Origin of the sequence: Thermosynechococcus sp. (genome assembly GCF_025999095.1) — a bacterium.
In the GTDB taxonomy this organism is placed as follows: domain Bacteria; phylum Cyanobacteriota; class Cyanobacteriia; order Thermosynechococcales; family Thermosynechococcaceae; genus Thermosynechococcus.
On the sequence record NZ_AP024678.1, the window covers coordinates 1080576 to 1308854 of the forward strand.

General features: G+C 54.4%; 212 protein-coding genes, 2 tRNA genes, 6 pseudogenes, 1 CRISPR repeat array and 1 riboswitch (2 of these 222 running past the window's edge). Of the genes and pseudogenes, 112 read left to right on the forward strand and 108 right to left on the reverse strand.

Annotated elements, in window-relative coordinates; genetic code table 11:
• The 11 genes and pseudogenes from Q0W94_RS05295 to Q0W94_RS05345 form a co-directional block, all read left to right on the forward strand.
• Window positions 1-262, forward strand: the end of a protein-coding gene (locus tag Q0W94_RS05295; protein WP_297762026.1) for an NAD(P)-dependent oxidoreductase. The gene continues 584 nt to the left of window position 1, outside the view; the window shows 262 of its 846 coding nt (coding positions 585-846); the start codon falls outside the window, past its left edge; its stop codon occupies window positions 260-262.
• Entirely contained in the window at window positions 259-1053 is a 795-nt protein-coding gene (locus Q0W94_RS05300) for a cephalosporin hydroxylase family protein (RefSeq protein WP_297762028.1), read from the forward strand. Before Q0W94_RS05295 ends, Q0W94_RS05300 begins: the two co-directional genes overlap by 4 nt.
• 7 nt (window positions 1054-1060) lie before the next feature.
• Window positions 1061-1858: a lipopolysaccharide biosynthesis protein gene (locus Q0W94_RS05305; RefSeq protein WP_297762030.1), complete on the forward strand. Its 798-nt coding sequence runs from the start codon at window positions 1061-1063 to the stop codon at window positions 1856-1858.
• 37 nt (window positions 1859-1895) lie between these two features.
• Entirely contained in the window at window positions 1896-2351 is a 456-nt protein-coding gene (locus Q0W94_RS05310; protein ID WP_297762032.1) for a hypothetical protein, read from the forward strand.
• 49 nt (window positions 2352-2400) lie between these two features.
• Window positions 2401-3708 (forward strand): glycosyltransferase, encoded by a 1308-nt coding sequence (locus Q0W94_RS05315; RefSeq protein WP_297762034.1) that lies wholly within the window; start codon window positions 2401-2403, stop codon window positions 3706-3708.
• Entirely contained in the window at window positions 3705-4817 is a 1113-nt protein-coding gene (locus Q0W94_RS05320; protein WP_297762036.1) for a glycosyltransferase, read from the forward strand. The genes Q0W94_RS05315 and Q0W94_RS05320 overlap by 4 nt, the downstream gene beginning before the upstream one ends.
• Before the next feature lie 15 nt (window positions 4818-4832).
• The gene (locus tag Q0W94_RS05325; RefSeq protein WP_297762038.1) at window positions 4833-5528 is read left to right on the forward strand and encodes a bifunctional 2-polyprenyl-6-hydroxyphenol methylase/3-demethylubiquinol 3-O-methyltransferase UbiG; all 696 of its coding nucleotides are present in this window, start codon (window positions 4833-4835) and stop codon (window positions 5526-5528) included.
• A 15-nt stretch (window positions 5529-5543) separates the two neighbouring features.
• Window positions 5544-6293 carry a class I SAM-dependent methyltransferase gene (locus Q0W94_RS05330; protein WP_297762040.1) on the forward strand — a complete coding sequence of 250 codons (750 nt, stop codon included), beginning with the start codon at window positions 5544-5546 and terminating at the stop codon, window positions 6291-6293.
• A complete protein-coding gene (locus Q0W94_RS05335; protein ID WP_297762042.1) occupies window positions 6290-7300 on the forward strand; it encodes a glycosyltransferase in 1011 nt (336 codons plus the stop codon). The genes Q0W94_RS05330 and Q0W94_RS05335 overlap by 4 nt, the downstream gene beginning before the upstream one ends.
• Before the next feature lie 100 nt (window positions 7301-7400).
• On the forward strand, window positions 7401-7721 hold the full coding sequence (locus Q0W94_RS05340; protein ID WP_297762044.1) for a glycosyltransferase family 2 protein: 321 nt from the start codon (window positions 7401-7403) through the stop codon (window positions 7719-7721).
• A gap of 655 nt (window positions 7722-8376) precedes the next feature.
• Window positions 8377-8514 (forward strand): annotated as a pseudogene (locus tag Q0W94_RS05345) (NAD-dependent epimerase/dehydratase family protein); the annotation flags it as partial.
• Between the two features lie 155 nt (window positions 8515-8669).
• Here Q0W94_RS05345 and Q0W94_RS05350 read toward each other — a convergent pair.
• Window positions 8670-8813 carry a hypothetical protein gene (locus Q0W94_RS05350; protein WP_297762046.1) on the reverse strand — a complete coding sequence of 48 codons (144 nt, stop codon included), beginning with the start codon at window positions 8811-8813 and terminating at the stop codon, window positions 8670-8672.
• 208 nt (window positions 8814-9021) lie between these two features.
• Here Q0W94_RS05350 and Q0W94_RS12405 point away from each other — a divergent pair.
• Both Q0W94_RS12405 and Q0W94_RS05355 read left to right on the forward strand, forming a co-directional pair.
• A pseudogene (locus tag Q0W94_RS12405) lies at window positions 9022-9369 on the forward strand (IS630 transposase-related protein).
• A 203-nt stretch (window positions 9370-9572) separates the two neighbouring features.
• Window positions 9573-9863 carry a DegT/DnrJ/EryC1/StrS family aminotransferase gene (locus tag Q0W94_RS05355; RefSeq protein WP_297762048.1) on the forward strand — a complete coding sequence of 97 codons (291 nt, stop codon included), beginning with the start codon at window positions 9573-9575 and terminating at the stop codon, window positions 9861-9863.
• Window positions 9864-9865: 2 nt separating this feature from the next.
• Here Q0W94_RS05355 and Q0W94_RS05360 read toward each other — a convergent pair whose 3' ends face one another.
• Window positions 9866-10225: a DUF309 domain-containing protein gene (locus Q0W94_RS05360; protein WP_297762051.1), complete on the reverse strand. Its 360-nt coding sequence runs from the start codon at window positions 10223-10225 to the stop codon at window positions 9866-9868.
• Between the two features lie 74 nt (window positions 10226-10299).
• Here Q0W94_RS05360 and psb29 point away from each other — a divergent pair, with 74 nt between their 5' ends.
• Genes psb29 through ruvC form a run of 4 tightly spaced genes read left to right on the forward strand, consistent with a single transcriptional unit; the run spans window position 10300 to window position 13385 of the window.
• The gene (gene psb29, locus Q0W94_RS05365) at window positions 10300-10968 is read left to right on the forward strand and encodes a photosystem II biogenesis protein Psp29 (RefSeq protein WP_297762053.1); all 669 of its coding nucleotides are present in this window, start codon (window positions 10300-10302) and stop codon (window positions 10966-10968) included.
• Window positions 10955-11698, forward strand: a complete 744-nt coding sequence (locus tag Q0W94_RS05370) for an HAD family hydrolase (RefSeq protein ID WP_297762055.1) — start codon at window positions 10955-10957, stop codon at window positions 11696-11698. Before psb29 ends, Q0W94_RS05370 begins: the two co-directional genes overlap by 14 nt.
• A complete protein-coding gene (locus Q0W94_RS05375) occupies window positions 11695-12900 on the forward strand; it encodes an NAD(P)/FAD-dependent oxidoreductase (RefSeq protein WP_297762057.1) in 1206 nt (401 codons plus the stop codon). The genes Q0W94_RS05370 and Q0W94_RS05375 overlap by 4 nt, the downstream gene beginning before the upstream one ends.
• Window positions 12901-12905: 5 nt before the next feature.
• On the forward strand, window positions 12906-13385 hold the full coding sequence (ruvC, locus tag Q0W94_RS05380) for a crossover junction endodeoxyribonuclease RuvC (protein ID WP_297762059.1): 480 nt from the start codon (window positions 12906-12908) through the stop codon (window positions 13383-13385).
• Here ruvC and Q0W94_RS05385 read toward each other — a convergent pair.
• Window positions 13335-13604: a hypothetical protein gene (locus Q0W94_RS05385; RefSeq protein ID WP_297762061.1), complete on the reverse strand. Its 270-nt coding sequence runs from the start codon at window positions 13602-13604 to the stop codon at window positions 13335-13337. The genes ruvC and Q0W94_RS05385 overlap by 51 nt on opposite strands.
• A gap of 120 nt (window positions 13605-13724) precedes the next feature.
• Between Q0W94_RS05385 and Q0W94_RS05390 the strand changes: the two genes are divergently transcribed.
• The 3 genes from Q0W94_RS05390 to Q0W94_RS05400 all read left to right on the forward strand — a co-directional run bounded on the left by Q0W94_RS05390 (window position 13725) and on the right by Q0W94_RS05400 (window position 16747).
• Window positions 13725-15770 (forward strand): NAD(P)/FAD-dependent oxidoreductase, encoded by a 2046-nt coding sequence (locus tag Q0W94_RS05390; protein ID WP_297762063.1) that lies wholly within the window; start codon window positions 13725-13727, stop codon window positions 15768-15770.
• Window positions 15771-15804: 34 nt separating this feature from the next.
• Window positions 15805-16224, forward strand: coding sequence for a hypothetical protein (locus tag Q0W94_RS05395; protein ID WP_297762065.1), 420 nt, complete (start codon window positions 15805-15807; stop codon window positions 16222-16224).
• Between the two features lie 91 nt (window positions 16225-16315).
• Window positions 16316-16747 carry a gamma-glutamylcyclotransferase gene (locus tag Q0W94_RS05400; RefSeq protein WP_297762067.1) on the forward strand — a complete coding sequence of 144 codons (432 nt, stop codon included), beginning with the start codon at window positions 16316-16318 and terminating at the stop codon, window positions 16745-16747.
• Between the two features lie 9 nt (window positions 16748-16756).
• Here the strand turns inward: Q0W94_RS05400 and aspS are convergent, their stop codons facing one another.
• Window positions 16757-18559, reverse strand: a complete 1803-nt coding sequence (gene aspS / locus Q0W94_RS05405) for an aspartate--tRNA ligase (RefSeq protein ID WP_297762069.1) — start codon at window positions 18557-18559, stop codon at window positions 16757-16759.
• A gap of 265 nt (window positions 18560-18824) precedes the next feature.
• On the opposite strand from aspS, the gene Q0W94_RS05410 reads away from it, so the two are divergent.
• The 3 genes from Q0W94_RS05410 to Q0W94_RS05420 all read left to right on the forward strand — a co-directional run bounded on the left by Q0W94_RS05410 (window position 18825) and on the right by Q0W94_RS05420 (window position 22170).
• A complete protein-coding gene (locus tag Q0W94_RS05410; RefSeq protein WP_297762071.1) occupies window positions 18825-19061 on the forward strand; it encodes a hypothetical protein in 237 nt (78 codons plus the stop codon).
• 83 nt (window positions 19062-19144) lie between these two features.
• Window positions 19145-20893, forward strand: a complete 1749-nt coding sequence (locus Q0W94_RS05415; RefSeq protein ID WP_297762073.1) for a mechanosensitive ion channel family protein — start codon at window positions 19145-19147, stop codon at window positions 20891-20893.
• Window positions 20894-20895: 2 nt separating this feature from the next.
• Entirely contained in the window at window positions 20896-22170 is a 1275-nt protein-coding gene (locus Q0W94_RS05420) for an NAD(P)/FAD-dependent oxidoreductase (RefSeq protein WP_297762076.1), read from the forward strand.
• Here the strand turns inward: Q0W94_RS05420 and Q0W94_RS05425 are convergent.
• From Q0W94_RS05425 to Q0W94_RS05435, 3 genes are read right to left on the reverse strand one after another with little or no spacing between them, the layout of a single operon-like run.
• Window positions 22104-22865 (reverse strand): carbon dioxide-concentrating mechanism protein, encoded by a 762-nt coding sequence (locus Q0W94_RS05425; protein ID WP_297762078.1) that lies wholly within the window; start codon window positions 22863-22865, stop codon window positions 22104-22106. The two genes, Q0W94_RS05420 and Q0W94_RS05425, sit on opposite strands and share 67 nt — an antisense overlap.
• Window positions 22865-23629: a pantothenate kinase gene (locus Q0W94_RS05430; protein WP_297762080.1), complete on the reverse strand. Its 765-nt coding sequence runs from the start codon at window positions 23627-23629 to the stop codon at window positions 22865-22867. The genes Q0W94_RS05425 and Q0W94_RS05430 overlap by 1 nt, the downstream gene beginning before the upstream one ends.
• Window positions 23610-24011 (reverse strand): AbrB family transcriptional regulator, encoded by a 402-nt coding sequence (locus Q0W94_RS05435; protein ID WP_297762082.1) that lies wholly within the window; start codon window positions 24009-24011, stop codon window positions 23610-23612. Before Q0W94_RS05435 ends, Q0W94_RS05430 begins: the two co-directional genes overlap by 20 nt.
• A gap of 444 nt (window positions 24012-24455) precedes the next feature.
• Between Q0W94_RS05435 and Q0W94_RS05440 the strand changes: the two genes are divergently transcribed.
• The 3 genes from Q0W94_RS05440 to Q0W94_RS05450 all read left to right on the forward strand — a co-directional run bounded on the left by Q0W94_RS05440 (window position 24456) and on the right by Q0W94_RS05450 (window position 28306).
• Window positions 24456-25592 (forward strand): ABC transporter permease, encoded by a 1137-nt coding sequence (locus Q0W94_RS05440; protein ID WP_297762084.1) that lies wholly within the window; start codon window positions 24456-24458, stop codon window positions 25590-25592.
• 46 nt (window positions 25593-25638) lie between these two features.
• Window positions 25639-26814 carry a PP2C family protein-serine/threonine phosphatase gene (locus tag Q0W94_RS05445; protein WP_297762086.1) on the forward strand — a complete coding sequence of 392 codons (1176 nt, stop codon included), beginning with the start codon at window positions 25639-25641 and terminating at the stop codon, window positions 26812-26814.
• A 73-nt stretch (window positions 26815-26887) separates the two neighbouring features.
• On the forward strand, window positions 26888-28306 hold the full coding sequence (locus tag Q0W94_RS05450; protein WP_297762087.1) for a hypothetical protein: 1419 nt from the start codon (window positions 26888-26890) through the stop codon (window positions 28304-28306).
• On the opposite strand, the gene Q0W94_RS05455 is transcribed toward Q0W94_RS05450, so the two are convergent.
• The 3 genes from Q0W94_RS05455 to Q0W94_RS05465 all read right to left on the reverse strand — a co-directional run bounded on the left by Q0W94_RS05455 (window position 28303) and on the right by Q0W94_RS05465 (window position 30976).
• Entirely contained in the window at window positions 28303-29925 is a 1623-nt protein-coding gene (locus Q0W94_RS05455; protein ID WP_297762089.1) for an MBL fold metallo-hydrolase, read from the reverse strand. The two genes, Q0W94_RS05450 and Q0W94_RS05455, sit on opposite strands and share 4 nt — an antisense overlap.
• A 32-nt stretch (window positions 29926-29957) precedes the next feature.
• Window positions 29958-30092: a hypothetical protein gene (locus tag Q0W94_RS05460; RefSeq protein ID WP_297762463.1), complete on the reverse strand. Its 135-nt coding sequence runs from the start codon at window positions 30090-30092 to the stop codon at window positions 29958-29960.
• Window positions 30093-30160: 68 nt separating this feature from the next.
• Window positions 30161-30976, reverse strand: coding sequence for an FAD-dependent thymidylate synthase (locus Q0W94_RS05465; RefSeq protein ID WP_297762092.1), 816 nt, complete (start codon window positions 30974-30976; stop codon window positions 30161-30163).
• Between the two features lie 329 nt (window positions 30977-31305).
• On the opposite strand from Q0W94_RS05465, the gene Q0W94_RS05470 reads away from it, so the two are divergent.
• The 5 genes and pseudogenes from Q0W94_RS05470 (at window position 31306) to Q0W94_RS05495 (ending at window position 39048) form a co-directional block, all read left to right on the forward strand.
• Window positions 31306-32130: an alpha/beta fold hydrolase gene (locus Q0W94_RS05470; protein ID WP_297762094.1), complete on the forward strand. Its 825-nt coding sequence runs from the start codon at window positions 31306-31308 to the stop codon at window positions 32128-32130.
• A gap of 34 nt (window positions 32131-32164) precedes the next feature.
• A complete protein-coding gene (locus tag Q0W94_RS05475; protein ID WP_297762096.1) occupies window positions 32165-33499 on the forward strand; it encodes a GGDEF domain-containing protein in 1335 nt (444 codons plus the stop codon).
• 93 nt (window positions 33500-33592) lie between these two features.
• Window positions 33593-36772 carry an efflux RND transporter permease subunit gene (locus Q0W94_RS05480; protein ID WP_297762098.1) on the forward strand — a complete coding sequence of 1060 codons (3180 nt, stop codon included), beginning with the start codon at window positions 33593-33595 and terminating at the stop codon, window positions 36770-36772.
• A 250-nt stretch (window positions 36773-37022) separates the two neighbouring features.
• Window positions 37023-37586: pseudogene (locus Q0W94_RS05490) on the forward strand (FHA domain-containing protein); the annotation flags it as partial.
• A 43-nt stretch (window positions 37587-37629) separates the two neighbouring features.
• On the forward strand, window positions 37630-39048 hold the full coding sequence (locus tag Q0W94_RS05495) for a protein kinase domain-containing protein (protein WP_297762100.1): 1419 nt from the start codon (window positions 37630-37632) through the stop codon (window positions 39046-39048).
• A gap of 4 nt (window positions 39049-39052) precedes the next feature.
• Here the strand turns inward: Q0W94_RS05495 and Q0W94_RS05500 are convergent, their stop codons facing one another.
• From Q0W94_RS05500 to Q0W94_RS05550, 11 genes are all read right to left on the reverse strand, one after another.
• The gene (locus Q0W94_RS05500) at window positions 39053-40216 is read right to left on the reverse strand and encodes a DUF4335 domain-containing protein (protein ID WP_297762102.1); all 1164 of its coding nucleotides are present in this window, start codon (window positions 40214-40216) and stop codon (window positions 39053-39055) included.
• Window positions 40216-40818: a DUF3038 domain-containing protein gene (locus Q0W94_RS05505; protein WP_297762104.1), complete on the reverse strand. Its 603-nt coding sequence runs from the start codon at window positions 40816-40818 to the stop codon at window positions 40216-40218. Before Q0W94_RS05505 ends, Q0W94_RS05500 begins: the two co-directional genes overlap by 1 nt.
• 9 nt (window positions 40819-40827) lie before the next feature.
• On the reverse strand, window positions 40828-41031 hold the full coding sequence (locus tag Q0W94_RS05510) for a DUF751 family protein (protein WP_297762106.1): 204 nt from the start codon (window positions 41029-41031) through the stop codon (window positions 40828-40830).
• Window positions 41032-41337: 306 nt separating this feature from the next.
• Window positions 41338-42135 carry a hypothetical protein gene (locus Q0W94_RS05515; protein ID WP_297762108.1) on the reverse strand — a complete coding sequence of 266 codons (798 nt, stop codon included), beginning with the start codon at window positions 42133-42135 and terminating at the stop codon, window positions 41338-41340.
• 94 nt (window positions 42136-42229) lie between these two features.
• Window positions 42230-43312 (reverse strand): photosystem II q(b) protein, encoded by a 1083-nt coding sequence (gene psbA / locus Q0W94_RS05520; RefSeq protein WP_024124333.1) that lies wholly within the window; start codon window positions 43310-43312, stop codon window positions 42230-42232.
• Between the two features lie 182 nt (window positions 43313-43494).
• Window positions 43495-44757, reverse strand: a complete 1263-nt coding sequence (locus tag Q0W94_RS05525) for a chloride channel protein (RefSeq protein WP_297762111.1) — start codon at window positions 44755-44757, stop codon at window positions 43495-43497.
• A gap of 10 nt (window positions 44758-44767) precedes the next feature.
• Window positions 44768-46309: a Gldg family protein gene (locus tag Q0W94_RS05530; RefSeq protein ID WP_297762113.1), complete on the reverse strand. Its 1542-nt coding sequence runs from the start codon at window positions 46307-46309 to the stop codon at window positions 44768-44770.
• A gap of 12 nt (window positions 46310-46321) precedes the next feature.
• A complete protein-coding gene (locus Q0W94_RS05535; protein ID WP_297762115.1) occupies window positions 46322-47149 on the reverse strand; it encodes an ABC transporter permease in 828 nt (275 codons plus the stop codon).
• The gene (locus tag Q0W94_RS05540) at window positions 47142-48113 is read right to left on the reverse strand and encodes an ABC transporter ATP-binding protein (RefSeq protein WP_297762117.1); all 972 of its coding nucleotides are present in this window, start codon (window positions 48111-48113) and stop codon (window positions 47142-47144) included. The genes Q0W94_RS05535 and Q0W94_RS05540 overlap by 8 nt, the downstream gene beginning before the upstream one ends.
• A 79-nt stretch (window positions 48114-48192) precedes the next feature.
• A complete protein-coding gene (locus tag Q0W94_RS05545; protein WP_297762118.1) occupies window positions 48193-48942 on the reverse strand; it encodes an MBL fold metallo-hydrolase in 750 nt (249 codons plus the stop codon).
• A 49-nt stretch (window positions 48943-48991) separates the two neighbouring features.
• Entirely contained in the window at window positions 48992-49594 is a 603-nt protein-coding gene (locus Q0W94_RS05550) for an aminodeoxychorismate/anthranilate synthase component II (protein WP_297762120.1), read from the reverse strand.
• 70 nt (window positions 49595-49664) lie between these two features.
• Here Q0W94_RS05550 and Q0W94_RS05555 point away from each other — a divergent pair, with 70 nt between their 5' ends.
• Complete coding sequence (locus Q0W94_RS05555) at window positions 49665-50414, forward strand: HAD family hydrolase (RefSeq protein ID WP_297762122.1); 750 nt, start codon at window positions 49665-49667, stop codon at window positions 50412-50414.
• Between the two features lie 23 nt (window positions 50415-50437).
• Here the strand turns inward: Q0W94_RS05555 and Q0W94_RS05560 are convergent, their stop codons facing one another.
• Both Q0W94_RS05560 and Q0W94_RS05565 read right to left on the reverse strand, forming a co-directional pair.
• Window positions 50438-51118 carry a RibD family protein gene (locus Q0W94_RS05560; protein WP_297762124.1) on the reverse strand — a complete coding sequence of 227 codons (681 nt, stop codon included), beginning with the start codon at window positions 51116-51118 and terminating at the stop codon, window positions 50438-50440.
• A complete protein-coding gene (locus Q0W94_RS05565) occupies window positions 51115-51471 on the reverse strand; it encodes a DUF1830 domain-containing protein (RefSeq protein ID WP_297762371.1) in 357 nt (118 codons plus the stop codon). Before Q0W94_RS05565 ends, Q0W94_RS05560 begins: the two co-directional genes overlap by 4 nt.
• Before the next feature lie 218 nt (window positions 51472-51689).
• Here Q0W94_RS05565 and Q0W94_RS05570 point away from each other — a divergent pair, with 218 nt between their 5' ends.
• The 6 genes from Q0W94_RS05570 (at window position 51690) to Q0W94_RS05595 (ending at window position 58066) form a co-directional block, all read left to right on the forward strand.
• The gene (locus Q0W94_RS05570; protein WP_297762126.1) at window positions 51690-53252 is read left to right on the forward strand and encodes a photosystem II high light acclimation radical SAM protein; all 1563 of its coding nucleotides are present in this window, start codon (window positions 51690-51692) and stop codon (window positions 53250-53252) included.
• An 87-nt stretch (window positions 53253-53339) separates the two neighbouring features.
• Complete coding sequence (locus tag Q0W94_RS05575; RefSeq protein WP_297762128.1) at window positions 53340-54353, forward strand: type I glyceraldehyde-3-phosphate dehydrogenase; 1014 nt, start codon at window positions 53340-53342, stop codon at window positions 54351-54353.
• Between the two features lie 29 nt (window positions 54354-54382).
• Window positions 54383-55537, forward strand: coding sequence for an alanine--glyoxylate aminotransferase family protein (locus Q0W94_RS05580; protein ID WP_297762130.1), 1155 nt, complete (start codon window positions 54383-54385; stop codon window positions 55535-55537).
• A 3-nt stretch (window positions 55538-55540) separates the two neighbouring features.
• Window positions 55541-56005 (forward strand): MEKHLA domain-containing protein, encoded by a 465-nt coding sequence (locus Q0W94_RS05585; protein WP_297762131.1) that lies wholly within the window; start codon window positions 55541-55543, stop codon window positions 56003-56005.
• A 47-nt stretch (window positions 56006-56052) separates the two neighbouring features.
• Window positions 56053-57063, forward strand: coding sequence for a DUF389 domain-containing protein (locus Q0W94_RS05590; RefSeq protein ID WP_297762132.1), 1011 nt, complete (start codon window positions 56053-56055; stop codon window positions 57061-57063).
• A gap of 91 nt (window positions 57064-57154) precedes the next feature.
• Window positions 57155-58066 (forward strand): branched-chain amino acid transaminase, encoded by a 912-nt coding sequence (locus Q0W94_RS05595; RefSeq protein ID WP_297762134.1) that lies wholly within the window; start codon window positions 57155-57157, stop codon window positions 58064-58066.
• Here the strand turns inward: Q0W94_RS05595 and Q0W94_RS05600 are convergent.
• The 3 genes from Q0W94_RS05600 to Q0W94_RS05610 all read right to left on the reverse strand — a co-directional run bounded on the left by Q0W94_RS05600 (window position 58063) and on the right by Q0W94_RS05610 (window position 62020).
• Window positions 58063-58491, reverse strand: coding sequence for an ATP-binding protein (locus tag Q0W94_RS05600; protein WP_297762136.1), 429 nt, complete (start codon window positions 58489-58491; stop codon window positions 58063-58065). The genes Q0W94_RS05595 and Q0W94_RS05600 overlap by 4 nt on opposite strands.
• Before the next feature lie 162 nt (window positions 58492-58653).
• On the reverse strand, window positions 58654-61248 hold the full coding sequence (locus Q0W94_RS05605; RefSeq protein WP_297762138.1) for an AAA-like domain-containing protein: 2595 nt from the start codon (window positions 61246-61248) through the stop codon (window positions 58654-58656).
• A 388-nt stretch (window positions 61249-61636) separates the two neighbouring features.
• A complete protein-coding gene (locus tag Q0W94_RS05610) occupies window positions 61637-62020 on the reverse strand; it encodes a DUF4359 domain-containing protein (protein WP_297762140.1) in 384 nt (127 codons plus the stop codon).
• A 46-nt stretch (window positions 62021-62066) separates the two neighbouring features.
• Here Q0W94_RS05610 and Q0W94_RS05615 point away from each other — a divergent pair.
• The 8 genes from Q0W94_RS05615 (at window position 62067) to Q0W94_RS05650 (ending at window position 68784) form a co-directional block, all read left to right on the forward strand.
• Window positions 62067-62139 (forward strand) — tRNA-His (locus Q0W94_RS05615).
• A gap of 14 nt (window positions 62140-62153) precedes the next feature.
• Window positions 62154-63767: an ABC transporter substrate-binding protein gene (locus tag Q0W94_RS05620; protein ID WP_399372321.1), complete on the forward strand. Its 1614-nt coding sequence runs from the start codon at window positions 62154-62156 to the stop codon at window positions 63765-63767.
• On the forward strand, window positions 63764-64513 hold the full coding sequence (locus Q0W94_RS05625) for a TlyA family RNA methyltransferase (RefSeq protein ID WP_297762144.1): 750 nt from the start codon (window positions 63764-63766) through the stop codon (window positions 64511-64513). Before Q0W94_RS05620 ends, Q0W94_RS05625 begins: the two co-directional genes overlap by 4 nt.
• A 123-nt stretch (window positions 64514-64636) precedes the next feature.
• Entirely contained in the window at window positions 64637-65230 is a 594-nt protein-coding gene (locus tag Q0W94_RS05630; protein ID WP_297762146.1) for a peroxiredoxin, read from the forward strand.
• 130 nt (window positions 65231-65360) lie between these two features.
• Window positions 65361-66659, forward strand: coding sequence for a hypothetical protein (locus Q0W94_RS05635; protein WP_297762148.1), 1299 nt, complete (start codon window positions 65361-65363; stop codon window positions 66657-66659).
• 3 nt (window positions 66660-66662) lie between these two features.
• Window positions 66663-67781, forward strand: coding sequence for a hypothetical protein (locus Q0W94_RS05640; protein WP_297762150.1), 1119 nt, complete (start codon window positions 66663-66665; stop codon window positions 67779-67781).
• An 80-nt stretch (window positions 67782-67861) separates the two neighbouring features.
• On the forward strand, window positions 67862-68332 hold the full coding sequence (gene bcp, locus Q0W94_RS05645; protein WP_297762152.1) for a thioredoxin-dependent thiol peroxidase: 471 nt from the start codon (window positions 67862-67864) through the stop codon (window positions 68330-68332).
• A complete protein-coding gene (locus Q0W94_RS05650; protein WP_297762154.1) occupies window positions 68329-68784 on the forward strand; it encodes an NUDIX hydrolase in 456 nt (151 codons plus the stop codon). Before bcp ends, Q0W94_RS05650 begins: the two co-directional genes overlap by 4 nt.
• Here the strand turns inward: Q0W94_RS05650 and Q0W94_RS05655 are convergent.
• From Q0W94_RS05655 to Q0W94_RS05690, 8 genes are all read right to left on the reverse strand, one after another.
• Window positions 68770-69522 carry a precorrin-2 C(20)-methyltransferase gene (locus Q0W94_RS05655; protein WP_297762373.1) on the reverse strand — a complete coding sequence of 251 codons (753 nt, stop codon included), beginning with the start codon at window positions 69520-69522 and terminating at the stop codon, window positions 68770-68772. The two genes, Q0W94_RS05650 and Q0W94_RS05655, sit on opposite strands and share 15 nt — an antisense overlap.
• Window positions 69513-71303: a ferrous iron transport protein B gene (gene feoB / locus Q0W94_RS05660; RefSeq protein WP_297762156.1), complete on the reverse strand. Its 1791-nt coding sequence runs from the start codon at window positions 71301-71303 to the stop codon at window positions 69513-69515. The genes Q0W94_RS05655 and feoB overlap by 10 nt, the downstream gene beginning before the upstream one ends.
• Window positions 71300-74188: a GAF domain-containing protein gene (locus tag Q0W94_RS05665; protein ID WP_297762159.1), complete on the reverse strand. Its 2889-nt coding sequence runs from the start codon at window positions 74186-74188 to the stop codon at window positions 71300-71302. Before Q0W94_RS05665 ends, feoB begins: the two co-directional genes overlap by 4 nt.
• A 30-nt stretch (window positions 74189-74218) precedes the next feature.
• Window positions 74219-74599 (reverse strand): DUF1818 family protein, encoded by a 381-nt coding sequence (locus Q0W94_RS05670; protein WP_297762161.1) that lies wholly within the window; start codon window positions 74597-74599, stop codon window positions 74219-74221.
• A gap of 11 nt (window positions 74600-74610) precedes the next feature.
• Window positions 74611-75405 (reverse strand): MlaE family lipid ABC transporter permease subunit, encoded by a 795-nt coding sequence (locus Q0W94_RS05675; protein WP_315863102.1) that lies wholly within the window; start codon window positions 75403-75405, stop codon window positions 74611-74613.
• 18 nt (window positions 75406-75423) lie between these two features.
• Window positions 75424-75975, reverse strand: a complete 552-nt coding sequence (locus Q0W94_RS05680) for a DUF3172 domain-containing protein (RefSeq protein WP_297762165.1) — start codon at window positions 75973-75975, stop codon at window positions 75424-75426.
• 39 nt (window positions 75976-76014) lie between these two features.
• Window positions 76015-76287 carry an RNA-binding protein gene (locus Q0W94_RS05685; RefSeq protein ID WP_297762167.1) on the reverse strand — a complete coding sequence of 91 codons (273 nt, stop codon included), beginning with the start codon at window positions 76285-76287 and terminating at the stop codon, window positions 76015-76017.
• A gap of 255 nt (window positions 76288-76542) precedes the next feature.
• Window positions 76543-77334 carry a hypothetical protein gene (locus tag Q0W94_RS05690; RefSeq protein ID WP_297762169.1) on the reverse strand — a complete coding sequence of 264 codons (792 nt, stop codon included), beginning with the start codon at window positions 77332-77334 and terminating at the stop codon, window positions 76543-76545.
• 333 nt (window positions 77335-77667) lie between these two features.
• Between Q0W94_RS05690 and Q0W94_RS05695 the strand changes: the two genes are divergently transcribed.
• Window positions 77668-78114, forward strand: a complete 447-nt coding sequence (locus Q0W94_RS05695) for a hypothetical protein (protein WP_297762171.1) — start codon at window positions 77668-77670, stop codon at window positions 78112-78114.
• A gap of 46 nt (window positions 78115-78160) precedes the next feature.
• Window positions 78161-79549, forward strand: coding sequence for an NAD-dependent malic enzyme (locus Q0W94_RS05700; protein ID WP_297762173.1), 1389 nt, complete (start codon window positions 78161-78163; stop codon window positions 79547-79549).
• Window positions 79550-79552: 3 nt separating this feature from the next.
• Here the strand turns inward: Q0W94_RS05700 and Q0W94_RS05705 are convergent, their stop codons facing one another.
• The 4 genes from Q0W94_RS05705 to Q0W94_RS05720 form a co-directional block, all read right to left on the reverse strand.
• Window positions 79553-80863, reverse strand: a complete 1311-nt coding sequence (locus tag Q0W94_RS05705) for an S-layer homology domain-containing protein (RefSeq protein WP_297762175.1) — start codon at window positions 80861-80863, stop codon at window positions 79553-79555.
• 174 nt (window positions 80864-81037) lie between these two features.
• Window positions 81038-82915, reverse strand: coding sequence for a sodium:proton antiporter (locus tag Q0W94_RS05710; RefSeq protein ID WP_297762177.1), 1878 nt, complete (start codon window positions 82913-82915; stop codon window positions 81038-81040).
• 197 nt (window positions 82916-83112) lie between these two features.
• The gene (locus Q0W94_RS05715; protein ID WP_297762179.1) at window positions 83113-83415 is read right to left on the reverse strand and encodes a DUF2499 domain-containing protein; all 303 of its coding nucleotides are present in this window, start codon (window positions 83413-83415) and stop codon (window positions 83113-83115) included.
• Window positions 83415-84467: a zinc-dependent dehydrogenase gene (locus Q0W94_RS05720; protein WP_315863103.1), complete on the reverse strand. Its 1053-nt coding sequence runs from the start codon at window positions 84465-84467 to the stop codon at window positions 83415-83417. Before Q0W94_RS05720 ends, Q0W94_RS05715 begins: the two co-directional genes overlap by 1 nt.
• A gap of 83 nt (window positions 84468-84550) precedes the next feature.
• A CRISPR array of direct repeats spans window positions 84551-84999; the repeat unit is 36 nt; unit sequence GTGCTCAACGCCTTACGGCATCAGAGGTAGAGGCAC.
• Window positions 85000-85364: 365 nt separating this feature from the next.
• Between Q0W94_RS05720 and Q0W94_RS05725 the strand changes: the two genes are divergently transcribed.
• Window positions 85365-86585 carry a YcjF family protein gene (locus Q0W94_RS05725; protein ID WP_297762183.1) on the forward strand — a complete coding sequence of 407 codons (1221 nt, stop codon included), beginning with the start codon at window positions 85365-85367 and terminating at the stop codon, window positions 86583-86585.
• Here Q0W94_RS05725 and Q0W94_RS05730 read toward each other — a convergent pair.
• Window positions 86553-87317, reverse strand: a complete 765-nt coding sequence (locus tag Q0W94_RS05730; RefSeq protein ID WP_297762186.1) for a WecB/TagA/CpsF family glycosyltransferase — start codon at window positions 87315-87317, stop codon at window positions 86553-86555. The genes Q0W94_RS05725 and Q0W94_RS05730 overlap by 33 nt on opposite strands.
• Before the next feature lie 117 nt (window positions 87318-87434).
• On the opposite strand from Q0W94_RS05730, the gene Q0W94_RS05735 reads away from it, so the two are divergent.
• Window positions 87435-88001, forward strand: coding sequence for a J domain-containing protein (locus Q0W94_RS05735; protein WP_297762188.1), 567 nt, complete (start codon window positions 87435-87437; stop codon window positions 87999-88001).
• Here Q0W94_RS05735 and Q0W94_RS05740 read toward each other — a convergent pair.
• Genes Q0W94_RS05740 through ndhC form a run of 4 tightly spaced genes read right to left on the reverse strand, consistent with a single transcriptional unit; the run spans window position 87998 to window position 90341 of the window.
• Window positions 87998-88282, reverse strand: coding sequence for a DUF3288 family protein (locus Q0W94_RS05740; protein WP_297762190.1), 285 nt, complete (start codon window positions 88280-88282; stop codon window positions 87998-88000). The two genes, Q0W94_RS05735 and Q0W94_RS05740, sit on opposite strands and share 4 nt — an antisense overlap.
• Before the next feature lie 29 nt (window positions 88283-88311).
• Window positions 88312-89430, reverse strand: coding sequence for a DNA-processing protein DprA (gene dprA / locus Q0W94_RS05745; protein WP_297762192.1), 1119 nt, complete (start codon window positions 89428-89430; stop codon window positions 88312-88314).
• 6 nt (window positions 89431-89436) lie between these two features.
• A complete protein-coding gene (locus tag Q0W94_RS05750) occupies window positions 89437-89943 on the reverse strand; it encodes an NAD(P)H-quinone oxidoreductase subunit J (protein ID WP_297762194.1) in 507 nt (168 codons plus the stop codon).
• A gap of 35 nt (window positions 89944-89978) precedes the next feature.
• The gene (ndhC, locus tag Q0W94_RS05755; protein ID WP_297762375.1) at window positions 89979-90341 is read right to left on the reverse strand and encodes a photosynthetic/respiratory NAD(P)H-quinone oxidoreductase subunit C; all 363 of its coding nucleotides are present in this window, start codon (window positions 90339-90341) and stop codon (window positions 89979-89981) included.
• Window positions 90342-90455: 114 nt separating this feature from the next.
• Between ndhC and Q0W94_RS05760 the strand changes: the two genes are divergently transcribed.
• Window positions 90456-91445: a carbohydrate kinase gene (locus Q0W94_RS05760; RefSeq protein ID WP_297762197.1), complete on the forward strand. Its 990-nt coding sequence runs from the start codon at window positions 90456-90458 to the stop codon at window positions 91443-91445.
• Between the two features lie 479 nt (window positions 91446-91924).
• On the opposite strand, the gene acsF is transcribed toward Q0W94_RS05760, so the two are convergent.
• The 6 genes from acsF to Q0W94_RS05790 form a co-directional block, all read right to left on the reverse strand.
• On the reverse strand, window positions 91925-93067 hold the full coding sequence (acsF, locus tag Q0W94_RS05765) for a magnesium-protoporphyrin IX monomethyl ester (oxidative) cyclase (protein ID WP_297762199.1): 1143 nt from the start codon (window positions 93065-93067) through the stop codon (window positions 91925-91927).
• Between the two features lie 86 nt (window positions 93068-93153).
• Window positions 93154-93522, reverse strand: a complete 369-nt coding sequence (locus Q0W94_RS05770) for an Npun_F0494 family protein (RefSeq protein WP_297762201.1) — start codon at window positions 93520-93522, stop codon at window positions 93154-93156.
• A gap of 24 nt (window positions 93523-93546) precedes the next feature.
• Complete coding sequence (locus Q0W94_RS05775; RefSeq protein ID WP_297762203.1) at window positions 93547-94203, reverse strand: hypothetical protein; 657 nt, start codon at window positions 94201-94203, stop codon at window positions 93547-93549.
• Window positions 94204-94522: 319 nt separating this feature from the next.
• Window positions 94523-95266 carry a dienelactone hydrolase family protein gene (locus Q0W94_RS05780; RefSeq protein ID WP_297762205.1) on the reverse strand — a complete coding sequence of 248 codons (744 nt, stop codon included), beginning with the start codon at window positions 95264-95266 and terminating at the stop codon, window positions 94523-94525.
• A gap of 10 nt (window positions 95267-95276) precedes the next feature.
• Window positions 95277-95462, reverse strand: coding sequence for a hypothetical protein (locus Q0W94_RS05785; protein ID WP_297762207.1), 186 nt, complete (start codon window positions 95460-95462; stop codon window positions 95277-95279).
• A 26-nt stretch (window positions 95463-95488) separates the two neighbouring features.
• A complete protein-coding gene (locus Q0W94_RS05790) occupies window positions 95489-96073 on the reverse strand; it encodes a thylakoid membrane photosystem I accumulation factor (protein WP_297762209.1) in 585 nt (194 codons plus the stop codon).
• A 176-nt stretch (window positions 96074-96249) separates the two neighbouring features.
• Here Q0W94_RS05790 and Q0W94_RS05795 point away from each other — a divergent pair, with 176 nt between their 5' ends.
• Genes Q0W94_RS05795 through Q0W94_RS05810 form a run of 4 tightly spaced genes read left to right on the forward strand, consistent with a single transcriptional unit; the run spans window position 96250 to window position 99065 of the window.
• Complete coding sequence (locus Q0W94_RS05795) at window positions 96250-97011, forward strand: DUF4382 domain-containing protein (RefSeq protein WP_297762211.1); 762 nt, start codon at window positions 96250-96252, stop codon at window positions 97009-97011.
• Window positions 97008-97487 (forward strand): carboxypeptidase regulatory-like domain-containing protein, encoded by a 480-nt coding sequence (locus Q0W94_RS05800; RefSeq protein WP_297762212.1) that lies wholly within the window; start codon window positions 97008-97010, stop codon window positions 97485-97487. The genes Q0W94_RS05795 and Q0W94_RS05800 overlap by 4 nt, the downstream gene beginning before the upstream one ends.
• A complete protein-coding gene (cbiM, locus tag Q0W94_RS05805; protein WP_297762214.1) occupies window positions 97487-98173 on the forward strand; it encodes a cobalt transporter CbiM in 687 nt (228 codons plus the stop codon). Before Q0W94_RS05800 ends, cbiM begins: the two co-directional genes overlap by 1 nt.
• On the forward strand, window positions 98136-99065 hold the full coding sequence (locus Q0W94_RS05810) for an AEC family transporter (RefSeq protein WP_297762216.1): 930 nt from the start codon (window positions 98136-98138) through the stop codon (window positions 99063-99065). The genes cbiM and Q0W94_RS05810 overlap by 38 nt, the downstream gene beginning before the upstream one ends.
• Before the next feature lie 11 nt (window positions 99066-99076).
• Here Q0W94_RS05810 and petM read toward each other — a convergent pair whose 3' ends face one another.
• Complete coding sequence (gene petM / locus Q0W94_RS05815) at window positions 99077-99178, reverse strand: cytochrome b6-f complex subunit PetM (protein ID WP_011057256.1); 102 nt, start codon at window positions 99176-99178, stop codon at window positions 99077-99079.
• 86 nt (window positions 99179-99264) lie between these two features.
• Complete coding sequence (locus Q0W94_RS05820) at window positions 99265-99627, reverse strand: hypothetical protein (protein ID WP_297762218.1); 363 nt, start codon at window positions 99625-99627, stop codon at window positions 99265-99267.
• Window positions 99628-99728: 101 nt separating this feature from the next.
• On the opposite strand from Q0W94_RS05820, the gene bchD reads away from it, so the two are divergent.
• A complete protein-coding gene (bchD, locus tag Q0W94_RS05825) occupies window positions 99729-101750 on the forward strand; it encodes a magnesium chelatase ATPase subunit D (protein ID WP_297762220.1) in 2022 nt (673 codons plus the stop codon).
• 66 nt (window positions 101751-101816) lie between these two features.
• On the opposite strand, the gene groL is transcribed toward bchD, so the two are convergent.
• Window positions 101817-103448, reverse strand: a complete 1632-nt coding sequence (gene groL / locus Q0W94_RS05830) for a chaperonin GroEL (RefSeq protein ID WP_297762223.1) — start codon at window positions 103446-103448, stop codon at window positions 101817-101819.
• 173 nt (window positions 103449-103621) lie between these two features.
• Here groL and Q0W94_RS05835 point away from each other — a divergent pair, with 173 nt between their 5' ends.
• The 9 genes from Q0W94_RS05835 (at window position 103622) to fni (ending at window position 111146) form a co-directional block, all read left to right on the forward strand.
• Window positions 103622-104140, forward strand: a complete 519-nt coding sequence (locus Q0W94_RS05835; RefSeq protein ID WP_297762225.1) for a CAP domain-containing protein — start codon at window positions 103622-103624, stop codon at window positions 104138-104140.
• A gap of 114 nt (window positions 104141-104254) precedes the next feature.
• Window positions 104255-104500, forward strand: coding sequence for a chlororespiratory reduction protein 7 (locus Q0W94_RS05840; RefSeq protein WP_297762227.1), 246 nt, complete (start codon window positions 104255-104257; stop codon window positions 104498-104500).
• A gap of 179 nt (window positions 104501-104679) precedes the next feature.
• On the forward strand, window positions 104680-105150 hold the full coding sequence (locus Q0W94_RS05845; protein ID WP_051372760.1) for a hypothetical protein: 471 nt from the start codon (window positions 104680-104682) through the stop codon (window positions 105148-105150).
• 19 nt (window positions 105151-105169) lie between these two features.
• Window positions 105170-106057: an acetylglutamate kinase gene (gene argB, locus Q0W94_RS05850; RefSeq protein WP_297762231.1), complete on the forward strand. Its 888-nt coding sequence runs from the start codon at window positions 105170-105172 to the stop codon at window positions 106055-106057.
• Between the two features lie 92 nt (window positions 106058-106149).
• A complete protein-coding gene (locus tag Q0W94_RS05855) occupies window positions 106150-106464 on the forward strand; it encodes a hypothetical protein (protein ID WP_297762233.1) in 315 nt (104 codons plus the stop codon).
• A gap of 124 nt (window positions 106465-106588) precedes the next feature.
• Entirely contained in the window at window positions 106589-107890 is a 1302-nt protein-coding gene (ctpC, locus tag Q0W94_RS05860; RefSeq protein WP_297762235.1) for a carboxyl-terminal processing protease CtpC, read from the forward strand.
• 9 nt (window positions 107891-107899) lie between these two features.
• Window positions 107900-108796, forward strand: a complete 897-nt coding sequence (locus Q0W94_RS05865) for a cation diffusion facilitator family transporter (protein ID WP_297762237.1) — start codon at window positions 107900-107902, stop codon at window positions 108794-108796.
• Window positions 108797-108877: 81 nt separating this feature from the next.
• Window positions 108878-110014: a geranylgeranyl reductase family protein gene (locus Q0W94_RS05870; RefSeq protein ID WP_297762239.1), complete on the forward strand. Its 1137-nt coding sequence runs from the start codon at window positions 108878-108880 to the stop codon at window positions 110012-110014.
• 70 nt (window positions 110015-110084) lie between these two features.
• Window positions 110085-111146 (forward strand): type 2 isopentenyl-diphosphate Delta-isomerase, encoded by a 1062-nt coding sequence (gene fni / locus Q0W94_RS05875; RefSeq protein WP_315863087.1) that lies wholly within the window; start codon window positions 110085-110087, stop codon window positions 111144-111146.
• Here the strand turns inward: fni and Q0W94_RS05880 are convergent.
• Window positions 111143-111853, reverse strand: a complete 711-nt coding sequence (locus Q0W94_RS05880) for a DUF2232 domain-containing protein (RefSeq protein ID WP_297762241.1) — start codon at window positions 111851-111853, stop codon at window positions 111143-111145. The genes fni and Q0W94_RS05880 overlap by 4 nt on opposite strands.
• Before the next feature lie 135 nt (window positions 111854-111988).
• On the opposite strand from Q0W94_RS05880, the gene egtC reads away from it, so the two are divergent.
• The 8 genes from egtC to Q0W94_RS05920 all read left to right on the forward strand — a co-directional run bounded on the left by egtC (window position 111989) and on the right by Q0W94_RS05920 (window position 121162).
• Window positions 111989-112771, forward strand: coding sequence for an ergothioneine biosynthesis protein EgtC (gene egtC, locus Q0W94_RS05885; RefSeq protein ID WP_297762243.1), 783 nt, complete (start codon window positions 111989-111991; stop codon window positions 112769-112771).
• Complete coding sequence (locus Q0W94_RS05890) at window positions 112746-113885, forward strand: SUMF1/EgtB/PvdO family nonheme iron enzyme (protein WP_297762245.1); 1140 nt, start codon at window positions 112746-112748, stop codon at window positions 113883-113885. Before egtC ends, Q0W94_RS05890 begins: the two co-directional genes overlap by 26 nt.
• 81 nt (window positions 113886-113966) lie before the next feature.
• On the forward strand, window positions 113967-115493 hold the full coding sequence (locus tag Q0W94_RS05895; protein ID WP_297762247.1) for a peptide ligase PGM1-related protein: 1527 nt from the start codon (window positions 113967-113969) through the stop codon (window positions 115491-115493).
• Between the two features lie 42 nt (window positions 115494-115535).
• A riboswitch (cobalamin riboswitch) is annotated at window positions 115536-115670 on the forward strand.
• 32 nt (window positions 115671-115702) lie between these two features.
• The gene (locus Q0W94_RS05900) at window positions 115703-116731 is read left to right on the forward strand and encodes a sirohydrochlorin chelatase (RefSeq protein ID WP_297762249.1); all 1029 of its coding nucleotides are present in this window, start codon (window positions 115703-115705) and stop codon (window positions 116729-116731) included.
• A gap of 127 nt (window positions 116732-116858) precedes the next feature.
• On the forward strand, window positions 116859-118466 hold the full coding sequence (locus Q0W94_RS05905) for a 2-isopropylmalate synthase (RefSeq protein WP_297762251.1): 1608 nt from the start codon (window positions 116859-116861) through the stop codon (window positions 118464-118466).
• Between the two features lie 3 nt (window positions 118467-118469).
• The gene (locus Q0W94_RS05910) at window positions 118470-118943 is read left to right on the forward strand and encodes a hypothetical protein (RefSeq protein ID WP_297762253.1); all 474 of its coding nucleotides are present in this window, start codon (window positions 118470-118472) and stop codon (window positions 118941-118943) included.
• Between the two features lie 112 nt (window positions 118944-119055).
• A complete protein-coding gene (locus Q0W94_RS05915) occupies window positions 119056-120381 on the forward strand; it encodes a ParA family protein (protein ID WP_297762256.1) in 1326 nt (441 codons plus the stop codon).
• Entirely contained in the window at window positions 120374-121162 is a 789-nt protein-coding gene (locus Q0W94_RS05920) for a hypothetical protein (RefSeq protein WP_297762258.1), read from the forward strand. The genes Q0W94_RS05915 and Q0W94_RS05920 overlap by 8 nt, the downstream gene beginning before the upstream one ends.
• A 250-nt stretch (window positions 121163-121412) precedes the next feature.
• Here Q0W94_RS05920 and Q0W94_RS05925 read toward each other — a convergent pair.
• From Q0W94_RS05925 to clpB, 5 genes are all read right to left on the reverse strand, one after another.
• Window positions 121413-121486, reverse strand: a tRNA-Pro gene (locus Q0W94_RS05925).
• 37 nt (window positions 121487-121523) lie between these two features.
• Window positions 121524-122408 (reverse strand): alpha/beta fold hydrolase, encoded by an 885-nt coding sequence (locus tag Q0W94_RS05930; RefSeq protein WP_297762260.1) that lies wholly within the window; start codon window positions 122406-122408, stop codon window positions 121524-121526.
• A complete protein-coding gene (locus tag Q0W94_RS05935) occupies window positions 122409-123158 on the reverse strand; it encodes a creatininase family protein (RefSeq protein ID WP_297762262.1) in 750 nt (249 codons plus the stop codon). It abuts the gene before it with no gap.
• 25 nt (window positions 123159-123183) lie between these two features.
• On the reverse strand, window positions 123184-124434 hold the full coding sequence (locus tag Q0W94_RS05940; RefSeq protein ID WP_297762264.1) for an MFS transporter: 1251 nt from the start codon (window positions 124432-124434) through the stop codon (window positions 123184-123186).
• A 366-nt stretch (window positions 124435-124800) separates the two neighbouring features.
• Complete coding sequence (clpB, locus tag Q0W94_RS05945; protein WP_297762266.1) at window positions 124801-127416, reverse strand: ATP-dependent chaperone ClpB; 2616 nt, start codon at window positions 127414-127416, stop codon at window positions 124801-124803.
• Between the two features lie 226 nt (window positions 127417-127642).
• On the opposite strand from clpB, the gene Q0W94_RS05950 reads away from it, so the two are divergent.
• On the forward strand, window positions 127643-128221 hold the full coding sequence (locus Q0W94_RS05950) for a photosystem I assembly protein Ycf4 (protein WP_297762268.1): 579 nt from the start codon (window positions 127643-127645) through the stop codon (window positions 128219-128221).
• A gap of 2 nt (window positions 128222-128223) precedes the next feature.
• Here the strand turns inward: Q0W94_RS05950 and psbN are convergent, their stop codons facing one another.
• Window positions 128224-128355, reverse strand: a complete 132-nt coding sequence (psbN, locus tag Q0W94_RS05955; protein WP_011057227.1) for a photosystem II reaction center protein PsbN — start codon at window positions 128353-128355, stop codon at window positions 128224-128226.
• Window positions 128356-128441: 86 nt separating this feature from the next.
• Between psbN and psbH the strand changes: the two genes are divergently transcribed.
• The 5 genes from psbH to Q0W94_RS05980 all read left to right on the forward strand — a co-directional run bounded on the left by psbH (window position 128442) and on the right by Q0W94_RS05980 (window position 131750).
• Complete coding sequence (gene psbH / locus Q0W94_RS05960) at window positions 128442-128642, forward strand: photosystem II reaction center phosphoprotein PsbH (RefSeq protein ID WP_024124249.1); 201 nt, start codon at window positions 128442-128444, stop codon at window positions 128640-128642.
• A 3-nt stretch (window positions 128643-128645) separates the two neighbouring features.
• A complete protein-coding gene (locus tag Q0W94_RS05965; protein ID WP_297762270.1) occupies window positions 128646-128879 on the forward strand; it encodes a TatA/E family twin arginine-targeting protein translocase in 234 nt (77 codons plus the stop codon).
• Window positions 128880-128884: 5 nt separating this feature from the next.
• On the forward strand, window positions 128885-129511 hold the full coding sequence (gene pth / locus Q0W94_RS05970; RefSeq protein ID WP_297762272.1) for an aminoacyl-tRNA hydrolase: 627 nt from the start codon (window positions 128885-128887) through the stop codon (window positions 129509-129511).
• Between the two features lie 72 nt (window positions 129512-129583).
• Complete coding sequence (locus tag Q0W94_RS05975) at window positions 129584-130801, forward strand: ABC transporter permease (RefSeq protein ID WP_297762379.1); 1218 nt, start codon at window positions 129584-129586, stop codon at window positions 130799-130801.
• A gap of 130 nt (window positions 130802-130931) precedes the next feature.
• Window positions 130932-131750 (forward strand): carbohydrate ABC transporter permease, encoded by an 819-nt coding sequence (locus Q0W94_RS05980; protein WP_297762274.1) that lies wholly within the window; start codon window positions 130932-130934, stop codon window positions 131748-131750.
• Here the strand turns inward: Q0W94_RS05980 and Q0W94_RS05985 are convergent.
• Genes Q0W94_RS05985 through Q0W94_RS05995 form a run of 3 tightly spaced genes read right to left on the reverse strand, consistent with a single transcriptional unit; the run spans window position 131747 to window position 135292 of the window.
• Window positions 131747-132514: a TrkA family potassium uptake protein gene (locus Q0W94_RS05985; RefSeq protein ID WP_297762276.1), complete on the reverse strand. Its 768-nt coding sequence runs from the start codon at window positions 132512-132514 to the stop codon at window positions 131747-131749. The genes Q0W94_RS05980 and Q0W94_RS05985 overlap by 4 nt on opposite strands.
• The gene (locus Q0W94_RS05990) at window positions 132511-133560 is read right to left on the reverse strand and encodes a TrkA family potassium uptake protein (RefSeq protein ID WP_297762278.1); all 1050 of its coding nucleotides are present in this window, start codon (window positions 133558-133560) and stop codon (window positions 132511-132513) included. The genes Q0W94_RS05985 and Q0W94_RS05990 overlap by 4 nt, the downstream gene beginning before the upstream one ends.
• Window positions 133561-133564: 4 nt before the next feature.
• The gene (locus tag Q0W94_RS05995) at window positions 133565-135292 is read right to left on the reverse strand and encodes a succinate dehydrogenase/fumarate reductase flavoprotein subunit (protein WP_315863105.1); all 1728 of its coding nucleotides are present in this window, start codon (window positions 135290-135292) and stop codon (window positions 133565-133567) included.
• A 335-nt stretch (window positions 135293-135627) separates the two neighbouring features.
• Between Q0W94_RS05995 and Q0W94_RS06000 the strand changes: the two genes are divergently transcribed.
• The 3 genes from Q0W94_RS06000 to Q0W94_RS06010 all read left to right on the forward strand — a co-directional run bounded on the left by Q0W94_RS06000 (window position 135628) and on the right by Q0W94_RS06010 (window position 139307).
• Window positions 135628-136083 (forward strand): GNAT family N-acetyltransferase, encoded by a 456-nt coding sequence (locus tag Q0W94_RS06000; RefSeq protein WP_315863106.1) that lies wholly within the window; start codon window positions 135628-135630, stop codon window positions 136081-136083.
• Window positions 136049-137467 (forward strand): D-alanyl-D-alanine carboxypeptidase/D-alanyl-D-alanine-endopeptidase, encoded by a 1419-nt coding sequence (gene dacB, locus Q0W94_RS06005; RefSeq protein WP_297762283.1) that lies wholly within the window; start codon window positions 136049-136051, stop codon window positions 137465-137467. Before Q0W94_RS06000 ends, dacB begins: the two co-directional genes overlap by 35 nt.
• 103 nt (window positions 137468-137570) lie before the next feature.
• Window positions 137571-139307, forward strand: a complete 1737-nt coding sequence (locus Q0W94_RS06010; RefSeq protein ID WP_297762285.1) for a diflavin flavoprotein — start codon at window positions 137571-137573, stop codon at window positions 139305-139307.
• Window positions 139308-139317: 10 nt separating this feature from the next.
• On the opposite strand, the gene Q0W94_RS06015 is transcribed toward Q0W94_RS06010, so the two are convergent.
• From Q0W94_RS06015 to gyrA, 4 genes are all read right to left on the reverse strand, one after another.
• A complete protein-coding gene (locus Q0W94_RS06015) occupies window positions 139318-139767 on the reverse strand; it encodes a hemerythrin family protein (RefSeq protein WP_297762287.1) in 450 nt (149 codons plus the stop codon).
• 119 nt (window positions 139768-139886) lie between these two features.
• Complete coding sequence (locus Q0W94_RS06020; protein ID WP_297762289.1) at window positions 139887-140969, reverse strand: class I SAM-dependent methyltransferase; 1083 nt, start codon at window positions 140967-140969, stop codon at window positions 139887-139889.
• 49 nt (window positions 140970-141018) lie between these two features.
• Window positions 141019-142008 carry a hopanoid-associated sugar epimerase gene (gene hpnA, locus Q0W94_RS06025; RefSeq protein ID WP_297762292.1) on the reverse strand — a complete coding sequence of 330 codons (990 nt, stop codon included), beginning with the start codon at window positions 142006-142008 and terminating at the stop codon, window positions 141019-141021.
• Window positions 142005-144566 (reverse strand): DNA gyrase subunit A, encoded by a 2562-nt coding sequence (gyrA, locus tag Q0W94_RS06030; RefSeq protein WP_297762294.1) that lies wholly within the window; start codon window positions 144564-144566, stop codon window positions 142005-142007. The genes hpnA and gyrA overlap by 4 nt, the downstream gene beginning before the upstream one ends.
• Window positions 144567-144943: 377 nt before the next feature.
• Here gyrA and Q0W94_RS06035 point away from each other — a divergent pair.
• The 4 genes and pseudogenes from Q0W94_RS06035 to Q0W94_RS06050 all read left to right on the forward strand — a co-directional run bounded on the left by Q0W94_RS06035 (window position 144944) and on the right by Q0W94_RS06050 (window position 153935).
• A pseudogene (locus Q0W94_RS06035) lies at window positions 144944-149570 on the forward strand (glutamate synthase-related protein).
• Window positions 149571-149627: 57 nt separating this feature from the next.
• Window positions 149628-152816: an ATP-binding protein gene (locus tag Q0W94_RS06040; RefSeq protein ID WP_297762296.1), complete on the forward strand. Its 3189-nt coding sequence runs from the start codon at window positions 149628-149630 to the stop codon at window positions 152814-152816.
• Window positions 152816-153250, forward strand: a complete 435-nt coding sequence (gene ureE, locus Q0W94_RS06045) for an urease accessory protein UreE (protein WP_297762298.1) — start codon at window positions 152816-152818, stop codon at window positions 153248-153250. The genes Q0W94_RS06040 and ureE overlap by 1 nt, the downstream gene beginning before the upstream one ends.
• Window positions 153240-153935, forward strand: a complete 696-nt coding sequence (locus Q0W94_RS06050) for an urease accessory protein UreF (RefSeq protein ID WP_297762300.1) — start codon at window positions 153240-153242, stop codon at window positions 153933-153935. Before ureE ends, Q0W94_RS06050 begins: the two co-directional genes overlap by 11 nt.
• A gap of 143 nt (window positions 153936-154078) precedes the next feature.
• Here Q0W94_RS06050 and Q0W94_RS06055 read toward each other — a convergent pair whose 3' ends face one another.
• Complete coding sequence (locus Q0W94_RS06055; protein WP_297762302.1) at window positions 154079-154813, reverse strand: class I SAM-dependent methyltransferase; 735 nt, start codon at window positions 154811-154813, stop codon at window positions 154079-154081.
• A gap of 189 nt (window positions 154814-155002) precedes the next feature.
• Here Q0W94_RS06055 and Q0W94_RS06060 point away from each other — a divergent pair, with 189 nt between their 5' ends.
• The 7 genes from Q0W94_RS06060 to Q0W94_RS06090 all read left to right on the forward strand — a co-directional run bounded on the left by Q0W94_RS06060 (window position 155003) and on the right by Q0W94_RS06090 (window position 161087).
• On the forward strand, window positions 155003-156184 hold the full coding sequence (locus Q0W94_RS06060; RefSeq protein ID WP_297762304.1) for a molybdopterin molybdotransferase MoeA: 1182 nt from the start codon (window positions 155003-155005) through the stop codon (window positions 156182-156184).
• Between the two features lie 5 nt (window positions 156185-156189).
• Window positions 156190-157155 carry a GTP 3',8-cyclase MoaA gene (gene moaA, locus Q0W94_RS06065; RefSeq protein WP_297762306.1) on the forward strand — a complete coding sequence of 322 codons (966 nt, stop codon included), beginning with the start codon at window positions 156190-156192 and terminating at the stop codon, window positions 157153-157155.
• 4 nt (window positions 157156-157159) lie between these two features.
• On the forward strand, window positions 157160-158218 hold the full coding sequence (gene moaC, locus Q0W94_RS06070; RefSeq protein ID WP_297762308.1) for a cyclic pyranopterin monophosphate synthase MoaC: 1059 nt from the start codon (window positions 157160-157162) through the stop codon (window positions 158216-158218).
• On the forward strand, window positions 158202-158465 hold the full coding sequence (locus tag Q0W94_RS06075; protein ID WP_297762310.1) for a MoaD/ThiS family protein: 264 nt from the start codon (window positions 158202-158204) through the stop codon (window positions 158463-158465). Before moaC ends, Q0W94_RS06075 begins: the two co-directional genes overlap by 17 nt.
• Window positions 158466-158472: 7 nt before the next feature.
• Window positions 158473-158919, forward strand: a complete 447-nt coding sequence (locus Q0W94_RS06080; RefSeq protein ID WP_297762312.1) for a molybdenum cofactor biosynthesis protein MoaE — start codon at window positions 158473-158475, stop codon at window positions 158917-158919.
• A 211-nt stretch (window positions 158920-159130) separates the two neighbouring features.
• On the forward strand, window positions 159131-160039 hold the full coding sequence (locus Q0W94_RS06085) for a LysR family transcriptional regulator (RefSeq protein ID WP_297762381.1): 909 nt from the start codon (window positions 159131-159133) through the stop codon (window positions 160037-160039).
• A complete protein-coding gene (locus Q0W94_RS06090) occupies window positions 160020-161087 on the forward strand; it encodes an anthranilate phosphoribosyltransferase family protein (RefSeq protein WP_297762314.1) in 1068 nt (355 codons plus the stop codon). Before Q0W94_RS06085 ends, Q0W94_RS06090 begins: the two co-directional genes overlap by 20 nt.
• Before the next feature lie 103 nt (window positions 161088-161190).
• Here Q0W94_RS06090 and Q0W94_RS06095 read toward each other — a convergent pair whose 3' ends face one another.
• The 10 genes from Q0W94_RS06095 to bchB form a co-directional block, all read right to left on the reverse strand.
• Window positions 161191-161646, reverse strand: coding sequence for a nitrate reductase associated protein (locus Q0W94_RS06095; protein ID WP_297762316.1), 456 nt, complete (start codon window positions 161644-161646; stop codon window positions 161191-161193).
• Between the two features lie 33 nt (window positions 161647-161679).
• Complete coding sequence (locus Q0W94_RS06100) at window positions 161680-163860, reverse strand: molybdopterin oxidoreductase family protein (protein WP_297762318.1); 2181 nt, start codon at window positions 163858-163860, stop codon at window positions 161680-161682.
• Between the two features lie 7 nt (window positions 163861-163867).
• Window positions 163868-164683: an ABC transporter ATP-binding protein gene (locus Q0W94_RS06105; RefSeq protein WP_297762320.1), complete on the reverse strand. Its 816-nt coding sequence runs from the start codon at window positions 164681-164683 to the stop codon at window positions 163868-163870.
• Between the two features lie 28 nt (window positions 164684-164711).
• Window positions 164712-166706 carry a nitrate ABC transporter ATP-binding protein gene (locus Q0W94_RS06110; protein WP_297762322.1) on the reverse strand — a complete coding sequence of 665 codons (1995 nt, stop codon included), beginning with the start codon at window positions 166704-166706 and terminating at the stop codon, window positions 164712-164714.
• 65 nt (window positions 166707-166771) lie between these two features.
• Complete coding sequence (gene ntrB, locus Q0W94_RS06115; RefSeq protein WP_297762324.1) at window positions 166772-167617, reverse strand: nitrate ABC transporter permease; 846 nt, start codon at window positions 167615-167617, stop codon at window positions 166772-166774.
• 24 nt (window positions 167618-167641) lie between these two features.
• On the reverse strand, window positions 167642-168958 hold the full coding sequence (locus tag Q0W94_RS06120) for a CmpA/NrtA family ABC transporter substrate-binding protein (protein ID WP_297762326.1): 1317 nt from the start codon (window positions 168956-168958) through the stop codon (window positions 167642-167644).
• 73 nt (window positions 168959-169031) lie between these two features.
• Complete coding sequence (locus Q0W94_RS06125) at window positions 169032-170591, reverse strand: ferredoxin--nitrite reductase (protein WP_297756758.1); 1560 nt, start codon at window positions 170589-170591, stop codon at window positions 169032-169034.
• Window positions 170592-170936: 345 nt separating this feature from the next.
• Entirely contained in the window at window positions 170937-172226 is a 1290-nt protein-coding gene (gene ahcY / locus Q0W94_RS06130; protein WP_297756760.1) for an adenosylhomocysteinase, read from the reverse strand.
• A gap of 60 nt (window positions 172227-172286) precedes the next feature.
• On the reverse strand, window positions 172287-172667 hold the full coding sequence (locus tag Q0W94_RS06135) for a hypothetical protein (RefSeq protein ID WP_297756761.1): 381 nt from the start codon (window positions 172665-172667) through the stop codon (window positions 172287-172289).
• A 70-nt stretch (window positions 172668-172737) separates the two neighbouring features.
• Window positions 172738-174264, reverse strand: coding sequence for a ferredoxin:protochlorophyllide reductase (ATP-dependent) subunit B (gene bchB / locus Q0W94_RS06140; protein ID WP_297756763.1), 1527 nt, complete (start codon window positions 174262-174264; stop codon window positions 172738-172740).
• Between the two features lie 197 nt (window positions 174265-174461).
• Between bchB and Q0W94_RS06145 the strand changes: the two genes are divergently transcribed.
• Window positions 174462-175610, forward strand: a complete 1149-nt coding sequence (locus Q0W94_RS06145) for a citrate synthase (protein WP_297756765.1) — start codon at window positions 174462-174464, stop codon at window positions 175608-175610.
• A gap of 66 nt (window positions 175611-175676) precedes the next feature.
• Window positions 175677-177284 carry an Asp-tRNA(Asn)/Glu-tRNA(Gln) amidotransferase subunit GatB gene (gatB, locus tag Q0W94_RS06150; protein ID WP_297756767.1) on the forward strand — a complete coding sequence of 536 codons (1608 nt, stop codon included), beginning with the start codon at window positions 175677-175679 and terminating at the stop codon, window positions 177282-177284.
• Here gatB and Q0W94_RS06155 read toward each other — a convergent pair.
• Genes Q0W94_RS06155 through Q0W94_RS06165 form a run of 3 tightly spaced genes read right to left on the reverse strand, consistent with a single transcriptional unit; the run spans window position 177267 to window position 181664 of the window.
• On the reverse strand, window positions 177267-178784 hold the full coding sequence (locus tag Q0W94_RS06155; RefSeq protein WP_297756769.1) for an NAD(P)H-hydrate dehydratase: 1518 nt from the start codon (window positions 178782-178784) through the stop codon (window positions 177267-177269). The genes gatB and Q0W94_RS06155 overlap by 18 nt on opposite strands.
• A complete protein-coding gene (locus Q0W94_RS06160; RefSeq protein WP_297756771.1) occupies window positions 178781-179917 on the reverse strand; it encodes an anhydro-N-acetylmuramic acid kinase in 1137 nt (378 codons plus the stop codon). The genes Q0W94_RS06155 and Q0W94_RS06160 overlap by 4 nt, the downstream gene beginning before the upstream one ends.
• Before the next feature lie 22 nt (window positions 179918-179939).
• Window positions 179940-181664 (reverse strand): ABC transporter permease subunit, encoded by a 1725-nt coding sequence (locus Q0W94_RS06165; RefSeq protein ID WP_297756772.1) that lies wholly within the window; start codon window positions 181662-181664, stop codon window positions 179940-179942.
• Window positions 181665-181873: 209 nt separating this feature from the next.
• Here Q0W94_RS06165 and Q0W94_RS06170 point away from each other — a divergent pair, with 209 nt between their 5' ends.
• The 5 genes from Q0W94_RS06170 to Q0W94_RS06190 all read left to right on the forward strand — a co-directional run bounded on the left by Q0W94_RS06170 (window position 181874) and on the right by Q0W94_RS06190 (window position 185984).
• Entirely contained in the window at window positions 181874-182581 is a 708-nt protein-coding gene (locus tag Q0W94_RS06170; protein WP_297756774.1) for an SIMPL domain-containing protein, read from the forward strand.
• A 6-nt stretch (window positions 182582-182587) separates the two neighbouring features.
• Window positions 182588-183943 carry a DUF3370 domain-containing protein gene (locus Q0W94_RS06175; protein ID WP_315863051.1) on the forward strand — a complete coding sequence of 452 codons (1356 nt, stop codon included), beginning with the start codon at window positions 182588-182590 and terminating at the stop codon, window positions 183941-183943.
• Between the two features lie 71 nt (window positions 183944-184014).
• Window positions 184015-185187 carry a molybdopterin-synthase adenylyltransferase MoeB gene (gene moeB / locus Q0W94_RS06180; protein ID WP_297756778.1) on the forward strand — a complete coding sequence of 391 codons (1173 nt, stop codon included), beginning with the start codon at window positions 184015-184017 and terminating at the stop codon, window positions 185185-185187.
• Between the two features lie 162 nt (window positions 185188-185349).
• The gene (locus Q0W94_RS06185; RefSeq protein WP_297756779.1) at window positions 185350-185817 is read left to right on the forward strand and encodes a photosystem I reaction center protein subunit XI; all 468 of its coding nucleotides are present in this window, start codon (window positions 185350-185352) and stop codon (window positions 185815-185817) included.
• 50 nt (window positions 185818-185867) lie between these two features.
• Window positions 185868-185984, forward strand: a complete 117-nt coding sequence (locus Q0W94_RS06190) for a photosystem I reaction center subunit VIII (protein WP_011058237.1) — start codon at window positions 185868-185870, stop codon at window positions 185982-185984.
• A gap of 110 nt (window positions 185985-186094) precedes the next feature.
• Here Q0W94_RS06190 and Q0W94_RS06195 read toward each other — a convergent pair whose 3' ends face one another.
• From Q0W94_RS06195 to Q0W94_RS06215, 5 genes are all read right to left on the reverse strand, one after another.
• On the reverse strand, window positions 186095-186628 hold the full coding sequence (locus Q0W94_RS06195; RefSeq protein WP_297756781.1) for a tetratricopeptide repeat protein: 534 nt from the start codon (window positions 186626-186628) through the stop codon (window positions 186095-186097).
• Window positions 186629-186760: 132 nt separating this feature from the next.
• Window positions 186761-187975 carry an MlaD family protein gene (locus tag Q0W94_RS06200; protein WP_297756783.1) on the reverse strand — a complete coding sequence of 405 codons (1215 nt, stop codon included), beginning with the start codon at window positions 187973-187975 and terminating at the stop codon, window positions 186761-186763.
• Window positions 187976-188016: 41 nt separating this feature from the next.
• Window positions 188017-189657: an L-aspartate oxidase gene (gene nadB / locus Q0W94_RS06205; protein WP_297756784.1), complete on the reverse strand. Its 1641-nt coding sequence runs from the start codon at window positions 189655-189657 to the stop codon at window positions 188017-188019.
• Window positions 189658-189703: 46 nt separating this feature from the next.
• Window positions 189704-190108 (reverse strand): photosystem II complex extrinsic protein PsbU, encoded by a 405-nt coding sequence (gene psbU, locus Q0W94_RS06210; RefSeq protein WP_297756786.1) that lies wholly within the window; start codon window positions 190106-190108, stop codon window positions 189704-189706.
• Between the two features lie 246 nt (window positions 190109-190354).
• On the reverse strand, window positions 190355-191524 hold the full coding sequence (locus tag Q0W94_RS06215; RefSeq protein WP_297756787.1) for an adenylate/guanylate cyclase domain-containing protein: 1170 nt from the start codon (window positions 191522-191524) through the stop codon (window positions 190355-190357).
• 377 nt (window positions 191525-191901) lie between these two features.
• Here Q0W94_RS06215 and Q0W94_RS06220 point away from each other — a divergent pair, with 377 nt between their 5' ends.
• From Q0W94_RS06220 to Q0W94_RS06240, 5 genes are all read left to right on the forward strand, one after another.
• On the forward strand, window positions 191902-192396 hold the full coding sequence (locus Q0W94_RS06220) for a Photosystem I reaction center subunit III (protein ID WP_297756789.1): 495 nt from the start codon (window positions 191902-191904) through the stop codon (window positions 192394-192396).
• Window positions 192397-192433: 37 nt separating this feature from the next.
• Window positions 192434-192559: a photosystem I reaction center subunit IX gene (gene psaJ / locus Q0W94_RS06225; RefSeq protein WP_011058244.1), complete on the forward strand. Its 126-nt coding sequence runs from the start codon at window positions 192434-192436 to the stop codon at window positions 192557-192559.
• A gap of 201 nt (window positions 192560-192760) precedes the next feature.
• The gene (rplI, locus tag Q0W94_RS06230) at window positions 192761-193219 is read left to right on the forward strand and encodes a 50S ribosomal protein L9 (RefSeq protein ID WP_297756791.1); all 459 of its coding nucleotides are present in this window, start codon (window positions 192761-192763) and stop codon (window positions 193217-193219) included.
• A gap of 14 nt (window positions 193220-193233) precedes the next feature.
• Entirely contained in the window at window positions 193234-194583 is a 1350-nt protein-coding gene (dnaB, locus tag Q0W94_RS06235) for a replicative DNA helicase (protein ID WP_297756793.1), read from the forward strand.
• Window positions 194584-194685: 102 nt separating this feature from the next.
• Window positions 194686-195444 carry a ChaB family protein gene (locus Q0W94_RS06240; RefSeq protein WP_297756795.1) on the forward strand — a complete coding sequence of 253 codons (759 nt, stop codon included), beginning with the start codon at window positions 194686-194688 and terminating at the stop codon, window positions 195442-195444.
• A gap of 573 nt (window positions 195445-196017) precedes the next feature.
• Here Q0W94_RS06240 and Q0W94_RS06245 read toward each other — a convergent pair.
• Complete coding sequence (locus Q0W94_RS06245) at window positions 196018-197886, reverse strand: hypothetical protein (RefSeq protein WP_297756797.1); 1869 nt, start codon at window positions 197884-197886, stop codon at window positions 196018-196020.
• A gap of 61 nt (window positions 197887-197947) precedes the next feature.
• The gene (gene guaA, locus Q0W94_RS06250) at window positions 197948-199555 is read right to left on the reverse strand and encodes a glutamine-hydrolyzing GMP synthase (protein WP_297756798.1); all 1608 of its coding nucleotides are present in this window, start codon (window positions 199553-199555) and stop codon (window positions 197948-197950) included.
• Between the two features lie 231 nt (window positions 199556-199786).
• On the opposite strand from guaA, the gene Q0W94_RS06255 reads away from it, so the two are divergent.
• Both Q0W94_RS06255 and lspA read left to right on the forward strand, forming a co-directional pair.
• On the forward strand, window positions 199787-200866 hold the full coding sequence (locus Q0W94_RS06255; RefSeq protein ID WP_297756799.1) for an Mrp/NBP35 family ATP-binding protein: 1080 nt from the start codon (window positions 199787-199789) through the stop codon (window positions 200864-200866).
• Complete coding sequence (gene lspA / locus Q0W94_RS06260) at window positions 200863-201339, forward strand: signal peptidase II (RefSeq protein ID WP_297756801.1); 477 nt, start codon at window positions 200863-200865, stop codon at window positions 201337-201339. The genes Q0W94_RS06255 and lspA overlap by 4 nt, the downstream gene beginning before the upstream one ends.
• Here lspA and Q0W94_RS06265 read toward each other — a convergent pair.
• Both Q0W94_RS06265 and Q0W94_RS06270 read right to left on the reverse strand, forming a co-directional pair.
• Window positions 201336-202067, reverse strand: coding sequence for a metallophosphoesterase family protein (locus Q0W94_RS06265; protein ID WP_297756803.1), 732 nt, complete (start codon window positions 202065-202067; stop codon window positions 201336-201338). The genes lspA and Q0W94_RS06265 overlap by 4 nt on opposite strands.
• A gap of 11 nt (window positions 202068-202078) precedes the next feature.
• Window positions 202079-203746 carry a DUF3370 domain-containing protein gene (locus Q0W94_RS06270; RefSeq protein ID WP_297756805.1) on the reverse strand — a complete coding sequence of 556 codons (1668 nt, stop codon included), beginning with the start codon at window positions 203744-203746 and terminating at the stop codon, window positions 202079-202081.
• A gap of 467 nt (window positions 203747-204213) precedes the next feature.
• On the opposite strand from Q0W94_RS06270, the gene Q0W94_RS06275 reads away from it, so the two are divergent.
• Window positions 204214-204942, forward strand: a complete 729-nt coding sequence (locus tag Q0W94_RS06275; protein ID WP_011058255.1) for a response regulator transcription factor — start codon at window positions 204214-204216, stop codon at window positions 204940-204942.
• On the opposite strand, the gene Q0W94_RS06280 is transcribed toward Q0W94_RS06275, so the two are convergent.
• The 11 genes from Q0W94_RS06280 to Q0W94_RS06330 all read right to left on the reverse strand — a co-directional run bounded on the left by Q0W94_RS06280 (window position 204939) and on the right by Q0W94_RS06330 (window position 217906).
• Window positions 204939-206756, reverse strand: coding sequence for an NYN domain-containing protein (locus tag Q0W94_RS06280; RefSeq protein ID WP_297756809.1), 1818 nt, complete (start codon window positions 206754-206756; stop codon window positions 204939-204941). The two genes, Q0W94_RS06275 and Q0W94_RS06280, sit on opposite strands and share 4 nt — an antisense overlap.
• Window positions 206757-206811: 55 nt before the next feature.
• A complete protein-coding gene (gene rlmN / locus Q0W94_RS06285; protein ID WP_297756811.1) occupies window positions 206812-207825 on the reverse strand; it encodes a 23S rRNA (adenine(2503)-C(2))-methyltransferase RlmN in 1014 nt (337 codons plus the stop codon).
• A 340-nt stretch (window positions 207826-208165) separates the two neighbouring features.
• The gene (locus tag Q0W94_RS06290; protein ID WP_297756813.1) at window positions 208166-209305 is read right to left on the reverse strand and encodes a TPR domain-containing glycosyltransferase; all 1140 of its coding nucleotides are present in this window, start codon (window positions 209303-209305) and stop codon (window positions 208166-208168) included.
• Window positions 209305-209520 carry a regulatory protein SipA gene (sipA, locus tag Q0W94_RS06295; protein ID WP_297756815.1) on the reverse strand — a complete coding sequence of 72 codons (216 nt, stop codon included), beginning with the start codon at window positions 209518-209520 and terminating at the stop codon, window positions 209305-209307. The genes Q0W94_RS06290 and sipA overlap by 1 nt, the downstream gene beginning before the upstream one ends.
• A 92-nt stretch (window positions 209521-209612) precedes the next feature.
• Window positions 209613-209987 carry a cytochrome c gene (locus Q0W94_RS06300; protein ID WP_297756817.1) on the reverse strand — a complete coding sequence of 125 codons (375 nt, stop codon included), beginning with the start codon at window positions 209985-209987 and terminating at the stop codon, window positions 209613-209615.
• Window positions 209988-210092: 105 nt separating this feature from the next.
• Window positions 210093-211436 (reverse strand): four-carbon acid sugar kinase family protein, encoded by a 1344-nt coding sequence (locus Q0W94_RS06305; protein ID WP_297756819.1) that lies wholly within the window; start codon window positions 211434-211436, stop codon window positions 210093-210095.
• A 271-nt stretch (window positions 211437-211707) separates the two neighbouring features.
• Complete coding sequence (gene metH / locus Q0W94_RS06310; protein ID WP_297756821.1) at window positions 211708-215256, reverse strand: methionine synthase; 3549 nt, start codon at window positions 215254-215256, stop codon at window positions 211708-211710.
• A 136-nt stretch (window positions 215257-215392) separates the two neighbouring features.
• A complete protein-coding gene (locus Q0W94_RS06315; protein ID WP_297756823.1) occupies window positions 215393-216061 on the reverse strand; it encodes a glycoside hydrolase family protein in 669 nt (222 codons plus the stop codon).
• 10 nt (window positions 216062-216071) lie between these two features.
• Window positions 216072-216734 (reverse strand): SDR family oxidoreductase, encoded by a 663-nt coding sequence (locus tag Q0W94_RS06320; protein WP_297756825.1) that lies wholly within the window; start codon window positions 216732-216734, stop codon window positions 216072-216074.
• A 30-nt stretch (window positions 216735-216764) separates the two neighbouring features.
• Window positions 216765-217286 (reverse strand): hypothetical protein, encoded by a 522-nt coding sequence (locus Q0W94_RS06325; protein WP_297756828.1) that lies wholly within the window; start codon window positions 217284-217286, stop codon window positions 216765-216767.
• A complete protein-coding gene (locus tag Q0W94_RS06330) occupies window positions 217286-217906 on the reverse strand; it encodes a flavin prenyltransferase UbiX (protein ID WP_297756829.1) in 621 nt (206 codons plus the stop codon). Before Q0W94_RS06330 ends, Q0W94_RS06325 begins: the two co-directional genes overlap by 1 nt.
• Window positions 217907-218009: 103 nt before the next feature.
• Here Q0W94_RS06330 and Q0W94_RS06335 point away from each other — a divergent pair, with 103 nt between their 5' ends.
• Window positions 218010-218513: a hypothetical protein gene (locus tag Q0W94_RS06335; RefSeq protein WP_297756831.1), complete on the forward strand. Its 504-nt coding sequence runs from the start codon at window positions 218010-218012 to the stop codon at window positions 218511-218513.
• On the opposite strand, the gene Q0W94_RS06340 is transcribed toward Q0W94_RS06335, so the two are convergent.
• From Q0W94_RS06340 to cysH, 3 genes and pseudogenes are all read right to left on the reverse strand, one after another.
• Entirely contained in the window at window positions 218507-219376 is an 870-nt protein-coding gene (locus Q0W94_RS06340) for a polysaccharide deacetylase family protein (RefSeq protein ID WP_297756833.1), read from the reverse strand. The two genes, Q0W94_RS06335 and Q0W94_RS06340, sit on opposite strands and share 7 nt — an antisense overlap.
• A gap of 24 nt (window positions 219377-219400) precedes the next feature.
• The gene (gene glyQ, locus Q0W94_RS06345) at window positions 219401-220288 is read right to left on the reverse strand and encodes a glycine--tRNA ligase subunit alpha (protein ID WP_297756835.1); all 888 of its coding nucleotides are present in this window, start codon (window positions 220286-220288) and stop codon (window positions 219401-219403) included.
• Between the two features lie 4 nt (window positions 220289-220292).
• Window positions 220293-221004: pseudogene (cysH, locus tag Q0W94_RS12275) on the reverse strand (phosphoadenosine phosphosulfate reductase).
• A 292-nt stretch (window positions 221005-221296) separates the two neighbouring features.
• Here cysH and Q0W94_RS06360 point away from each other — a divergent pair.
• The gene (locus Q0W94_RS06360) at window positions 221297-221422 is read left to right on the forward strand and encodes a hypothetical protein (protein ID WP_297756840.1); all 126 of its coding nucleotides are present in this window, start codon (window positions 221297-221299) and stop codon (window positions 221420-221422) included.
• 127 nt (window positions 221423-221549) lie between these two features.
• Here the strand turns inward: Q0W94_RS06360 and Q0W94_RS06365 are convergent, their stop codons facing one another.
• Together Q0W94_RS06365 and Q0W94_RS06370 are read right to left on the reverse strand one after the other, a co-directional pair.
• Window positions 221550-222254, reverse strand: a complete 705-nt coding sequence (locus tag Q0W94_RS06365) for a YggS family pyridoxal phosphate-dependent enzyme (RefSeq protein WP_297756841.1) — start codon at window positions 222252-222254, stop codon at window positions 221550-221552.
• 268 nt (window positions 222255-222522) lie between these two features.
• Window positions 222523-223461 carry a DNA double-strand break repair nuclease NurA gene (locus tag Q0W94_RS06370; RefSeq protein ID WP_297756843.1) on the reverse strand — a complete coding sequence of 313 codons (939 nt, stop codon included), beginning with the start codon at window positions 223459-223461 and terminating at the stop codon, window positions 222523-222525.
• 373 nt (window positions 223462-223834) lie between these two features.
• Between Q0W94_RS06370 and dxr the strand changes: the two genes are divergently transcribed.
• Together dxr and Q0W94_RS06380 are read left to right on the forward strand one after the other, a co-directional pair.
• On the forward strand, window positions 223835-225022 hold the full coding sequence (gene dxr, locus Q0W94_RS06375; protein ID WP_297756845.1) for a 1-deoxy-D-xylulose-5-phosphate reductoisomerase: 1188 nt from the start codon (window positions 223835-223837) through the stop codon (window positions 225020-225022).
• A gap of 41 nt (window positions 225023-225063) precedes the next feature.
• Complete coding sequence (locus tag Q0W94_RS06380) at window positions 225064-226272, forward strand: 4-hydroxy-3-methylbut-2-enyl diphosphate reductase (protein WP_297756847.1); 1209 nt, start codon at window positions 225064-225066, stop codon at window positions 226270-226272.
• Here the strand turns inward: Q0W94_RS06380 and rlmB are convergent.
• From rlmB to Q0W94_RS12280, 3 genes and pseudogenes are all read right to left on the reverse strand, one after another.
• Window positions 226269-227156: a 23S rRNA (guanosine(2251)-2'-O)-methyltransferase RlmB gene (rlmB, locus tag Q0W94_RS06385; protein ID WP_297756849.1), complete on the reverse strand. Its 888-nt coding sequence runs from the start codon at window positions 227154-227156 to the stop codon at window positions 226269-226271. The two genes, Q0W94_RS06380 and rlmB, sit on opposite strands and share 4 nt — an antisense overlap.
• 27 nt (window positions 227157-227183) lie before the next feature.
• Window positions 227184-227462 (reverse strand): META domain-containing protein, encoded by a 279-nt coding sequence (locus Q0W94_RS06390; RefSeq protein WP_297756851.1) that lies wholly within the window; start codon window positions 227460-227462, stop codon window positions 227184-227186.
• 113 nt (window positions 227463-227575) lie between these two features.
• A pseudogene (locus Q0W94_RS12280) lies at window positions 227576-228279 on the reverse strand (META domain-containing protein); its annotated part runs 190 nt beyond the window's last position; the annotation flags it as partial.

Sequence of the window (228279 nt, forward strand, 5' to 3'; positions counted from 1 at the left end):
GCGGATTGCTGTTGCCGGGCAAGCTCGTTGTTACAATTTAGCGAGTGGGCGACAAATCACGAATGCTGAGATTGTTGAGGCAATAACTAGACTTACTGGCGCAAGAGTCATTGTGGCAGATAATTCGCCACAAATCGTGTTTCCGCAGATTGATATTGGCCGGCTAAAAAGTGAATTCAATTTTACTCCATCGTCCCCGATAGAGAGTCTTGAAGAGATTGTGGCGTTACTTAAGCAAAATATTCAAAGGAGCAATTCATGAGCCAAAGCGACAATACCCATGCAACTAGCTTCGATATAGAAAAATCTGCAAGAATAGCAAAATACCCAGATGAGTTGGTGTGGATTGATAAGTCACACAGTTGGCTTATAAGTGCATTTAAAAATCGATATATGTATAACTTTGAGATCTTAGGTCGGCCAATTATACAAATACCGATCGATATCGTGGCTATGCAGGAGCTCATCTGGCAGATCAAGCCGGACCTCATCATCGAAACCGGCATAGCCCATGGTGGGTCGCTCATTTTGTACGCATCCATGCTCGCACTGCTGGATGTGTGCGAAGCGGCGGAGGCAGGTACTACCCTTGACCCTAGGCAAAGCAGGCGCAAAGTGCTGGGCATCGACATCGAGATTCGCCCGCACAACCGCGCCGCCATCGAGGCGCACCCAATGGCACACCGCATCCAGATGATCGAAGCCTCCAGCATCGCGCCAGAGACCATCGAGCAGGTGAGGGAGATTGCCCGTGGCTACCAACGGGTGCTCGTTTGCCTCGATTCCAATCACACCCACGACCATGTGCTGGCAGAGCTGGAAGCCTATGCGCCGCTGGTGAGTGTGGGCAGCTATTGCGTGGTGTTCGACACGATCGTCGAGGACCTGCCCAAGGAGCTTTTTCCTGATCGCCCCTGGGGGCCGGGCAACAACCCCAAAACGGCGGTATGGGAGTACCTTAAGAGCCATCCAGAGTTCGAGATCGATAAGAGTATCCAGCACAAGCTCCTCATCACCGTCGCGCCAGATGGGTATTTGAAACGCGTCAGGTAGCGGGTCGATGGCGCTGAAACGCAACCTCATCGCCAACTACGTGGGCCAAGGCTGGGCGGCCGTGATGGGGGTGCTCTTCATCCCTGTTTACATCCACCAGCTTGGCATCGGCGCGTGGGGGTTGGTGGCCTTCGTGAGTACACTGCAGGCATGGCTGCTGTTGCTAGATCTGGGGCTCACGCCAACCATCAGCCGGGAGATGGCAAGATATACGGGGGGGCAGCATACCCCGGCTTCCATCCTTGGCCTTCTGCGGGCTTTCGAGACTGTCTACCTGGGCATCGCGCTTTTGGTTTGCATTGGCGTGGCCGTTGCCGCAGGTTGGATTGCAGAATGGTGGCTCGGCGACGATGGCCTGCCAAAAGCACACGTGTTGGCTGCTCTGCAGATCAGTGGCGTCCTGCTGGCTGGGCGTCTGCTCGAGCAAAGCTATCGCGGTGCTTTGCGGGGTCTGCAGCGCCAGGTGTGGCTAAACGTCGTCGATGGAGCGCTTGCCACGCTTCGTTGGGGCGGTGCCGCTCTGTTAGTCTCGTTCTTGCCCAAGGTGGAAGCGTTTTTCGCGTGGCACGCAGGGATTTCGATCCTATCGGTGGCAGTGCTTTATCGCAAGACACATCGCCTACTGGCCATCTCGGGCAAACAGAAGCCACACGCTGATTTCCGCTTGCTCTGGTCCATTCGTCATATCAGCGGCGGTATGGCGATGATCACCCTCCTTGCGCTGCTGCTCACCCAGGTGGACAAGCTTTTGCTAAGCAAGCTGCTCACCCTCGATATGGACAGGCAACGCAGCCATCGCAGCTGAAGCGGCACCCATCCTGACGCTGCTCGCGCTCGGCACGATGTTCAATGCCTTCATGCACGTGCCCTACCAGACACAATTGGCTTACGGCTGGACGAGCCTGGCGGTCAAAACCAACCTGGTCGCGGTTGCACTTCTGCTGCCCGCGATCGCGATCCTAGTGCCCAGATACGGTGCGATCGCCTCTGCGTGGGTATGGTGCATTTTGAATGCGGGTTACGTGCTGCTGCCGATCCATTTTATGTATCGGCGCCTGCTGACACGAGAAAAGGCGGCGTGGTACTGGCATGCGGTCATCAACCCCTTGCTGATTGCAACCCTGCTCCTGAGCTTGGTCAAGGCGTTTCTGCTTCCGTTAATTCTCATCCCTTTGGCGCAGATCGGAGCGATCGCCGCCACCGCAGCTGTTTGCGGAATGGCGATCTGCCTCGTGTCGCCCGCGCTCAGACCAACGCTGGTTGCTTTCGTGCGGAAATGGCAGCCGGCTGCGCAGTAAGGCAATTATTCATTACTATTCATTACAGGAGATCATGCAGATGACAGACATGCAACAGACGACGCCAAGCGTCAGCATCGGAATGCCCGTTTACAACGGAGCAGGTTTCAGCCGGCAAGCGCTGGATTCGATCCTGGCCCAGACATATCCTCATTTCGAGCTGATCATCTCGGACAATGCGTCTACGGACGACACGGCGGAAATATGCCAAGAGTACGCATCAAGAGATTCCAGGATTCGTTACGTGCGGCAGGAGAAAAACATTGGTGCAGCTTGCAATTTTCGCTATGTATTGGATGCAGCAACCCATGATCGATTCATTTGGGCTGCGGCGGATGATTGGTGGGATCAGGATCGCCTGGAGCATCTTGTGCAGGCGTTAACACCCGAAAACGCCGCAGTCGTTGGCACTATACGCCGCTATGTTGATGGCGTTCCCTATGCGGAATACGTGCCGGTCACGTTCGAGAAGGGTGCATGGTGGCGATATTTGATGCGCGAGGAGGCAAGATGCGAAAAGGTTTACTATGCCAACGGTCTGTTGCCCGCTGCGACGCCGTTGGCGATCATGCTGGGTGTCTTCGCCTGGGGCGCATCCGGCGGTTGGCAGGTGCTGGCTGTCGCGCTCACGGCAGGGGCCGCCATCGAAAGCGGGCTGCTGCTGATCGCGCTCGCGCGGATGGGGTTGCTCGCGTGGACGGCTGACTTCAAGACCGCCGCGCCCATCCTCTCGGCGAGCCTGGGACTGCTGCCTGGCACTTTTGTCATGGCGTTTGGGCCCCTGATCGAGCAAGCCATCGCTGCCGGCTTGGGCGAAGGTTCCAACGCTGCGCTCACCTACGGCTACAAGCTCCCAGCCGCCGTGCAGAGTATCTTGGTCACCGCGATTGGCATCACCGCCTTGCCTTATTTTTCAGCCCAGATCGGGCAAGGCCGACATGCCTACAGCCTGCACAGCCTGAACAAGCTCACGCTGGCGCTGTTGACCGGTGGTGCGCTGCTGGCGCTGCCGCTGGGCCTGTTCTCGGCCGAGATCGCCGCGCTGCTCTACCAGCGTGGCGCCTTCGACGCATCGGCCACGGCGCGCGTAGTGCCGATCCAGCTAGCTTATTTTATCCAGATCCCTTTCGCGCTGGTGACCATGCTCGGCATCAAAGCCGTGGCTGCGCTCAGGCGCAATGGGTTGCTCAGCCTCTACACCGCGCTGGGTGTGTTGCTACAAGCCCTGCTGGCCTATGCGCTCGCCACGCGCCATGGTCTGCCCGGCATCGCCTGGGCGGCCGTCATCGTCTCGGCTCTGATGACCATCACGACTTACCTTACCACGCGCGGCACGCTGCGCCGACTGTCGCCATGAAAAAAGTCTGCCTATTCAACTTCCCGCCGATGGAAAACTTCCACGGCTATCGCATCGAAAGCTTCGACCCCTTGTCCTATTTCCCCAAGGGGGCGCGCTGGTCGCTGATGGATTTGATCATCTGGGGCCTGAACGGCTGGGATCAGCGGCGGTCGCTTTTCGACTTTGGCGCGGCTGGCGTGGATCGGCTCTACCGCGAACGCAACCCGCACTACATGCGCATGGTCGGCGATTTCATCGACCGCTTTCGTGACTTCGATCTGATCGTCATGAGCACCTACAACTTCATCCACCCCGAGGTGCTGGTGCGTGAACTCAAGAAGCCCGTCAAGGTGCTCGGCTTCATCGATGATCCTTTGTCTACCTACCTGCGTGGAATTCCTTATCTTTGGGCATTCGATGGCGCCTTCTTCATTTCACCGGGCTATATCGACGACCTTCTTTTCGAAGACGCCATCCGGCGGTGGACCGATAAGCCGGCCACTTGGTGGCCGTTGGTTCCGTTTCCCTATCAGCGGCCCGCGAACGCGGACGAAACCTTCTTCCGTAACCGTGACGTCGATATCGTCTATGTCGGCAATCCCAGCGCATCGAAGGTCGAACGGCTCATCCGGCTAAAACGTCATTTCGGGGCCCGGCTGCGCGTTCATGGGCGCTGGCCGTTCAAGGGATATGCTGGCTTTGTACGCGGCTTGTTCGGCAAACCGGTGTATCCCCACCGGGTCACGAGCCTGACCGGAGAGCAGCGCACACAGCTTTACTGGCGCGCCAAAATCGGCTTCAACATGCACGTCTCGGATCATCCTTACGAGACCGGCAACATGCGCATGTACGAAACCCCGGCGCATGGAATGATGATGGTCTGCGACAAGGCGGCCGCCGATGCACATGCGCGGATATTCGCGCCGGGCACTGAGGCCATTTATTACGACACGCTCGCAGAGGCCATCGAACTGATGGAGCACTACCTTGACCACGACGAGGAACGCATTCGGATCGCAAGGGCGGGATACGAGCGGTATTGGCGGGATTATGAGTGGGAAGCCAACTTGCTTAGATTTCTTGGATGGTGTGAAACCATTCGAACATCCGAGCAGGGTAACGCGTAACAGAACATGGAACCTATGACATTAGATCAGCAAAAGATTTGGGATTATTTCCAAAACGAGGGGATTGATTCCTTTGCGCGGAGCTCTGGGCGTCTCGAGTTTCTGGTCAGACGTCTTTCTCCAGGTTCACGAGTTCTAAACATTGGTATTGGGAATGGTGCTTTGGAGCGAATGGCCCTTGCGAAGGGTGTAGATATCTGGAGCCTTGACCCAAGCGAACGAGCGATTGAGGCGTTGAGATCTGCGCTTGGGTGGGGCGAACAAGCACAAGTGGGTGTCAGCCAAGCGATGCCGTTTCCCGATGATTACTTCGATGTGGTCATCATGTCGGAGGTTCTCGAGCATTTGGCGGACGATGTATTTGAAGCGACTTTGTTCGAGGTAGCGAGAGTCTTGCGTCCAGGTGGCCGATTTATTGGCACTGTGCCAGCCCGAGAAAAACTAGAAGATTCGATTGTCGTTTGCCCGAATTGCGGTCACAAATTTCACCGCTGGGGTCATTATCGTAGTTTTACGGTTGAAACCCTCGCGGCCAGCTTGAAACAGCATTTTGCAGTCGAGGCTGCCTATGAAACATTTTTCATAGAGTGGGAGTCTGTTGGGTGGTGGCGCAAGATACAAGGCCTGATCAAGAAATTCTTGTCGTGGCGTGGTATTGGAACTTATGGAATTTGCCGGAATATTTACTTTTGCGCACGAAAGCAAAGCTAGCCGGGAGAATGGATTATGTCCAATCTAGTTAAGGTGCGTACCGAGGAATTCAATTATGTTAAAAAATTCTTTCTGCCAGGAATGAGTGTTCTTGAAATTGGTGGCGGCTCTGGCTATCAGGCTAGTCTAATAGCGTCTACCGGGGCATCCGTCGTTAGCATCGATGTGGCGAAGCCACTACCAGGAGTGGAAATTTATTTCCCTGTGCAAATTTATGGTGGGGCGACACTTCCTTTCCCGGATAACTATTTCGATGTGGTGTTCTCCTCTAATGTTCTTGAGCACATCCAGGATTTGAGAGCAACGCTTTCTGAAGTGCGGCGAGTGATGAAATCGGATGGTATGGCAATACATATCCTCCCGACCTCTGCGCGGCGCGCCTGGACGAGTCTTTCGCATTACGTTCATATTGCTAGACGACTTATCGGTCTGGTTTGCCGACGATATTACGTAATAAATACACCAGCCGTGCCCCGTGATCCAGGATGTGCACATCATGGCACTTGGGCAGCCATAAAACGGGTATTTTGGGACGGACCTCACGGTGAATACCCTTCCGCCATTTCAGAGCTTTGGTATTTCAGTCGCCGGCGCTGGTTAAAGGTGTTTCAAGAGAACGGCTTCGACTTAATTTGGGATCAGCCTAGCGGAATTTTTTATACAGGCTACGGTGTGTTTCCAGCCATATCCATAGGGAGACGCCAGGCACTAGCACGTGTCCTCGGCTCGGCTACTCGAGTGTTCGTTTTACGAAAGGCAGCATGAGTCGTACCGTTTTTCTTGTGCGCAAACTCGATCCTGGCGGCGCAGAAAGACAACTTGTGGCATTGTCCCGTGGACTCAAAGAACGGGGGCGCGACGTTAATGTCGTCTTGTTTTACCAAGGTGGGGTCTTCGATGCCGAGCTCTCCGCCGCTGGCGTGCCTTTGCATTTCGTTGGTAAGCAAGGACGCTGGGATGTCGCTGGCTTCTTGTTGCGCCTCACGCGAATCCTGCGCACGTTGCGGCCAACCACGATCTATTCCTTTCTCGACATGCCGAATGTGCTGGCTTCCTTGCTGTGGCTGCTGATTGGCCGCCCTCGGCTAGTGTGGAGCATACGCGCCGCGGGAATGGAAATGCGCCACTATGACTGGCTAGCAAGGCTGGTGGCGAAGCTGGAGGCGGCGCTAAGTGGGACAGCCGATGTCGTTGTCGCGAATTCTCAGGCCGGGAGGTCATGGGGTATTCGCCGGGGTTTTCCGCCCGGACGGATCGTGGTCATCGAAAACGGAATCGACACGGCGCGCTTCAGGTTCGACTCGCTCGGGCGTCAGCGCGTCCGCAGCGAATGGAAAATCGGCGCTGACCAAACGGCAATAGGGCTTGTGGCGCGCCTGGATGTCATGAAGGATCATCGCAACTTCCTCCAAGCATGTGCCTTGCTCGCGGCCCGGAGAGAAAACCTGCGTTTTGTCTGCGTGGGAAGTGGCCCCGCAGATTACCTTGCGGAACTGAAGACGTTCGCCCAGACGTTGGGTATTGCGGATCGGGTTATCTGGGCGGGCCCACGATCTGACATGCCTGCCGTGTTGAGCGCTCTCGACATCGCTTCTTCTTCTTCTTTCGGGGAGGGGTTCTCCAATGCGATCGCCGAAGCGATGGCCTGCGAGCGGCCGTGTGTCGTCACCGATGTGGGGGATTCGGCGCGCATCGTGGGGGACACGGGGATGGTTGTGCCGCCGCGGGATGCGGAAGCACTGGCGTCTGCCCTGGGCAAGGGGGAAGGTTGAGTGTTTCGGCGACCGGCGCGCCTTGTAGTCCTATCTGCTGAGCCATGAAGCTTGCGAAGTCCAGCTGTTGTTCAACGTACCCTTTGCTCACCCAGCTGTCATGGGGCGACGTTCGGCATTCGTTGAGCTGGGTTATGATCCGGCCTATGGGCATGTGGAGGATTACGATCTATGGCAGCGGGCCTGGGCAAGGGGTTATAAGCTCGTCAATTTGCCTGGAATCGTTTTGCGCTACTGCGTGCATGCGGGTCAAGTTTCGGCACGAAAGTCAGTTGAGCAGCAGAACAAGGCGGATTCTGTACGCAAGCGCCACTGGCGAGTGCTATTGCCTGGCCTGGGAGACGGGGAAATCAACGGCATTGTTGAAATGCTGCGGGAAGGTAGGGGGCACACACCTCACGCCTTCTGCCAAGCCTTGTAAGCCTGTTGAGCCGCTATTCCGGCGAGGCTCGTGAGGTTCTTTTGTCAAACAGCTACCAGGCGTTTTGTCGGTTGGCTGCCAGCGATTAACGAAATAAATAGCGCGAGCTGTGTTTTTTTCAGGGATTTCTAGAATTTGCTGCCGAACTATGATTTTTATCGGTTGCTTCCAGATAGACTAGTCAAGCTTGAAAAATATGACCCGGTTTTTTGCGAGATTTTTGCGTATCAGAATTTCGTTGCCCTACTAAAGAGACGCTGACTTAACTGTCGATAGAAAATCTGGGTCTGGCGGCAGGGGGGTGCGCACTCGAAGTACTGCAGATCGACAAGCTGCAAACAGGTCAGGACAATGCTTTCAGATATTACAGCAAGCCCGTCACCAACACCGCCTGCGTCTATCTGATGAGCCAGCCACTGGTGGCTGCCTTCTATCACACGCTGATCAGAAGATCCTGGTTGCGCTTGATCGGGGGGGATTGGATGATGAACACCTTGCTGATGTTGATGGAAAAGGCAGGGGTGCCGTGTGATTGCATGCATGCTGATCGGACGATTTTCAGGCACAGCTCTGTAACAGGCGAATACGCATCCTCTATTCGCTGATCATCTTGATTGAACAGGAAAATTTAAATTAAATATATGAAACGCACACTCTGAAACGCACACTCGTTACCGGCAGTGCAGGCTTTTTAGGCTCCCATCTGTGCGAGCGGCTGATCAAGGATGGTCACGACGTCCTCTGCATAGACAACTTTTTCACCAGCAGCAAGACTAACATCGCCCACTTGATTCAGATCGTTACAGACGAGGACCGCAATGCACTCGCTGAAGCCTCCAAAAAACAAAAAAAAGTGCCAAGGACTGCAAGCTCTAGCGTGCCGCAAAGAAGCACCCATGGCAGAGTGCCAACGGCTTGACTCCCACCTTGCGCGTTCGCAGCAGTGATCTAGACATTGCCCACACCCAAACCGGCGATGCTGGATGCCCTCCCCAGCATGTTTTGCAGCAGCACTGTTGCCGCCTTCATGTGCAGCAAGCCCACCACGGTACTGACGACATTGGCGCCGCCAATGATCGAGGACAAATGCAAGATCTGGTGGTAGGAGTTCAGGCGATTCACTTGTCAGTATCAGCCAGACTGAGATCACGCCTCAAATCATCGACAATGGGAGGCTTCGCAAGCATGGCGCCAGAGATGCTCAAGTGATCATTATCAATGTGTAGCTATTTCGAAAGGGAGTGACACAAGTAAAGAGAAATAGATTACACTTGAAGATTCCTAAATATCCTTAAAAAACATGAGCTATAGCTTGGATTTACGAGAGCGGGTTGTCTCCTATATTAAGCAAGGTGGCAAAATCAGTGAAGCCACTCAAATCTTTCAAGTGAGTCGTATCACCATCCATCGCTAGCTGAGGCGAGACAACCTAGCACCCACGGTGCTTCCCCGTCAGCCTTGGAAACTGGATTGGGAAGCCTTAGCGGCAGATGCTGCTACCCATCCCAATGACCGTTTAATCGACCGTGCCCAGCGATTCGGGCTACAAATTTCCACGATGAGTTACGCTCTCAACCAGATGGGCATCACCCGAAAAAACAGATGCGTGACCAAGAACATTGTGAGTGAAGAGCGACAAACGTATTAACAGCAGCTCCAGATATGGGCAGAGAACCATAGCAAAGAAATAGTAGTGTGCATCGATGAGACGGGGTTGGACTCTCGAGTTGAGTGTGAGTATGGTTGGTCAAGGTAACGAAGGGCTGATCCTCCAGAAGGAAGGCTTCGGAGGCCGCGCGATCGCGCACGATTTTTACTGAATATGCGGCCTATTGTGGCGCGCATGGGCATGTGGTGGCCTGGCGTTTTTATCCAGGCAAGAACCTTGGGGCCATGGGTGATGGGGGCGCGATCGCGCCCAACGCTCCTGAGCTTGCCGATCGCCCGCGCGTGCTGGGCAACTACGGCTGGCGCGTGAAATACGTTAACGGGGTGCAAGGCTGGAACAGTCGGCTCGATCCGCTGCAGGCAGCCCTTCTGCGCGTGAAGCTAGCGCGTCTGAATGAATGGAACGAGCAGCGCACCAACCTGACCGCTCTCTACCTGCGAGAGCTGGCGGATTGCGCCATAGTCATAGTTTGATCTTAGGATTCAGCAACACCAAGATGCAACTGAATTTTTGGCGCTGAGTCAAGGGGGGTTTTTGCAAGGTGAAGCTGCGCTTGTAACTCGGCCACTCCTGCTAGGAAGGCTGCTAAGTCTAAACCCTGATAGTCAGGATCACACTGTTCAAGGCAACGCCGTCCTGCCGCCAAGAGTAAAGTTGCCCCCCGCTGGTTGCCTCGACTCAGGTGATAGCAGGCAACAGCAATTTGCAGCAGGCCTTGGTAAAACGTGCGCTCAGGTTCACTGGCCTCTAACCAGAGGGCTTCGAGGGTGTCATGGCAGGCATAGAATTCGCCGCTATTAAATTGGGCAATGGCTAGGGCAAGCTCCGAACGCATCGTTGATTGGGAAAGCGCAATGGGCGATAATAGTAAAGAATCATGACATTTTTTAACGAATATCGGCAGAGCTTGTGCAAAATCCTCGAACTGTCTCTGATACCAAACGCGCCTTTTATGCGGCTCACACGCGACCGATTCACTCGATCTACCGTCGCTTTATTGAAGAACTGCTTGTCGAAATCCACCTGTTGCGCGTCAATGTAGATTTTCGCTACTCTCCTCTCTTTGCTCTTGGGGTCGTTACTGCCTTTGACCAGTTTATGGAGGGTTATCAGCCCGAGGGCGATCGCGACCGTATTTTTCATGCCCTCTGTGTGGCTGAGGAAATGAACCCGCAACAGCTGAGGGAGGATGCCGCCAGTTGGCAACAGTATCAAGGCCGCCCCTTGAGTCAAATCCTTGGTGAACTCAACAGTGGCCAACCCAGTGCCCCCCTCAACAGCCTCAACCACGGGGGCAAATATAGCCGCCTTCATGCCGTGGGACTCTATGCCTTCCTGCAGGAGCTGGCAGGAGAACTGACAATCAACCTCAACGAAACACTAGATCAACTGGCTCCTGTGATCCAGCTGCCCATCGAAAAAGTCAAGCGCGATCTCGAACTCTACCGCAGTAACCTCGACAAAATCAATCAGGCTCGCAGCCTGATGAAAGAACTTGTGGAGCAGGAACGCAAGCGCCGTGCTCAGCAGACCTCTGTGCCACCCGCTGTGGATGCCAGTTCCGATGCACCCGCTTGATCCGCCCCAGCTCATTACCCTAGATGCCGTCGGCACCCTCTTTGGCCTACGCGAATCCGTGGGCACCGTTTATGGTCGCTTTGCCGCCGAGGTGGGGGTTGATGTTGAGCCAACAGTCCTCGATACCTCGTTTTTTCAGGCCTTTAGGGCAGCCCCTCCCTGCGCTTTTCCTGGCCTGGCTGCCCCCCAGCGAGCTGAAGCGGAACTACAGTGGTGGCAGGCGGTTGCCGCAGATACTTTTCGCCGCGCCGGTGTCCTCGAGCAATTTGCGGATTTTAGGGCCTTTTTTGCCCCTGTCTTTGCCTACTACGCTACGGCTGAACCTTGGTGCCTTTATGGGGATGTCTTGCCTGCTTTGAAGGATTGGCAAGCCCAGGATATTCCCCTGATGGTGGTGTCCAATTTTGATAGCCGTCTCTATGGGGTGCTTGAGGCCTTGGGGTTAGCCCCTTTTTTCCAGGCGGTGTGGATTTCCAGTGAGGTGGGGGCAGCGAAACCGGATCGGTTGATCTTTGAGCGGGCAGTGGCTTCCTATGGCGCCTCTCAAGTCTGGCACATTGGCGACAGTTGGGAGGAGGATGTCCGCGGTGCTCAAGGAGCGGGTTTGCAGGCGATTTGGCTACGGCGCGATCGCCCCTTGCTGCCAGAACCAGCCCTCAACGAGCCCCTAACTGTGCCCCAAATTGCTGAGCTCACAGAGGTGCAAGTTATACTGAGGGGGACAGCATGATCAGGGAATCAGCGGTGAGAAGCCAAATTTGTATTCTGGGTGGGGGGTTCGGTGGGCTTTATACAGCCCTCCGCTTGGCGCAATTCCCGTGGTCTTCCCCCCCAGAGATCACCCTTGTGGATCACAGCGATCGCTTTGTATTTACGCCCCTGCTTTACGAACTAATTACGGGGGAGCTAGAGGCCTGGGAAATCGCCCCGCCCTTTGTGGAGCTGCTGCGGGATACGCCAGTGGTCTTTCATCAGGGAACGGTGACCACTATTGATCTCCAGGCAAAAACCGTGCACCTAAGTAAGGGCGACCCCTTCACCTATGAAAAACTCGTTCTCGCCCTAGGGGGTGAAACGCCGAAAAGCACTATCCCCGGTGTGGCGGAGTACGCCTTGACGTTCCGTACCCTCAGTGACGCCTACCGCCTTGAAGAAGCGCTGCAACGGTGCGAGCACTCTGAGCGCGATCGCATCCGCGTTGTCGTTGTCGGTGCTGGTCCCAGTGGGGTGGAATTGGCCTGTAAACTGGCGGAGCGACTGGGGAGCCGAGGTCGCATTCGGCTGGTGGATCGCAACACCGAGATCCTGAAGTCCTCCCCAGAATTTAATCGCAAGGCGGCCCTTCGGGCCCTCGAAGATCGCGGCGTTTGGATTGATCTAGAGACCACCCCAGTTGCTATAACTAGCGATCGCATTTCGCTGCAACACAAAGACCGGCTGGACGAGTTGCCCGTGGACATTGTTCTTTGGACCGTTGGCACAGCCGTTTCGCCGGTGATTGCGGCCCTTGATTTGCCCAAAACTGCCACCGGTCGGCTCCAGGTGACGCCCACACTGCAAGTGGTGGATCACCCCGCTATTTTTGCCCTTGGGGATGCAGCGGATGCGGTGGATGAACAGGGACAACCCATTCCCCATACGGCACAGGCGGCTTTTCAGCAGGCGGACTATGCGGCTTGGAACCTTTGGGCCAGTTGCAGCGATCGCCCGCTCCTTCCCTGTCGTTACTCCCACCTTGGCGAAATGCTCACCCTCGGGCGCGATCGCGCTGCCTTGGCCGGCCTAGGACTGACCCTTGATGGCCCCCTGGCCTATCTGGCGCGGCGACTGGCCTACCTCTACCGCATGCCCACCCTCGAACATCAACTGAAGGTGGGGTTGAACTGGATGGCCAAGCCCTTTTTGGATCTCCTGACCACCATCGCTAGTTAGCACCGGTGCGCATTCTGGGCCTCGACCCCGGCCTAGCCACCCTCGGCTATGGGTGTATTGAGGTGCACAGGGACACCTGCCAAGTGTGGGATTTTGGTGTGATTACTACCTCTGCCGATCTGCCTACGGGCGATCGCCTCCAAAGTCTCTATAACGATCTGCACACGCTAATTCCCACCCTCCAGCCAGATTTGGTGGCTTTGGAGCGGCTCTTTTTCTACAAAATGAGCCATACCATTGGGGTTGCCCAAGCACGGGGTGTGATTCTTTTAGTCCTGAGCCAACTGCACTGTCCACTGCTAGAACTCACGCCCCCCCAAGTGAAGCAAGCCCTCACCGGCTATGGCAAGGCCACCAAAATAGAGGTGCAGCAGGCGGTGCAACGGGAATTCCACCTCAGCACCCTGCCCCAGCCCGATGATGCCGCTGATGCCCTAGCGATCGCCCTCACTGCTGCTCGTCACTGTGAGGGCATCCACGCTTGACCAAGCCACCGCCAGCGCCTCACTGAGCCATTGGCGGGTTTTTTGATCCAGTAGATCATCCTCTGCAAGTACCCATTCCTGAACCTGTGCCAGAGTGTGGCCCTGGGCACGGCAAATCGTAATCACGCCGGCGATCGCTGATGCCACTAGATCACCATTGACGGGGTGCTGGCTGAGGGCTGTCATTTCTTCGAGCGTCCGAGGAATGGGATAATGCATAGGGCAACAGGGCAATTCTGAGAAATCGTAAACTCTCTTAACTCTTAAACTGTTTAGTACAGTGAAGTTTACGCCAAATTGTGCCGTTGTCAAGCTCCTTAGTGGACTTCATAAAGCAAAATGCAACAACTGTTATACCTTGAGGTGCCCACTCCCCATACCGCAGCGGTCATTCACTGGCTGCACCACACCTTTGCACCCCCCCTGGGCACCATTGCGCCAAAACCCACTGGGGGATGTTGGCAGGTTCCTGAAACCGCAACGGAACTCGCCATTTTCCTGTGGAGCTTACAGCGAACCACCTACCTCAAGGTGATGCGCTGGGGAGAGCGGCCTTTCCCCCAAGAGCGTGCCTGTATCCAACACCTTCAGCGGGAGCTGCGTTTGGCCTTCCCCCTCCAGGCCGAGGAGCCGCCCCCTTGGCCGGCTGGTCAGAGCATTTTTGAGGCCTTGGCCGATCGCTACCCCTTGACGGTGAAATACTTTCAACGTATGCCCCAGGGGGAAGCAGATCTAGAGCGCGTCTATTGGTGGGAGCAACGCTGGCGCCAAGGTATCCAACAGCCTACCCCCCCTGTCCCTGTTGTGCACCGGGTAACAACCCCCTGTGAACCCCCTACCTATGACCTGGTTTATGTGGGGGGTGCCTTGGGGATTGTCCATGCAGCGGTGATGGCGCAGTTAGGGCATCGGGTTCTAGTCATTGAGCGGCTACCCTTTGGCCGCATGAATCGGGAGTGGAATATCTCCCGCCTAGAATTTCAGAGCCTGATTGATCTGGGGCTATTTACCACCGTGGAGTTTGAAAGCCTGATTGCCCGCGAGTACCGCGATGGCTTTAACAAGTTCTTTGATGCCACCAGCCCTGTCCATTGTCGAGCACCAGTACTGCACACCCCAACGGTTCTTAACATTGCCCTCGACTCGGCCAAATTCCTGCATCTGTGTGGTGAGAAACTGCGCCAAGCGGGCGGCGAAATTTGGGACTGGACGGAATTTGAGACAGCCACAATTCATCCCAATGGTGTGATTCTGCAAGCACGGCACCGTCAAAGTCAAGAACCCCGGCGGGCGATCGCTCGCGTCCTCATTGATGCCATGGGTACTGCCTCGCCAATTGCCCGGCAACTGAACGGTGGTCGTGCCTATGATAGCGTTTGTCCAACGGTGGGGGCGATTGTTAAGGGTATTGCCCCGGAAGTGTGGGACGGGAATTATGGCGATGTGCTCTTTAGCCACGGCGATATTTCGCGAGGACGGCAACTCATTTGGGAGCTGTTTCCGGGGTCAGGGGAAGAGCGCACCATTTACCTGTTTCACTATCACCATATTCGCCGCGAGTTTCCCGGCTCTCTATTAGAACTCTACGAAGATTTCTTTACAATCTTGCCGGAGTACCGCCGCTGCGATTTAGATCAACTGACTTGGGTGAAGCCGACGTTTGGTTACATCCCCGGCTACTTTAGCTACCACCGCAGCGATCGCGCCGTGGCCTTTGATCGCGTCTTGGCCATTGGCGATGCCGCCTCACTGCAATCTCCTTTAGTATTCACCGGTTTTGGCTCGCTGGTGCGCAACCTGCCACGCTTGACGGATCTGCTGGATACTGCCCTGCGTCATGACCTTGTGCAACAGCCCTTCCTCAACCAAATTCGCGCCTATCAGAGCAATACCGCGGTGACGTGGCTCTTTTCGCGGGGCATGATGGTGCCCAGCGATCGCCCCCTGCCCCCCGAGCGGGTCAATGCCATGCTCAACACCTTTTTTGGCATCCTCGGGCAGGAATCTCCGGAATTGGCCGATCGCTTTATCAAAGACCGTGCTGGCTGGCTACCCTTTAACCGTATGGCCCTGCGAGCTGCTTGGCAAAACCCCTACCTCCTCTGGTGGATCTACGAAATGGTGGGGCCTTGGGATCTGCTGCGCTGGCTGCAAAGCTACCTTAGTTTTAGCTTGGATGCCCTGTACCATGCCCTCTTTGGCTTCTGGCTGCCCCCCTTGATCCGCCGTTGTCAACCCTGGCTAGAATCCTTGGCACCACAACTTTGGTTTTGGCTCTTGGTGCAAAGCTATGCCCTGAGTTACTCTGTGGGGCAACCCCGCCTTGATCGTTCTTTGGCACTGCTGCCAACCCCTAGAGTTGATCAAGTCGTTTCCCCTCGCTAACCTTGGGAACAAAGGTGTTGCGGAGACCACCACGGTGAATGCAGCAGAGCAGGCAGTGACGGTGCAGATGGCCAGTAAATTGGGGGCGATCGTCCATCTCTTCAAACAGTGCAATCCGGATCTGCGGGCAGACCTGCACCCTTGGGCCGATGACCCCCACACCCGCAACTTGGTGGATCCCGATTCAATTGACATTGGCTTTCACCTGCCCGGTTGGAGTCGCCGCTGGCAAGCCCGCAGTTTGCTCCTGCAGATCCGCCTCTATTGCGATCCAGATTCTCCCCAACGGCGTGCCATTGGCCTAGAGATTGTGGGTTTTAGTTACATGAGCGAACAGTGGCGCTTCAGCAGTATTGGCCCTGGTGTTTTCAGCGGTAACAATCTGCCTAGGGAAGACCTCCAGCAGCAACTGCGCTCCATCAGTCAAGAAATCCTTGCTGTGTTAAACACTTAACCCTCTTTAGGGGGTCAGGGATGGGCCTCTGAAACAGGCAAGGCCGCAGGAAAGTCGCTAAACTAGGCCTGTGATAGAGTGCACAGGATTCATGTTCTCCATGACGCCACTGCGCCTTTTTGTCTATGGCACCCTCAAACCCGGCTATCCACCCCATGACCTCTTCTGTCGGCCTTGGCTAAGTGCCCATCAAGCGGCATTGGTGAGGGGCCGCCTTTATCACCTGCCGATGGGGTACCCCGGCCTAACGGCTGAGGACGGTTGGGTGCAGGGGGAGTTACTGCTCTTTGATGATCCACCTTCCAGCCTCTTGGCGCAGCTGGATGCCTTTGAAGGCTACAATCCCCACTTGTCTCCTGAGGTGAATGCCTACGAGCGCCAAGAAGTGTCAGTGTATGACTTGACCCATCAACCCTTGGGCACCGCATGGGCCTACATCATGCGTCTTGAACGAGTGCGGCAGGTCAATGGCGAGTGGCTGCCGGAGGGGGTGTGGAATGGGCCTATAGATCTACGCGCCTAGGCTTTCATGTTAGCGCATGTTAGCGGTGGTTTTTGCTGGCTTGGCGGGCGTCACATGGAGTTCCTGGAGTTGCTGCGGTTCGACACTGCTGGGGGCGCCGGTGAGCAGACAGCGGGCCTGCTGGGTTTTGGGGAAAGCAATGGTGTCGCGAATGGAATCTTCACCGGCCAGGAGCATGACCAAACGATCTAAGCCATAGGCAATGCCGCCGTGGGGCGGCGTACCAAATTCAAAGGCCTCCAAAAGGAAGCCAAATTTTTCTTGGGCAGTGGCTTCATCAATGCCGATGATTTCAAACACCTGCCGCTGCAATTCCGGCTGATAGATACGCAAACTGCCACCACCGACTTCATAGCCATTGAAGATGAGATCGTAGGCTTGGGCGCGGGCGGTTTTCAGATCCCCAAGGTCGTCAGGGTGAGGCGCCGTAAAGGGATGGTGCAGGGCCTCAAGGCGTTTTTCCTCGGCATTCCACTCAAACATGGGAAAATCCACCACCCACAGAAGATGGGTTGCCCTTGGATCAATGAGATTAAATTCACGGGCAATGCTCTGCCGCAGTCGATCCAGGGTCTTATTCACCGTGGCAGCGTCCCCTGCCCCAAAGAGAAGAAGATGCCCCGGCGCAGCGCCTGTGCGCTCTAGGAGCGTGGCTTTTTGCTCTGGAGAGAGGTTATCCTTAATCGCACCAATGGTATCAATCTCGCCGTTGTCGCGCACGCGAATGTAGGCTAGGCCCTTGGCGCCGGCAGTGGTGGCCTCTTGGAAGAGATCGCCGCCGGGTTTAATGCGCACATTGGAGATGCGATCATTGCCATTGGGAATCGGCAAAATTTTCACGACACCCCCTTGGGCGATCGCCCCACTAAAGACTTTGAAACCAGAGTCCTTGAGAATATCGGAGACATCCACCAGTTCAAGCCCGTAGCGGGTGTCGGGCTTGTCGGTACCGTAACGGTCCATGGCCTCTTGGTAACTGAGGCGGGGAAAGGGGCGCCGTAGGTCAATGCCCTTGACGGTTTTGAAAATGTGGCAAATCAGTGCTTCGTTGAGATCAAGGATTTCCTCTTGATCCATGAAGCTCATTTCCATGTCCAGTTGGGTAAATTCCGGCTGGCGATCGGCCCGCAAGTCCTCATCGCGAAAGCAGCGGGCAATTTGGTAGTAGCGATCGCACCCAGCCACCATCAGCAACTGCTTGAACAACTGGGGGGATTGGGGCAGGGCAAACCATTCACCGGGGTTAACGCGACTGGGAACAAGGTAATCCCGGGCCCCCTCCGGGGTCGAACGGGTGAGAATGGGGGTCTCCACTTCGATAAAGCCTGCCTCATCCTCTAGAAACCGCCGCATGGCCTGGACAACCCGATGGCGTAATTGTAAGTTCCGTGCCATCCGTTCCCGCCGCAGGTCAAGGTAGCGGTAGCGCAGCCGCACTTCTTCGCGCACTTGCTCATTCTCGGTGCTGGAGATGGCAAAGGGGAGTTGTTGGCGCACCGGATTGAGCACCTCAATGTGATCGGCGTAGATCTCGATGTCGCCGGTGGCCAGTTTCGGGTTCACCGAATCCGCAGGGCGCTTGCGAACACGGCCAACAATTTTCACCACATACTCACTGCGCAGGCGATCGGCTTGAGGGTAGGAGTCGGGAGTGCGCTGGGGATCACTGACAATTTGGACAATGCCGGAGCGATCGCGCAAATCAATAAAGATTACACCGCCATGATCGCGGCGCCGATCCACCCAACCGTAGAGGGTGACCGTTGTTCCGACATCCCTTAGCCGAACATCGCCACAGTAGTGTGTGCGCATAGACCCCAATGATTTCTGAGTATGTTGGTAAAGCAAAGCCTTACTATTTTAGCGGTTCACTGTCCTACCGTTAGCGGGGCATATCCAAGGAATCACAGGTTCCAGTGAGGAGTGTGCTTTAGAAATCGCAATAGAAGTTTACATAACTTCATGTGGATTCCCTAACTTTAGTTGCAGCTTCAGCAGATTCCTCCCCAACATCCAAGGGGCAACGTATGGTAGTAGATAGGCAAAATCTAAAGAAAACCTTAAAAGGAGGGCAAGTATGACCCCCTCTCTCCTCCGTCAGTTCTGGCACTTTGTTGAGCAAGCACAGGTGGGACGATTGTTGAGTATGGATGATCACTCCCTACAGGGGTGGCTAGTGACGCAGTTTAGCGATGTTTATCCCCTGGAGCACCACCAACGCCATCATCTGGAACGCTACATTTCCTCGCGTCTTTCCCTAATCCGCGATGTGGTTAGCGACTGCACTCCCCGCAGCTTTAGCGATCGCCCCTAGGGAACCTGGAACCGGATCAAACCCTCAAAAAATGAGAGGATGCTTGTAGCACTGTTTGCCTTCAAGCAAGCTATTGGCAGTCGATGATTAACTTGCATCAACGATGGTGGCGGTGGGGAGCGATCGCCTTTTTGACCTTCTTTTTAGCCCTTCTCTCTCCGTGGCCGGGCCTGGCTCAACTCCCCCTACCGGCCATCAATCAAACCCCTGCAACTCCGTTGCCCCCTGGCGTCACTCGCATTGGTGAACTAGAAATTACCGATGTGCGTTTTGATGGCAACACGCTCTTTACAATTGCTGCGCCGACAATTCGCGATCGCAGTAAACTCGGTGATGTCATGCCCGTTGAACTCCGGGCCGAGCTCATCCAGTCCAATCTCCGACGGGTACTCCATAGTGCCCTTGAGGGCGATCGGCGATCGCCCGCGAGAGTAGATATTGGTGTTGCCCGCCTCCATAATGCTTTGGTGATTAGTGCTCGCATTGGCCAAGCGGAACGCACCACTCGCCTCCTGACGGTAACAGAGGCCGACAGCGACTACCATCAACTGCCCCCCGAAACCCTTGCCCAGCAGTGGCGAGACATTTTGCAGGAGCAGATGAACCAAGCGATTCAAGAACGCACCCATGCTGCCCTGATCAGGCAAATTGAGCAGGCTGTCTTGATTTTTTTCAAGGTGGGAGCAGGCAGTTTTGTCATTTTAATTGTACAGCGATTCTTAATCCGCCAACGCAAGCATCTGCAAGGGCAATTGGAGACAGCGACCACTCCAACTGCTGAACCCGAATGGGTTTTGCCGCTTCTACCCCACCTGCGACATCACTTTTTTCTCAAGCAGCGCATTAAACTCATTAGTCTTGTTCGCTATCTGCTGTTGTGGGTACAAGTGGCTCTCTGGCTGCTCGGCCTAGCAGCAATTCTGCGGCTCTTCCCCATGACTCGCGGGCTGAGTTCTCAAGTCTATGGCCTGCCGATTCTCTGGATGGTGGTCTGGTTTGGCACTGGGCTGCTGAATCAATTTGCCGATTTGGCCTTTGATCGCATTCGTGTCTTCTGGGAGCAAAATAATCTGCTCAAGTTTGCTGATACCCAGCGCCAAACATTGCGGATTAGCACCACCATTGAAGTGATGCGGAGTTTGAAGACGGCAGTTATTTATTTAACGCGGCTGGTTGTGATTCTAAGTTCGCTGGGCATGCCTGTCTCATCCATTCTGGCTGTGGGGGGGTTTCTCGCCTTGGCTATTTCCCTTGGTTCCCAAAATTTGGTTAAGGATGTGATCAATGGCCTGTTAATTGTCTGGGAGGACCAATACGGCATTGGCGATGTGGTGGAAATTGAACCCTATTCAGGAATGGTAGAAAATCTCAACTTACGAATCACGCAACTGCGCAATGCCGAGGGGCATCTCATCACTATTCCCAATAGTATGATTACGAAGGTGGCCAACCTGACTCGGACTTGGTCACGGGTCAACCTAGAACTGTGGGTGGATATTGAAACCAATCCCGATCGCCTGCTGTCGTTGCTCAATGACCTAAGTATCCACTTTTACGAAGAACCGGAGTGGCAACTCAAGATGCTAGAGCGGCCAGAGGTCTTAGGAATTGATCAGATTACTGCCAGTGGCTTACTCGTGCGCATTTGGATTAAGACACAACCAGGTCAGCAGTGGCCAGTAGGGCGAGAGTTTCGCCGGCGTCTCCTCAACCTCATGGCTGCAGAGGGAATTGCCGTAGGTCGGCTACATCAACAGCTTCATTTGGCGCGCGATCGCAACGGCAGAAACGACAACGCCGAAAATACCTATCCTTTCCCCTTGGAATCCTGATCATGGCTCGGCGCATTTTGGTTATCGGCGGTGGTGCCGCTGGATTTTTTGGGGCGATCGCCTGTGCCACGGCTAATCCTCGCGATCGCGTCACTATTTTAGAAGCGGGGGCAGCGGTGCTTAGCAAGGTCCGCATCTCTGGTGGGGGTCGCTGCAATGTCACCCACCACTGTTTTGATCCGGCGCGGTTGGTGCAACACTATCCCCGGGGTGGCAAGGCCCTACGGGGTGCCTTTAGTCGCTTCCAACCCCAAGATACGATCGCTTGGTTTGAGGCGCGGGGAGTGAAGCTGAAAACTGAGGCCGATGGGCGGATCTTTCCTGTCACCGATGATTCAGAAACGATTATTGACTGCCTTGTGCAGGAAGCAATGGCCCTGGGCATTCGCATTTGTACCCGTGCAGCGGTCAAGGACATTGCCAAAGTGGGCAACCAGTTTCACGTCACGATTGCTCAGCAGACTCAACCCCTTGTGGGCGATCGCGTCCTTTTGACCACAGGCAGTAGTCCCCATGGCTATCGGTTGGCGGCGCAATTGGGACACACGATTATGCCGCCGGTCCCTTCGCTGTTTACGTTTCAAATTAATGACCCCCTCTTGCAGGAGCGCTCCGGCCTCAGTGTCCCAGCTGTGCAAGCTACCCTCAAACTGCCGCAGCAGCCCCTCTTGACGCAAACAGGCGCAATTCTCGTTACCCATTGGGGGTTCAGTGGCCCCGTGGTCTTAAAACTCTCGGCATGGGGAGCGCGTGCCTTGGCGGCTCACGACTATCGCGGCATCTTAGTGATCAACTGGCTCCCCCACCTATCGCTGCCGCAGATTCAAAGGGAGTTGGCAGTCTGTCGCAGCCATACCCCGAAGCGGGCGATCGCGAACCATTGTCCCTTTCCGCTGCCCCGTCCCCTCTGGAGCTACTGGACAACCACCCTCGGTATTCCCCCTGAGCAAACTTGGGCACATTTGCGTAAAAAGCAACTGCTGGCACTGGCGGCGGTCTTACACCGAGGCACATTCGCGATCGCTGGCAAAGGCAGCTTCAAGGAGGAGTTTGTGACCTGCGGTGGGGTGGCTCTCAAGGAAGTGGACTTCAAGACAATGGCTAGCCGCTGCTGTGAGGGGCTATTCCTCGCCGGCGAAATTCTCGATATAGATGGTGTGACGGGGGGCTTTAACCTGCAAAGTGCGTGGACAACAGGCTGGATTGCCGGTCAGGGATTGGCAGGGAGGTCGACGGACACTCTTTCGGCGGCGGCTTCCACAGCCACACTCTCTTGAGCCGCCCCTTGGAGGGCCAGGGGTTCGGTTTCTTTTTGCTTGAGGGTAAGGGGCAGACGCAGGGGTTGCAGTTCCCGTTGGAGGGCAGGGGCCAAGGGCAAGGATTGATCTAAATCCTCAAGGGGACGGGGCACCAACATCACCGCATGGAGTTCGCCAATGCGATCGGCTTCTGCCATTCCGGCCTCGAGGGCGATCGCAGTATTGGAGGCCGTACCGCGAATAATGGCCGTACACAGACCGGCGCCAATGGTTTCGTAGGCCGTCAGCATCACATCGGCTGCCTTGAGCATGGCATCGGCTGCCCCCACCATGGCTGGAAATCCCCGCGTTTCCAGAAGACCCACGGCATGGCTACTGAGGCGATGGCCGCGAGTTTTAGAAGCAATCTGCGCCAGGAGACTGCCGATGGGGAGAATTTTCTCTAGGTTGGGATCAGGCCGGGGAATCACTAACGTACTCAGTTCTTGACCAAATTGCTGCGCCCGCTCGGCACCCTCTGCCACTGCCAGGCGCACATCGGCAATTCGCCCGCGCACAATCGCGCTACAGTGGCCGCCGCCGATTTTTTCGTAGCCAACAAGGAGGACATCGGAGGATTTGAGCATGTGATCGGCAATGCCAACGATCGCCGGAAAGCTCTGGGCTGAGACCAGTCCTAAGGCTAAATCCGTAAAGTCATCCCGTCGCTCCATTAGCGGAATTCGTCAATCCTTTCCATGGGGTGCATTTCTATCTTAGCGGCTGGATTGCGGAGGGCGCGGATGCCCCAAAAAACGAGATGATCATCCTCACACCAGCGATCGGAAGCTAAAAATGTCCGCAGCAGGTCACTGACAAAAGGGCGATCGCCGCCGGTCACAATCACTTTGCCTTGGGGAAACTCCTGAAAAAAGGGGCCCAGATAGGCTTGCAAAATGGCGGCAGTGCCATAGTAGAGGCCGCTTTCAATAGCGGTGGTGGTGCTAGTGCCCCAACGACGGGGGGGGGCTGTGGGCAGCGTCACATAGGGTAAAGCTGCCGTGTAGTCCGCTAGGGCTCGCGCCATTAATCCAACACCGGCAAGAATCACACCACCAGCAAATTCCCGGCGATCGTTAGCTAGGGTCAGCGTTAGGGCGGTGCCGGCATCCACAACACACACCGGTGCCCCATAGACCTGCAGTGCTCCCCAGAGGGCAAGGGCACGGTCAATTCCTAGGGTGGGGTACATCTGGGGAATGGGAATATCTGCGAGGGTGAGGGCGATCGCCCTCGGATAGACTTGGTGCAGGGGCACAGAACCAACACTGGCCCCCCAGCAGGGGAGATTGGGGTAGTCTTGGGCAGGGTTGAAGGCAAATTCCGCAGGGGTCAGGTGCCAAGTGCGGCTGAGGTGTTCACCCCTAAAGAGTGCCCAGTGCTGCCGAGTATTGCCAATAATCAGGGCAAACCATTGATTACTCTGCGGGGGCGTCATCCACTTCTTCGGGATCGATGAGATACAGATGAATATGTTTATACCCCTGCTTAATCTTGAAGGTATCCCCCGGCTTGAGGTTCATCGCTTTGGTATAGGCAGCACCAATCACAATCTGGCCATTTTGGTGCACTTTCACCCGATAGGAGGGGGATCGCCCCCGCCCCGATTGACCATTGACTTCTTTTTCCGATGACTGTACTTCGAGTCCGCCGGCAGCGAGTACCGCTTCGTAAAATTTCCCTAAGTTGACACGCACCTGACCGGATTTTGTGACGCGGTAGTAGCCACAGAGCTTTGCTGCTTCTTTACGGGATGCAGAACCCAGTTCACTTAATCGCTGCAGGAGTGCTTTACCAGTTAGGGGCTTTGGTTTTTTCATTCGCTCTGTATTTCCTCTATCAGAACGATATTCAAATGAATAAAGCAACTAAATTATTTTTTAGTCAACAGGTGCCCACACGAGAGAAAAAGGGTGTCTGCAAGAATAATCTGACTAAATAATCATTAGCTTTAATAAAGCTACCATTTTATTTGAAACAAAAAGTATTCTTTTCATTCTTTTTAACAATATGTTAATTCGAGTCAATGAGTATAGTTATATAATAATATCAAATATGTTAATAATACCAAAGCTACCGAACAAGAAACTGAGGATTATTTTGTTAAGTTTTATTGATCACCTATTGATTTTTTGCCTAAAATTTACCTACAGCACAGTGCCTTTCTAAAAAGTGCGGAATAGGTGTAGGCATTCAGTCTGCTACAGCAGCCCGAGGAGGCAAAGAAGCTGTATAGTGGCTGTACCCTCGCGAACAAGTGACGAATGACTCCTTGGCAAACGTTGCGGCGCAACCCCTTAGTGATGGTCAGTTTGGGGGTGTTGCTGACTTTGTACCTGCTGGCGATCGCTGCCGATTTTGTGGCCCCCTATAGTCCCTATACCTTTCAAGTGGATGGTGCCCTGCTGCCCCCCACCCGTATTTACTGGCGCACCCCCGATGGTCAGTGGCTCGGGCCCCATGTGTATCCCACGCGCCTAGGGCCTGTGGACTTGGAAACGGGGGAACGACCTCTGATTGTGGATTGGCAGGAACCGTCGCCGATTCGCCTATTTGTCAAGGGTAGCCCCTATCGCTTCCTGGAAATTACCCTGCCCCTACCGACGCGTTGGAGTTTAACCGATCCACAAATTAAACCGCACACCCTTTTCGCCGGCTTTGCCAGCGATCGCCACCTGTTTGGCACGGTGGGCAAGGGCTATCTGAACCTGTTGGGAACCGATGACCAAGGACGCGATCAGCTGAGTCGGCTGCTCTTTGGCGCCCGCATTAGCCTCAGTATTGGGCTTGTGGGGGTGGCGATCGCCTTCCCGATTGGCATTTTGGTGGGTGCCATTTCCGGCTACTTTGGCGGTTGGCTCGATGTCGTTTTAATGCGGGGGGTTGAGGTGCTGATGACGCTGCCGACCATCTATCTGTTGGTGGCCTTGGCGGCAGTACTGCCCGTGGGACTCAGTAGTGGTGAGCGATTCCTGCTGATTACAGTTATCACCTCCTTTGTGAGCTGGGCGGGGCTGGCGCGGGTCATTCGTGGTCAGGTTCTAGGCATTAGGGAAATGGCCTTTGTCCAGGCAGCCCAGGTGATGGGGGGGCGATCGCTCTACATTATTGGGCGGCACATTATTCCCCAAACAGCGACCTACGTGATTATTGCGGCAACGCTCTCGATTCCCAGCTTTATTGTGGCGGAATCGGTGCTCAGTCTCATTGGCTTGGGGATCCAACAGCCGGATCCCTCCTGGGGGAATATGCTTTCCTTGGCCACCAATGCCTCAATCCTGGTCTTACAGCCCTGGTTGGTCTGGGCACCAGCCACACTCATTGTCATCACCGTCCTGTGCTTCAACATCATTGGCGACGGCCTGCGGGATGCCCTTGATCCCAAGGGGATACAAAAATAGCCAAAGCCCTTGGGATACACTAGGGGGAGATTCTCAGAATGAGGCTATGAGTGGCGATCGCCAGCCCTATCAAATTCTGGTTATTGATGATGATCCCACCACCCGACTCCTGTTGCGGAAAATCCTCAGGGGTTTGGGCTATCAGGTATCGGTTGCCAGTCATGGCCGCGAGGGGATTGCGATCGCCACCGCCGAGAAACCCGCCTTGATTATCTGCGACTGGATGATGCCGGAACTGGACGGTCTAGAGGTGTGCCGTCAAATCAAGCAGGATCAGGAGCTCTCCCGCAGTTTTTTTATTCTACTTACGGCCAAAGGGGAACTGGAGGATCGCATTCAAGGCTTAGATGCTGGTGCCGATGAATTCTTGTCAAAACCCATTGACCCCAACGAACTGCGAGCACGCATTCAGGCGGGTCTGCGCCTCTATCAACTGAGTCAGGACTTGCTTAAGCAAAAACAACTCCTTGAGGCTGAGCTTCACGAGGCGGCTGATTATGTGCGGTCGCTCCTGCCGGCTCCCCAAGAAGCTCCCTGCAAAATTAACTACTACTTCTTGCCTTCCAGTCAGTTGGGGGGTGATTGCTTTGACTTTTGCTGGGTGGGCGATCGCTATTTAGTGCTCTACATTCTCGATGTTTCAGGCCATGGCTTGGGGGCGGCTCTGCCTTCGGTCTCCGTTTTGAATCTGTTGCGGAGCACAACGCGGGAGCAAACCGGCGGCACGTTTGATTACCGCCAACCTGCCCAAGTTCTTGAAGCCCTCAACAATGGCTTCCAAATGACGGCCCAGCACGAGAAGTATTTCACGATTTGGTACGGCGTGTACGATCGCCAAACGCAGCAGTTGACCTATGCCAGTGGTGGACACCCGCCGGCACTCCTGCTTACCCCTGAGGCTGATCAATGGCGAGCTACCCTCCTCAAGACACCGGGTATTCCCATTGGTATGTTTGCTGACATGGTCTTTACCCAAGCCACGATTGAAGTCTCCCCTTCAGCAGTTCTCTATCTCTTTAGTGACGGCATCTATGAGTTTGAAACAACCGCCAATCGGGTTTGGGGTCTCGAAGCCTTTAGGGAGTTACTCATTGCTGCCCACACCCAAAATCCTGTGCCCCCATTGTCCCAGTTGATTTCCCAGGTGCAAAGGCATGCAGCGCCCGCGGCCTTTGGCAGCGATGATGTTTCACTGGTGCAAGTGGCGTTCCCCCACCCCTAACTTGGGGCTCCAGATTGCATAATGCGGCGTCTTCTGTGCAATATCCTAAGCAGTAGCGGAGTGAAGGTGAGCTATGGGCGGATGGGAGTTTTTACTGCAAAAGGAGGGCGATCGGGCTTGGTTGCCCCTAGAGCCACCCTCGGCGGAAGTTTTGGAGGGCAGTTATCGCTTGATGGCGCGCTGTCCTGTTCCCGAAACCTCTGTGGAAGTGCAAATTACCCATCTTTACGCTGATCAGGGGGTGTCCAAGCAACGCTATCAACGCCGCACCCACCGCAGCAGTTCCACGGGACTCATGGGTATTCTGCCCTTTACATATTTGCAGCCGGGGCGTTGGCAGTTTCAATGCCGTGTGGCGCGAGAGGGGGTCCTGGATTCAGAGGTGTTTGCGATCGCCCTTGATGTCCTTGCCCAAAGCGAAGAGTGGGACTTGCCCACACCAGAAACCTTTCCTGCGGTTCCAGAGCAGCCAGTTAAAGCCGCCGACCCCCCTCAGCCCCAAGAACCCTCCCCTGCGCAGTTGCCGACGACGCTGATTGAGCTGCCCCAAAGTGCCTATACAATCTTTGCCGATGAAACGTTGGTTTTGGCGGGCACAGTTGCCGTTCCCGGTACAGTGGTGATTCGCCTGCGCAATCCCGTCACCCGGGAGGTGGTACAGGAGCACTCAGTGCCAGCGATCGCCCGCGAGGAAAAATGGGGGTTTCAGTGTAGACTCACCCCCTTGGCCGATTATCCAGTGATGGTGGGGGAAGCCCGCCTCCTACCCAACAACCCCCTGGAACACAGCGATCTGCGCCAAGTCCAAGCCTTTATGGTTACGGTGCTCCCGGTACCCGAGATGCCTGCTGTCTCTGCGCCATCCCAAATTTCCCCCCCGCAGCGCAAAACGCCCACTGGCCCGCAGTTGCCCATCTTAGGGGATACGGCCCTCCAACCTGTGCCGGTGAGCGGTTTTTCCCTACCGCCCCAACTGAAGCCTGGGAAAGCGCCCGTTGTTGTGGATTTACCCAGCTTTTGCCAGCCCCTATCTGCGGTTACTGTACCACCGCCTCGCGATTTGCCCATCGATCGCCAAAAGCGATTTTGGTTGCGATTGCAACAGTTGGCTGAGTTAGCGCCCCCCCTTGAGACCACGCCCCCAGTATCCACAAATTCTGAGGGTACCTATCTATTGACTCCACCCCAGCTCCTGCTGTCACCGGAGCCACTGGTACCACCGCTGCACCTGAAGGTGAATTTGCCTGCAACCCAACGGGGTTGCTCCGTCAAGGTGTGGATCACCAATGGCGAAACAGGAGAGTTAATTGCGGGCCCCCGCTGGCTAGTGGAGTTTGACTTTTATCGCTATGGGGATTACTGGCAAACTGTCCTTCACATTGACGTGCCAGCAAAGGTGCGTTCCATTGCCCTGATGGCGATCGCCATTGACCCCAAAACAGGCGCAGAAAGCCCCACTGTGACCCTGCGCCGCCAGTTACAGGCCCCCTAGCTTTCGGGTTCCGGTTGCGTTTCCGCCCGCTCAAAAGCAGGACAATAGCCCTCCGGTGCCACTTTAAAGTTATAGAGCGCAGAGGCTTCGTTCCAGCAGCGTTGACCGCGATAAAACTGGCAGTTAAAACAACTGGGCTGGTCGGGCGCGATCGTGGCTGAGGTACCACCGAGCACTTCTTTGGGGGTCATGCCGCGAATCAGTAATTGCTCCCCTTGCCAAGCGGCCAACACAAAGCCGGTATCTGCCAGCCGTCGCCAGCGCGGATCGGTGGTAATAGAAGCCGGTAGGCGAATCATGGCTTCATCGTTCCACTCACTCACCTCTCCTTCATAGGCCAGTTGCACCAATGAGCTGGGCGTCGAAAGTGTCAATTGGCCAATGGGAAATTGAATCGTTGAGCCACTGGTGGGGGTGTGCAGATGGTAGCGGTTACTCAATTCATTCAGGCTAGCCAAGTCTGCAAGGTAGTTGGGATCGCCGTGGATAAGTACCACATGCTGCGGTCGGATATTGTGAATCAGTTGAGTGGTGGCAGGGCCATCGGCATGGAGGGAGAGTAAAAACGTATCCACCTCCACATTGGGTAAGTCTGCGAAGTCAGGATAGCCTTCCCGCACGGGTTGACCATAGCGCAGACGTGGATAGAGCACCAGCCAAGGTCGTCCCCCTTGGGTCACGTAGGGGCGCAGGTCTTGATCCTCCTCAAGCAGGACAATGGTGGGGTCAGCCCCCTGAATTTGGGTCACATCGCTTAGGGGCTGCACTTGGGGCTTGACCCGCCGATCCCAAAACAGGGCTTGGTGTTGGGCAAAGTTTTGAATAGTGGTGGGTAAATGGGGCAAAATTGTCAGGTAGGTATCACAACCGCGGGCGATCGCCGGCCCCACCCAAATCTGAATCGGCTGTCCTGTAAAGAGATGATGACTGCGCAAGAGGATGAGAATTTCTTGGGCGGTGCCGAGGGGAGGCAGGGGAAGCAATAGGTTATAGCCCTGGTCAATCGCTGTGCGGATGCGTTCCGCCAATTGATTTTCCTGTTGCCGGCGGTGGGGGTGGCGCGCTGTGCCCAAGCTGCCCTCAATGATTAGGACATCCGGTTGCAATCCCCGTAGATCCGCAAGGGGTAGTCCTTCCGTAAAGCGGGTATGGGAGAGGAAAAAATCCCCCGTATAAACCACACTCAGGGGCGGTTGCTCTGTGTTTGGATCTTGATAGGTGAGGACAAAAACCGCTGCCCCCGGCAGATGCCCCGCAGGAAAGAGTTCAGCGGTCAGGCCATCGCCAAACTCCACGGGCGATCGCCAAGGCAAGGCACGGCAAAAGGGAGGCACGGTTTCATCTGGCCAATTCAGGGGCAACAGTTGCGTTGTAACTTCGCTGGCATAGATCGGGATATGGGGGAAACGGCGATGGAGTGCCAACAGACTGCGGGCATGATCCGCGTGGGCATGGCTACAGAGCACTAGGTCAAAGGGATGCTGTTCAATCTCATCAAGGGGCAAGACATCAAGGGACGGCACACCGCAGTCCAGCAAAATCCGATAGGTGCCAATTCCTAAGCCAATGCACACCCCCTCCTCAGCGTGACCCACCCCATAGTTGAGGCACTCGATCATGAATGGCGATCAGTCACCCTCCCTAGTTAGATTTAATGAGCAGAACCGTTGCCGTGGTACTGATCCGTGTCGTAGAAGCCATTGCGGGTGCCAAAAAACAAACACAACAGAATAAATATAGGTGTCATCGCCAGCAGAATGGGCTTTATGCTAATCACAGCATCCATAGTTCACGCCTCGCTATAGTCAAGTAAATAGTCAAGTAAGCCTCTTCTGGTACTCAGTGTATCGCGGATTATTTGCGGGGACTTGCTGATTTTCTCTCCTCAAAGTAACGGAGTTGTCGCCAACCAACAAAATTTGCGTAGGACTGGCGATCGCCCATACATTCCGCCACGTGTTCTAGGGGAGAGAGGTGCTTTGGTTCTGCTCCCGCCAAGCGCTCATAGAGGGCAAGATCAGAGGCAGGGTCACTGCGTTGGCCATCCCGCAGATAGTAGGACACCCGCGCACAACGGGCCACAGACATATACTTGCACTCCTCAAGACTATATTGCTGGCGCTCAGTCGGATCGATGTAGGGGAGGTGCCAATCCCCCACAGCCACAGGAGTGGGTTCATGGGTCTGCAGCAAATGCTGAATCAGCTTGGCCAAGGCCTGCATTTCTGGCTGGGCATCGGGGTGATTGCGCAGGCGCAGAAAGTTATCCCACTCGGTACTGCTGACAACCGTTTGCATCCACATCCACGGTTCAAGCATGCGGTTGACCACTTGCTTGTGAATTCCCAGCTCATGGAGCTGGCGTGCCCCCTCAAGAACTGCGAGGCGAGTTTTCAGCCAGATTTCCTTTGCCGCCTCCTTTTGTTCACTTTCTTCGCGGGCCTGCATCCCCCGCTCGTTTTTTCCCCAATGGTAGGGGACGACTGGGTTCTGTTCCACTTGTTCGATCATTTTAGCCACAGGAACGGCTCGCGAACTGGCGGAATTGCGAGAAAACACGCGGTGGGTGAGGAGTTCACTATGGATAAAGCGCGGATACGTGAGTTGAAGTGTCACCAAGCGCACCCCTACTGGCGAAATGGAATCAGCAATTACACGCCCGTCTTGCATCTTTGTCTCTTCTGAATCTCTGCCTTTTCTAGGCTAGTGCAAGGGGAACACCGTCCGCTATTTACAGAACTTGACTTAGGAAGGTTAATCAGTGCTGTCCTAGCAGCAGCTTGTGGTACAGGGGCTGCCCTGGGGCAGTGGTTGGCCGGTCAATCAGCTGTTCAAGACTGCTGACTCCCTGAAATGTAGTAATAAACTTTTGCTAAATCATTTGGCGCCACTCTTCGAGATGTTATGCTTTTTGTAGAATTTTTCTTGGGGTTTCCAGCTCAATTCATTCACTAAAAGCTAAAAAAACTAACTCAAGCTTTTATCAGTAGGAAACTTCTATGCCAATTACGAGTCAAGTTTCTTGTGTTCCCGAGTCTCTAAAGTCCTACGTCCAGATTGATGGCTGGGGCGAAGTTCCTGTTGTGCTTGGGCATGGCTTTGGTACTGATAAAAGCGCTTGGGACTATTTAACCCCTTTCTTCCCTGAGGGCTTCACCTATATCCGCTATGATCTGGCAGGCTGTGGCTCCGAAGAGGATACGCAACGCCGCTATGATGTCCAAAGACACAGCCATCTGTATGGCTATGCCGATGATCTGATTGAATTGCTGGATACCCTTGGCGTGCAATCTTGCATCTATGTGGGCCACTCGGTCAGTTGCATGATCGGTGCCATTGCCGCGATCGCCAGACCTGATTTATTTCGACGACATATCTGGATTGGGCCCTCCCCCTGCTATCTCAAGGATGAGAACTATCCGGGTACCCTCACCCCCGACGACCTACAGGCCACTTATGAGGCAATGGTCACGAACTATCAAGCATGGGCGGCGGGTTTTGCCCCACTCATGTTTGGGGTGAAGGAGGAGCACCGGCTGGCCGACTTTTCTAAGACCCTCTTTCGATTGCAGCCAAGGATTGCCCTGCGCACTCTCCAGATGATTTTTGACTCCGATACCCGTTCCTTTGTCGGCAAGGTACAGCAGCCTGTCCACCTAATCTTTAACCGCGCTGACTTCGTAGTTCCCCCAGGGGTAGCCCTGTGGTTACATGCCACCTTGCCCCACAGTACCCTTGATTGGATCGAGGCTCAAGGCCATCTTCCCCACATGACCCATCCCACAGCCGTTGGTTCTTTGCTGAAAAAATACATAAGCACATAAATAAAAAAAATATACAATCTACTCTGGTTAGGGCATGCTAAAAAAAGTGCAGGAACATCTACCCCGCCAGCTTCTTCCCGCGCCCGATAGTATCACAGCATTTTGTCATCTAATTGCCAATTGGTCGCAATCTGAGCTCGTTCTCGCCCTAACTATTGATCAGCAAGGCAATCGCGCCCAAATTATCACCACAACCAGCACTAGCAAATTTCCCAATCTGGAAATTGTCGCCCCCTGGCGAGAGTTGGTCCAGGGGGCGGTCATTGATGTTCTGCCTTTTCTCAAACTGCCCTCTATTTTTTTCTGTCTTTTAAATAAGGTTGAGCGAATTGTTTACATCCCCTGCGGTGAGCCCGAGGATTGGTGCCAGGGGTTGCTACTGGTGAATCCCGTCGCCGACCCGCTGCGGCAACTCACAGAACAGAAAGGCTACATTGCGGCTCTGTACCGCCAACTGTTGATCCATCATCGTCAAAATCAAGATAGCGTCATCTTCGAAGTACAATTTCAGGATATTTTCGACACAGTGCCGCTGGGCTTGGTTTTAATCAAAGGGGATGGCTCTACAGCGATGGTCAATTCCTACGCTGCTCAATGGCTGCAACTGCCAGCGGGGAGCCATCCCGTTCAGATCGTTGCCGAGCACATGAAACAGGCGCGGCAGAGATGCGATAACTGCGATGAGCTAGTCAACCTTTTTCAAGGGCTGGCTACTAATGCCAACTTCAGTGCTCAGGGGGAGTGTCGAATGGGTGAGAAAACATTTCTCATTGATACCCACCCGGTGCGTGGCGATAGTCGCCTAGGGCGCGTGTGGATCTTGTCTGACATCAGTGATATGCGTCAGCGGGAGCAAGCACTTTTGGCTCTGGCTTGGTTAGATCCCCTCACTGGCGCTTTCAATCGTCGCTTTCTGTTGAGTCGAGTTGAGGCTTATGAGTCCCAAGCCGCTACGGGAGGCACCCTGCTCACGGTCATGATTTTTGACATTGATCACTTTAAGCGCATTAACGATACCTATGGTCACGATCAGGGGGATGTGGTTCTGCGCACCTTGGCGGCAAGGGCAAAGCAGGTATTAGAGGGCTGCCAAGACGGCATTTTGGTCCGCTGGGGGGGCGAAGAATTTGTGCTGTTGTTTTTTGCTGCCTACGCAGACCAGGCGAGAGCAGTTGCTGAGGAACTGTGCTCAGTGGTGAGAAGCCAGCCCGTGGAACTTGCAGATCAGCAGTTTTTGTCTGTGACAATTAGTTTGGGTGTCACTCTGTTTAGAGTGGGGGAACAGGTGCTCAGTGACTCAATTCCTCGTGCTGATCAAGCTTTGTATCAGGCGAAACATGGGGGGCGCGATCGCTGGGTGTGGGCATAGGCAACCACTCCCCAATCTCCCCAATAACGGCTGTGAAACGATTTGTTAAGGTAGCAGTGTCTAAAGGATGGCCTGTATAGCCGTTGAAGGTGCATGAGCTCCCCACGCTTTAGTTTGAGTGACTGGGCGGTGACCCGCCACATCGGCACCCTGATGCTGACCCTCACCGTCGTTGTTTTGGCGGTCTTTATCCTCATGCGGCTGCAAGTGGATTTGTTGCCCTCGATTACGTACCCCCGCATTGGGGTACGCCTGGATATGCCGGGGGTGGTACCTAGTGTTGCCGTTGAGGAGGTGACCAAGCCCCTTGAGGAAGCCCTCAGTCGCACGGAGGGAGTGGTGCAGGTCTATTCCCAAACCCGTGAAGGGCAAGTCAGTATTGACCTATTCTTTGAACCCGGTGGCGATGTTGATCAGGCCCTCAATGAGGTCACCGCTGCCTTTAACCGTGCCCGCAGTGCTTTGCCCGATATTATTGAGTCGCCGCGACTCTTTAAGTTTGATCCATCGCAATTGCCAGTTTATGAGTTTGCACTGACCTCAGAAACCCTCAGTGGCCGCGAGTTACGAGTCTTTGCCGATGAGGATTTGGAGCGCGAACTCAGTATCGTCCCTGGTGTGGCAGGGGTGGATGTCTCTGGGGGAACGACCGAAGAAGTACGAATTCTTGTGGATCTGGATCGATTGCAGGCCACAGGGGTGGGGTTGAACCAAATTTTAACGGCGCTGAGCGATCGCAACCAAGATGTCTCCGGCGGGCGCATTCGCGGCCAAAGCGCAGAACCTTTAACCCGAACAGTGGGACGCTTTCGCAATCCTAGTGACATTGAGGATGTGGTGCTCACAGGCACCAATGGTCAGCGGGTCTATCTGCGGGATGTGGCACAAGTTGTTGATGGTAGTGCCGAACAACGGGTATTTGTGACGCTCAATGGCCAACCCGCCGTTAAAATCAGCATTCTCAAGCAACCGGCAGCCAATACAGTGGAAGTGGCCGATGGGATCAAGCGACGTTTAACGGAGCTACAGGCAGCCAATCTCGTGCCCCGCGATGCGCAGATTATTCCTGTCCTTGATGAGTCGGTTTATATCCGCAACTCCTTAAACAATGTGATCACCGCAGGCCTGACGGGAACCCTCTTGGCGGCGATCGCTGTGCTGCTGTTTCTGGGTTCGGTGCGGCAAACCTTGATTATTTTGCTGGCCATTCCCCTATCCACGATGGCGGCACTGCTGCTGATGGGGCTATTTAATTTCTCCCTCAATGTTTTTAGCTTGGGTGGCCTCGCGCTCGGGGTTGGCATCGTCGTGGATAACGCCATTGTGATGTTAGAAACTTTGGCGGATATTGACCCTCAGCACATGAGCCAAGAACAGTACCTTGAGGAGTTAAAACGGCGTAGCCAAGGTATTGAATCAGCGCTTGTGGCATCTACCCTCACTAACTTGGTTGCCATTTTGCCTTTTTTGTTGTTGGGGGGCTTGATTGCACTGCTCTTTAATGAGTTGATTCTAACGATTAGTTTTGCCGTTGCCGCATCGCTGCTGGTGGCACTCACGGTGGTGCCGGCCTTGGCCTCCCGCCTTTTGGGGGTACGGGTGCAAAATCGCCTACGGCAAGTGGCCCTTATTCGCCTTTTTAATGAAAAGTTCCTCTGGCTGAGGGGACGCTATGAATGGGCCTTGGGGCACGTGCTACGGGCACGCTGGCTAGCGGTTGGGCTGGCGATCGCCCTGTTGGGGGGTAGCAGTTGGTTCCTAGGCCAGCAAATTCCCCAAGAGTTGCTACCGCGGATTAATACTGGTCAAGTCAACCTGAACGCCATTTTTGCGCCCGGCACCCCCTTGCCCCAGAGTCGCCGCATGATGGAGGCCGTGGATGCGGTGCTGATGGCCCAACCGGGTACAGAGGCCGTCTTTACCACAACGGGTGGTGCCCTCTTTGGCACCAATACGATTGCCAATCCGTTGCGGGCAAATAGCAACATTATTCTGCGGCGGGGTGTTAACGTGGATCGCTATATCACCACCGCCACGAAAGCCCTTGATCAGCTCAACCTGGTGGGGGTGCGGTTGCGTCTGAGCCCTGGCCAGGTGCGTGGCATTATTCTCACCAACTCACCCCTGCGCGGTGCAGATGTGGACGTCATCCTACAGGGTAACGATGAAGACACCCTGAGCCGCTTTGGTCGCCAAGTGCTGCGAGTCCTTGATGAAAAGGCCACATTAGTGCGCTTTCGTCCCGATGCCGATCCTCGCCAACCCGAAATTCAAATTCTGCCGGATTGGGAGCGGGTCAGCGAACTAGGGCTGAATACCCTCAATCTTGGCCAGACGATTCAAACAGCCTTGACGGGGTTTGTGCCAACGCAGCTGCAACGGGGCGATCGCCTAGTCGATATTCGCGTCCAACTAAACAGTGAGAGCATCCAAAACCCTGCCGACCTGGCCACGATTCCCCTGTTTACCGCCAACAACCGTCCCCTCCGCCTTGGGGATGTCGCTCGCATCGAACCCAGTCAAGCACCGGCGGAAATTCGGCGGATCAATCGGCAGCAAGTCTTTATGCTGGCGGGTAATCTGGTCGAAGGCGCCAGTCTCAGTGCCGCGATTGCTGAGATCAACACCATTCTGAGGGAGCTTGAGTTCCCGCCGGGGGTGTCCCTGATGCCCAGTACAGCAGCTCAAGCCAATCAGCAATTGCAGCAAGCCTTAGGGGTCTTGGGCAGTTTGGCGGCCTTTCTCGTGTTTGTGGTCATGGCGGTACAGTACAACTCGCTGCTTGACCCCCTAGTGATTATGTTTACCATTCCCTTGGCTCTGGCCGGTGGAATTGGGGGCTTGTACCTAACACGGACGGCCATTGGCGCCACGGTGATTGTCGGTGCCATCTTACTGGTGGGAATTGTTGTCAACAATGCCATCATCATGGTGGAACTGGCCAACGAAATTTACCAGCAGGAGGGCTGTAGCCGTAGCCAAGCCATTCGTAAAGCTGCCCCTGCCCGTCTGCGCCCGATTATGATGACCACGATTACAACGGTGGTGGGCATGTTCCCCTTGGCATTGGGGCTAGGCGAAGGCTCAGAATTTTTGCAGCCCCTTGGCATTGTTGTGTTTTCTGGCTTGGCTGTGGCAACACTGCTCACCCTCTTTCTCATTCCCTGTTTTTATGTGATTCTGCATGGCTTTGAGCGATCAAGCGGCAGTGCTGGTGCAACATTTTCAGAACCAATGATTGCCCCTACCCGCCCTGCTGCTGAAGAATGTTGAGCATGCTAGCAGTTATGGCGCTATTTGTTGACTTCGGCGGTGGTTTGGTGATGAACCCGTATAAAATTGGAGTGTGAAAGCTAACTTAGGCTAGAGACAGTTAATCCTGGGTTAACTCAGCCCTCTTAAGGGCAGCCATGGGGTCTCAATCCTAAGCTAATGGGATCGGCAGGGGAAGTGGGAATCACTTCTATGGTTTGTACTCTAAACTTTTTATCCCAAGGCCATTTGTTCTCTACGAATGTGAACTATGAACTCTTGTCCAAACTGCGGTGCGCCCACTCAGAGAGATGCAAATTTTTGTGGCCAGTGTGGTTTCAATCTCCACCCCATTGCTGTCAGTCCAGCTCCGCTCCCAGAGATGCTAACAACTAAAGTAAGTGCTGCCCCCCCATTAGAAAGTGGGGCCGCCCAAAGTCGCCTGAAAACCCTATCGCCCCCACCCCCGCCACCTCCCCATGTCTTCGCGGCAATCACTGCCACGATTGAAGCCAAACTTATCCATGTGCAAACCCGGACCGAACTGAAAATCCCGACGGGCCGACCAGTGATTCATATTGGCAAGCCTAACGATCGCATTCCCCCTGATATTGATGTCGCTGGCTTTCCCAACTCAGAGATTGTGTCCCGCATTCATGCCGATCTACGAATTGAGGGCGATGCTCACTATATTGAAGATGTGGGAAGTGCCAATGGAACTTACATTAACAATACTCCCCTCCATCCGGGCAATCGTCACCGCCTGCAATCGGGCGATCGCATTGCCTTGGGCAAGGGGGATTTAGTCACTTTTATCTACGAGCGCATCTCCTAGTTCTTTAGACTGTATTCAGGATACGAAGAGGCGGTTAGACAACGTGATTACATTGACATTGCTCCATCCCGTTCAAGCCACCCCAGTCCAAAGCTGGACCTTTGAGAATGAAAATCTCATCCGCATTGGCCGAGCAGTTGATAATCATGTCGTGCTCTATAGCGCAGTGGTGTCGCGCCACCATGTGGAGCTCCGTCGTAAGGGCTTGCAATGGGAAGTGGTCAACCTGGGCACCAACGGCACGTATTTGGATGGTAAACGCATTCAGCAGGCAACCTTGACGGATGGTGGCATCCTGCGCTTGGCCCGCTCTGGCCCCAATATTCAAATTCGCCTCGGTTCCGATCAACGTCCTGCCACTCCCAGTGCCCGCATGGAAACGGTGCCTGAAGGTCGCTTGGTAGATGTTGAGAAGGGCACCTATTCAGGGGAAGAAGAAGCCATTGGTACAGCGGCTGAACCGTCATCCCATGCCGAAGACAGCACCCCCACCTCCAGTAGTAGCAGTCTCACCGCCCAAGAGGAGGAAGAGGCTGAGTTTGCAGTGACAGGTCAACTGCCGGTTCATTTACTCAGCGAGTGGCGTGCTCCCCCCGCTTGCCAACACAATCATGCCCAAGAGAACGATATTTTTTGCATTGATTGCGGTCTGCCTCTGCGGGTCTGGAAAACCCTCGGTAACTACCAGATTATTCGTGCCCTTGGTCAAAGCAACGTTTATTTGGGGTGGCGCAGTGGCTTAACGGCAGTGATTAAGGGACATAGTCTTGCTGCCTCACGGGACGAAATCCGTGCCTTTCAGCGCCAAGCGCAGCAATTGTGCAAAATCCAACATCCAGTCTTGCCCCAATTTTGGGAAGCCTTTGAGTGCGGCAGCGATTCCTATTTGGTTTCGGAAATGGTCTATGGCCAATCCCTCAAGCAGCGGGTTCAGGAACAGGGGTCAATGAACGTGATTGAGGTCAGTCGTTGGCTCATTCCTGTGTGTGAGTTGCTTGAAGTGCTGCACCAGCAAGACCCCCCTGTGTTGCATTTACACATTCGTCCCTCCAATCTCATTCATCCCTACGTCAAACGGCAAACAACAGAACTCGTGCTCGTGGGCTGGGGTAAAGCAGCCGTCTTAACCTCTGAATCTGGAACATTTATTGGTACTGTGGGCTATTCGGCACCAGAACAGCAGGAGGGAAAACCCGAGCCCGCTTCAGATCTATTTGCCTTGGGGGCAACGATGGTGTATTTACTCACGGGCTATGAACCGGAGACCTATTTCCGCTGGGGGACCCGTGAGTATCGCCTCTATGCCGAGGACATTCCCCATTTAGATCCGCGGATGGTGGATTTGATTAACTGCTTGACCCACCCCGATCCTCGCGAACGCTATCCGAATGCTGGCGAAGTCAAGAAACGCTTGCAGGAAATTGCAACTATTACCCCCACAGTCTCTTCAGGGGCTTCATAGAACATCAATTTTCACCCAGCACTTGCACGCCTCCAGAGGGCATCAAGACCAACCGCAGTAAAATCGGGCGATCGCCCCCAAAGGGACTGGCCAAAGGACTTTGCTGTAGAGGTATTGGCGTGCGATCAATAAAGCGAACCGCCGCACCATTCAGGGGCAGTGCTTGGGCAAGGGTGCCATCGGGATTGAGGACAATGCGGTACTCCAGACTCGTGTCTAGGCTGGCCGGCGGGCGCCAACGGTCTTGAAAATACGTTTTCACCTCACGCAGGGTAGTTGCAGGGATGGGGGTTGTTTCAGCTGGGGGGGTGATCATTGGCGCAGGTTCAATGCCAGCAGGGGCGCGCCCAGTGGGTGCTTGCACCACTACGTTATTTTGATCAGGGTTATTTTGATCAGGATTTTGAGCAGGGGGCTGAGGGGGAGGTGCCTTTTGGGCAACAGGAGGCGGGGGTGGCGCAGGCGCGATCGCTGGGGGCGGCATTTCTGGGGGTGAAGGCAGCGGCACCAGCACAGAAGTTTCAGGGGGAGCTGGCGGCGGGCTAGGTAAGGGAGCCAGTTGTGGGGTTTCCGCAGGTTCTGGCAAAGGCGATGGCATCGCTAGGCGAGGCAGGTTGGCTTCCCCGCGGCTCGCCTCAGGGGAACTGACAACCATCGGAGCTGAAGGTATTCGCCAGCGTTGGCTGACAAGGGTAAAGGCAGCAACCACGGCCACGGCCACCGCTGCACTTTTGGCCCAGACTGGGATTTGCGCAAAGGTTGATTGGACGTGTTCCACCAGTTCTGGCAACGGTTCCATGACGGCAGACCAGTTATCAAGAACGGTCACCAAGTCGTATAGTTCTGTCAGTTGCAGCAGAATCACCCGCCCATCGGGTAGATGGAGTTCATGTTCAAGAGGCGATCGCGATCGCAGGACAAAGCCCTCGGCGGTCACTTCGGTTGGTGTTTGGTGATGCCTCAGGAAAGCCTCAATATACTCGTTGACCAGGGTTTTCAGTGGATAGAGCTGGCGATCGTTGCCCTCAAAGGTGAGTTTTTCGCCGAGAGACAGCGTAAAGTGGAGCGATCGCACGGGCACACGGCGTCGCTTCTGACTAAAAGGAAAAAATTCAGCAGCAACATCCAGTTGGCAGGTGGGTTGAGAATAGCTGAGGGTAGTACTCATTAGACATCGGCATGGGGAAACAGGGTAGGCACTTCAGGAGCTGGTGCAGGTACTGGTTCAGGTGCCACCAACAACAGCGAAGGGGGCGCAGGAGTAGTGCGTTCTAGTAGGGTGATCCAAAGGCGGTGTGCCCCTTGGGGGGTACTGTAAAAGAGCAAATCCACAAGTAAGTCTAAGGCCAGTTGTGCTAATTCAGTACCATCGTTGCTGTCGTCAGCCATTCGGTCTTGATACAAACTAGTGAAGCGGTCAATATAATCCCCAAGAACTGGATCTAAGTGGGGGGGGCGACCTTCACTTGTCTGCTGTTGCCAGCATTCAATGGCGGTGCGGATGTCTTGTTGGTACTGCTGGGCTAAGCGGGTGCAGATCAAGGCCAAGGCACGGGCTTCGTCCACATCTAGTTTGCGTCGGCCATTGCGACCCCGCCGTAGCGGACTCGATTGCCGCAGTCGCCATAACCCCACACGATCAGGCAAGTAGGCCTCAAACCCCATAGCTTCTGCCAACGCCAGGACATCTGCTGAACCCACATGAGCCAAGGCCTCCAGACTCAGCAAAATCAAGTCAATTTGTGCCTTGATGGGCAAGGAAGGGACCATCGTGCCACCTTATGGGGCGGTTAAACCCAACATTGCTCGTAACGTCAGTGCCACAAACGTGAGGAGTCCCGCCATGAGGCCAATAAGGGCGATCGCGCTCAGGGGACGCTTAAAAAGGGGCACCAATGGCTCAACAAAATTCCACACTACGCCCAATAGAACCGTAACAAAATACCGTTGGTAGCGCAGGACATTTTCCCAAAAGCCATCCATTGATTGATGCTCCTAACTTGGTTTGGTGACACCAGGGGGCTTGAACTTGCTTTCATGATACTACTGCAGCCAAGACTTTAGGGAAGCAACCCCCTTGGCCTATGTCACAGGCACATTACCAGGGGGCAGGACACCCCCCCAACTCGCGGCGGCACAGGTGAGTTCTTGGTGGGCGTGGTGCAGCTGCTGTGACAAGCCTAGGGGAATAGGATGAGCCCCCTCAAACGCAACACTCAACTTGCAGTGGTACCAGAGAACTGCCTGCCAACCCGCTCGAAAACGAGGATACACTATAGGCTGGGCAATTCATCTTGATGAAGGTTCAGGAAGTTGACCTTTGGCAACTAGTAGCTCCCATGCCCGCAAAACGGCAACTAAATCAGAGGCAAGACGGTATTCATTGGCCTCAGCGAAGCGCACCGTTGCGGTGGGGGTAGAAACAAAATTAATAGGGACCGCTTGCTCTAGGGGCGTGGGTACAAAATCAAAGCCATTGAAGCGGTCAAACCGGCGATCGCCCAACAATTGATTAAATTGACTAACTTGAGCAGGTGTAACTGTGCGCAGGGTGCGGCTGCGGGTTTGCCCGCGAGTGCCGGTGGTTTCCTGCACAATCCGACCATCGTTATAGAGCAGCGTCGTTGTGGTTGAAGGTGGACGATTGCCAGAGGCATCCCTTTGCCGAATAACGCGAAAACTCACGCCCTCAGGAAGGGGGGGCGGCAACTCTTCTGGGCTCAGGCGTTGAGGTCGCTGAATGAGGGTACCAATCATCTGACTGCCAGCGGCATCCCAAAGAATCAGGGAACCACTTTGATTGGTGCGATAGACCCACCGTTGAGGATAAGGAGCATTGGGATTCGTCAGGGTAATTTCCCAACCGGGGGTCAAGCGCTCAGCACAATCAGCCCGCAATCCCCCCAAGCCCAAACAGCCATCGGACCAAATTTTGGGGTGAACTTGAACCACGCTAATTTCCTCTGGTTTCTCACCAAACTGCTCGGCAGCGATCGCGATCGCCCGCGTGATAATCGCCGGGGCTGGTGTTGCTGCTTGAACCACAAGGGGCACTGCGACTGCCAAAAGGGATGTCCAACCATTCATTAACAGAGTCTCTACCCTTTGACGATCATAAAAAAAGACCGCCCCAATGAAGAGGCGGTTTCTTCAACTAAAAACTAGTGAGTTACCCTAGGAATTAGCCGTTGATGCTAGGAGCAATCATGGCCACAGGGGCAGACTCCGCGCTGGCCAAGTCGAGGGGGAAGTTGTGAGCATTGCGCTCGTGCATCACTTCCATCCCCAGGTTGGCACGGTTGATGATGTCCGCCCAGGTGTTGATCACGTTGCCTTGGGCATCCACAACGGAGTGGTTGAAGTTGAAACCGTTGAGGTTGAAGGCCATCGTGCTGATACCCAGTGCCGTGAACCAGATACCGATGACCGGCCAAGCGGCCAAGAAGAAGTGCAGCGCACGGCTGTTGTTGAAGCTGGCGTATTGGAAGATCAACCGGCCAAAGTAACCGTGGGCAGCCACGATGTTGTAGGTTTCTTCCTCTTGACCGAATTTGTAACCGTAGTTTTGAGACTCGGTTTCGGTGGTTTCCCGGATCAAGCTGGAGGTCACCAGAGAACCGTGCATGGCGGAGAACAAAGCGCCACCAAAGACACCGGCCACACCCAGTTGGTGGAAGGGGTGCATGAGGATGTTGTGCTCGGCTTGGAACACAAGCATGAAGTTGAAGGTACCGGAGATACCGAGGGGCATCCCATCAGAGAAGCTGCCTTGACCAATGGGGTAAATCAAGAACACAGCGGTAGCCGCAGCCACAGGAGCGGAGTAGGCGACGCAGATCCAAGGCCGCATCCCGAGGCGGTAGCTGAGTTCCCACTCCCGACCCATGTAGCAGAAGACACCGATCAAGAAGTGGAAGATGATCAGCTGGTAAGGGCCACCGTTGTAGAGCCACTCATCGAGGGAAGCTGCTTCCCAAATGGGGTAGAAGTGCAAGCCAATGGCGTTGCTAGAGGGGACAACCGCACCCGTAATGATGTTGTTGCCATAGAGCAAAGAGCCGGCGACAGGCTCACGGATGCCATCGATGTCCACAGGGGGAGCAGCGATGAAAGCAATCACAAAGCAGATGGTTGCGGCGAGCAGCGTGGGGATCATCAACACGCCAAACCAGCCCACATAGAGGCGGTTGTTGGTGCTAGTAACCCAGCTACAAAATTGCTCCCACAGGTTCAGTTGCTCGCGACGTTGTAAAACAGTCGTCATAGTGATAAGTCCTGTTGAACAAAATGAATGAATGTTACAAACCGTTCACAATCCCAAAGCGAATGCCTGAGAGATTTCAGGAGCACTCGCTGGCTGTGCAACGGAATGTAACCCTATGTTAATCAATCTCTCAGGAAAATGTAAAGGGTTGTGTCTGAAATTTATATTTTGTTAACAATTCCTCAGGGATCAGGGGGGTCCTGGCGCGATCGCTGGCTGGGGATCCAAGCAATGGGCAGGGTCAATAGATAACTGCTTAGGGTCGCGATCGTAATCAGGGGGAGCACTGCCGTATGGGAAATCACCGTCAGAATTACCGCCAGGCCCAAAGGCGTTTTGGTAACCACCACCGTGATTGCCGCCATCATGCCAGCCAAGGCCACACTCAAGGGCGTATTCGGGAGTGCTTGGTGCACAGCCATGCCCACACAAGCCCCTACAAAAAATAGCGGAAAGACTACCCCCCCACGGAACCCCCCCTGCAGACAGAGACTCAGGGCAAGGAGCTTAAAGAAGGCGACGCTCAGCAAAATGCTAATGCTGTAGCGGTTGACCACTTGGATGACTTGTTCAATTTGGCGCTCACCGTAGAACAGCGTGATCGGGTGAATCAAAGCAATTAAGCCAATCAGAAACCCCACCGCCACAATTAAGACGAGAGGATATTGCCGATAGGGGGTCAGCCAGCGTTCAATCTGCCGATCTAAAAAGACAAAGAGCGTTCCCACGGCTGCGCCAATGATGCCGATCAGCACTGCAAAGCCAATATCCTCCGGCCGCAGGCTGTCGTAGGTAGGGAAGCGGTAAATGCCGCCAATGGTTGTGCCTGTAATCACCCGAAAAAGGGTAAACCCAGCAACAGCAGAAATCAAGGCTGGCAGGATTGCCTCATAAAACTCAAGACTGCGGCGATGGGGGAGTTCCAAAACAAATAGTGTTGCGCCAAGGGGCGACTCAAAAAACACGCTCATGCCCGCTGCCATCCCACAGAGGGTGAGAATGCGGGTGCTATCTGGGGATAGATTCAAACGAGCTGCCAACCAAGTGCCTAAGCCACCATTGATGTCAATCATTGGACTTTCAGGGCCAGCACTACTGCCAAATAGCAAGGATAGGCCAGAAGCCAACGCCATACCGGGTAGAAAGCGATAACTTAACCGACCGCCATGGTGTAACTCGGCGATCGCCTCCGCGAGTCCCCCCTTTGCCCCACAGAATTTGACCGATAAACCCACCAGCAAGCCGCCAAAGGCCGTAACCAGCGGAATGTAAGGATAAAGGTGTGCCCAAGTGCCAATGCTCACTTGGCTAGGATCAGTCCCCCACAACAGCGCAAACCCGAGCTTGAGACCCAGATAAAAAGCCGTGGCCACACAGCCGCCGAGAAGACCAATGATGAGGGCATACAGGAGCAAACGGGGATAGGGGCAGGAGGCTCTTGCCATAGCAGAAGCGTCAGCGTCGCCGCCACCAGACAAAGACGGCAGAACCAAACCCGATAAGGGGCAAGAAAAACACGCTGCTAATCTCTAACCAACGACTGGTGGTGACATTGAGTTGAAGGCGGCGATTCGTGGTTTGGCGAGGACGAACCGAGAGTGCCTTTTGGTCGCGATCGCCCAACCAGAGTACAGAATTGACAAAGAGATCGCTATTAATCCCTTGATAGGCAATCACGCCATCGGTGGCAAACTTTGAGTCACCAAAGACAACCAAACGGGCTTCCTTCGATGGATTGTTACTCAACTGACGGGTAATAGCCACGCCAATGGGAAGGGGGCCTTTGGTGTCAACGCCTTCAGTGAACTCAAGGTTACCGGACTGCCAGTCGGTTTCTGCCCAAGTTTGCGGACCGGAGAGAGCAATTTCAACAATATCATCACCCTTGACAGGATTAACGCGAATGGCTTGCGCTTGGGGAAAGACACTGGGGCCTTGGGCAAAGCGCTGGGTAATCGGGTGATTGCCATAGGTACTGACAATAATCGTGTCGGGCCCCAGTCCCACCTGCTGGCCCACGCCAGAGCCATCAATGATCCAGCGATTATCGAGGGTGAGTCCCCAGTTTTTCAGTAAATTATCAAGACCGGCGTTGACATCCACATCAAGCATCAGCAAAAGGCTACCACCACGATTGAGGTACTCCTTGAGAAGATCCTGCTCAAGGCGCAAAAAGGGCTGCCGAGGTCCAGCGACAACAATGACATTGGCATCCTGGGGAATTTTCCCCTCCTCCAGTAAATTCAGGGGCAGGAGTCTCACATCCCGCTGTTCGAGGAGTTTGGCCACTTCACTGAGGCTGGCCGCTCCACCGGTGAGTGGTAGTTCATTGTGTCCTGTGGTGAAATAGGCATGGATGGGGCGATCGCTGGTGACGCGAACTAGGGCAGGGGTGAGGTTGCTTTCGGAAAGCTCTTCATCAATGCGCTGGGTTTTCTCGCCGGCAACGACAATCACTTGACCCTCTCGGGTGACGTTGTACTTTTTGGCGAGGGCCGGTTGGGCTTGGGGGTCAATGAACTCAAAGGAAAACTGGTTGCTGGCCTGACGGCGGTATTGGTCCAACAGCAGGCGATCGCGACTGGCGGCATTGGCATCAAACACCAATACCTGCACTGGCTGCTTTAGATTTTGCAGAACATCACGGGTTTCCGCCGCTAAGGTAAACGCACGGTTTTCGGTGAGATCAATCTCCACACTATAGCGATCGGCCAGAAAGTTAACGATGCCCAATAGGGCAATCACCGCAATCACGGTAAGGATGGCATTGGTACTTGTTTGGGTGGAACGCCGTGCCCAAAACCCTTTGGAGACACGACTTTGTTGGATCAGCCATAGGAGTAGGGCGATCCCCCCCAAGGTTAAAAGACCCAGGGGCAACCAATTCCAGCGGTTGGTGACGGTGCCGGCGCTCAAGCCAGCGATGATCAAAACTGGCGCCGCCCACAGCAATACCGTGGTCCATCGTTCGGGTGAGCCTAGGGCAAAGCGTTTCATGACCTGTACCCCCTAATTGCGCTGGTAACGAAAAGCATCAATGGACTGTGCTGTGAGGAAAATGCCTAGGAAAACGTAACTGCCAAAAACAAAAAGGCTACTGGTGCGGAAAATTCCCCGGGTCAAGTTGGTAAAGTGCTCTAGGGGTGAGAGATAGGTGAGGATATCACTGAGGTTCCCACCAGTATTTTTGGCCAAGACGTCTAGCACCCAAAGAATCAGCAAGACAGCAAACCCCAAAATGGCTGCCAAGATCGTGCTATCGGTCAAGGACGAGAGAAACATGCCAAGGGACAGAACCGCCGCCGCCAAGAGAATCAATCCACCATTGCCGGCCAGAATCAGCCAAGGGGAGAGGGGGGGCGTACTCTGCCGCAGGGCTACAAACTGATAGGCGATAACGGGCACCAACAGGGTGATGTAAAAGGTGAGCACCGCTAGGAGTTTACCTGTTGCCACACACCAGTTCGTAATCGGTGAGGTGGCTAGCAGTTCAAGGGTGCCGAGTTTACGCTCTTCGGTGTAGAGTCCCATCGAGAGCATCGGCAAAATGACTTGGGAAATGGAGCCCAGGAGTCCGAGAAAGCTTTCAAGAATCAGCTTGGGCACGTCAATGGCTTGGCGCGGCGCGCCAAACTGCTGTTGTAGCAAATCCTGCTGAGCCACTTGGCTAATAATTGTCGTCATCACAACGAGGAAAAACAGGCCGCTAAGGAGCCAGAACACCCCGGCAATCACATAGTAGAAGGGGGCACTAAAGTAACTCTGGAGTTCCCGGCGATAGATAGCAAGAATGTTGGCCAGGAGGACACGCAGCCCGTGGAAGGAAACGCTAAGCATGGGTTTCTTCGGTGGTATCACTGGGTTCTGCGGTGGGTTCATCGGTCGTTAGCTTCAAGAACACCTCCTCTAGGTTGGCACGGGAGCGGCGCATTTCAAAGAGTTGCACCCCCTTTTGGACAAGGAGACTGGCGAGATCGGCGCCAATTTCTGAAAGACTGCTGACCTGAAGCTGCTGCCGTCCCTGGCGAGGGCGATTTTCCCATGTGATCTGTTGCAGCGCAGGCAACTGTTGGAGGAGGGATTCAATTTGGGCGCGATCGCCCGCCAGTTCAAGGTCATAGGTGTAGCTACCGCTGAGGCGCTGCAGCAGTTCATCGAGCTTGCCTACCCCGGCCACTTCACCCTTGTGAATAATCACGGCGCGATCGCAGGTCATGCTTACCTCTGCCAAAATATGGGTGGAAAGAATCACTGTATGCTGTCCCGCCAAGTTTTTAATCAGGTTGCGGACCTCAATAATTTGACGCGGATCGAGACCCACCGTGGGTTCATCCAGAATAATAGCTGGCGGATCGTGAACAATGGCCTGGGCAATGCCAACCCGCTGCCGATAGCCCTTTGAGAGTTTGCGAATAATGGTCTGTCGCCGATCCCAAAGGCCACAGCTTTTGAGGGCATAGTCCACCCGCTGGGGGCGATCGCCCGCACTGACGCCCTTGATGCGAGCCACAAAGTGCAAATAGCCCACCACCGTCATTTCTGTATAGAGGGGCGGATGTTCTGGCAGATAGCCAATGCGTTGTCGCACCGCCATTGGATCTGTGTGGACTTCATAGCCGGCAATGGTTGCAGTGCCACTGGTTGCCGGCAAATACCCCGCCAAAATCCGCATTGTGGTGGTTTTACCGGCGCCATTGGGGCCGAGGAGACCGAGAATTTCACCACTGGCGACTGAAAAGCTGACATCCCGTAGTGCTACGTTTGTACCGTAAACCTTGGTCAGGTGTTCGACCTGGATCATGGTGTTTCCTCAACTGGCTACTGGTTCTACGGGAAACATTGACACACAATATAGCCTTTTGCTAATCAACTTTTGCTAGTCAAATACTGAGGACTTGAATAGTCGTATTTTGCGGTAAATTGGCTGCCGATAGACTGAGGGTGGCACCCCCACTGCGCCGAACTGGGGTTCCCTCCATGACTTTCAAAAACTCCTCTAACCCCGTGAGATCACAATTATTGGGGTCAGTCGCCGCGGTCCGATAGTGGCAAGGAATGACCAAACGCGGTTGTAGCACTTTAATGGCCGCCTTGGCCTCCGTGGCTGTATAGGCCTTGTTACCGCCTCCCACTGGCACAATCATGACATCAGGTTGGCCCATAAGAATGCGTTGTTCAATGGTGATGGGCATCGCCATGCCGCCCATGTGCAGGAGGTTGATACCCCCCTGCTGCCAGCGCCAAACCACGTTGACCCCAAAGCGGAAGCCACCAACGCGATCATGACTGGTACGAATGCCCTGAATACTCAAACCATTGACTTTATAGGAGCCTGGCTGAAAGAGCAGTTTAGGCCGACCGGGTAAGCCTTCGATGTAACCCTCGTCCAAGAGGCGACTGCTAATCATGACAATATCAGCGGTGACGCGCGGAGGCCGCAGTCCTTTGGTGCAACCAAGGGGACGGAAGGGATTGACTAGGACCCGCTGACCACTGCCGGTAAAGAGAAAGCAGGTGTGGCCAAACCACTGGAGAGAGAGACCACCCCCTTGGGCATGGGCTGCCCAGTGCCCGCCGAGGCTGGCGATCGCCCCAACTTGAGCCAAACGCAAAAACTGCCGCCGTTCCATTTTTTCCCCACACTCCTATTCCAGCTCAGTGTACCGAAAAGTGGTTGGCTCACAACGATGGACTGGACAGCCGTCGCAAAAAGTTCCGTAGCAGGTCTTTGCCGCAGGTGGTGAGAATGCTCTCGGGATGGAATTGCACCCCTTCTAGTGTCGGATATTGGCGGTGGCGCACCCCCATAATCAGGCCATCCTCTGTCCAAGCGGTAATTTCCAATACCTCGGGGCAACTGTTGCGATCAATCACAAGGCTGTGGTAGCGAGTTGCAGTAAAGGGTTGAGGCAAGTCTTGAAATACCCCCACACCCTTGTGGTAAATTTCCGACGTTTTGCCGTGCATCAGGGTGGGGGCCAGCGTTACCGTACCCCCAAAAACCTCACCAATGGCCTGATGTCCTAAGCAAACCCCCAAGATGGGCAGTTGTCCAGCATAGCTACGGATCAAGGCTTCGGAAATCCCCGCATCCGCAGGGCGACCCGGGCCGGGAGAAATCACGACCCCCGCCGGGGCAAGGGCAGCGATCTCGTCGAGGGTGATCTTGTCGTTGCGAAAGACCCGCAGATCTGAAGCAATTGGGAACTCCCGCCCTAGCTCCCCTAGGTATTGGACAAGGTTGTAGGTGAAGCTGTCGTAGTTATCAATAACGATAATCAAGGGAGAAGGATCCTCTCATCTGCTATATCTTCCTATGTGTTTTGATCCTACTACCCAAGGGGTTGGGGGAATGGTGCGGCTATGGTGTCAGGGGCACTGTTTTCGCCCTATAGCAGCGGTGATCTTTGATAAAGATGGCACACTAGCCGATGTTGCCCATTACCTGAGGTTGGTGGCGATCGCCCGTGCTGTGAAAATTGGCGAACACTTTCCCAATCTCAAGGAGTGGCTACTTCAGGCCTTTGGGGTCATTGGTGATCACCTTGATCCAACGGGGTTGCAAGCCGTGGGAACACGGCAGGAGAACCTGATTGCTGCCGCCGCCTTGGTGGCGAGCCAGGGAGTTCCTTGGATTGCCGCCTTGGAACGGGCAAGCGCTGCTTTTGCTGAAGCAGACCGACAATTTACCGCCAAAGCAGAGTTAACTCCACCCCTACCGGGGGTTATTGAGCTTGTGCAGCGGCTCCATGGGCTAGGATGTGCACTGGCCATTATCTCTAGCGATCGCACCTCCGAGATCGCGGCTTTTTTAGACACCTATCACCTGAAGCCCTTTTTCCAACTCTGGCGGGGGGCAGATGAGCCACCCCCAAAGCCCGATCCGCAGGTCTTGCTAAGGGTGTGCGATCGCCTGGGGGTGCGGCCCGAACAAACCGCCGTCATTGGGGATGCCGACAGTGATGGCCTCATGGCACAGCGGGGGGGCGCAGCGGCCAGCATTGGGGTCACCTGGGGTTGGCACAGGCCACCAGCGTTGAATTACTGTGATTGCATCCTTGCCTCACCCTTGGAGATCAAGATAATGGGTGATGAGAACTGATGAGATCCAGGGGCAATCAAGGGTCAATCGTAGCTAAGACGATAGTGGAGATAAACCTCATTGCCCACTGGCAAGACATTAAGAAGCTTCAACCTGCCGGCGAAGGGGCTCTCCTTTGGATAGAGGCTAGGGGCTGCCGATCCAAGGAGGAGTGGGCAGAGGGTCAACCACAATTCATCAATGGCAGCGATTTGTAACAGGGAAGCGAAAAGCTGTCCGCCCCCCAACACGGCCAAGGTTTGCACACCAGAGGCTTGAAGGTGGGCAAAAGCCTGGGGCCAATCAATCTCCTCTCCCCCAGCGCACCAACAGTAATCAAAGGCAGTGGCTCCTTGCCAGCGGCTGGCGCCCTTCTCGGTCGTCAGTAGAGCACGGGGAATCGGCTGGCGAAAGAAGGGAAGATTGAGGTCTAGTTCACCCCTAGCAGAGCAGACAATTTGCAAGGGTTGGGGCGATCGCCCTTGGTGTTCGCGCTCAGCAATTAAATGGGGAGACTGAAGGCGCATCGCTGTTCCCCCCAAACGCAGGGTTGTTGCCCCAAAGAGGACTGCATCCACCTGTGCCACCTGCTGTTCCAGGTGCTGAAAGTCATAGGCCGAGGCAATGCGCTGGCCTGGGGCATCGGCGTGAGCAAGGCAGCCATCTAAACTACTGGCCAAAATTGCAGTCGTGTAGGGGCGAGGAATTGAGGCGGACTGGCTCAAGGAATCATCACTTTTTCATTCGGTTGCGCAGGAGTCTCATTGAGCAATTCTAGCCGTTGCTGGCTGGCAGGATCACGCGGGAAAAAATTATCTCCCCCCTCTTGCACCAATAACTCACTACAGGGGATCGTATCCGAGAGAATGGCACTTGCCATCATGCTGCTGTGAACTTCCAGTTGTCCTGCCCGCGGCGATTCAAACACCAGTCGTTGCCCCGGGAAAACCACCCGCTCGAAATACCAGTTGGCAATATTTGTAATGCGTACCACCTGAATTTTGCTAGTGGCATTGACATAACAGCAGAGGATGCGATCGCAACTATCGCTGGGGACGGGATCAAAGATTTGCGGCATAGGGAGTAAGGGTTTGTTATAGAACATGTCTTTACCCTTGTTAGCCTAACATTGCCAATTCGATGCAGTTGTAAACTCAACTACAGGATCGACAGTTGATCCCTTCCTTGAATTACCGTGATCCCCTGCTGGAAAGGCGTAAATGTGTTAAAAACTAAACAGCTATAGAGATTTATTAAGAATTTAGCGTTTCCATAGATCTTGTCTTGGGCTAGCCTATGTCGCCGCGTGTCCTCTACGTCCGTCTCCCCTGCAATCCCATTTTTCCCATTGGTGTTGTCTATCTTGCAGACTATATCCATAAGCAATTACCAAGCATTGAGCAACGGATTTTTGATCTGGGAACGGTGCCGCCCCTCGATTTTCGGCGTGCCCTCGCCCAAGTCATTGATGAGTTTCGACCCACCCATCTGGTTTTTTCTTGGCGAGATATTCAAATCTATGCCCCAGTGGGCGGACGGGGGGGCAATCCCCTGCAACATGCCTTTGAGGTCTATTACGCTCGCAATCCTTTGGTGAAGCTGCGCGGAGCGATCGGGGGTCTGCGGGTGATGAGTGCCTACTATGGTGAACTCTGGCGCAACCTCAACTTAATCCGCTTGGGACTCCACCATGCCAAGCGTCACCATCCGGAAGTCACGACCATTGTCGGTGGTGGCGCGGTGAGCGTCTTCTATGAACAGTTGGGTTCTCAACTGCCCAAAGGCACCATTGTTTCCGTTGGCGAAGGGGAAACGCTGCTGCACAAAGTCCTAACGAACCAACCCATTTCCGGGGAGCGCTGCTACATTGCGGGTGTTGAGCGGCCCCGCGATCGCCTCATTCACGAATGGCCAACCCCCATCGAAAAAACCGCCTGCAACTACGACTACATTGAAACCATTTGGCCAGAATTCGAGTATTACCTTCAGGGGGGCGACTTTTATATTGGGGTGCAAACCAAGCGGGGCTGCCCCCACAACTGTTGCTATTGCGTCTATACCGTGGTTGAAGGCAAACAGGTGCGCATCAACCCTGCCGCGGAAGTGGTAGCAGAAATGCGCCAGCTCTACGATCGCGGTGTGCGCAACTTTTGGTTCACCGATGCCCAATTTATCCCCGCTCGCAAATTTATCCCCGATGCGATCGCCCTGCTGCGGGCAATCCTCAAAGCAGGCATGAATGATATTCACTGGGCAGCCTACATCCGCGCCGACAACCTCACCCCCGAGCTGTGTGAGCTCATGGTGCAAACGGGGATGAACTACTTTGAAATTGGCATTACCAGTGGCTCCCAAGAACTGGTGCGGAAAATGCGCATGGGCTACAACCTGCGAACGGTGCTGCAAAACTGCCGTGATTTGAAAGCTGCAGGGTTCAACGCCCTTGTCTCTGTGAATTATTCCTTCAATGTCATTGATGAGCGCCCCGCTACCATTGCCCAGACCATTGCCTACCACCGCGAACTGGAACGCATCTTTGGTGCAGACAACGTTGAGCCAGCCATTTTTTTCATTGGTCTGCAACCCCACACCCACCTTGAGGAATATGCCCTCGAGCGCGGCATTTTGCGTCCCGGCTACAACCCTATGAGCCTGATGCCGTGGACGGCCAAGAAACTGCTTTGGAACCCTGAACCCATGGGATCTCTCTTTGGGGAAGTGTGCCTCGCGGCTTGGCGCCTCAATCCCAGTGACTTTGGCCGCACCGTGATGGATCTGCTGGAGGAGCGCTTTGGCCGTGCCCCTTTGGAGGAGGCCCTATCTGCTCCTCTTGAGGAACGTCCTTTGGTACATCGTTAAAAAAAGCGAAATAAAATGACCATTCCCCCTTAGAATGTTTCCTAGATCATTTCTGGCCATGAGTTAGTAAACAGAGGAAGGGATCAGGTGGTTAGAGTCGCTATCAATGGTTTTGGGCGCATCGGTCGGAACTTCATGCGTTGCTGGTTACAGCGGAAAGCCAATAGCAAGCTAGAGATTGTAGGCATCAACGATACCTCCGATCCCCGCACCAATGCCCATTTGCTCAAGTATGACTCGATGTTGGGCATTTTCCATGATGCCGAAATCACTGCTGACGATGACTGCATCTATGCCGGCGACCACGCGGTCAAATGCGTTTCCGATCGCAACCCCGAAAATCTGCCTTGGAGTGCCTGGGGGATTGATCTGGTCATTGAAGCCACAGGAGTCTTTACCAGCCGCGAGGGGGCAAGCAAACACCTGAGCGCCGGTGCAAAAAAAGTCCTGATCACTGCACCTGGCAAAGGCAACATTCCAACCTATGTAGTGGGGGTAAATCATCACACCTACGATCCCAGTGAGGATATCGTCAGCAATGCCAGTTGTACCACCAACTGCCTAGCCCCCATTGTCAAAGTGCTCCATGAGACCTTTGGCATTCAGTACGGCATGATGACGACAACCCACAGCTACACCGGGGATCAACGCCTGCTCGATGCCAGTCACCGCGACCTGCGGCGGGCACGGGCAGCTGCTATGAACATTGTCCCCACCTCCACGGGGGCCGCCAAGGCCGTAGGCTTGGTGATTCCTGAGTTACAAGGGAAGCTCAACGGGATTGCCCTGCGGGTACCTACCCCCAATGTTTCTGTGGTGGATTTTGTGGCTCAAGTGGAAAAACCGACCATTGCTGAGCAAGTGAACCAAGTAATTAAGGAAGCCTCAGAAACCACCATGAAGGGGATTATCCACTACAGTGAACTGGAGCTGGTGTCCTCGGACTATCGGGGTCACAACGCCTCCGCGATTTTGGATGCATCCCTCACGATGGTGATGGGGAACAACCTTGTCAAAGTCGTGGCTTGGTACGATAACGAGTGGGGCTACAGCCAGCGGGTTCTGGATTTGGCAGAGCACATGGCGGCGCACTGGGCTTAATCGTTTTAGGAATTGGTTCGCAACTCACGATGCAAGACAAATCAATGTTAATGATTCCGGGTCCGACGCCGGTGCCGGAGTCTGTGCTTCTATCCCTCAGCAAGCATCCCATTGGCCATCGCAGCGGTGACTTTAGCGAGATCATGGCGGCGGTGACGGCGGGATTAAAGTGGTTGCATCAAACCACCAATGATGTCCTCATTTTGGCGGCCAGTGGCACAGGGGCCATGGAGGCTGGGATCATTAACTTTCTCAGTGCCGGCGATCGCGTCCTTGTGGGCTGTAACGGCAAATTTGGCGATCGCTGGGCAGAGCTCTGTGAGGCCTACAGCCTAAAAACGCAGCGCATCACTGCCCCTTGGGGACAGCCCCTCAACCCCGAGGACTTCAAAGCCGCCCTTGAGGCAGACACGGCTAAAACCATCAAAGCGGTGATTATCACCCACAGCGAAACTTCAACGGGGGTGATCAACGACTTAGAAGCGATTAACCGCCATGTCAAAGCCCACGGCCAAGCCCTAATCATTGTGGATGCCGTCACCAGTCTTGGCGCTGTGAATGTGCCAATTGATGAGTGGGGGCTGGATGTGGTTGGTTCTGGCTCCCAAAAGGGCTACATGATTCCACCGGGCTTAGGTTTTGTCAGTGTTAGTGCCAAGGCTTGGGAAGCCTACAAAAGCGCAACGCTGCCCAAGTTCTATCTTGACCTTGGCAAATACCGCAAAGACGCTGCCAAGAACACAACCCCCTTTACGCCACCGGTGAATCTAATCTTTGCGCTGAAGACAGCGCTGGAGATGATGCAGTCAGAGGGGTTAGAGAATATCTTTGCTCGCCACCAGCGCTTGATGCAGGCCACCCGTGCGGCCATGAAGGCACTCAACCTGCCCCTCTATGCGCCGGATCACTGCGCTAGTCCCGCCATTACCGCCGTGGCACCCCAAGGGGTAGAGGCTGAGAAGATTCGCAGCCTCATGAAAAAACGCTTTGACATTGCCCTAGCGGGGGGGCAAGATCACCTGAAAGGGCAAATTTTCCGAGTGGGGCACTTGGGCTTTGTTAGCGATCGCGATATTTTGGCAGCTATCAGTGCCCTCGAAGCCGTGCTTGGGGAATTGGGCTACGGTAACTTTAGCCCTGGCGCTGGGGTAGCTGCCGCCAGTCGTGTATTGACCCCCGCCTAAGGGATGGAGCCTTGGTTACAGCCACTGGCAGTCGAGCAGGCACGGCGCATTTGCGTCAGTTTTCAGCGATGGACGGGGCGATCGCTCCTCCCCAATCCGGCTGAGGATGACTTGGAACTAGCAGAGCAACTGTTCCATTGGTCCCAACCTGTTCTATCCCATGGGAGTGGGGCAGAGCCAATTCTCAATTACGGTAACCAAGCTGCCCTTACCCTCTGGGAATGTCCTTGGACAGAATGGGTACAGCTTCCCTCCCGCTTTACGGCTGAACCGATGGCTCAAGCTGAACGGGCCGCCCTGCTTGCCGAAGCCGCCCGCCAAGGGTATGCCAGTAACTACAGCGGCATTCGTATCTCCCGCACGGGGCGACGGTTTCGCATTGACAATGCTTGCATCTGGACAGTTCTAGATGGGGCAGGCAATCCAGTGGGACAAGCCGCCACCTTTGATCACTGGCAGTTTCTGTAGGATTGATTTAACCAATTCTACTTTTCATCGAGCCCGTCACATCACCTATGAAACAACTCTTTCGCCATTGGTTGGAGCAGGTGCAAGCCTTCCGCTACCATCGCCGCACCCCAGAAAGCCTCGATCAATTGACCCGGGTGCTTAATGCGGAATCCTGTTTGAGTGTTCCCTACCTCTTCTTGATTGTCAGCTCCTGCGCGATCGCCACCTTTGGGCTATTGGCGAATAGTGCGGCGGTGATTATTGGAGCAATGATCATTGCCCCCTTGATGGCACCCATTCGCGGGCTTGCCTTTGCCTCTTTAAGTGGGAATATCAGACTCTTTCGAGAGGCCACTGTCGCTCTAGGCACGGGTACCTTAGTTGCTGTTGGCATGTCATGGCTCATTGGCCTGTTTGTGCGTCTTGAAGTCTACGGGAGTGAAATTATGGCTCGCTCCCAACCTACGCTTCTTGATCTTGGTATTGCTGTCGTGGCCGGTGCTGTGAGTGCTTACGCGATCGCCGAGCCTCGGATTTCCAATACCCTAGCCGGAACTGCCATTGCGGTTGCCCTGATGCCACCAGTGTGCACGATTGGTCTAGGGCTAGCCCAAGGGAATGCCCGCCTGACCCTGGGGGCAATCCTGCTGTATCTCACCAATCTGCTGGGCATTGCCCTTGCCTGTATGGTTCTGTTTGTTATCACTGGCTACATTCCCCTCCACCGCAGTCGCCGTCCACTACTCATTGCTGGGGCCTTAACAGCTGTTTTAGTCGTACCGCTGGCAATTAGTTTTAGTCGCCTTCTGCAACAGGCACGCCTCCAGTATCAGGTACGGCAAGCGCTGGTGCGGGGTACGCTCACGTTTCAGCAACTAGATTTACTAAGTAGCGAGACCGACTGGGTCAGTAATCCACCGATTGTGCGCCTGAATGTGCGGGCCCGTGAACCGGTGACACCCAAGCAAGTCAGGCTTATGGAAGAGTTTATCCATCAGCGCATGGGTCGCCCTTTTCGCTTAGTCCTACAGGTGTCCAGTGTTCAAGAAGTAACCGCAGAAGAGTCAACGCCCTAGTTTTTTGAGCGTCAAGCGAAAATGTTAAACTATTGGGACTCCACCGTCATTTCAGTTTCATCTGCTCTTTGTCAACGCTGCCTATTCACGCATGAGTGACTTTCTTCCCTACGCCTACCTCAAGGGTCAATTTGTGCCCTTTGAAGAAGCCAAAATTTCCGTGGCCACCCATGCCCTCCACTATGGAACAGCCGCTTTAGGCGGCTTGCGTGGTCTTCCCAATCCTGCTAATTCAAAGGAAATTCTCCTTTTCCGTCTTGAGGATCACTGTCGGCGCCTCAGTCGCAGTGCCCATTATCTGGGCTATGAATTGCCAACCAGTGACATTAAAGCAAGAATCATTGAGTGGGTACAGAAAAATCAACCCAGCGTGCCTTTCTATATTCGGCCCTTGGTTTATACCTCCGGGTTGGGAATTGCACCCCGGCTCCACGATATTGAAAAGGATTTTCTCATTTACGGCATGCCCCTTGGAGATTATCTTTCAGCCACTGGTGTTACCTGTCGTATTAGTTCTTGGCAGCGGCAGTGCGATCGCTCCTTTCCCCTGCGGGGCAAACTCACCACCTCCTATATTGTTTCTGCCTTGGCCAAGACAGAAGCAGTCTCCTCTGGCTTTGATGAGGCGATTCTGCTCAACGATCAAGGGAAAGTCTGTGAAGCGTCGGGGATGAATCTCTTCTTGGTGCGGGATGGGCAACTGATTACGCCGAGCGTGGATCAGGATATTCTTGAGGGGATTACCCGCCGCAGTGTCATTGAACTGGCGCAAGCAGCCGGTGTCAAGGTGATGGAGCGACCCGTGGATCGCACGGAACTGTTGATTGCGGATGAGGTCTTTTTAACCGGCACGGCTGCCCGAATTGTGCCCGTGAGCCGTATTGAGACCTACACTCTGCCTAGCGATCGCCCCCTGACGCGCCAACTCCAACAGCAATTGCAGGCGATTGTGGAAGGCCGCGAGCCGCAGTATCGCCACTGGATTGATGTCATTCCCCTCTAGCCAAAGCGGCTGTGGTGCGTTGGTGTGAGATACTTGCACAGGCTCACTTCTGTGCCTTTGGCGTTCCAATACACCTCATCAAAGATGGCATAGATTAGAAATAAGCCGCGGCCACATTCACAGTCCTCGGCGGGCAATAATTCATCGGCCGTTTTAGAAACATGACTGGGGGGAGAAAAGCCCTCCCCCTGATCGGTAATCACCCACCAGCATTCCCCTGGGAAAAGGGTATAGCGCACGAAAACCAGCTTTTCGGGATTGAGTTGATTGCCGTGGCGAGCCGCATTAACGAGAGCTTCTTGGAGGCCTAGCCTAATTTCGTCTTTGTATTGGGGGGGAAGATCACTGATGAGAATCTCTAGGATGGGTTGGAGAAAAAGTGTTGAGGGAAATGCTAGGGTTTGCCACTGAGGCGCAACGTACATTAACGTCATAGACGGCATAACCCGCAACGGATGACTGGGCAGCGGGAGACAGATCCGAGACTGGTGAGAGTCATTGGCGGATAACCGAATCCCTCTACCTTTAGCTTAGCAAGGGACTTATTGCCAGCACAACCGCCGTTGGACTGGCCAGTCCTTGAGAGGTTAATGCAGGCGATCGCCAAAATAGCGGCGGTAAAGATCACAGCGCACCTTAGCCAAATTCCCCTCTAGGGTAATCAGTCCCAAACTGTGGAGCTTAAAGCCAAGGGTGCTATCAACGACACTGCCGTCGTCTGCTTGCAGAATCTTCCTAAAGGCGGGTACCAGGTCTTTCTGCTGCTGGAGATGCCACCACTGTCGCCGCAGATGATCTCGATATAACCCCGTTTCTGAGGCGGCATTGGCCATTAGCTCCTGCCAGGTGAGGTCTTGGCGGGCGAGATGATAAAGACTCAGACGAATCAGGTAGGGATGCCCCCCCACCAAGTGCTGAAGGTCTTGAAGCTGCCCTTCTAACAGACGCAGGCCGTGAAGGCGGCACAACTCAGCAATTTGTTCTTGGGTGAATTCCGGCAGATCGATGGCTAAGCCGACGTTAAAGGGAGATTGGTTAATATCCAGGGGAATGTAAACCTCGGTGCCATGAACGACAATTAGACGGAGGTTGCGCCAAATATCGCGGTTTTTGCCCTCTTCATGCCATGCCCGCAACAGGCCAAAGAAGTCACTGGCCACCTCCGGATATTCAAACACCCGATCCACTTCGTCTAGGCCGAGAACAAGGGGGCGACTCTCAAATTGGGTCCCCGGTTTCTGGCAATTGGGTAAGAGATACTCCTCAAAATAGGCAGTGCAGTTATATTTACTGCCAAAAATGTCATCCCAATACTCATTGAGGCGGTTTTCTAGTCCTAGGCGCCGTCCAACACTGGCACAGAGCCAACGCAGTAGTTTTTCCAAGTCACTGAAGACTTGGGCATCCGCCAGTTGGAAACTGAGCGGAACAGTACCATAGCCCTCTTGGGTGGCGCGGTATAGCAGCCGTGCCATGAGTGAGGTTTTGCCCATTTGGCGGGGAGCTTTGATGCGAATCAGGGAGCCGGGTTGCAAGAGGGTTTCCCGACAACGCTGCTCAATAGGAGGCCGCTCAATATAAAACGCTGAGGCCACTTCCACTTGCCCTTCCGGCAGTTCTGGCTCAGCCACGGGAACAGGGGCACCATCACCAACCAACGTATTCCTTGGATCGGGTTCAGCAATGGTTTCTTGGGGGGTCTCGCTACTGGTGGCCACAGGGGCAGTGGTTGCATTCACCAAGTCGAGAATTTCTTGCAGCAGGGTGTCCGTATCCGCTGGCGATCGCCAGAAGCGCTGTTGCAGGCGATGCAGGTAGCCCCGCAACTCATAGTTCAAGGGCATATCCAGCGGAAAATTGACCCGCACAGGCAAGATAAAGGGACGGCGATCGCGCCGTTGGGCTTGCAACTGTTTGATGGTGCGGACTTCCTCAAGCACCATTTCACTTTGAGCTGCCGTTGGCGAGAGCAACAGAACAAAAAAATCACACTGTTTGAGCTCCTGATCAATCCGCTGTGCCCATCCCTCCCCGAGACGGATACTTTGGCTAGCCAGAAAGGGTTGGTGACCCGCCTTTTGCAACGCCTCTTGGAGCGCACTTGCCAAGTGCAAATCGGTGCCGTGACTGGAGTGACTGATAAAAATACGGTGACCTTGGTTGGGAAGGGCGGCGGTGGCTGCCGGTGGCGAGGACACCGGTTTGGGTTCGGTGGCGTTGGGGGGTAGTGTCGAAACAGGGGGTAGTGGACGGGGGGGCACTGTAGAAGCTTGCCCAGCCACCTTGGGCGATCGCCACAGGTCTTGAACGGGAGTTCTGAGAAATTGGCCAAGGCGAAACCAAAAGGATTTGGGCAGCTCTACTTGTTGCAGGCTGGCAAGGGCATCGGCAGCCGTAGCAAAGCGTTCATAGGGAGAAGGGTGAATGAGCTTATTGACAAACTGCACTAGGCGATCGCTCACCGGTTCAGTGGCTTGCCAACACCAACAGCCGTAGGGGTTTTGGGTGAGTTGCAGGGGACTCAACCCCGTTAATGCCTGTACAGCCACCATTCCCAAGGAATAGAGATCGCTGGCCGGGCGGGGCCGTCCTTGGGCTTGCTCTGGTGCCATATACCCCGGTGTGCCAATGGCGATCGTCTGCGGATTCGCATCTCCCACTAAGGTGCCGCCGCCAATGGAGACCCCCATTTCCTTCACAGCACCAAAATCAATGAGGACCAAGCGGTGATCCAACTGGCGACGAATTAAGTTATCGGGTTTAATATCACGGTGGATGACACCACATTCATGCACAAAGCTGAGAACTGCGAGGGCATCTTGGAGCAGCTCAATCACCCGTGCCTCTGACCATGCACAGCCCGGCACCAATTCCTGCCGTAGGACTTGACCCTCAATGAAGTCTTGGACAAGGTAAAACTCGTTGTCCTCCTCAAAGTAGGCAAGGAGGCGGGGGATTTGGTCATGAGTGCCCAGCCGCTCTAGAATTTGGGCCTCGCGCTGAAAGAGCGATCGCGCCAAAGGGAGAAAGGCCGCATCCCTGCGGGCCGGGCGCAGGTATTTGACAACACACTTGGCCCGAATGGGCCGATGAACATCCTCTGCCAGAAACGTTTGGCCAAAGTTCCCAGCTCCCAAGACTCGAATGAGTTTATAGCGCCCGCCAAGGGTTTTGCCAATCATGATAATTGTTTTTTTACCGGCGTCTCCTCGTTGATATATCTTGGCACAGCCCTTTGTCGCTCCACCATCAGAGTGCCCCCAGGGGGTATTCGGCGGTAAAGATCGCATACAGCACAGGTGACAGGAAAACCACCCTGGCACTCCCAGACATTGCAAAGGAAAAGATAAAAGGACTCGATGCCGTTACCGCAGGATAATGACTAGACTGATGACGAGGCTCCGTAGGAAACAGCCCACACGCCCAATGGCATCGGCTGGGAAAGCTCAAAGGCCTCCCTTGAGCGATCGCCCTGGGGACAGGATTTCCTCAAATTTCCCAAAGAACTAGGTCGGTACCTTGGGGGATGGATGCTTGTATTTTACACCTGTCCCTAGGGGAAAGCAGGCGTTATAGCGTTAGCGGAATAATTCGACCAAAAAGGCCGAGGCTCCAGATGGTTTGAATCGGCAGTTCAGTTACAAAGAGGGTGGCAACGCCAAGGTTATAGGCTTGGGTGTTGTAGGCAATGTAGCGTTCAATGTCTTGTGCTGGGCGGGATTCGAGTTGGTCGCAGACTTCCAAAGCCACCATAGCTAGCCCGCGATTGCGATGGATGATCTCTGGGCACACCTGAGTCAAAAGGAAGGTATTGATTTCCGTTGCGGTATGGCGTTGATAGTCGGCAGGGGTGGGATTGGTGAGGCAGGCCGCAATAATCCCCAACAGCAAGAAGGCACCACCGCCACACCAGAGAGGGCGTGCCATGATTTGGGAAAGCAGAGGCACTTTCATGGGAGGATTCTCTATGCTATGCTAGGAAACTAGCTTAAGAGGCATGGCGAGCGTAGCCAAGTGGTTAAGGCAGTGGATTGTGGTTCCACCATTCGTGGGTTCGAGTCCCATCGCTCGCCCTCTATTCTAGTGGATGGTGTACCGAGCGGGTGTGTCTGTGGCACAACGGCTACTGTGGGGATGTCTTGTACTGTTGTTGAGTCTGCTGTTGGTTGCCTGTGGCGGTGAGGGATCGCGCCAAGGGGATCACAGTCTTGTCATTGGCACCACGGCGCGCCTGCGCACCCTCGACCCCGCTGATGCCTACGAAAACTTGGCGGGCCTGCTTCTGTTCAATTTGGGCGATCGCCTCTATACTTACAACGGCAAAGACCTTATTCCCCAGCTGGCCACTGCCTTACCCGAAGTGAGCGAAGATGGCCTCACCTACCGCATTCCCCTACGGCGGGGGGTTTACTTCCACGATGGTACGCCCTTTAATGCTGCGGCCATGGCCTTTTCCCTGCAGCGATTTATGAATAGTGGTGGCCAGCCCGCCTCCCTGCTTGCAGGACGCGTCAAAGAAATTAAGGCGATCGCAGAGGACTTGCTGGAAATTCGCCTTAAGGAACCCTTCGTGGCGTTTCCCCATTTGTTGGCCTTTAGTGGCTTGTGTGCCGTTTCTCCTACGGCCTACAGAGCGGCCGGCGATCGCTTCTTGCCGACCCAATTTGTGGGCACAGGCCCTTACCGCCTAGCGGCCTACAGGACGGATGGGGTGCGCCTTGAACCCTTTGCTGACTATTGGGGCACCAAACCCGAAAATGCTGGCATTCGCGTCCAAATCTTCTCCAGTAGTGCCAATCTCTACAATGCCTTTCGCACGGGGGCAGTGGATGTGGCAATCGGTGCGCTCGATCCCAATCAAATTCGCGCCCTCAAGACGCAAGCGTCAACAAAGCACTGGCAGGTAATGACGGGGGCAGGCAACGCTGTGACCGTCCTGAGTATCAATGTGCGCCAACCCCCTTGGGATCAATTGGCGGCGCGGCAGGTTTTGGCGGCGAGTGTCAATCGTCAGCGCCTGGTGGAACGAGTCTTTTTGGGGGAAGCAGAACCCCTGTACTCCCTAGTCCCAAGTTTATTTCCTGTGAGTGAGCCCGTCTTTCGCGATCGCTATGGAGACGGCAATTCTAAGCAAATAGAGCACTGGTTGCAGAACACGACTATTTCACCGCAGCAGCCCTTGGTGGTGAACCTTTGGTACCGTGCCAATGTTCCCAGTAATGTCTTGGCAGCAACGGTTCTGAAAGCCTCCCTAGAGCGGGATTTGGGCGATCGCGTTCAGGTGCAACTAGACAGTGCCGATGCCGCCACGATCTACCGCAATTTAGACAGTGGAGCCTATCCCTTGGTCTTGCTCGACTGGTACGGTGATTTCTACGATGCCGATAACTACCTTGAACCCTTCCTGAGTTGCGATCGCGGTTCCCTAGCCACCGGCTGTGAAAGGGGTGCCAGTGCTGCGTGGGGGTCATTTTTCTACAGTCCTGAGGCCAATGACCTCATTGTTGCCAGTCGCCGTGAGGCCAATCCCCAACGCCGCGGCGCACTCCTGCGTCAGCTTCAGGAACTCAATGCTGAGGCCGTGGCCTTTTTGCCCCTGTGGCAGAGTCAAACCACTCTCTTTGCCCAACCCCAGTTGCGGGGGTTAGCCCTTGATGTCAACCAGCTCTTTGCCTTTGCCCCCCTGCGGAAGGATCAATGACTCCCCGAAAGCAACGCTTGGATAGTCTTCTTGTGGAGCGGCAGCTGTGTGAGAGCCGCCAACAGGCACAACGCTGGATTCGTGCTGGCGCAGTTCAAGTCAACCATATTCCCATTGATAAGCCGGGGACGCTGGTGGCTGTGGATGCCACCATTCAGGTGAAAGCAAAACCCGCCTATGTTTCGCGGGGGGGTGAAAAGCTCGCCCATGCCCTAGGGGTCTTTCCGGTGGTGGTGCGCGATCGCGTGTGTTTGGATGGCGGTATTTCCACAGGCGGCTTTACGGATTGTCTGCTGCAGGCGGGCGCCCAATTGGTCTATGGCATTGATGTGGGCTATGGCCAAGTGGATTGGAAGCTGCGCCAAGACCCGCGCCTGATTCTCAGGGAACGTACCAATCTGCGTTATCTAACCCCCGCTGATCTGTACACCGACGATGGCCCCCGACCCGATCTGGGGGTGGTGGATGTCTCCTTTATTTCCTTGACTAAAGTGCTCCCTGCCCTGTGGGAGTTGCTACTGCCGCCGCGGGAGCTAATTGCTTTGATTAAGCCGCAATTTGAAGTGGGGCGCGATCGCGTGGGCAAACAGGGTGTGGTGCGCGAGGCCCAGGCGCGTCAGGAGGCGGTAGAGCAGGTCAAGGCAGCGGCGGTGGCTTTGGGCTGGCAGTGCTACGGCGTGACCCCCTCACCGATTTTGGGACCGGCGGGTAACCAGGAGTTTTTGGCCTACTTTTTTGGCCCCTAATCTCCCGCTCTGGGGGTGGTACTTAAAATCAAAACCGTTATGAGTATGATATAGTGGGCATAGCTGCTAAAAGTTAACAAATGTAAACAGCAGTGTTTACCGGTCTTAGTTAGGAGGCTTTCTATGTCTGAGTGTCTGCGCGTCGGTCAACCCGCCCCCGATTTTGAAGCGGTTGCTGTTTATGACCAAGAGTTCAAAACCATCAAGCTTTCGGACTATCGCGGTAAGTACGTTGTTCTTTTCTTTTATCCCTTGGACTTTACCTTTGTCTGCCCTACGGAAATTGTTGCCTTTAGCGATCGCTACGATGAATTTGCCAAATTGAACACCGAAATCCTTGGCGTGTCCGTGGATAGCCAGTTCTCCCACTTGGCCTGGACGCAAATGGATCGCAAAGCCGGCGGTGTCGGCGATCTCAAATATCCCTTGGTGTCTGACCTGAAAAAAGAAATCAGCACTGCCTACAATGTGCTGACCGAAGAAGGAGTGGCCCTGCGCGGTCTGTTCATCATTGACAAAGAAGGCATTATCCAGCACGCCACTATCAATAACTTAGCCTTTGGCCGCAGCGTTGATGAGACCCTGCGGGTGCTGCAAGCGATTCAATACGTTCAAACCCACCCCGATGAAGTCTGCCCTGCCGGCTGGCAACCCGGTGACAAAACCATGAATCCCGATCCTGTCAAATCTAAAGTCTACTTTGAAGCAGTGGGCTAATGGCCCCTCTTTCTCAGACTGATCCTTTGGGAACCTGCCCTGGGGGTGGGTTCTTTTTTTTACTTCCCCAAGAGAACGGTCAAAAGGTTAGGGTGGAACAGGAGGCCTTTTGCCGAATAGGGAGGCAAACATGACGGTTGATCGCCGCCTGATGCAGGCTGTAGACACACTGGGGTACCGAGTTACCGCAGGGGATGTGGCGGGTACAGTGGGATTACCGCTACAAACGGCTGAAAGAGGATTAATGGCCTTGGCGGCCGATGTCGGGGGAACGCTGCAAGTGGCCGAAAGCGGTGACATTGTCTACGTCTTCCCGAGAAATTTTCGCAGTATCCTGCAAGCAAAATACTGGCAACTGCGCCTACGGGCGGTCGCGCAGCGGGTTTGGGGCATTGTTTTCTATCTTATTCGCATTTCCTTTGGCATTTTCCTCATTATTTCGATTGTCCTGATTTTTCTGGCGATCGCCCTCATTTTGATTGCCCTGTCCAGTCAGGGGCGTGACGGTGACGATCGCGGCCAAGAGAGCTCTTGGAGGGGCGGGGGCATCAACTTTTGGGTCTTTCCTGACGTTTGGTATTTCTTTGGCGATCCTGCTCCTGAGCGATCGCGCCCCCCATCCAGGGACAACGGCGAAGAAATGAACTTCTTTGAGGGGGTCTATTCCTTCCTCTTTGGCGATGGCAACCCCAATGCTGACCTTGAAGAACGCCGCTGGCAACTGATTGGCCAGGTCATCCGCAACAATGGCGGGGCGGTTACGGCAGAGCAAATTGCCCCCTATCTCGATTTAGAAACCAATCCGGGAGACGATGAGTGGTACATGCTGCCCGTGCTCACCCACTTTAATGGTCGCCCGCAGGTTACGCAGACAGGGCAAATTATCTATTGCTTTCCTGAGTTACAAACGACGGCTCAAACTCGCCAACGGCAACAGCAGACACTGCCCCCCATCTTGGAGGAGCAGCTCTGGCGCTTTAGTCGGGCACCCGCTTGGCAAATTATGGTGGCCATTGGCTTGGGCTGTGTCAATCTCATCGGTGCACTGATGCTGTGGTACCTGCTGGGAGATGGGGCGATCGCCCAAGAGCTGGGGGGACTAGTGGCCTTTGTCGCCTCGATCTTTTGGATTTTACTTGGCTATGGCATTGGCTTTTTGGGGATTCCCTTGGGGCGGTACTACTGGTTACTGTGGCAAAATCAACGCATTCGCGATCGCAATGCCCGCCGCTACCACTGGGCTAATCTCTTGGCCCATCCCACACCCCAGTTGCGTGCCAAATTACGAGCCGCTCAAACCTATGCCCAGCAGCGGCAAATCCGCGAACAGGATGTCATCTATCGCTCCGATCAAGACTTGGTGGAGCAGGAGTTGGCCCAATCGGAAGCCATTGATCGCGAGTGGTTACGGCGCCTAGAATCGGAGTAGCCCATGGCTCCATCCGCGTTACGCTCGGCAGCGGCCAGCGGCGATCTCAGGGCCATTCAAGCCCTTCTAGAGGCGGCCCTTGCCCCTAAGGGGATAGGGGTCACAGTGGGTCAGCAGCGAGAATCGCTCCTGTTGCGCCTTCAGTGTCCAACGGCTGTCCCGGCGGCAATTGTGCTAACGCTACTTGCGCGCGAACTGATCCAGTGGCCAAGCTATGCCCACAGTAGTCTCCTGATCACCGCCTGCCACAACAGCAACGACCTCTGGGAAGCGGTGCTTGATCTGACCCGTCCCCATGAGTTACTGCGCCTTGCCAAGGGGGAGCACCTGCGTCAGCAGCTCCCCACCCCTCGCCGCCGGGAGGAGTTTGGCATTCCCGTACAACCCCTCAGCACCCAAGATTGGCAAGTGATCGCAGCAGGGTTGGGTCTATCGCTTTTGCTCCTTGCGTCAGCGCAGGTGACATTTTTGCTCAGTCCGCTAATTACCCTTGTTCACGAGCTGGGGCATGCAGTGACGGCGTGGCTCTTTGGCTATCCAGCGGTTCCGGCCTTTGACTTTCGCTACGGTGGTGGCGTCACCCTCCATGGCGATCGCGCAGGGGGTCTTGTCCTGCTCATCTATACAGGATTATTGGCCTTGGCCTATTTCTACCGTCAAAATCGGCTTACCCTGATTTGCCTTGGGGTCTTGACGCTGCTCTACAGCCTTGTGGCCTTTAGTCCTGTTCATGAAATGCTCTTTGTGGCCATGGGGCATGGCTTTGAACTGATTTTTGCCGTGATTTTTCTTTACCGTGCCCTGAGTGGGTGGGGGTGCCGCTACCCCATTGAACGTCCCCTCTACGGTATGGTGGGGTTTTTCATTGTGTTTTTTAATATGCGCTTTGCTTGGCAGTTGCAGTTTGATCCGGTGTTTCGGGAGATGTACCTCATGGGTAAGGGGGGCATTGATCACGACTTGGTTCGCCTGGCCCGCGACTTTTTCCATACCGACTTGGCGACGGTGGTCGGCCTGTATGGCTTTTTTGTGATTCTGACACCGGCGATCGCCTTCCTGCTCTATCGTTATCGCCAGCGGATGCTGTACCTATTGATTCGCCTCTTTTTCGCTGAGGGCTAGGGGCTACCCCCCTTGACCACCCTAGCAGGAGTCAAACTGGGGGAAGATAGAAATGGTCAACCATTGGGAATTGCTCAAAAATGTCCCTAACCCCTGGGGCGATCGCTCCCCCCTTTGAACTGGCGGATGCCACTGGTCAGCTGGTGCGTTTGGCTGACTTTCAAGGTCAGTGGGTGATTCTCTATTTCTATCCCCGTGACAATACCCCTGGCTGCACCAAAGAAGCCTGCGCCTACCGTGAGGTGAGTGCCACTTTGGGCGATCGCAACGTCGTTATCTTAGGCATCAGCCCCGACAGTGTCGCCTCCCACGCCAAATTCCAGCAAAAGCTTGACTTGCCCTTTCGGCTCCTGGCAGATGGGGATGCCAAGGTTGCCCAGGCCTACGGCAGCTATGGCCCGAAAAAGTTCCTGGGCAAGGAATATCTGGGTGTCTATCGGGATACGTTTCTCATCGATCCCACGGGTAGAATTGCCGCCATTTATCGGCGGGTCAAACCCGATGCCCACGTGGCGCAAGTGCTAGCGGATCTGGAGCGGCTGCAAGGGTGAGTGGGTTTTGGCGAGTTCTAGGCTTTTTCCTGGAGCGATTCTGGCGGCGTCCCTTTGTGGCGGTGTCAGTCATTGCCTTGACCGCAAGCGATCACCTGATTTTGGTGCAACGCTGCGATACCGGTCAATGGTCGCTGCCCGGGGGGATGATGGATTGGGGAGAAACCATTCTGGAGACGGGCGCCCGCGAGCTGGCAGAAGAAACAGGGCTGCGCCTCCAGAGCTTTGAAGGCCTAGTGGGCGTTTACTCTGACCCGAAGCGGGATCCCCGTGTCCATGCCGTGTGTATTGCGATCGCTGCCCGGGTGGATGGTGAGCCGCAGGTGTTGGACGTCAAGGAAGTGCGGGCAGTACAAGCTTTTCCCCTGAGTGACCTTCCTTTAGCCGATTTAGCCCACGACCATGCCCAACAGTTAGAGGACTATTTGAATGGACATCTAGGGTTGACCTAGGCACTCGCGAAAATTCTCCAAGATTGGGCGCCGCTTCCAAACAATGAGCAGCGAAAAGTAGGGCAGGGTTAACTCTGGATAGTTTGTCAGGGGGGTGTAGATTTCTTGTTTAGGCGTTGTTGCCCAGCTCACCACTGCCGCCTGTTCCAAGAGGTTATGTTCCTTGAGCCAATGCCAGACGGCGCCATAAACCGATCGCACCTTCATTAAAACCACCACCTCTGCCCATGCCCATACCCGTGGGAGCTCATCCCCGTGGTACATCGCTGGCAAAATCGCTAGGCGCTCCCTCCCCGAGGTCAGGGGCACCCCTAAACTGGCCGCTGCTGCCAAGGGCGAGCAAACTCCCGGAATCACCTCAAGGGCAATATGGGGGTCAAGGTTCTGGACGGCTGCTGCTAGATAGGAAAACGTACTGTAGAAACTGACATCTCCCTCAGACACAAAGACCACATCAGTGCCCTGAGCAAGGTATGCATAGACTTGAGCGGCTGCCTTTTGCCATGCCCGTTTTAAGATATCTGGCTCAAGAACATAGGGGAACTCGAGGGGAAGGTAAATTTGCTGGGGTTGTTTGTAGGGAGAAATAATCTCCTCGGCAATACCGCGCCGTTTCTGTAGCCCCGCCGGAAAAGCAATCACCCTTGCTTGTTGTAGGCGTCGCCAACCTTTAAGGGTAATGAGTTCGGGATCGCCAGGTCCTATGCCAATGCCGCAAAGAGTGGTCACTAGCCCCATCCCCACCAGCGCCCGAGTTGATACACACTGCCACTGACGACCCACGCCATTGCCAAGGCATAGAGGATAGCAAAAATCGTAAACTGCTTGCGTTTGGATTCACTCCAGAGGGTGGCAAGGGTGCTGAGACAGGGGGTGTACAGGAGAGTAAAAAGCATAAAGCTGTAGGCCTGCAGCGGGGTCAAGTCCTGGGCGATCGCTTGCTGTAGGGAGGTACCCGAAAGGTGATAGATAACTGCCAACGCGCCAATGACAATCTCCTTGGCCACAAAGCCGACAATGAGAGCAATTGTCAGTTCAGGTGTAATGCCCGCCGGTGCTAAAAGCGGTTGTAGCGCTGTTCCCAGTTGGCCGGCCCAGGTCTCTGGGCTGGCGGGCGTTGCATTCAAGGGCAAATGGGTCAATGCCCACACCACCAAGACACCGATCATAATGAAGCCCGTTGCCCGCGAGAGAAAGTGCCGCACCTCGCCCCACGCCCGCAGGAGCACCTGTTGTGCCGTCGGCCAACGATAGGGGGGCAGCTCCAGCAAAAAGGGATCTGTATTCGGGAAATAGCCTTGAAAACAGAGGGCAGTAAACAAGGCTGCAAGGATGCTCCAACCATAGAGGGACAGCAGGACAGCTGCCCCCCACTGTGGTGGAAACAAGCAGGCAATGAGAAAGACAAACACCTGTAGCCGTGCTGAACAGAGGGAAAAGGGAATGATCAGCATTGTCAGCAGCCGCAGCCCCGGCGAGCGAATAATCCGGGTGGCCATCAGGGCCGGGACATTGCAGCCAAAGCCCATCAAGCTGAGAACAAAACTGCGGCCATCCAAACCCAAGCGTGCCATTAAGCCATCCATGAGATAAGCAGCACGGGCCAGGTAGCCACTGTCCTCGACGATCGCCATCACAATAAAGAAGATGGTTACTAAGGGCACAAAGGCTGCCACTGTGGTCATGCCGCCATAGAGGCCCTCAATCAGCAAACTGCTGAGCAGGGGGGGAAGCCCGGCGAACAGTGGCGCCAGCACCTGTCCCTGAAAGGCTTCAAAGGTATCACTGAGCCAGCCTTGAAGCCCTAGACCCAGTACCCACACCCCTTGAAAGACAAGGTATAGCCCCACAAAAAAGAGGGGCAGTCCCCACAGGGGGTGCAGCAACCAGTGATCCAATTGCTCTGTTAGTCTGCGAACGGTGCGACTGGGGAAAGTGACGCTGTCCGCCAATAGGGGGGCGATCGCCCCCGCCTCAAGCTCTGGCAACGTTGGCTGGAGGAGCGGGGTTTGGGGAATCGGTGCTACCTTGAGAGCATGGCAAATAGTTTCGTAGGCCTCCCAATAGCCACCACCGTATTTGGCACTGAGAGCAACGACGGGCACCCCCAGACGATCGCTCAACTTCTCAGTATCAATCTGAATCCCCAGTTGCCGAGCTTCATCAACCATATTCAAAAGCACCACCATGGGTAGGCCCCAGGCCTTCACCTGAAGGGCTAAGCGCAATTGATGCTGAATCTGACTGGCATTGAGAATCACCAACACCAACCGCACCGGCACGCGTTGGAAAAACTCCCGCACAATGGTTTCATCGGCAGCTGTCCCCGCTAGATCGTAGATGCCCGGTAAATCCACCAGCTTAACCCTCTCACCATTGAGGAAAATCTCCGCTTCTGTTAAGTCCACGGTAATCCCCGGCCAGTTGCCCACATGGGCACGGGCAGCAGCAATGCGATTAAAAAATGTCGATTTACCAGTGTTGGGAAGGCCGAGAAGCGGGATCGTGCTGGGGGTCATTGGCGTGGCTGTGAGGATTGCAGTTCGAAGGTACCGGTGTCGCCATTATTTAGGGGAATGAGCAGACGACTGAGGAAGCGGCCATCCTCTAACTTATACATGTCAAGGCTGTAGCCTAGGCGTTGACAAAGATGGCAGCAAATTTTGAGGTGGCGCCCGGGGGGCTGATCAAGGCTAGAGGGAGCAAGCCAGTCAAGATGTTCCAGTTGGTGCAGTTTAATGAGCAACTGTGGCGCCACTTCCCCATTGTCGGTAATGGAGAGTTCCAGCCAAGACGCCATTTTTCCCCCCTGACCCCTGCCTTCAATTTGCTGACACCAAATGTCAATGCGACCTTGGGAGGGCGATCGCTGGCAGGCAAAAAGCAGCAATTCATAGAGGATTAACTCCAGCTTGCTAAGGTCGCCATTGAGGGTGAGTACGGGTTGATTGTGAACTTGAATCCACAGTTGTTTGCGCTGCTTCCAGTTTTCAATGCGATCCATCACTCGCTTGAGGACTACCGCTAGGCCTGCTGTCTGGGTGGCTTTGTCCAGTTGCCACACCTCATGGTTCAAGAGGGGATGGAGAGACTCCAGCTGGGTTTGCAGGAGCGTGCCCAACCGCCGCAGCAGGGGATCTGCCTCGGGGTGCTGCTGAAGCCATTGCGTCAACTGATGGCCGAGATTCGCAAGTTGGCCATAGACCTGTTCCAGGTGACGGTGTTTGTACCAGTTGAGGGTTTCAAGGGTTTGCCAGCCTTGGGTGAGCATCTGAATGAGGCAGGTGCTGCGGTGTGCCCAAGCTAAATGGTTGACAAGGGTAATGAACGCCTCTAGGTGCAAGGTTGACCAGAGGCGATCGCGGTGATCGGCAACAATCAGCACTCCCGAAGGTTCATATTCTGGATCAGCGCGCAGGGCGATCGCCAAAATCTGGCCAATCTCTGGCCCTGACAGCCACTCACGGGTATGGGGATCCAGTTCAGCGGCCGTGGTTTGAATCAACCAAGCGTAGGGATTACTATTGACATCCGCTTGGGAGGCCATCAGGGCACTGTGGATCAAGGGATCCTCGTAGATGGCAATCTCAGTGTCGTTGCGAATGGCAAACTTGGCATGGCTGGGGGGCGGTGCCACAATCGAGCCAACGGTCTGACCGGGTCGCCAAGTCACTAAAGCCACAAGGGGCACCTGCATCAAATTCATGAGCTGCTGCAAGCCCGTCAGTTCAAGACGCTCGAGATTTTGGGTGCGTTGCAGTGCCCTTAACCCCGCCAACATTGCCGATCGCACCTGCTCCTGCTGCGTATTGGTGTTTTGCAGTTGCCACTGATGGCTAATCAGGCCAAGGATGCGAGCCACCTCCTGCACAAGAGTTTGCTGACTTTTGCCCCAAACGGTGGGTTCAGTGCGCCCCGCCAGCAGCAGCGCCTCCAAGGAATGGCCAGGGGTAGTGGTTGCCACCAGAAGGGAGCGGATATTCAGCTTGCCGAGGACCTCTTTCCAAGAGTAAAGGCGCAATTCATTGCTGTAGTCCTCCAGGGCAATGGCTGTGGTTGCAGTTTCCAGAAGCTGCCAATCCATTTTTGGTAATGGCGGGAAGGGTGGATGGCGATCGCGCCCGCGGGGAGCCGGATACTGAAACAGCACATCAAAGGCTTGGGTCAGGGAGTTATAGGTCAGCAAAAAGACCCACTGCGCCTCTAGCTCCGCCGCTAACTTTTCACTCGCACGGTGGAGCGCCCGCCGCCAGTCCTGCTCATCACAAATGGCCTGGGCTATCTCACTGACAAGGCTTTGGGCCTGTTGGGTCTGTGCCAAGAGATGTTCCAGGCGTTCAGTGGGGGCTGCCAAGGCCAATAGCTCGGCGGTGACTTGCAGAAGTTTCTTCTCGCTGTCGTTCCAAGGATAAGGCTCATTGCGCTCCAATGTGAGAAAGCCCACGACATCGGTGCCCACCAGAATCGGGGCTACCAGAAGAGCACGGCAGTTGAGCATTTGCATCAGCCGCAAGGGAGCGGTGGCACTGACCACACTTTGACTATCGCTGATGCTCACGATTTGGCCACTGGCAAGGGCAGTATAACAACCTGCTAACTCCTGCTGCGTAATCGCTAGGGGTTGCCGCTGGCTCTCGCGGCTCTGGGGTTTACCAACGGTGTAACTACGCCGCCGATAGAGGGGTTGCTCCAAATCCCGCCAAAAGAGGCTGGTCCGTTGAGGTTGACAAAATTGGTGTACTGCCAGCAACAGGGCTTCAATCCGTTGGCCGAAGCTATGGGCACGGCTGGCCTCCTGGAGCAGATGGCGTATGGGGTCATCACTGGTCATCGTGGGAGCAGCCGCTTGCTTTGCTTCTGGTACCGCTTTCGTTACTTTGGTCGCTGTTAGGCGTTCCAGTTCCGAGCCAAGGGCACTGACTAGCAGGCTCATGTGGGCCAAATCATCCCCCCGCAGCGTATCGCCCCACGTGGTGGAGCCAATGATAAGAATGCCAAGGGGTTGACGATGGCGGACAATGGGATAGATAGCGGTGCCTTGAATGCCCAAACGGCTGGCGGCGTCCCGTAATTCTCCTAGGCGAGGTTCCTCCTTAAGACTGGGCAAACTAATGGGCTTGCGGTTCATCAACACCTGATCGAGAAGGCTGCCCGCAGCAAGGAGCAGTTTCTGTTTGAGAAAGGGATGATCACCGACGGGCGTTGTTCCCCCTTGGCCAATGAGTTGTTTGGCGCCTTCATTGTACAGCCCCAACCAGACAAAGGACATGCCGAGGGTCTCTTGGGCAAAGCTCACCAAGGGAGCAATGAGTCCCCCAATTTGCTCTTGCTGCTGTAACTGTTTGATGGTGTTGACCAGTGCCGCCAAAGGGGGGCTGACCTTCGAGGATTTCGCAGAGGTCATAGGGGCGATCGCAACCGAGAAGGATGTCTTCTATTGTAAACTTTGCCCCTCCACAATCCTGTGCTCGAGTTCACAGCAGGCAAGGAGAAAGTCGGGGGGCACAGGGGCAGGCCATGTCCCCTCAACACGGCGATCGCCCAACACAATCAGATGCAGGCTATAGGCATGGGGATAGCCCTCCAATTCCAAGTGCACCGCGTTGTTGCTGCCACTGAGGGTAATCATTTCCTCGGGCATCAATTCGGGGGCGATCGCCTGCAACTGCTCATGGAGTTGGCGAAATAACTCCACAAAGGCCCTAAACTCGGTGTCAGTGAGTTCGGTGGCCCAATCCTGGGCACCCACTAGACCTGCATAGTGTTGATCACTGCGCCAGCCCACTCGCCAGCTTTGCCCGACTCGCAGTTCCATAGGCCAACCCTCTAGAATGTGGGTACGAGGGTACTGTTGCCGCCAAAGAGTGCCCAAGACAGGAAAAAGTTGAGAATAAAAATGGCCAGTAGCGAGATCACCACCGCCGCCGTAGTGGATTGACCGACGCCCTTGGCGCCCCCGGTGGTTGTCATGCCCCAATTGCAGCCAATAATGGCCACGACCCCGCCAAAAATGCCCGATTTAATGATCGAACTCCACAGATCCCAAGTTTGTAGAAAGTTCTGAATGGACTCAATATAGATCCCACGGGGAATACCGTAGAGATAATCGGCAATCATCAAGCCCCCCCCCAAGCCCGTTACCAGTGCTAAGACATTAAGAATTGGCAACATAAGCACACAGGCAATAAACCGTGGCACCACCAAGTAATCTACGGGATCGGTGCCTAACATATAGAGGGCGTCAATTTGCTCAGTGACTTTCATGGTGCCAATTTCAGCCGCAAAGGCGGAGCCAACCCGCCCGGCGAGCACCACTGCTGTCAGCACAGGCCCTAGTTCCCGTGCAAGGGCGATCGCCAGCACCCCACCTACCGCAGACGTGGCACCAAAGGCAATAAATTCACGGGCGACCTGAATCGTAAACACCATACCCACGAAGGCGGCTGTAATCAGGGCAACACTGAGGGAGGCAGGCCCCACCAAAGCCATTTGCTCGATCAAGTTACGTAGACTAACCCGCCCCCGCAGCAAATGATAGGTGACTTGACCCGCTAAGAGAAAGGCTGTACCCAAGCGTCGTATACCCTGACTTGCCCGCCAGCGTAGCCTTGGCCACTTCATCGCCTTCATTGTTGCGTCCTAGAAATTACCGGTTTCACCCGCAGCACCATTACCTAAGCCTGAGAGTTTGAGGAAGAGGTTTTTATCCGTTGTGCTCTGATAGACACAGCTAATTTCAGGCTTGGCGTCTAGGTTGCCGACGTAGCCAAAGGTATTCAGCCGTTGGCGACAACTGCGCAACTGTTCACCCGTAATGAGTTGTCGCTGTTCTAGGAGGGCAACGTTATTGGCCCGCAGAACACAGCCCGGTTGCATGGAGGGTTGAGACACAAAAACCGAAAAGGGATTAAAGGTCACAAAAATCCGCGTATCCACCGCGATCGCGCTCGCACCAAATTGCACGCAAATATCGGGATTGGGTGCTGCTTGATCAATAAACTGCGTCGAGGCCACGTTATCGGGGTTAAGGGTCGTGGTTTTGCTGAAGGTGACGCCAACGCCAACCCCAATAATGAAAACGCCGCCTAAGATCGCCAAGGTACGGGTGTTCACCGCTGACTTGGATTCTGGCTCTGGCTGACGACGAGTTTGAGGACGGGGACGCGGTGGAGATGGCGAACGTCGAGGCATAGCAGCAAAAGTGAACAGCACTTCCCTACCAGTATGCCCCTAGAAGGCAGAGTTTGCTTGCCCCCCCGCCTGTTTTGGCTTGGCCTTGTTCACTTTCAGGACTCGCCCTAGCCATGTGGCACCATCAAGATCATCAATGGCAACGGCCTCCTGAGTTTCATCTACCAGTTCGACAAAAGCAAAGCCCCGTCGCTTACCGGTTTCGCGATCCACCGGCAACACAATCCGGCGAATGGCACCATATTTTTCAAAAACTTCGCGAAGATCGTTTTCAGTGGCCTCGTAGGAGAGGTTGCCGATGTACAGTGTCATAACCCGAACTCAGAAGCAATTTGAGAATCATGATAGCCTTTTGCCTTGATTTCTCTGTGCGATCCAGACTACACAGCCGAGGACTTTGCAAAGAAAATTAACGTTTTCTATCGGACTTAAAATATATGGAGGTTAAAAAGAAATTAATCCTTCCCTGTCAGTTAACTGTAATAGCACTGTAATAGCCGACTACAGCAGTTCAGGCAAAAAACAGGCGCCCTGAGGGCGCCCAGGAAAAGTGGATTATGGCTTGGATTATGGTTGAATGTTGGGCTTCACGCAGCAGCCAGTGGCGACCAACTTAGCATTTAGCACCGCCGTATCGTCTTGAACCAGGAAGCTCAGCCGGCAGCCGTTCAGCCAAGAGGGCGCAATCGGAATCGTGAGGGTTGTTGTCGTGCCGGCACTCACCCCAGTGTTGGGCCACAGGTACTGCCAGTGCAACACACTGCCGTTTTTCCAGAGGGAAATGGTGTCATTACCTGCATTAGCGCTTTGGTGCGATTGGCCATTCTGCAGTGCTTTGACGGTGACCACTAGCTTAGCCTTTTGCACCTCGCAGCAGCGTTCTTTACAGCCCTGCCACTGGAAAGTATGCCGCACGTGACGGTTTGGTGTCGTACCGTTGAAGTTCGGCTCTATCCATTGCGGACCGGGGGTGCTAGGGAAGTCCGGGCCATAGGGCGTGGTGGTCTGGGGCGGGGGCGCCTGGAGGACAATGGTCTTTGGACAGGGCTTTTGGGGAGCACTCATCAAGTCGGGCGAGGCTTGGCGCTCCTCGATCTCATCGGGTATGGGTAGCGGCGGCAGTTGACGCAGCGGCACAGGTGATTTCAGAAAGGGTGGGTTTTCGAGCTCTGGCGGCGCAACCGGTCCCTCAATCGGCGGTTGATTCGGCAGCGTCCGGTCGTTTATGACGCCTGGGGTAAACACGGGCGGAGGCCCCTGTGGCTTTGAGGGCGTTTGCGCTAGGGAAAGTGTTGCGCCAAAAGTGACAAAAAGAAGAGTAACAATAAAGTTAAGTTTTGTGTTTCTCGAAAGTTTCATAGTCATCTCCTCCTCCCTCCCTACATTGGGGAGGGTCTGATGCAATCAATAATCGGTAATAATATGCAAACCCTTGATGTGGGGGGCTTTAGCAGCTTGTGAGGTGCTAGACGCTCATAGGGCCGCTTGTGTTCCTATTCTTGTTCCCGATGAAATGGTCACTCCTGAGCATGCTGTCAATTTGTGCCTGTGCCACTGCTGGCATACTTCCACCCACAGACTGCGATCAACCTGTCACGATCTAAAGTATCAGCGTTACCTCACTGCCCTGCGCTAGATTGACACCGCAGAATGCTGGTTTAAGCCACTTCTCGTTTCAGGTAGGACAATAGAATGATTGCCTTGGCACGATTGAGCTGGTCACTGTCGGTTTTACTGGGAGCTATTGCCCTTTGGTCAGCCAGTGGGTTAGTGATCGCGGGACCGACACTCCCTTTGGCAGGACAACATCAATTGCCGTTGGCAAATGGACTCTACCTCTTTGGTGAATCTCCCCAACCGCAGCGAGTAGGTCGTAGTTACATCGTCTTTGCAGTGCAAGATCGTAAGGTTTACGGGGCGCTTTACCTGCCCAATTCCTCCTTTGATTGTTTTCGGGGTACCGTCGGCGATCGCCAGTTGCAGGTGACGGTTCTGCCGACCTATGAAGAAGAGCCCTACCAAGCAGAAATTGATTTACTCAGTTTCTATAGTTTGCCTCGCTTGAGCCCTAGCGATCGCGCCATTTTGGCCACCTGCGCAGCCGAACCACGACCCATTGTCACCCACACAGGAAGCTAGGTAGAGGTGTTATCATCAGACAGTACCTTTTGCCATTAAGTTTTAGATGGTTCAGCTAACCCCGACGCCTGCCTATAGTCTGACTTTGCGATTAGAGACCTCCTTGGATCCGACGGAATTGGGCACTGTTTTGCAGATCATTGGCGGGCAACACGGGCAAGTGGATTCCATTACGCTCATTGAGAAAACCGCCAATAAAATCCTACGGGAACTGGTGGTGGTGGCTGCCAGCCGCGATCATGCTGAGGCCATTGTCAATGCTGTGCAATCTGACACCCAAGCCACAGTGCTAGAGGTGAGCGATCGCACATTTCGTCTCCATGAGGGGGGCAAAATCACCGTTAAAAGCAAGCACCCTCTGCAAGGATATGACGATCTGGCGATGGCCTATACGCCGGGTGTGGGTCGGGTATCCCAGGCGATCGCTGACGATCCAGACTTGGTTCACAAACTCACGATTAAAAGCCATACCATTGCCATTGTCAGTGACGGGAGCGCTGTGTTGGGATTGGGCAATATCGGCCCAGAGGCTGCCCTACCGGTGATGGAGGGCAAAGCGATGCTCTTTCAAGAATTTGCTGGCTTGGACGCGTTTCCCATCTGCTTGGCCACCCAAGAGGTGGATGAAATCGTTGCCACTGTGAAGCGGATCGCCCCTGTCTTTGGGGGCATCAACCTGGAGGATATTAGTGCCCCCCGCTGCTTTGAGATAGAAGCCCGTCTGCAGGGAGAATTGGATATCCCTGTGTTTCACGACGACCAGCATGGCACCGCTATTGTCACCCTCGCTGCCCTCAAAAATGCCCTGCAATTGGTGGGTAAATCCTTAGAAACGGTGCGCATTGTTATCAATGGTGCAGGGGCAGCCGGGATTGCCGTGGCACGACTCCTGCGCAAAGCTGGCGCCAAAGACTTAATTTTATGTAATCGCCGCGGGATTCTCTCGGTGCAGGCAGACCTAACTCCTGCTCAACAGGAATTTGCTGTTGCCCAAACGGGAACCCTTGCCGATGCCCTTGTGGATGCCGATGTTTTCATTGGCTTGAGTGCCCCTGGCGTCCTCACCGTGGAAATGGTGCAGCGCATGGCCAAGGAAGCGATTGTTTTTGCGATGGCCAATCCCGTGCCGGAAATCCAACCCGAACTCATCTCTAACCATGTGGCAGTGGTGGCTACCGGCCGCAGTGACTATCCGAATCAAATCAACAATGTGCTGGCCTTTCCGGGGGTGTTTAAGGGTACCCTTGCCTGTCGGGCACCGCGAATGACCGCGGAGATGTTCCTCGCGGCAGCGGAGGCGATTGCGGCCTTGGTGAGTCCCTCTGAACTACAGGCCGCCTATATTATTCCCTCGGTGTTTGATCCACGGGTGGCAGCGGCCGTCGCCCAGGCAGTGGCGGACTGCGGGCGATCGCTGGGGTTAGCGCGTGCCTAGTCTCTATTGCGGGACAGTAAAGGACTGAGTCAGGGTCAGGCCCAAATCCGTATTGGCATCAACAACTACTAGTCGCTGCACGGCCGGATCAATCACACCCCCAATCGTGGCACCGGCGGCAGCACCGGTAATCACTTTTTCGGGCGTAATCTTGCGATCGCCAATCACCGCTGAAGCACCGGTGGCAACGGCTGCCCCAATTAGGGTATCCCGAATAATTGAAGTTGCCGGACGCCCCTGATTGGTTTCAATGGCTGCGCCCGTTGCCGCTCCCGTCAGGACCTTCAAGGGGGTAATCTTTTGATTGCCCAGCAGGCCAGACAATCCAGCAGCCACCGCTGACCCAATGGCCGCATTGCGGAAGACATTGCCAATGTTGGGGTCACGGGCATCGCGAATGGTACGAATGACTTGGGAATTGGCGGCGATCGGTAGCTGGCGGTTATTGATCACTACTGTATTCGCCACAAACTGGGAGCCTCCTTGGGCAGGCTGGATCTGGCCAAAAATTTCACTGCCCACGGGAATGACGACTCGACCCTGACGATCGCGGACATCGGCAGCTGTCACCAAGCGCAGGGCAATCGTTTCACTGGGACTCAAAACAATCCGCTCTGCATCAGGAAAACGAGCCGGAATCTGTTGACCAGCCGGCAGTGCAATGGGTGAAGTGGTGACTGCACCCGCAATGTATTGTGTTGGGACAAGGGCTTGGGCACCGGGGGCACGGGTTGCCTGACAAAGGAATGCCGCAATATCGGCACGGGTGGCCAGTTGATTAGGGCCAAAAACTTGCACATTGGGATAGTTGACCACCACCTGTTTAGCTGTAGCCGCAGCTACACCGGCTCGTCCGTAGGCGGGAATCGCAGCCCCATCATTGAACTGGGCTAAGACCCCGTCCACAGAAGGCGGTGTGGGATACTGCAAGCCGCTGGCAAGGGCAACAATTGCCTGAACGCGAGGAATATTTTGATTGGGCTGAAAAACATTGCCGGGGTAGCCACTCAAGAAGCCGGTACGGGTGGCGTTTTGAATCGCACTCGCTGCCCAAAACGTGCTGGGGACATCGTTAAACGTACCGGGGGCGCGTACCACTGGGGCATTGGGAAACGCCTTTCCCAGCATGGCTGCGTATTCAGCCCGTGTGACTGCCGCAAAGGGGCGAAATGTGCCATCGGGATAGCCGCTGATAATGTTGCGACTGGCAAGGTGGTCAATACAGGCCTGTGCCCAAATACCTTGGGTATCGGTAAAACGGGATTGGGCTTGAGCCGGAACAGTGGCTAGAAAGGCAAGGGTACTAGAACTCATTAAACCGCAGCTCAGAAGGGCCAAGCTGCGCTGTGCTGGGCTCTGCATTGCAAATCTCTCCAAGTAAGACGATATTAAAAAACTTAGCTGCGAGGGCTGACCCCTCAGCGGCTTTGATGGGGAAAACACGCCAAGGGTTGACTCTGCCGATTCCCATAGACGCAGCGCCGTAGATTAGGTTCCTTTGGGGGTAGGGGCTTCACTGGGGACAAGAACTGATTCCACTTGGGTATTCATCTGCCAGCCAGAAATAAGGGCGGCCGGCAGTGTGTGGGGTTTGGGGCTGTGGAGCAGGTAAATCAGGCGATCGCCCACTTGCCACTCTTCATTGGCTCGCACCACCCGCAATCCCTCTGGCCGTTCCACTAGGAGGGGAAGTACTTTCCCAGAGCGTATCAAGGCATCAAGGTGCTGGCGTTGCAATTGCGATCGCTCCTCCTCAATGACCAGTTCCCCAAGACGAACTGCCTCAGTGCTGATATATTGATTCCATGTTTTGATCGACAGTTGTGGGGCAAAGGCTGGACTCAACCCCAAGGGACAATCCTCTAACTCAAGGGCAGCCAGGACCCGTGGCGGATGAAATTCTTCGAGGACGCGCTGTGCCAACACTGCATTCACCTCTGTGTTGCTGGTAACCGCCAAATAGGTGCCCAACTGGGTAATGCCGGCCTCCTGCAAGATATTCAAGTCAAGGGCACTGCTGAGATAGACGGGCAGATGGTCACGGCGAGCCTGCTCCACCGCCTCTGGATCGGTGTCAATCATCACCACCTCTTCGCCGCGATCGCGCAAAATCCGCGCCAGCAGCCTACCGAGGGGGGTGCAGCCGGCAATCATCACCCCCGAAGCCCCTTGGGCACGGACATGCAGCTGAGTGGCCACCCAACGCGCTGTTAAGCCTTGGCCAAACACCGTCATCAGGATCGTTAGAAAGACTTGTCCCTTAATGGCATCCCCGCCACTCATGCCGGCATTGGTCAGGGTAATGGCAAAGAGCGATGCCACCGAGGCCGCCACAATTCCCCGCGGGGCAATCCAACTGAGGAAGGCCTTCTGTTGCCAACTGAGATCACTGCCCCAGGTGCACAGCACCACGCCGAGGGGGCGAATGATCAACATCAGACACAGAACCGTGAGCACCCCCGACCAACCGAGCTCCAACAGACCCGCGATCGACAGATCGGCAGCCAAGAGCACAAACAACACTGAAATCGAAAGGGTACTTAATTGTCCCTTAAAGCGGCGCAGCAGGCGCTCCCCCGGCACTTCACCCCAGCGCAGTACCAAGCCGAGAACGACGGCCATCATCAGACCCGACTCGCTCACCAGTTGATCGGAGAGCCAAAACAAGCCCCAAAGAACCGCCAGCACCAGTAAATTGCGGAGATCGTCGGCGAGAAACCAGGCGCGACGCAGAAAGCGGCTGAGAAACCAGCCACCGATGCCCCCCATCAAGGCACCCACAGCCAAACGCTGACCAATGCCAAGGGCGATCGCCCCCATGCCGAGGTCTTGATTGAGCACTACGTTCAGCACGACAACCGCCAGAATAGCCCCAATGGGGTCAATGAGCACGCCTTCCCCTTCTAGAATCACGGCCAACTTGTGCTCGACACCCACTTGGCGCAGCAGGGGACCGACAACCGTCGGTCCCGTCACCACCACAAGGGAGGCATAGAGAAAGGCCAGTTGCCAAGGAAACTCACCAATCCAGTGGGCAGCCATTGCCCCCGCCACAAACGTAACCAATCCCCCCAGCGTCACTAGCTTCCACAGACTACCTGTAATATCTTGGTCGGCACGACTGAGATCTAAGCTCAGCCCCCCTTCAAAAAGAATGAGGGCAACGCAGAGGGGAACCAAAACTTCTATGCCCTCCCCCAACACTTCGGGATGAACCCATCCCAAGCCGCTTGGCCCTGAGAGAATCCCTACCAGTAACAACAGGACAATGCTGGGCAGCCGTAGCCAGTGAGCAGCCACTTGGGCGCCAATGCCCAGAACAACTGTGATCACGAACAAGGCGGTGAGTGCGGCACTACTTTCCATGGCAGCCTCCACAGAGGTTTAGGCGTTTAGGGCTAGACTGGCGGGCAAGCGTTCCTCCTTGTTTTACGTCAAAGTTCAATACTGGACTGTTGCATTTGTCACACCCCATTGCCGGGGAACCTGATTACAGGATACTGGAAGTCCTTAAGCACTAGCAATTTCAGTTAATTTTGCTAAGGTTTGCCGACAGCAAGGGGCTACAGCCCGCTTTGGGATCGCCACCACAGCCATGCCGCTGCCCCACAGAGGGTACAGTTGCCAAGGAATGTGAGCAGGGCTTGCAGATCCACCAACCAAGACAGTGTCACTGCATTATCGAAGTAATGCCACGTACAGGCACACATGGCACTCACTAAAGCCGGCAACATTGCCCAAGCTAACCATCGCCATCCTTGCTCTGGACGGCGGCGATCCAGTTGTGCCACAAACCAAATCGCCGCCATCCACTCCAGGACACTGGAAATATGCACCATCCACGTGGGAATTGATAGAGCGTGCATTAGGACTCTGGATAGATGAGGATTTTGTAAGTCTGCGGGGTGGGATGCACTGCCCGTTCCACTGCCTCGGCCAGTTGCGCCAAGGGATAGCGATCGCTCACAAGGGCTTTGACATCAATACGGCGGTTAAAGATAATGTCGCAGGCAAGGGACTGCAAGCGATAGGAGGAGCTATAGCTCCCCATGAGGTCAATCTCACGGCGGTAGAGAATATTGGGATTGAGGGGAATCTCCACTTCATCGGGAAACTCGGCAAAAAATAGGATTTTGCCCCCCTTGCGCGTACACTCTAGGGCTTGGCAAAAGGCTTTTTCACTGGGGACCGCCAAGAGACTGACGTCTACCCCCAAGCCTTGGGTGAGGGCCTGCACCTTGGCACTGAGATCCCGATCGCGGGCATCAAAGGCGGCAGCAGCCCCTACTTCCTTGGCTTTAGCTATCCGCGAGGGTAGGAGATCGGTGGCGATCGCCCGCGCCCCAAAGAGATTCACCAACATAATAAACATCAGGCCAATGGGCCCTGCTCCCGTAATCAAGACTGTTTGACCGGGAGCGATCCCCGCTTTTTTGACTGCCTTCAGGCAACAGTTGGTGGGTTCAACGAAGCTGGCTTCCTCATCGCTAATATGATCGGGAATGGGAATCAGTCCCCCATGCTCCACAATGTGTCCCGGCACTTTCACATACTCCGCGAAGCCACCACCACTGGGAATAAAGCCTGCGGTTGTCGTTACTGTTTTATAGACGTGACACATGGAGTAGTTTTCGTTCAAGCAGTAGGCGCAGCGCATACAGGGGATATGGTGCATGACCACCACCCGCTGGCCCACTTGCCAACCCGTCACGGCATCGCCCACTGCGGCAATTTCACCCGCTGTTTCATGGCCAAAAATACGGGGCGGTTCATAGAGGGGATAGCGAATTTTCTTGATGTCCGATTGGCACAACCCAACCACTCTGACCCGCACTAGCACTTCATCGGCAGCAATCTCAGGAATCGGAATCTCTTCGTAGCTGAGTTGATTGACCCCTCGGAACACTTGGGCTTTCATGGAGACCTTGGCAAACTCGTCACCCCTCAAGATAATTGCCCCTTGCGCTGAGAGCAAGTCTTGATGATACTGCTTTTTGACTTGTGCTCAACGCCTTACGGCATCAGAGGTAGAGGCACTGAGTAGTGGCGAGTGATTAGTGACTAGGTGCTCAACGCCTTACGGCGTCAGAGGTAGAGGCACGGGAGAAGTCGCGGGGTATCTTCCTCGGTTTGAGGTGCTCAACGCCTTACGGCATCAGAGGTAGAGGCACATGGCGGCTCCACTGGAGCAGATTCAGTTTGTCAAGTGCTCAACGCCTTACGGCATCAGAGGTAGAGGCACCTTCTGGTTTGAGTTCTCTTAGTTCCTTTTCGTGCTCAACGCCTTACGGCATCAGAGGTAGAGGCACTTCTTACCACCGACGTCGCTGCTGTAGTTGAGTCGTGCTCAACGCCTTACGGCATCAGAGGTAGAGGCACGCAGATGTTATTGAAAGCGTGGAAACGCTAGACCTGTGCTCAACGCCTTACGGCATCAGAGGTAGAGGCACTGACCTGCCTCAAAAGCCTCTCTAGGACTATATTAGCACAGGTCGTTTTCAAGCATGTCAGCCACTTAGTTTTTTGTTGGCTGTAAAATTTTTAGCCTGGCTCCGTATTCAGTTGTCAATCCCGCTCTGGGCAAGAGGTTCAGAGATTTTCAAGCACCTCTAAATCTAACAAAAACTCTCAAACCATGTCAAGAAGCTAGTTTTGAATATGACTCAACTCAGAGAATATTTAAGCCCAGAGGTGCTTGCACTCTTGAAAGGGGGCGCAAAATTCAGGCTGCATTTCCTCGAGCTTTGCCAATTTGAGTGCTGCTCACCAGTCAAGGTAAGCTAACAAACAGAGGATCGTGCTTGGGGTAAAGGACATGGCTGTTGCTGCCGCCATCATTCTCTTGTTGTTGAGTGGCTGGGTCAATGACCATCCGTGGGGATGGCTACTGATTCTCGGTTTAGGGTTGGGCTATGGGTACTGGCGGCGATCGCCCGCTGCGCCAAACGTAGCTTCCCCTCAACCGGCCTTAGATTTCCAATTAATTGAAAAGCAACTGGCAGACACTCAGAGCCTTTTGCAGGAACTTCCCCCAGAGCGCCAAGCCTCCCTCCAAGCCACCCATCGCCAACTACAACAGCGGTTAGATAACCCAATGGTTGAGGTGTGTGTCCTTGGGCAGTCGGCTTATGCTCTCACTCAGGTGTACGATGCCGTCGCCACACTGCTTAATTGCTGTAGGGTTCAGCAGCAAACCCTGGCAACCGTTCCCCAAGCGGACTTAGTACTTTTGACGGTCAGGGGTGCCCTCACCGCCAGTGAGTTTGAGATGCTGCGGGCCTTGCAGGCAGGACATTATCACATGCTTGTGGTGTGGTACCCAGAAACAGTGCAGGAGCGCGATCGCGTCGCCCTGTGTCTAAAACAGCAATTGCGAGATCTCCAGATCCCTGAAAAGCAACTAGTTCCCTTTACAGCGCAGGCTCCTGAATCGTTTACCTCAAGACTCCTAGACTACCTCAGCCAGGAGCGAGCCAACCTTGTCCTCGCCGGTACCTATCGCCGGGCCCAACAACTCCATCAACAGGCACAAGCTGCCCTCAATCACTATCGCCAAGAACGAGCCACTCCCATCATTGAACGCTACCAATGGCTGGCGGCGGCAGCAACGGCGGTGAATCCCCTCCCCCTTTTGGACCTGGTTATGGCCGGGGGGCTTTTGGTGCGCCTCACCTGGGACTTAGGGCAAATCTACCAACGCTCCTTCGGCTTGGCGGATGCTGAACCCTTGGCTAAGGAGCTGTTGCGGCTAATGGTGCAATTGGGGGCTGTGGAACTGGGCACGCAATCCCTAGGGCAGTGGCTCAAGGGCAATTCCCTCACCTATCTGGCGGGGAGTTGTTTACAGGGGGCAACGGCAGCCTACGTGTTACGTTTGAGTGGTCTGAGCTTGATTCATTACTTTGAGAGCGCTCCCCAAGCAAAATCCCTGCCCTTGGTGGCTCGCTTGCAGCAAAGCCTGCGGTGGGCACAGCAACAGGTGGGACGCTCTCCCCTGCAAACCCTAGGGCACTCTCTTGGTTTGCCGTCGGCCTAGCCAGTGGCGCAGGAGTTGCCCCGCAAAAAGCACAACAAATGCGGGATTGTTCATCAAATAGCGCTGCCAGAGGCGGCGGGGTTCCTGCAGGAGGCGAAAGAGCCATTCTAAACCGATCGCCATCATCCAGCGCGGTGCTTGCGCCACAGTGCCACTGTGAAAGTTGAAGGCCGCGCCCACCCCCACCAAGACAACGGGCAGAAAAGGGCTTTGGCGCGCCATCCACTCCTCCTGCTTTGGACAACCAAGGCTGATAAAGACCAAATCAGCACGGCTATCAAGGATGCGCTGGCGATCGCTGGCCTCCTCCTCAGGGGTCAAAGCACGAAAGGGGGGCGCGTAGGCACCCGCGAACTGCAGAGTAGGAAAGCGCTGCCGCAGATTCCGTTGTAGCCGCTCTAACACCGGGGGTTCACTACCGTAGAGAAAAACTCGCCAGCCTTTCTCTTGGGCGCGATGGCACAACGCCAGCATTAAATCCGGGCCATAGACCCGTTCGGCATGGGGAAAGCCCAAGAGCCGTAGGCCCCACACCAAGGGCATACCGTCAGAGGTTACCAGTTGGGCGCCATTGACCACCCGCTGGAAGGGCGATCGCCACACCCCCGTCATGACCACATGGACGTTGGCAGCCACCACATAGCCCCCCTGGCCTTGACCAATCCATTCAGCCACCAGATCACAGGCTTGGCTGTAGGTAGTGACGTCAATCCGTGTTCCTAAAATGTCCACTGACTCCACGCTGGTCCTACTCCGCATGTTTTACTTGATTCCAGCGTAGGGGAGTGATGGCAGAATTAAAGTGAAGATCCGACAATGCAATGCAGATCTTATGTTGCCCCCTGCAGAATGAATTTAGACGAGTGTTATCGCATTCTGGAGTTACCCCAAGGAGCATCCTTAGCCCAAGTCAAATCCGCATACCGGCGGCTAGCACGACGCTATCATCCCGATGTCAACCCCGGCGATCGCACGGCCCATGAGAAGTTCATTCTCCTCCAACAGGCCTATGAAAAACTCGTGCGGGTGCTGCCCCCCTTTCGCCCTACCCCCGTCAAATCAGAACCGCAAACTCGCGCGCCACAAACACCACCACCTCTCTCTGCCTTTGACATTGAACTGAAACAGGCCAGCTACCGCCAACTTCAGGAATTCCTCAAATATCGCTGCTATCAACGTGCCATCTCCCTTGTGGAAGGGTTGGCCAGTCGACTGCCCCAAGATGCCGAAGTACGGCAGTGGCAAGCCGTCACCTATCAGTGCTGGGCGCGGCAACTCATTCGCGATCGCCAACCCCAAGCGGCACGGGAATACTTGCACCGAGCTCTAAAAGCAGATCCGGATAACCGTAGCGTTTGGCAAGAAGTCGAAAAGGACTTTCGTACCCTTGATCGCCTCTACGGCAAAGCAATCTAAGTCCAATCCTCCTGTTTATTGCTGCCCACCTTGTAAACGCCACCGCGAGCGTGGATGGCACGGGTACGCTCAAAGAGTTCTTCCTGCGTAAGTTGCCATTTTTCTAGCAGCTCTGCCATCAATTTCTTATTTGTCTCGGCCCCGGGGAAGCCATCGTAGCGAATCAGCAATCGCCCCAATTCCGCTAAGTTGTAGTCACTGATGCCCTCTTGCCGCAGACGCTCGAGGACTAACCGATCTTGAGCTTCGCGAGGATGTTGTAGGTTCTGGGAGTTGGTCATTTCAGCCTCCAAGTTACCAGTTAAATGCTTTAACAGCCAATTCTGCGATAGCGATTCCCTGGCTGCTGCTCTACGCAGCCCATTAGCTCTAGGTGGATTAATTCTGCCATGATTACCCCCGTGTCCAAGGACACTCGCTGCACAATGTCATCGAAGGCAACACTATCACTGCCTTGGCTCAGCTGTTGTATCGCCGCCAAAATCTGTTGCTGCGGGAGTGAGGGCGCTGAGAAGGGTGTCGGAGGATCAAGGGGGGGTATATGCCCTAATAATTGTTCAAGGAGAGCTTCTTCTCCCAAAATAATGTGTGCCCCCTGATTCACTAAACTAAGGGCACCCCTGGCACGGTGGTTATCCAGATGCCCCGGCAGCACGTAGACATCGCGACCATACTCGGCAGCATAGCGAGCAGTAATCAGAGCACCGGATTTGTAGGGAGCCTCTGCAATAATCACCGCCCGGCACAGGCCGGCAATGATGCGGTTGCGGCGGGGAAAGTGGGGGCGATCAACACCCACACCCCTAGGGTACTCGCTCAACAATCCCCCGCGTTCAGCAATCTGATAGTACAGGGAACGATTTTCCGGAGGGTAGATCATATCCACACCCGTTGCCAACACCGCCAGTGTGGCACCGCCCGCGTCTAAACAGCCGCGATGGGCTGCACCGTCAATGCCTGCAGCCAGGCCCGAAACAACAATCAAGCCAGCCCGCGCAAGCGCATACCCCAACTTGTGCGCCCACCGTTCGGCATATTCTGAAGGATCACGGGTACCGACAATGGCAACGGTGGGTGTGGGTTGACTGAGAATTTCTAAAATACGGTTACCACCATAGTAAAGCAGGGGTGGTGGATCAGGAATTTCCCGCAACAACGGTGGATAACGGGGGTCGCTCAGCACCCAATGGTGGGGATTTAGCCGGCAATGGTGTTCGTAGAGGGTTAGGGGTTGGCACTGCTGCCGATACTGGGCGATCGCCCCTTGGAGTTTAGGACCAATCCCCTCTACTTGTCCAATAGCTGCTATGGGCGCTTGCCAAGCGGTTTTCAAATCCCCAAAGTGCTGCCAGAGGCGCTTGAGTAATACCGGACCCAGGCCAGGTACCTGTGACCAACTATACCAGTAGGCAGCATCAGGGGGAACCAAGGGAGCTTAGTAGGCTTCCTGCAATTCGTAGAAGTCAGGGGTGATGTAGTCTTTGCGCAATGGCCAACCCACCCAATCCTCGGGCATGAGGATGCGCTTTAAGTTTGGGTGCCCCTCATAGACAATGCCAAACATATCGTAGGACTCGCGCTCTTGCCAGTCGGCGGTTTTCCAAATCCAATAGACCGACGGCACACGGGCATCATCCCGCGGCACAAAGACTTTAATGCATACCTCTGGGGGACGATCGGCATTATCACTGAGTTTAACCAGGTGGTAGGTGCTCACCAAGTCTTGGCCGGGACCCGAGTCATAGGCGGCTTGGCAGCGCAAGTAGTTGAAGCCATCGGCATAGAGGGCTTGGCACACCGCCAGCAGGCGATCGCGATCGACTTTAATCATTTCTACGCCAGAGGCATCCCTACCGAGGGATTCCACACTCAGGTTTTGAGACTGGAGGAGGCGGCCCACAGGGCCAGCTTCAACAATGGGGGCTGCGGGGGTGTCACTCATGTTTGCTGCTCCAACTTAAAGGGCTATCCACTCACTCAGGACCATTCGAGGGCACGTTTGCGCCATGCATAAACTAGAGCCACGATCAGAATGGCAATGAAAATCAAAGCTTCAATGAAGGCCAGCAATCCCAACTGATGGAAGGCCACTGCCCAGGGATACAAAAAGACCGTCTCCACATCAAAAATGACAAAGACGAGGGCAAACATGTAGTAGCGCACATTGAACTGAATCCAGGCGCCACCAATGGGTTCCATCCCCGATTCGTAGGTGGTCAAGCGGATCATCCGCCCCGATTTGGGACGCAATAGGGCGGAAAGACCCAAAGCAAGGACAGGTACCAGACCACAGATAATCAAAAAGCCGAGAAAATACTCGTAACCACTGAGAACAAACACGGTTGTAGTGTCCTTCGATCTTGGCATCGCTACCATTTTGACACACTCCCCTAGCGATCGCTAGGCTAGGGATCAATAGAAAAAACTAAATTGCCCTATAGCGAATCACTAGCAATGTCCCAACCAACTGTCCTCTGCGCTGGCGAAGTTCTCTTTGATTGTTTAGAAATCCCCCCCGATCCCCCCCAATGTTTTCTGGGGGGTGCCCCGGCCAATGTGGCCTGTGGTTTAGTGAAGTTGGGAGTGAGTGCGGCTTTTTTAGGGGCTGTGGGGGAGGATGCCTTGGGGGAGCGAGCCTGTGCCGAATTGGCCACCTTGGGCGTCAATATCGAAGCGGTTGAGCGGGTAGCTGGGCTGCCGACGCGGCAAGTGCGGGTGCAGCTGGTGGGGGGCGATCGCCGGTTTGTCGGGTTTGCACCAGCGGGAACCTCTGTCTTTGCGGATATGCAGTTCTCTGGCCAGCAGGTCTCCCCAGCGTTACTGACTGGGGCACGCTTTTTTGTCACCGGGACCCTCGGACTCGCCAGTGAACCCACCGCCACCACCATTGAACATCTGGTGCAACAACTGCGGCAAAAAGGTGCCTTGATTCTCATTGATGCCAATTGGCGACCGATCTTTTGGCCTGATCCAAGGGTTGCTCCTGAGCGCATTTGTCCTTTTCTGGCCCAGGCGCATTTTCTGAAACTGGCCAAGGAGGAGGCGGAATTATTTTTCTCTGACAGTGATCCCCAAGTTGTTTATCGTGCGCTTTGGGGGAGGGCGCCCGACCATGGGGTGGTCATTACTAATGGGGATCAAGCGATTCGCTACTTTTGGCACGAAAATCAAGGGGAATTAGAACCCCCCTCGATGTCAGTTGTGGATACCACTGGTGCCGGTGATGGCTTTGTTGCGGGTTGGATTGCCCAGTTATTGCAGGGCACGCCAGACACCTACCGTGACCCCCAATGGCAAGCGGCCTGTTTAGAATTTGCCACGGTGGTGGGGGCGCTAGTGACAACAAAACGGGGAGCGATCGCGGGTCAACCGACCCTGGCTGAGGTTAGGCAATGGTTTGGGGATCATCCTCAGAGAAAAATACGAACGCACTCAACGGCCTAGCCGTGGTTGATGGTCTGGCGGCGATCGCCGGCCGGTTCCCATGGTCAGGGAGGGCTGCTGCCAAGGGACAGGCCCGCCAAAATCCCCGCACTGGCACATTCAGTTTTTCGCAGGTACCACCACGTCGCCCTTCGGAATAATAGAAGCGGCAAAAGCGGCAAGTTGTGGGAGTGACAATTGGGCTGTCCATCGCGGGGATCAACTCCGAAGTAAAATCTTTAGGCTCTCTACCTTCCATCCTATGAAATTGTCCCCAGGGACTTTTTCAGCGATCACAGGGTCAAAGGGGCCTAGGGAGTGAGTTTTAGCGATCCCCGGTGGTCAAAACTGCTTTTAGATTCTTTTCATACTCCCGCAATACTCCGTAATAATACGGACATCAATCGTAGGAAAAATAAAAAAAAGTTGAGCCCGCAGACTCAACCCTTGGAGATTACTTCACTCTATTTGCGAGTAACCTTTCCGAGCAACGGCGGAAATTAACGCACCGCAACTGGCGTCGGTTCCTTGGGGGGGATTAAGAATAACTTGATCATCTGCCACAGATTTGACAGATAAAGGGGCAGTTTCTTGAGGAAGCCGCCGTTTTGCTTGGCAATTTCTGTGAGCTTAGCGTTGTTTTCGACGCAGCGCTCTAACCGCTGATAAAATTCCGGATGATCAACATCGAGAATCACCGGGAAAACACGGCCTGCGGTTTCATTGGTTTTGGCAATGACCTCGCGATCGTACTCGCGGGCATCTAAGCCAATAGCAGCATAGAACTTCGACCGCTGCAAATCGTTGAGGTACATGGTGGCAAAGACCGACAGCAGGAAGAAGCGGCACCACAGTTTTGGTGGTAGCCAGCAGACCAGGAAGTAGCGTGCCCATTTCTTGCCAGAGAGGGAGAGGGGAATTTCCTTAATCTTTTGCCAGAAGGTGCGTGGCCGATCCAGCATTTGTGGTTGGGCACGCATCACGGCATCAAAGAAGTCACCGTGGCGGTTTTCGTCTTGGCACCAGTTCTCAAAGAAGCGGAAGATAGGATAAATGCGATGTTCGGGGTGCTTCTCCAGATGGCGGTAAATCGTAATGTAGCGCCAGTAGCCAATTTTCTCAGAGAGGTAGGTAGCATAGAAGATGAATTCTGGTTCAAAGTAGGTGTAACGGCGGTGCTGGGTCAAAAAGCCCAAATCCAAGGACAGGTTAAAGTCAGCCATGGCTTTGTTGAGGAAGCCAGCGTGGCGGGCTTCATCGCGAGACATAAGGGCAAAGCACTCCGCCAGTAGCGGGTTGCGATCCTTGAGCTTGCGGCTGAGTTCTTTGTAGAGGAGAAAGCCAGAAAATTCGGCTGTACAGGAGCGCTCCAGAAATTCAATGAATAACTGGCGAGTTTCGCCATCAATGTGATCCCAAGACTGTTCAAATTCTTCGTCCCGCACAAAGTGGTGGCGGTTGTAGTCGCAGCGGAATTCCTCAAGGATGGCCTCAAGTTCTGCTTTATTTTCACTAATATCCATGTTGGCCATCGCTTCAAAGTCGGTGGTGTAGAAGCGGGGCGTGAGGATGGTTTCCTTGGCAGGGGCTTTGATCCCCGGCCGCAGTTCTTCAAACTCTGGTTTAGCGACGGTATTGACCATAAAAAGCTGCGTCTCGCTTTTGCTAACGGCACTCATAGAGCATGGTAGCGAAAATCACCGATGCGTTACAGGTCGTTACAGAACCGTTACATTCCCCACCAGCGGCTGAGTTGATTGCGCCAGCGATCGCCCCAAGAGGCCGACCAGGTGGGTTGGCTATAGTTTTGAATTAACTGTTGCCCCAGGGGCGTGAGGCGGTAGCGATCGGTGAGGCCTTGGCCATCTACTTCGCGGCGCAGTAAACCGACGCGGATCAACCAGTCCAATTCTGCTTCTGCTACAAGCGCGGGCAAAGGCGATCGCGTGAATCCAGATTGGCGACCCGCCTCTGCAGCAATTTCTAAAAGCGCCACACTCCGCTGCTGCATTGTTTGAAACAGGGGCGGCAAAAAGGGACTACAGCGCAGGGCACGATCAGCCCGTGCCAAAACCTTCGGAGAATAGGCGATCGCCACAGGGTATCTCCTTAACAGAAAACCTCAATAGCCGCTATCAATGAAGGTTGCTCGCTCATGCACTGACGAGTTGGCAGGGGGTGTCTGAGGGGATTGAGCCGCTGGAGAGGTTGATGGTGAGGAGGCTTCTGCCTCCTGACGACGACGATCAGGCAAGATCACCCGCTCCATGATGAACTCAATTGTGCCCCTGCGTATCCATCCCCGGGCCACCAAAATATCGCCGAGTCTTGCCCCTGTGGCTCGCTGATCCGCTAAGGCGACTTCAATTTGCGCCGGTGTCACCAACTCTGCCTCGACGAGATAGTTCCCCAACCGTTTCGTGTAGCTGTCATCATGGGGACGCTGGGCAGCGGCCGGCTTTTTCGGAGGTTCCGCAGTCTTTGCGGTCACCCCCGGCAGGCTCTCAAAATCATGGCGATCGCCCGCTAGGGCAACCAAACACGCCTTGATTTTCATGAGAATTTCCGCGGCCCGGCGGGATTGATTTTGCTGGGCTGCCTGCTCCAAGAGTTGAGCTTCTGCCTCAATCAGCGTTTGTCGGGATGCTATTGCTGCGACTTGTAAAATGCGTGCCTGCTGCTGAAGCACAGCCATATTCCCTTCCAAAAGGGCTTTTTTACACTGCTTGAGAACAAGAGCTCCCTGCTTCAGCAGGACGTTGTGGGTAGGAGTAGTCATACACAGCAACAGTGGGGATAAAGAAGATTGATTGCAAGAATCTTAAAGCTTGACAAATATCCTTGGCCTTGTTTAGGTAAGGGGGAACAGCGCCGAACCTAACTTATTCATATACTAGCCTTTAATACTATACCCCTTTGTATTGAACCCATTCTGCTGCAACTACATCAAAGAACTACATCAAAGTAAAGGCTCTGTAAAGATGAGGTAATCCAGCCCTCTTCGGCAACCCAGGGGAGGTCAAGGAGCTTTGAGCCTCTCTGGCGGTGGCTTTCAGAGTGTTGAGCATGTTGCATCCTTGTGAAAAGGGCTTTTATTGTCACGATTGCTGCCGTAGGACGGTGTTGAAGAGTTCCTTCACCTGTTCCCAGGCATCCCGCGCTGCTGCTGCATCGTAGCTCTCCCGTTGATCGCAGAAAAAGCCATGATCCGCAGGATAGATGAAGATGTGGTGACGAATGCCATGGTGGCGCAGCGCCGTTTCAATTTGTTTCACCTGCTCCATGGGAATACTTTGGTCGCGATCGCCAAAGAAGGCATAGAGCGTGCCGCGAATTTTTGGTGTGATTTCAATCGTGGGTAGGCCACCGCCGGGGGTCATAGTTGTTATCCCAGCACCGTAGAATGAGGCCGTGGCTTTAATGTCTGGCAACTGGGCCACCAGATAGGCCACATGACCCCCAAAGCAAAAGCCAATGGTACCAATGGCATCGCCATCCACCTTGTCGAGGCCACGCAGATAGGCAATGGTGGCTTGGGTGTCACTGAGGAGTTCCTCGGCTTTGGTTTGGTTTTTGTACTGTCGCCCCAAATCAATATCAGCCGCAGTGTAGCCCGTTTCAAAGCCGGGGGCAAAGCGTTGGTAAAGGGCGGGGGCGATCGCCACATAGCCTTCGCGGGCAATGCGTTCGGTCACATCGCGGATATGGGCATTGACGCCAAAAATTTCCTGAAAGACAATCACTGCTGGATAACGGCCGGCAGCCACTGGCTCTGCGAAGTAGGCATCAATCAGCAGATCGCCATTGACGACCTTGACCCAACGACTGGTCATCTCCACCATCGTGAACCTCCTAGGCAGAAATATCGAGGTCAGGAAAGGTGCGCTTGAAGTCGCTCATCAATTCATCCAGTTCCGCGAGGGCGGATTCAATATCAATCCTGAGGGTGCCATTACCGGGGAGTTCCAAAAGCTTTTTCAGGCTCTCCCGCTTCGCTAAAACAATTGCCAGACGTTCTTGGAGTGTGGATAATTCCATGGTTGACCTCGCTGCAAGGCTCACTTTTACTGTACCGCTCCTTTGAACGGATTCTGCCCTTCAAGGGGTGTGGGGGGCACCAGTTCCACATTGATTTCATTCACAGGGCGCGGCCGCAGTTCCAAAGATTGCGATCGCGGCAGCAGGTCAAAGACTTCGCGAAAGGTGTCATCGAGGGTTTCAAAGGGCACGGTGCCGATAAATTCCTGGTGCAATTGCCCTTGGCGATCGAAAATTAGCGTTTGCGGCACGCGGCCTTTGTAGTAGTATCCGGGTTCATTGGGGGAGAACTGCGCCCCAAAGGGCAAGGCATCCACATCAACGGCAATAAAATCGGTCACGCGCCCATAGTACCCCTGTAACTGGGAAATGGTGGAGGCAAACTGTTTGCAATCGCGACTATCGTTGACATAAAACAGCAGCAATGTGGCGCGATCGCTCTGGCGCGATTTCTCTAGGGTAACCTTCGGTGGCACCAAGGAGCCATTGCCGGCATAAAGAGCAAAGATATTCCCATCGTAGCGATCGTCTTGTAACCCTGCCCAACTCGGCGCTGTCCACAGTCCCCACAACAGCAGGACAAGTCCTAACCAGCCCCAAACCTGTTTCATTGTCTGCTCCATCGGATTTCGTTCTGTAAAGGTACTATACCGTCAGGCCATCCCCCTCCCCTGCATTGTAGAACCAATGCTGGGCCTTCTAAGGTAGGAAAGGTAAGGTGTCTTTATTGCTTTTGCCACTGGCTGCAGGGGTGTTCTTTCTGGGGCTTTTTTGAGTGAGCAAACGAATGAATCTATACCAACGCTTAGGGATAGTCCCCATTTTAAGTACAGCACTACTGACAAGTTGTGCTCCAGCCTCGCAACAGGGGAGCCTCCAGCTCTATGCCAATGGCGAAGAGCGCTTGCAAACGGGATGGACAACCAAAGATGGCTGGCAGCTCCAGTTTGATCATGTCTATCTTAACTTGGGGACGGTGACTGCCTACCAAACGAATCCCCCCTTCGATCCTGCGGCGGGCGATCGCCCCAAAGGTGAAGTCACGGTTGTCTTTAGCGATCCAGTGACGGTGGATTTGGTGAGGGATGCGCGTCCCCTGGTGGGCAGTACGGTGGCGGCAGTGGGTCACTTCAATGCCCTGCAGTGGCAGACCCGCACGCCCAGTTTACAACTGGTGGGCAGAGCACAGCGGGGCAGTCTCAGGGTGCCCTTTGACATTACGTTGGATCAGCCCTTGGCATTTGTTTGTGGCGACTACATTGGCGATCAGCGCAAGGGCATTGTGGCAGCCAATAGCGCTGCTGAGGTAGAGATCACACTGCATTTTGATCATCTTTTTGGGGATGGGGCTGAGCCGGCAACGGCCGAGATCAATCGCGAGGCACTGGGTTTTGACCCCTTTGCCGCGATCGCTACCCCTGCAGGAGTCAGGGTTGATTGGACAGACTTGCGGCAAAGACTCAGCCCCCAAGACGTTGAAACACTGCGCAAAGTCCTCAGGAGTGTGGGGCATGTGGGTGAAGGTCACTGTCGGGAGATCTCCTTATGAAGACCATTTTAGTGAGCGGTGCCATCCTCGGATTTGTGGTTCCTAAAGCCCTTGCCCATGGGGTGGATTTGCACTACGAACCCCAACAGGTAATTCGCATTACAGCGAGGTACGACAGTGGTCAACCGCTGGCAGAGGCTAGGGTGCAGGTCTTTGCCCCCGATCGCCCCCAAGCAGCCGTTATCAGTGGTACCACCAATGCCCAAGGGGAGTTTCAGTTTGTCCCCGATCGCCCCGGTCAGTGGCAGGTACAGGTACGCCAAGCCGGCCATGGGGGATTGCTAACCATTCCGGTCGCGCCGCAGGGGCAAACAACAACGGCAGCGGCGATCGCGGTTGCTCCAAGGGTGCCAGCAACCGTTTCCCTGCGTCAATATACCCCTGCTCAAATCACAGTCATGGTCTTGGCGGTGCTGTGGGGTGCCATTGGCACTGCTTGCTTTGCGTGGTCACGACGGCGAGTACAGGTGGAGTAATGCACATCCCCGATGGTTTAGTTCCGCCTCTGTGGTGCGGACTGGGCTACGCCGTTAGTGGTGGCCTCCTCTGGTGGTCTTGCCGCCGTTTGCAGCGGGCGGCGGTAGATACGCTGGCGATCGTCCCCCGTTTAGCCCTGTTGACAGCCGCTTTTTTCACTGCTTCCGCTGTCTATATTCCGGTGCCTCCCGCCAGTGTCCATCCCCTATTCCTTGGCAGCTTGGGGGTGCTTTTGGGGGAAGGGGCGATGATTGCCGTGGTGGTGGGATTATTTCTCCAGGCAGTCATGTTTGGCCATGGTGGCCTCACCACCCTTGGCCTCAATGCTCTGATTATGGGGATACCGGCACTGCTGGCGGCGGCTGTTTTTCGGGGGGTGTGGCATCGCTGTCCACCCAGGGGGCGATCGCTGCTGGGGTTTCTTTTAGGCAGCGGAGCAGTGTTGTTGGCGGTTTTCCTCTTTAGCGCCGTGGTTGTCCTTAGCTTGCCAGCAACCTTGGATCAACAGCGGGAATGGTTAGCCATTAGTGCAATCGTGATTGCCCATCTGCCCCTTGCTATCTTGGAGGGAGTGGTTACGGCTTCACTGCTGGTCTTTTTGGCCAACGTCAAGCCAGAATTCCTATCCCAAGGCCTATCCTTCGCCCGTGAAGATTCTCCTTACCCTACTGCCAATCCTCGCTGAACTGTATGGATTGGTCTTTCTCTGCATGGGCATTGGCTATGGCAGTAGCCGCTTTTTGCCACCAAGGACAGGAGCTTGGCTGGCGCAAGGGTTATTCTGGGTGGGGACGCCCCTAACGGCATTGAGTTTTATTGTTACAACCAAAATTGCCGGTCACAGTACCTTAGCTCCCCTGTTGGCGTGGCTAGGGATGGGGATCGGCGGTGGTTTGGCGTGGCTGTGGTTGCAGCAATATCCTGCTCAGACCCGGCAGGAGCAGGGCAGTTTTCTCTTGGCGACCATGGTGGGCAACACGGGTTTTATTGGCTTTCCGATTACTTGGCGACTGTTGGGGCAGAATCACTTTAGCTGGGCGTTGTTTTTTGATCTGATGGGGACACTCCTGATTTCCTATAGTGCTGGCATTGGCGTGGCGGCGAGTTTTGGCGATCGCTCAATTTCCGTCTCAAAACTGCTGTGGCACATTGGCCGTAATCCAACCCTCTGGTGTGTCGGCCTCGGACTGCTGCTGCGACAACATCCCCTACCGGCGATCGCCCAACAGGGACTGTTGACCTTGGCATGGTTCATGGTGATTGCTGGACTCATTTATATGGGCATCTGCCTTGGGGAAGCCCCCCTCAAGCTCCAATGGCAGCGAATTATTCCCTGTCTGACCATCAAGATGCTGTTGGTGCCGCTGCTGCTGGGGATAGGGTTAACCTTAATGGGGGTTACGGGCCCGCCGCGCCTAGGAATAGTGCTCCAAGCAGGGATGCCCCCCGCCTTTATGACCCTGATCTTAGCCGATGTTTACCACTTAGACCGCGCCTTTGCCGCTAGCTTAATTTTGACCAGTCTCTTTGTCTTGATTCTGTTATTGCCCCTGTGGCTCGTGCTCTTTGCCGGCTAGGGGCGTTTTGCTCAATCGTCCGGGGTCAAGCGCAACAGCAGGTAGCCTGCACCTAAACCCACCAGCACCAGCGTAAACGTAATTACCGCAGTATTGAAAATCTCTTCTGCCATAGGGCGGCCTCAGTTAACAAGAACTGATTCTAACATTTTCCGTGAAATTCCCCCTCTGGGTAGTTCAGCGAATTGGGTGCCTTTGTTTACCATGGCTCCAAAACTGGCTCGCGCAGCAATTCATAGGTACCGCGATTGACGCTCAAGAACATCCCCCGCGGTGTTTTGGTCAATAAATACGTGTACTCGCCATTCACTGCCTCAAAATAGTACCCTTGAGGACTCCAATCCCGCAGGGGTAGACGAATCGATAGGCGCGGATCCTGCTTGTGTCGTGCCATATAGTAGGCGGGGCGATCGCCCCCACAGATATTCACCCAATAGCTGCGGGTCTGCGTGGCTACAAACGTCCTCTCATAGGAGCGACAGGCAAGGGGACCTGCCAGGGCGCTCAAAGGTGTCAGGCTCAACAGGGTCACAGCCGCAATTGTCTGCCCCAGGTATTTCATGAGTAGGCTTCCCCATGGGTTTCTCACTCCAGTCTAGTCAAGGAGGCAGGAAAGCGTTTCCCCCCTCGGTAAGATACTCGGTAAGATAGGAACGGTGCCTAATGTTTACCCAAAAGGATTCAATGACGCTCGCGATCGCCCCCTTTCCCATCACTGCCATCGTTGGTCAAGAGGCCATTAAGCTGGCCCTGCTGTTGGCCGCCGTTGATCCCGGTTTGGGGGGAGTGATCATTGCGGGGCGGCGCGGTACTGCCAAATCCGTGCTGGCGCGGGGAATTCATGCCCTATTGCCCCCCATTGAAGTCATTGATCAGGGGGAAATTCCGGTGCCAATCATCGCCAACCCCGACCCGGAACGCCCTCAAGAGTGGGATAGCCGCTTGCAGGCTTGGCGGCAAAGCCATCCCGATGTGCCCTTGACTACAAAAGTGATTCCGGCCCCCTTCGTGCAAATTCCCCTAGGGGTCACGGAGGATCGTCTCTTGGGGGCCGTGGATGTGAGTCAATCAGTGCAGCGGGGGGAAGCGGTCTTTCAGCCCGGCCTATTGGCGGCAGCCCACCGCGGAGTGCTCTATGTGGATGAAATTAATCTACTGGATGCGCAACTGGCCAATGTCCTGATGGCGGTCCTCAGTGCTGGGCGCAACCAAATTGAGCGGGAGGGGATTAGTTTGGATCACCCCTGCCGGCCGCTGCTGATTGCCACATTTAACCCCGCCGAAGGGGACCTACCGCCCCACCTACTGGATCGGTTTGCGATCGCCCTGTCAGCGGATCAGGTGTTGGGCTTGGATGAGCGCGTCACCGCCGTAGATCATGCCACCCAATTTGCCGACTCACCCCTAGCCTTTTTACAGCAGTACGGTGCTGAGCTAGAAGATCTGCGCACCCAAATTATTCTGGCCCGGGAATGGCTTAAGGAGGTGAAAATTCAACGGCAGCAAATTGCCTATCTCGTCACCGAAGCCCTCCGAGGCGGCGTGCAGGGTCATCGGGCAGAACTCTTTGCGGTGCGGGTGGCCAAAGCCCACGCTGCCCTCAATGGTCGTAGTGAAGTGAATGCCGAAGACCTACGCCGCGCTGTTGAACTGGTGATTGTGCCGCGAGCCACTCAACTGGAACCCCCACCGGCGCCGCCACCGCCGCCACCCCCCCCAGAGAATCAGCAATCTGACCCTGACCCAGAACCTGACGAACCAGAGACGCCACCGGAAGAGCAGCAGGAGACCCCACCCATTCCTGAAGAATTTGTCTTTGAAGCCGATGGCACAGTCTTAGATGAGTCGGTGCTCTACTTTGCCCAACTCACGCAGCGCCAAGGGAAATCGGGGAGCCGTAGCCTCATTTACTCCCAAGATCGCGGTCGCTATATCCGTCCCATGTTGCCGCGGGGGCGGGGCGGCCGAATTGCCGTGGATGCCACCCTGCGCAGCGCGGCTCCCTACCAAAAATACCGGCGCCTACGTCAACCCGAACGCCGGGTCATTGTTGAAAACAGTGATCTGCGGATCAAACGCCTAGTGCGCAAAGCAGGTGCCTTGATTATCTTTGTTGTGGATGCCTCTGGCTCAATGGCGCTGAACCGCATGAACTCCGCCAAGGGGGCCGTCCTACGTCTGTTGACCCAAGCCTACCAAAACCGCGACATGGTGGCCCTCATTCCCTTTCGCGGTGAGCAGGCAGAGGTGCTCCTACCCCCCACCCGCTCCATTGAAGCAGCGCGGCGCCGCCTGGAAACGCTGCCCTGTGGGGGTGGCTCTCCCCTGGCCCATGGCCTGACCCAAGCGGTGCGGGTGGGCTTGAATGCGCGGCAAAGCGGTGAAATTGGTCAAGTAATGATTGTGGCCATCACCGATGGTCGGGGGAATGTCCCTTTGAGTCGTTCCCTTGGGGAAACCATACCGCCGCAGACTAAGCCCGATGTCAAAGCGGAGGTGCTAGAGATTGCCGCTAAAATTCAAGCCTTGGGTCTCAAGCTCCTGGTCATTGACACTGAAAATAAATTTGTCTCCACAGGGATGGGCAAGGAATTGGCACGACAAGCGGGGGGTAAGTATTACCATCTACCTAAGGCCACCGATCAGGCGATTGCCCAAGTAACCCAAAACGCCCTGGAATTTTAGCGGCGCATAAAAAACTCTCCCCCCGGTAGAGAGGAGAGAAAATAGCAAAGTACTAGGGCAGTCAGCCTACATCATGCCGCCCATGCCCCCCATACCGCCATTAGCGGGGGCTGCGGGTTTAGGTTCTGGTTTTTCGACCACAAGGGCTTCTGTGGTTAGTACCATGCCGGCGATCGAACCTGCATTTTGCAGGGCAGAGCGTACTACCTTGGCAGGGTCAATAATACCGGCACTGACCAGATCCTCATAGGTGCCGGTTGCGGCATTAAAGCCATAGTTAAAGTCACCAGCACGGACATTTTCGACGACAACCGCTCCCTCGGCACCAGCATTGTCAGCAATTTGAGCCACCGGCGCTGCCAAGGCACTGGCGACGATGCGCGCACCCGTTTGTTCCTCAGGACTAAGGCTAGGCAGCAGTGCGTCAATGCGATTGGCCAAGTGGAGCAACGTCACGCCACCGCCCGGGACAATCCCTTCAGCCACTGCTGCTTTTGTGGCATTGAGGGCATCTTCCAGCCGGAGTTTGCGATCCTTCAATTCCGTTTCGGTGGCGGCACCCACTTTGATCACAGCCACACCGCCCACGAGTTTGGCAATCCGCTCTTGTAGCTTTTCTTTGTCGTATTCGGAGTCGGTCTCAGCTAACTGCTTCTTGAGCTGTTCGACCCGCTTTTGAATATCGGCTTTATTGCCCTTCTCCGACACCAGGGTTGTCGTGTCTTTGGTGACGGTGACAGAGGAGGCTTCCCCCAGCATGGTGAGTTCCACATCCTCTAGGGTCAGACCGACTTCTTCAGAAATGAGTTGACCACCGGTGAGAATGGCAATGTCTTCGAGCATGGCTTTACGGCGTTCGCCAAAGGCTGGGGCCTTCACGGCAACAACATTCAAGACGCCCCGCAGTTTATTCACCACCAGTGTGGCCAGGGCTTCTCCTTCCACGTCTTCAGCAATGATCACAAGGGGGCGACCACTGCGGGCCACTCTTTCTAGGGTGGGAATCAGGTCTTGGATGCTGGTAATTTTTTTGTCCGTTAGGAGCAGATAGGCGTTGTTGAGCTGGACAATCATCCGCTCTGGATCGGTGACAAAGTAGGGGGAGATGTAACCGCGATCAAACTGCATCCCCTCCACAATGTCCATTTCTGTATTCAGGGATTTCGATTCTTCAATAGTGATCACGCCATCTTTGCCCACCTTGGCCATGGCTTCACTAATCATGGCCCCCACTTCGGGGTCGTTGCCGGCAGAAACGGTTGCCACTTGGGCAATCATGTCCCCCTCAACGGGTTTGGCGACTTCGGCAATGCCATCCACAATTGTTTTGATGGCTTTTTCCATGCCCCGCTTGAGGGCAATGGGGTTGGCGCCGGCAGCCACGTTTTTGAGACCTTCGCGGATCAGGGCTTGGGCAAGGACGGTTGCGGTGGTTGTGCCATCCCCAACCACATCATTGGTTTTGGCGGCCACTTCCCGCATGAGTTGAGCACCAGTATTTTCGTAGGCATCTTCCAGTTCGATTTCCTTGGCGATCGTCACGCCATCGTTGACAATTTGCGGTGCACCATACTTTTTCTCGAGCACCACATTGCGCCCTTTGGGGCCAAGGGTAATTTTCACAGCATCGGCAAGGGCATTAATTCCGCGTTCGAGCGATCGCCGGGACTCTTCATGAAATGCAACTAACTTTGCCATCGGTGGCTATCCTTTAATAACTTGGAGATTAGAATTGAGGAACTGCAAACTTCGCAGACTGCAAGCCAATGTTCACGATACTCTGGAGCAGTGTCTCAGGGCAATACGAGAAGATGTGGGGGATTCCGCACTTGCTGGCATGTACTGGCAACACATAAACAAGCTTCTTAGCCATGACTAACCGTCGGCTCAATCAAGAACCAGGTCTTCTTGTACGTCACCTTAACGCGTGGCATTGCCATTGCAGCGGCCAAGGAGTATTTTCTCCGCGGCAAGGGGGACAAGACTGGCAAATTGGTGAGCCCCAGGTAGATGTGATTGCTGCTCAGCCGCAGCGTTCCCCTGGGGAAATACGAGCCTTTACCCTGCAATTGCTGAATCGCGATCGCCAGCTCAATGGACTGCCGCCCCTTGGCGCCAATCAGGGGATGCTCAACCGCCAATACTTTAGCCATACCAATCTCAAGGGACAATCGCCAATGGATCGCTTTATCGCCCTAGGGGGTCGCGGTGGCGTCGGTGAAAATATCAGGCAGCAGCAGGGTACCCCCGGATTGGTGCTCAACGATCCGCTCATTGAGCGCTGTCAAAACGGTTGGAGGGATAGTGAAGGGCACCGCCCAAATATCCTTCGGCCTGAATTTACCCGTTTTGGTTTTGGCATTGCTTTAAATTTAGTAAGGGAAATTTAGTAGGGGACAAGGTCCATGCTGTACCAATGTTTGCACTGCCACCCCAGTAAGAGGAGCAAAACTTGGTAAAGAGATCGAAGACTGTCAATGTAATTAAAGCTAGTCACATGAGCCATGGTCACTGAAGAAATGTACGTTGTCCTTGAATCCACTACCAGCGATGAGACCTTTCTCACGCCCATGGAACTACAGGCCAAGCTGATTGAGTACTTGACAGGAACAGAGGTTTCCCTCTCACCAGATCTTTTGGCCTTGCCTGATGTGGAAAGTCGTGCCCAGTACCTTATGACGACGGGTTGCGAACTGCAATTGGCCAATGGTGGCTACCTCCAGTGGTACGCCGTGCGTTTAGAAAAATAATTGTTACACAGGGTTACGAAACTCCTGCTCGGAAAATTCCGTTCTAATATAGATAAGGCTCTTAGCCCAATCAAGGGTTCAGACGATTATTTATTCTTTCTTGATGTCCAAATCCTCAGGAATATCAGGGTAACACGACTGTGGCCGATCGCCGTCGTCAACAAAAGAAAAAGCAACAAATGACCTATAGTTGGCCGTTGGCAGGCACCTATCAGGCCCTCAGCTCTGCATCGGTGGATTTGATCTGGCGCAAAGTGGTGAATTTGGCTGATGTGTCGTGGCATCCCTTGATTTTGCGCACCAATGTGCCCTACGGACTTGTACCGAAGCCGGGGTTTATTTTCCAAGCAATGACCCGTTGGATTCCTTGGCCGATTCAGATTTTTGTCGAACGGGTATCACCAGGGAAACTGTTGAGTATTCGCATTTTGGTTTTGCCGGGAGTAGAGGAACGGGTGACCTATCGTTTAGAATCGACGGTCTGTGGCAGTCAGATTTCCTGCTCAGTGATGCTGCGGGGCTGGCTGGCTCCCCTGATTTGGTCCCTGATTCGCGACTATGCGGCAGTGTTGGCCGCCCGTTTGGCGATCGCCGCTGAGAAGGAACCCCCCTCTGCCAAGCCCCCCATTGATCCCTGTTTAGATTTTTAGACTGACGAGAGAGAATTCTATGCTCAGCGCTAGCGATCGCGTTCGTGTTCTCAGTGAAGCCCTTCCCTACCTCCAAGCCTTTGCTGGGCGCACCTTTGTCGTCAAATACGGCGGCGCCGCCATGAAGGAAGAGCAGCTCAAAGATTCCGTGATTCGCGATATTGTCTTTCTCTCCTATGTGGGGATTCGCCCGGTGGTGGTCCATGGGGGTGGCCCAGAGATCAATACTTGGCTGGCCAAGCTCAACATTGAACCGCAATTCAAAAATGGGCTGCGCGTCACCGATGCCGCGACGATGGATGTGGTGGAGATGGTCTTGGTGGGCCGCGTCAACAAAGAAATTGTCACCCTGATCAATCAGGCGGGCGGGCAAGCGGTGGGGCTGTGTGGCAAAGATGGCAATCTTATTCGTGCCCGCGCCCAAGGGGAAGAGAGCATTGGCTTTGTGGGGGAAGTGCAGGGGGTGGATACCCGTGTGATTACAGCGCTGGTGGAGAAAGGATATATTCCTGTCATCTCCAGTGTGGCTGCCGATGATACTGGCCAAGCCTACAACATCAATGCCGATACGGTTGCTGGCGAGATTGCAGCGGCCTTGGGGGCCGAGAAGCTGATTTTACTGACGGACACCGCCGGTATTTTACGGGATTATCGCGACCCCAGTACCCTTATTTATCGCCTGGATATTGCCGAAGCGCGGCAACTGATTAAAGAGGGGGTTGTCTCGGGGGGCATGATTCCTAAAGTCACCTGCTGTGTGCGATCGCTCGCTCAAGGCGTGAAAGCAGCACACATTATTGATGGCCGAGTGCCCCACGCCCTGTTGCTGGAAATTTTTACCGATTCGGGGATTGGCTCGATGCTAGTGGGTTCCCATGCAGCCTATGATAGCGCCTTCAGTGGTTGAAACTTTTTGCATGAAAAAGGGCGTCCTCAGGTATAACGAGGATGTTTTAGTGTAAGCGCCTATTACTCATGAAAGTATTCTCTTTAATTTTAATGAGTAGCGGCTTAGCCCCTAGCCTGACACTGCTGGCTCGCGCCATTCCCCAACCCTACCCCCAAGTGGCTGTGAATAGTTTTATGGATACCTGCATTGAGCGTGGCCGGCGATCGGTTCCCTTTGTACCCCGTTCAGTGATGAGTAACATTTGTCAGTGCTCCATCAGCTATATTCAGGAGCGGGTCAGCTACGCCGATTTTCAAGCCCTTGATCCCAATGGTGGCCAACCCCAATCCCGTCGCCAGCAGCAGGCGCAGCGTGTTTTAGATGAGAGTGTCAACTATTGTGTGCGGCGGCAATTTGGCGGCTAGGCACTTTTTGACAGGAAGTAACGTCCTTGAAATTCAGCTTGAGCTTGCGATCGCCCACAGCCAAGGCCAGCCTTTGTGCTAGATTGGGCGTAGGCTAAAGGGTTGAAAATTTAGGACGAATCATATGGGAATCACACACCGCACGCTCGTTGTCAGTACGACAGTGGTCATGACGGCATTGGTTGCTGTCACGGGTGCGGGTCTTCACTTGTCCCGTAGCCTAGCGGGTTTTCGCCAAAGTCCGAAGGAACTGGTGGATGAAGTGTGGCAAGTCATTGACCGTGAATACGTTGATGCCACCTTCAATGGCAATGATTGGCGTGCGGTGCGGCGGGAATTTCTCTCCCGCAACTATACCAAACCCGAAGAGGCCTACAAAGCGGCGCGGGAAATGCTAGAAAAGCTCAATGATCCCTATACTCGCTTTATGGATCCCGAGCAATTTCGATCCATGCAAATTGAAACCTCTGGTGAACTCACGGGGGTAGGTATCACAATTACACAGGACGAAAAGACAAAAGAGATCACGGTTGTTTCTCCCATTGAAGGGAGTCCAGCTGCTGAGATGGGCTTAATGGCTAAGGATGTGATCCTAAAAATTGACGGCAAATCTACCAAGGGCATGGATCTCAACCAAGCAGTCGGCATGATCCGTGGACCTGTGAATACAAAAGTGCGCCTGACGATCCGGCGGGGCGATCAAATCCTGAACTATGAGATTACTCGTGCCCGTATTGAAATTCATCCTGTGCGCTACAGCCTGCGCCAAACTCCCCAAGGACGGGTGGGCTATATTCGCCTTGTCACCTTTAGCTCCAATGCAGCAGCGGAAATGCGCACAGCCATCCGTGAGTTAGAAAAGCAAGGTATTGAAGGCTATGTTCTAGATTTACGCTCCAATCCGGGCGGTCTCCTCTTTGCCAGTGCTGAAATTGCCCGCATGTTTCTCAAGCAGGGGGATATTGTCTCTACGGTCAATCGCCAAGGGGAAGCAGAACGCTTACGCGCTGGTCGCGGCTTCCTGACCGATAAGCCCCTGGTGGTACTCATTGATGGCGGGTCTGCCAGTGCCAGTGAAATCCTCGCGGGTGCCCTACAGGACAATGGCCGTGCCGTATTGGTGGGAACGCGCACCTTTGGTAAGGGCTTGGTGCAGTCGGTCCAGCCGGTGGGAGAAGGGGCAGGGATTGCGGTGACGATCGCTAAATACTTTACCCCCAGTGGCCGTGATATTAACAAGAAGGGCATTGAACCCGATGTTGAAGTTACGCTCACGGCGCAGCAGCGGGAGCAACTCACGCGCGATGACATTGCCACTGATCGCGATCCCCAATTTATGCGGGCGCTAGCGGTTCTCAATGAACGCATCCTAGCGGAGCGGCGCAATACTCAATCGGCACTCCCTGCTCAGCCCGCCAATCCTTAGAGTGCGGTGATGACTGTGGCCGACCGTCGCCGACAAGCCCAGCAGGTATTGTTCTTGGCGCTAGGGGTAAATGTCGCCCTGACCGTCATCAAGGCTGTTGTTGGGGTTCTCAGTCAGTCCTTGAGTTTACAAGCCGATGCTCTACACAGTCTGACCGATGCCGGTAGCAGTATCTTGGGCTTAGTGGCTATGCAGTGGGCGAATCCCCACCCTGATCGCGATCATCCCTACGGTCACCAAAAGTTTGAAGCCCTCGGTGCAGTGGGGATTGCTGCCTTTTTGGGCATGGTCTGCTTTGAGATTTTGCAAAGTGCCGTTGAACGCCTTTTACATCAAACCCATACTGTAACAATTACAGGGGCAGAACTCTGGATTGTGATCTTGGTTCTCGGCATCAATATTGGCCTCACCCTCTATGAGCACCATATGGGGCATCGGCTTAAAAATTCTGTTTTAATTGCCGACGCCAAGCATACCCTGAGCGATGTGTGGACAACCGTCATTGTGCTTTTAGGGCTGATTGGCGTCTGGACCTTCAACTGGGATTGGTTGGATGTGGTGCTGGCATTTCCAGTGGCCGCTCTTGTGTTTTGGAGTGCGTGGGAAGTTCTCAAAGGTAATATTCCTTGGCTGGTGGATGCGGTGGCGATCGCTCCCGAAGCCATCCATGAGCTAGTGATGACCGTGCCCGGTGTAGTTAATTGCCACGACATTAGCTCACGGGGGATGGTGGGGCGGCAAGTATTTATTGAGATGCACTTAATCGTGGAGGCGGAAGATATTCCCACGGCCCATGACATTACTGAGCAAATTGAAGCCCTACTGCAGGAGCGCTACGGACCGGCTCGCATCGTCATCCACATTGAACCCCCAGACTACCAATCGAGTCAGATCAGCGTTTCCTAAGAATTTTATTAGTTAGAATCTGTAGAATTTTATTAGTTAGAATCTGTTTGCAGCCAGGATCACTAGGGAGGGCTATTGCAGATGTACGATTGCATTGTTGTTGGTTCAGGGCCTGCAGGGGGTGCGGCTGCCTATCACTTGGCAAAGCGGGGGCGACGGGTTTTGGTGCTGGAAAAGGAGGCGCTGCCGCGCTATAAGCCCTGTGGGGGTGGTGTGTCACCCCAAGTGCAATCCTGGTTTGACTTTGACTTTAGTCCGGCCATCTCTTTGAAAGTGACGCAAATGGTCTGTACATGGCAGGGGGAAGAGCCTCAACTTCTGGAGTTTTCACCAGAGCAGCCAATGTGGATGGTGCGCCGGGATGTTTTTGACTACTTCTTAATTCAACAGGCCCAGCGACAGGGAGCAGAGTTGCGCCCTCAAACCCCCGTAACGGGTCTGACATGGGGGGGCGATCGCTGGCGGGTACACACTCCCGCAGGGGATTTTACAGCTCAGTACCTGATTGGCTGTGACGGTGCCAAAGGCTCGATGGCCAAGTGGCTCGGATTTAGGAATCGTCAGCAGCGGGTGGGAGCAGCGATTGAGATTGAAGCAGCGATGCCTGATCATTCCCTCACGGCAGCCCACTTTGACTTTGGTCGCCTCCACAATGGCTATATTTGGAACTTTCCCAAACGCGATGGCTACTCTATTGGGGTAGGCACAGTGGCCTTGGGGCGTAAGCAAAACCTGCGGGCGATCGGGGCAGAGTATGCTGAAACCTTTGGAGTTGATTTCAATCAAGTCAAGGTCTATGGCCACCCTCTCTACTGTTGGCAGCAGCACCAACGCCTGCATACCCAAAATGCTCTCCTGGCTGGCGAAGCTGCCTGTGTTGTTGATCCATTTACTGCCGAGGGCATTCGCCCCTCTCTGTTGACTGGGATGTTGGCTGCCCACGCCATCGATCGCGCCCTCAGTGGCGATCCAGAAGCCCTTGCCAATTACTCGCAGCAAGTACAGCAGGAATGGGGCGCCGATATGATCTGGGCAAAGCGGCTCTCCACCCTTTTTTATCGGATGCCCCACACTGCCTATGACCTCGCCGTCAAGCGTTTAAGTGCTCGACAGCGGATGGGGCAAATTTTCTGTGGCCAATTACGCTACCGCGATGTGGCAGCCAATGGCCTGAAATTGTTGACATCGAGCTTTAGGCTGCCTGGGGTTCGACGCTAATGTTGGTCAGGCATGTTGGTCATGTAGGTGAGTAGCTGCTCAAAAAGCCTTGGAGACGTTGCCCCCTATAATGTTGGTGCAGCCCAACTTAGGAACATTACTGGTGAACAGTCCCATTGAGCAGCGCAAGGCCGAGCACCTCAAGCTTTGTATTCAAAGTGATGTCAATCATCAAGAAGTCACGACCGGTTTCGAGAAGTATCGCTTTCGCCATTGTGCCCTGCCCGAACTGGACTTTGCCGAGATTGATCTGAGGGTTGAGTTTCTTGGCTGGCGGCTGGCAGCACCCCTGCTGATTTCCTCCATGACCGGTGGCACACCCCAAGCCGGAGAAATCAATCGCCGTTTAGCACGGGTGGCGCAGCAAAAGGAAATTGTCATGGGTGTAGGATCCCAACGGGTGCTGCTGGAGCATCCGGAGGTGGCAACCACGTTTGCGATTCGCAGGGAGGCACCCACCATTCCTCTGTTGGCTAATCTTGGCGCAGTGCAGTTGAACTATGGCTGTGGCGTTAGTGAATGCCAAAAAATTATTGACCTCTTAGAAGCGAATGCCCTGATTTTGCACTTGAATCCGCTGCAAGAGGCCGTGCAAACCGGGGGCGATCGCAACTTTAAGGGATTGTTAACGAAAATTGGCGTCCTTTGTCGTTCCCTACCTGTGCCCGTGATTGTCAAGGAAGTCGGCAATGGTATCAGTGCTGATGTAGCCAAGCAATTGGTGGATGTGGGTGTAGCGGCCATTGATGTGGCGGGGGCAGGGGGAACCTCTTGGGCAAAAGTGGAAGCAGCGCGTGCCCAAGATGCCCGTCAACAGTTCCTCGGAGACACCTTTGCTGAATGGGGTATTCCTACAGCTCGCTGCCTTGAGCAAATTCACACTGCCCTACCAGATACGCCCCTGATTGCCTCCGGTGGACTGAAAAATGGCATTGATGTAGCCAAAGCCTTGGCCCTTGGTGCAGGTCTTGCCGGTTTAGCTCGCCCCCTTTTGCAGGCAGCCCATGAATCAGAGGAAGCACTGGCTCAACGCATTGACTTTATCCTTGAGGAATTGAAAACCGTGCTATTTTGCACCGGCAGTGCCACCCCCCAAGCTCTCTATCAGCGCCGCTGTCTCGAAAGGATCTAGCGAGGCTCTTCAAGGATCGTGCGCAGCCACGGCGGTGGATCCGGAATGGGATTGCCCAATCGCTCCAACAGTGTCCATGCCAAAATGTGCACGACTAGGGCATAAACCGTGGACTGGAAAAAGACCAGCAGTAGTGCCACGACTTGGATCAAGGTCACCGTTGGCTCCAGCAGCAAATTTAGATTGACCAGTACCCAATCAATAAAATTCGTGACCTGCTGATTGAAGTAAATCCAGAGGTTTTCCCCCAGGAGAATGGACACAAGACTAATCTGAAAGAAAAATCCTGCCGTGCCAATCACTGCCCCACTGAGGATGGAGCGTCCCCAGCCCGCTTTTTTTGCCCAGCAGCCGCCAAAAATGACCCCCATAATGCCGTGGGGCAAGAGAAATTGCAGACTGCGGGGTGGCCCCATCAAAACGGAAAGGAGCAACGCACTCACAATGGCCGCCATCCACGCGGCGCGGCGATTCCAGCGTAAGTAAACCAACGCAATGGGAATCGGAAAAAACAGGCGCAGGACTGGGCCAACCGGTAAATAAAAGTTAACCACCCAGAGCAGGGCAGCGGTACTGGCCAGGAAGGCCGTTTCCGTAATGACGAGGGTACGCTGAATTTGCGATCGCCCCACGCTTTGGCTCTTCTCAGGGGGCACAAGGGCTTCGATGTCGGGAAAATCATCCTCTAGGGAATCCGTCGGGTTCATTGATTGCAGATAGCCTTTTTTCTCTACACTTTAGCAAGCTTTACTGCCGGCCCTCAAACTGGGTATCGCTCCCCGAAAAATCCTTTGCTGAAAGTTAGAATCTGGGTAGAGTTTTTATCAAATTTGTATGTTCCTATGTGTCGTCTTTATGCCTATATGGGGCGCAAAACGTCCCTTGCCCATGCCCTAGTAGATGCTCCCCATTCCCTGTTGGTACAAAGTTATCAACCCCGCGAAATGACGGCCGGACTCTTGAATGCAGATGGCTTTGGGGTGGGCTGGTATGCTGCCCGCCAAGATGTGCTCCCCTTTCTGTATCGGCAAACAATACCCATGTGGCATGACATCAACTTTACTGAGCATTTAAGCCGCTACATTGAATCTGCCTGTTTTTTGGCCAATGTCCGCAGTGCCACACCGGGGCAAGCGGTGCAGATGACGAATACCCAACCCTTTCGCTGGGGACGCTGGCTGGGGATGCACAATGGCTTTATCGACAACTTTCGCCAAACCCTCTACCGCCCAATGCGCGATCGCCTGTCGGATATTTGTTACAACATTGTTGAAGGCTCGACGGATTCTGAACATCTCTTTGCCCTCTTTTGCAATGAATTGCTGTTGAATCCGCAATTGTCACCGGTGATGGTTCTGCGGCAAACACTGCAAATCGTTTTTTCCCTAGCGCAGGCAGCGTCTACCCGTGTCAGTGCCGCCATAATTCTCACCGATGGTCTGTATATTCTCGCCAGCCGCTGCTCCCAGGGCACACCACCCCCCACCCTGTACTGGAGTCAGGATGCCGAGAAAATTCAACTCACCTCAGAACCTGTAGATCCTCAAACGGAGTGGTATCCTTTACCAGAAAATAAATTGCTGTTGCTGAGTTTGCAGAGTGAACCAGAAATTTACGCCTTCTGAGACTTCGACCCACTGGCATCCCTTTGATCGGGAAGTTTTTTGGCAAGCCTTTCAAAACCAGCGGCAATTTACGCTCCAATTAGTTGCCCAGTTGAGCGAGGTAATTCTTTGTGCTCAGCCCCATCCCCTCTATAGTCCCGTGGGCTGGCATTTGGGACACATTGGTTATACGGAGGCCTTTTGGCTATTACCTGAAGATTCCGGTTTCAGGGATCGCGATCGCTATTGGTATGCCGCCGATGGCCGACCTAAGGTGGAGCGGCAGCACTTGCCACCACGACGCCTGAATTACTCGGCGTACCTCGCAGCGATTCGCCGCCGCACGGGCGATCGCCTCCACTGCCTGAGCGACACGCAATGGCAACAGGAAGCCCGTCTCTGGTGGTGGATTTTGCAGCATGAAGCCCAGCACAGTGAAACAATGCAAATGGTGCTGGCGATGCAGGGGATCTTTGCCACGTTACCCCCTAGCCTATCGCTGCCACCGGAATCGCCAGCGGATTCCCGCTGGTCGAGTTATGCCGTTGGCAGTGCAACGACCTCTTGGCCCTGGATAACGAGCAGCCGAGTCCAGTGGGTGGCGAAACTGCTCCCCTTTACGATTGATGCGGCACCGGTGACGTGGCGCGAATTTCTCGCCTTTGTTGAAGCGGGGGGTTATCAGCGGCGGGAATGGTGGTCCAGCAGCGGCTGGGAATGGCGCGCAGCAGAGGAAATTACCTCGCACCGTTTTACCCCATCCCCGAGAACTTGGATCTCCCCATGTGGGGACTCAGTTTCTACGAAGCAGAAGCCTACGGCCGCTTCCCAGGGCAAACGCCTCCCCAGTGAACGGGAATGGGAAATTGCTGCCCAGCAGGGCCTCTTGAATCGCGGCTACGTGTGGGAGTGGACCCAAAGTCCCTTTGCCCCCTATCCCGGCTTCCAGAGCTATCCCTACCGTGGTTATTCTGCCCCCTACTTTGATGGCGAGCATTTTGTCCTCAAGGGGGGCAGCCACTGGACGCGCCCCATTCTCAAGCGGCCCTCATTTCGCAATTGGTATAGCCGCACCACCCGTGAAGTGTTTGCCGGAGCACGCTACGTTCACCAAGAAAATTTGATTTTTCAGTGAAGAAAGTTTGAAAAGGGGGTCAAATGATCCGCGAGATACCCCGAACTTTCTACACTGGGGAAAATAGTCTGGAAGGTAGAGATGTCGATCGCCGAGGAGTTCCGCCAACTGCAAACGCGGCTCTTGGAGTGCTGGGACGGAACAGAAACTTTTATTCCGGAACTGCCCAGAGGTCCCGGCGGCATTGAGCGCGATATTGTGGTGGTGCCTTCCCTCAGTTTTCCCCAACCGGAGCTAGGCAAGATCACAGGCTACACCTACTACGAGGAGCGGCAGCTTTATACGCTGATCCAGTTGCGCAATCCGCGTACCCGCATGATCTATGTCACATCCCAGCCCCTGCATCCCAGTATTGTGGATTACTACTTAGATTTACTGCCGGGGGTGCCCAGTTCCCATGCCCGCGATCGCCTGCTCTTGCTGGCCACCTACGATCGCTCCGATAAACCCCTCACCGCAAAAATTTTAGAGCGACCTCGCCTCTTGGAGCGTATTCGTCAAGCCCTGCGTCCCAACCAAGCCTACATGGTGTGTTTTAACTCCACCCCTTTGGAGCGGGAACTGGCGGTACGCTTAGGTGTTCCCCTCTACTCTACGGATCCGGATCTCCTTTATTGGGGAACCAAGGCCGGCAGCCGAGAACTGTTTGCAGCAGCGGGAATCCTCCACCCAATTGGCAGTGGCTTTTTGCAGGGGGTGCCAGAACTGGTGCGGGCGATCGCTCATCTACAGGAAAAATGCCCTGAAGTGCAACGGCTGGTGGTGAAACTCAATGAAGCCTTTTCTGGTGAAGGCAATGCTCTCCTCGACCTTCGCCCACTGCGCCCCTTGGGCAGCCCCCATACCCCCGATCATCTCCAGCGGATTGAAAATAGCCTAGGGGACATGGTCTTTCAAGCTCCCGATGAAACTTGGGCCTCCTATCGGCAGCGGTTTACAGCTCTGGGGGGGATTGTCGAAGCCTTTGTTGAAGGGACAGTCAAGCGATCGCCCAGTGTCCAAGGGTGTATTACCCCCAAAGGCAGTGTTGAAATTGTTTCAACCCATGAACAGTTACTCAATGCCCCCACAGGTCAAATTTTTATTGGCTGTGAATTTCCTGCCCATGCCGACTATCGCCAGCAACTGCAACAACTGGGGCAAAAAGTAGGGAGGTACTTGGCACAGCAGGGAGTGATCGGCTGTTTTGGTGTGGATGTTGTTGCAACCCAAACAACAGAAGGTTGGGCGCTTTATGCCATTGAAATTAACCTGCGCAAAGGCGGTACGACGCACCCCTTTATGACCTTAAAATTTCTCACCGATGGCCACTATGAGCTAGCCTCTGGACTGTTTTACAGCAAGCACCGCCGTCCTAAGTATTACATTGCCTCCGATAACCTCTGCCAGCCCCACTATCGCGGCCTCTTGCCCAATGATCTCTTGGATATGATTGCTCGCTACCATCTGCACTTTGACTCCAGTACCGAAACGGGCACCGTCTTTCACCTCATGGGGGCACTTTCGGAATTTGGTAAGCTCGGACTCGTCAGTATTGGCAACACCCCCGAAGAAGCCCAAGCCATCTACAATCAGACGATTGGCGTTCTCGATGCTGCGGCGCTATAGGGACCCAATGTGCCTACCCCCCGCATAGACAGGGGTTTGAGAATCTCGCTAGAATTGGCAACGTTCACTGTGAAGAGCAGCCTGTAGGGAAAATCCAGTGCAAGTCTGGTGCTGTGCCGCAGCTGTGATGGGGAACTCCCCTCAGCCAGAATGCCTACTTGCTGTCGTTCACTCTATTTGCCTGCGTCGCACGGGCATGGAGTTTCAACGTGGTTGTTACGCTTAACGATTCCATTCTCAATCCCCTTGGTTTTAGTCTCGATTTACCCCCTCTCCCCCAGCCGCGACCCCTCTTGCTCATTGGTCATGGCACGCGCGATGCTGAAGGTCGGCAAGCATTTTTGGACTTTGCCCAAGTCTATTATCAACTGGATTCCTGTCGGCCTGTTTTTCCCTGTTTTCTGGAGTTAACCGAACCTTCGATTTTTGAGGTTCTGAGCCAATGTGCGGCCGCAGGTTATACCGATTTGTCAGTGCTGCCGATTTTGCTCTTTGCCGCTCGCCACAATAAATTTGATGTGACGAACGAGTTGGATCGGGCGCGGCGGGCTTTTCCGCAGTTGCGCTACCACTATGGCCGCCCCTATGGCCTTGCCCCAGAAATCTTGACCCTCTGGCGATCGCGCCTCGAACTACTGGACTTCCCGGAATTTAACCCCCAAGGCATTGGCCGTGAAGAAACCGTTCTCTTAATAGTGGGACGCGGCTCCAGCGATCCCGATGCCAATGGCGATGTCTTTAAGCTAGCCCGTATGCTCTGGGAGGGCAGTGGCTACCAAACGGTTGAAGTATGCTTCATTGGCATCACCCATCCTCGCCTACCCGAAGGGTTTGCGCGCGCGAATCTTCACCGCCCCCGCCGCGTGATTGTCCTGCCCCACTTCATGTTTACAGGGGCACTTGTCAAGAAAATCTATGCCCTCACCGCAGACGCCCAAGCCGCCTATCCCAATGTTGAATACGTGAACCTGCCGGAAATTGGCTTGCATCCGCAACTGTTTTATCTAACGCGGCAGCGGGAAATGGAGACCCATGGGGGACAGGTGGCCATGAACTGTGAAACCTGCAAGTTCCGCTTGGTGGCAGGCCATGGCCATCATCACCACCATCCCCATCATCATGATCATGAGCACCACTCCCACAGCCATGATCACGGGGGTCACCACCATCACCATGGATCAAGCGTGGACTTAGATCACTTGCCCAGTTATCACCAACGCATTTGGCAGGTTCCGTGACCGACTGCCGAGAGCGATCGGAGGCAATGCGGGACTTCCTGCTGAAAAGGCGAGCCATTGCTTCCCAGCGAAAATGTTAGAGTTAAAATAATTGATACTCTTTCGCAAGCTTGCATGGGGCTCGTCTATGCGCATTAAATATCCTCCCCAGACCGTTGATCGGGTGTTAATTTTCGATACCACATTGCGGGACGGTGAACAGTCTCCAGGTGCCTCCCTGAATGTGGAGGAAAAACTGACGATCGCCCGTCAACTGGCTCGACTGGGGGTGGATATTATTGAGGCGGGTTTTCCCTTTGCCAGCCCTGGCGACTTTGAAGCGGTGCAGCGGATTGCTGAAGTTGTCGGCACAGAAACGGGACCAGTGATTTGTGGTTTGGCGCGGGCCACCCGCCAAGATATTGAAGCCGCCGCCAAGGCCCTCAAACCCGCCTACTATCCTCGCATTCACACGTTTATTGCCACCTCCGATATTCACCTGGAGTACAAGCTCAGGAAAACCCGCGCTGAAGTACTGGAAATTGCGCAAGAAATGGTGGCCTATGCCAAATCTTTTGTGGATGATGTGGAGTTTTCCCCAGAGGATGCTGGGCGTTCAGATCCGGAGTTTCTCTATGAAGTCCTAGAGCGGGTCATTGATGCCGGTGCAACGACAATCAATATTCCCGACACCGTGGGGTACACCACCCCCGCCGAGTTTGGTGCCCTGATCAAAGGCATTAAGGAAAATGTGCCCAATATCGATCGCGCCGTCATTTCGGTTCATGGTCATAATGACTTGGGTTTGGCGGTTGCTAACTTCCTGGAAGCGGTGAAAAATGGCGCCCGGCAACTGGAGTGCACCATTAATGGCATTGGTGAGCGTGCGGGGAACGCCGCCCTTGAGGAATTGGTGATGGCACTCTATGTGCGGCGGCAGTACTTCAATCCTTTTCTAGGTCGCCCGCCCGAATCAGAGGAACCCTTGACGAATATCAACACCCGTGAAATTTATAAAACCTCCCGCTTGGTCTCAAACCTAACGGGGATGCTGATTCAACCCAACAAAGCGATCGTTGGTGCCAATGCCTTTGCCCACCAATCGGGGATTCACCAAGATGGTGTCCTCAAGCACAAACAAACCTATGAAATTATGGATGCCCAACTGATTGGCCTTGCCGATAACCAAATTGTCTTGGGCAAGCTCTCTGGCCGTAATGCCTTTGCCACCCGCCTACGGGAATTGGGCTTTGAACTCAGTGAAACGGAACTCAATAAAGCCTTTTTGCGCTTTAAGGATCTCGCCGACAAGAAAAAAGAAATCACCGACTGGGATCTGGAGGCGATCGCCAAGGATGAAACCCAAGGGATTGATCTGCGGGGCTATCAACTGCAATTTGTCCAAGTTTCCTGTGGCGATCATGCCCGCCCAACAGCAACGGTTACCGTGCGTACCCCCAGTGGTGAAGAGTTGACCGATGCCGCCATTGGCACAGGGCCGGTGGACGCTGTTTATCGTGCCATTAACCGTGTGGTGCAAATTCCCAATCGCCTTATTGAATACTCGGTGCAATCGGTGACTGCTGGCATTGATGCTATCGGTGAGGTGACGATTCGGCTACAATACGAGGATCGCATCTACTCTGGCCATGCCGCCAACACGGATATTATTGTGGCTTCTGCCCAAGCCTATATGAATGCGCTGAACCGCCTCTACCGGGGTCTTGAACAACGGGCGCTACATCCCCAAGCGTAGCTTATGCCAGAGTCCACCACTGCTAAGCCCTTGGAAGCCAATGGCGTCTATTTATGCCCCGTCTGCCGCCACGGGCAAATTACGCCGATGGTACTGATGGATACCTATGCCTGTAACTTTTGCCGCCATATTCTCAGCTTAGATTTTGATCGTCAAACAGCGCGGCTCGAAGATAGTGCCATGCCATTTCGCTGGCAGTGGACGGGTACCAACTGGCGATCGCTCAACACGCCCCCCGTTAGCCTCACCTATACGGCTATGATCCTGGCAATTTTGCTGGTAACCTTGCCTCCCGCCTTAATTTGGTTGGGCTATCAACTTTTTCCCCCCCTGAGTAGTGACTCATGTGCCTATTGGTTTCCCCTCTTTTGGGTGGCTCTGACCTTTTTTGCGCACACACTCATTGTTCTGCGAGTGTTTGCTGGGCTGTTGCCCACGCCTTTTTGGCGGCTTCCCTTTGGGCAGCGTTCCCTTTAATTTTAGCCACTGGCACTAACTTAGAAGGTACTAACTTAGAAGGTAAGGGCAAGGGCACTGAGCGATGCCTAGGGGTAACGAAGCCGAGATTGAGCGGAAGATAGTCCTACCTTTGTTAAAGGCATGGAGCTACACATCTTCAAACTATTGGATCAAGCCAAAGCTAGGGAATGGCTATCCCGATTTTCTAATTTGCTTGCCTCTGGCGGGCGATCGCTCCTTCAATTACCTTGTTATTGAGGTCAAATCTGCAAATGAGTCAAGGCTCAGCGGTCAGCAGCAACTGCGGGGATATATGACAGCAGCTCAAGCGGTTTTTGGCCTCCTAATTAATGGTAAAGATTACCAACTCTTTTATCAAAATCCCCTAAAAAAGCCCCTGTGCCAAATCAAGTGCGCCGCCGGCCAGTTGGATCGAAAAAGCATTCAAAAACTGACCAAGGTACTGCACCGCAATGCTGCTGCAGCGATCGTGAGCCTCTTAACCCAAGAGCAACTCAAGGTTTATCATCACTTTGAAAAAGTATTGCAAAAAAAATTTGCTTTTCCCTTAACCTATCCTCAGGGAAATTCAAATTCCATGATTATTACTGTCTTTAATCATAAAGGGGGAGTGGGGAAAACAACCCTTACCCTAAACCTAGGTGCTGCCTTTGCTGCCATGGGCAAGCGCGTGCTACTCATTGATATTGATCCGCAGTCGAATCTGAGCATTGGTTTAGGCATTGATCCCCTGAAGGATATTGAGGATCAAGGCAGGAAAGACATCGTTCACCTCCTCTTAGAACCAAAGGTCACCCTCGAGGAAGTCGTCTATCGAAAGCGTTGGGACAATCTCCGCTTAGACGTTGTCCCCTCCCACATTCGCCTCGCAGACCAAGAACCCGACCTGATTAGGACAATAGATATCGATCGCGTCCTGCAAAGAAAGCTAAGAAACCACCCCTACGATGTCATCCTAATTGATCCACCCCCTGCCTTCGGTAAAGTCAATGCCATTGCTTTGATGGCTTCCCATGGGGTTCTGATTCCGATAGAATTCGCCCCTTACCCCATACGGGCGATTGAGTATGTCTTGGCGCGCCTAGAAGCCTTCAGACCTGTAATGGATAACCCGCCGCGGCTTCTGGGTATTGCCGTTAATAAGTACGATCGCAAGAACTCTGCTGTCAATGCACAGATGCAAGAGAGGCTGCAGGGTATCCTTGGGAGAGTAGCTCGCGAGTATGCCGTCGTTTGTAATCTCTTGCCTAAAGACACGTGGATTCCTAAGCGCGCTGCTATAGAAAAAGCAACAGATTTACAGCAACCCATATTTAGCAGAAATCTATATACGGAATTATCAAGAGCAGATCAAGAATCAATTGATGAGCTAACGGCAACATTTGAAAATTTGGCGCGCCATCTTTCCACTGAAGCAGTTGCACAGCATGAGTAAATCCAACAGACTCTCAAGGTACCTTGGTCTATACGATGTGCATCAGGGTCAGGTGCACATTGATCTCCTGAAAGTTCCCGCTGACTATCCCCAAGAGCTACTGTATGTTTCACCAACCTTGATCCGTGAGGATCTAGAAAAGTACCAGACCAACCTGATTCCCCTAATTATTCGCTCAGTCACCACCCAGGCAGGGGATGTAGAGTACGAAGTTGTCTTTGGCAAGGAAGTTGTGGACTTTGCTCGGGAATTGGGAATTAAGCAGTTGTGGGCCACCAGAGTTGACCTGGCGGATGACCAAGAAGTTTCAGATTTCCAAGAGCGTATCAAAATGCTGATGCAAATCAATGCCCAAGGGCATTCCTCTCAACAGGAAGGGTCCTACTTACAGTCGCCCCTGTCAGCCTCAGAATTCGCGCACATCCTCGATCGCTCTCTACAACCGCTCAAAAAACAGATAGACAGTATCCATCAAGAAATGACTGTGCAATCGCAGCAGGTGATGAATCTCTCAGAACAAATTAAAACCCTTAGCAACATCCTAGAGTCATCCCCAACCCGATCACAAAACCGGCGAAATATTCGCATCAACAGCTATAGAGATGCTGAGAGTCTTAAGAAGCGTGTTCCGGGATTGACTATCGATGAGGCTCAGGTTGTGATTGGACGCCTCGAAAGGTATAGAAACCACCAAGGGGGTAGAAAATTTCGTTCCGTTGATGAGTTGAAAGAAATCGCCCCCTCAGGCCAGTGGGATGCTCTCAGCATTTGCTTTAATTAAGCGAGTTACCGCGGGCACAGTTACTCAAGACCTTCTTCTAAAGCTCTAAAGTGGGAGGGATGGCAATTTGCGGATTATCCGTGACAACCACCCGTGCCAAAGTGGGGAGACAGTCTTGATCAGCGGCGAGGTAAACTGGTTCAGCATCGAGGAGCGATCGCTCGATAGGAATAATAAAAAAATAAAGTTCACCGTCAAAGCGCAGAAAGAGAGCGATCGCCCTAAGCCCGGTCTTGAACCATTCTCAGAATCGGAGCGGCGGGATTTGAACCCACGACCCCCACTACCCCAAAGTGGTGCGCTACCAAGCTGCGCTACGCCCCGTTAAGCTTTACCAGTATAACACAACTTCAAAGCACATCTAGGGGCTGATGGAAATTTTGCCCAACCATTTCAGGATCTGGGTATTCACCTGCTCAGGGGCTTCGTCTTGGGGGCAGTGGCCAACCCCTGGCAGCGCAACAAACTCCTGCCCACAGGGAAACTTAGCTAACTTCTGACCTTCATCAATCGGTTCCCAAGGATCAGCGGCACCCCAAAGGAAATAGGTGGGGCAGGTGATCTGCGGCAGTAGGTCTTCGGGTAAGGGGCCCTGGGAATAACGGACAAAGGCTAGAAAGACATCGGCAGCCCCGGCGTCTTGGGCAGGGGTGAGCAATATCTCCACTAGCTCATCGGTGACGGCGGCAGCGTTGGCATAGGCTCTCTGGAGAATGCGGCGCACAGTACGGGGTTGGGCAATTTGACGGAAAAAGAAGGTGCCAAGGGTGCGATTGGCTAAAAGTTGCTGCAGCAGGCTAGTTCCCCAGCGGCGGTACCAGGGGAGTTGCTGTCGTTTGCGCTCATGCAACTGACGCAAAGAGCAGTTGAGCAGGATCAATTGACTGACCCACGCTGGCTGGAAAACAGCTGCCTGTAAAGCGACCACACAGCCAATGGAGTTGCCAATAAGAACGGTGGGCTGGCCAATCACCTCATGGCAAAAGGCCAAAACCAAGGTTGCCCACGTCTCAAAGGTGTAGGGGATAGCTGAGGGAGCCGGTTTGGCGGAGCCACCAAAGCCCAACAAATCAATGGCATAGACCCGATGGTAAGCGGCAAGGGCAGGAATATTTTTGCGCCAATGCAAACTAGAGGCACCAAAGCCGTGAATCAGAAGTAGAGGGGTACCTTGGCTGCCTTGATACCGATAGAGAATCGGGTATCCTTGCCACTGCCATGTTTGAGAGGGGAGAGAGACAGTCATTTAGTCGGCTTGAAGAAATTGACGGTAGCGATCGCTCAACTCCTGAACAGCCCGCTGATAAAATTGCTGCCCATGCTCAGGGGTGGCCAAACTGGAATCTGCCCCCATACGACCATCGGGATAGCGGCGGCGAAAATCTGCGGCACTGTAGATGGCATGAGTGCTATTGACTTCGGGATTGAGGGGAACCCGCTTAATGGCCTCTGGGTAGAGAAATTGGGTTACTGCCACTTCACTGGGGGTGGCATGGGAACCCTCGCGATCGCCATACAATTCTCGCGCCAGTTGCATCACCGAACTACACATAAACCAGTTGGCCAATTCACAGCGCACTTGATCCGCCTCTGGAATTTGCAGATCTGCTAGGACTGCGTAGGTTTCCGCAAAGGCCGCCTTTACTGTAGCGATGTTGCCGCCGTGACCATTGATGAAAAAGAAGCGTTGAAAGCCTGCCCGTACCAAGCTCACCAAATAGTCGCGAATCACCAAAATCAACGTAGTGGGACGCAAACTAATGGTGCCCGGGAAAGCCATATGGTGTAGGGCCATACCCACCGCAATAGTTGGAGCGACCAGGGCGGCAGTGGCTTCTCCTACCCCCTTGGCGATCGCCTCAGCACAGAGGGCATCGGTGCCAATTAAGCCCATGGGGCCGTGTTGCTCGGTAGAACCCAGGGGGACAATAATCCCTTGAGAGCTGCTGAGATAGGCCTCAACCTCTGGCCAAGTCTTGAGCTGTAGTAGGGGCATCCCGCTCTCCTAGATCTAAATCACACTAAATCACATCTTCAAGAACAGCACCAGTATTGCGCCATGCCCAAAGGCCGGCGATCGCCACCAAGACCCCCATGCCCACCATCACAACCATAAGGCCAAAGAGATCCGAAAGCACCCCCGCCAACACCAAGGGCACACTGAGGGCAATATTGACAATATTATTTTGGAAGCCAAAGACCTTGCCCCGCATTGCCGCTGGCGTGCGAATTTGAATGAGGGTCTGCATGGGAATACCAATTAAAGAAGCCCCTATTCCCAATAAAACACTCAAACCAAGGCCAATCCACAGGTAATGCACAAAAGCAAAGACCAGTAAGACGACTGCCATCACCAAAAAGCCAATCAAAGGCAGGGGGCGATGATGCAATTTCTCTCCCCATTGCCCCAGAATGCCCGCCCCTAAAATCAACCCCAAGCCTGCGGCGGCCAAGAGAAAGCCAAACTGGTTGGGCCGCAAGCCAATTTCTTGGGCTAAACTGACCGCCAACACTGTCAAGGCGGCAAAGACACAATAGAGGATTGTCAACTGGAGCATGGCATTCCCAAGCAGACGATTCTGACGCAAATAGTGAAATCCCTCCTGCAGGTCTTGCCAAACATTCAGGTGGCGATCGCGCCCATGAACTGCTTCTCGGTAGCGAATCGAGGCTAAAACCAACCCCGCGATGACATACAGCGCACCGACAACAACTTCACGGGCATAGACGCCGCCTATGGCCACGGCACCACTTAGCAAGGGCTCGCCAATGGCAAATCCCACCACCAGTGACCCCATCATTGTTGTGATAAAGAGGGCATTTGCCGAGAGGAGATTTTCCTCCTTCACCAGCAGGGGAATTGCCGCCTGTTCTGCTGGGGCAAAAAATTGCGTGAGGATGGACTCAGAAAAGGCAATCAGGAGCAGCAGGGTAAACCGCTTTGGCATGAAGATCAGGGCAAAGACCAGTAGCCCCCGCAAAATATTGGTAATACTCATTAGCTCCCGCTTTGGGTAGCGATCCACAAAGGTGCCCGCCGTTGAACCAAAGAAAACTGCTGGTAGCGTATTGGCGATCATTACAGCTGAGGCCTTAGAGCCCGGCAGCTCATAGCTGGCATCGTAGGAAACCGCCAGTGTAATTAGGAGAACGAGAAAAATTTTGTCCGCCAGTTGGGAGATGATTTGACCGCCCCATAACTTGAGGAAATTCCTGTTCCGCATCAGAGCGGCAAACCCTTCTGGACGGGGCTGGGGACCAGAACTTACCATTGCTATTGCTCACCGACTATGAACACAAGTTTCCTCATCACCAAAGACCGGGGCGGGCAGCCTGAATCCAATATACCGTCACAGCCTAGGATACACGCTCTTTTTCTCACTCCCTGTTGGCCCTGTAACACGCACAAGGGGCGTAAAACTCCCTGGGATAGGCCCGTCATTGCTGGTATTGATAACACCCACCCTGTCTAGCCCCTGGTTTCTTTGATCTGGCAATGCTCTGACTATTGGGAGTGGCAGTTAACTGCACACCGGCGTCATCGGCTAGGCCAGCGCAGGAACTGGACAATGCTACCGATCAAAAGAGGACTGAAGGGATAGCCCCACTCAGTCCTGCCGTCTGACCTTTAGTTGCCTCTAAACGGTTGCGAGTTCCACTTGGCGCCGGAAGCTGAGGCGTTCGTTCTCGCCCACATCCACTAGAATCGTATCGCCGTCGAAGAAGTCACCCCGCAGGAGGGCTTTGGCAATGGGGGTTTGCAGTTGTTTCTGGATGGCGCGTTTCAGTGGACGGGCGCCATAGACTGGGTCATAGCCCACTTCGGCCAAGAAGTCGATCGCCTTCTCAGTGAGGGACAAGGTAATTTGGCGATCGCTCAGACGTTGCTGCAACCGCTGCACCTGCAGTTGAACAATTTGCCGCAATTGATCCTTGCGTAGGCTGTGGAAGATGATAAATTCATCCACGCGGTTGAGGAATTCGGGTCGGAAGTGGGCCCGCATTGCCTCCATAACGCGGTTGTACATTTCTGTGTAGCGACTGTCATCGCCGGCTACATCGAGAATGTACTGGGAACCAATATTGCTGGTCATGATGATGATCGTGTTCTTAAAGTCCACCGTGCGCCCTTGGGAATCGGTGACGCGACCATCATCGAGAATTTGCAAAAAGATGTTAAATACATCGGGATGGGCCTTTTCGATTTCATCGAAGAGGACAACCGCATAGGGACGGCGACGAATGGCCTCCGTGAGTTGTCCCCCCTCCTCATAGCCCACATAGCCGGGAGGTGCACCGATCAGACGGGACACAGCATGTTTTTCCATGTACTCGGACATGTCAATGCGCACCATTGCCTCTTCGGTGTCGAACATAAAGGCCGCCAGGGCTTTGGCCAACTCCGTTTTACCGACACCGGTTGGCCCCAGGAAGATAAAGCTGGCAATGGGCCGGTTGGGATCCGCTAGCCCAGCCCGGGAGCGCTGAATGGCCTCCGCTACTGCTGTAACTGCTTCATCTTGACCAACCACCCGTTTGTGCAGCTCTTCTTCAAGGTGCAGCAGTTTTTGCGCTTCCGACTCCACCAGCTTGCTGACGGGGATACCGGTCCATTTGGAGATGATTTCAGCAATGTCGGCTTCTGTGACCTCATCCCGCAATAGGGAGCGACCGCCCACTTGGATTTCCTTCAGTTTCGCCTCGGCGTCGGCAAGTTGTTTCTGGAGTTCGATGAGCTTGCCGTACTTCAGTTCAGCGGCGCGGTTGAGGTCGTAGTTGCGTTCCGCTTGCTGGATTTCGATGTTGACTTTTTCGATCTCCTCTTTGATGGCTTGGAGACGGTCAATAACTTCTTTTTCCGCTTGCCACTGGGCATTGAGGCGGCTTTGCTCCTCCTTGAGGTCGGCTAGCTCTCTTTCGAGTTTCTCAAGGCGATCGCGGGAAGCAGCCGAGGTTTCTTTTTGCAGCGAGAGCCGCTCCATCTCCAATTGCAGGATTTTGCGGTCAATCTCATCCAGTTCCTCAGGTTTTGAGGTGATTTCCATTTTTAATTTGGCCGCTGCTTCATCCACCAAGTCAATGGCTTTGTCGGGCAAGAAGCGATCGCTAATGTAGCGATTGGAGAGGGTGGCCGCTGCCACCAAGGCGGTATCGGAGATTTTCACGCCGTGGTGGATCTCATAGCGTTCCTTGAGACCCCGCAAAATGGAGATGGTGTCCTCCACACTGGGTTGATCCACATAGACCTGCTGGAAGCGCCGTTCAAGGGCCGCATCCTTCTCAATGTATTTGCGGTACTCATCGAGGGTGGTGGCGCCAATGCAGCGCAGTTCCCCCCGTGCCAGCATTGGTTTGAGGAGGTTACCGGCATCCATGGCCCCTTGGGTGGCCCCTGCGCCAACAACGGTGTGAATCTCATCAATAAAGAGAATGATTTGGCCGTTGGAGTCTGTCACTTCCTTGAGGACAGCTTTCAGGCGCTCTTCAAACTCGCCGCGATATTTGGCACCGGCAATCAAGGCGCCCATATCCAGGGCAATGAGCTGGCGATCGCGCAGGGAATCGGGCACATCCCCCGCCACAATCCGCTGGGCCAGCCCTTCAGCAATAGCTGTTTTCCCCACCCCCGGCTCACCAATCAGCACTGGGTTATTTTTGGTGCGGCGTGAGAGAATCTGAATCACGCGGCGAATTTCATCATCGCGGCCAATCACCGGATCCAGTTTCCCTTGGCGAGCCAAAAGCGTCAGATCACGGCCATATTTTTCCAGTGCCGCATATTTACCCTCTGGGTTTTGATCCGTCACTTTTTGGGAGCCACGAATTTGCTGAATCGTTTCCCGCAGCACTTTTTCGGTAAGGCCAATGTCCTGAAAGAGTTTCTTGCCAAAGCGATCGTCTTGGGCAAAGGCCAACACCAAGTGCTCAATGGAGATAAACTCATCGCCAAACTGTTTGCGTGCCTCTTCGGCGCGATCGAGAAGCTTGTCGAGGCTCTGTCCAAGGTAGACGCCGCTGGGGTTGCTGATTTTTGGCTGACGGCTAATGAACTCGTCGGTCAGATCCCGAATTCGCTGCACCGAACAGCCAGCTTTTTGGAAAATTTGTGTGGCTAGTCCCTCTTGCTCTAGCAGCGACTTCATGAGGTGTTCACTTTCAATATTCTGATGGTGGGCTTGCTTGGCCAGATCCGGCGTGCGGGCGATCGCTGCCCAGGCTTTTTCGGTAAATTGATTTGGATTGGATGGTTGCATAGTTGACCCTTTGACCCCTTTTTACAGTTTATAACTATTTGTATTGTATGGATTGCAAGAAAAACCTTTTTTCGGACTTCCCTACTCTACAGGTAGAATTAGCCACCCAAGGGTAGTTCTAGCCTAGCTTTTATGCAGGGCATTGTGGGGCACAGGGATTCTTTCTTGGGGAATACCCCCAGTTTCTCTTAATATGTAAGGTGCTTTAACTTTGGCAACGCGAGCTATGACGAACTCCCCTATAACTGAGTCATCCCCCCGTCAAGAGTCCGTTCTGCGCTATGGGGTGCTGGGATCCCGTCGCCCTAGCAACTACTTTTGGGCAACAGCGGTCTCCATTGGTGGCCTTGGTTTCTTTCTAGCTGGCCTCTCTAGCTACTTGCACCGCAACCTCTTGCCCATCGGCAACCCAATTGAGTTGGTCTTTATTCCCCAAGGGATTGCCATTGGCTTTTATGGGGTGGCGGCGCTGCTGTTGGCAACCTATTTGTGGCTAGCGATCGCCTGGGATGTGGGCGGTGGCTTTAATGAGTTCAACAAAGAAACGGGCTTTGTGCGCATTTTTCGCTGGGGCTTTCCGGGCAAAAACCGCCGCATTGAGGTGAGCTGCCCCCTCAGCGATGTCCAAGCTGTGAAAATTGTCATTCGAGAGGGACTCAACCCGAAGCGGGCCCTCTACCTGAAGATTAAAGGCCGGGGTGAAGTCCCCTTGACTCGCGTGGGCGCACCCCTGCCCTTGACCGAATTGGAAACCCAAGGAGCAACGATCGCCAGCTTTTTGGGGGTTCCCGTCGAGGGATTGTGATTTTAGTCCTCGTGATCATCAAAGGGATCCGCTAGCTCCTTCGAGGGGGGGCCAAAAGAAAGGTAGATGGAGTAACCAGTCACACCAATGCAGACGGCAGCAAGAGCAATGCTAAGAACTGTTGCAGGTTCCATAGAAGCGTACTAAATGGGAGCAAGATATGCTTCTATAATATTACGAAACATTAAAACGCTGTTCATTTCGTTCAAAAAAGGAATTTATGGCACGACGGACTTGGCTCGGCGATATCCTGCGCCCCTTGAACTCTGAATACGGTAAAGTCGCCCCCGGCTGGGGTACTACTCCCTTGATGGCGGTCTTTATGGGGCTATTTTTGGTCTTTTTGCTGATCATTCTGGAAATCTACAACTCAACCCTGATCATCGATGGTGTTAACGTGAGTTGGAAAGCACTGGGATAATCCATGAACGTTTTTGGGATTGGTCTGCCGGAACTCATCGTCATTTTGGTGGTGGCACTGCTCATCTTTGGCCCGAAGAAGCTGCCGGAAATTGGCCGCAGTCTTGGCAAAACAAAGCGCGCCTTTGAGGAAGCCTCCCGCGAATTCCAAGATGAAATGAAGCGGCAGACCGCCGCCCTCGAGGAGGAACAACAGGCCAAGGCAGAGACTGAATCGCCTCGGGAAACCTCCCCTTAGGTGGCATGGCACTCCAGCCCTGTGTCATTGTTGGCCTTGGCAATCCAGGAATAGAGTACGCCACAACTCGCCATAATGTTGGTTTTCGTGTCCTCGATGCCCTTGCGGAGCGGTATAGGGTGCAGTTGACCCCGCAGCGGCGCTGCTTGGGAGAGGTAGCAGAGGTGCTGATTCATGGTCAAAAGGTGCGTCTCCTCAAGCCCACCACCTATATGAATCGCTCGGGGCAATCTCTCCAGGCCCTGTTGAATTTTTATAAGCTGCCCCTCGAACGAACTCTCGTGGTCTATGATGATGCCGATTTGCCCCTGGGGCGACTGCGCTTGCGCCTGAGTGGCTCAGCGGGGGGGCATAACGGGATTAAGTCTATCATTCAACACTGCCATTCCCAGCAGTTTCCTCGCCTGAAGGTGGGCATTGCCTTTGGCGATCGCCTGCAGCAGCAAAGGGGGCCCCGCAATGCTGTGCCCTTTGTTTTGGGACATTTTTCAGCCCCTGAACTGGCCATTTTACCCGCCGTGCTTGATCTGGCTGTGGATGCGATTGAGTTGAGTATTCAGTCTGGAGTTGAGGTGGCCATGAATCTCTACAACGGCAAAAGTATTCCCCTACCTCCCCTACCGCAATCCTGAACCCCCAACTGGAGGTCCGAGGCCGAAGCGGATCTCAAGTTAGATTAAAAACAGGTGTTTTCGGTGCAAAGTATGGACATTGGCGAAAGTGTGCGCATGGCGATCGCCACCCTCAAGGCCAATCGCCTCCGCAGTGGCCTAACGATGTTGGGCATTATCATTGGCAATGCAGCAGTGATTGCCATGGTCGGAGTGGGTCAGGGGGCACAGCGCTATGCCGCCAGCCAGTTTGAATCCTTGGGACCCAATACGCTTTTTATTGTGCCGGGAACACCCCAAGCCCGCAACCGCACCTTTAATGTGCCGCAAACCCTTGTGCTTGAAGATGCCAAGGCGATCGCCACCCAAGTGCCCACAGTTAAGGAAGTGGCACCGCAAATCCAAGTGCAACAACGGGTAACCTATCGCGGCCGCAACACGAATGTGCTGATCGTGGGTACCACCCCGACCTTTCCCGCGGTGCGCAGTTTTACCGTGGCCCAGGGGCGTTTTATCTCCAATGAGGATATGGAACGGCATCGCCGCGTCGTGATTTTAGGCTGGGATTTGGCGAAGAAGCTCTTTATCAACGACAATCCTGTGGGTCAGCAGGTGCGGATCAAGAATCTTTCCTTTGAGGTGATTGGCGTAATGGCTGAAAAGGGCGCCTTCCTGGGTAATAATCAGGATGAGGCGGCCTATATTCCCATTACGACGATGTCTTCCCGCATTGTCGGGCAGCGATCGCCCTATGGGATTTCCTTAACCTTTATCTCGGTGTCTGCCCGCGATGAGCAAAGCATTGATGCTGCTAAGTTTCAGATTACCAACCTACTGCGGCGGCGGCATCAAATTGTGGATGAGGATGATTTTACCATTCAAACTCAAAAGGAAGCCCTGCAAATTATCGGCAACATCAGCAATGCCCTGACGTTAATGTTGGCAGCGATCGCCGGCATTTCGCTGCTGGTGGGGGGCATTGGCATTATGAACATTATGCTGGTGTCCGTGACGGAGCGTACCCAAGAAATTGGCCTGCGCAAGGCCATTGGTGCAACTCAGCGGGATATACTGGCACAGTTTATGATTGAGGCGATGATCCTCTCGGCCCTCGGTGGCCTAATGGGTACTGGCCTCGGTGTGGGCGGTGTCATGCTGGTGGCGATGCTAACCCCCCTAGAGGCTGGCGTTGCCCCCGTTGCTGTGGCTCTGGCTGTCGGTGTTTCGGGCAGTATTGGCCTCTTCTTTGGGGTGGTTCCCGCTCAGCGGGCAGCGCGGCTGGATCCGATTGTTGCCCTGCGCAGTGTTTAGCAGTGTTTAAGAGTGCCCTTGGAAAATTGCAGATGGAAACGACAATCCTAGACTGGATAACTGGTGGTCTTGCGATCGCCATTGTCATTGGCGGTCTGTTGATGATGTTTACCAACCTCTGGACGCGGCGATGACCCTGCGGCAAGGCTTGACCTACCTGCTGTTGGGGGCGATCGCGATTGCTATGCTCCTCCCGTTGCTATGGCTCACCAGTACCGCCTTTAAGTCTGCCAATGAAGATATTTTTGCCTTTCCGCCCCGCTGGCTGCCCGCTGAACCTACATTGGCAAATTTTCTGACGGTTTGGCAAACGAATCCCTTTGGTCAGTACCTGTTCAACAGTACGCTGGTGGCGGTTTTAACGGTGGCCTGTAATCTGCTGACCTCGGCCTTGGCCGCCTATCCCTTGGCTCGGCTTTCCTTTCGCGGGCGAGAGGTGATTTTTACCGCCATTTTGGCCACGATCATGATTCCCTTTCAAATCATCATGATTCCCCTGTTTATTTTGGCGGTGCAGTTGGGGCTGCGGAATACCTATCTGGGAATGATGCTGCCCAGTTTGGCCTCTGCCTTTGGTATCTTTCTATTGCGGCAGGCTTTTATGGCAGTGCCCAAGGAACTAGAAGAGGCGGCTCGTCTCGATGGCTGCTCAGAATTGGGGCTGTGGTGGTTTGTGATGCTACCTGCCATTCGCCCTGCCCTCGTTACCCTTGGCATTTTTGTTTTTATTGGTGCTTGGAGTGATTTTCTCTGGCCGCTGTTGGTTTTGGATCAACCGGAACTTTATACGCTCCCCATTGGCGTGGTGACCTTGGCGGGGACCTTTTCCTTAGATTGGCGACTCATTGCCGCTGGCTCAGTGATTTCAATTGTGCCCGTGTTCATTGTGTTTGTTTTCTTACAGCGATATATTATTCCCTCACACACTGGTGCTGGCCTGAAGGGCTAACTTCTGAGGCCGCGATCGCGAATCCTCTGGCGGTGGCCATATTGGCGGAAGAAGGTTTGAATTTCCGCGGCTCGGCCAAGGGCAATCAGGGTATCCCCCGCCCCTAGGGGCAGGGTTAAGGGGGGATGGGTGACCAAAGTACCCTTTGGATGGCGAACAGCGACAATAATAAAACGCCCGCGGCCTTTCGCTTCCACATCGGCAATTGCCAGTCCCACCAGTGAGGACTCCAAGGGCAGGGTAAACTCCTCAATCTGGAGATCAAGCTGGCTGAGGAGCTCAATTAGGTGACTGCGCTCCTCTTTTTCCTCCAGAAAATCCAAAACTGTGGGGCGAGTAATGAGCTGCACCATGCGGTGGGCACTGATACTGGAGGGTAGGACCACGTGATCGGCGCCGGCAAAACGCAGTTTGGACTCCGTGGCGGGTAATTCACCGTAGGCCAAGATTTGCAATTTGGGATTCAGGCGACGGCCAATTAGCGTAATAAAGACATTGCTGGCATCATCGTCCAAAACCGCCACCAGAGTGCGAGCGCGATCTGCCCCCACGGCCAAGAGTTCATTTTCATCCATCAGATCGTCACCGCGATAAAAAGGGTGCCCTGACTGCTGGGCAAGCCGTAGTCGCGGCCGCTGGTTGTCAATCACAACAAAGGGAATTTGGGCAGCGGCCAAGTTCCTCGCTAAGGTGCGACCCAGAGAACCATAGCCGCAAATGATGACGTGCTCCTTGAGCTTAGCAAGATGCGAGGGGGGTGTCATTGGGGGTAGCGGGCCCGGGAGGTATATTTACGAATTAGCTTGGGGGCATCTTGGGCATGACCCAAAAGAATCAGTGTATCGCCAACTTCGACGACGGGATTGGCGCTGGCGGGAAACAATTGACCATCGCTTTTGCGTAAGCCAACAATGATAAATGCCCCTTGGCCGCGTACCTCCAGTCCCGTCAAGCGCGTACCCACATAGGGGTAATCGGGGGTAATCTCCAGTTCCTCGATGCGGGCATCAATATGGCTGAGCAGTTCATTGAGGGTCTCGAGATCGCCGGTTTGTTCGAGGAAATCAATGCGTGGCCGCCGGATCAGGTTCGTCATTTGACTGGCGCCAATTTTTGTCGGCAAGACGATGTGATCTGCCCCTGCCAGGCGTAGCTTCGATTCCGTGGTGGGTAAATTTGCCCGCGCTACAATCAGCAAACTCGGATTCATGGAGCGCGCCGTCAGCGTAACAAAGACATTGACCGTATCATTGGGCAGCACCGTGGCCAGGGCGATCGCCCGATCAATGCCCACCGCTTGTAGCGTTTCCTCCTCCACCGCACTTCCCAAATAGGCCAAATAGCCCAACTGGAGGGCTAAATCAATGCGCTGTTCATTGAGATCCAAAATCACAAAGGGGGTTTTTAATGCGGTTAACTCCTGAGCCATCATCTGACCAATGCGGCCAAAACCACAAATAATGACATGGCGCTTTAGTTTGTTGATGTCACGACTTGCCCGTTGAATATCGAGTAGGCGTTTAATCTCCCCTTCGGTAAACAGTTGCACCACTGCACCGATGGTATAGACAGTTGCAGCACTGCCGGCCACGATGATCATCATGTTGAAGAAGCGTTGCGCCGGCGTAATCAGCGGTCGCACTTCACTGTAGCCAATACCAAAGACGGTGATCACGTACATATAGAGGGCATCGAGCCAGTTCCAGCCAAAGCTGGTGTAGCCCGCCACCGCCACCAACATGATGAGAATAAAGAGGGTGATGCCAATAATAAAACGGTTGAGGGCAGGGGTCGCAGGTAACCGTCGCATGGCTTTAATACTTGCGCTCTTGGGGCGGAAACAGGGTAATGGTGACGGGCAGATAATCAATCCGAATGCCGTCGCTGTCATAGGTGGCTAGGGTATGGCGTAGGCAGTTGATATCATCCCGCTGGGGATAGTCCTCACGGAAGTGGGCACCACGACTTTCTTGGCGGCTAAGGGCACTACTGAGAATTACCTCAGCAACGATTAGTAGGTTGGCTAGTTCAAAGGCCGCAATCAGTTCCGTATTCCAATAGCGCTGGCGATCATCAAGACGAATCCGGCCATAGGCCGCCTTGAGCCGTTGCAATTCCCCTAAGCCCCGCTGCATTAACTCAGCCGTGCGAAAGACGCCACAGTATTGGGTCATACAATCCTGTACTTGCTGCCGCAGTTGGGCAATGCGCAGATCCCCTGCTTGATCAAAGAGGTGCTGAATCTGCTGCTCTGCTGCTTGCAGGTAGGGCTGGGGGTCAAATTGGGGGCGGGGCAGGCTTGGTAAATCCTTGGCGATCGCGGCACCGGTGCGGCGGCCATAGACCACACATTCTAAGAGAGAATTACTGCCCAAGCGATTGGCACCATGCACCGAGACACAGGCACATTCGCCAGCAGCATAGAATCCGGTCACCATCTCTGTGGCATTGGCCCGCACCTGACCATTGATATTGACCGGAATACCCCCCATGGAGTAGTGCACCGTCGGACGGACAGGAATCGGCTCTACCACTGCATCCACCCCCGCCAAGCGATGGGCTTCCTCCCAACAGAAGGGAATGCGATTCATGATTTTTTCGCGACCCAAGTGGCGGACATCGAGATAGACAAAAGGCCCACCCCTAGAGCCATCCCGGTGGATGCCCCGCCCTTCACGAATTTCGGTGGCGATCGCCCGCGAGGTAATATCGCGGGGAGCCAGTTCCATCCGACTGGGGGCATAGCGTGCCATAAAGCGTTCCCCCTCGGCATTGAGTAGATAAGCCCCTTCGCCGCGCACCGCCTCAGAAATCAAGACACCCGCTGGATACAACCCCGTCGGGTGAAATTGGACAAACTCCATATCCTCAAGGGGTAAGCCTGCCCGTGCCGTCATCCCTAAGCCGTCCCCAGTGGAAGCAAAATCATTAGATGTGGTATTAAAGACCCGACCATAGCCCCCTGTGGCAAAAAGAATGGCGGGTGCCCGCAGAATATCCAGTTGACCCGTTTCAATGTGGTAGGCAACGACCCCCTTGGCCTGCTGCTCCTCGAGAATCAGCCGCAGCACATACCACTCGCTCAAAAAAGTGACATTGTACTTTAGGAGATTGCAGTAGAGTTCGTGGAGAATGGCATGACCCGTTTTGTCGGCGGCATAGCAGGTGCGCCGGTAGGTGTGACCGCCAAAGGCGCGCTGGGCAATGCGGCCATCGGGCAAGCGAGAAAAGAGTACCCCCAAGTGCTCAAGGTCAATCACCACATCGGGCGCTTCTTGGGCAAGAATGGCGACGGCATCCTGATCCGCAAGAAAGTCTGACCCCTTGACCGTATCAAAGGCATGGCTTTCCCAAGAGTCTTCGGTATCCACATTTTTGAGGGTAGCTGCAATGCCCCCTTGGGCAGCAACGGAGTGGGAACGAATGGGATGGGTTTTGGCCACAAGGGCAATGGGGGTCTCGGGGGCCAGGCGGCAAATTTCCAAAGCAGCCCGACAGCCTGCTAGGCCACCACCGACAATCACAACGCCAAAGTCTTGCATCGTCCGTTTGTTCAGCATCTTTTCCTATACTAGTTTGGCGATTAGGAGAGTGACGGCGGCAGCAAAGATGAAGCCAAGATAAAAACAGTAGCAAAATGATCTTGCGAGCCTCACGCTGAATCGTTAGAGTGGCAGTACAGTTCTTTTTTCAGGGGGTGCACGCAGGCTGGTCTTCGCAACGACCGTTGAGGCACGGCGGTTTTGATGCGTTTGCCTGGGTTCTCTCTGTGAAAAGGCTGTAATTCTACTGGAGGCAGCCGTCCTTGAGTGCATTTTTTCTTCACTATGGGGGTTGTGGGGTGCGCCATTGGTGCGATCGCGATCGGGCAGCGGTCATGCACCTCATTGCCAATGTCCTCAGTGAGTTTGGCCTTTCTTGGCAACCTGAAGGTGCCGATGCCGATGTGGTTCACGTTGAAGATTACTACCACCAGCGGGGTGGCCAATTTTGGGTGGTGGAACAAGCTGCAGAAGTCGTTGGCACGATTGCTTTCTATCCTATTCAGCGGGGCGAAGCGGCTGTGGAAATTCGCAAAATGTACCTTCATCCGCGGGTGCGTGGCCAAGGCCTAGGGACATTTCTCCTGTACCATCTGGAGGCGGCAATTCAAGCGGCGGGCTACCGCAAAATCTGGATTGAAACCGCCTCAGTGATGACTGCGGCTGTGCACTTGTACGAGAAGGCGGGCTATCGGCCAGCCACGGGTGTGGAAACGCAGCGCTGCGATCGCGTCTATGTCAAGGACGTAGTGCTTCATGGTATGGCTTCGATGGCTTCTGCCCCCTGCTAGTCTTATTCTCCTGCTGGTTTCACCTGCCGCCTTTGGTCTCTGCCGCCAAGACTTGGCTGACGCTATTGCCCAGGAAATCCAAAACCCCCAATGGCAACGGGGACAGTGGGGCATTGTGGTGCGGGATTTGAGGAGTGGCGAGGTGCTCTACAACCACCAAGGGGAAAAGCTCTTTTTGGTGGCTTCGAATGTGAAGCTCACCACGGTAGCCGCCGCCCTTGACCACTGGGGAGCGAGTCATCGCTTTGTCACTACCCTGAGCGCGCGATCGCCCGACCGAACAACCCTGCGTCTTCAGGGCAGTTTTGATCCCAGTTTCAGCAGCCAAGCCCTGCAACAAATGGCCACTAGCCTTGCTCAGCAGGGGATTCGCCAGATTCAAGTCTTGGAACTTGGCGGCGTCACACCCGTGACGATTGCACCCACATGGGCAATCGAAGACCTCACGATGGGCAATGTAGCGGTCGTTACTCGCTTAAGTATCAATCAAAATGCCCTCAACCTAGAGGTGATACCGCAACAGTTGGGTCAACCCTTAGCACTACGGCAGCCGGAGACTAATTTTCGAGTGGTCAATGAGACCCGCACCGTGGCTCCCTCTGAGCCGGAATTTTTGGAAAGTGAGGTACGCGGCCAGCAGATCATTGTGCGCGGTCAACTCCATAGGGGCAGTGAGTCGGCACAAATGCGCATTCCCCTCACTGAGCCAATTCCCTATCTTCAGCAGCAGGTGCAGCGTGCCTTTGCCCAAGCAGGCATTCAGGTGCTGCAGATTCGCCCTGTGGCAACAGCAGAGCCGTTACCGGATTTATTGGTGCGCCATGCCTCGCCCCCCCTGGCCAAGTTGATCTTGGCAATTCTTCAAGAGAGTGACAATTTCTATGCAGAAATGCTCTTTACAGCTCTGGAGACTGCACAACCCGGTTATCGCCAACGTTACTTGGCGCAGATTGGGGTGCAAGGGGCGGTGTTAGTGGATGGTTCCGGACTGTCGCGGCAAAATTGGCTGACCCCCAATGGTTTAGTGACGCTGTTGCAAGAAATGGCGCGCCCAGATCATGCCTCGCTGTGGCGGCGATCGCTCCCCCGCGGGGGGCGATCCGGAACCCTGCGCCAGCGGCTGCGGGGTACGCCAGCTCAGGATCGCGTCTGGGCCAAAACAGGGACCCTGGCAGGGGTGGCTGCCCTAGCAGGCTATGTGGAACCCCTCGAGGATCGCCCCCTGGTCTTTAGCATGGTTATCAATCAAGCAGGGGAAACAACAGCACACCTGCGTGCGGGCTTGGATCGGATGGTGGTTCTGCTCGCACAATTGCGGGCCTGCGATCGCGCCTCAGAGGGTGCGGGCGATCGCTGGGTGCTAGGGCTCCACCGTCATTTGTGATCTAGGGAACTGCGTTATAGTGTTCTCAAAAAGGGGTGCCGAATCTTGGCGAGCAGTGCTCAGGCTGTCGGCAATCAGCGGGGTAGATTTTAGGAGGTATCCAATGCTAACGGAAACGTGTCCGCGGGACGTCCAAGTGGCGGAAATTGCACCGGGGGTTTTGGTTCTGCGATCGCGCACTTGGGATCGGCTGAAGTTTGAAGTAGAGTATGGCCGCCAACAGGGAACCACCTCCAATTCCTACCTCATTCAAGCCCCTCAACCCACGCTTCTCGATCCACCGGGGGAATCCTTTACCCAGATTTATTTACAAGAACTGCAGCAGCACATTGATTTGAGTCAACTGCGGTACCTGATTCTCAGTCATGTCAACTCCAATCGCCTTGCCACCGTCAAGGTCTTGCTCGAAAAAGCGCCCCAGATCACTATTGTCTGCTCTAAGGCCGGAGCAGTGACCTTGCGCTCTACTCTTGGTGAGCAGTTAAATCTCTGGATTCCGCGGGCGGAAACCCCCTTGGAGTTGGGGGGCGATCGCCAACTCATGTTTATTGCCGCTGCCACACCCCGCTGGCCCGATGGCCTAATCACCGTTGATCCTCAGAATCAAATTGTGTTCAGCGACAAGCTCTTTGGTGCCCACGTCTGTGGCGATAGCCTCTACGATGAGCAGTGGAAAAAACTGGATGAGGATCGGGCCTACTACTTTGAATGTTTGCATGCAGCCCAAACTCGCCAAGTGGAAAGCATTTTGGATCGCTTGGCAGAACTGACACCGCCGCCGCGCCTCTATGCCCCCGCCCACGGCCCGATTGTCAAGTTTAGCCGTAGCCGCCTCTTTCAGGACTATCGCGACTGGTGCCAAGCCCAAACGGCACAGGACAGTAAGGTAGCGCTTTTCTATGCCTCCGCCTATGGCAATACGGCAATTCTGGCCAATGCAATCGCCCAAGGGCTAACCGCCGCCGGCGTTCAAGTGGAGGCCGTTAACTGTGAAACCACTCCCCCAGCGGAAATGCAAGCCTTGATCCACAGTAGCGACGGCTTTATCATTGGCTCGCCCACCCTAGGAGGGCACATGCCGACCCAGGTGCAGACCGCCTTGGGGTTTATCTTGGCGGAGGGCAACCAAACCAAGCTGGCAGGCGTTTTTGGTTCCTACGGTTGGAGTGGTGAAGCCATTGATGACATTGAGCAAAAGCTCCTGGATGCCGGCTATACCCTTGGCTTTGAAACCCTGCGGGTAAAGTTTACCCCCACAGCTAGTGATCTTGAAAAATGTCAAATTGCCGCCAATGAATTTGCCCAAGCCCTGAAAAAACTGCGCAAGAACCGCACTGTCCGCCCTCCCAGTCTAGCGGAGGCACAAGTGGATCGCACCGAACAGGCTGTGAATCGAGTGGTAGGTTCCCTGTGTGTTCTGACCACCCTACCTGAAGGGTGTTTTCACCTTACCCAAGCGGCAGCTATTTTGGTGTCCTCGGTCTCTCAAGCTTCTTTTCATCCCCCCGGTATCACGGTGTCCTTGCCCCAGGAATGGGCAGAAAGCCTCTGCCTAGTGGGCGATCGCTTTGTTTTGAATATCCTCAAGGAAGGCAGTCCCCTAGTGCGTCAATTCCAGCAGGCCCAACGCCTGGGTGAGCAACAGTTAGCGACCCTTGGCCTCAAAAGCGCTGAGAGTGGTGCCCCCATTTTGCTCGATGCCCTTGCCTATCTGGAGTGCACCGTCGAGTCCCGCATGAACTGTGGCAATCACTGCCTTGTCTATGCCGTGGTTGAGGGCGGAGAATTGCTGCAAAGCAGTGGCCTAACGGCAGTTCAGCATCGCAAAACTGGCAGTTAGCACAAAGGGTCTAGAAGACATTTTCAGCGGTTAATTCAGCCCCTTGTTGCTGCGCTAGCGCCGCGGGATGGGTGAGCAGGTAAAGCATCGGCAAATCTTCTTCGCGAATATGGCGCACCACCAGAGCACCAATGGCCTCTATTGTTTCCGCTGTTAGGTTCTCAGGATGCGCATGCACCTCCTCAAGCACGCCCCTCAAATGTCGCAGCAAATTTTGGTGAGCGGCACGGTGGGAAAGATAGAGGGGATGGTTGGCAGTAGCCATCAGGGTCTCTTCGTGCTGAAAGTGGCGTTCCGTTTCCCTGGCGCACGCTAGTAACTGCGGCTTGACCTGGGAAAAGGTTGCCCCCTCGGCAATCGCCGAGCGTAGCTGCTGTAACATCTCCAAGAGTGCCTGATGCTCCTGATCGATTTTCGCCAAGCCAGAGACAAACGCCCCCTGCCATGCCAGCCCATCCATGAATGAACCCTCCAGACTGCAACGGGAAAAGGTATTTTGACCTATGGCCTTCAGCCTAGCAGTCCCCCATCGCAGTAGGTAGGCACTGTTACAAACCGTAGCGGACTAGCGCTTTTGGGCTAAGCAGGCTTAACCACTACCCAATACTTACTCATAAAATGGTGCTGCACCTCTTTGACCACCAGACCGGCCTTTTCTAAGCGGATGTTGAGATCATCCTCGATATAGCTGCGGTAAAAGGGCTCGTGGAAAAGGTTGGCAAAGTTTTCCATCATCGGACGCTGCTCTGGGGAATCCAAGGCTTGAATCGAGTCACAGATGACAAAGATGCCTCCCGGCTGGAGAACGCGGGCGCATTCATGGATCACCTGTTGGCGCACGGGGGCGGGCAGTTCATGGAAGAGAAACACACAGGTGATGGCACTAAAATAGCTATCCACGTAGGGTAGGCTTTCAGCATTGCCCTGAATCAGTTGCGGCAGCGCCCCCGCCTGGGTCGCGAGTAGGGCGTTGGCTTTACGCAGGTAGGCGGGGGACAAATCAAGGCCAAAGAGCACTGCCGCTGGGAAAGCGTAGCGCAGTTGTTTTAGGGTGCGACCGGTGCCACAAGCAACATCGAGAATGCGCAGGGGTGGCGTGGCAGGATGAGCACCAAAATGTTGGGCAATGGGGGCAATCACCCGCCGCCGCATTGCATCTGCTGTACCGCCAAAGAGCAGCTCCACTTGGACATCGTAGAGGTTGGCGGAGGTTTCACTGAGGTAGCCATCGGTTTGGTAGTGGAAGTTCTGCCGATAGTACGGCGGATAGTCCTCAAGGCGCACGTTTTTAGCAAACTCCTGAAATTGGCGCGATCGCGCCCGCTGCCACATCTGCGGCAAGTCTAGCAACAGCAGGGGATAAAAGCGGAGGAACTCTTCCCAGGGGGCATCAAAGAGCAGGGGAGCAGGATAGAAACCGGCGGCGGCGTCCTGCCAATCTTGCTGGAGTAGAGCTTCGTAGCGTTCCTTAAGCCAGGCTTGTAACTCGGGGCTGAGGGGTTGCGTCCGTTCTTCCGTGGGAAAGATCGTATTCAAAAGCCGCGCACTCAGGGTTTTGTGGGCGATCGCAAAAATGTTTTTACCCCATTGCAGGGCTTGATAGCTACTGTGAAGCGTCTCTTCCACAAAGGGCAACTGAGAGGCAAAGGGCGCAACCAACATAGCTCTTAACTAAACTTCATAATTTCCATTCCCCACTATATCGCAAACCCTAGGGGCAGTACCCCCGTTCGCGGTACCAAGTCACGGCCTCCCGCAGTGCCTCATCAATCGGCGTCTGGGGCAAACCCAATTCAGCCACAGCTTTGCGGGCATCGTAAAACATTTTTTGCTGTGCCATCCGCACCCCATCCACAGGAATCGCGGGGGGTTTGCCCAAAGCCCCCAGCACCACTTCATCCAACCAAGCCACCACTAGGGGAATGCCAATGGGAATTTCGCCAAGGGGGCCCGGCAGCCCAGTCATCGCGGCTAATCGTCCCAGAATGTCCGCCAGTGTTAGGTTTTGGTGACCGAGGATGTAGCGTTCACCCGTTTTGCCTTTTTCTAAAGCCAAAAGATGACCGATCGCCACGTCCCGCACATGGATCAGGTTCAACCCCGTGTTGACGTAAAAGGGCATCTGTCGCCGTAAAAAGCGCAGGATGATTTCACCAGTGGGGGTGGGCTTCGCATCCCAAGCACCAATGGGGGTACTAGGGTTGACAATGACAATCTCTTGGCCTTGGGAGATTGCCTGGTGAGCCACCTGCTCTGCCCAGTACTTGGAGCGCTTGTACTCGCTGATTAACTTGGCGGGGGGGCTTTGGTAGGCTTCGGTGGTGGGTTGGCCACTGGGATCAACACCAATGGCGGCGACGGAACTGGTGTAAACCGTGCGCTCAATACCAGCCTCACGGGCCGCGGCCAATACTCGACGGGTTCCTTCCACATTGACCGCGTATAGAAGGGAGCGATCGCGCCGCCACAGACTGTAATGGGCTGCAACATGGAAGAGCACTTGGCACCCCTGCATCAAGGTGACGAGGTCGCTAGTGCATAAATCCCCTTGCACCAGCTCCACATCCCATGCCTTGAGATGATCTGCCCGCTGCGGTTGTCGCACCAAGGCCCGGACGCGATACCCCCTTTCTGCAAGAACTTGCGCCACATGGGTACCGACAAAGCCACTGGCACCGGTGAGAAAGGCGGTGGTGCTCAATCTGCCGCTGCCTCCATGCTACCGGGGGGCAAGACCGCTGCTGTGACAATTGCATCATCCTCATCTAGCCGTTGCAGACGGACGCCCGTGGCCGATCGCGACTGTGAGGAAATGTCCATCACCTTTTGGCGAATGATGATGCCGCGACTGGTGACAATCATCAGTTCATCCTCAGCATTGACAATCCGCAGCGCCGCCAGTTGATCCTCATTACTTTTGGCTTTGAACTTGGTGGCGGTAATGCCCATGCCAGCGCGGTTTTGCAGCCGGAACTGTTGCACCGGTACCCGCTTGCCGTAGCCATTGGTGGTGATCACCAGTACCCAAGGGCCTTCACTGTGAGCGACTGTTTCCTCAGGATCGTCAATCTCGGCACTCTCATCCTCAGGGGTGGTGGCAAAACGGTTGGCGATCGCCGCCGGCAGAATATCCATCCCCACCAGCTCATCCCCCGGCCGCAGGCTCATGGATTTGACCCCCCGGGTGGCACGGCCAAGGGGGCGCAGTTGGTCGTGGCTGGCGCGAAAATGAATCGCCATGCCCTGGCGCGAGCCGATGATAATGGTGTCCTCTTCGCGGGTACGGCGCACCCACCGCAGTTGATCTCCCTCTTCAAGGGAAATGGCAATCAGGCCATTGGTGCGGATATTACTAAAGGCCGCCAGGGGTGTTTTCTTAATGAAGCCCTTACGGGTGAGCATCACGAGATACTCATCTTCACTAAACTCTTGGACAGCAATGACGGAGGTAATTTTTTCTTCGCGGGGAATGGGTAGCAGTTGGACAATCGGGGTGCCGCGGGCGTGGCGGGAGCCACTGGGAATTTGGTAGGCGGGCAAGGCATAGACTAAACCGCGATCGCTAAAGAAAAGAATGCGATCGTGATCATTACAGCTAAAGAAGTGCTCAACGGCATCATCCTCCTTAATCTCTGCCCCTTTGCGTCCCCGGCCATCGCGACTTTGGGCTTCAAAGGTATCCACCGGCATCCGTTTGATGTAGCCCTGCTGGGTAACGAGAATGACGGATTTATCGTTGGCAATTAAATCGGTGTCGCTAATTTCCCCATCCGCTTGCACAATTCGCGATCGCCGCGGCGTGGCAAACTTGGCCTTGAGTTCTGTGACTTCTTTTTCAATAATCTCCAGTACCCGCTGCCGATGGGCCAAAATATCCCGGTAATCGGCAATTTGCCGCTGCAGCTCCCCATGCTCCTGCTCAATTTTTTCCGCCTCTAGGGCGGTGAGGCGCCGCAGTTGCATCTGTAAAATGGCATCGGCTTGGGCCTCACTGAGGGCATAGGTTTGCATCAATTGCTGGCGAGCAAGCCCAGTGTCACTGGCGCTGCGAATGAGTTGAATCACGGCATCGAGATTGGCCAGGGCCACCAGCAATCCTTGGAGCAGGTGATCCCGTTCTTCGGCCTTGCGCAGGGCATAGCGGGTACGGCGGGCGATCGCCTCTTCGCGGAAACGAAGGAACACCTCTAAACTGCGCTTGAGGGTCAGCAGTTGTGGCTCGCCATTGACGATCGCCAGCATATTGGCGCCAAAATTGACCTGTAGCGGCGTTTGCTTGTAAAGATTGTTCAGCACCACGCGGGGGTAGGCATCCCGCTTGAGCTCAATCACCACCCGAATCCCATCGCGATCACTTTCGTCGCGCAGATCGGCAATGCCCTCAATTTTTTTCTCGTTGACCAACTCGGCAATTTTTTCCATCAGCGCTGCCTTGTTGGTTTGGTAGGGTAACTCCGTAATGATAATGGCCTCGCGGGGTTGGCGACCCGACGCTTCAAGGGTTTCAATCGTGGCCACGGCTCGCAGCGTAATCGAACCGCGACCGGTGGTGTAGGCCTCTTCAATCCCCCCTTGGCCGAGGATATGCCCCCCGGTGGGAAAATCAGGTCCCGGAATGTAGCGCATTAGCTCGCGATCGCTCATCTCAGGGTTATGGATTAAGGCCACCAGCCCATCCACCAGTTCTCCCAAGTTATGGGGCGGGATATTCGTGGCCATACCCACGGCAATGCCGGAGGTCCCATTGAGCAGCAGCTGGGGAATGCGTGCCGGTAAAACCAGGGGTTCCTGCTGTGAGCCATCAAAGTTATCCACAAAGTCAACGGTTTCCTGCTCAATGTCCTGCAACAGGGCTTCCGTGGCCAGGGCTTGCAGCCGACACTCGGTGTACCGCATCGCCGCCGGTGGATCGTTGTCAATGGAGCCAAAGTTGCCATGACCCTCAATGAGGGGGTGACGCATGGAGAAGTCCTGGGCCATCCGCACCAGGGCATCATAGACCGCCGAATCGCCGTGGGGGTGATATTTCCCTAGCACTTCCCCCACCACACGGGCACATTTGCGAAAGGGGCGATCGCTGGTCAGCCCCAACTCGTGCATTGCATAAAGAATACGGCGGTGTACGGGTTTGAGACCATCGCGGGCATCGGGAAGGGCACGCCCAACAATGACGCTCATGGCATATTCAAGGTAGGAGCGCGAAATTTCCTCCCGTAACTCAGTGGGAATGATCCGAGAAGAATCAGCAGCAAAGCTCATGGGTGGGTTCTACCAAGCAATTAATCTGGAAGCCTTGTTGTTCAGGTGGAAAATTTAATGATATCACGCTAGCCCGAAGCCAACCTCAACCCCTCTCTGCTGCGGCATTCTAGCGCTCAAGTCTGCCGCGGCGATCGCTGGTTTTGCTGTCCGGATGGCCAAACCTTAACAATCTCTTGCTTTGGCGTTTCTGGATCGAAAAGAAACCCCTATAATAGCGAAAGACCCTATACGTTGCTCCATTGCCAGCACTCTCTAATCCCTAACTGTCGCCTTGGCTCACCCTTTGGAGTCGCGGCGTTTTTCAGTCCCTAGAGTAGGTTGCTGTTGCCAAGACAACGTTTGAATCCCTCAGTTGATTGAACGCCTTCAGACCCATGCAACAGTCCACTTTTTCTTCCCCCGTGCATCAAGTTGGTTACCATGGACAGCCTTGGCTTGTGGCCGAGCGAGATGCCTGTGGTGTGGGTTTTGTTGCCCATCGCAAGGGGGTGGCCAGTCACCGCATCTTGACCCAAGCCCTTGAGGGATTGACCTGCCTTGAACACCGGGGGGGCTGTAGTGCCGATCGCGATTCTGGGGATGGCGCCGGCATCATGACGGCGATTCCGTGGGAATTGTTGCCGGAGTTTGGTATTCCGCGACAGCGGATTGGCGTGGCGATGATCTTTTTACCCCAAGGGGCGGCAACCGCCGCGGCCAAAGCCATTGTTGAAAAAGTTCTCAGTGAAAATGAGCTGCGCCTGTTGGGCTGGCGACCTGTGCCCGTGAACCCCAGTGTGCTGGGGGTGCAAGCAAAACAAAATCAGCCTCAGATTGAGCAGCTTTTTGTGGCTTCGAGCAAAGCCAGTGGCGATGAACTGGAGCGGCAACTCTATTTGACCCGCAAGCGCATTGAGCGCGCGATCGCCCAAACGAAAGCCGACTGGCAACGGGACTTTTATATTTGTTCCTTCTCGACCCGCACGATTGTCTATAAGGGCATGGTGCGATCGGTGGTGCTGGCCCAGTTTTACGACGATCTACGCAACCCGAAGTACATTACCCCCTTTGCTCTGTATCACCGTCGCTTTAGTACCAACACAATGCCCAAGTGGCCCTTGGCGCAACCAATGCGGATGCTGGGGCACAATGGCGAAATCAATACCCTCCTAGGCAATATTAACTGGATGCGGGCCCGCTCTGCTCAATTGCACCATCCCTACTGGGGAGATGCCTTTGCCGACCTGCTGCCCATTGTTAACGCCGAAAACAGCGACTCCGCGAACCTCGACAACGTCCTTGAACTGCTGGTGCAATCGGGACGACAGCCCTTGCAGGCAATGATGATGCTGGTTCCCGAGGCCTATCAAAATCAGCCCGATTTGGCGGATCACCCAGAGGTGGTGGACTTTTATGAATACTACAGCGGTCTTCAAGAGGCCTGGGATGGTCCTGCCTTGGTGGCCTTTTCCGATGGCAAAATTGTCGGCGCCACCCTTGATCGCAATGGCCTACGACCCGCCCGCTACACCCTCACCAGTGATGACCTAGTGATTGTGGCTTCGGAGGCAGGCACTATCCAAATTGATGAAGCAACGGTGATTGAAAAAGGCCGTCTAGGCCCCGGGCAGATGATTGCCGTGGACTTGGAGCACCAAGAACTGCTCACTAACTGGGAAATCAAACAACGGGTGGCGCAGCAGCAGCCCTACGGTGAATGGCTGAAAACCTATCGCCAAGAACTTGCTCCCCAACCCTACGGTGAAGCCCCCACTCTTGATCCGCAAACCTGCCTGCAACAGCAAATGGCCTTTGGCTTCAGCGCCGAAGATGTGGAAATGATCATTGAGGCCATGGCGAAGGACGGCAAGGAACCCACCTTCTGCATGGGGGACGACATTCCCTTGGCGGTGCTGTCTCAGCAACCCCACTTGCTCTACGACTACTTCAAACAGCGCTTTGCCCAAGTGACCAATCCCGCCATTGATCCGCTGCGGGAAAAACTGGTGATGTCACTGGTGACTCGCCTTGGTAAGCGAGGGAATCTACTTGTTGAGAGCCCAGAGGATGCTCGCCTGCTGCACCTCAATTCACCCCTGGTCAACGAGGCGGAGCTAGAGGAAATTCTCAAGGCCCCCTTTGGCGCCACTCGCCTTTCAACGCAATTGGCGATCGCCGAGGGGCCTGCGGCTCTCGAGGCTGCTGTGGATCGGCTCTGCCAACAGGCTACCGCCGCCGTGAAAGCAGGTGCCGAAATCCTGGTGCTCAGCGATCGCCACAGCCTTGCCGGTGAACTCCATCTTTTGGATGCAGACACCTCCTACATTCCGCCCCTATTGGCCGTCGGTGCAGTGCACCACCACTTGATTGCCCAGGGCATTCGCCGGCGGGTCTCCCTGGTGGTGGAAACTGCCCAATGCTGGAGTACCCATCACTTTGCCTGTCTGATTGGCTATGGGGCGGGGGCAGTGTGTCCCTACCTCACCTGGGAAACAATTCGCCAGTGGTGGCATAGCGATCGCACCCAAAGCTTGATGGCCAAGGGCAAACTACCACAACTGACACTGCAACAGGTGCAGGCCAACTATCGCAAAGCAGTCGAGGAAGGACTCCTGAAAATCCTCTCCAAGATGGGTATCTCCCTGATTGCTAGTTACCGCGGTGCCCAAATTTTTGAGGCCATTGGCATTGGCGATGACCTGCTCAACAAGGCCTTCGTTGGCACCACGTCGCGGGTGGGGGGGCTTACGTTCCAAGACTTGGCTCAAGAAACAATTGCCTTTCACCAAAAAGCCTTCCCTGAACTCACCGCCAAGAAACTGGAGAACTTTGGCTTTGTCCAATTCCGCCCGGGTGGCGAGTACCACATGAATAATCCGGAGATGGCCAAGGCCCTCCACAGGGCGGTGAGTAGCAATCGCTATGACCATTACGAGGTCTATCGCCGCCAACTCACCGGTCGGGTACCCACGGCCCTGCGGGATCTGCTTAGACTTCCAAAGCGATCGCCCCAGTATTCCCCTAGAGGAGGTTGAACCCGCCAGTGAAATTGTCAAACGCTTCTGTACGGGGGGGATGTCCTTGGGGGCCCTCTCGCGGGAAGCCCATGAGGTGCTAGCGATCGCCATGAACCGCCTCGGTGCCAAATCCAACTCCGGCGAGGGCGGTGAGGATCCCATTCGTTTTCAAGTGCTCACGGATGTGGATGCCGAGGGGCACTCTCCCCAATTTCCCCATCTGCGGGGCTTGCGCAATGGTGATACCGCTAGCTCAGCAATTAAACAGGTGGCCTCTGGCCGCTTTGGCGTCACCCCCGAGTATTTGATCAATGCCCAGCAAATTGAAATTAAGATTGCCCAGGGGGCAAAACCGGGGGAAGGGGGGCAACTGCCAGGCAGCAAAGTCAGCCCCTACATTGCCATGCTGCGGCGATCTAAGCCAGGGGTGTCTTTGATCTCACCGCCGCCCCACCACGACATTTACTCCATTGAGGATTTGGCGCAACTCATCTTTGATTTGCATCAGATTAACCCCCAAGCGCAAGTCTCTGTGAAGCTGGTGGCCGAAATTGGGATTGGTACGATTGCTGCTGGGGTAGCAAAGGCCAACGCCGATGTGATTCAAATTTCCGGTCACGATGGTGGCACTGGCGCGTCACCCCTAAGTTCGATTAAGCATGCCGGCAGTCCCTGGGAACTGGGGCTAACGGAGGTGCACCGCGTTCTCCTGGAAAATCAACTGCGCGATCGCGTGATTCTGCGGGTCGATGGTGGCCTCAAGTGTGGCTGGGATGTGGTCATGGGGGCACTCATGGGCGCCGAGGAATTTGGGTTTGGTTCGGTGGCCATGATTGCTGAGGGCTGTATCATGGCGCGGATTTGCCACACCAATAACTGCCCGGTGGGGGTGGCTACTCAAAAAGAGGAGCTGCGCAAGCGTTTCCCCGGCCTCCCTGAGCATGTGGTGAACTTCTTCCTCTTTATTGCTGAAGAGGTGCGCTCCATTCTGGCAAAGCTAGGCTATCGCACCCTCAATGAGATCATTGGCCGCGCCGATTTACTGGTGCCGCGGCAGGATGTCACCCTGACTAAGACTAGCCCCCTGAATTTGGCTTGCCTGACGAAACTGCCCGATACGCGGGGCGATCGCCGCTGGTTGCAGCACGAAACAGTGCACAGTAACGGCGCCGTTCTCGATGATGAAATTTTGGCACGCCCAGAGGTGCAAGCCGCCATTGAGAAGCAGCAAACCGTTGAACTGGAGCTGCCCATTGTCAACACCAATCGCACCGTGGGGGCACGCATTGCCGGTGTCATTGCCAAAAAGTACGGCAACACTGGTTTTGAAGGTCAAATTACCCTCAACTTCCGAGGCAGTGCTGGCCAGAGCTTTGGCGCCTTCAACTTGCCGGGGATGATTCTAAACCTCACCGGCGAGGCCAACGATTACGTGGGCAAGGGAATGCATGGGGGTGAAATCATTATCAAGCCCCCTGCCAATGCCCCTTACGCGGCTGCGGACAACGTCATTATTGGCAACACCTGCCTCTATGGCGCCACAGGTGGGTTCCTCTTTGCCAATGGCCGTGCTGGTGAGCGCTTTGCTGTTCGCAACTCCAAGGCCTATGCGGTTGTGGAGGGCACAGGGGATCACTGCTGTGAATACATGACCGGTGGGGTGGTTGTGGTCTTGGGTACCACGGGTCGCAATGTGGCTGCCGGTATGACGGGGGGCTTGGCCTACATTTTGGATGAAGCCGGTAACTTCCCCGCCAAGGTCAACCCTGAAATTGTCAAGCTGCAGCGGGTCACCTCCGCCATTGGCGCCGCTCAACTCAAGCAACTCATTATTGCCCACCACGAGCGCACAGGCAGTGCCAAGGCGGCCATGATTCTCGAGCGATGGGAGCAGTATCTGCCCCTCTTTTGGCAGGTGGTGCCGCCCTCGGAAGCCAATACCCCGGAGGTGGTGGGTGAGGCAGCACCCCAGACGGGTAGTAAAGTCCTGAGTCCCCTTTCCTAAAGACTTGCTCTTTTCTAGCTAGCCTAAAATAAAAAAAATATAGAGGGGGCGATCGCCATGCTCAGCAAGCTATCCTTTCGCCATAAGCTCTTGCTGGGAACGCTATTGCCCATTGTGGTCATCTACACCGGCCTCTTTCTCTACATTCGCTCGCAGGTCATCCGCCGCAGTACTGCTGACTATGAGGCGTGGCAGCAGGACTTAGTCTCACTCTATGCGCAGCAATTTAGCAATGCTCTACAGGAAATCACGGGGCTGGCAACCACCAGTGCCAATGCCTTAGAAGCGTTTCCCGCCGTCCGTGAGGAGGAGCTGTATTCATTTCTGCGTCGCAATCTCAAAATCAGCCGTTTAGCCTATGGGGCAGCAATCGCTTTCACCCCCTACAGCTTCTCCCCTCGTAAACGCTTGTTTGCCCCCTACGTCTACAGAGACAGACATCGCAACAGACTGGTACAAAAGGACACTGGGCGCATCTACGACTACACCCAGGTCAGATGGGACTGGTACAGTGAAGCTATCCGCACTGGCCAACCGCAATGGAGTGATCCCTACTTCGATGAAGGGGCAGGGAATGCCTGGATGGTGACCTATGCCGTTCCCTTTTACCGCCAGGGGCAAATTCGCGGTGTTGCTACGGTGGATGTGGCGCTGCCAACGCTGCAACAGGAAATCGATATCCAAGGGCTACAGCAGGCGCAGTTTTTTGTTTTGGATCGCAAGGGACGGATTATCTTCCACGGTGATCCTCAGCTCATTGGTCAGTCAATCTTCTACATAGCCAAGGAGTATAACCGCAGTGATCTAGCAGCTTTGGCTAAAGCGATGATCAGTGGCCACAGGGGCCATCTTTGGATGACCGATTGGGTCTCCCATGAGCGGCAATGGTTTTTTTACACCCCAATTCCTGACGTTGGTTGGAGCTTGGCCATCCGGGTGAGGGAAGAGGCGCTGCTGGATTTTATTCATCAAGAAACATGGGCAGGTCTGCTGATACTCGTCGTCTCCTTTGGTTTGATTAGTCTGGTGACCTTGGGTGTCACCGGCTATATGGTGCGTCCAATTCAGAGGTTGGCTGCCGCCGCTCACCAAATTGCCCTCGGCAATCTGGACATTGCCGAGGAGGTAGATACCCACAGCCAAGACGAGTTGGGGAACCTCGGTCGCACCTTTGTGGATATGGCGGCCCAACTCCAGGAGAGTTTTGATGAACTCCACCACTTTAATCAGCGACTTGAAGAAAAGGTAAAACAGCGTACTGCTGCCCTTGAGGCCGCCAACCAACAACTGAGTGAAAAAGAACGGGTGCTCCATGACCACAATGTTGCCCTTGTTCAGCTCAGTCAATCTCCCCATGTACAGCAGGGGCACTTTCGCATGGCTTTGCAGGAGATTATTCAGGTAACAGCAACAACACTGCGCGTCCAGCGGGCTTCGGCATGGGAACTCCAGGGCGATCGCCTTAAGTGTGTGGTGCAGTATGACCCTGCCGCCAATAACCATTCTCAACCCACGTACCTCACCCATTCCCCCTATCCGGAGTACCTAAAACTGCTGCGCACGGGTGAACCCCTCGTCGTCAATGACTTACTCACAGATCCGCGCACCCACGAACTGCGGGAGTATGCCAGAGTGCAACGGGTATATTCCCGCATTGATGCCCCGATCATCTTCAATGGCCAATTATTGGGGGTAATCTGTGTTGAGAGTATTGGTGAGCATCGAATTTGGCTGGTGGAGGAACGCAGTTTTGTCTCTAATGTCGCTGATATTGTGACCATCGCCCTGGCTGCCCATCAACGCCATCAGGCAGAGCGGGAGCTGCTCAAGGCTAAGGAAGCCGCAGAGGCGGCCAATAAAGCCAAAAGTATTTTCCTGGCCAATATGAGCCATGAACTGCGCACCCCCCTCAATGCCATTCTCGGCTTTAGTCAAATTTTGCTCAGCGATCGCACCCTTGCACCACAGCATCGCCAAACCCTTGAAAAGATTAATCGCAGTGGCGAACACCTGCTGGGCTTGATTAACGATGTCCTAGACATGGCCAAAATTGAGGCCGGACGCATGACACTTCAGAAAACCACCTTTGATCTGCGGCGGATGCTGCAAGATCTGGAAGAGATGCTGAAGGTGCGAGCTGAGGCCAAGGGGTTACGTCTGGTCTTTGATTTGCCTGCCAATCTGCCGGTGGCGGTGACTACCGATGAAATGAAGCTCCGCCAAGTGTTAGTGAACCTCTTGAGCAATGGCATTAAATTCACCAAGGAGGGGGGCGTCTCCCTCAAGGTTAGTTATAAAGCCCAAGATCCCCCTCGCCTCGCCTTTGAAGTCAGTGATACGGGTATTGGCATGACCCCACAGGAGTTGAAGATGCTTTTTCAGCCCTTTGTCCAAACCGATAGCAGTAAAAAAGTCAGCGAAGGTACCGGCCTGGGGTTGGCCATTAGCCGCCAGTTCGTGCAATTGATGGGGGGGGATATTCAGGTGCGTAGCACCAAGGGGAAAGGCAGCCAGTTCTACTTCGAGGTGCCAATTGACCTTGGAGATCCTCGATCGCTCCAGGAGGAAAAGGCACAAACTATTGTTGGCCTGCGATCGCCCACCTCAGAAGTGCGCATTCTGGTGGTGGATGATCTCCCTGAAAACCGCCAACTCCTTACTCAACTGCTAGAACCGGTCGGATTTTGTTGTCGCGAAGCCAGCAATGGTCAAGAGGCAGTGGAGATCTGGCGAGCATGGCAGCCCCATGCCATTCTCATGGATATTCGGATGCCCGTCATGGACGGTAAAACGGCCACGCGACAGATCAAGAAAGAAGTGGGCGATCGCCGGCGCCGCGGGGAAGTCGTCTGCCCCCCGAAAATTCTTGCAGTTACCGCCAGTAGCTTTGAGCGGGACAAACAGGAACTGCTGAATCTTGGTTGCGATGCCTATATTGCCAAGCCCTTCCGGCCGCAAACAATTTTTGACCAACTTGCTGCCCAGTTGCACCTAGAGTATGCCTACGCAGAGGCTCTACCTCCCCCGAGTGCCCCCCCTCCTCAGGTGCTTGATCCAGCCGCCTTAATGGTGATGCCTCGCCCTTGGATTGCTGAACTCCAAGCAGCCGCCAAAAAGCTCAATGCCAAGCGCATTCGCGAACTGATTGCTGAGATTCCACCCGAAGAAGCCGCCTTGATTGCCGGCCTGCAGCAACTGGTAAAAACGTTCCGTTTTGATAAGATTGTTGAGTTAACGCTGGTTTAATGTTCACACTGACGCAACTTTGCCCTACACCATTGGAAAATGCCCGTCAGTTGCACCTCTCATTAACCGCAGAGGAACGGTGTCGCAGTCGTCTCCATTGCCACAGTGATGAGGGGGAGTCACTGTATCTGAAGCTGCCCCGTGAAATCACCCTACAGCCGGGCGATCGCCTTCGGGACGAGGACGGCACGGTGGTAGTCACAGTTCACGCCAAACCCGAACCCACGCTAAAGGTGATGGCTACCACTCCCCTTGACCTTCTACAGGCCGCTTACCATCTCGGGAATCGTCACGTCCCCTTGGAAATTCACACCGATTATCTTCGCTTGGGCGCAGATTCCGTGTTGCAAACCATGCTTGAACAGCGGGGCTTGACGGTGATGTTTGAAGTCGCTCCCTTTTGTCCCGAACGCGGTGCCTACTATGCTCACTGATTCAGCGCTTTTAGCCTTGCTGCAGTGGGTGAGTCCGGCTCTACCGATTGGCGGCTTTAACTACTCCGAGGGCCTGGAGACTCTAATTGCCCAAGGCAAGATCACCTCAGCAGCAGCCGTACAGGACTGGCTAAGCTTTGAACTGGCCTTTGGCAGTGCCCACTTCGAAACAGCAGTCATGGTGCGGGTCTATCGAGCGATCGCCAAGGGCGATTTTGACGCCGTTCACCAGTGGAATGCGTGGCTCTCGGCTGCCCGCGAAAGTGCCGAACTGCGCGCCCAAAATTGGCAAATGGGAACAGCATTGATCAACCTTGTCGCTGCCCTCGATCGCCTACCCCCCGAACTTCAGACTGGCCAGCCCTACCCTTGGAATACCAGTGTTGCCTTTTGTATTGCCGCTGCCCTTGCAGACATTCCCTTAGAAACTGCACTTTTAGGCTATCTCCACAGTTGGGTCACCACCCTGATCAATGCAACAGTGAAACTGATTCCCCTTGGTCAGACAGCAGGTCAAGTACTCCTGCGCCAGCTTCAGCCGCAAATTCAGCAGACGGTACAGCAAAGCTTAAATGTGACTGACCATAACTTAGACGATGACTTAAACTTAGAAAGCTGTACTTTGGGCTTAGCCCTCGCCAGTATGCAGCACGAAACGCTCTACTGCCGCCTATTTCGGAGTTAATTGTCTAGCACATGATTTCCGTTTTGATAAGATTGTGGAACTCACCTTGGTCTGAGGAGCACTCCCCAACAAATGGTGGGCCCCTACAATGGGAAAATGAAGAAGCCGAGGCGCAGTTATAAAGCGCGACAAAATCACTAAAATTACTGAATTAGTAGTGCTGAGTCCCCCAATCCAGGAGCGTTACGGAAAATAGTAAAAGATTGGTAACCTGTATCAATCAGCAAATGTTCAAAGATGCCTTCTGCAACTAGCTCATCAATCACTTTCTTAACCGGTGAGTGATTATTTCCTGCAACATCGTACCAGCCATAGTAATCGTGGAGGATGAAATAGCCTCCCGGACGCAGATACCACGGTACATAATTAAACACATCCGCTTTACACCCTTCATAGCTGTGGTCTCCATCTATAAAGATCAGGTCAACTAATCCTTCTACAGTGACTTCATCCGAGCGGGCATTGATGAACTGCACATAGCTCTCCAATTGTGCTTCGCAGATCAAATCTTTGGCTTCTTGGGTAGGAAAGGGATCAATAGATAGTAACTGACGCCTTTTAGGGGCTTCAAACTCACCATAATCCACATCGGGGCGTTGTTTATGCTGCTGTGGTTCCTGCCAGCCGATATCAATAAACCGAAGGGCACTGGCCAAGCAGAGGGTGGAAAACCCCTTAAAGCGGCCAATTTCAATTATTCGCGTTGCCCGAATACTCACCGCCAAGGAAAATAGAGTCATCCCCAGACCTAACTCAGACCCCCCCGCCACAAGTGCCCGGCGCATCAGGCCAAAAAAATCGCCAAAATAGCCGTCCATTCTCTGTTGGTTCTGAGGTAATGGCTCCGTTATCATCCAATGTTCAGGACTAAAACTCATGGGGGCTTGTCTCCAGGTGGCCAGTTTCCTTACCTGTTAGTTTAGCCCTTTCCGGAACCCCCTCAGGACAATGCGTGTCTGCTGACCGTTAGCGGCAGATCTTGCGAAGGTTGAAGCACGGGGTTAGTTTGTGTATCTTGAAAACGGAAATTTGAAAAACAAGCTTCCCGTTTAGAGAAACCATAAAAAGTGGCACTGATTTCCGTTGAAACAGCCGTTGACCTTATTCAGCAACATTTGCCGGCTTGGGGCACAGAGATCATTTCCTTGACTGAGCCTTGGTACAGCAGACTGGCGGTAACGATTACCAGCGATCGCCCCTACCCGCCCATTGACCGCATCCTGGTGGATGGCATTGCCCTTAATTGGGCAGCCTATCAGTCTGGTCAGCGTGCTTTTCCGATTCTGGGGGTGGTTCCTGCGGGTAAAGCACCGCCAACCCTCACGGATACGCAAGCCTGTTTTGAAGTTATGACCGGTGCGGCCTTGCCCCAAGGCTGTGATCTGGTGATTCCCTATGAAGCGCTGGAGATTCGCGACGGTGTTGCCCATATCCTGCACTCGGAAGCCTGGTCACCCTATCAATTTGTCCACCGCTGTGGCAGTGATGCTGCTGCCGGTCAACCCGTTTTGGCCCGCGGTACCCCTTTGCACGGTCCAGCCTGGGGAATTCTTGCCTCTGTGGGACAGACGGAAGTTTGTGTTCAGCGCACCCCTCGTACCCAAATCATTGCTACAGGCAATGAACTGATTCCGCCCCACGACACACCCCAGCCCTACCAACTCCGACTCTCCAATACCTATGCTTTAATGGCTGCCCTCAAGCGCCAAGGCTATAGCCAAGTCAGCATCACCCATTTGCCCGATGATCCAGTGCAACTGGCAACTCACTATCGCCAAGCAAGTCAAGACTACGACCTTCTGATTTACTGCGGTGGCGTTTCCAAGGGCAAGTTTGACTATTTGCCACAACTCTGGCGCGATCAAGGCGTCCAGCAGTATATCCACGGTGTTGCCCAGCGTCCCGGAAAGCCCCTCTGGTTTGGCGTGGATCATCGCCAGCAAACGGCCATATTTGGTTTACCGGGGAACCCCGTCTCCAGTTTGGTCTGTTTGCACCGCTATCTATTGGACATTCCGCCCCTCTATGCCCGCTTGGCTGCTCCCTTCTACTTTGAGCAGCCCTTAACCTACTTTTTACCCGTTAAACTAGAAACTACAAAAACCGCTGAGCTCATTGCCCACCCTCGACCAATGCAAAATTCTGCTGATTTTTTGGCCTTGGCTGATAGCGATGGCTTTTTAGAACTGCCTGCCTCTCAAGGAACCTTTGCCGCTGGGGAATGCTATCGCTATTTTCCGTGGAGTTAGCAGCGATGGTTGTAACCGCCGCTATTCCTAGACAGCGCCTAGTAGATGCCCAAGGACGACAAATTCGCAAGTTGCGCCTCTCGGTTACGGATCGCTGTAATTTGCGGTGTACCTACTGCATGCCGCTAGATGCCGCCTTCATGCCCACCCAGACCTACCTAACCCCAGTTGAGTATGCCACGATTGTAGCTGAACTGGTGGAACTGGGGATTGAATCGGTGCGGCTGACGGGCGGCGAGCCCCTGTTGCGAGCAGAGTTTCCTGAGATTGTGGCGGCTTTGGCGGCGGTGGGAGTGCCGGAACTGAGCTTAACCACCAATGGCATTCGCCTTATCCCCTTTTTGCCCCTGCTGGATCGCTATGGTGTACGACGTTTAAATATTAGCCTTGATAGCTTAGACCCCCAGACCTTTGCAGCAATTAGCCATGGCCACCATTTGGAAACCGTGAAGGAGGCGATTGCTACGGCTGCTGACCAAGGGTTTCAAGTCAAGCTGAACATGGTTGTGATGGCGGGCGTCAATGATCACGAGTTGGTGCCAATGGTGGAGTACGCCAAAGCTTTAGGGGTTGAGGTGCGTTTTTTGGAACTGATGCGCATTGGCTATGCCTGCCACTTGGGGAGCGATCGCTTTGTTAGCGCTGCCACCATGCTTGAGCACCTGCGCCAGTACTACGATTTGCGTCCTGTTCCTCGTCCGCAAGATTCCACCTCGTTTAACTTTGAGACCGCCTGTGGGGCTCAGATTGGCTTCATTGCTTCGGAATCGCAACCCTTTTGTGGCCACTGCTCGCGCTGGCGATTGTCTGCAGATGGTGTCTTAAGGGCCTGTCTATTTAAGGAAGCGGGGATTTCCCTGCGGGGCTTGAGCAAAGCTGAACGCTATGCTGCCTATGGGCAAGTGCTAGGAATGAAACCCAGCCTGCGCAGCGCAGAAGTCCACCATGCCATGCACCAAATTGGAGGCTAAGAGAATGCTCTCCCACATCAATAGCAACCAGCAACCTCAGATGGTCGATATTAGCGAGAAATCGATAAGCGATCGCCGGGCGGTGGCAGAAGCCCTCATTGAATTGCCGCCGGTCTTTCAAGCCTATGTCCAAGAGGGAGATCTCTTTCTGAAAAAAGGGCCTGTGCTGCAAACGGCAATTATTGCCGGCACAATGGCGGTGAAACGTACCGCCGAAGCCATTCCCTTTTGCCACCCGCTGCCCATTACCAGTTGTCGCTTTGAAACCCACATTGAGTCCCTGGAAAGCGGTGTTCGGATTCGCCTGCGCTGTGAGGTCAAAACCCGCGATCGCACCGGTGTGGAAATGGAAAGTCTGCATGGAGTGACGATTGCAGCCCTAACAATTTATGACATGTGCAAAGCCCTCAGTCCCCAAATTGTGATGCGGGAGGTGCGCCTTCTGGCCAAAAGTGGTGGCAAGAAAACCCTAGGTCAATATCCCCTCTTTGGTCTTGTGCTCACCGGCGGCCAAAGTCAGCGCATGGGACAGGATAAAGCTCTTCTTGACTATTACGGCCAACCCCATGCCCAATACCTCTACAACTTGTTGGCACAATACTGTGAACAGGTCTTTCTTTCAGCCCGAACCAATCAATGGCAGGGAACGCCCCTTGCTGAGCTGCCCACTCTTCCAGACACTCTTCCCCAGATTGGGCCAATTGCCGGTATCTTAACTGCTTTGCGCGCCTATCCCGAAGTGAACTGGTTCGTAGTGGCCTGTGACTTACCCTATTTAACCACGGAAACCCTTGCTCCCCTAGTGCACCACTACCGCGAAGATGTGGTGGCCACTTGCTATCACCATCCCCAGGAGGGCTTCCCAGAGCCACTGTGTGCGATTTATACCCCCCAAGCTCTGCCAGTGTTTGAAGCTGCCTATGCAGCGGGGATCTACTGCCCTGTGAAAATTCTCCAGCGATCGCCCTGCCAGCGCCTCACCCCACCTCAGCCGACGATTACTGCCAATATCAACACCCCCGAAGAGTATCTTGAAGCGCTACACCATGTCCGACGCCCCTAAAACACCTAAAACAATTTACTTGCGCTACTTTGCCCAGCTGCGGGAGCAAAGCGAACGGGAACAGGAGGAGCGAGTGACCACTGCCCAAACCTATGGTGAGCTATACCAAGAACTAAAGACCCAGTATGGGTTTACCCTTGATCTGGCTCAGATTAAGGTTGCGGCTAATGATATGTTTGTGGCACTGGATCAACCCCTACGACCTGGAGATGAGGTCGTCTTTATTCCCCCCGTTGCTGGGGGTTAGCTAGCCGATGGTGATCAAACAGTTTTCTCTAACGAATACACCCCTAGAGCCAGCCCAGTTGTGGCAGCCCCTTGCTAGCCTGAGTGCCGGGGCCTTTGTTAGCTTTGAGGGCTGGGTCCGCAATCACAATCACGGCAAGATCGTCACTGCCCTAGAGTATGAGGTTTATCCCGCCTTGGCCCGCAAGGAAGGGGATCAGATTCTAGCAGAAGCCATTGAGCAATTTGATTTACTGGGGGCGATCGCCTGCCATCGCTATGGACGACTCACGCTTGGCGAGATTGCTGTCTGGGTAGGGGTAACGGCACCTCATCGCAAACAAGCCTTTGCTGGTGCAGCCTACATCATTGATGAAATCAAACACCGCCTGCCCATTTGGAAAAAGGAACACTATTTAGATGAGCCAGCGGTTTGGGTCTCTTGCCGTAACCATGGCCATTCCAGTCCTCTTTAAATCCTCTTTAACGGCAAAAGTCATTCCCATGGCAGCAGCAAATAAACATCGCAAAACATAAACAGTGAGGAAATCTCAGGTTATCCGGTCTGAAGGTTGACGTGCCACACAGAATTGAGAACTTCCCAAAGCTGTATCAGCGAATACCCTTTGCTATGTAGGAATCCCCTAGCATTGAGAGCGGCTAAACCATTGAGGCAGAGAGGGAATGTTGCGACTTGATCAGTTGCAATCCTTTTTGGCTATTGCTGAAACAGGAAGCTTTCAAGCGGCAGCGCGACAGTGTGGGGTGACACAGCCAACAATTAGTCGGCAAATTCAGGCCTTAGAACAATGTTTTGGAATTCAACTCTTGCACCGCTCGAACCCAGTCAAATTGACAGTGGCAGGAGATCTCTTTTTGCACCGTGCTCAGCGCATTTGCCAAGAGTGGCGAGCAGCCAATGCTGAACTCAAAGCCATGCAAAATGGCCAGCAGCAGGAACTCTGCATTGCTGCTATTCACTCCATTTGCCGCTACTTTTTACCCAGACTGTTACCAGCGTTTTGCCAAGCGTTTCCCAAAATGCAGTTGCGAGTAACAGCCCTGGGGAGCGATCGCGCCCTCAAGGTTCTCCAAGACGGACTCGTGGATTTAGCTATTGTCATGGGCGATCGCCACCTTTTAAAACAGTCTGAGTGGGTAGTTGAATTCCTCTACAGTGAGCCCGTGCAAGTGCTAATGGCTGCTGAACACCCCCTCGCGGTTAACGACACCTTGCCATGGCAACTATTGGCCACTTTTCCCCATGTAGTGTTCAAGGACGGCTATGGTATGCGCCGCTTAGTGAACGAAGAATTTAGCCGTCGAGGCTTGTCTTGGCAACCTGCCCTAGAACTCAACACGCCTGAGGCTTTTATTGCAGTGATTCGCGAAAGTGAAATGGTGGCTTTGCTACCGCGCTCAGCTCTCCAGGAGGCTCTCGAGGATCCCACCCTAGTGATTCGGGATTTGGCGGCACCCCCGCCGCCGCGGCAAGTGTTGGCCATTACCACCCGCGATCGCTTGACCTTACCCCCTGTTGCCCAATTGCTCAAATTGATCCGCCAGCAGGCTGCCCATGAGTCTTGTCTTTCGTGATTTACTAAAAAAAGTTGGCAGTGGCGCCCATACCCATAAAGACCTAACCCGCGCTGAGGCAGCCTTAGCTTTGCAACTGATGCTGGAGCAAGTGGCAACCCCTGCCCAAATTGGGGCGTTTCTCATTGCCCATCGGATTAAGCGACCTACCCCAGAAGAGATGGCGGGAATGCTCGACACATACAACAAGCTGGGTCCGAAGCTTCCTGCCGTTGAGACCAGTAGCCCGGTCATGATCCTGAGCCAGCCCTATGATGGTCGCGATCGCACCTTTCCCCTCAGCCCCTTGACAGCATTGGTTCTGGCCGCTGCTGGAGTACCGGTACTCCAACATGGGGGCGATCGTATGCCCACAAAGGAGGGAACTCCCCTGCTGACCCTATGGCGATGCCTAGGGGTGGACTGGTCGACACTTACCCTAGGGCAAGTTGCCCATTGCCTAGCGCAAACGAACTTAGGCTTTGTCTACCTGCCGCGACACTTTCCTGCTGCCCAAGGACTAGTGCCCTACCGTGAGCAAATTGGTAAACGCCCCCCGCTTGCCACACTGGAATTAATCTGGAATCCCTACCAAGGTCAAAGCCACCTCGTGGCAGGGTTTGTCCATCCACCCACTGAAACAATTATGCGCGATGCCCTCCACCTCCACGGCATTCAAGAATTTACCACTGTCAAAGGCCTTGAAGGCAGTTGTGATTTGCCCCGTGAACGGACCGCAATTATTGGCCTTGCTCGTAAGGGCGATACCCCTTGGCAGCGCTTGCATCTGCATCCCCAAGACTACAGGATGGCCGGCAGGAATGTCCCATGGCCAAAGGACACAACAACCGCTGCCCAGATGATGGCTGCTGTTTTAGAGGCAGAGGAGCAGCCCCTGACCACCTCTGTCCTCTGGAATAGTGGCTTTTACCTGTGGCAGGGGGGCAAAACCAATAGTCTGCATGAGGGAATAGCGCTAAGCAGTGAATTGCTCTGCAGTGGTGCTGTAGGTCAACAGTTGCATCGGTTGCAAACAACCTTGGAAAAATTCTCGGGATCCGCCAATTGACGGTGCTTGAACGACAACTCATCCAGCCTCATCCTTGGGTCCTGGCTTCCTCCTGTGCTCGGATAGTTTCCTAAAACAGTCTGACTGCAACTTTGCCAAGACCTCAGACCAGACCAAATTCCTGTAACGCTGGCCAAAAATTGCGATTTTCATGACCCGGCTGGCTGAGTTTAAGGAGAGCAAAGCGTTGCAGAGGCGTCAAGGCCGCCCACTTTTCTACTGTCAGGCTATGGTGGGGTACCTTCGTCAGTTGTTGTTGAATTATCTCCGGCAGTTTAGTGGTGATAGTCCAAGGGTAGGGCTGAGGCATTTCTAAGTCACTGGGCGGACTGCCATGATTTTGGGTCACCCAATCTCGCAGTTGCTGGCGATAGTTTGCCTGATCTTCAGGGGTATCGCAGGGGGTCACCACTAGCCATTGTCGCTGCTTGTGGGAGAGTTGAAGCCAGTGGAGCAACTTGAGCTTAACCCCACACACATCCAGTTTGTAGCGGACAATCATGGGTATGCAGCGCAATGAAGATGCAAATTCAGCTTCAAAATCAAAGAAGTAAGACATCGATAACCACAGCTCTCCACAAAGAATTAGATTCTATGACTGCTCAAGGGCAATTCCATTTTCCTGCACCAGGGAGATATGGGGCCTCTGCCGCAATTTTACGGGCAACACCTGCACAGCACAGGCTTTGAGTTCCGGCTGCTGCGAGACTGGACAGGCAATTGGGTGAGTAAGTTGGTTGACCTCGCCCCCCTCGGCAAAGAGAAAGCCCCAGTGCATGGGCACAAAAAGTGTCCCCGGCCGAATGGCTTCGGTTATGGTTACGGGTAGGCATACTTGACCGCGGCGCGATCGCACTTCTACCCAATCCCCCGCCTTGAGCTCTAAGGTTGCGGCATCTTCCGGGTGCATTTCCACAAAGGGATTGGGATGCATTTTTTGAATTTTGGGGATGCGACCGGTGCGGGTTTGGGTGTGCCAGTGGCCGTAAAGACGACCAGTGGTCAGGGTAAATCTATAGACTTTGTCGGTGGGTTCAGCGACGCCCTGACTGTGGGCAAGGCAAAAAACTGCCCGTTGATCGGCGGTGTGAAATCGCCGATCTGTATAGAGGCGCTTGGGCTTGCGAGCTTCTTCATCGCTCATCCCCACAGGACAGGGCCACTGCAGGGGCCCTAAGCGGGCGAGGCGCTCGTGGCTCAGACCCGATTGATCGCAGGGACGACCGGCAGTGAGTTGGACAAATTCAGCATAGACGTCAGCGGCAGTGGCAAAGGGAAAGAGGCTTTCGTACCCCAAGCGGCGACCCACCTCAGCAAAAATTTCCCAGTCGGGTCGAGCAAGACCGGGGGGCGAGCGAAAAGCGGGGGAAAGGGTGACGCGACGTTCGGAGTTGGTCATGACACCCGTTTTCTCGCTCCATTGAGCTGCCGGCAAAATCAGATGGGCATAGGCCGCCGTTTCAGTGGGAAAGTAGGCATCTTGATAGACAGTAAAGGGAGATTTGAGAAAGGCTGCCTTGGCGCGCTCTAAATGGGGAAAACTGACCGCAGGATTCGTGGCAGCAATCCACAATAAGCCAACCTCCCCTCGTTCTAAGCCTTCCACAATTTGCCATGCGGTGCGACCGGGGCGATCGCTGATTTGCCCCCGCGGTAGCCCCCAAAAGTCCTCCACCTCTTGGCGATGCTGGGGATTTGTGACTTGGCGATAGCCGGGCAGCAAATGGCTCAGGCCGCCGGCTTCGCGTCCCCCCATGGCGTTGGGTTGCCCGGTCAGCGAAAAGGGGCCACTCCCCGGGCGACCCATTTGCCCCGTCAGTAGGTGCAGGTTAATCAGACAGCGAGCTTTAGCCGTTCCTTCGGCCGATTGGTTAATGCCCATTGACCAAAGGGAAAGCACTGCTTGGGCGTGACCCCAATAGCGAGCCGCCTGCTCTAGATCGCTTTGAGCAATGCCACAGCGTTCTGCCACCCAGTGCGGCGGGTAGGTGGCCAGGAGCTTCACATAGTCGGCAAAACCTTGGGTACACTCCTCAATGAACTGGGCATCCACGTGTCCCCATTGCAGCAGCAGATGACCAATGCCGTGGAGCAGGTCAATATCTGTACCCGGGCGAATGGCCAGGTGGAGATCCGCCACTTCCGCTGTGGCGGTCCGCCGTGGATCGACCACAATCAGCTTGACGCCCGGATCTCGCTTGTGGTGATTGCGCAGGCGATTAAAGACGATGGGGTGGCACTCAGCGGTATTGGTGCCAATGAGAAAGGCACAGTCGGTGGCCTCCAAATCGTCGTAGCAGCAGGGGGGGCCATCGGCGCCAAGGCTGGCCGTGTAGGCCGACACCGCCGAGGACATGCATAGCCGCGAGTTGGCATCAAAGTTATTGGTTCCCAAACACCCCTTGATGAGCTTTTGGGCGACGTAGTAGTCCTCGGTTTGAAATTGCCCGGAACCGTACATGCAAATCGCATCCGCTCCTTGCTGGCGGCGCACCCATTCAATGCGTTCCACAAGGCAGCTCATGGCTTTGTCCCAAGAAATGATTGTAAAGGGTTGATCGAGGCGCTCCCGCCAGAGGGGATAAGCCAAGCGATCGCGATCAAGGGCTTCCATAATGGTCGCCCCCTTCACACAGACCATGCCCTGGGACGAGGGATGCTGGCGATCGCCCCGAATTTTGTAGGCTCCCTTGCCTTGGGGCACAGCCTCTAGGCCACAGCCCACGCCACAGTAGGGACACAGCGAGGACACCGGCGTCGCTGGGGTAGGCATACTTTACTTATTGCCCAAACCGGGTATACAGAAAGTCAAGCACCTGGTTACGCAGATCGTAGTACTGCGGGTTTTCGAGGAGTCGCGATCGCCGCCGCGGGCGTGGAAAGGGAACCTCGACAATCTCACCAATGTGGGCAGCAGGGCCATTGGTCATCATCACCACCCGATCCGCAAGGTAGAGTGCCTCATCAATATCGTGGGTAATCATGAGTACCGTCAGCCGGTGGCGGCGCCAAATTTTTAGGAGTTCATCCTGCAACTCTTCCTTGGTGATGGCATCGAGGGCACCAAAAGGCTCGTCGAGCAGCAGTACCTCCGGTCGAATCGCCAAGGCACGGGCGATCGCCACCCGCTGTTTCATCCCCCCCGACAGTTGGGCAGGGCGTTTGTGGGCCGCCGGCGTCAGGCCCACCAGTTCCAAGTACTCTTCGACAATTTGACGACGGTGTTGGCGTGTTTTCTGGGGATAGACCGACTTCACCGCCAGGTCAATGTTCTCGTAGGCCGTCAACCAAGGCAGCAGCGCATAATTTTGAAACACCATCATGCGATCCGGCCCCGGACGACGCACGGGCAGCCCATTGAGTGTAACTTCTCCTTGGGTGGGGGCTGTAAAACCAGCAACGATGTTCAAGAGTGTGGTTTTGCCACAGCCAGAATGGCCAATAAAACAGACAAACTCACCACTGCGCACCTCAAGGTGAATATCCTGCAGCACCACATGGGTGCCATTGGCGCTAGGGTAGGACTTGCTCACCCCCTCAATGCGCAGGTGTTGGGTCGCAGTCAGCTTTGGGTCAAGGTGATAGAGAGTTTCCATAGGTTCTCAGAGTCAAGGACAACAAAACTTAAACGGCAACAACCGCTTGGAGGTCAACGGTCTGAATATCGAGAGCACGGCGGATGGGTGTCGCTTCAATGTAGCTGAGAGGGTCGTTGGGATCAAAACACAGACCATCAAAGAGGGCGAAAGGGCGGCAATCCGGTTCATTGTCCAGAATCCTTAGGTCTCGCGCTGCCGCTCCAAAGAAATCTACCCGCCACACCTGTTCAACAATTTCCAGCCAGTTCTTCGGGAAGGGGGTGAGTTGCCAACGAGCTAACTGGGTGATGATCCACAGGGCTTCCAAGCGCCCAGGCAAGGGGGAGCGATCCACATAGAACTGGTGAAACCGGGGTTGAAAGGCAGTAGCCATGCCCTCCCCCCACTCCAAGGGCTGAACAAAACCCGTATAGGCATCCGCCGGTGTACAGCCCACATACTCTGGCCGACAAAGCAGTTGGGCAATTTCAGGGCGATGCTTGATTGTATCGCAATATTCACAGGCCTCTATCAATGCTTTGATCAGTGCTTGGTGTTGCTGCGGGTTGGCCTGCACCCAGTCGGGACGCAGACCCAAAACTTTTTCCGGGTGCCCCGGCCAAATATCCAAATCCGTAGCAACGATCAGTCCAATGCCCTCGCGCACTGCATGGGAGTTCCAGGGCTGACCGACACAAAAGCCACTGATGTGACCGGCCTTGAGGTGATAAACCATTTGCGGCGGGGGCACCACCAGCAATTCTACGTCTTGGTCAGGGTCAATGCCTGCAGCAGCCAGCCAGTACCGCAGCAGGAGGTTGTGCATTGAGGCGGCATGGACAACCCCAAAGCGGGGGCGATCGCCCGTGCGCTGAATATAGGCTCGCAAGTCCTCAGCAGTTTTTACTCCCTGGGCCCAGAGCTTTCGACTAAAGGTGATGGCATTGCCATTGCGACTCAAAACCAAAGAGGTCATCAGCGGTTGTGAAGGCTGACCGTTTAGCCCCAAGGTCATGGCTAAGGGCATTGCCGCCAACATTTGCCCCCCCGTCAAGCGACCCGTGATCACCCCCATCACCAAGTCTTGCCAGCTTTCTTCGCGGTGCAGTGTCACATGGTCAAGGTTGTACTTGGCAAAAAAGCCCATTTCCTTGGCGACAATGAGGGGGGCGCTGTCCATGAGGGGGATAAAGCCAAGGGTCAGTTCTCCAGGGGTAGTTGGCCCAATGGCCGGTACCGACCAGGAAGAACGGCGGCGTTTCTGCTGGTTGAGAAAGGCAATCATCTCATTGCGCAGGCCATAATAGCTGGGATGATTCAAAACATCATGGCGATTGCGGGGGCGGGCAAAAGGAATTTTCAGAATTTGGCCGATGCGGGCTTCAGGGCCATTGGTGAGCAGCACCACACGATCTGAGAGGAGCAATGCCTCATCCACATCATGGGTCACCATAATGCAAGTGGTTTCGCTGCTTTGGCACACCTGCATTAACTCATCCTGCAAGGAGCCTCGGGTCAAAGCATCAAGGGCACCAAAGGGCTCGTCTAGCAGCAACACCTCCGGTTGAATCGCCAAGGCACGGGCAATTGCCACCCGTTGCTTCATCCCCCCCGACAGTTGGGCAGGGAATTTCTCGCGAGCTTTACTGAGGTGCACCTGTTCTAGGGCTGCCTCTACCCGCTGTCGTTGCTCTGCCTTGCTCAAATGCCCCAACACCGCCGCCACTGCCAAGGCCACATTCTGGTACACTGTTTTCCAAGGCAGCAGTGAATAGTTTTGGAACACCACCATGCGATCCGGACCCGGTTCCGTCACCTGCCGCCCGGCCATCACCACACCCCCACTGGTGGCCCGCTGAAACCCAGCAATAATGTTTAGAAGTGTCGATTTGCCACAACCAGAGTGCCCCACCAAGGAGATAAATTCCCCCTTTTGTACCTCCAGTTGGATATTCTTAAGGGCAATGTAGCGATCGCCCCCGGGCAGTTCAAAGACCTGATCCACATGGTCAATTTCAAGAAACGGTAAGGACTTGGCCATAGGGTTAAAAACCTAATGCTTCGACAGTAGGGGGAAAAGGGGAGAGAATGAGTTAGAGGAGAGAGCTAGGAATGCGGCTCTTCACCGTGGCTAAGCAAGCGGCCCACAAAGGCCACTGAGCGATCCAGCACCAAGCCGACAATGCCGACATAAATCACAGCAACAATAATTTCACTAACCAGCGAACTGTTCCAGGCATCCCAAATAAAGAAGCCAATGCCGACACCGCCAATGAGCATCTCCGCTGCCACAATGGCCAACCAGGACAGCCCAATGCCAATCCGCAGCCCTGTAAAGACATAGGGCACTGTTGCCGGCACCAAAATATTCACGAAATAATCCTTGCCAGACAGCTGCAAAACCCGCGCCACGTTTTTGTAGTCCTTGGGAATCTGCTGCACACCGACAATTGTGTTAATGATAATTGGCCAAATGGCGGTAATGAAAATCACGAAAATTGCTGCTGGCTCATTGTCCCGCAAAGCCGCCAAGGAAATGGGCAACCAGGCAAGGGGCGGCACCGGACGCAACACCTGCAAAATCGGATCCACGGCATCGTAGAGCACCCGGCTAGAGCCGATCAACATTCCTAAGCCCACACCAATGATTGCCGCCAAGGAAAAGCCAATGGCCACCCGCCGCAGACTCGCGAGAATTTGCCACCCCAACCCTACATCCGTGCCGCTACTTTTATAGAAAGGATCAACAATGAGCTCCCAAGTTTCGGCAATGACCTTAAGGGGAGTAGGTAACCGCAGTAGCTCCGTCATACAGACAAACTGCCAAATGACTAAAAAACAAAGTACTCCCAAACTCCCCAGCACCACCTTGCGCAATACCGGTGACCGTTGCAGTTTTTTGATCCAGCGGTATTGCCGAGACTGACCTAAACCCACAGAACGAATTACCATGGCTATCTATCCTACTGCTGTAATCTAAACTTTCTTCAGACTCAAACTACTCAAATAGGCTTGGGGATTTTGGGGGTCAAAGGCGACCCCATTAAAAAAGGTTTCTACCCCCCGGGAAGTGGTGGTGGGAATTTCCGCCGCCGGTACCCCTATGGCCTTAGCGGCCTCCCGCCATAGGTCCTCACGGTTCACCTGCTCAATTAGGGCTTTGGTATCCGTCTGCGCCGGTAAATAGCCCCAGCGTATATCCTCCGTCAAGAACCACAAATCATGACTCTGGTAGGGATAGGAAGCATTGTCCCGCCAGTATTTTTGCATCAGGTTCTTATCCTCTAGGGTGCGACCATTGCCAAAATCAAACTTGCCGAGGGAGCGATCCAAAATGTCTTCCACGGGCACCTTAAACCACTCCCGCTTCGAGAGAATTTGTGCCATTTCCGGTTTGTTTGCATCCTGATCACACCACCGCTGAGCTTCCATAACCGCCATGAGGAGGGCTTTGGTAGCCTTTGGATGTTGATCGACCCAATCCGCGCGCAATGCAAAGGATTTTTCAGGGTGGTCTTTCCACAACTCCCCGGTGGTAACGGCCCCCCAACCCACCTTCTGATTGACGGTTTGCAAGGGCCACGGCTCACCGACACAAAACGCCTCCATCGTTCCTGTTTTGAGATTGGCCACCATTTGCGGCGGGGGGACCACAATTATAGACACGTCTTTTTCAGGATCAATGCCACCGGCAGCCAACCAGTAGCGCATCCACAGGTCGTGGGTGCCCCCCGGAAAGGTAACCGCAATTTTGATGTTCTCCTCTTGGTTGCGGGCGCGGCGTTCAGCTCGCGTTTTAGCAAAGGCTTCCTTGAGGGGACTGCTATCGGTGCTAATACCCAGGCCTTTGTAGGCATTGGCCAAGAGGATTCCCTGACCATTGGTGTTTAACCGCGCCAGAATGTACATGGGTACTTTTTTGCCACCGGTAATGGTTCCAGCCGTCATCAGGTAGGGCATCGGCGTCAGGATATGGGCACCGTCAATGCCACCTCCGCCAGAGCCCAAGACCAAGTTGTCGCGGGTCACGCCCCAGGAGGCCTGCTTAATCACCTCCACATCGGGCATTCCGTACTTGGCAAAAAAGCCCTTTTCCTTGGCAATAATTAGGGGAGCTGCGTCCGTGAGGGCAATAAAGCCAAGTTTTGCACCCGTCACCTCCGGGGTCTCCGCGAGGGTGGTGGGTTGGACAACGTCAGCACTTTGCTGGCTGTTGCTACAGGCGTGGGAAACTAATGTTACAGCCGTTGTGGCGGCGGTTATCAGAAAGCGACGCCGAGAAAAATTCGCCATCGATTTACAACTCCTTCAGTTCTTAGGGAATCAATAGAGTCAATGCAGTCAATAGGGGAGAATGCAGACCGTGTTAGGAAACCATCATGGCCACCGCCGGCGTGGGTACGGGGGGCACTTCCAATCCCCTTGGTTTTGCCCCAAATTGCTCAATTAGCAGTTGCCGCAGTACTTCAGGCAGTTCATCACAGGGAATCCCTTTTTTGATACAGGTGCCCAGCTTGGCATCCTTACCAACCTTGCCGCCCATGTACAAATCCACGGCATCCACCGTTTCGCCATTGCGGCGGGTTTTCGTGCCCATGAGGCCAATGTCCGCCACTTGGGGTTGACCACAGGAGTTGGGACAGCCAGTCCAATGAATGCGTACGGGTTGGGGCAGTAGCAGTTGTTGATCTAACCAGCGAGCAAGGGCGAGGGCACGATTTTTGGTTTCAATGAGGGCAAAGTTGCAGAATTGTGCGCCGGTACAGGAAACAAGGGCACGCTCGAGGGGCGGTGGTTCCGGCCGAAACTTGCCAAGGAGAGGTTCCCGCAGCAAGCTCGGCAAAACGGCATCAGGTATATGGGGAATGATCACGTTTTGCTCCACCGTGAGGCGGACTTCTGACTGACCATACACTTGGGCAATCCGGGCTAGCTCGTAGAAGTCAGGGGCATAGAGCCGCCCCACGGGAATGTGCAATCCCACATAGTTTAAGCCCCGCTGCTTTTGGCGATGGACCCCCAAATGATCTCGCTTGTCCCAGGCGATTTCATCCTTGGGGGCCGCCCTTAGAAGTGCAAAGGGAAGCTTGGCGGCAACAGCGGCCCGGAATTTTTCCATGCCCCACTCGTCAATGAGCCACATCAGGCGCGCTTTTTGACGATTGCCTCGCAGGCCATGGTCACGAAAAATTTCCAGGATGACACGGCAGAGGTCCACCACCGCGTCATCGGGAGGCACCCATGCATCCAGGGGAACAGCAGCCGCACAACGCCGAGCAGAAAAAAAGCCCCCCACCAGCACATTGAAGCCTAAGTGTCTGTCTCGATAAGCCGGCACGAAGGCCAAATCGTTAATTTCGGCATGGACGGAGTTATCCCGCCCCCCTTCAATGGCAATGTTGAATTTGCGGGGAAGGTTACTAAATTCCGGATTGCCCTGACCGTGATTTGTGATCATGGCCTGTAACTTCGTAATTAAGGGGCGCGTGTCAATGAGTTCGGCCGCATCAATGCCCGCCACGGGGGAGCCAGTTAGATTGCGCACATTGTCCATCCCCGACTGAACTGAGGTGAGGCCACAGGTGCGGAGTTGCTCGATGACTTGCGGGATTTCCTCAATGGGTAGGCCGCGAATCTGAATATTTTGGCGGGTGGTAATGTCACCGCTGCCGTTCTCGCCGTAGCGGTCCACAATTTCGCCAAGAGTGCGCAGTTGTTGACTGCTGAGAATCCCATTGGGTACTCGCAGCCGCATCATGAATTTGCCAGGGGTAACGGGACGAAAGAAAATCCCTAGCCATTTGAGGCGGACATCGCGATCGGCTTCAGGAATGTTTTCCCAACCGATGGCTGCAAACCTTTCTAACTCCTGTTTAACCGCCAAGCCATCTTTTTCTTTTTTAATGGCCTCGATTTTGTTACTCACGATTGTTGCCCTTGTCTTTAATGGGTTCTTTGAAAGCTAAGCTTAGTTATATCAATCGTGAATATTTGTAAATATTGCTACATTTCTCCTGGCGCTATACATTTTTCGTATCTTGGATATACTCAGACCGTATCTAGGGTTAAATTCAGTGGGGGGTATTGAATCTGCTCAAAAACTAAAACAGCCAAAGTCGGTGTAGGACAAGGCTAGATTTGGTTGAGGCAGCCCGTTTTTAGAAGAAGGTTATTGCTGACAATCACTCAAGGAACAAAATAAAAAGCTGCACCCTTATAGATTCAGCGAGGATGCAGCGGAAAATGCTTTATTCCGGGTCAGCCGGTGTCCCTATGTGCCGGAGGTCCAAGAGTTCATGTACTCCACCTGTTCAGGGGTGGGGGTGTCAATGGCAATGCCCATAGCTTGGAGTTTTAAACGGGCAATTTCCTGATCCACTGCAGCGGGAATGGGGTGAATACCGGCAGCCAACTGGCCTTTATTTTTAACGAGATATTCACAGCCCAGGGCTTGGTTGGCAAAGCTCATATCCATGACACTGGCGGGGTGGCCTTCCGCTGCCGCAAGGTTAATCAGGCGGCCTTCACCCAAAACAATGATGGATTTGCCACTAGGGAGAATGTATTCCTCGGTGAAGTTGCGCACAAGGCGGACTTCCTTGGCAAGGGTTTTCAGGGTGGCGAGGTCAATTTCGATGTCAAAGTGACCGGAATTAGCAACCATTGCTCCATCTTTCATGACGGCAAAGTGCTCTGCCCGAATCACATGTTTATTCCCCGTCACGGTGATGAAAATATCCCCCAGGGGTGCAGCTTCGAGCATGGGCATGACGCGGAAGCCATCCATCACTGCTTCAATGGCGCGCACGGGATCGATTTCGGTGACAATCACATTGGCCCCCATGCCCCGTGCCCGCAGAGCAGTTCCTTTGCCGCACCAGCCGTAGCCGGCGACAACAATAGTTTTGCCGGCAAGGAGAATGTTGGTGGCGCGGATAATGCCATCGAGGGTGGATTGACCCGTGCCGTAGCGGTTATCAAAGAAGTGTTTGGTGTCAGCATCGTTGACGTTAATGGCAGGGAAAGTCAGGACGCCATCGCGGAACATGGCCTTGAGGCGGACAATACCCGTGGTGGTTTCTTCGGTGGTGCCAATAATGTCGCTGAGTTGGTGCTGGCGCTCCTTGACGAGGGTGGCAACCACATCACAGCCGTCATCAATGATGATCTGGGGGCGGTGATCCAGGGCAATGTTGACGTGGCGCCTGTAGGTGGCGGTGTCTTCCCCTTTTTGGGCAAAGACCGGGATGCCGTAGTTCACTACCAAGCTAGCGGCCACATCGTCTTGGGTGGAGAGGGGATTACTGGCAATGAGCACTGCATCGGCTCCTCCGGCTTTGAGGGCGATCGCCAGATTAGCGGTTTCTGTGGTCACATGGCAGCAGGCGGCCAAGCGAATACCGGCAAAGGGCTTTTCTTTCTCAAAGCGATCGCGAATCTGGCGCAGTACTGGCATCTCTCGACTGGCCCATTCAATCCGTTGCTGCCCTAAAGGGGCAAGGCTCAAGTCTTTGACATCGTGACGAACAGGGGCTTCAGATCTTATGGGAGAAGACACCATACTGTGGTTCCTGAAAAAGGCTACGGCTCCCCATTATACGCAAGTATACGCAAGAATCAGCTAGGGAGATTTCTTCCGCAGTACCCAACTTGTAACGGTGCCACCCGGCAACACGGGCAAATTCACCGTAGCAATTTCTAAAAGATGACCCTTGCGATTGCGAAACTGAAAGGTACAGATCTGAACCCCCACTAGTTGGCAGCCCATTAGTTCGCTATAGCCTTGACTGAGCAGATAGGCCACAATCGGCGTCCTGGTTGCCGGATTCTCCATTGCCGGATTGACCACGGGTTGCCAGCCGCGATCAAGCAGGCGTTGACGGGCCTCGGCATAGCTCATGCCTTGGTGCAAACGCGGTACCCGCTGGGCAAGGGTACTGGGCGCAAAGCCAACCCCTGCTGCCAGTAAACCAAGGGCAATGATGCGTTTGAGCAATACCATAGCAATTGGTGCTTAGATGCCAACCGCTATACGCTGCAACGGCCAGGTTCATGCAGGTTTGACGGTGGACTTAGGCCCCCACGGCTTCTTTGGCAGCATAGAGGACTTCCACAGTAATCTCGCTAATTCCCCGTTCGCGAGCAAATTTTTCAGTGTTGCGCTTTACCTTGCCGCGCACAAAGCCGGGAATCTTATTCAATTCCGCTAGCCCATCCGCTGTCCAGGTTAAATCCGAGTCGGCGGAGAGTCCCTTGTGAATCACTTCCTTGGTATCATGGCCACCAAAAATCTCCAGCAGGTGGTCTTCCATCCCCAAGGTGAAGGAGTTGTAGATTAAGTCTACTAGTTGATTGGTGCCCTCGTAGCCCAAGAAGGGCCGATAGCCCACAGGAAAGTCTTGGATGTGGATGGGGGCAGCAATCACACCACAGGGAATGTTGAGGCGTTTGCCGACATGGCGTTCCATTTGTGTGCCAAAGATGGCAGCCGGTTCAACGCGGGCGATCGCATCCCCCACCACCGTGTGGTCATCGGTAATCAGTACCTCGTCACAAAGGCCGGCCACTTCGGCCCGGAACCACTCGGCATCGTATGTACAGTACGTCCCTGCCCAAACAACGTGGATCCCCATCTCCCGAGTAAGAATTTTCGTCATTGCTGCTGCATGGGTATTGTCCCCAAAGACAACCGCCTTTTTACCGGTGAGGTTTTGGCAATCAATGGAGCGGGAGAACCAAGCAGCTTGGGAAACCTCCCGTGTTTGCTGCTCGATAAAGGCTTCGTAGTTCACATTTGCCCCCTGAGCATTGAGCACCCCTTGAATGGCACGGATACAACGGGCGGTTTCTACCACACCCATTGGCGTAATGCGGACGCTGGGCTGGCCAAATTCCCTTTCCAGATATTGGGCGGTGAGACCGCCAATTTCCCGATAGGGGACCAGGTTAAACCATGCTTGGGGGAGTCGGGCAAGGTCATAGACGCTGGCACCGGCGGGAATCACCAGATTCACCTGGATGCCAAGGTCGGCCATCAGTTGCTTTAGTTCGCGGCAATCGTGCTGGTTGTGGAAGCCGAGGGTGGTGATGCCGATGATGTTGACGCTAGGGGTGGGGGTTTTGCTGGTCCCTAAGGTGCCTTGGCGGCGGGCTTTGTCAATGTAAAATTGCACAATTTGCTCAAGGGTGCGATCGGCGGCCTGCAATTCATTGACGCGATAGTGATTGACATCCGCTAAGAGAACATCGGCAGTCGTGCTGAGGCTGGCCCGCTGGACAAAGTTTTGCAAGTCTTCTTGGAGAATACTGGAGGTACAGGTGGGGGTGAGCACAATTAAATCAGGGTGCTCTTCGGTGTCTTTGCGGGTAATATTCTCAACAACCTTTTCTTGGGAGCCGCGGGCTAAGACCTGGCGGTCCACAATACTGGCGGTGACAGGCGTAAAGTCACGCTCTCGCTCGAGCATGGATCGCATGACATTAAAGTAGTCATCCCCAAGGGGCGCGTGCATAATGCTATGAACATTTTTGAAGGAACTGGCAATGCGCAGCGTACCAATGTGGGCAGGTCCTGCATACATCCAGTAGGCAAGTTTCATCGCGTCAACTCCCTGGGCAAAGGTGTTTTGAGGTCCGATCGCGATCGTAGCGAGGCTATCTCCCTAGCCTGCCAAAACGTTGCAAAACTTGAAGGAATTGGGAAAGCCGCTTAACATACCAACATCTTTCCTCTCTCCCCTAAAATTGATCAATACTGCAATGCCAATTCAGTTTGCCCTTTTAAGGACACCCACGCATGGTTGCTTGCGAATTTAGCCCCGGTCTTGACGGTATTCCCGTTGCCCAGTCGGCCATTAGCTATGTGGATGGCCAAGCAGGCATTCTTGAGTATCGCGGTGTCCCGATTCAGGAACTGGCGGAAAAAAGCACATTTTTGGAAACAGCCTTCCTGTTGATTTGGGGCTACTGGCCGACCAAGGAGGAATTGGCGGCCTTTGAGCACGACATTACCTACCATCGCCGCGTCAAATATCGCATTCGCGACATGATGAAGTGCTTTCCCGACAGTGGCCACCCTATGGATGCGCTGCAGGCCTCGGCGGGAGCTTTGGGATTGTTCTATTCACGGCGGGCCCTCGACGATCCAGAGTACATTCGGGCAGCAGTGATCCGCCTCTTGGCAAAAATTCCAACGATGGTGGCGGCCTTTCAACTGATCCGCAAGGGAAATGACCCAGTCATGCCCTGTGATGAGCTGGACTATGCGGCCAATTTTCTCTATATGCTCAATGAGCGGCATCCGGATCCCTTTGCAGCGCGGGTCTTTGATATTTGCTTGATTCTCCACGCGGAGCACACGATGAATGCCTCTACCTTCTCGGCGCGGGTGACGGCCTCGACGTTGACAGACCCTTACGCCGTGGTTGCTTCAGCGGTGGGTACGCTGGCAGGGCCACTCCACGGGGGCGCCAATGAAGAGGTGATCAATATGCTCGAAGAAATCGGCAGTGTCGAGAATGTCCGTCCCTATGTGGAAAAGTGTATCCAAAATAAGATCAAGATTGCTGGGTTTGGCCACCGTGTGTATAAGGTCAAAGATCCCCGCGCCACGATTTTGCAGAAGTTGGCGGAGCAGCTGTTTGATAAGTTCGGTGGCGATCGCTACTACGACATTGCCCTGAAATTGGAGGAAGTGGTAGGCGAATACTTGAGCTATAAAGGAATTTATCCCAATGTGGATTTTTACTCTGGTCTGGTCTATCGGCGGCTGGGAATCCCCAGTGATCTCTTTACGCCAGTGTTTGCGATTGCCCGCGTCGCCGGTTGGCTTGCCCACTGGAAAGAACAACTGGAGGCCAATCGCATTTATCGTCCCACTCAAATCTATACCGGTGCCCATAATCAGCCCTATGTACCCATGGAGGAGCGCAATCATCGCCCCTAACTCTTGATCCTCAATTCCCCCCTGACTAAGCTGCTTTATAGTGGCGGTACCCCTGTGGAGTTTCCGATGGCAAAGGCAAAATCAAGTAAACGGCAAGCATCAAAAACATCAAAAACATCAACAGCGTCGCAATCCCCGCAATCAACAACCCCGACACCGCAGGCGGCAACCGTTGCGCCTGAACCCACCCCTGTAGATGCCGCTAATCTCACCTACGAGGCGGTGATTGGCCTAGAGATTCACTGCCAACTGAGTACCCAAACAAAAATTTTCTCATCTAGTTCGACCCAGTTTGGTGCGCCCCCCAATACCAACATTGACCCGGTGTGCTTGGGTTTGCCGGGGACGCTTCCTGTCTTGAATGAAAAGGTTCTCGAGTATGCCGTAAAGGCAGGTTTAGCCCTCAATTGTCAGATTGCGCCCTACAGCAAGTTCGATCGCAAGCAGTATTTTTATCCCGACTTGCCCAAAAACTATCAAATCTCGCAGTACGACTTGCCCATTGCCCAGCATGGCTACCTCGAGATTGAACTGGTGGAGGATAACGGTACCGCCCGCCGTAAAAAAATTGGCATTACTCGCCTGCACATGGAGGAAGATGCTGGCAAACTGGTGCATGCAGGCAGCGATCGCCTGTCGGGTTCCACCTACTCGCTGGTGGACCTGAATCGGGCAGGGGTGCCCCTGGTGGAAATTGTCTCTGCGCCAGATCTGCGCAGCGGTCAAGAGGCAGCGGAATATGCCCAAGAACTGCGGCGCATTCTCCGCTACTTGGGGGTTTGCGACGGCAATATGCAGGAGGGCTCGCTGCGCTGCGATGTCAATATCTCTGTGCGGCCAGTGGGCAGCAACACCTTTGGCACGAAGGTGGAGATTAAAAACATGAACTCCTTTAGTGCCATCCAACGGGCCATTGACTATGAAATTGAGCGACAAGTGGCTGCCGTCAAAGCGGGGGAACCCATCGTTCAAGAAACTCGGCTCTGGGATGAGGCCACCCAAGAAACGCGAACCATGCGGGTCAAGGAAGGCTCCAGTGACTACCGCTACTTTCCTGAACCCGATCTCGGACCGATTGAGGTCAGTGCTGAGCAACTGGCGGCATGGCGCGCTGAGCTGCCCGAACTCCCTGCCCAAAAACGCCACCGCTATGAATCCGAGTGGGGATTACCGCCGCAGGATGCCCGCGTTCTCACCGATGAGCGAGCCGTTGCTGAATACTTTGAGGCGACCGTTGTCGCAGGAGCACCCCCGAAATTAGCGGCCAACTGGATCATGGGGGATATTACCGCCTATCTCAAAGAACAAAAACTGGCGATCGAGGCACTGCCCCTGAAACCGGCGGAATTGGCGGAGTTGATCCAACTCATTGAGGCGGGCACCATTAGTGGCAAAATTGCCAAGGAGATCTTGCCCGAATTACTGTCTCAAGGGGGTTCTCCAAAAGCCCTTGTCGAGAAAAAAGGCCTTAGCCAAATCTCCGATGTGGCCACCTTAGAGGCGATGATTGATGAGGTACTAGCAGCACATCCCAATGAACTGGAGCAATACCGCGCTGGCAAGACCAAACTTCAAGGCTTCTTTGTTGGCCAACTGATGAAAAAAAGTGGCGGCCGTGCCGATCCAAAGCTAGCGAATCAACTCTTGGCTAAAAAGCTAAACGCTGGCAGTTAGGGCGCGGCGCAGCGTCGGCAACAGGTGAGCAATCAACTGTTCGGGATAAACCCCTAGGGAAGTAGTCTGTCGTTCCGCTGCAAGGGCCGCTTGGGCATGCCACCAAACCCCACCGCGGGCGGCACTTAGAATATCCCCCTGGGCGCAGAGGCCACCAATGAGGCCGGTGAGCACATCACCACTCCCGCCACGGGCAAGGGCAGGGGTACTCTCAGGGTTGATCCAGAGGTCGCCCCCAGGGGAGGCGATGGTCGTCCGTGCTCCCTTAAGAAGCACAATGGCATTGCTGCGGTTAGCGGCTGCGATCACTTGATCAAGGCGATCGCCCCCGGCGGCCACAAGGTCAGGAAAGAGCCGTCGAAATTCGCCATAATGGGGGGTCAAGATTGTACCACTGGGCAGCGGCCATGGGGGGAGGGTGGCTAAGATGTTTAGGGCATCTGCATCCAGGACGAGGGATTTGCCAGCACTGAGCACTGTTTCCACAACTGAGCTTGCCTCAGGGGTTAGCCCCGGCCCACAGGCAATGGCGGCAAATTTCCCTAACTCTAGACTCTCGGACAAGCGGGCGATCGCCCCCCCAGCTGTTTCTGGACAGCCGACAACAATGGCATCGGGAACTCGTGATAGCACAAGGGACTTCAGGGATTGGGGCACCGCCACCACCAGCATTCCCACACCTGTACAGCGGGCGGCTAGGGCACTGAGGAGAATACTGCCACCAAACTGGGCAGAGCCACCAATGAGTAAAAGCTGACCCTGCTGATACTTGTGGGTAATGGGCGATCGCGCCAGGGGCAATGCTTGCCAACAGGAAGCATCCAGGCAATATCGCCGCGGCGCAGCGGCTAAGGCTGTTTCAATCACGGCCGAGGGAATATCAAAGGGAATTAACACGCCCTGCCCCACCCAAGGCTGTGCCTCCTCCACTAGGAGTCCCCGCTTCCACAGTCCTAAACAGAGGGTGCGATTGGCCTGAATTGCCGTGCCCAACACTGCCCCCGTATCACTATGTAGCCCCGAGGGGACATCAATGCTCACCCGCGGTTGCCCCCAGGTGTTGATCGCCTCAATGGCAGCGGCAAGTTCACCCGTCAGTTGCCGCTCTAGGCCAAAGCCAAACAGACCATCTACGATCAAGTCCACTTCCTGCAACGCCGTTACTGTGTCAACAAAGGGCAAACCGAGAAAGCGAGTATAGCGGGCATGATCTGCCGTCAGGGGCTTCAGGCGTTCAAAGGGTTGCCAGACCTTCACCCCATAGCCCCGGTGCCAGAGTTCCCGCGCCACCACCAGGGCATCACCGCCATTGTGACCAGGGCCTGCCAAAACACCCACCCAGGGATACTGAGACTTGGGAAAATGGCTCTCGAGAAACTCACTCAGCCGTTGTCCCACTTTTTCCATCAGGGCAGGAACGGGGAAGCCGGCATCGAACATCGCCCCCTCAATCGCCTGCATTTCCGCAGTGGTGACAATCACTGGACATGTTGTTTTCATCGCTGTCCTACCCACCGTTGACCCAAGGGGACCGCTTGGCACGCACCCGTGACTTGGGGCAGATTTCCCGGCAGGCCCAACTCATGCCAGTAGGCCAAAATCGCGAAGGCGATCGCCTCTTTGGCATCCACCGGTACGCCGGCCGTCGCCGTAGTTTCCACGGGAATTTTCCCGAGATGTACCTGCAGGCGCTCCCTGAGGAACCCGTTGTGGGCGCCGCCCCCACAGAGCAACACCCGCTGCGGCCATTGGGGCAAAAATTGGCGATAGCTCTCAACTATACTGCGAGCCGTAAATTCCGTTAGGGTGGCTAGAATATCCGCTGGCGCTAAACCCACGGCATCGGTGCGGCACCGCTGCCAAAAGACCAGACCAAAACGTTCTCGGCCAGTGGACTTCGGTGGCGGCTGCTGAAAGAAGGGGTCCTGCAGCCAGTGGGCCACCAGAGCCTCAACAATTTGGCCCTGCCGTGCCCAGGCCCCATCGGCATCATAGGTGTATTTCCCCCCCGATAACTCGGTCACCGCTAAATCCAGCAACACATTACCGGGACCGGTATCCCAACCCATAACCCCTTTGCCCTCAGGATCAGTGGAGCGCGGCGGCAAGTAGGTGACATTGCTAATACCCCCAATGTTTTGGACACAGCGGCTTTCTATGGGGTGACCCAGAAGACACCAATCCACCCGCGGCACCAGGGGCGCCCCTTGACCCCCCAAGGCAATATCCCGGGCGCGAAAGTTGGTGACGGTGGGAATACCGGTGCGCCAAGCAATCCAATCTCCCCGTCCCAGTTGCAGGCTGTAGCCTAGGCGATCGCCAGTAGCGGGGCGATGAAAGACCGTTTGACCGTGGGAGCCAATGAGCTCTGCCCGTGGATAGCCCTGTTGAACCGTTTGCGCCGCCAGGGCAAAGGCCTCGGCGATCGCCTCATCCAACGCCGCCAACTCAGCCAGAGTCAAGGATTGCGCACCACAAACCTCAAGAATACGTTGCCGCAGGGCGTCTGGATAGGGCACCGTACAAAAATTTAGCACCGTTAGCTGCAGGTCGCGATCGCCCCCCTGGAGCGCCACTAAGACCGCGTCAATGCCATCGACAGAGGTTCCGCTCATCAGGCCAATGACACGCATCACCTGCCCCCACAGCCGTTGATTACAGCAGTTGATATTTTGTTTCCGCCAAGCGGTAGAGGGGGCGCCACACCAAGCGGTTGGTCAAAACCACCAATAACGACATCACCGCCGTGGCTGCCATCAGCAGCGGAAAATCGCCCCGAACGCTAGCCTCGGAAATGGTGGCCCCCAAGCCAAGGGTTTGCTCCGTTTGATTTTGAAATTCCACATATTCACTGACGATGCTGGAGTTCCAAGCTCCCCCCACAGCGGTAATGATGCCCGTAATCAAATAGGGAAAGATTCCGGGTAAGATTAGCGTACGCCAGCGCTGCCACCAAGGGAGTTGATAGACCACCGCTGCTTCGAATAATTCTGTGGGAATGGCTTGGGCACCGGCAATCACATTAAAGAGGATGTACCACATTGTGCCCAGCATCATCAGCGCCACAGACCCAATCTCCAAGCCCCCACCCACATTGGCCAGGGCCAACAGCAGGACTGGAAACAGAGCCGTGGCCGGCACCGATGCCGCAATTTGAACAATGGGTTGCAAGACTTGAGCAGCACGGGGATTGCGACCGATCGCCACCCCTACAGGCACCGTCCACAGGAGCGAGAGAATGAGTGCCGTCATTACCCTAAGGGTTGTCAGGACTGCCCCCAGAGTAATTTGCTGCCATTGTTGCCAACTCACCTTGAACATTTGCTGCACAAAGGCGATCGCCCCCCAACCCACGAACACAACAAAAATCAGCAAAATGATGGCGGTTATCGGCCAGTTGCCTTGGCCCTTCTGGCGTGCGAGGGATTGACGGGGGTATTTGGGGCGCAACTGCTCATCTAGTTGTTCCCAGACGGGGGCAAAGAGGTTTTGGTGGAAGGCTCGCAACGTCGGCGATCGCCGCAGAAAATCAAGAACGAAGGATTTAGGAACATTCTCCGCCTCGACCATTTCCATCTTGAACTTTTCGCCCCAGGCAATCAGAGGGCGCCACACCAAAATATCAATGATAATGATGACCCCAATCAGAACTGCCAAGCCGTAGATTAGAGCCACATAATCCTGTTGGTTGGCTGCCGCCGCCAGATAGGAGCCTAACCCTGGCAACGTAAAGCTTTTCTCACCAATGGTAAAGGACTCGATCGCCATCAGGAAAAACCAGCCGCCAGCCACCGACATCACACTATTCCAGATCAGGCCAATGGCTCCCGCCGGCAAATCCAGCGTCCACACCCGCTGCCACCACCCCAAGCGATAAATTTTTGCTACCTCCCGCAGCTCCTGGGGCACGCTAATCAAAGACTGGTAAAAGCTAAACGTCATGTTCCAAGCCATCCCCGTGTAGATGAGGATAATGGCTGCCAGTTCTACGCCAAGACGGCTCCCCGGAAAGAGAGCAATGAGGGCCAGCACCACCCCCGGCAAAAATGACAGCACGGGAATCGATTGCAGAATATCCAGCAGGGGCAGCAGGATTTTTTCAGCAGTGCGGTTATAGTAGGCGATATAGGAATAAAGGATACTAAAGACCAAAGAAATAATGTAGGCAATGAGCATCCGCAGCAGCGTTTGAGCAGTGTAACTGGGCAAGACCGCCGGACTCAGCTCAATGGTGATCGTGGGGTCATAGCGTCCTGTAAACTGAGCCGCTGTGTTGACAATCCAAAAGATCAGGGCAATCAAAGCCAAGATAATCAGGCCGTCTTGCCAAGTCCAGGCCCGGTTCAGTGTTTGATTATCGGGGGTGAGGGGGCGTGCCATCACAACCTCTCAAGGTAGTCTCCACGAAAGCAAATTATAGTCACCTTGGCGGGTGAGACACAAAATGATCGTTTATGATCGTTGCCCTAAAGTTGTCACAAAACTTAAATTGACCAGTTTTGCTGCCTAGGTAGGAACAGTGGACAAGGCCCTCACAGTCTATAAGGATTAGGAACGTGTTAGACTGCCCTTAGGTGCTCAGTACGGCTGTGAAACATCCACTCATCCCTTTTTATACCTTTGGTCTTGTGGCAGTTCTTTTGGGTGGGACTGTTGTTGCTAGTGAGCGACCTGCTGTGAGTCAAGAAGCCCAACGTACCCTGACGGTCACAGGGCGAGGGACAGAAGCTATTGCAGCAACCCTTGCCCAAGTCAGCCTTGGGGTTGAGGTTCAAGGTCGCACGGCTCAGGAGGTACAGCAGGAGGTGGCGCGGCGAGCCAATGCAGTTTTGGCAGTTTTGCGGGCACGGGAGGTCAGCCAACTGCAAACCACAGGCTTGAGTCTCAGTCCCAATTATCAATACACCAACAATCAGCGGATACTGGTGGGATATATCGGGCGCAATACCGTGAGTTTTCGCATTGCCAGCGATCGCGTGGGGCCACTCCTCGACGCTGCTGTGCAAGCTGGCGCAACCACGATTGACAATATTAGCTTTACGGCACCAGAGGCCACTATCGCTGCTGCCCAACGCACTGCCCTGCAGCGGGCGACCCAAGATGCCCAAAGCCAAGCCCAAGCAGTCCTGAGTGCCCTCAATCTCCAACCGCGTCAAGTGGTGAGCATTCAAATTAGTCAGGCGGCACCTCCCCCAAAACTCTTCACCGTTCGTGCAGCAACGATGGCTGATAGCACCCCTGTTGTCTCTGGGGAATTGCAGGTGGAGGCGAGTGTAACGCTGCAGATTAGCTACTAGGTCTCGGTGATGACCATTGATCTCCGCTGGTGGTGGGGGACCGGTGCAGCACTTATTGTCATTTCTCCAGTGCTAGCCCAGGCGCTAGCAACAATTGAAAAACCCCAAAAAGTCCTCCCTTTACCGGGGGCCCTCGATCAGGTGCCTGTGTTTAATAGCAATAGCCCAGAGGTGGTACAGCGACCGGGCATTCTTCTTTCTACCTTTCCACCAGAGGGCAAAGGGACCCCCCAGGCCCACTTGAACTTTGCCTTTCGCGATCGCTTTGATATCTTTGCCCACCATATTGCTAAGCCCCTTAACCCGCAGAATCTCACCACCCTCTACCTAGGGATTCTCGCCTACAACCCCAGTTCTGAAGCGGTAACGGTGAACCTGATCTATGCCGCCAGTTACCTGAGTCAACCCGATGCTCCCTTCCGCTCCCTGCCCAGTCAGCAGGCCAATGATCTAGGCCAAATTTTTGCGGGTCCGGGCGATCGCGTCATGCTGGATATTTTGCGACAACGGCGGCAATCGGGCTGGCCAGCACAAGTGGTGATTCCCGCCCGCCGTTATGCCCTGATTGCCAATTTACCGATTCCGGTTAAGGGGCTAGACCCACCCCTCAATGGCCGTTCCCTGCTGATCCGTGCCCGCAGTAGCGGCAACATTTATCTCGCCAGTTTAGCTCGCTTTGACAATGAACCGCCGACCCTAGAGCAATGGCAGCAGACCCTAATGACAGGGGAACTCGTCACTCCCCGCGATCGCGCCCCCACCCCCCCCAATCAGGGGGGCAAGATCATCTATGGCCGAGTCGCCGGCGTTGCCCTTGGTTCCCGCTGGCACAATCCCCAGCAGCAACCAATTCCCATTCCCACAGGGGGTACGGCTTTTTCCTACCCCATTAGCACATTAGTAGGGGGGCGCCTGGGTACTGAGCAGATACAAACTGCTCCCTTGGTGGTGCGCTATCCGGATACGGCCTATGCCGCCCACGGCAACTATGGGGTTGAATATGATTTAGTGCTGCCCTTGCAAAACACCAGCGATCGCCCCCAGACCATTCGCCTTGCCCTCCAAACCCCTGTCAAGTTCGATGCTCCTGCCCCCGGCCTACGCTTCTTTGCTGAGCCGCCCAACCGTATCTTTTTCCGGGGCAGCGTCCGCCTACGATTCCGGGACGATCAAGGCACCCCCCAAAGTCGGATCATTCACCTTGTCCAACGCCAAGGCCAGCAGGGGGATGATCTTGTACGGCTGACGCTCCAACCCCAGGAAATTCGCTGGGTACAGTTCACCATGGTCTATCCGCCAGATGCGACACCACCCCAAGTATTGACAATTGAAACCTTGGCAGATCCCCTGTCGCGCCCCTAAGTAAAATGGAAGTCATCCCCTCACCCTTGCTGATCGGGTTAGATCAGCCGTATTTGTTACGAAGGGCTACCATGCTAAATCCAGACCTTGCTACGATTGAACTAACCAAAGATGACTATGAACGCTATTCCCGCCATCTGATTTTGCCGGAGGTGGGTGTCGAGGGTCAAAAACGCCTCAAAGCTGCCAGCGTGCTTTGCATTGGCACCGGTGGATTGGGATCACCGCTGCTACTGTATCTCGCTGCTGCGGGTATTGGCCGCCTTGGCATTGTAGATTTTGATGTTGTTGACAGTTCCAATTTGCAACGGCAGATCATCCACGGTACCTCTTGGGTGGGCAAGCCCAAAATTGAATCGGCCAAGCACCGCATCCTTGAAATCAATCCCTACTGCCAAGTCGATCTGTATGAAACCCGCCTCAGCGCCGCCAATGCCCTTGAGATAATGGCGGATTATGACATTGTCGTGGATGGCACCGATAACTTCCCCACCCGCTACTTGGTGAACGATGCCTGTGTGCTTCTGAATAAGCCCAATGTCTATGGCTCCATCTTTCGCTTTGAAGGCCAGGCCACAGTCTTTAACTATGAAGGCGGCCCCAACTACCGCGATCTGTATCCGGAACCCCCGCCGCCGGGTCTGGTACCCTCCTGTGCCGAAGGGGGTGTTTTGGGCATCCTACCGGGAATTATTGGGGTAATCCAAGCAACAGAGACCATCAAAATCATTCTTGGCAAGGGCACAACCCTCAGTGGTCGCCTGTTGCTCTTCAATGCCCTAGACATGAAATTCCGTGAACTCAAACTGCGTCCCAACCCCGAGCGACCAGTCATTGACAAGCTGATTGACTACGAAGAATTCTGTGGTATTCGCCAAGCCAAAGCTCAGGAGGCCGCCCAAATGGCAGACATTCCCGAAATGACAGTGCAAGAACTCAAAGCCTTGATGGACAGTGGCGCCCAAGATTACGTCCTTGTGGATGTGCGCAACCCCAATGAGTACGAAATTGCCAGGATTCCCGGATCGGTCCTTGTTCCCCTATCGGAAATTGAAAATGGCCCGGGTGTGGAGAAAATCCGCAGTTTGGTGAATGGCCATCGCCTTTTGGTGCACTGCAAGATGGGGGGGCGCTCTGCCAAAGCCTTGGGCATCCTCAAACAAGCTGGCATTGAGGGAATCAATATCAAAGGGGGTATCAACGCTTGGAGTCAGGAAGTTGATCCCAGTGTACCCACCTACTAACCCAAGGGCAGGGGCAGGGCGGCGTAAGGGGATGTTGCAATACATGAACTTTCTTGAAGAGAAGCACGCTGTCTCTCGCGCGATCGCCCGCCCTTGCCTAGAATAACCACTTAGGTCTGTGCCTGTGCGCGGACATGACGGAATGCTAGGGAAATAAAAATCATGGCAGAAGAACTGATTAAGCCATACAATGGCGATCCCTTTGTGGGTCACCTCTCAACACCCATTTCTGACTCTGGCCTCGTGAAGACGTTTATCGGCAACCTACCCGCTTATCGTCAAGGCCTCTCCCCGATTCTGCGGGGCTTGGAAGTGGGTATGGCCCATGGTTACTTCCTGATTGGCCCTTGGGTCAAGCTGGGTCCCCTGCGGGACTCTGATGTAGCCAACCTCGGCGGCTTAATTTCGGGGATCGCCCTCATTTTAATTGCCACAGCTTGCTTAGCGGCCTATGGTCTGGTCAGTTTTCAAAAGGGTGGCAGTAGCAGCGATTCCCTGAAAAACGGTGAAGGTTGGAGTCAGTTTACGGCTGGCTTCTTTGTGGGTGCCATGGGGGGTGCCTTTGTTGCCTTTTTCCTCCTTGAAAACTTTGCTGTTGTTGATGGCATCATGACTGGCCTCTTTAACTAGCGCCTTGGTCACACTTTGCTGTTGATTACCCAGAAGGAGAACCGCTGATTATGATGGGATCTTATGCTGCATCCTTTTTGCCTTGGATTTTTATTCCCGTGGTCTGTTGGCTAATGCCCACGGTAGTGATGGGACTGCTGTTTCTTTACATTGAAGGAGAAGCCTAAGCCGAGGACTAGCTTACCCAGATAAATACCCAGATACTAAATTGAGAACTGGTTGGGGAATGTCCTGGCCAGTTTTTTTTGCTAACCAGTTTTTGCTTGACTAGCTATCCTCAAGCCGCCGCACCACTGAGTCGTTTTTTCAGAGAATTCACCCGCCGTTGGGCGATCGCGTTGTTGGGGTCGTATTTCAGCGTGTGCTGATAGGCCTCAAGGGCTGGCTGGGCGAGGTTCTTCTTCTCATAGGCGTGACCTAGGTTGTTGGCCGCAGTCACATACTCCGGTTGATTTTTGAGGGCTTCTTTGTACTGGCGAATCGCCAAGTCATACTGCTCTTGCATGAAGTAGGCATAGCCCAGGGCATTGTAGATAGGGGCCACATAGGTCTCGCCTTCACTTTCAGCCGCTTTAAGGGCTTTTTGAAACAGGGGAATTGCCTGGCTAGCGAGTTTCTTGGTGAGGTAAATGCTGCCTAGCTCAAAGTATTCTTGGGCAGTGCCCGGTTCTTGCTTGAGTTTCCGTTGCAGGCGTGCCAAGCTAGACTCAATACGGCGGGTTTTAAGAATTTGTTTGACCACAAACCAAGCCGAGACGCCCAGTAGAATAATCAACACACTTAAATAAACAGCAGGTAAGGCATTCTCCATGATCAGTTTTATCCTCAATCGATTCCTTGCAAATTGCAAATTTCGACTCTATGCATTTATTCCTAGGTCTATGATAAACAGCGGTGACCCAGTTCCTCCTAGAAATCTTCCCATTGCCAGTTCGGGAGGACGTTAGGGATCTGTGGAAGTAGCTGCTTCCTCTGCGTTTTCTTTTGTGGGTGTTGCAGCCACAGGGGGAATGGGCACAAGCGTTGGCGGCGCAGCTTCAGTTTCCCTTAGGGAGGTGGCATGAAGAGCCAATAATTGCTGTTCCAGGGCTTGGCTTGAGGCCAGCAGGCGCCTGAGGATTTGAATTAAGCGCCGTAAATCGGACTGAAAGGATGAATCGCTGGTTAGTTTCAGGAGGTCATTGGTGAGTTTTTGGGCATTGATGAATGTGGCCCGCGCGGCATCTAAGGTTTGGGCGATCGACAGCATAACGACAGGACTACTTAGGGCCCCAGAGACTTTATTGAGATTGGCGGCTGCTTCGGCACCATTTTTAATTAGGGCATCCAAATTCGCTAGCAATTCCCCCTGCTCCAGTTGGTTCGTCAGGGGGCGCAGTGCTTTGAGTGTGGTTCTCAGCTCTCGGGCAGCACTGTCAATGTTGCGCAAAGTAGAGTTAATTGTGTTGCGGTTCACTTCAACGATTTCACTGATTTGGTTGGCTGCACGAGTAACTGCTTGCGAGGCCGTGCCAAAGTTCCGTAGTTCAACACGGGCTTCATTACTGAGGGCGTTGAAGCTATCGAGGGCAGTGGTGACCTTCGTCAGGGATTGATCGGCACGGTTAACAACGCGGGTTGCGCCCAAAATGAGGGTATTGGCGTTGTTGATAAGGCCTGATTCTGCAAGGGCAGTGGTAAAACGAGTTGCGGCTCGCACCAAGTCCTCTAAGCTAGCCGTGCGCACCCCGGTCACGCGATCGCCATTACAGTAAACCACCTCTGGTTGGCACTTGGGGGCAAAGGCGGTGACACCCTCGGGAATCTCCGGTACCCGCTCCTTGGGGGTAAAGTCCAAGAAGGCCTGACCAATAAAGCCCGACTGGCGAATCTCCGGTACAGCACTCCGCGGAATCAACACATTATTGATGCGCACACTCACTTGGACAGCATTGGCATCAAAACCAATGGCCGTGACTCGTCCCACCTGGACACCCCGATAGCGCACCTGTGTTCCCACGGCTAGGCCTGGTGCTGTGTCCAATTCCACCTCAAGGGTGTAGCTATTGGCACCGGCAAGGTTGCCCCGCAACCAGAGGAGGCCGACCCCCAATGTCCCTAAGCCCGCAAGGATGACCAGGCCCACCAAACTTTCCTGCACACGCCGTGACTGCATCATAGGGATAGATCACCGCAAAAAATTTTTGGAATCTATTGCAACTATAGTTTACTCTGCAGGCCTTGAATCGCTGCTTTTTGCCAGTGTTCTCCCCAAATCAGGGTGTGCATTTGCCAGTTGGGATCGGGTTGGGGGTAGTCTTGGCGATAGTGACCACCGCGACTTTCCTCACGAAAGAGGGCACTTTTGAGAATTAAATAGGCAATATCCAAGAGATTGCGTAGCTCCCCCCATTCCCAAAGGGTGTCCTGCACGGCTTGATTGCTGAGGGTATAGTAGTAATTGGGGTCTAGTTCATGAAAGGCGATCGCCACGGGATGAGCCAGCAATTCTTGGCGCCATTCCTTCACTTGGGCAAGAGCAGCCATCAACGTGGGAGCATCGCGACAAATCCCCGCACTTTGCCACAGGAGTTCCCGCAACTCTTGGCGCCACTGACGAAAGCTCACTGGCTCAATTTCAAGGGATTTCTGGCCAACAGGGAACACCGCCAAGGGAAGGGGCTGAGGATCCAGATGGGCAAGTTGAGCTGAAAAGACAAAACATTCCAAAAGGGAGTTACTGGCTAGGCGATTGGCACCATGGACACCAGTACTAGCTACCTCGCCAACGGCATAGAGGCCGGGAAGGCTGGTTTTGGCCTGTAAATCGGTGACGACTCCCCCCATCCAGTAATGGGCTGCCGGAGACACCGGAATCGGTTGCTGCTCAACATCAATGCCCCACTGCCGACAGACAGCGATGATTTTGGGAAAGCGGTGGGGCAGGCGATCACGGGGAATGGGTCGTAAGTCTAGCCAGACATGGGGGGCATGGGTGTGCTGAAGGTGACGGTAAATGGCACGACTGACAATATCCCGTGGGGCAAGCTCGCCAGCAGGATGGTAATCCGCCACAAAGCGATGACCTGTGTTGTCAATTAAATGCGCCCCTTCACCCCGTACTGCTTCACTGATGAGAAATCGCGGTGCCCCCTCGACGGCTAGGGCAGTGGGATGAAACTGAAAAAACTCGACATCGCGAATGTGGGCACCGGCTCGCCAGGCCATGGCTACGCCATCGCCGGTGCTGAGGGGAGGATTAGTAGTTTGGGCAAAAACTTGACCGCCACCCCCCGTAGCGAGAACGACCGCCCCCGAGCGCAGCCATTGCACTTGCCCCTGATGCAACAGACACACCCCACAGCATCGCCCCGACTCTAGCCACAGATCAAAGACAAAGCTATTGGGCAACAGCGTGATATGGGGTGCGGCAGTCACCTGTTTGAGGAGTGTGGTAATCAGGGCTTGCCCCGTGGCATCAGCGGCATGGAGAACGCGCGGACGGGAATGGGCAGCTTCGAGGGTCAGAGCGGGGCGATCGCCCGCACGATCAAAGGCAACCCCCATCGCCAGCAGGCGCTCCACCTGGGCTGGTGCCTGCTCAACCAAAAACTGGACACTCACTGGATCACAGAGACCAGCCCCCGCAGCCAGGGTATCTTGGGCATGGAGCAGGGGAGAATCCGTAGGATCAATGGCCGCAGCCATACCCCCCTGGGCCCAGCCACTGGCCGATTGCTGGAGATCGGTTTTTGTGATCAGGCCAACGCGATAGGTGGCAGGAAGGGCAAGGGCAGCACTGAGACCCGCAGCACCACTGCCAATGATTAAGACATCAAATCCAGAAGTTGCGGGAGTCAACGCTAACCCAAGAGAATATTATCGCTAATATTGCTAACGAGGCTAACTACTTGTATAGCCCATTATTGTAGCGATCGCCCCCCTCAACGAGAGCTGTTTCCACCTCTGTGACGGTAAAGTGATCCAAATTTTCCCGTAAAATTTGCTTTTGCCGCTCCGTCAGGCCGGGAATGTTGAGGACATCTTCAACAGATTCGTACGGAGCATTTTTAACGATTAATTTAGCTAGGGTTGGGTATAGCCCCCGGTATTGAATAAAGGCGGCAATGTTGGTATTGTTGAGGTCAATTTTTTCACCATAGGCAGTACCCAGTTTCTCATCGACCACATTGACGAGTTCTTCCTCCGTGGATGCCGTTGCCGCCAAGGTTGGGGCACTCCAGTTGATCCAGCCCAACAGGCTAACGCTCACAAGGTAAGCCAGTGCTAGCCAGCGGCCTAAACGTTGCATAATTCCTTTACCTCCCAAATCTCACAGGTCATTACAAAAACAGCGGTTCATTCAGAGTCAAAGCAAAGAGCTGACCACATCGCACAGCAAGCGCAGGCGGCAGTAGCCGATCACCAGCAGGATGACAGAGGAAACTGAGGCATTACGCCTACAATAGACTGATGTCTAGGCTGCCCCCTACAGGTGATTCAATAATATCAGAAATATCAGAGGCAGGCCGTCCCTGCATCGCCTTTTTCAAGGTGTTTAATGTAGGGTGTCTGTGCTTTTGAGGGCTTGGGCAAGGAAGGAATGCAGGTCATCAAAGGTGCCTACATAGGCAGGCACAGGAGCTTCATAGCCCTTGAGATTCAGGACTTGCGGTCGAAATGGGACAGGGGTTGGGCAAGATTGCACAAGGTAGTGGTAGGTGGTTGCTCCCATGGCCAAATCAGCGGCAATGGTTTTGGTGGCACTCTCAAGGCGAAAAGCAGCATTAACGGTATCTCCCAAAGCGGTATAGTCTGGGCGATCGCCACTCCCTGTATTGCCCACCATTGCATAGCCTGTATTCAAGCCAGAACCAATGCGCAATGGCCACGGCAAGGGATATTGCTGGTGCAGTTCTCCCGTCATCCGCCGTAAATCTTCTAAGGCAGAGAGGGTATGGCAAATTTCTTGATAGCCAATCTCCTCGCTTTCGTGGATCCAAACCGCCATCACCGCATCCCCGATATACTTGTCGACCCAACTGCCGTATTGACGGATAATCTCACCCGCGCGATGAAACCACGCGCCAATTAGTTCCGACAGCAGTTCCTCTTCGAGTTGTCGCGTCAGCTGCGTAAAGCCACGAATATCCACGACCAAAACTGTCAATAGGCGGCGGACATGGAGAAGTGCTGTGGAGGAGCCTTCGGATTGCGGCAAAGACAAAGTGGCATTTTCGGCAAACAGGGGGGCAAAGGGTTCGTTAAAAAAATCCAGTTCTGTTTGGCCAAAGGTAATGCGATCGCCATTGTGCAGGGCAATGGGAATGCTGACGCGGCGACCATTGACAAACGTGCCATTGCGACTGCCAAGATCAATGAGATAAAATTCCCCCTGTCCCATGCGCTGAATCATGGCATGGTTCCGTGACATCCAGCGATCGCTGAGGACAATGGAATTGTCTTCACTGCGGCCAATTGTCCAGCAATTCCCCCCTGTTAAGGGAAAATAACAAGCCGTGTCCTCACTCACCAGTGCCAGATGAGGTTCTGAGGGGGGTGGCGCTTCCGGATGAAGGACCTCAGGGACGCCGGGAATTTGGGAGAGGGTATGGCGCAGTTGATTAATAATTTGCTGCTGACGCAAAATAATTGCCACTAATTGTTGGGGAGGTAAGGTCTCTAGAATCTTTTGATCGGGCAAGTTGAACTTCAGGTCAGGATCCATGGGGGGCCAAATAGGAGAAGCACTTTATCTATAGTTGAGAATCTATAGTTGAGAAATCACAGTGGGTCGGTTATCCCCCCGGCCCTACCAACGCATAGGTGTTTCAAAGTAAAGTCCAACGAAAGTCTAACAATAGGTCCAGTCTAGCAAAGCAGCTTTGTCTCGCTCAATAGACGACATCTGCGCAGTAGCGTTAATCAACCATACATAGAGCGATCGCCAGGGGAAGTATTAGTCACTATTTGCCCTCGTAAAAATTATTAACCTTTCCCCTAGGGTTGGGTTGAAGCCCATCCGCTAAAATGATGGCAGCCTTGGGAGGGATTGCTCTCTCCGTAAATGCACTTTGACCTGTCTGCATTTGAGGACAACACTCCATGCATCGATTGTTAGCCCTACTCCTGGTTTTGACCCTGTGGCTAGGTTTTACCCCCCTAGCTTCTGCTGACGTGGCAGGACTCGTTCCTTGCAAAGATTCCCCAGCCTTTCAAAAGCGGGCCGCTGCTGCCGTCAATACCACCGCTGATCCCGCCTCCGGCCAAAAACGGTTTGAGCGCTACAGCCAAGCTCTCTGCGGCCAAGATGGTTTGCCCCACCTTGTTGTGGATGGTCGCCTCAGCCGCGCCGGTGATTTTCTCATTCCTAGTGTGCTCTTCCTGTACATTGCCGGCTGGATTGGCTGGGTGGGTCGCGCCTATTTGATTGCCGTGCGCAACAGCGGCGAAGCCAATGAAAAAGAAATCATTATTGATGTGCCCCTTGCCATCAAATGCATGCTCACGGGGTTTGCTTGGCCTTTGGCCGCCCTCAAGGAGCTGGCAGCGGGTGAACTCACCGCCAAAGACAATGAAATCACTGTTTCTCCTCGCTAACCTCACTGCCGTTGACTGTGATTAAGGACAACGTACCATGAAACATTTTTTGACCTATCTTTCTACTGCGCCCGTGCTGGCCGCCATTTGGATGACGATTACCGCTGGGATTTTGATTGAGTTTAATCGCTTCTATCCCGACTTGCTCTTCCATCCCCTCTAAGTGAACCCTTAACTTTTGAACAAACTCGGTACAAGGGTGGAACAGTGTTCTGCCCTTTTTTTTTTGTTGCGATCGCGTAGCGCGCCGTAGGTGTTCGCACCCTAGAGGCTATACAATGGTTATTTGTCCTAAAATAACAGCCGTAGCCACCAGCGCTGACGCTTGCTGTTAACCCATCCAGTTCAACGAAAGAGGATCCCCATGGCAAAGCGGGTGCAAGTTGTCCTAAATCAAACCGTCAATAAACTCGGGCGAATGGGTCAAGTCGTCGAAGTCGCCCCCGGCTATGCCCGTAATTACCTATTCCCAAGAGGGATTGCCGAGCCAGCAACCCCCAGTGCCCTCCGGCGCGTAGAGCGGCTGCAAGAAAAAGAACGGCAGCGGCTCGCCGAACTCAAAAGCGTTGCTGAAAAACAAAAAGCGACCCTCGAAAAACTGGCAACCATTACCATCTCCATGCCTGCGGGTGAAAAAGATATGCTCTTTGGCAGTGTCACGCCCAAGGATGTGGCCGATGCCATCCAAGCCATCACCGGCGAAACCATTGACCGTCGTGACATAACTCTGCCGGAAATTCGCAAATTGGGCACCTACACGGCTGAAATCAAGCTCCACCCCGAAGTGAGTGTCAAGCTCAATATCCAAGTTGTTGCCGATTAGGGCTAGCTTCCCTGATGATTCAGGAGCCAAGTTTTCAGCCCGATAGCCAACTGATTCCCCCCCAGAACCTCGAAGCGGAAGAGTGGATCTTGGGGGGTATTCTCTTAGACCCGGAAGCCATCAACCGTGTGGTGGATATTTTGCCGGTTGAAGCCTTTTATCTCAAGGCCCACCGCGAGATCTATCGGGCGGCGGTCTCCCTCCACAGCCGCGGCAGCCCTACGGATCTGCTGTGTGTCACTGCTTGGCTACAGGATCAGGAGCTATTGGAGAAAGTGGGTGGGCAGGCCAAACTGGCAGAATTGGTGGAGCGGACGGTCAGTGCCATTAACATTGATCGTTACGCCCTATTGGTCAAAGAAAAGTATTTGCGCCGCAAACTCATTGAAGCGGGCAACCAGGTGGTCAAGCTGGGCTACGATACCAGCCTTTCGTTGAATACCATTTTGGATCGCGCCGAACAGCAAATCTTTAGCGTTACCCAGGATCGCATTCAGCAGGGATTGACGCGCACCGATGAAATTCTTACCCGCACCTTCACGGAATTGGAGCAGCGGGCGATCGGCAATATTCAGCCGGGTTTATTCTGCAATTTTTATGATCTGGACAACATCACCCAAGGCTTCCAGCGATCGGACTTGATTATTATTGCGGGGCGTCCTTCCATGGGTAAGACGGCGATCGCCCTGCAAATTGCCCGTCGCATTGCTGAAATTCACAATCTGGGGGTGGCTATCTACAGCCTTGAAATGTCCAAGGAGCAACTGGTGCAACGCCTCCTCGCCAGTGAAGCCCGCATTGACAGCAACTATTTACGGGCGGGGCGCATTAGCCAACACCAGTGGGAACCCCTGAGTCGAGCGATCGGGATTCTCTCGCAGCTGCCCATCTACATTGACGACACCCCGAATCCCACCCTTGGGGAAATTCGCTCCACTGCCCGTCGACTCCACGCCGAGCATCCCAACGGCCTCGGCCTCATTTTGATTGACTACCTGCAACTGATGGGCGGTGAAGAAACCAGTGAAGGCCGCGTCCAAGAACTCTCCAAAATTACCCGCTCCCTCAAGGGACTGGCGCGGGAACTCAATGTTCCCGTCATTGCCCTTTCTCAACTCAGCCGCAGTGTGGAATCGCGGCAAAACAAGCGCCCCCTGATGTCCGACTTGCGGGAATCGGGATCGATTGAACAGGATGCTGACCTCGTCATTTTGCTGTACCGCGATGAATATTACAATCCCGATACACCCGATCGCGGGATCTGTGAACTCCTGATTGCCAAACACCGCAATGGCCCTGTGGGCACAGTAAAGCTGCTCTTTGACCCCCAATACACCCGCTTCGAAAACCTTGCCCGCGATTAGTCAAGGGGGGACAGGGTTCTGCTTTTTCCCCACTCAGGGTCGGTGTCAACGGGATTGACGCCTATCTATACTGAGGGCAACTTCCGACGGAGAGAATACTCTATGAGTACTGCCTTTACTCAACCAGCAACGAAATGTGTCTCGGCCACGTTCCGGGAGGAACCCAAAGTCAAAGAAGCGATCGAACGGCTCTTAAATCGCGGTGTTCCTAAGGAAAATATCTCTATCATTGGTCGCAATTTTCAGTCTGAAGCCCGTATCAGTGGATTTATTACTAAGAAAGATATTATTTTGGATGGCGTTACCACTGGCGCACTCTACGGCTCTATCTTTGGTTCACTGCTGAGTCTGTTGACGGGGGTCGGTGTCCTTTTCATTCCCTTCATTGGTGTTGTTGCTGCTGCTGGACCCTTAGCTGCTGCTCTGTTGGGGGCCACAAGTGGCGCCCTCTACGGTGCCCTAGGAGCTGGGCTAGGATCAGCGCTGATCTCCCTAGGCATGCCCCAGGATAAAGCGGCCATTTACCAAATGCGGGTACAGGCGGGTGAATTTTTGCTAGTTGTAGAAGTCCCTGAGGACAAAGCAGGGGAGATCTTTCTCCTATTGCAATCCGCTGGTGGTCAAGAGGCGGCAATTACGGAGATGCAAATTCCGCGTCAACCTGAGGGGCAGTTGTCTGGTCCAGAGGACATTTCCCCAGAGGTGCGCGCAGATCTCTCGGAGGCGGCGCAGTCTCAATTTGTCGCAGCCTATAATGAGGCACTGCAGGAATCCAATGATGAGAAAAATGCCCTGATTAAGGCTTGGGAACACATCAAGCGCCTCTTCCAACGCAATGACAAGGGAATCTATGGCACCTAGGCGGTAGGATATGCCGTGCTGATGGACCTATGACCTAGTCCAAGAGCCCCTTGGAGGCTGGTGTACTGATCCACCAGCCTTTATAGCTGTTGCAGTAGGGAATGAGACGTTGTTTAGATAATTACAAATCATTTCATGAGTAGAACCCTTTGACTGTGCATACATCCGCGCTCGCTTCAGCGAATTGATTAGACAAGCCTCGAAATGCCCCGCAACCTCTGTCGCTAAAGCCCGCCAGTCCAGTTTCCAAGAAGGACGGGGAATAAGGGTGGGCGCTCAGTTGTCTCCCTTGAGTCGGTGATGGATAGTGGCGCGACTTAGCTGGAAAATTTGAGTGGCTTCCCTGATTTTACTCCCTTGCTTGATATCGGAGAGAGGGCATTCTTGTCAGTCCAAGCCATCGCTCATGTTCTTTAAGGACTTTAAGGATAGGTATGACTCTCTAAGTGTAATTAATTATTTCTCTTTCTGATGTGTCACTCCCTTTCGAAATAGCTATATCTTGTGTCCTCAGGCTGAGAATGGCTGTCCCTGAGACGGGGGAGGATGTGAAGGGCACAGGCTCTAGTCATCTTACTGCCGTGATCCGCCAAATAACCAATGGAGATTAACCCCTATCCCTGGGGACTCCTGACCGACGAGCCCTGAATTGGGAATACTGCTGCCGACTGCCGTTGAGCCATAGAGATCGATTCCCAAACCCCACTGGGGCAGGACATAGCGCAATCCGGCACTGTAAACACCTGTTTGCCCAAAGACAGGTGTGGCTTCGGCAATCAATTGGAGGTTGGGGACAACTTCAACATTGAGGCCGATTCCAACGCCACCCACCACTTTTTGAGCGGGAGTAAAAATCCCCAACTTCGGATTCAGCAGCAGTGCCACAGTCTTGGTTGGCTCATACATAAAGGCCAGTTCCAAACCCCCGAGGGAACGACTCGCACCCCCTCCCTGCTTAATGCCACGATTAAATGAGCCTTGAAAGGCCAAAGAAAAGGGATCTCCTTGAGCCTGATCGAGGAAGCGCAACTTAGCTGCTAGGCCCAACTGTAGGTTACCGCTGTAGTTGCTGTTTTCGATGAGGGTTTCACCGCGTTCCCACTGTTCAATGGCAACAGCCAATTGGGCATCGTAGGCTAGCCCAAAGCCCACCTGAAAACCGGTTCCTGTAGTGCCGCTATTGCCCCGCAGGTACAGCATACTTGCATCGAGGGTATTGGGGGAAGTAAGAGTTAGACCATTGAGGAGCAGTTGGCGATCGCGATCCGTGAGGGGTTGCCGCGGCCCACTGCGAAAACTGGGCAGAAAAGGGGGAGCAAAATCAGGTCCCATATTGGGGGTATAGCTTAATCCCGCCATGATGCCCACTTGATCGGCACCGGGCAAAAAAGCCAAGGTACGACCTGCAGGGGTGATGCCAAAGGCGTTGGTTGCTGCCAGATCAATACTCACCGAGGGGTTCACGAGGAAACGCACACCAGTACTCCACACGGGCAGGTTGACGATCGCGCCATCACTACTGCGCACCGCATTGCCCCCAGGTCCCACCGGCATATTCACATCGGCAAAGAGGTTAAGGCGAGGATGGGGTTGCCAACTGATGCCGGTGCCAAAGTTGAGGTTGGTGCCGTAGAAGTTTGCCCCGCCGTTAATGGTGTCGGGAAAGTAGGTGAGGTTGGGTGTAAAGTGCCACTGTAACTGGGGATTGAAGGTGTAGGTAAGGGGAGCTTGGAGTGAAGCCGCCACCGTCCATGTTCCCGTTGGCGCCGCAGCGGGCGTAAAGAGAAAATTGCTCGATCGCAGCCGCACCGCCTCTAGGGAGCCAGCCACGGCTAGGGAGAGGTTTTTGCCACGATGCACTTGATATTTGAAGCCGCCGGCGATCGCCCCAAACTGAAGGTCGGGTTGTAGCCCATTCACCAAGCGTCCCAGGGGGTCGTCGTAGTAATTACCACTCAAGCTCACTTGCAAACGATGATTGATGGCATAGTCAATGGAGCCATAGAAAATTTGCAGACCGCCGCCACCTCCAGCTATGTCGGGATCATAGTTGCGAATGCCGCCCCGCAGTTCAAGGGTTTGCGCGGGCAGGATATTGGCCGTCTCCAAATTAAAAAGACGGGTAGGCGGACCCATTAAGGGGGGAATGCGATACTGGGGTTCTTCGGCAATGACCGGTCTCGGTGCCTGCTCAGCCACGGGAGCTAAGACAGGTTGCGCCAATTCCTCTGGGGTTGCTGGCTGCCACGGGCGATCGCCCGTGGGTTGAGGAACAGCTTGCCACTGGGGGGGAGTTTCCGCCGTTGGTGCCACTTCAAAGGTTGGGTGAGTTGTTGGCCGAGCCTCAATTTGCCACTGGGGTGGACTCGATTGCGCCGTTGCCCCTAGGGGCAGCCACACACCTGCACTGAAGCTAAGGGCCAGCGTCCATTTGCTATTCATGCCACATCACTCACACCACCATCTCTCCCAGTTAAACTGATCCCTCCCCCTGCTGGCAAACTTACTCCCACTCAATAGTTCCCGGCGGCTTGGAGGTAATGTCATAGACCACCCGATTGACCCCCGGCACTTCATTGACAATGCGGTTAGAAATTCGCTCCAGGACGTCGTAGGGAACCCGTGCCCAGTCAGCGGTCATGCCATCTTCGCTGGTGACAAATCGCAGCACCACTGGATAGGCATAGGTGCGCTGATCCCCCATGACTCCCACGGTGCGAATCGGCAGTAACACCGCAAAGGCTTGCCAAAAGTCGTGGTACATCTCAGCGCGGTTAATTTCCTGCCGCACAATTAGATCCGCATCCCGCAGAATCTCTAGACGTTCCGGGGTCACTTCCCCCAGAATCCGAATTGCTAAACCGGGACCGGGAAAGGGATGGCGCCGCACAATTTCTTCGGGTAGCCCCAGCGATCGCCCCACTTGGCGCACTTCATCCTTAAAGAGCTTGCGTAGGGGTTCCACCAGCTTAAAACGCAAGTTCTCCGGCAGGCCGCCAACATTGTGGTGGCTCTTAATTTTCACTGCTACGCGCTCACCAGTTTGGGGGTCAATGTTGGTATTGGCAGATTCAATGACATCGGGATAAAGGGTTCCCTGCGCTAAGTAGTCAAAGGGACCTAGCCGCTGTGATTCTTCTTCGAAAACGCGGATAAATTCATGGCCAATGCGTTTGCGCTTTTCTTCAGGATCGGTGACCCCCACCAGTTGGGCAAGGAAGCGATCGCGGGCATTGACGTACTCCACTTTGATGTGAAACTGCTCCTGAAAGAGCTTGAGCAGCCGCTCCGGCTCACCCTTGCGCATGAACCCCTGGTCAATAAACATGCAGGTGAGTTGATCGCCAATGGCACGGTGCAGTAAAAACGCCAATGTTGAGGAATCTACCCCCCCCGACAGGGCAAGGAGGACCCGTTTGTCGCCCACTTTGGCTCGCACTTCGCGGATGGCTTCTTCAATGAAGGCAGCGGTTGTCCAAGTGGGTTCGCAATCACAAATGTGATAGACAAAGTTGCGAATCAGGGCAATGCCCCCCACAGAATGCACCACCTCTGGGTGAAACTGCACTCCATAGAGTTTCCGCTCGGGATGGGCGATCGCTGCCATTGGCGTATTGTGGGTATGCGCCAAGACACGAAAACCAGGGGGCAACGCGGTGACACTATCGCCATGGCTCATCCACATAACCGTTTCCTGCTCAACATTGGTGAGCAGATCCGTGGGGTCATCAATAAAAAGCGCCGCCTTGCCATACTCGCCGGCGATCGCTCGCTCCACCCTTCCCCCCAACTGTTGCACCATCAGTTGCATGCCGTAGCACACCCCAAGAATGGGAATCCCCAGGTTCCAGATCTGCGGATCGCATTGGGGCGCATGTTCGTCATAGACAGAGTTGGGGCCACCGGAGAGAATAATGCCCTTGGGTGCCAATTGGGCGAGTTGCTCAGCGGTGGTGCGATAGGAAATGACCTCGGAATAGACTTGGGTCTCCCGAATGCGGCGGGCAATCAGTTCCGAGTATTGCGACCCAAAATCAAGAATGACAATGAGTTGGCGTTGCAGGCCTTGGCCAGGGGCTGTTGTCGGTTGGTAGAGGGTGGAGTGAGTCAACGTTGCAATCCTTCTGATCCCAAATGGCTCATACTTTCCAGAATAGCGCCCTTTTCTAGAAATATGGCCTGGGGGAAGTGATTCTCGCCGACGCTGACTCTAGCTGTTTTCAGCGGGTTGACTTCTTGACAGCGCCGCGGTATCGCTGCTGTTGGCAACGGGGGGGAATTTGCCCAACATGATACGATCGCTATCTAAGCTACTCAATAAACGTCAGTTATTCATTACCCCATGAGTGCCCCCTTAACCGTTGAATCTGTTTTAGCAGTGCTGCGCCCCGTTGAAGATCCGGAGCTGCGGCGATCGCTGGTGGAGTTGAACATGATCCGCGATGTCGCCATTGAGGATGGCACGGTTCGTTTTACACTGGTGCTGACAACCCCCGCCTGCCCCCTACGGGAATTCATTGTCGAAGATTGCAAAAAGGCCGTCTTTGCCCTACCGGGGGTAATGGATGTGCAAGTGGCAGTGACCGCTGAAACGCCCCAGCAAAAAAGTCTGCCCGATCGTACCGATGTACCAGGGGTCAAAAACATTATTGCCGTCTCCAGTGGTAAAGGGGGGGTTGGCAAAAGCACTGTTGCTGTGAATTTAGCCCTGGCCCTTGCCCAAGCGGGGGCTGCCGTCGGCATTATTGATGCGGATATCTATGGACCCAATGTCCCCACAATGCTGGGGCTAGAGGAGGCCATTGTCGAAGTGCGCAAGGAAGCAAGAGGCGATGTCCTGTTACCCCCAGTGGCCCACGGCTTGAAAGTGGTCTCCATGGCCTTCCTGATTGATCGCGATCAGCCAGTCATTTGGCGCGGTCCCATGCTCAATGGCATTATTCGCCAATTTCTCTACCAGAGTGACTGGGGAACGTTGGACTATCTCATTGTGGATTTGCCGCCCGGTACGGGAGATGCTCAGCTCACTTTGGCACAGGCGGTGCCCATGGCAGGGGTAGTGATTGTCACAACACCCCAACCTGTGGCCCTTGGGGATGCGCGGCGGGGATTGCGGATGTTCCAGCAGTTGGGGGTAACGGTCCTGGGGTTAGTGGAAAATATGAGCTACTTTATTCCCCCTGATCTGCCCAATCGTCGCTATGACATTTTTGGCAGTGGCGGTGGCGAAGCCTTGGCAGCGGAAGTGGGTGTGCCGCTTTTGGGACAGATACCCTTGGAATTGCCCGTGCGCGAAGGGGGAGACTTGGGTCAACCGATTCTGATAGCGGATCCGCAGTCTGCTGCTGCTCAAGCGCTGCGGGCGATCGCCCAACAGGTGGCAGCACGAGTCTCTGTGGCTGCCCTGAGCTCTGTGGGATGAGCAGTCAGCGGTTCAAGATCAAGAACTTCCTCTTTTGGTGGGCTGCTGGTCTTGCCTTAGCTAGCGATCGCCTGACCAAAGCATGGATTGTGGCCACCTATGCCCTCACAGTGCCGCCGCAAACAACGCCCATTATCCCGGGTGTCTTTCACATTACCTACGTTACGAATACTGGAGCAGCCTTTAGCCTCTTTGCCAATGGCAGTCTCTGGTTGCGCTGGCTGTCTCTCATTGTTAGCTTGGGGCTGATCACTTGGGCAATTCTAGGTCCGCGGTTAGATCGCTGGCAGCAGGTGGGCTATGGTTGTTTACTGGGTGGCGCCTTGGGCAATGGCATTGATCGCTTTCTCACGGGTGAGGTGGTTGACTTCTTAGATTTTCGCTGGATTCAATTTCCCGTCTTTAATGTGGCAGATATTGCCATCAACATCGGCATTGGGTGTCTTTTGTGGTCCGCGTGGCACCAACGCTAGCCCCTGCTCCAAGACAACTCTGCCAAATCAACGACAAATGTGTCCAGTTCCCCCTGGCGAGTACCACCGTAGAGCACATTCACTTGATAGACCCATTGATTGGTCCAGTCGAGGGCAGTCAGGTAGCCACTGCGCTGATGGTAAGCACCGGTTTCAATGTCTAGCCAACCGGCCCCCCGCACAATTTGTCCTGCTTGAACCCTGGGAAACGTAAAGGTAATGGTGTGTCCAATCACAATAGTTTTATCTGTAAAGTAGGGGCGGGGGTGAGCTAAAAAGGACTCGCGAATCCAGCAACACTCTTGCTGAGTTTGCTGTTCTAGGGGCAATGCCGGATTCAGTCCCGCATGGACAATAAACACATCCCCTAAATCTTGATAGAGGGGCACTGTGTGCAGCCAATCCAAGTGTTCCCAAAGCAACTCTGTGGAAGTGTAGCTGGCAAGAGTCTCATCCCCACCACTTTGGGACCAAACCAAGAGTCGTGCCGGATTGATTTGTTTGCCCTCAAAGGTGAGAAGCATCATATCCTCATGGTTACCCCGTAGGGCACCATAGCCACCCTGTCGCACCAATTCAACTACGGCGGCACTCTTGGGGCCTCGATCCACAAGGTCACCAAGGAAGTAGAGGCGATCGCCCGCTGTGGGTGAAATGAGATCCAGCAAATGGCACAGACCCGCGTAGTGACCATGCACATCCCCAATCAGGATCAGGCGGCTGTCCACCGTGGTGACTCCTAGGGTGTAGTGACAGGTGTGAGGGAGAGAGAATTGGGAGCGACGGGCACTTGAGTGGTGTTCTCATAGCTAGGGCCAAGTAATGTCGCCACTGTCAGCACTTGGGGTGGGGTTGCATCGGGCGGATAGAGGAGATCTACAGTAACATTCCTTTTTTGACCTGGACGCATATTTAACGTTACTAACGGTTCTCCCCGCTGACCCCGCCGCTGGACCAAATGAACATAGCGCTCTTGCATCTGTCCTAAATCATCTGTGAAGCGGACGCGCACCGTTCCTCGGAAAAAGACCTGGGGGGCTGGCGGTTCCAAAAATTTGAGGACAACACTGCGGTGATCTTGCTTGACAGGGGTTTGCAGCGTTAGCACTACGGACTGCAACTGGCGGGTATTGTTGACCAAGGGCAAGGTCAAACTGTAGTGAACACCGTAATTGCCGTGGGCATAGTAGGCAGTGTCTGGATAGCGTACCAACATGGGCGCACTTTGAATTTGACCCGTGCCAAGGGTGCCGCCGTGGAGCGTACTAATCCCATAGGAGATGGCTCGCCCCGGTGCAGGAATTGTTAAAGCCTGTCCATGGGTTTGGTAATCGGTAAGGGTGGCTTGCCAGCGAGAGCCTTGACTGACCCCGGCGACACGGCCATAGAAGAAGCGACCAAATCGATCACTGTTGGGGGGAGTCGGTGGAATGTCACGGGGAGTAACCAGTTGACCCCGGTGGAGCATTGCCCACCATTCCTCTAGGGTGGGTGCCCGTTCGATGCCCTGCTCGTTGACGCGGGCAAACATTGCCATTTGTGCCAGATAAATCGGGCCACTGCTTTCTAAGTACATCAGGGTTGAGCGGCCATTGGAGGAGGAGACATCACCAAAGGGATTTGGATCCGGGATTAGGGGCAACTTGGGACCGACCGTGCCATCGCCATTGAGCATCAACTCTGCGCGGACACGATTGAGGACTGCATTGGGAAACTGGGTGGGCAACGGCAGCGGCAGATTAGCCAGCATCCGCGCTTCGCGCGGGGGAATCGTGACCTGTGAGGGAAAGAAGGTTTGGCGTACCCCCCGCAGCACTTGGTTGGTGACTCGACTCCCAGGCCCTGAAAAAACAAAGCCAGTGGGGTTATCGACCATGGCGGGCAAATCGCGGAAAGGGGCATCTGGAGTACTTAAAAAACTAGCGGCTTGATGAAATCTCACCGTGACATAGCGATCGGTTGGGTTGTAGGCCAGTAGTCCTAAATAGAGGGTGGGCGTACTCACCGCCCGATTGGATTGGGTAATGTGGTGGGCAAAAACATCAAAGCGCCCCTCTAGGGGATAGTTCAGGTGAGCCCCTGGTTGCCATTTCCCTTGGGGTGGAAAGGTCGAGAGGAGAATCCCCTCTGAGCGTACCATCTCTGGACTGTTGCTGTTAAAGACTGGCACATCGTCTAATTGACCGGGCAGTGGACGAATGTCTTGGGGAAAGTAGGCAAAGTGGGTGGGTGTGACGTAGGCCGTTGCAGCCGGTGGGGAAGAGACTTCAGGGGGTAGGACCTTGATGGGTACGGCATTGGCTTGAACAACAACATTTGAGCGAGGCGAATATTCCTGTATGACGGTGGATGAATGTTGGGGTGGAGTTGCAAGAGCGGCTTGTGCCACAAAAATGGGAGCCAGCATATTCGATCCAAACCACAGCATTACAGTGAGTGAGCAGTTCGCAAAAGTCAGGACAGGATCATCGTTTCTGCCCAAAAGTTGCATTCCCAAAGTATAGCCTAGGTTTGTGGAAAATCCGCTCAAGAGCGCATAAAGCTTGCAGCATGAACGTACCTCCAGCTTGGTTTGCTCTGCCTGTAGCACCCTAGAACTGGGTTTCAAACCGCACCAAGGGCTGATTAGAAAGTGGTCTAGGCCAATTGAGAGGGTTAGTAACCCATCAATTCTGTAAAGCTGGTGTAGGACAACATCCTATGTGCTGGGTATAGTCCAATTTTAGAAAGAAAAGGTCTATATCCCTAGATTGGCCTCAAATATTGAGAAAATCTAAAGAAACTCAACAAACTCTTAAGGTTTTTGCAGCGATGTTTATAATTCTCTCAGAAGCGGTAGTCCGCCGCCCATGAGGATTGAGTACCGTTCATCCTATGAAGCCCCGCATCTTAATCATTGATGATGACCCTGCGATCGCTGACGTTTTGGCAATTAACCTGCAAATGGCGGGCTACGAGGTCACAAAGTCCTTAGATGGGATGCAAGGCCAAGCCCTCGCTGTGCAACTCTCTCCCGACCTGATTCTCCTTGACCTGATGTTGCCCCAAGTAGATGGCTTTACCATTTGCCAACGCCTGCGACGCGATCCGCGTACCCAAGATATTCCGATTTTGATGCTGACGGCCCTGAGCCAAACCCATAATAAGGTGGAGGGGTTTAATGCCGGCGCTGATGACTATCTCACCAAACCCTTTGAATTGGAGGAAATGCTGGCACGAGTACGCGCCCTCTTGCGACGGGCCGATCGCATTCCTGCCACAGCAGGCCATCGAGAAATCCTCAGCTATGGTCCCTTGACCCTAGTGCCCGAACGATTTGAGGTCTCTTGGTTTGGCAAAATCATTAAGCTAACACGCCTTGAGTTTGAACTGCTCCACTGTCTGCTGCAACGCCACGGCCAAACCGTTTCTCCCAGTGAAATCCTTAAGGAAGTCTGGGGCTATGACCCCGATGATGACATTGAAACCATCCGCGTCCATGTGCGTCACCTGCGCACCAAACTGGAACCCGATCCCCGCAATCCTCGCTATATCAAAACGGTTTATGGCGCTGGGTATTGTTTAGAGTTGCCAAGTCATATTGAACCCCCCAATGCCTCCTAGGAGGGAGGTTCTGGTGCCTTCTCTGGACTCTTTGAAGGCAGTTGCAGCGGCTGCAGGGGAACCGCTTGGGCAAAGACCTGCTCATTGATTGTCTCACCAATCCTGCTGAGGCGCTCTTCCACAGCTTGGCGAAAACGGGTTTGCAGCTCGATAACCAAACTAGGAAAGTCCTTGATGGCAGGGTTGAGGGTAAGGGTGTCACCACTGGAGGATAAGGCGCGCGTTAGAATACCCGCTTTGACATAGTTGGCGATCGCCCGCTTGATTCCCGTCTCACTAATTGGCTGCCCCTCCTTGGGGATCTGCTCAAAAATGGCGTTAGTAATTCTTCTCGAGGCCACATTGCGGGGGCGATGAGCGATTAACCAGTGTCCGACGTTAGTTAAGAGGGAATCTCCGGCGACTTCATGGGCAAAAAGGGCGCGATAAATCGAGACAGTGTGGATACTCTGTGGCTTATGGGTATGAACTGTGCAGTCCTCGGGGAGCTTATTTCGCCAACAGAGAACAGCTTTGCGCAATTGACTATTCACGGCAACGCAAATAGGTAACTGATGCTGATCGGCTAGATAAGCCACCCAGCTGGAGGGCTTGAGGAAACCAAACCGCAATGGGTCCAGTTGGGGAAGTACCGATTTAATATCCAAAAAGACAGTATCAAAAACAATTCCGTTGACTAGTTCCTGGGATTTTGCCGGGTCGCTAGTATAGTGAGACAACAGTTCCAGTAGTTTTTCGGTTTCCCGTTGGCCGATAGCACTCCCGGGAATTTGATTATAGTTCAATGGCTCAATGGGTAAGCGAGAAGACAATAACGGTGCAGCCTGACTTGTCGTGCTGGCTGGATTGGATTGACGAGGGAAAGGCGTGCCGTTTCTCCCATTGGTTGAGGGGGAATCAATGAAGGGATTCTCAAGGAAAATAAATTGGTGGCAAACCTTCTGAAAGCTGAGACTAGCAGCATTCCAATAGGCACAGCCAATCACAGTTTTGCCGTAGTCGCGCAGGCGCAGGGCAATGGAGCCAAACCCACCATCACCGGAGATCAGAACGAAGGTGTTGATGTCAGGATAGTGGTGAATCAAGTCAATGGCATCGAGGGCGAGCTGAATGTCAGCGGCATTGCGTTGATCTCGATTGTGGCCATAGACAGGAACCTGTTGAATCTGTGAGCGCTTGAGTTGATCGTTAAGGGCTTGAAGCGTTTTATTTTGCCAGTTGCCATAGGCGCGCTTGATGGCAATTTCCCCCAGATCAATGGTGCTTTTAATTGACTCCAGAATCTTGTCTAGGGACACAAGCTCATTGACTTTGGCGGGGTCTAACCGCTGCCCTTGGTTAAAGACTAAGTTCTCAATGTCGTAGAGGACAGCGGTTTTTAGGGTATGTGCGGGGGGGTGGGGTCTTTGCAGTAGGGTCTGAATAGTTTGCAGCGCCGCACTTTGGGCGTGAATGGTTTCAATCAGTGGCTGTAGTGTCTGGGCTATCTCGTTGGGAATCGGGCGCAGGGCTTCGGGCAGTACTTGATGCAGTTGTTGTTTGAGGTCAGTGAGTTGTTGGTGTTGTTGCTCGAGTCTTTGCAGCAGATGTGTTTTGAGTTCGGTAGTCTCTGGGAAAGATACGAGGAAGCTGTGAAGGTCTTGAAGCAGGCGATCGCTACGGCGTTGGTTCTTTTCAATGAGGGGAGCACCCGCAAGGGCACCAATACCACTCCCTAAAAGGGCTGCTAAGGGTTGTTGGGGTTGAATCAGCGTGGCAATACCACCGAGGGCGATCGCGCTAATGGGAGCAACGAACCAAAGCTCTGGCTTCATTCAATAAAGTAATAGGAATTACAGGAAATTAGAAAGTTATGATAGCAAAAAATGTTTAGGCAATGAGTTGGGCTTGGCGCAATTGGCCACAGGCAGCTTGCTGATCTAGACCCCGCGAGCGCCGAATGCTGGCTGTAACCCCTCGGGCTTGCAGTTGATTGAGAAATTGCTGCAGGCGCTGATCCGTGGGACGTTGATAGGCTGCCTCAACAATGGGATTGTAGGGAATCAGGTTGACATGGCTTTGGAAGCCCCGCAATAGCTGCGCCAGCGCCTCGGCGTGCTGGGGGCGATCGTTGACCCCCGCCAGAACAGTGTATTCAAAGGTAATGCGGCGACCGGTGTGTTGCACATAGGCACGACAGTCGGCAATTAACTGGCTGAGGGGATAATGCTTGGCACTGGGAATAAGTTGCTCGCGTAGGGCTTGGTTGGGGGCATGGAGGCTGACCGCAAGGGTGGTTTGCAATTGGTGCTGTGCCAGTCGCTGAATTTGTTGGGGAATGCCCACGGTGGAAATGGTGATGTGCCGCTGACCAATGCCAATATCGCGATTGAGACAGGTGATCGCCTGCACAACAGCAGGTAAGTTTAGCAGGGGTTCGCCCATGCCCATGAATACCACATGGCTGACACGGCGCCCCATTTCACTTTGGATCGTGAGCACCTGATCCACGATTTCGTGGCACGCCAGATTGCGGCGGTACCCCCCTTTACCGGTGGCACAAAAATCACAAGCCATTGGGCAGCCGACTTGGGAAGACACGCAGACCGTCAGGCGATCGCCACTGGGAATGCCTACCGTTTCAATGGTTTCACCATCGGCTAAGGTCAACAGCAGCTTCACTGTGCCATCCTGGGCATCATGGCGGTGGCGAATCTCTGAGCGGCCAATCTCTACACCTGTAAGGGCATCACGCCACTGTTTCGGAAAGACAGTGATCTCTTGGAGCGATCGCGCCCCCTTTTGATAGAGCCACTGATGGAGTTGTTGCCCCCGATAGCCGGGCTGCCCTTGGGCTTCTACCCATGCTTTCAGTTCTGCTGCGGACTGTCCCAGCAGTACCATAGTCTTCAACCAATTGAACTGCCCCTTGATCCTAACAAACTGGTGACCTCCCCCCGCCGCCAATCCGACGGGTAGAGCCTGGGCTTCCCAACCAAAGGACCACCCGAAGTCGTCAAGAACTCCTCAATCCAAAGTCAGTGCTAATCATTCGACCATAAACCGGAGTTGGGCTGTGGGATTCCCATTGAGGCAATGCCTAAGGGGGTTGGCTTTGGCTACTGCGGCTCCAAGGTCAAGATTGCCCCACGATGGGGCTTTCGGCTGACCAAGGCCTGCTTTGTCACCAAGCGCTTTCAAGGATGCATGGGGATTCCCGCAGCCGCGGGAGCGGGTACTCGCATTACCCTTGATTTGCCGATGCCGTCAGCAGTTGTTGCAGGTACATCTGAGCAGGGGGATAGTCAGGGTTAAATTTAAGGGTCTTTTGAAAATAGGCAATGGCGCGATCGCGCTCCTGAAGGGTCATATAGGTGTAGCCCAGACTGTAGGCGGGCTGGGTGGTCATCCACTGGCGATCAAAAGGTTCCGTTCGATCGTAGGTGCCCGCCTCAAAAAGGTCTAAACAGCGGTGAAAGTAGGGCAGCGCCCCCCGCTGCAAACCTAGCTCAAAGACAAATAGCCCAGCCACATAGAGCAAGGGCGGATAGCAATCAAAGAAGCGCAGGCCATAGCTGAGGTAATACTGAGCGGTTTCGTAGTCCTTGGCTGCAAAGGCGTGGTAACTAACCCAAAAGAGAAGATGACGTAGCCAGGTGGTGTCCCTAGGGAGTATCCCTTGTTGGACGGCAGGGGCAATCTGCTCGAGGGCTTGTTCATACCATGCTTGGGAGCGATCGCTATCGCCACAGGCGGCGTAGTGATCCCCAAGGCAGACCAAGGTTTGCAGTCGGCGATCGCCCTGCTGCACCATTTTCTCGAGGATAGGGATATTGCGATCGCGAATTTTGGCCAGGAATTGCTCTTGGCTTTGTTGGTTGTGGTGAATGAGATAAACCCCCTGCAATTGACCCACCACCGCTTCTCGTTCTCGATAGTAGAGTTGCTCATGGAGTGCTCCGGCAAAATGGAGGTCGGGGAAGCGGCGGCCAAAGCGCACATTCCAAAATTCACTCCAGTTGCGATCGCTAGACTGTTCACGGCGCAGCAGACTCCACTGATTCATGGCATGGGCACTCGGCGCAGTCAATTGATCTTGCCAGTGGGCATCCGTAACCACCAATTCTTCATCGGCATCAATGTAAAAGACCCACTCCCCGGTTGCGTGGGCTAGGGAGGCATTGCGGGCAGCAGCAAAGTCCCCCTGCCAGAGCACTGAATGGACATGGGGGGTAAATTCGCGGGCAATGGTGATCGTCTCATCGGTGGAGCCTGTGTCCACAATAATAATTTCATCCACCCAAGGCTGAACCGACTGCAAGCAACGCCGCAATTGATGGGCTTCGTTTTTGACAATCATGCACAGGGACAGCAGGGGAGCCATTAAACCCGCTTCAAATACTTGGCTTCCAGCAAAAAGGCACCCCGCTCGAGTCGCACCACCCAATAGTTTCCCGGTTGCTGGCCTAGAATAACCCCTTCTTCACCGAGGGTGAGGATACTGGCGGGACGCAACATTGGCATCGGTTCCGCTGTTTTCACATAGGGTGGCAGTTCCACAAGGCGAACGCGATCGCCCACTGCAAAGACGTCTTCCATTCCCACCAAAGGATGCTCGAAATTGGCAATGCTAATAACACAATTTTTAATTTAATATACCGGTTTCACCGGTGGGATTTTTGTCAAAATTTTTAGAGTGTCTTCAAGTAGCTTAATAGGTCAGCCATGTCTTGGGGCTGGGCTTGAAACTTGGGCATGGGTGGGGTATTGCCACTGATAATTTGCTGAATGAGCTGGACCTGCGATCGCCGGTGGCTAATCTGCACGAGGCTAGGGCCGACTTCCCCCTTACCATCAATGCCATGGCAGCCCGCACAGTTGAGGATAAAAATTTGTTCGCCGCGACTGGGATCGCCCACCGTCGCCCGTACGGCTTGAATGTAGGGATCCTGCAGGGGCAACAGGAGAGAAAACATCCAACCGCCGCCCATCAGCAGTACTACTAAAACAGGCAGCAGCCACCGCCATACCGTTGATTTCGCCCCAACCGTGTTGACTAAACTCATTCACTTATCGGGAAAGATTAAAAATTGTTTATTATTGTTACAACTGCATTCTAAACCCTGAACTCAGCTAGATTCAAGGGAGTGGGTAATCATTCCTAATCATTCCTAAATTGCAGGGCCACTGCCCTGAAAGCGATGATAAACCGTGCGCAGGGCCTCGCGATCGCCCACATTGCCGGGGAACAGCACCACGGGTAATTCTGGAAAGCGGGGATGATCAGCACCAGTGCGCACAACGGAGCAGCCGGGAATCACTTGCCCCAAGAGGCGAACCGTGGCTAGGTTTAAGCCCTTACTCAGGACATCGTTGGAAGTGATGCCTCCTTTGCTGATCAGATAGCGCAAATCGGTGGGTAACTGCTGAACGATCGCCATCAGCCCTTCAGAAACCCGCTGCCCAAAGGTTAACCGTGTCGGTGCATCTGCAAAGGTGAGTTCCTCACGGCTGGTATAGATGACGGGGGTTTTCCCCTGGGCGATCGCCCGATCCACCGCCGCCAAGACCTCCGCAATGATTTCTGCTTCAGCCACCGCACTGTCCCGCAATCGTGCCACGGGCACTTCAATGGGAAACACATCGGGTTCCTGCAGCAGGGCGGTCAGCTGTTCAGTGGTTTTGCGCACATGGGAACCCACTAAAACTACGCCATAGCGCCCAGGGCGGCAATAGGTGGCCATTGCCTCTGGGGGGGTGGGTTGGGGGGGCAGTTGTGCGAGGGCAGTCAGTAAACTGGCGGCACTGCGGAACAAAAAGCGTTTTCCTTGGCTGACCACCTGCAGCACCGCTGCTGCAAATTGATCCAAATCTCTTTGGCTTTCGGCATCCACAACGGCGCAGACATTACCTTGTAATTGAGTCAAGCGGCTGAGCAGGGTCTCTGGATTGCGTATATCGGCAAGGACAAAGCGCTCCACAGCTGTTGCACGAATGCGCCCTTGGGTCTTTTCGGCCACATAGTCGGGCAAATAACTGTGGTGGTAGCCAAAGACGGAATCGCGAGCAAACTCCGTCTCATGGACAGGCACAGCCTGACCCTCGACCATGAGATAGTGCTGGCTATCGCGGGTAATGCGCCCCCCCTCCAAAAAGGCAGGCACTAGAAAATGGGCATCAAAGGGACCCAGTTCCGCAGCAATGATATCCGTTTCCAGGGGATAGTGGCCGCGGAGGGTGGAGTCAGAACGACTGACAAGAATGTAGTCGGTTGTGCCTGTTTGGGCGATCGCCTCCTTGAGATGACGACAAACCGTGCGCGTTACTTCCGCTGCCATTTCTGCTGGCAAGGCACGGGTATTGGTGAGGATAAAAAAGATGGGTACGCTATCGGCAAGGCCACGACAGAGGGTATCCACATCCCAACGGGTCAACAGCAGGCAACTGTGCACCGTTTGCGAACCGGTGGGGTCATCATCTAGGACAATAATTTTTGGGCGCGTCACCGCGGGCATCTCCGGCACTCTTTACGTTTGCAGTTTATCATTGGGGCGATCCCCCATCGGAACCAATAGCGATTGAATTTGCTGGAGGCCATGCTTCCAATCAGAACTGCTAAGGGGATGAACTTGCTGCAACCAATCAAAACATGCCCCTCGGCTTAGCAGCGGATGGATAACTCAAATTGCTGGCTTTTTGGGAATCCACGGCTAGAGGCTCCCTAGTCGTCAAAGAACTGTTCGCCCAACAGGGTTTTCGCTCCGATTGGTCCAAGGAAAGCTGGGCTTAGACGCTAAAATACTTGGCGGTGGGATGGTAGCAGATAATGGCTGTCGTGGATTGCTCAGGGTAGAGTTGTTCGCTCTCGTCCATATACATCCCCATGCGATCGCTCTGAAGGAGTCGCAGTTGCGTATATTGGTCCTGCATATTCGGGCAGGCAGGATAACCAAAGCTATAGCGGGAGCCTTGGTAGCGCTGGGCAAGAATATCGCGAATGGACTCAGGATCGGGAGTGCAGCCCAACTCGCGGCGAATGCGGGCATGACACCACTCGGCGAGGGCTTCAGCGGTTTGCACCGCCATCCCGTGGAAGTAGAGGTAGTCACTGTATTGATTGGCGGCAAATAGCTGCTGCGCCACTTGGGTGGCAATTTCACCAACGGTGACAGCCTGCATGGGAAAGACATCAATGATGCCGGATTCCACAGGGGCAAAAAAATCAGCAATACACAGGCGCCGGCCACCCTTTTGGCGGGGGAAGGTAAACTGGGCGATCGCCCGCTCAGGAACACAGGCATCTTTATCCCCTACCCTTTGGGGATCATAGATATAGACAGTGTTGCCCTCACTTTGGCAGGGGAAGTACCCATAAATCAGTTCAGGGTGGAGCAGGTTCTCAGCAAGGATGCGCTGTTTCCACGCCTCAAGGATGGGATAGACCTTCTCAGTAAGGAAGGCGTCGTAGGTGGCACGGTCTTGATCTTTGGGTTTACGAAACTGCCACTGACCTGCAATCAGGGCTTGGAGATCCAGATAGGCAAAGACCTCAGAAAGTGGAATCTGATCCGGCTTGAGGTGACGAATGCCCCAGAAGGGGGGTGTGGGGCGGGGAATATCTACAGCAACCGCTTCAGAGCGGCGGGTATCCACCACTTCTGGTGTTGCGGGTTCCGCAACCGAGGTGGGTTCGGGGGCGATCGCCGGCATGCTCACCGCTTCTTCTGGGGTAGGGGCACCATCTAGAAAGCCACGGCGATCGTCCCACTGGCCTGCCGCCTTGGCACTCATTAGCCGATCCATAAAATGCAAATCGGCAAAGGCATCCTTGCCGTAGATCACTTGACCGTGGTAGGTGGACTGGCAATCCTCATAGACAAATTTGGGGGTGAGGGCGGCTCCCCCCAAAATGACGGGAACAGTAATGCCCCGCTCATTAAAGACCTCGAGATTTTCCTTCATAAAGGCGGTGGACTTGACCAAGAGGCCGCTCATGGCAATGCAGTCTGCCCGATGCTCCTCATAGGCTTGGATGATATTTTCCACCGGTTGCTTAATCCCCAAATTAATCACCCGATAGCCGTTGTTGGTGAGGATAATGTCCACCAAGTTTTTGCCAATATCATGGACATCCCCCTTCACTGTGGCAATGACGACGGTGCCCTTGGCAGTGTCCCCAGTGGCGGATTTTTCCATAAAGGGTTCGAGATAGGCCACCGCCGCCTTCATTGTTTCTGCCGACTGCAAAACAAAGGGAAGCTGCATCTGCCCAGAGGCAAAGAGTTCGCCCACTACCTTCATGCCGTCGAGCAGGAAGGTGTTGATAATTTCCAGGGGGGCATAGGTTTCGAGAGCTTTGGCAAGGGTGTCCTCCAGGCCCAGGCGATCGCCATCAATAATGTGGCGTTTGAGTCGCTCCTCAAGGGGCAGGTTTGCCACTTGGGAGCGCTCCTGTGTGGTGGTTTTGCCCTCAAACAGGCGGGTCAGTTCCGCAAGGGGGTCATAGACACACACGTCCCCCTCAAACCGCCGGCGGTCGTAGATGAGATCCCGGCAGACCTGCTGCTGCTCTGGCTCAATTTTGGCCAAGGGCAGGATCTTGGCAGCACTGACGATCGCAGCATCCATGCCCGCTTGCATGGCCTCGTGGAGAAACATTGAGTTGAGGACTTGGCGGGCTGCTGGATTTAAGCCAAAGGAGATATTAGAAACCCCCAGCAGAATATGGCAGCCGCGGAGTTCAGCGCGAATTCGCCGAATGGCCTCAATGGTTTCTCGACCATTGCCCCGATCCTCTTCAATCCCTGTGGAAATTGGTAGTGCCAGAGGGTCAAAGAAAATTTCCCAGGGGGGAATGCCGTAGTCAAGGGCGGCCTTGTAAGCCCGCTCGGCAATGGCAAACTTTTTCTCGGCTGTACGCGCCATCCCCTCTTCATCAATAGTACCGATGACCACGCCGGCGCCGTAGGTTTTTGCCAGTTCCAGGACCTTATAAAAGCGGGGTTCACCATCCTCAAAGTTGGTGGAGTTCAGCAAGCACTTGCCCCCGGCCACCTTCAGACCCGCTTCCATCTTTTGCCATTCAGTCGAGTCGAGCATCAGGGGCAGCGTTACGTTGGTAACCAGCCGTGATACCAGCTCGCGCATATCCCGCACCCCATCGCGACCCACATAGTCCACGTTGACATCCAGGATGTGGGCACCTTCGCGCACTTGGGCACGGGCAAGGGCAACGAGACCATCCCAATCTTCGGCATTGAGGAGATCGCGGCATTTTTTGGAGCCACTGGCATTGAGTCGCTCACCAATAATCAGGAAGGAATTCTCTTGGTCATAGGGCTGAGGACTGTAGATGGAGGCGGCAGCGGGAATCCGTTGGGGCGATCGCGCCTTGGGGGTCAGGGTTGCGGCAATCTCTGCGAGGGCCGCAATATGATCCGGTCGCGTGCCACAGCAGCCGCCAATCACTTGTACCCCAAAGTCTTCGACAAAGCGGGTCAGGGCCAGCCGCAACTCCATCGGCGTCAGTTTGTAGTGGGCATGGCCACCGATGTTTTCAGGTAAGCCGGCATTGGGAATACAGGAAATGACAAAGGGGGAGTGCTGCGCAAGGTAGCGGATGTGCTCCGTCATCAAATCGGGGCCGGTGGCGCAGTTGAGACCCAAAATATCAATGGGATAGGGTTCCAGAATCGTCAGGGCAGCGCCAATTTCCGAGCCCACCAGCATCGTGCCCTGCTGCTCCATCGTCACAGAGACCATCAGGGGGCGGCGTTCTCCCCGCTCCTGAAAGACGGCCATCACCCCATTGAGGGCTGCTTTGATTTGCAGGACATCTTGGCAGGTTTCAATGATAAAGAGATCTACCCCGCCGTCAAAGAGGCCCGCCGCCTGTTCGCGAAAGGCCCTGTAGAGGGTGTCGTAGTCAATGTGGCCCAGGGTGGGCAGTTTAGTACCCGGTCCCATCGAGCCGGCAACAAAGCGGGGTTTTGCGGGGGTGCTAAATTCAGCGGCCACGGATTTGGCGAGCTCAGCGGCTTTCTTGCTGATTTCGTAGGCGCGATCGCCCAAATTGTATTCACTTAGAACAATTGCAGAGGAGCCAAAGGTATCCGTTTCAATGACATCGGCTCCTGCTGCCAAAAAATCGCGATGCACCTTGGCCACCGCCTCTGGCTTACTGATGACCAGATATTCATTGCAGCCTTCGTACTCCTTGCCACCAAAATCCTCTGCTGTCAGGTTTTGTGCCTGAAGATTTGTGCCCATTGCGCCATCAAAGACAATGACACGACGGGGTTCTGCATGGAGATACTCAAGAAACGACATAGACATCCACCAAGGCCAGCCGATTTGCACCAGAGGGTTCTTTTGATTTTAATCTGTGGGAGCAAGGGAAAGCCTCTTCATCACTGCGTTCATTGCAAGACCAAAATCAGCGATTGGCGCAGCCGTCGGCAGAGAAAATGAACTAGGGCGATGGGCCCCTCCCCGCAGATTGGGCGGTCTGGAAGGCGGCTAATTCTTGAGCCAACAATTGCTGGTAGATCTCTTCGAGGTGGGGCGTGATCCGGTTGCTCTCCATGCCATAGCCCAGACTGGTCCATGTACCCGACAGCAGGGCAAAGACCTCCTGTACTCGGCCTTGCCGCAGGAGCTGGGGAATATCGGCATTCCAAGCGGCAGAATCCATGAGCCAGCGATAGACCACCTGATCTTGATACTCTGGAGCAAAGCTATAGCCTTGCCAAAACCAGCTTGGCGGTTGGGGATGATAGCGGGCGGCTTTTTCTTGCCAAGTGGTGGTGAGAAATTGATAGCGGCCGGCGGCGGTGGTACACAGGTGCTGATTGGCGCCGCGGCGAATGGGAATACAGCGATCGGGATGCTGGCTGAGGTCTTGGACGTGCTCCCCCCCATAGAGCAGTGTGTAGGGATTGGCATCATTGGCTTCACTGGCAGAAATGGTGCGCATCAGGGCCCGTACATAGGGATCTCCCCCCTGCATCACTAAGGGGGCAATTTGATCCGGCTGCCAGCGGTACCAGTACCACCAGAGAGCACTTGAGCGCGTCCCCAAAAAGAAATAGCCTATTGCCACCAGACCAGCGATCGCCCCCAACCAACGGGAAAAGCGCATCAACTTATCCTCACACCGCCGCCACTGAGCGGAATAACTCTCGATAAGCCACTGGCGTCTGATCGGGACGGCTCACCACCTCAAAGATTTTGTTGTAGGCACTTGGCTCGCCCAAGGCTGCCACACAGATTTCTGCCACCCGCGATCGCGGGATACTGCCCTCAAAGAGGGTATCTGGTGGGGCAATGATCGGAAAGCCACCGTCATCGGTTTCCTTCAGACCCCCTGGCCGCACAATCGTGTAAGTTAGACCGCTTTGTTGGAGATAACGTTCTGCCTGCTGCTTCCAATACAAAATCAGCCAAAAAAGATTCAGGGGATGGAAAAATTGTGAGACACACAGCGACGAGACAAGAATAAACTGCTGTACGTGGGCGGCTTTGGCGGCATCCACGAGATGTTTGGTGCCCAGATAATCGACACTTAGGGGTTCTAGGGGGTTAAGGCTAGGGCTAGCGCCCGTGGCACAGATCACTGCCTCGCAATCCTTAAGGGCTGGGGGAAGGGTCGGGGGTTGGGTGACATCGGCGGTACGAATCTCGACCGTTGGCCACCGCCCTCGGGCTTTGGCGGGGTTACGCACAACGGCGATCGCCTGATGCTCAGATGATTGTAGGGCACTCACAATTCGCTGACCGGTGCGGCCTGTGGCACCAACCACTGCAACCTTCACAAGCGATTCCTCCGCTGGCAACGCCTACGATCATAGGGGAATATCCCAGTCTGCTTCATCCTCAGGGGGAGCGTCTTTGGGGGGCGGCGGCGTCAGAATGCGGTATTCAGCGTCCACAACTTGAGGGGGAGGCGGTGGGGTTTTGGCAGTCGCTTTGCGGGAAGGACGATATTGATAGGAGTAGGTTGTGGGGGGGCGATCTTGAATGTCTGGTTCGCGGGGGGCTGGCTCTGGCTCGCTAAACCAATCCTCGACATCGCTGGTATCCATCTCTGGCTCATCCTGCGGCGGCCGCATCGAGGCATCCAGTTCAGGTTCAGGGGCTGGCGATCGCGGGGTTGGCCGCGCTGTTGGGGCTTGCGCTTCTAGGGTGAGCCAGAGTAAACACTGGCCAGCCACGATCCCTGCAAGGGCGGCCACCACAATCCAAGCGGCAAGGGGAAGCGCCGGGGTTTGCTGTCCTAAAAAGCGCAGGGAGACCAGCGGCTGCCAATTTTGCACCATTAAGATCGCCAGCAGGGCGATCGCCCCCAAGTAAATCCAAGCACGCATTAGGAAAGGGGTCCTTGCCAACGTTGCAGCGGCACACAATCCAACCCTAACTGATCAAGGGCACGGGCGATCACAAAATCCACTAAATCCTCAATGGTCTGTGGCCGGTGATACCACGCAGGGATGGCGGGTACAATGCGCGCCCCAGCCATTGCCAATTGGGTCAGGTTTTGCAGGTGAATTAGACTAAAGGGGGTCTCGCGGGGCACCAGCACCAGCGGTCGGTGTTCCTTGAGGTGGACATCCGCCACCCGCTCCAGGAGATCGGAACTCAGGCCTGCGGCCAACTTCGCCACCGTACTCATACTACAGGGCAGAATCACCATACCCAATGTGGGAAAGGAACCGCTGGCGATCGCCGCTGCCACATCTGTTGGCCGATGACAGGTGAGGCAACCTTCCCAAACTTGGGCCTGTTCGCGCCAAAACAGTTCCTGCTTATCGGGCTGAAGCGGCAGGGTGAGGCCATATTCTGCCCGCCACACTTGATGCGCGGCCTTCGATGCCACAAGTTGAATAGGATAGTTGGCTTGTAATAGAAATTTAATGGCGCGCACTGCGTAAATGAGACCAGACGCACCCGTTACACCCAACACAATTGGCAAAGAAGAGGAGGTCACAACCGCAATCACCAAACAAAACCGTTATAAGGTTAACAAAGTTGGGGCAACTGCCCCCTTTTCATGATCTGCAATCTCCCCCAACAGGACTTGGTAAATGTCCATGACAGCTCCTGATCCTCTATTTTGTTCCCCCAGTGAGTGGGCAGTCGTCTCTCCCGAAGTGCTCGGGGAGTTGTTTGATGCGGCCTTGTTGGAGGGACTCGTGAGTAGTGAAACCCCAGACTTAGAAGCCCTGTTTCAGGATTTGACCCCCCTGGAGCTCAAACCCGCAGCGATCGCCCCCGAGCAGTGGCAACATCTGCAAGCTCAGCACCAGCAAATTACCCAGCACCTTGAGGAAACCCTGACGTACCTTGCCAAGGTGAAAGCCTTGGCCTATCAGCTTCAGGCCGTGGCCAGTGAGTTTGTGCCCACCCCGAAGTATCGGCGCCGTCAACCGCCCCCTCCCCATCCCTTGGAATATCTCACGGCTGAACTCCTGCGGGCGATCGCTGCCACTCAAGCCAGCTTAGAACCAATCTATGCGCCCCTAAATCAACTGGGGGAGACCCTCAATGGTACCTCGACGCCACAGATTAATGAATTTCCCCTAGAGCCTCAGTGAGGGAGCATCGATCGTGGCTGCCATTGCCGTTCACTGCGACTAGGGGAGCTAGGCGTCAACTCAGGCGTGGGCAGACCTTCTGGGGTCGGTGTTGGAGTAATTGTAGGTTGAGGGGTCGGTGTCGGTTCAGGCTTTGGTGGGGGAGCTTTCACTGCCAGTTGCAGCAGTTCCGGCACAGTGACAAAGCGATAGCCCTTTTGCCGCAGGCGGCGAATTAGTGTGGGGAGGGCCCTGCGGGTCGTGGCGCGATCGCCCCCACCATCGTGGAGCAAAATAATACTACCCGGTTTCACTGCCTTGAGGGTGCGCTCAACAATGTCCGCTGCGGTGGTGTTGGAGCGGCTGTCATGGGCATCCACCGACCACATGATGATGGCATAGTTTTTCGACTTGGCATAGTCCACTAGCCCCGTGGTCAAATTGCCCCCCGGTGGCCGAAAAAGGCGCGTTTGGGCTTGGCTTTGCTTGGCAATTAAGGCAGAGGTGTTTTCAATTTCCTGCTTGGCTACCTTAGGGTCAACGGGTTGGTAGGGATGACTCCAACTATGGTTGCCAACGGCATGACCCGCTTTGACAATCTCAGCAATGAGATCGGGATACATGAGGGCGTGCTTGCCCAGGATAAAAAATGTGGCCTTGACCTCCTCCTCCTTCAGGATTTGCAGCACTTGGCGAGTTGAGGCTCCCCAAGGGCCATCATCAAAGGTGAGGGCCACCACTTTTTCGGGTTTCAGGGGTTTGACCTGATAGACCAACTGCCCCCAAAACTTGCTGGGACTAACAAAGTGCGGCCCATCCGCTGCCAGTGTTGCCGCTGCCGCAAACACGGTCAAGATCACCAACAGGTGCCACTGCCGTCCCATGGATGCTCCTTAGAAAAGGGTGACTTAGGGGGCGATCGCTGCTGGCTCCTTCAGCAGTGGAAACCCCAGAGCTTCCCGTTGTTGGACATAGGCTTGGGCGACGCACCGGGCCAACCCGCGAATGCGACCAATATAGCGCGTGCGCTCTGCCACCGAAATGACGCCACGGGCATCCAGCAGGTTAAATGTGTGGGAACACTTGAGCACATAGTCCAAGCTGGGCAAGACCAACTGCTTTTCCAGAAGCTGCTCCGCCTCCTGCTGGTAGAGACTAAAAAGGGTGAACAATCGTTCCGGGTCGGCGGCTTCAAAGTTGTAGGTGGATTGCTCAATTTCCCCTTGCAAATGGACATCGCCATAGGTGAGGGTAGAGTTCCATCGGATACTGGCGATCGCATCCACCTCCTGGAGGTACATTGTCAACCGTTCTAGGCCGTAGGTAATCTCAATGGAGACCGGCCGGCAATCCAAACCGCCACACTGCTGGAAGTAGGTAAACTGCGTCACTTCCATGCCATCTAGCCACACCTCCCAGCCTACGCCCCACGCGCCGACGGCAGCATCCTCCCAGTTGTCTTCGACAAAGCGAATGTCATGCTCTTGGGGGCGAATGCCCAGGGCGCGCAGTGACTCCAAATAGATCTCTTGGATATTATCGGGAGAGGGCTTAATCAGCACTTGGTACTGGTAGTAGTACTGATAGCGGTTGGGATTCTGGCCATAGCGGCCATCCGCCGGTCGCCGACAGGGTTCGACATAGGCCACTGCCCAAGGTTCAGGTCCGAGGGCGCGCAAAAAGGTATGGGGGCTTTTGGTACCGGCGCCTTTTTCCACATCGTAGGGCTGAGCAATCAGGCATCCCTGAGCTGCCCAAAATTGGTGCAGTGTTGCAATAACATCCTGAAAGTACATGGGCTTAGATGTGAATCCCGCACTCGGTTTTGCCCATGCCGCGCCAGCGACCTGCCCGTTCATCTTCGCCATCGGCGATAGGGGTGGTGAGGGGTTCATCGCCAATGCTGGCATAGCCGCGATCGTGGAGGGGATTGTAAATCACTCCGTGCTCCATCACATAGGCCCAAGTTTGTTTACGGGTCCAAGCAGCAAGGGGATTAATTTTCAGACGACCCTCTTTGTCCAGTTCCACATAGGGCATATTGGCACGGGTGAGCGCTTGATCGCGACGCCGTCCTGTAATCCAAGCCACCGTATTCAGTTCTGCCAAGCCCCGTTGTAGCGGTTCAATTTTAGTGAGATGGTGAAACTGCTCAACATTGGTTTCCCAAAGCTTGTCGCCATAGCGGGCAGCAAAGGCTCTCGCGGCTATCCACATCGGGGGTTTTGTAGGTGTGCAAATCCAAGCCGTATTTTTCCTGGGCCTGCTGCACAAATGCTAGGGTCTCGGCAAAGTGATGCAGTGTGTCCAAAAAGAGAACGGGCACCGGCGGCTGGGGGCACAGATCACGGTAGAGCAGGTCTGTAATCACCATGTCATCTACGTTAAAGGCACTGGTCTGCACCAACCCTTGGGGAATTTCCGTGACGGCCCATGCCAAAATGTCACGAGGGTGTGCCCCTTCAAAGCGTTGGTTGAGGGCATCGAGGTCAAAGCTTAGGGATGCGGCCATAGGCGGTGTTAGCACGGTTTTAGAAGGCATCCTTTAGCTTAGCAAAGAATTGGGGCTAAGGACCCGCCCTGTTACGCACGACCAACGGTCTAAGGGACAGCTTTATTTTTCTTTGTTTTGTGATAAAGTGCTGCCCTGTTAATCAGAGGAGCCAAGTCCCTCTGAAAGTCTAACAGCAACCTCTAGACTGAGCAGATCTCGGTGTGTGGTGGCATCTAAGCACTGCCGTCTACACCCGCCCTTTACTGCCGGCCTACCATCAAGCAGGCAAGCTCATCATGTCCATTGGCCAATGCCACCTGATGAATTTATTGCCCTCTCCGCGGCGGAGCGTCGGGTCTATCTGCTGCTGGGCATCACTGTCAAAATCGGCCTTGGTAGCAAAGAGGTGGCCTACCTTGCTCTCGGCTGGTCCTAAGCTGCGGGAGTCACCACTGATTCTGAGTATGACAATCAACACTGTGATGGCTTTGAACTTTGGTCGCCGGGCAGTTTTCTTTTTTCACCACTGGAGACGATTTCAGAACCAATCCCTTGCAAGGGCATTACTCCTGCCGAATTGCTAACGCCGATTGGCGATCGCCAAAAATAGCCGTACCAATGCGCACCATCGTTGCGCCGGCCTGCACCGCCAGGGGATAGTCTTGGGTCATCCCCATCGAATACTCCTGCCACTGGAGTTGCTGCCAGGGTTTTGTGCTCAGTTCCTCACCCCAAGCCCGCAATTCCTGAAATACTTGTAACTGTTCTGAGGGGGGCAGCCCCAAGGGCAGAATGGTCATCAGACCACAACAGCGCAGATGGGAGAGAGCATCGAGTTGGGGGAGGGCTGGCCTGCCAGCTGCCGATCTTTCCCAGCCGTATTTTTGGGGGTCGGGGCGGAGCTTCACCTGCAAAAGACAGCGGGGACTGGCTGCCCCCATCTCCTTGAGGAGGGTATCGATCCGCTCGGCCAACTTCCAGCGGTCAATGGTGTGGATCCAGTCAAAGAGTTGCAGCGCCTGCCGCACTTTATTGGTTTGTAAATGGCCAATCAGGTGCCATGTAATATCCGTGAGGTCGGCCAATTCAGCGCGTTTGCTGGCAGCTTCCTGCACGCGACTTTCGCCAAAATCCCGAATGCCGGCCTCATAGGCAGCACGAATCGCCGCCGCTGGCATAAACTTGCTGACGGCAATCAGGCGGACCTGGGGGGGCAGCGTTGATTTGAGGTGGCTGGCGCGATCGCGAATTTCAGCAGGGGATAACACAGACAATTTGCAAGCAAGGATACTTTGCATTGATCGTAAAACCCTGTTGCGAAAAGTGAAACCACAGCAAAATGCTCAGGCCTCTAGACACTGGGCGCCCCACAGCCTACACCAGCAGCAAGCAGGAACCCCCAGGCTGGTGGTAAAACTTTGGCAACGATACAAGCGACGCAGAGGCCAACGCCGCCAGGACCCCCTGGCCATGGCGTGACCACTGCAGGCGATACACCTGAGCCAAAGCAAAAACGAAGGGTGTTAAGGCGGGGTTTTAACGCCGCTGCTGTTTACTCACCCACTTACGGTTAAAGTGCAGTTTAATGCCCGTGTCCTCTGCCCAGACTTGTAATTGCTTGAGGAACGCCTGGCGATCGCTCCCCTGGAGAACGGCCACTTGATCCGCCGTTTCTAGGGCATAGGGATAGCCTTGACCGGTAATGAGTTCCCCACAAACCCAAGAAATCACCGACGGCAGCAGTCCCGCGTCGTAGATCCACAGGGGAAATTCGAGGCGCACCGGATACCCTTGATGGGCCTTGAGATAGCAAAAGCCAATCCCGTGTGCCCAATGACCATAACTCTCAAGAATGCCACCGCGATCGCAGATAAACAGGGGGGAGCGATCGCCCCACTCGGTTAACACTGAATTAAATAATTGCGCATCTGAAAGATAAGGATTGGGTTCTAAACGCTGAAGATGGGCTAGGAGGGTAACCACATCCCGTGCCTTTGACTGATCAATATAGGCAACCACAGGAATGGAGCATTCCTTGCTTGCGCTCAGGGTTTTACACACAGCATTCACATACTCGCTTTGCCATTCAGGGGCATAGGACTCTGCGAAGGTGGCCACAAAAGAACCATCAAACAATAGCAAGGCAGACCCCTTGACCTCGGCCATCCGTTGCTGCAGGGTCTTTAACTCCAGTTGAAAGCGACGCAGATGAATATAGCGTTCTTGAAAACGATAAGTTTGGGGTTGTCTCAGCCGTTGTTCTGCTTGCTGGAGTTCCGCCGGCGTAATCAGCTCAAGAACCACATCCTTTACATAATTTACATCATAAGAATCAGGGGAATGGGGGTTAAGAAACCAACCTGCCTGCACGACGCCCACTGGCAAGTGGATCTCTTCCGTTGGCACAATCTGGGAACCATCTACACCAACAACAGTAACATTCAGCAATTGTGCCTTGGCCCAATCCAAAGCCATCTGTCGACAAGACCATTTCACCCCCAGGGGAAGCCGCCAGCTCTGCTGCCAAGGTTCAATGGGGCGCGCACCCCAACTGCTAGTTTTAGAATCAACAGCCCCGTTGATTTCTGCTATTGTCTTTGCTTGCCAGTGTTGCAGAGCTGTCTGATAGATTTTGTACACCTTTTTAATCTCTTTTCCATAGTCAAGAAAGTCGGCCTTTTTTTGATTTAGCTGCTGCACCAATTGAGAAGCAGGTAACACCATAGCAAAAGGCATACCAAGAAACATCTGTTGCTATTCTCAGAGAAACTGGCATACAAGTACAGCGTTTGCCTTGTGTCCCCTCCTGCGGTAGATATTAAGGTGTCCACTGACCCTCCCCAATACTGTGAAGGCACTCAATCTCCTCGGCTCCACTGGCTCTATTGGTACGCAAACCCTTGACATTGTTGCCCAATATCCCGATCGCTTTCGCGTGGTTGGCCTTGCTGCTGGGCGCAACCTAGGGCGACTGATTCCCCAAATTCGCCAATTTCAGCCGGAGATTGTCAGTATTGCCGATCCTGAACAACTGCCGGAGCTAGAGGCGGCATTGGCTGATCTGCCCCAAAAACCACAACTAGTGGCAGGTGAAGCGGGTATTGCAGCGGTGGCCGCCTATGGAGATGCCGAGGTTGTCGTCACGGGCATTGTCGGCTGTGCCGGTCTGGTGCCGACGATCGCCGCCATTAAAGCGGGCAAGGATATTGCCTTAGCCAATAAGGAAACCCTGATTGCCGGTGGCCCGGTGGTCTTGCCGTTGCTTCAGGAGTACGGTGTCAAGCTGCTGCCTGCTGATTCTGAGCACTCCGCTATTTTTCAGTGTTTGCAGGGGGTGCCCGAAGGCGGACTGCGGAAAATCATTCTCACAGCCTCAGGAGGCGCCTTTCGCGATTGGCCAGTGGAGAAACTCGCCCAGGTGACGGTGGCCGATGCCCTCAAACATCCCAACTGGTCGATGGGGCCAAAAATTACCGTGGACTCGGCAACCTTGATGAATAAAGGCCTAGAGGTGATTGAGGCCCATTACCTCTTTGGCATGGACTACGACAATATCGAGATTGTCATCCATCCCCAAAGTATTATTCACTCCCTGATTGAGTTGCAGGATACCTCCGTGCTGGCGCAGTTGGGCTGGCCGGACATGCGCTTGCCCCTGTTATATGCCCTCGCCTGGCCCGAGCGCATCCCCACCAATTGGTCGCCCTTAGACTTAGTGAAGGCGGGGGATTTGACCTTCCGATCGCCCGATCACCAAAAGTATCCCTGTATGGGATTGGCCTATGCGGCTGGTCGTGCTGGCGGGGCCATGCCGGCAGTCCTCAACGCCGCCAACGAACAGGCGGTAGCCCTCTTTATTGCCGAGGCGATTTCATTCCTTGAGATTCCCCGCCTCATTGAGATGGCCTGCGATCGCTACTCTGCGCAAAACATCACTAACCCCACCCTAGAGGATATTTTGGCCGCCGATCGCTGGGCGCGGCAGACGGTGCAGGAGTTAGCCCAACGGGGCGTCAGCCCCATGGTTGCCCTTTAGAGTGTGTCAAAATACCATCAGATTGCCTCAGAGGAGAACCCATGGATACCCGCGCATTCAAGCGATCGCTACATAGTTCCGAAAACTACCACCGCAAGGGCTTTGGCCACGGCGAGGCAGTGAACCAGCAGCTCCAAGGGGAGTATCAAAGTTCTCTGATTCAGCAAATCCGCGCCAATGGCTACCGCTGGCAGCAGGGGGATGTGACGATTCGCTTGGCGGAGGCCTTTGGCTTTTGTTGGGGGGTTGAACGGGCCGTTGCCCTGGCCTATGAAACCCGCACCCACTTTCCTACAGAGCGCATTTGGATCACCAATGAAATTATCCATAACCCCTCCGTGAATGAGCGCCTACGGCAAATGGCCGTGGAATTTATCCCCGTTGTGAATGGAGTAAAGGACTTTAGTCAGGTGCGCCCAGGGGATGTGGTGATTTTACCGGCCTTTGGTGCCAGTGTCCAAGAAATGCAACTACTCAATGAGCGCGGCTGCACGATTGTGGATACCACCTGCCCATGGGTCTCGAAGGTGTGGCACAGTGTGGAGAAGCACAAAAAGGTGAGTTTCACCTCGATCATTCACGGTAAATACAACCACGAGGAAACCATTGCCACCAGTTCCTTTGCCGGCACGTATCTGATTGTGCTCAACCTAGAGGAAGCCCGCTATGTCTGCGATTACATCCGCCAGGGGGGCGATCGCGCCGCATTTATCGCCAAGTTTGCCAAGGCCTGTTCCCCTGGCTTTGACCCCGATCGCGATCTAGTGCGGGTTGGCATTGCCAACCAAACAACGATGCTCAAGGGGGAAACAGAGCAAATCGGCAAACTCTTTGAGCACACGATGATCCAAAAATACGGGCCCGATCGCCTCAATGAACACTTTATGAGCTTCAATACGATTTGCGATGCCACCCAGGAACGCCAAGATGCGATGCTGAATTTGGTCAAGGAACCCTTGGATCTAATGGTGGTAATAGGTGGCTACAACTCCTCAAATACCACCCACCTCCAAGAAATTGCCATTGAGCATGGAATTCCTTCCTACCACATTGATTCTGCCGATCGCATTGGGCCGGGAAATCGCATTGAGCACAAGCCCCTACATCAGAATCCCACCGTGGCTGAAAACTGGCTGCCCGATCGCCCGCTCACGATTGGCATTACCTCCGGTGCCTCCACCCCCGATAAGGTGGTTGAGGAGGTTCTCAATAAAATTTTTGCCCTGCGGTCTGTGGCAACGGTGTCCTAGCCCTGTCGTCCCTGGGTCAGATCCCAAGCGGGCGATCGCTGACAACTGATCTCGTAGAGGGCAATCCCCACTGCCACTGAGGCATTGAGGCTATTAGTGCGCCCTGCCAAGGGAATGGCGACAATTTCATCGCAATGCTTTTGCGTTTGCAGGCTAATCCCTTCCCCTTCACTGCCAACCACAAAAACGGTGGGGCGATCAAAGGTGATTTTCGGTAGGGGCACAGCGCCGCGCTCCGAGAGGCCATAGATCCAATAGCCCGCTGCCTTCAGGGTTTCAAGGGCTTGGTTGAGGTTGATCACCCGTGCCACCGGTAAATACTCCAAGGCGCCTGCGGCTGCTTTGGCCACGGTTGCGGTAATACCCACTGCCCGTCGTTGGGGAATAATCACCCCCTGCATCCCTAGGGCCTCTGCAGTGCGGATCATGGCACCAAGATTTTGCGGATCCGTAATGCCATCAGCAGCCAATAGCACCGGTTGATTTACGGTTGCAGCCTTGGCCAACAGATCCTCAAGGGACCAATAGTTATAGGCAGCCACCTGAATGGCGATCCCCTGATGTCGTCCCCGCTGGCAGAGTTGATCGAGGCGCTCCGGAGTGACGGTATCAATAATTGCTCCCTGCTGTTTGGCCTCATTCAAGCGTTGATGAAAACGCGGATCGTAGCGCAGCGAAGGAATCACCCAAATACGGTTGCAGGGACGGCCACTTTCAAGGGCTGAGAGCACCGCATGGCGACCATAGAGGAGTTCGGGGGCATCCTCCACCGGGGCAGTTGGGGGTGCCTTCTGAGTTGGTTTGGCTGGAGTGCGTCGCTGGGGGCGAGGAGGGCGGGTCGTTGTCGGGCGATTTTTTTGGCGGGGACGAGGTTTCTCGGTCATGAAGAGTCACTAAATGGCAGATCTTCCCTAGGGTGTTCGCTGAAACATCGCAAGGGGGCGATCGCCATCATAGAACGTCAATGTATTTCCCTCAATGCGGTAGCGGTTCGTTTGCGCCAGGTTCTGCAAAAACGACATCTCTATCCTTTGTGCCCATGGACCCATACAGGCGCGCCGCGTTGTCGCAACTGCTGAAAACCGCAATTGCTGGGCATTGACACTGTAGCCACTGGTAAAGTGATTACAGCCACTGAAACCTGTTGCTTGCTGGCCATTGGGATCAAACTCAATAAAGACGGTATCCATGGGATGACGCGGTGGCAGCGGCCACTGAGGGGACTTGCAGTCGCACCCGCTTCAAAGGTCAACAATAGGCGATTCCCCTCAAAAAGTTGCAGGGTATTTCCTTGAATACGGTAGCGGTTCGTGCGGTTAAGGCCCTGTAGCATCTGGGTTTCCACACTCTGAAGCTGTTCTTGGCCACAGCGACGTTGGCTGGTGGCTAAGGGGGCAAAAAGGAGACGTGGGCCGTTGGCGATGTAGCCACCATTAAAATCATTACAGCCAGTAAAGCCATTGGCACGGCGGTTGGCACTCTCAAACTCAATGAAGGCGGTATCCACTGGCACGGCTTCATTGGCGATGCGTCTGAGACGCCACCGCTGACCGCTAAGGCTGAGGTCCGGACCGCTGAGGCTCAGGTCGGGAGGGTTATTCCCCGTTGCTTGTGTGGAAACGGCCACCGGCACTAAGCGCGGCAGAGGCAGTGGTCCTCCTTCAAGGCGATAGGTCACGGTACTGATGCGACTGGGGCAACAGAGGGGATCGTTGGGGTGATAGCGGGCAAAGTCTGCGGTGAAGGTGCTATCACTTTGGAACTTGACCTTGCCAAGGAACGAGCCATCGGCACGGGAATCCATGAGATTTGGCGATAATGTCCCCAAGTAACGTCCCCGGGCAAAAACAAAGGCCTGATACCCCATTGGGCGACACATACCATCAAAACTAGTATTACCAAGAATAATTTCCACATGCTGATGGCGAATGGGTGTGCCCACCAGATACCAGCCCCGCTGTTGGATCAGGCGATCGGCCATGGATTGGGGAGAACGCAGTGTGCTGC

Bases quoted from the DNA above. Each gene is read 5' to 3' on its own strand.
- Q0W94_RS05300 (WP_297762028.1), top strand. From the start codon at position 259: ATGAGCCAAAGCGACAATACCCATGCAACTAGCTTCGATATAGAAAAA.
- Q0W94_RS05305 (WP_297762030.1), top strand. From the start codon at position 1,061: ATGGCGCTGAAACGCAACCTCATCGCCAACTACGTGGGCCAAGGCTGG.
- Q0W94_RS05310 (WP_297762032.1), top strand. From the start codon at position 1,896: ATGTTCAATGCCTTCATGCACGTGCCCTACCAGACACAATTGGCTTAC.
- Q0W94_RS05315 (WP_297762034.1), top strand. From the start codon at position 2,401: ATGCAACAGACGACGCCAAGCGTCAGCATCGGAATGCCCGTTTACAAC.
- Q0W94_RS05320 (WP_297762036.1), top strand. From the start codon at position 3,705: ATGAAAAAAGTCTGCCTATTCAACTTCCCGCCGATGGAAAACTTCCAC.
- Q0W94_RS05325 (WP_297762038.1), top strand. From the start codon at position 4,833: ATGACATTAGATCAGCAAAAGATTTGGGATTATTTCCAAAACGAGGGG.
- Q0W94_RS05330 (WP_297762040.1), top strand. From the start codon at position 5,544: ATGTCCAATCTAGTTAAGGTGCGTACCGAGGAATTCAATTATGTTAAA.
- Q0W94_RS05335 (WP_297762042.1), top strand. From the start codon at position 6,290: ATGAGTCGTACCGTTTTTCTTGTGCGCAAACTCGATCCTGGCGGCGCA.
- Q0W94_RS05340 (WP_297762044.1), top strand. From the start codon at position 7,401: ATGGGGCGACGTTCGGCATTCGTTGAGCTGGGTTATGATCCGGCCTAT.
- Q0W94_RS05360 (WP_297762051.1), bottom strand. From the start codon at position 10,225: ATGCGTTCGGAGCTTGCCCTAGCCATTGCCCAATTTAATAGCGGCGAA.
- Q0W94_RS05370 (WP_297762055.1), top strand. From the start codon at position 10,955: ATGCACCCGCTTGATCCGCCCCAGCTCATTACCCTAGATGCCGTCGGC.
- Q0W94_RS05375 (WP_297762057.1), top strand. From the start codon at position 11,695: ATGATCAGGGAATCAGCGGTGAGAAGCCAAATTTGTATTCTGGGTGGG.
- Q0W94_RS05385 (WP_297762061.1), bottom strand. From the start codon at position 13,604: ATGCATTATCCCATTCCTCGGACGCTCGAAGAAATGACAGCCCTCAGC.
- Q0W94_RS05390 (WP_297762063.1), top strand. From the start codon at position 13,725: ATGCAACAACTGTTATACCTTGAGGTGCCCACTCCCCATACCGCAGCG.
- Q0W94_RS05400 (WP_297762067.1), top strand. From the start codon at position 16,316: ATGTTCTCCATGACGCCACTGCGCCTTTTTGTCTATGGCACCCTCAAA.
- aspS (WP_297762069.1), bottom strand. From the start codon at position 18,559: ATGCGCACACACTACTGTGGCGATGTTCGGCTAAGGGATGTCGGAACA.
- Q0W94_RS05410 (WP_297762071.1), top strand. From the start codon at position 18,825: ATGACCCCCTCTCTCCTCCGTCAGTTCTGGCACTTTGTTGAGCAAGCA.
- Q0W94_RS05415 (WP_297762073.1), top strand. From the start codon at position 19,145: ATGATTAACTTGCATCAACGATGGTGGCGGTGGGGAGCGATCGCCTTT.
- Q0W94_RS05420 (WP_297762076.1), top strand. From the start codon at position 20,896: ATGGCTCGGCGCATTTTGGTTATCGGCGGTGGTGCCGCTGGATTTTTT.
- Q0W94_RS05425 (WP_297762078.1), bottom strand. From the start codon at position 22,865: ATGGAGCGACGGGATGACTTTACGGATTTAGCCTTAGGACTGGTCTCA.
- Q0W94_RS05430 (WP_297762080.1), bottom strand. From the start codon at position 23,629: ATGACGCCCCCGCAGAGTAATCAATGGTTTGCCCTGATTATTGGCAAT.
- Q0W94_RS05435 (WP_297762082.1), bottom strand. From the start codon at position 24,011: ATGAAAAAACCAAAGCCCCTAACTGGTAAAGCACTCCTGCAGCGATTA.
- Q0W94_RS05440 (WP_297762084.1), top strand. From the start codon at position 24,456: ATGACTCCTTGGCAAACGTTGCGGCGCAACCCCTTAGTGATGGTCAGT.
- Q0W94_RS05445 (WP_297762086.1), top strand. From the start codon at position 25,639: ATGAGTGGCGATCGCCAGCCCTATCAAATTCTGGTTATTGATGATGAT.
- Q0W94_RS05450 (WP_297762087.1), top strand. From the start codon at position 26,888: ATGGGCGGATGGGAGTTTTTACTGCAAAAGGAGGGCGATCGGGCTTGG.
- Q0W94_RS05455 (WP_297762089.1), bottom strand. From the start codon at position 29,925: ATGATCGAGTGCCTCAACTATGGGGTGGGTCACGCTGAGGAGGGGGTG.
- Q0W94_RS05460 (WP_297762463.1), bottom strand. From the start codon at position 30,092: ATGGATGCTGTGATTAGCATAAAGCCCATTCTGCTGGCGATGACACCT.
- Q0W94_RS05465 (WP_297762092.1), bottom strand. From the start codon at position 30,976: ATGCAAGACGGGCGTGTAATTGCTGATTCCATTTCGCCAGTAGGGGTG.
- Q0W94_RS05470 (WP_297762094.1), top strand. From the start codon at position 31,306: ATGCCAATTACGAGTCAAGTTTCTTGTGTTCCCGAGTCTCTAAAGTCC.
- Q0W94_RS05475 (WP_297762096.1), top strand. From the start codon at position 32,165: ATGCTAAAAAAAGTGCAGGAACATCTACCCCGCCAGCTTCTTCCCGCG.
- Q0W94_RS05480 (WP_297762098.1), top strand. From the start codon at position 33,593: ATGAGCTCCCCACGCTTTAGTTTGAGTGACTGGGCGGTGACCCGCCAC.
- Q0W94_RS05500 (WP_297762102.1), bottom strand. From the start codon at position 40,216: ATGAGTACTACCCTCAGCTATTCTCAACCCACCTGCCAACTGGATGTT.
- Q0W94_RS05505 (WP_297762104.1), bottom strand. From the start codon at position 40,818: ATGGTCCCTTCCTTGCCCATCAAGGCACAAATTGACTTGATTTTGCTG.
- Q0W94_RS05510 (WP_297762106.1), bottom strand. From the start codon at position 41,031: ATGGATGGCTTTTGGGAAAATGTCCTGCGCTACCAACGGTATTTTGTT.
- Q0W94_RS05515 (WP_297762108.1), bottom strand. From the start codon at position 42,135: ATGAATGGTTGGACATCCCTTTTGGCAGTCGCAGTGCCCCTTGTGGTT.
- psbA (WP_024124333.1), bottom strand. From the start codon at position 43,312: ATGACGACTGTTTTACAACGTCGCGAGCAACTGAACCTGTGGGAGCAA.
- Q0W94_RS05525 (WP_297762111.1), bottom strand. From the start codon at position 44,757: ATGGCAAGAGCCTCCTGCCCCTATCCCCGTTTGCTCCTGTATGCCCTC.
- Q0W94_RS05530 (WP_297762113.1), bottom strand. From the start codon at position 46,309: ATGAAACGCTTTGCCCTAGGCTCACCCGAACGATGGACCACGGTATTG.
- Q0W94_RS05535 (WP_297762115.1), bottom strand. From the start codon at position 47,149: ATGCTTAGCGTTTCCTTCCACGGGCTGCGTGTCCTCCTGGCCAACATT.
- Q0W94_RS05540 (WP_297762117.1), bottom strand. From the start codon at position 48,113: ATGATCCAGGTCGAACACCTGACCAAGGTTTACGGTACAAACGTAGCA.
- Q0W94_RS05545 (WP_297762118.1), bottom strand. From the start codon at position 48,942: ATGGAACGGCGGCAGTTTTTGCGTTTGGCTCAAGTTGGGGCGATCGCC.
- Q0W94_RS05555 (WP_297762122.1), top strand. From the start codon at position 49,665: ATGGTGCGGCTATGGTGTCAGGGGCACTGTTTTCGCCCTATAGCAGCG.
- Q0W94_RS05565 (WP_297762371.1), bottom strand. From the start codon at position 51,471: ATGCCGCAAATCTTTGATCCCGTCCCCAGCGATAGTTGCGATCGCATC.
- Q0W94_RS05570 (WP_297762126.1), top strand. From the start codon at position 51,690: ATGTCGCCGCGTGTCCTCTACGTCCGTCTCCCCTGCAATCCCATTTTT.
- Q0W94_RS05580 (WP_297762130.1), top strand. From the start codon at position 54,383: ATGCAAGACAAATCAATGTTAATGATTCCGGGTCCGACGCCGGTGCCG.
- Q0W94_RS05585 (WP_297762131.1), top strand. From the start codon at position 55,541: ATGGAGCCTTGGTTACAGCCACTGGCAGTCGAGCAGGCACGGCGCATT.
- Q0W94_RS05590 (WP_297762132.1), top strand. From the start codon at position 56,053: ATGAAACAACTCTTTCGCCATTGGTTGGAGCAGGTGCAAGCCTTCCGC.
- Q0W94_RS05595 (WP_297762134.1), top strand. From the start codon at position 57,155: ATGAGTGACTTTCTTCCCTACGCCTACCTCAAGGGTCAATTTGTGCCC.
- Q0W94_RS05600 (WP_297762136.1), bottom strand. From the start codon at position 58,491: ATGTACGTTGCGCCTCAGTGGCAAACCCTAGCATTTCCCTCAACACTT.
- Q0W94_RS05605 (WP_297762138.1), bottom strand. From the start codon at position 61,248: ATGATTGGCAAAACCCTTGGCGGGCGCTATAAACTCATTCGAGTCTTG.
- Q0W94_RS05610 (WP_297762140.1), bottom strand. From the start codon at position 62,020: ATGAAAGTGCCTCTGCTTTCCCAAATCATGGCACGCCCTCTCTGGTGT.
- Q0W94_RS05620 (WP_399372321.1), top strand. From the start codon at position 62,154: ATGGTGTACCGAGCGGGTGTGTCTGTGGCACAACGGCTACTGTGGGGA.
- Q0W94_RS05625 (WP_297762144.1), top strand. From the start codon at position 63,764: ATGACTCCCCGAAAGCAACGCTTGGATAGTCTTCTTGTGGAGCGGCAG.
- Q0W94_RS05630 (WP_297762146.1), top strand. From the start codon at position 64,637: ATGTCTGAGTGTCTGCGCGTCGGTCAACCCGCCCCCGATTTTGAAGCG.
- Q0W94_RS05635 (WP_297762148.1), top strand. From the start codon at position 65,361: ATGACGGTTGATCGCCGCCTGATGCAGGCTGTAGACACACTGGGGTAC.
- Q0W94_RS05640 (WP_297762150.1), top strand. From the start codon at position 66,663: ATGGCTCCATCCGCGTTACGCTCGGCAGCGGCCAGCGGCGATCTCAGG.
- bcp (WP_297762152.1), top strand. From the start codon at position 67,862: ATGTCCCTAACCCCTGGGGCGATCGCTCCCCCCTTTGAACTGGCGGAT.
- Q0W94_RS05655 (WP_297762373.1), bottom strand. From the start codon at position 69,522: ATGGGGCTAGTGACCACTCTTTGCGGCATTGGCATAGGACCTGGCGAT.
- feoB (WP_297762156.1), bottom strand. From the start codon at position 71,303: ATGACCCCCAGCACGATCCCGCTTCTCGGCCTTCCCAACACTGGTAAA.
- Q0W94_RS05665 (WP_297762159.1), bottom strand. From the start codon at position 74,188: ATGACCTCTGCGAAATCCTCGAAGGTCAGCCCCCCTTTGGCGGCACTG.
- Q0W94_RS05670 (WP_297762161.1), bottom strand. From the start codon at position 74,599: ATGGAACTGCGAGTCGGGCAAAGCTGGCGAGTGGGCTGGCGCAGTGAT.
- Q0W94_RS05675 (WP_315863102.1), bottom strand. From the start codon at position 75,405: ATGAAGTGGCCAAGGCTACGCTGGCGGGCAAGTCAGGGTATACGACGC.
- Q0W94_RS05680 (WP_297762165.1), bottom strand. From the start codon at position 75,975: ATGCCTCGACGTTCGCCATCTCCACCGCGTCCCCGTCCTCAAACTCGT.
- Q0W94_RS05685 (WP_297762167.1), bottom strand. From the start codon at position 76,287: ATGACACTGTACATCGGCAACCTCTCCTACGAGGCCACTGAAAACGAT.
- Q0W94_RS05690 (WP_297762169.1), bottom strand. From the start codon at position 77,334: ATGAAACTTTCGAGAAACACAAAACTTAACTTTATTGTTACTCTTCTT.
- Q0W94_RS05695 (WP_297762171.1), top strand. From the start codon at position 77,668: ATGATTGCCTTGGCACGATTGAGCTGGTCACTGTCGGTTTTACTGGGA.
- Q0W94_RS05700 (WP_297762173.1), top strand. From the start codon at position 78,161: ATGGTTCAGCTAACCCCGACGCCTGCCTATAGTCTGACTTTGCGATTA.
- Q0W94_RS05705 (WP_297762175.1), bottom strand. From the start codon at position 80,863: ATGAGTTCTAGTACCCTTGCCTTTCTAGCCACTGTTCCGGCTCAAGCC.
- Q0W94_RS05710 (WP_297762177.1), bottom strand. From the start codon at position 82,915: ATGGAAAGTAGTGCCGCACTCACCGCCTTGTTCGTGATCACAGTTGTT.
- Q0W94_RS05715 (WP_297762179.1), bottom strand. From the start codon at position 83,415: ATGCACGCTCTATCAATTCCCACGTGGATGGTGCATATTTCCAGTGTC.
- Q0W94_RS05720 (WP_315863103.1), bottom strand. From the start codon at position 84,467: ATGAAAGCCCAAGTGTTCCGAGGGGTCAATCAACTCAGCTACGAAGAG.
- Q0W94_RS05725 (WP_297762183.1), top strand. From the start codon at position 85,365: ATGGCTGTTGCTGCCGCCATCATTCTCTTGTTGTTGAGTGGCTGGGTC.
- Q0W94_RS05735 (WP_297762188.1), top strand. From the start codon at position 87,435: ATGAATTTAGACGAGTGTTATCGCATTCTGGAGTTACCCCAAGGAGCA.
- Q0W94_RS05740 (WP_297762190.1), bottom strand. From the start codon at position 88,282: ATGACCAACTCCCAGAACCTACAACATCCTCGCGAAGCTCAAGATCGG.
- Q0W94_RS05750 (WP_297762194.1), bottom strand. From the start codon at position 89,943: ATGAGTGACACCCCCGCAGCCCCCATTGTTGAAGCTGGCCCTGTGGGC.
- Q0W94_RS05760 (WP_297762197.1), top strand. From the start codon at position 90,456: ATGTCCCAACCAACTGTCCTCTGCGCTGGCGAAGTTCTCTTTGATTGT.
- acsF (WP_297762199.1), bottom strand. From the start codon at position 93,067: ATGGTCAATACCGTCGCTAAACCAGAGTTTGAAGAACTGCGGCCGGGG.
- Q0W94_RS05775 (WP_297762203.1), bottom strand. From the start codon at position 94,203: ATGACTACTCCTACCCACAACGTCCTGCTGAAGCAGGGAGCTCTTGTT.
- Q0W94_RS05780 (WP_297762205.1), bottom strand. From the start codon at position 95,266: ATGGTGGAGATGACCAGTCGTTGGGTCAAGGTCGTCAATGGCGATCTG.
- Q0W94_RS05785 (WP_297762207.1), bottom strand. From the start codon at position 95,462: ATGGAATTATCCACACTCCAAGAACGTCTGGCAATTGTTTTAGCGAAG.
- Q0W94_RS05790 (WP_297762209.1), bottom strand. From the start codon at position 96,073: ATGAAACAGGTTTGGGGCTGGTTAGGACTTGTCCTGCTGTTGTGGGGA.
- Q0W94_RS05795 (WP_297762211.1), top strand. From the start codon at position 96,250: ATGAATCTATACCAACGCTTAGGGATAGTCCCCATTTTAAGTACAGCA.
- Q0W94_RS05800 (WP_297762212.1), top strand. From the start codon at position 97,008: ATGAAGACCATTTTAGTGAGCGGTGCCATCCTCGGATTTGTGGTTCCT.
- cbiM (WP_297762214.1), top strand. From the start codon at position 97,487: ATGCACATCCCCGATGGTTTAGTTCCGCCTCTGTGGTGCGGACTGGGC.
- petM (WP_011057256.1), bottom strand. From the start codon at position 99,178: ATGGCAGAAGAGATTTTCAATACTGCGGTAATTACGTTTACGCTGGTG.
- Q0W94_RS05820 (WP_297762218.1), bottom strand. From the start codon at position 99,627: ATGAAATACCTGGGGCAGACAATTGCGGCTGTGACCCTGTTGAGCCTG.
- bchD (WP_297762220.1), top strand. From the start codon at position 99,729: ATGTTTACCCAAAAGGATTCAATGACGCTCGCGATCGCCCCCTTTCCC.
- groL (WP_297762223.1), bottom strand. From the start codon at position 103,448: ATGGCAAAGTTAGTTGCATTTCATGAAGAGTCCCGGCGATCGCTCGAA.
- Q0W94_RS05835 (WP_297762225.1), top strand. From the start codon at position 103,622: ATGACTAACCGTCGGCTCAATCAAGAACCAGGTCTTCTTGTACGTCAC.
- Q0W94_RS05840 (WP_297762227.1), top strand. From the start codon at position 104,255: ATGGTCACTGAAGAAATGTACGTTGTCCTTGAATCCACTACCAGCGAT.
- Q0W94_RS05845 (WP_051372760.1), top strand. From the start codon at position 104,680: ATGACCTATAGTTGGCCGTTGGCAGGCACCTATCAGGCCCTCAGCTCT.
- argB (WP_297762231.1), top strand. From the start codon at position 105,170: ATGCTCAGCGCTAGCGATCGCGTTCGTGTTCTCAGTGAAGCCCTTCCC.
- Q0W94_RS05855 (WP_297762233.1), top strand. From the start codon at position 106,150: ATGAGTAGCGGCTTAGCCCCTAGCCTGACACTGCTGGCTCGCGCCATT.
- ctpC (WP_297762235.1), top strand. From the start codon at position 106,589: ATGGGAATCACACACCGCACGCTCGTTGTCAGTACGACAGTGGTCATG.
- Q0W94_RS05865 (WP_297762237.1), top strand. From the start codon at position 107,900: ATGACTGTGGCCGACCGTCGCCGACAAGCCCAGCAGGTATTGTTCTTG.
- Q0W94_RS05870 (WP_297762239.1), top strand. From the start codon at position 108,878: ATGTACGATTGCATTGTTGTTGGTTCAGGGCCTGCAGGGGGTGCGGCT.
- fni (WP_315863087.1), top strand. From the start codon at position 110,085: ATGTTGGTGCAGCCCAACTTAGGAACATTACTGGTGAACAGTCCCATT.
- Q0W94_RS05880 (WP_297762241.1), bottom strand. From the start codon at position 111,853: ATGAACCCGACGGATTCCCTAGAGGATGATTTTCCCGACATCGAAGCC.
- egtC (WP_297762243.1), top strand. From the start codon at position 111,989: ATGTGTCGTCTTTATGCCTATATGGGGCGCAAAACGTCCCTTGCCCAT.
- Q0W94_RS05895 (WP_297762247.1), top strand. From the start codon at position 113,967: ATGTCGATCGCCGAGGAGTTCCGCCAACTGCAAACGCGGCTCTTGGAG.
- Q0W94_RS05905 (WP_297762251.1), top strand. From the start codon at position 116,859: ATGCGCATTAAATATCCTCCCCAGACCGTTGATCGGGTGTTAATTTTC.
- Q0W94_RS05910 (WP_297762253.1), top strand. From the start codon at position 118,470: ATGCCAGAGTCCACCACTGCTAAGCCCTTGGAAGCCAATGGCGTCTAT.
- Q0W94_RS05920 (WP_297762258.1), top strand. From the start codon at position 120,374: ATGAGTAAATCCAACAGACTCTCAAGGTACCTTGGTCTATACGATGTG.
- Q0W94_RS05930 (WP_297762260.1), bottom strand. From the start codon at position 122,408: ATGACTGTCTCTCTCCCCTCTCAAACATGGCAGTGGCAAGGATACCCG.
- Q0W94_RS05935 (WP_297762262.1), bottom strand. From the start codon at position 123,158: ATGCCCCTACTACAGCTCAAGACTTGGCCAGAGGTTGAGGCCTATCTC.
- Q0W94_RS05940 (WP_297762264.1), bottom strand. From the start codon at position 124,434: ATGGTAAGTTCTGGTCCCCAGCCCCGTCCAGAAGGGTTTGCCGCTCTG.
- clpB (WP_297762266.1), bottom strand. From the start codon at position 127,416: ATGCAACCATCCAATCCAAATCAATTTACCGAAAAAGCCTGGGCAGCG.
- Q0W94_RS05950 (WP_297762268.1), top strand. From the start codon at position 127,643: ATGACGAACTCCCCTATAACTGAGTCATCCCCCCGTCAAGAGTCCGTT.
- psbN (WP_011057227.1), bottom strand. From the start codon at position 128,355: ATGGAACCTGCAACAGTTCTTAGCATTGCTCTTGCTGCCGTCTGCATT.
- psbH (WP_024124249.1), top strand. From the start codon at position 128,442: ATGGCACGACGGACTTGGCTCGGCGATATCCTGCGCCCCTTGAACTCT.
- Q0W94_RS05965 (WP_297762270.1), top strand. From the start codon at position 128,646: ATGAACGTTTTTGGGATTGGTCTGCCGGAACTCATCGTCATTTTGGTG.
- pth (WP_297762272.1), top strand. From the start codon at position 128,885: ATGGCACTCCAGCCCTGTGTCATTGTTGGCCTTGGCAATCCAGGAATA.
- Q0W94_RS05975 (WP_297762379.1), top strand. From the start codon at position 129,584: ATGGACATTGGCGAAAGTGTGCGCATGGCGATCGCCACCCTCAAGGCC.
- Q0W94_RS05980 (WP_297762274.1), top strand. From the start codon at position 130,932: ATGACCCTGCGGCAAGGCTTGACCTACCTGCTGTTGGGGGCGATCGCG.
- Q0W94_RS05985 (WP_297762276.1), bottom strand. From the start codon at position 132,514: ATGACACCCCCCTCGCATCTTGCTAAGCTCAAGGAGCACGTCATCATT.
- Q0W94_RS05990 (WP_297762278.1), bottom strand. From the start codon at position 133,560: ATGCGACGGTTACCTGCGACCCCTGCCCTCAACCGTTTTATTATTGGC.
- Q0W94_RS05995 (WP_315863105.1), bottom strand. From the start codon at position 135,292: ATGCAAGACTTTGGCGTTGTGATTGTCGGTGGTGGCCTAGCAGGCTGT.
- Q0W94_RS06000 (WP_315863106.1), top strand. From the start codon at position 135,628: ATGCACCTCATTGCCAATGTCCTCAGTGAGTTTGGCCTTTCTTGGCAA.
- dacB (WP_297762283.1), top strand. From the start codon at position 136,049: ATGGTATGGCTTCGATGGCTTCTGCCCCCTGCTAGTCTTATTCTCCTG.
- Q0W94_RS06010 (WP_297762285.1), top strand. From the start codon at position 137,571: ATGCTAACGGAAACGTGTCCGCGGGACGTCCAAGTGGCGGAAATTGCA.
- Q0W94_RS06015 (WP_297762287.1), bottom strand. From the start codon at position 139,767: ATGGATGGGCTGGCATGGCAGGGGGCGTTTGTCTCTGGCTTGGCGAAA.
- Q0W94_RS06020 (WP_297762289.1), bottom strand. From the start codon at position 140,969: ATGTTGGTTGCGCCCTTTGCCTCTCAGTTGCCCTTTGTGGAAGAGACG.
- gyrA (WP_297762294.1), bottom strand. From the start codon at position 144,566: ATGAGCTTTGCTGCTGATTCTTCTCGGATCATTCCCACTGAGTTACGG.
- Q0W94_RS06040 (WP_297762296.1), top strand. From the start codon at position 149,628: ATGCTCAGCAAGCTATCCTTTCGCCATAAGCTCTTGCTGGGAACGCTA.
- ureE (WP_297762298.1), top strand. From the start codon at position 152,816: ATGTTCACACTGACGCAACTTTGCCCTACACCATTGGAAAATGCCCGT.
- Q0W94_RS06050 (WP_297762300.1), top strand. From the start codon at position 153,240: ATGCTCACTGATTCAGCGCTTTTAGCCTTGCTGCAGTGGGTGAGTCCG.
- Q0W94_RS06055 (WP_297762302.1), bottom strand. From the start codon at position 154,813: ATGAGTTTTAGTCCTGAACATTGGATGATAACGGAGCCATTACCTCAG.
- moaA (WP_297762306.1), top strand. From the start codon at position 156,190: ATGGTTGTAACCGCCGCTATTCCTAGACAGCGCCTAGTAGATGCCCAA.
- moaC (WP_297762308.1), top strand. From the start codon at position 157,160: ATGCTCTCCCACATCAATAGCAACCAGCAACCTCAGATGGTCGATATT.
- Q0W94_RS06075 (WP_297762310.1), top strand. From the start codon at position 158,202: ATGTCCGACGCCCCTAAAACACCTAAAACAATTTACTTGCGCTACTTT.
- Q0W94_RS06080 (WP_297762312.1), top strand. From the start codon at position 158,473: ATGGTGATCAAACAGTTTTCTCTAACGAATACACCCCTAGAGCCAGCC.
- Q0W94_RS06090 (WP_297762314.1), top strand. From the start codon at position 160,020: ATGAGTCTTGTCTTTCGTGATTTACTAAAAAAAGTTGGCAGTGGCGCC.
- Q0W94_RS06095 (WP_297762316.1), bottom strand. From the start codon at position 161,646: ATGTCTTACTTCTTTGATTTTGAAGCTGAATTTGCATCTTCATTGCGC.
- Q0W94_RS06100 (WP_297762318.1), bottom strand. From the start codon at position 163,860: ATGCCTACCCCAGCGACGCCGGTGTCCTCGCTGTGTCCCTACTGTGGC.
- Q0W94_RS06105 (WP_297762320.1), bottom strand. From the start codon at position 164,683: ATGGAAACTCTCTATCACCTTGACCCAAAGCTGACTGCGACCCAACAC.
- Q0W94_RS06110 (WP_297762322.1), bottom strand. From the start codon at position 166,706: ATGGCCAAGTCCTTACCGTTTCTTGAAATTGACCATGTGGATCAGGTC.
- ntrB (WP_297762324.1), bottom strand. From the start codon at position 167,617: ATGGTAATTCGTTCTGTGGGTTTAGGTCAGTCTCGGCAATACCGCTGG.
- Q0W94_RS06120 (WP_297762326.1), bottom strand. From the start codon at position 168,958: ATGGCGAATTTTTCTCGGCGTCGCTTTCTGATAACCGCCGCCACAACG.
- ahcY (WP_297756760.1), bottom strand. From the start codon at position 172,226: ATGGTGTCTTCTCCCATAAGATCTGAAGCCCCTGTTCGTCACGATGTC.
- Q0W94_RS06135 (WP_297756761.1), bottom strand. From the start codon at position 172,667: ATGGTATTGCTCAAACGCATCATTGCCCTTGGTTTACTGGCAGCAGGG.
- bchB (WP_297756763.1), bottom strand. From the start codon at position 174,264: ATGAAACTTGCCTACTGGATGTATGCAGGACCTGCCCACATTGGTACG.
- Q0W94_RS06145 (WP_297756765.1), top strand. From the start codon at position 174,462: ATGGTTGCTTGCGAATTTAGCCCCGGTCTTGACGGTATTCCCGTTGCC.
- gatB (WP_297756767.1), top strand. From the start codon at position 175,677: ATGGCAAAGGCAAAATCAAGTAAACGGCAAGCATCAAAAACATCAAAA.
- Q0W94_RS06155 (WP_297756769.1), bottom strand. From the start codon at position 178,784: ATGAAAACAACATGTCCAGTGATTGTCACCACTGCGGAAATGCAGGCG.
- Q0W94_RS06160 (WP_297756771.1), bottom strand. From the start codon at position 179,917: ATGCGTGTCATTGGCCTGATGAGCGGAACCTCTGTCGATGGCATTGAC.
- Q0W94_RS06165 (WP_297756772.1), bottom strand. From the start codon at position 181,664: ATGGCACGCCCCCTCACCCCCGATAATCAAACACTGAACCGGGCCTGG.
- moeB (WP_297756778.1), top strand. From the start codon at position 184,015: ATGCTAAATCCAGACCTTGCTACGATTGAACTAACCAAAGATGACTAT.
- Q0W94_RS06185 (WP_297756779.1), top strand. From the start codon at position 185,350: ATGGCAGAAGAACTGATTAAGCCATACAATGGCGATCCCTTTGTGGGT.
- Q0W94_RS06190 (WP_011058237.1), top strand. From the start codon at position 185,868: ATGATGGGATCTTATGCTGCATCCTTTTTGCCTTGGATTTTTATTCCC.
- Q0W94_RS06195 (WP_297756781.1), bottom strand. From the start codon at position 186,628: ATGGAGAATGCCTTACCTGCTGTTTATTTAAGTGTGTTGATTATTCTA.
- Q0W94_RS06200 (WP_297756783.1), bottom strand. From the start codon at position 187,975: ATGATGCAGTCACGGCGTGTGCAGGAAAGTTTGGTGGGCCTGGTCATC.
- psbU (WP_297756786.1), bottom strand. From the start codon at position 190,108: ATGCAACGTTTAGGCCGCTGGCTAGCACTGGCTTACCTTGTGAGCGTT.
- Q0W94_RS06215 (WP_297756787.1), bottom strand. From the start codon at position 191,524: ATGGATCCTGACCTGAAGTTCAACTTGCCCGATCAAAAGATTCTAGAG.
- Q0W94_RS06220 (WP_297756789.1), top strand. From the start codon at position 191,902: ATGCATCGATTGTTAGCCCTACTCCTGGTTTTGACCCTGTGGCTAGGT.
- psaJ (WP_011058244.1), top strand. From the start codon at position 192,434: ATGAAACATTTTTTGACCTATCTTTCTACTGCGCCCGTGCTGGCCGCC.
- rplI (WP_297756791.1), top strand. From the start codon at position 192,761: ATGGCAAAGCGGGTGCAAGTTGTCCTAAATCAAACCGTCAATAAACTC.
- dnaB (WP_297756793.1), top strand. From the start codon at position 193,234: ATGATTCAGGAGCCAAGTTTTCAGCCCGATAGCCAACTGATTCCCCCC.
- Q0W94_RS06240 (WP_297756795.1), top strand. From the start codon at position 194,686: ATGAGTACTGCCTTTACTCAACCAGCAACGAAATGTGTCTCGGCCACG.
- Q0W94_RS06245 (WP_297756797.1), bottom strand. From the start codon at position 197,886: ATGAATAGCAAATGGACGCTGGCCCTTAGCTTCAGTGCAGGTGTGTGG.
- Q0W94_RS06255 (WP_297756799.1), top strand. From the start codon at position 199,787: ATGAGTGCCCCCTTAACCGTTGAATCTGTTTTAGCAGTGCTGCGCCCC.
- lspA (WP_297756801.1), top strand. From the start codon at position 200,863: ATGAGCAGTCAGCGGTTCAAGATCAAGAACTTCCTCTTTTGGTGGGCT.
- Q0W94_RS06270 (WP_297756805.1), bottom strand. From the start codon at position 203,746: ATGCTGGCTCCCATTTTTGTGGCACAAGCCGCTCTTGCAACTCCACCC.
- Q0W94_RS06275 (WP_011058255.1), top strand. From the start codon at position 204,214: ATGAAGCCCCGCATCTTAATCATTGATGATGACCCTGCGATCGCTGAC.
- Q0W94_RS06280 (WP_297756809.1), bottom strand. From the start codon at position 206,756: ATGAAGCCAGAGCTTTGGTTCGTTGCTCCCATTAGCGCGATCGCCCTC.
- rlmN (WP_297756811.1), bottom strand. From the start codon at position 207,825: ATGGTACTGCTGGGACAGTCCGCAGCAGAACTGAAAGCATGGGTAGAA.
- Q0W94_RS06290 (WP_297756813.1), bottom strand. From the start codon at position 209,305: ATGGCTCCCCTGCTGTCCCTGTGCATGATTGTCAAAAACGAAGCCCAT.
- sipA (WP_297756815.1), bottom strand. From the start codon at position 209,520: ATGGAAGACGTCTTTGCAGTGGGCGATCGCGTTCGCCTTGTGGAACTG.
- Q0W94_RS06300 (WP_297756817.1), bottom strand. From the start codon at position 209,987: ATGAGTTTAGTCAACACGGTTGGGGCGAAATCAACGGTATGGCGGTGG.
- Q0W94_RS06305 (WP_297756819.1), bottom strand. From the start codon at position 211,436: ATGCCCGCGGTGACGCGCCCAAAAATTATTGTCCTAGATGATGACCCC.
- metH (WP_297756821.1), bottom strand. From the start codon at position 215,256: ATGTCTATGTCGTTTCTTGAGTATCTCCATGCAGAACCCCGTCGTGTC.
- Q0W94_RS06315 (WP_297756823.1), bottom strand. From the start codon at position 216,061: ATGCGCTTTTCCCGTTGGTTGGGGGCGATCGCTGGTCTGGTGGCAATA.
- Q0W94_RS06325 (WP_297756828.1), bottom strand. From the start codon at position 217,286: ATGCGTGCTTGGATTTACTTGGGGGCGATCGCCCTGCTGGCGATCTTA.
- Q0W94_RS06335 (WP_297756831.1), top strand. From the start codon at position 218,010: ATGACAGCTCCTGATCCTCTATTTTGTTCCCCCAGTGAGTGGGCAGTC.
- Q0W94_RS06340 (WP_297756833.1), bottom strand. From the start codon at position 219,376: ATGGGACGGCAGTGGCACCTGTTGGTGATCTTGACCGTGTTTGCGGCA.
- glyQ (WP_297756835.1), bottom strand. From the start codon at position 220,288: ATGTACTTTCAGGATGTTATTGCAACACTGCACCAATTTTGGGCAGCT.
- Q0W94_RS06360 (WP_297756840.1), top strand. From the start codon at position 221,297: ATGCCACCTGATGAATTTATTGCCCTCTCCGCGGCGGAGCGTCGGGTC.
- Q0W94_RS06370 (WP_297756843.1), bottom strand. From the start codon at position 223,461: ATGGCTTTGGATTGGGCCAAGGCACAATTGCTGAATGTTACTGTTGTT.
- Q0W94_RS06380 (WP_297756847.1), top strand. From the start codon at position 225,064: ATGGATACCCGCGCATTCAAGCGATCGCTACATAGTTCCGAAAACTAC.
- rlmB (WP_297756849.1), bottom strand. From the start codon at position 227,156: ATGACCGAGAAACCTCGTCCCCGCCAAAAAAATCGCCCGACAACGACC.
- Q0W94_RS06390 (WP_297756851.1), bottom strand. From the start codon at position 227,462: ATGGATACCGTCTTTATTGAGTTTGATCCCAATGGCCAGCAAGCAACA.